Annotated in this window: 203 protein-coding genes and 18 tRNA genes (2 of these 221 running past the window's edge); 91 read left to right on the forward strand and 130 right to left on the reverse strand. The window is 62.5% G+C overall.

Features of this window, described 5'->3' with window-relative positions; translation table 11 throughout:
• The 8 genes from RN346_RS10985 to grxD all read right to left on the reverse strand — a co-directional run.
• Window positions 1-145 carry the 5' end (the start) of a YcgN family cysteine cluster protein gene (locus RN346_RS10985; protein ID WP_263586759.1) on the reverse strand. 302 nt of this gene lie to the left of the window's left edge, so 145 of the gene's 447 nt are visible here — the first part of the coding sequence; it begins with the start codon at window positions 143-145; its stop codon lies off the left edge, out of view.
• Between the two features lie 57 nt (window positions 146-202).
• Window positions 203-793: an ACP phosphodiesterase gene (locus RN346_RS10990; protein WP_263586758.1), complete on the reverse strand. Its 591-nt coding sequence runs from the start codon at window positions 791-793 to the stop codon at window positions 203-205.
• The gene (locus tag RN346_RS10995; protein WP_263586757.1) at window positions 790-1,083 is read right to left on the reverse strand and encodes a YcgL domain-containing protein; all 294 of its coding nucleotides are present in this window, start codon (window positions 1,081-1,083) and stop codon (window positions 790-792) included. Before RN346_RS10995 ends, RN346_RS10990 begins: the two co-directional genes overlap by 4 nt.
• A complete protein-coding gene (rnd, locus tag RN346_RS11000) occupies window positions 1,080-2,213 on the reverse strand; it encodes a ribonuclease D (protein ID WP_311961151.1) in 1,134 nt (377 codons plus the stop codon). The genes RN346_RS10995 and rnd overlap by 4 nt, the downstream gene beginning before the upstream one ends.
• Before the next feature lie 100 nt (window positions 2,214-2,313).
• Complete coding sequence (gene recR / locus RN346_RS11005; protein WP_311958249.1) at window positions 2,314-2,919, reverse strand: recombination mediator RecR; 606 nt, start codon at window positions 2,917-2,919, stop codon at window positions 2,314-2,316.
• A 3-nt stretch (window positions 2,920-2,922) separates the two neighbouring features.
• Complete coding sequence (locus RN346_RS11010) at window positions 2,923-3,249, reverse strand: YbaB/EbfC family nucleoid-associated protein (RefSeq protein ID WP_252108931.1); 327 nt, start codon at window positions 3,247-3,249, stop codon at window positions 2,923-2,925.
• A gap of 68 nt (window positions 3,250-3,317) precedes the next feature.
• Complete coding sequence (gene dnaX, locus RN346_RS11015) at window positions 3,318-5,378, reverse strand: DNA polymerase III subunit gamma/tau (protein WP_311961152.1); 2,061 nt, start codon at window positions 5,376-5,378, stop codon at window positions 3,318-3,320.
• Window positions 5,379-5,511: 133 nt separating this feature from the next.
• Window positions 5,512-5,868 (reverse strand): Grx4 family monothiol glutaredoxin, encoded by a 357-nt coding sequence (grxD, locus tag RN346_RS11020; protein ID WP_311958251.1) that lies wholly within the window; start codon window positions 5,866-5,868, stop codon window positions 5,512-5,514.
• Between the two features lie 193 nt (window positions 5,869-6,061).
• On the opposite strand from grxD, the gene argF reads away from it, so the two are divergent.
• Entirely contained in the window at window positions 6,062-6,979 is a 918-nt protein-coding gene (gene argF, locus RN346_RS11025; protein ID WP_263586753.1) for an ornithine carbamoyltransferase, read from the forward strand.
• Between the two features lie 88 nt (window positions 6,980-7,067).
• On the opposite strand, the gene RN346_RS11030 is transcribed toward argF, so the two are convergent.
• Window positions 7,068-7,143, reverse strand: a tRNA-Ala gene (locus tag RN346_RS11030).
• A 215-nt stretch (window positions 7,144-7,358) separates the two neighbouring features.
• Between RN346_RS11030 and uvrY the strand changes: the two genes are divergently transcribed.
• The 6 genes from uvrY (at window position 7,359) to RN346_RS11060 (ending at window position 10,982) form a co-directional block, all read left to right on the forward strand.
• The gene (uvrY, locus tag RN346_RS11035; protein ID WP_263586752.1) at window positions 7,359-8,009 is read left to right on the forward strand and encodes a UvrY/SirA/GacA family response regulator transcription factor; all 651 of its coding nucleotides are present in this window, start codon (window positions 7,359-7,361) and stop codon (window positions 8,007-8,009) included.
• Window positions 8,010-8,049: 40 nt separating this feature from the next.
• Window positions 8,050-9,864 (forward strand): excinuclease ABC subunit UvrC, encoded by a 1,815-nt coding sequence (uvrC, locus tag RN346_RS11040; RefSeq protein WP_263586751.1) that lies wholly within the window; start codon window positions 8,050-8,052, stop codon window positions 9,862-9,864.
• 95 nt (window positions 9,865-9,959) lie between these two features.
• Window positions 9,960-10,508 (forward strand): CDP-diacylglycerol--glycerol-3-phosphate 3-phosphatidyltransferase, encoded by a 549-nt coding sequence (pgsA, locus tag RN346_RS11045; protein WP_263586750.1) that lies wholly within the window; start codon window positions 9,960-9,962, stop codon window positions 10,506-10,508.
• Window positions 10,509-10,602: 94 nt separating this feature from the next.
• Window positions 10,603-10,677 (forward strand) — tRNA-Gly (locus RN346_RS11050).
• A gap of 96 nt (window positions 10,678-10,773) precedes the next feature.
• Window positions 10,774-10,847 (forward strand) — tRNA-Cys (locus tag RN346_RS11055).
• A gap of 48 nt (window positions 10,848-10,895) precedes the next feature.
• Window positions 10,896-10,982: transfer RNA gene (locus RN346_RS11060), tRNA-Leu, on the forward strand.
• 152 nt (window positions 10,983-11,134) lie between these two features.
• On the opposite strand, the gene RN346_RS11065 is transcribed toward RN346_RS11060, so the two are convergent.
• On the reverse strand, window positions 11,135-11,446 hold the full coding sequence (locus RN346_RS11065; RefSeq protein WP_311961153.1) for a hypothetical protein: 312 nt from the start codon (window positions 11,444-11,446) through the stop codon (window positions 11,135-11,137).
• Window positions 11,447-11,492: 46 nt separating this feature from the next.
• Window positions 11,493-11,786, reverse strand: coding sequence for a succinate dehydrogenase assembly factor 2 (locus RN346_RS11070; protein ID WP_263586748.1), 294 nt, complete (start codon window positions 11,784-11,786; stop codon window positions 11,493-11,495).
• A 224-nt stretch (window positions 11,787-12,010) separates the two neighbouring features.
• On the opposite strand from RN346_RS11070, the gene RN346_RS11075 reads away from it, so the two are divergent.
• From RN346_RS11075 to lapB, 3 genes are all read left to right on the forward strand, one after another.
• Window positions 12,011-12,307 (forward strand): integration host factor subunit beta, encoded by a 297-nt coding sequence (locus RN346_RS11075; protein WP_252109016.1) that lies wholly within the window; start codon window positions 12,011-12,013, stop codon window positions 12,305-12,307.
• A 117-nt stretch (window positions 12,308-12,424) separates the two neighbouring features.
• A complete protein-coding gene (locus tag RN346_RS11080; RefSeq protein ID WP_252109017.1) occupies window positions 12,425-12,730 on the forward strand; it encodes a lipopolysaccharide assembly protein LapA domain-containing protein in 306 nt (101 codons plus the stop codon).
• Window positions 12,731-13,930, forward strand: coding sequence for a lipopolysaccharide assembly protein LapB (lapB, locus tag RN346_RS11085; protein ID WP_311961154.1), 1,200 nt, complete (start codon window positions 12,731-12,733; stop codon window positions 13,928-13,930).
• On the opposite strand, the gene pyrF is transcribed toward lapB, so the two are convergent.
• Window positions 13,908-14,627: an orotidine-5'-phosphate decarboxylase gene (gene pyrF / locus RN346_RS11090; RefSeq protein WP_263586745.1), complete on the reverse strand. Its 720-nt coding sequence runs from the start codon at window positions 14,625-14,627 to the stop codon at window positions 13,908-13,910. The genes lapB and pyrF overlap by 23 nt on opposite strands.
• Window positions 14,628-14,849: 222 nt before the next feature.
• On the opposite strand from pyrF, the gene RN346_RS11095 reads away from it, so the two are divergent.
• Complete coding sequence (locus RN346_RS11095) at window positions 14,850-15,128, forward strand: ComEA family DNA-binding protein (protein ID WP_263586744.1); 279 nt, start codon at window positions 14,850-14,852, stop codon at window positions 15,126-15,128.
• Between the two features lie 79 nt (window positions 15,129-15,207).
• Here the strand turns inward: RN346_RS11095 and prpF are convergent, their stop codons facing one another.
• The 5 genes from prpF to RN346_RS11120 form a co-directional block, all read right to left on the reverse strand.
• A complete protein-coding gene (gene prpF, locus RN346_RS11100) occupies window positions 15,208-16,395 on the reverse strand; it encodes a 2-methylaconitate cis-trans isomerase PrpF (protein WP_311961155.1) in 1,188 nt (395 codons plus the stop codon).
• A 64-nt stretch (window positions 16,396-16,459) separates the two neighbouring features.
• Window positions 16,460-19,096 (reverse strand): Fe/S-dependent 2-methylisocitrate dehydratase AcnD, encoded by a 2,637-nt coding sequence (gene acnD / locus RN346_RS11105; protein ID WP_311961156.1) that lies wholly within the window; start codon window positions 19,094-19,096, stop codon window positions 16,460-16,462.
• Between the two features lie 9 nt (window positions 19,097-19,105).
• On the reverse strand, window positions 19,106-20,236 hold the full coding sequence (prpC, locus tag RN346_RS11110) for a 2-methylcitrate synthase (RefSeq protein ID WP_311958259.1): 1,131 nt from the start codon (window positions 20,234-20,236) through the stop codon (window positions 19,106-19,108).
• Between the two features lie 175 nt (window positions 20,237-20,411).
• Complete coding sequence (prpB, locus tag RN346_RS11115; protein ID WP_263586740.1) at window positions 20,412-21,314, reverse strand: methylisocitrate lyase; 903 nt, start codon at window positions 21,312-21,314, stop codon at window positions 20,412-20,414.
• A gap of 62 nt (window positions 21,315-21,376) precedes the next feature.
• A complete protein-coding gene (locus tag RN346_RS11120; RefSeq protein ID WP_263586739.1) occupies window positions 21,377-22,114 on the reverse strand; it encodes a GntR family transcriptional regulator in 738 nt (245 codons plus the stop codon).
• Window positions 22,115-22,366: 252 nt separating this feature from the next.
• On the opposite strand from RN346_RS11120, the gene pabB reads away from it, so the two are divergent.
• Window positions 22,367-23,725: an aminodeoxychorismate synthase component I gene (gene pabB / locus RN346_RS11125; RefSeq protein WP_311961157.1), complete on the forward strand. Its 1,359-nt coding sequence runs from the start codon at window positions 22,367-22,369 to the stop codon at window positions 23,723-23,725.
• A gap of 118 nt (window positions 23,726-23,843) precedes the next feature.
• On the forward strand, window positions 23,844-24,464 hold the full coding sequence (locus RN346_RS11130; RefSeq protein WP_311961158.1) for a phosphoadenosine phosphosulfate reductase family protein: 621 nt from the start codon (window positions 23,844-23,846) through the stop codon (window positions 24,462-24,464).
• A gap of 84 nt (window positions 24,465-24,548) precedes the next feature.
• Here RN346_RS11130 and cysB read toward each other — a convergent pair whose 3' ends face one another.
• On the reverse strand, window positions 24,549-25,523 hold the full coding sequence (cysB, locus tag RN346_RS11135; protein ID WP_263586736.1) for an HTH-type transcriptional regulator CysB: 975 nt from the start codon (window positions 25,521-25,523) through the stop codon (window positions 24,549-24,551).
• A gap of 331 nt (window positions 25,524-25,854) precedes the next feature.
• Between cysB and trxA the strand changes: the two genes are divergently transcribed.
• Window positions 25,855-26,178, forward strand: coding sequence for a thioredoxin (trxA, locus tag RN346_RS11140; RefSeq protein WP_252109029.1), 324 nt, complete (start codon window positions 25,855-25,857; stop codon window positions 26,176-26,178).
• A gap of 103 nt (window positions 26,179-26,281) precedes the next feature.
• On the opposite strand, the gene RN346_RS11145 is transcribed toward trxA, so the two are convergent.
• A complete protein-coding gene (locus RN346_RS11145; RefSeq protein WP_311958264.1) occupies window positions 26,282-27,433 on the reverse strand; it encodes an AI-2E family transporter in 1,152 nt (383 codons plus the stop codon).
• Between the two features lie 205 nt (window positions 27,434-27,638).
• Between RN346_RS11145 and RN346_RS11150 the strand changes: the two genes are divergently transcribed.
• A complete protein-coding gene (locus RN346_RS11150; RefSeq protein ID WP_311961159.1) occupies window positions 27,639-28,526 on the forward strand; it encodes an SIMPL domain-containing protein in 888 nt (295 codons plus the stop codon).
• Here the strand turns inward: RN346_RS11150 and serS are convergent.
• Window positions 28,471-29,748: a serine--tRNA ligase gene (serS, locus tag RN346_RS11155; protein ID WP_311961160.1), complete on the reverse strand. Its 1,278-nt coding sequence runs from the start codon at window positions 29,746-29,748 to the stop codon at window positions 28,471-28,473. The two genes, RN346_RS11150 and serS, sit on opposite strands and share 56 nt — an antisense overlap.
• 179 nt (window positions 29,749-29,927) lie before the next feature.
• On the opposite strand from serS, the gene RN346_RS11160 reads away from it, so the two are divergent.
• On the forward strand, window positions 29,928-30,518 hold the full coding sequence (locus RN346_RS11160) for a DUF4202 domain-containing protein (RefSeq protein ID WP_311961161.1): 591 nt from the start codon (window positions 29,928-29,930) through the stop codon (window positions 30,516-30,518).
• Between the two features lie 81 nt (window positions 30,519-30,599).
• On the forward strand, window positions 30,600-33,761 hold the full coding sequence (locus RN346_RS11165) for an FAD-binding and (Fe-S)-binding domain-containing protein (protein WP_311961162.1): 3,162 nt from the start codon (window positions 30,600-30,602) through the stop codon (window positions 33,759-33,761).
• A gap of 88 nt (window positions 33,762-33,849) precedes the next feature.
• Here the strand turns inward: RN346_RS11165 and trpC are convergent, their stop codons facing one another.
• From trpC to RN346_RS11180, 3 genes are read right to left on the reverse strand one after another with little or no spacing between them, the layout of a single operon-like run.
• Window positions 33,850-34,653, reverse strand: a complete 804-nt coding sequence (gene trpC, locus RN346_RS11170) for an indole-3-glycerol phosphate synthase TrpC (protein WP_311961163.1) — start codon at window positions 34,651-34,653, stop codon at window positions 33,850-33,852.
• A 5-nt stretch (window positions 34,654-34,658) separates the two neighbouring features.
• Window positions 34,659-35,678 carry an anthranilate phosphoribosyltransferase gene (gene trpD, locus RN346_RS11175; protein ID WP_263586729.1) on the reverse strand — a complete coding sequence of 340 codons (1,020 nt, stop codon included), beginning with the start codon at window positions 35,676-35,678 and terminating at the stop codon, window positions 34,659-34,661.
• A gap of 36 nt (window positions 35,679-35,714) precedes the next feature.
• Window positions 35,715-36,287, reverse strand: a complete 573-nt coding sequence (locus tag RN346_RS11180; protein ID WP_263587298.1) for an aminodeoxychorismate/anthranilate synthase component II — start codon at window positions 36,285-36,287, stop codon at window positions 35,715-35,717.
• A gap of 188 nt (window positions 36,288-36,475) precedes the next feature.
• Between RN346_RS11180 and RN346_RS11185 the strand changes: the two genes are divergently transcribed.
• Complete coding sequence (locus RN346_RS11185; RefSeq protein ID WP_311958268.1) at window positions 36,476-37,387, forward strand: metal ABC transporter solute-binding protein, Zn/Mn family; 912 nt, start codon at window positions 36,476-36,478, stop codon at window positions 37,385-37,387.
• A 12-nt stretch (window positions 37,388-37,399) separates the two neighbouring features.
• Here RN346_RS11185 and RN346_RS11190 read toward each other — a convergent pair whose 3' ends face one another.
• The gene (locus RN346_RS11190; protein WP_311961164.1) at window positions 37,400-38,068 is read right to left on the reverse strand and encodes a phosphoglycolate phosphatase; all 669 of its coding nucleotides are present in this window, start codon (window positions 38,066-38,068) and stop codon (window positions 37,400-37,402) included.
• Window positions 38,069-38,233: 165 nt separating this feature from the next.
• Here RN346_RS11190 and RN346_RS11195 point away from each other — a divergent pair, with 165 nt between their 5' ends.
• Window positions 38,234-39,532, forward strand: a complete 1,299-nt coding sequence (locus tag RN346_RS11195) for an NAD(P)/FAD-dependent oxidoreductase (protein ID WP_263586726.1) — start codon at window positions 38,234-38,236, stop codon at window positions 39,530-39,532.
• A 57-nt stretch (window positions 39,533-39,589) separates the two neighbouring features.
• Here the strand turns inward: RN346_RS11195 and rpe are convergent, their stop codons facing one another.
• Window positions 39,590-40,285 (reverse strand): ribulose-phosphate 3-epimerase, encoded by a 696-nt coding sequence (rpe, locus tag RN346_RS11200; RefSeq protein WP_311961165.1) that lies wholly within the window; start codon window positions 40,283-40,285, stop codon window positions 39,590-39,592.
• A gap of 287 nt (window positions 40,286-40,572) precedes the next feature.
• Between rpe and cysP the strand changes: the two genes are divergently transcribed.
• From cysP to RN346_RS11220, 4 genes are all read left to right on the forward strand, one after another.
• Complete coding sequence (gene cysP / locus RN346_RS11205; RefSeq protein WP_311958271.1) at window positions 40,573-41,604, forward strand: thiosulfate ABC transporter substrate-binding protein CysP; 1,032 nt, start codon at window positions 40,573-40,575, stop codon at window positions 41,602-41,604.
• A 72-nt stretch (window positions 41,605-41,676) separates the two neighbouring features.
• Window positions 41,677-42,468, forward strand: coding sequence for a sulfate ABC transporter permease subunit CysT (cysT, locus tag RN346_RS11210; protein ID WP_409335802.1), 792 nt, complete (start codon window positions 41,677-41,679; stop codon window positions 42,466-42,468).
• Window positions 42,468-43,295: a sulfate ABC transporter permease subunit CysW gene (cysW, locus tag RN346_RS11215; protein WP_311958273.1), complete on the forward strand. Its 828-nt coding sequence runs from the start codon at window positions 42,468-42,470 to the stop codon at window positions 43,293-43,295. Before cysT ends, cysW begins: the two co-directional genes overlap by 1 nt.
• The gene (locus RN346_RS11220; protein ID WP_263586721.1) at window positions 43,292-44,377 is read left to right on the forward strand and encodes a sulfate/molybdate ABC transporter ATP-binding protein; all 1,086 of its coding nucleotides are present in this window, start codon (window positions 43,292-43,294) and stop codon (window positions 44,375-44,377) included. The genes cysW and RN346_RS11220 overlap by 4 nt, the downstream gene beginning before the upstream one ends.
• Before the next feature lie 34 nt (window positions 44,378-44,411).
• Here the strand turns inward: RN346_RS11220 and RN346_RS11225 are convergent, their stop codons facing one another.
• A complete protein-coding gene (locus RN346_RS11225) occupies window positions 44,412-45,026 on the reverse strand; it encodes an alpha-ketoglutarate-dependent dioxygenase AlkB (protein ID WP_311961167.1) in 615 nt (204 codons plus the stop codon).
• 93 nt (window positions 45,027-45,119) lie between these two features.
• On the opposite strand from RN346_RS11225, the gene RN346_RS11230 reads away from it, so the two are divergent.
• Window positions 45,120-45,713, forward strand: coding sequence for a YajG family lipoprotein (locus RN346_RS11230; RefSeq protein ID WP_263586719.1), 594 nt, complete (start codon window positions 45,120-45,122; stop codon window positions 45,711-45,713).
• Between the two features lie 25 nt (window positions 45,714-45,738).
• On the opposite strand, the gene tmpT is transcribed toward RN346_RS11230, so the two are convergent.
• The 3 genes from tmpT to RN346_RS11245 form a co-directional block, all read right to left on the reverse strand.
• On the reverse strand, window positions 45,739-46,368 hold the full coding sequence (gene tmpT, locus RN346_RS11235; RefSeq protein ID WP_311961168.1) for a thiopurine S-methyltransferase: 630 nt from the start codon (window positions 46,366-46,368) through the stop codon (window positions 45,739-45,741).
• 21 nt (window positions 46,369-46,389) lie between these two features.
• Window positions 46,390-47,025: a TIGR04211 family SH3 domain-containing protein gene (locus tag RN346_RS11240; RefSeq protein ID WP_263586717.1), complete on the reverse strand. Its 636-nt coding sequence runs from the start codon at window positions 47,023-47,025 to the stop codon at window positions 46,390-46,392.
• Between the two features lie 68 nt (window positions 47,026-47,093).
• A complete protein-coding gene (locus tag RN346_RS11245) occupies window positions 47,094-47,423 on the reverse strand; it encodes a DUF1820 family protein (RefSeq protein ID WP_252109111.1) in 330 nt (109 codons plus the stop codon).
• Window positions 47,424-47,623: 200 nt separating this feature from the next.
• Between RN346_RS11245 and RN346_RS11250 the strand changes: the two genes are divergently transcribed.
• From RN346_RS11250 to RN346_RS11260, 3 genes are read left to right on the forward strand one after another with little or no spacing between them, the layout of a single operon-like run.
• Window positions 47,624-48,847, forward strand: coding sequence for an ATP-grasp domain-containing protein (locus tag RN346_RS11250; protein WP_311961169.1), 1,224 nt, complete (start codon window positions 47,624-47,626; stop codon window positions 48,845-48,847).
• A 30-nt stretch (window positions 48,848-48,877) separates the two neighbouring features.
• Window positions 48,878-50,875, forward strand: a complete 1,998-nt coding sequence (locus RN346_RS11255; protein WP_311961170.1) for a hypothetical protein — start codon at window positions 48,878-48,880, stop codon at window positions 50,873-50,875.
• Between the two features lie 44 nt (window positions 50,876-50,919).
• Window positions 50,920-51,672: a TlyA family RNA methyltransferase gene (locus RN346_RS11260; protein ID WP_311961171.1), complete on the forward strand. Its 753-nt coding sequence runs from the start codon at window positions 50,920-50,922 to the stop codon at window positions 51,670-51,672.
• Between the two features lie 46 nt (window positions 51,673-51,718).
• Here RN346_RS11260 and mscK read toward each other — a convergent pair whose 3' ends face one another.
• Complete coding sequence (gene mscK / locus RN346_RS11265; RefSeq protein WP_409335764.1) at window positions 51,719-55,054, reverse strand: mechanosensitive channel MscK; 3,336 nt, start codon at window positions 55,052-55,054, stop codon at window positions 51,719-51,721.
• A gap of 159 nt (window positions 55,055-55,213) precedes the next feature.
• On the opposite strand from mscK, the gene RN346_RS11270 reads away from it, so the two are divergent.
• The 4 genes from RN346_RS11270 (at window position 55,214) to RN346_RS11285 (ending at window position 57,332) form a co-directional block, all read left to right on the forward strand.
• Window positions 55,214-56,248, forward strand: a complete 1,035-nt coding sequence (locus tag RN346_RS11270) for a phospholipase A (protein WP_311961172.1) — start codon at window positions 55,214-55,216, stop codon at window positions 56,246-56,248.
• Window positions 56,249-56,324: 76 nt separating this feature from the next.
• On the forward strand, window positions 56,325-56,657 hold the full coding sequence (locus RN346_RS11275) for a YqjD family protein (protein ID WP_252109116.1): 333 nt from the start codon (window positions 56,325-56,327) through the stop codon (window positions 56,655-56,657).
• Window positions 56,657-57,061: a phage holin family protein gene (locus RN346_RS11280; protein WP_311961173.1), complete on the forward strand. Its 405-nt coding sequence runs from the start codon at window positions 56,657-56,659 to the stop codon at window positions 57,059-57,061. The genes RN346_RS11275 and RN346_RS11280 overlap by 1 nt, the downstream gene beginning before the upstream one ends.
• Complete coding sequence (locus RN346_RS11285; RefSeq protein WP_263586711.1) at window positions 57,036-57,332, forward strand: YqjK-like family protein; 297 nt, start codon at window positions 57,036-57,038, stop codon at window positions 57,330-57,332. The genes RN346_RS11280 and RN346_RS11285 overlap by 26 nt, the downstream gene beginning before the upstream one ends.
• Before the next feature lie 73 nt (window positions 57,333-57,405).
• On the opposite strand, the gene RN346_RS11290 is transcribed toward RN346_RS11285, so the two are convergent.
• On the reverse strand, window positions 57,406-58,590 hold the full coding sequence (locus RN346_RS11290) for an NAD(P)/FAD-dependent oxidoreductase (RefSeq protein WP_311958279.1): 1,185 nt from the start codon (window positions 58,588-58,590) through the stop codon (window positions 57,406-57,408).
• Window positions 58,591-58,793: 203 nt separating this feature from the next.
• Between RN346_RS11290 and RN346_RS11295 the strand changes: the two genes are divergently transcribed.
• The gene (locus tag RN346_RS11295) at window positions 58,794-59,873 is read left to right on the forward strand and encodes an efflux RND transporter periplasmic adaptor subunit (protein ID WP_311961174.1); all 1,080 of its coding nucleotides are present in this window, start codon (window positions 58,794-58,796) and stop codon (window positions 59,871-59,873) included.
• Window positions 59,870-62,983, forward strand: coding sequence for an efflux RND transporter permease subunit (locus tag RN346_RS11300; RefSeq protein WP_311961175.1), 3,114 nt, complete (start codon window positions 59,870-59,872; stop codon window positions 62,981-62,983). Before RN346_RS11295 ends, RN346_RS11300 begins: the two co-directional genes overlap by 4 nt.
• A 51-nt stretch (window positions 62,984-63,034) precedes the next feature.
• Here the strand turns inward: RN346_RS11300 and RN346_RS11305 are convergent, their stop codons facing one another.
• The gene (locus RN346_RS11305; RefSeq protein WP_263586707.1) at window positions 63,035-63,463 is read right to left on the reverse strand and encodes a DUF3617 domain-containing protein; all 429 of its coding nucleotides are present in this window, start codon (window positions 63,461-63,463) and stop codon (window positions 63,035-63,037) included.
• Window positions 63,464-63,594: 131 nt separating this feature from the next.
• Here RN346_RS11305 and RN346_RS11310 point away from each other — a divergent pair, with 131 nt between their 5' ends.
• Window positions 63,595-63,804, forward strand: a complete 210-nt coding sequence (locus RN346_RS11310) for a CPXCG motif-containing cysteine-rich protein (RefSeq protein ID WP_263586706.1) — start codon at window positions 63,595-63,597, stop codon at window positions 63,802-63,804.
• Between the two features lie 47 nt (window positions 63,805-63,851).
• Here the strand turns inward: RN346_RS11310 and RN346_RS11315 are convergent, their stop codons facing one another.
• The 4 genes from RN346_RS11315 to RN346_RS11330 form a co-directional block, all read right to left on the reverse strand.
• The gene (locus tag RN346_RS11315; RefSeq protein WP_263586705.1) at window positions 63,852-64,697 is read right to left on the reverse strand and encodes an ABC transporter permease subunit; all 846 of its coding nucleotides are present in this window, start codon (window positions 64,695-64,697) and stop codon (window positions 63,852-63,854) included.
• Window positions 64,694-65,605 carry an ABC transporter permease subunit gene (locus RN346_RS11320; protein WP_263586704.1) on the reverse strand — a complete coding sequence of 304 codons (912 nt, stop codon included), beginning with the start codon at window positions 65,603-65,605 and terminating at the stop codon, window positions 64,694-64,696. Before RN346_RS11320 ends, RN346_RS11315 begins: the two co-directional genes overlap by 4 nt.
• 24 nt (window positions 65,606-65,629) lie before the next feature.
• On the reverse strand, window positions 65,630-66,799 hold the full coding sequence (locus RN346_RS11325; protein ID WP_263586703.1) for an ABC transporter ATP-binding protein: 1,170 nt from the start codon (window positions 66,797-66,799) through the stop codon (window positions 65,630-65,632).
• An 83-nt stretch (window positions 66,800-66,882) separates the two neighbouring features.
• The gene (locus RN346_RS11330; RefSeq protein WP_311958283.1) at window positions 66,883-67,983 is read right to left on the reverse strand and encodes a polyamine ABC transporter substrate-binding protein; all 1,101 of its coding nucleotides are present in this window, start codon (window positions 67,981-67,983) and stop codon (window positions 66,883-66,885) included.
• A gap of 420 nt (window positions 67,984-68,403) precedes the next feature.
• On the opposite strand from RN346_RS11330, the gene ahpC reads away from it, so the two are divergent.
• Window positions 68,404-68,967 (forward strand): alkyl hydroperoxide reductase subunit C, encoded by a 564-nt coding sequence (gene ahpC, locus RN346_RS11335; RefSeq protein WP_263586701.1) that lies wholly within the window; start codon window positions 68,404-68,406, stop codon window positions 68,965-68,967.
• A 251-nt stretch (window positions 68,968-69,218) separates the two neighbouring features.
• Window positions 69,219-70,775, forward strand: coding sequence for an alkyl hydroperoxide reductase subunit F (ahpF, locus tag RN346_RS11340; protein ID WP_311961176.1), 1,557 nt, complete (start codon window positions 69,219-69,221; stop codon window positions 70,773-70,775).
• A 131-nt stretch (window positions 70,776-70,906) separates the two neighbouring features.
• Here the strand turns inward: ahpF and RN346_RS11345 are convergent, their stop codons facing one another.
• From RN346_RS11345 to hemA, 6 genes are read right to left on the reverse strand one after another with little or no spacing between them, the layout of a single operon-like run.
• Window positions 70,907-72,721, reverse strand: coding sequence for a hypothetical protein (locus RN346_RS11345; RefSeq protein ID WP_311961177.1), 1,815 nt, complete (start codon window positions 72,719-72,721; stop codon window positions 70,907-70,909).
• Window positions 72,722-72,758: 37 nt separating this feature from the next.
• Window positions 72,759-73,511: a molybdopterin-synthase adenylyltransferase MoeB gene (locus RN346_RS11350; RefSeq protein ID WP_311961178.1), complete on the reverse strand. Its 753-nt coding sequence runs from the start codon at window positions 73,509-73,511 to the stop codon at window positions 72,759-72,761.
• Window positions 73,508-74,014 (reverse strand): Lrp/AsnC ligand binding domain-containing protein, encoded by a 507-nt coding sequence (locus RN346_RS11355; RefSeq protein WP_263586697.1) that lies wholly within the window; start codon window positions 74,012-74,014, stop codon window positions 73,508-73,510. The genes RN346_RS11350 and RN346_RS11355 overlap by 4 nt, the downstream gene beginning before the upstream one ends.
• 13 nt (window positions 74,015-74,027) lie before the next feature.
• Window positions 74,028-74,918 carry a peptide chain release factor N(5)-glutamine methyltransferase gene (prmC, locus tag RN346_RS11360; protein WP_311961179.1) on the reverse strand — a complete coding sequence of 297 codons (891 nt, stop codon included), beginning with the start codon at window positions 74,916-74,918 and terminating at the stop codon, window positions 74,028-74,030.
• Window positions 74,918-76,006, reverse strand: a complete 1,089-nt coding sequence (gene prfA / locus RN346_RS11365; protein WP_311958287.1) for a peptide chain release factor 1 — start codon at window positions 76,004-76,006, stop codon at window positions 74,918-74,920. Before prfA ends, prmC begins: the two co-directional genes overlap by 1 nt.
• On the reverse strand, window positions 76,003-77,313 hold the full coding sequence (gene hemA / locus RN346_RS11370) for a glutamyl-tRNA reductase (RefSeq protein ID WP_263586694.1): 1,311 nt from the start codon (window positions 77,311-77,313) through the stop codon (window positions 76,003-76,005). The genes prfA and hemA overlap by 4 nt, the downstream gene beginning before the upstream one ends.
• 257 nt (window positions 77,314-77,570) lie before the next feature.
• Between hemA and RN346_RS11375 the strand changes: the two genes are divergently transcribed.
• The 9 genes from RN346_RS11375 (at window position 77,571) to RN346_RS11415 (ending at window position 84,839) form a co-directional block, all read left to right on the forward strand.
• Window positions 77,571-79,349 (forward strand): tetratricopeptide repeat protein, encoded by a 1,779-nt coding sequence (locus RN346_RS11375; protein ID WP_311961180.1) that lies wholly within the window; start codon window positions 77,571-77,573, stop codon window positions 79,347-79,349.
• A gap of 65 nt (window positions 79,350-79,414) precedes the next feature.
• On the forward strand, window positions 79,415-80,068 hold the full coding sequence (lolB, locus tag RN346_RS11380) for a lipoprotein insertase outer membrane protein LolB (protein ID WP_311958290.1): 654 nt from the start codon (window positions 79,415-79,417) through the stop codon (window positions 80,066-80,068).
• A gap of 24 nt (window positions 80,069-80,092) precedes the next feature.
• Window positions 80,093-80,935, forward strand: coding sequence for a 4-(cytidine 5'-diphospho)-2-C-methyl-D-erythritol kinase (gene ispE, locus RN346_RS11385; protein ID WP_311962712.1), 843 nt, complete (start codon window positions 80,093-80,095; stop codon window positions 80,933-80,935).
• Between the two features lie 30 nt (window positions 80,936-80,965).
• Window positions 80,966-81,040: transfer RNA gene (locus RN346_RS11390), tRNA-Gln, on the forward strand.
• Window positions 81,041-81,099: 59 nt separating this feature from the next.
• Window positions 81,100-82,041: a ribose-phosphate pyrophosphokinase gene (locus tag RN346_RS11395; RefSeq protein ID WP_252109137.1), complete on the forward strand. Its 942-nt coding sequence runs from the start codon at window positions 81,100-81,102 to the stop codon at window positions 82,039-82,041.
• A gap of 114 nt (window positions 82,042-82,155) precedes the next feature.
• The gene (locus tag RN346_RS11400; RefSeq protein WP_263586691.1) at window positions 82,156-82,788 is read left to right on the forward strand and encodes a 50S ribosomal protein L25/general stress protein Ctc; all 633 of its coding nucleotides are present in this window, start codon (window positions 82,156-82,158) and stop codon (window positions 82,786-82,788) included.
• Window positions 82,789-82,923: 135 nt separating this feature from the next.
• Entirely contained in the window at window positions 82,924-83,505 is a 582-nt protein-coding gene (gene pth / locus RN346_RS11405; RefSeq protein WP_311961181.1) for an aminoacyl-tRNA hydrolase, read from the forward strand.
• A 59-nt stretch (window positions 83,506-83,564) separates the two neighbouring features.
• On the forward strand, window positions 83,565-84,656 hold the full coding sequence (ychF, locus tag RN346_RS11410; protein WP_311961182.1) for a redox-regulated ATPase YchF: 1,092 nt from the start codon (window positions 83,565-83,567) through the stop codon (window positions 84,654-84,656).
• A gap of 106 nt (window positions 84,657-84,762) precedes the next feature.
• Window positions 84,763-84,839, forward strand: a tRNA-Met gene (locus tag RN346_RS11415).
• Window positions 84,840-84,904: 65 nt separating this feature from the next.
• Here the strand turns inward: RN346_RS11415 and RN346_RS11420 are convergent.
• Window positions 84,905-86,227: a M18 family aminopeptidase gene (locus RN346_RS11420; protein ID WP_311961183.1), complete on the reverse strand. Its 1,323-nt coding sequence runs from the start codon at window positions 86,225-86,227 to the stop codon at window positions 84,905-84,907.
• Window positions 86,228-86,365: 138 nt separating this feature from the next.
• Here RN346_RS11420 and RN346_RS11425 point away from each other — a divergent pair, with 138 nt between their 5' ends.
• On the forward strand, window positions 86,366-88,450 hold the full coding sequence (locus tag RN346_RS11425) for a carboxy terminal-processing peptidase (RefSeq protein WP_263586687.1): 2,085 nt from the start codon (window positions 86,366-86,368) through the stop codon (window positions 88,448-88,450).
• 220 nt (window positions 88,451-88,670) lie between these two features.
• Here RN346_RS11425 and RN346_RS11430 read toward each other — a convergent pair.
• The 3 genes from RN346_RS11430 to RN346_RS11440 form a co-directional block, all read right to left on the reverse strand.
• Window positions 88,671-88,746 (reverse strand) — tRNA-Asn (locus RN346_RS11430).
• A 29-nt stretch (window positions 88,747-88,775) separates the two neighbouring features.
• Window positions 88,776-88,851: transfer RNA gene (locus RN346_RS11435), tRNA-Asn, on the reverse strand.
• Window positions 88,852-88,900: 49 nt separating this feature from the next.
• Window positions 88,901-88,976 (reverse strand) — tRNA-Asn (locus tag RN346_RS11440).
• Between the two features lie 186 nt (window positions 88,977-89,162).
• Between RN346_RS11440 and miaB the strand changes: the two genes are divergently transcribed.
• From miaB to RN346_RS11470, 6 genes are all read left to right on the forward strand, one after another.
• Window positions 89,163-90,524, forward strand: coding sequence for a tRNA (N6-isopentenyl adenosine(37)-C2)-methylthiotransferase MiaB (gene miaB / locus RN346_RS11445; protein WP_311961184.1), 1,362 nt, complete (start codon window positions 89,163-89,165; stop codon window positions 90,522-90,524).
• Between the two features lie 85 nt (window positions 90,525-90,609).
• Window positions 90,610-91,695, forward strand: a complete 1,086-nt coding sequence (locus tag RN346_RS11450) for a PhoH family protein (protein ID WP_263586685.1) — start codon at window positions 90,610-90,612, stop codon at window positions 91,693-91,695.
• A complete protein-coding gene (gene ybeY / locus RN346_RS11455) occupies window positions 91,692-92,153 on the forward strand; it encodes an rRNA maturation RNase YbeY (protein WP_263586684.1) in 462 nt (153 codons plus the stop codon). The genes RN346_RS11450 and ybeY overlap by 4 nt, the downstream gene beginning before the upstream one ends.
• 68 nt (window positions 92,154-92,221) lie before the next feature.
• Complete coding sequence (locus RN346_RS11460) at window positions 92,222-93,115, forward strand: HlyC/CorC family transporter (RefSeq protein ID WP_263586683.1); 894 nt, start codon at window positions 92,222-92,224, stop codon at window positions 93,113-93,115.
• A gap of 27 nt (window positions 93,116-93,142) precedes the next feature.
• Window positions 93,143-94,615 (forward strand): apolipoprotein N-acyltransferase, encoded by a 1,473-nt coding sequence (gene lnt / locus RN346_RS11465; protein WP_311961185.1) that lies wholly within the window; start codon window positions 93,143-93,145, stop codon window positions 94,613-94,615.
• A 70-nt stretch (window positions 94,616-94,685) separates the two neighbouring features.
• Window positions 94,686-95,024 carry a hypothetical protein gene (locus RN346_RS11470; RefSeq protein ID WP_311961186.1) on the forward strand — a complete coding sequence of 113 codons (339 nt, stop codon included), beginning with the start codon at window positions 94,686-94,688 and terminating at the stop codon, window positions 95,022-95,024.
• A gap of 112 nt (window positions 95,025-95,136) precedes the next feature.
• Here the strand turns inward: RN346_RS11470 and RN346_RS11475 are convergent, their stop codons facing one another.
• The 7 genes from RN346_RS11475 to prmB all read right to left on the reverse strand — a co-directional run bounded on the left by RN346_RS11475 (window position 95,137) and on the right by prmB (window position 101,768).
• Window positions 95,137-95,715, reverse strand: coding sequence for an SCO family protein (locus RN346_RS11475; RefSeq protein WP_263586680.1), 579 nt, complete (start codon window positions 95,713-95,715; stop codon window positions 95,137-95,139).
• A 56-nt stretch (window positions 95,716-95,771) separates the two neighbouring features.
• On the reverse strand, window positions 95,772-96,227 hold the full coding sequence (locus tag RN346_RS11480) for a copper chaperone PCu(A)C (RefSeq protein WP_263586679.1): 456 nt from the start codon (window positions 96,225-96,227) through the stop codon (window positions 95,772-95,774).
• A 166-nt stretch (window positions 96,228-96,393) separates the two neighbouring features.
• Window positions 96,394-98,313, reverse strand: coding sequence for a class I poly(R)-hydroxyalkanoic acid synthase (phaC, locus tag RN346_RS11485; protein WP_311958295.1), 1,920 nt, complete (start codon window positions 98,311-98,313; stop codon window positions 96,394-96,396).
• Between the two features lie 108 nt (window positions 98,314-98,421).
• Window positions 98,422-98,883 carry a phasin family protein gene (locus RN346_RS11490; protein ID WP_263586677.1) on the reverse strand — a complete coding sequence of 154 codons (462 nt, stop codon included), beginning with the start codon at window positions 98,881-98,883 and terminating at the stop codon, window positions 98,422-98,424.
• 310 nt (window positions 98,884-99,193) lie between these two features.
• Window positions 99,194-99,580: a hypothetical protein gene (locus RN346_RS11495; protein ID WP_311961187.1), complete on the reverse strand. Its 387-nt coding sequence runs from the start codon at window positions 99,578-99,580 to the stop codon at window positions 99,194-99,196.
• Between the two features lie 124 nt (window positions 99,581-99,704).
• The gene (gene aroC, locus RN346_RS11500; RefSeq protein ID WP_311961188.1) at window positions 99,705-100,796 is read right to left on the reverse strand and encodes a chorismate synthase; all 1,092 of its coding nucleotides are present in this window, start codon (window positions 100,794-100,796) and stop codon (window positions 99,705-99,707) included.
• Between the two features lie 12 nt (window positions 100,797-100,808).
• Window positions 100,809-101,768: a 50S ribosomal protein L3 N(5)-glutamine methyltransferase gene (gene prmB / locus RN346_RS11505; RefSeq protein WP_263586674.1), complete on the reverse strand. Its 960-nt coding sequence runs from the start codon at window positions 101,766-101,768 to the stop codon at window positions 100,809-100,811.
• A 200-nt stretch (window positions 101,769-101,968) separates the two neighbouring features.
• Between prmB and RN346_RS11510 the strand changes: the two genes are divergently transcribed.
• On the forward strand, window positions 101,969-102,538 hold the full coding sequence (locus tag RN346_RS11510) for a Smr/MutS family protein (protein ID WP_311961189.1): 570 nt from the start codon (window positions 101,969-101,971) through the stop codon (window positions 102,536-102,538).
• Between the two features lie 3 nt (window positions 102,539-102,541).
• On the opposite strand, the gene RN346_RS11515 is transcribed toward RN346_RS11510, so the two are convergent.
• Both RN346_RS11515 and RN346_RS11520 read right to left on the reverse strand, forming a co-directional pair.
• Window positions 102,542-103,576: a patatin-like phospholipase family protein gene (locus RN346_RS11515; protein ID WP_311961190.1), complete on the reverse strand. Its 1,035-nt coding sequence runs from the start codon at window positions 103,574-103,576 to the stop codon at window positions 102,542-102,544.
• A gap of 23 nt (window positions 103,577-103,599) precedes the next feature.
• Entirely contained in the window at window positions 103,600-104,490 is an 891-nt protein-coding gene (locus tag RN346_RS11520) for an alpha/beta hydrolase (protein ID WP_311961191.1), read from the reverse strand.
• Window positions 104,491-104,857: 367 nt separating this feature from the next.
• Here RN346_RS11520 and RN346_RS11525 point away from each other — a divergent pair, with 367 nt between their 5' ends.
• The 3 genes from RN346_RS11525 to RN346_RS11535 are packed head-to-tail and all read left to right on the forward strand — an operon-like array spanning window position 104,858 to window position 107,765.
• Entirely contained in the window at window positions 104,858-105,301 is a 444-nt protein-coding gene (locus RN346_RS11525) for a LexA family transcriptional regulator (protein ID WP_263586670.1), read from the forward strand.
• Window positions 105,298-106,614 (forward strand): Y-family DNA polymerase, encoded by a 1,317-nt coding sequence (locus RN346_RS11530; RefSeq protein ID WP_311958299.1) that lies wholly within the window; start codon window positions 105,298-105,300, stop codon window positions 106,612-106,614. Before RN346_RS11525 ends, RN346_RS11530 begins: the two co-directional genes overlap by 4 nt.
• Window positions 106,615-106,643: 29 nt before the next feature.
• Window positions 106,644-107,765, forward strand: coding sequence for an LBF_2804 family protein (locus RN346_RS11535; RefSeq protein WP_311961192.1), 1,122 nt, complete (start codon window positions 106,644-106,646; stop codon window positions 107,763-107,765).
• Here RN346_RS11535 and RN346_RS11540 read toward each other — a convergent pair.
• The gene (locus tag RN346_RS11540) at window positions 107,744-109,207 is read right to left on the reverse strand and encodes a sodium-dependent transporter (RefSeq protein ID WP_311961193.1); all 1,464 of its coding nucleotides are present in this window, start codon (window positions 109,205-109,207) and stop codon (window positions 107,744-107,746) included. The genes RN346_RS11535 and RN346_RS11540 overlap by 22 nt on opposite strands.
• Before the next feature lie 71 nt (window positions 109,208-109,278).
• On the reverse strand, window positions 109,279-110,487 hold the full coding sequence (locus tag RN346_RS11545; RefSeq protein ID WP_311961194.1) for a YbfB/YjiJ family MFS transporter: 1,209 nt from the start codon (window positions 110,485-110,487) through the stop codon (window positions 109,279-109,281).
• Window positions 110,488-110,680: 193 nt separating this feature from the next.
• Between RN346_RS11545 and RN346_RS11550 the strand changes: the two genes are divergently transcribed.
• The 5 genes from RN346_RS11550 to luxS all read left to right on the forward strand — a co-directional run bounded on the left by RN346_RS11550 (window position 110,681) and on the right by luxS (window position 116,042).
• On the forward strand, window positions 110,681-111,958 hold the full coding sequence (locus tag RN346_RS11550) for a M20/M25/M40 family metallo-hydrolase (protein WP_263586665.1): 1,278 nt from the start codon (window positions 110,681-110,683) through the stop codon (window positions 111,956-111,958).
• A gap of 302 nt (window positions 111,959-112,260) precedes the next feature.
• Complete coding sequence (locus tag RN346_RS11555) at window positions 112,261-113,715, forward strand: DASS family sodium-coupled anion symporter (protein WP_263586664.1); 1,455 nt, start codon at window positions 112,261-112,263, stop codon at window positions 113,713-113,715.
• A 321-nt stretch (window positions 113,716-114,036) separates the two neighbouring features.
• On the forward strand, window positions 114,037-114,252 hold the full coding sequence (locus RN346_RS11560) for a hypothetical protein (RefSeq protein WP_263586663.1): 216 nt from the start codon (window positions 114,037-114,039) through the stop codon (window positions 114,250-114,252).
• A gap of 760 nt (window positions 114,253-115,012) precedes the next feature.
• The gene (locus tag RN346_RS11565) at window positions 115,013-115,165 is read left to right on the forward strand and encodes a metallothionein (RefSeq protein WP_252109172.1); all 153 of its coding nucleotides are present in this window, start codon (window positions 115,013-115,015) and stop codon (window positions 115,163-115,165) included.
• A 352-nt stretch (window positions 115,166-115,517) separates the two neighbouring features.
• A complete protein-coding gene (luxS, locus tag RN346_RS11570) occupies window positions 115,518-116,042 on the forward strand; it encodes an S-ribosylhomocysteine lyase (protein WP_263586662.1) in 525 nt (174 codons plus the stop codon).
• A gap of 85 nt (window positions 116,043-116,127) precedes the next feature.
• On the opposite strand, the gene RN346_RS11575 is transcribed toward luxS, so the two are convergent.
• The 16 genes from RN346_RS11575 to RN346_RS11650 form a co-directional block, all read right to left on the reverse strand.
• A complete protein-coding gene (locus tag RN346_RS11575) occupies window positions 116,128-116,400 on the reverse strand; it encodes a hypothetical protein (protein ID WP_263586661.1) in 273 nt (90 codons plus the stop codon).
• Window positions 116,401-116,570: 170 nt separating this feature from the next.
• Entirely contained in the window at window positions 116,571-117,029 is a 459-nt protein-coding gene (locus RN346_RS11580; protein WP_263586660.1) for a very short patch repair endonuclease, read from the reverse strand.
• Window positions 117,030-117,108: 79 nt separating this feature from the next.
• Window positions 117,109-118,542, reverse strand: a complete 1,434-nt coding sequence (dcm, locus tag RN346_RS11585; protein ID WP_263586659.1) for a DNA (cytosine-5-)-methyltransferase — start codon at window positions 118,540-118,542, stop codon at window positions 117,109-117,111.
• Window positions 118,543-118,902: 360 nt separating this feature from the next.
• Window positions 118,903-119,226 carry a hypothetical protein gene (locus RN346_RS11590; RefSeq protein ID WP_311961195.1) on the reverse strand — a complete coding sequence of 108 codons (324 nt, stop codon included), beginning with the start codon at window positions 119,224-119,226 and terminating at the stop codon, window positions 118,903-118,905.
• Between the two features lie 186 nt (window positions 119,227-119,412).
• Window positions 119,413-119,500 (reverse strand) — tRNA-Ser (locus RN346_RS11595).
• Between the two features lie 92 nt (window positions 119,501-119,592).
• Window positions 119,593-120,096 (reverse strand): YiiD C-terminal domain-containing protein, encoded by a 504-nt coding sequence (locus RN346_RS11600; RefSeq protein WP_311961196.1) that lies wholly within the window; start codon window positions 120,094-120,096, stop codon window positions 119,593-119,595.
• Window positions 120,097-120,118: 22 nt separating this feature from the next.
• Window positions 120,119-120,679, reverse strand: coding sequence for a nitroreductase family protein (locus RN346_RS11605; RefSeq protein WP_263586656.1), 561 nt, complete (start codon window positions 120,677-120,679; stop codon window positions 120,119-120,121).
• Between the two features lie 56 nt (window positions 120,680-120,735).
• A complete protein-coding gene (queF, locus tag RN346_RS11610; RefSeq protein WP_311961197.1) occupies window positions 120,736-121,569 on the reverse strand; it encodes an NADPH-dependent 7-cyano-7-deazaguanine reductase QueF in 834 nt (277 codons plus the stop codon).
• 10 nt (window positions 121,570-121,579) lie between these two features.
• Window positions 121,580-122,353 (reverse strand): ABC transporter permease, encoded by a 774-nt coding sequence (locus RN346_RS11615; RefSeq protein WP_311958316.1) that lies wholly within the window; start codon window positions 122,351-122,353, stop codon window positions 121,580-121,582.
• Window positions 122,350-123,312 carry an ABC transporter ATP-binding protein gene (locus tag RN346_RS11620; protein WP_263586653.1) on the reverse strand — a complete coding sequence of 321 codons (963 nt, stop codon included), beginning with the start codon at window positions 123,310-123,312 and terminating at the stop codon, window positions 122,350-122,352. Before RN346_RS11620 ends, RN346_RS11615 begins: the two co-directional genes overlap by 4 nt.
• Window positions 123,313-123,477: 165 nt before the next feature.
• Window positions 123,478-123,552, reverse strand: a tRNA-Gly gene (locus RN346_RS11625).
• A 22-nt stretch (window positions 123,553-123,574) separates the two neighbouring features.
• Window positions 123,575-123,650 (reverse strand) — tRNA-Glu (locus RN346_RS11630).
• Between the two features lie 21 nt (window positions 123,651-123,671).
• Window positions 123,672-123,746: transfer RNA gene (locus RN346_RS11635), tRNA-Gly, on the reverse strand.
• A 22-nt stretch (window positions 123,747-123,768) separates the two neighbouring features.
• A tRNA-Glu gene (locus tag RN346_RS11640) sits at window positions 123,769-123,844 on the reverse strand.
• Between the two features lie 96 nt (window positions 123,845-123,940).
• Window positions 123,941-124,015, reverse strand: a tRNA-Gly gene (locus RN346_RS11645).
• A gap of 23 nt (window positions 124,016-124,038) precedes the next feature.
• Window positions 124,039-124,114 (reverse strand) — tRNA-Glu (locus RN346_RS11650).
• A gap of 324 nt (window positions 124,115-124,438) precedes the next feature.
• Here RN346_RS11650 and msrB point away from each other — a divergent pair.
• The 4 genes from msrB to htpX all read left to right on the forward strand — a co-directional run bounded on the left by msrB (window position 124,439) and on the right by htpX (window position 128,255).
• The gene (gene msrB / locus RN346_RS11655) at window positions 124,439-124,837 is read left to right on the forward strand and encodes a peptide-methionine (R)-S-oxide reductase MsrB (RefSeq protein ID WP_263586652.1); all 399 of its coding nucleotides are present in this window, start codon (window positions 124,439-124,441) and stop codon (window positions 124,835-124,837) included.
• 112 nt (window positions 124,838-124,949) lie between these two features.
• Window positions 124,950-125,951: a ribosome biogenesis GTPase YlqF gene (gene ylqF, locus RN346_RS11660; protein ID WP_263586651.1), complete on the forward strand. Its 1,002-nt coding sequence runs from the start codon at window positions 124,950-124,952 to the stop codon at window positions 125,949-125,951.
• Between the two features lie 60 nt (window positions 125,952-126,011).
• Window positions 126,012-127,274 (forward strand): pyridoxal phosphate-dependent aminotransferase, encoded by a 1,263-nt coding sequence (locus tag RN346_RS11665; RefSeq protein ID WP_263586650.1) that lies wholly within the window; start codon window positions 126,012-126,014, stop codon window positions 127,272-127,274.
• Between the two features lie 78 nt (window positions 127,275-127,352).
• Window positions 127,353-128,255 carry a protease HtpX gene (gene htpX / locus RN346_RS11670; protein WP_263586649.1) on the forward strand — a complete coding sequence of 301 codons (903 nt, stop codon included), beginning with the start codon at window positions 127,353-127,355 and terminating at the stop codon, window positions 128,253-128,255.
• A gap of 100 nt (window positions 128,256-128,355) precedes the next feature.
• Here htpX and RN346_RS11675 read toward each other — a convergent pair whose 3' ends face one another.
• The 3 genes from RN346_RS11675 to pdxB form a co-directional block, all read right to left on the reverse strand.
• The gene (locus tag RN346_RS11675) at window positions 128,356-129,303 is read right to left on the reverse strand and encodes a diguanylate cyclase (RefSeq protein ID WP_263586648.1); all 948 of its coding nucleotides are present in this window, start codon (window positions 129,301-129,303) and stop codon (window positions 128,356-128,358) included.
• The gene (locus RN346_RS11680; RefSeq protein ID WP_311961198.1) at window positions 129,296-130,393 is read right to left on the reverse strand and encodes a cobalamin-independent methionine synthase II family protein; all 1,098 of its coding nucleotides are present in this window, start codon (window positions 130,391-130,393) and stop codon (window positions 129,296-129,298) included. Before RN346_RS11680 ends, RN346_RS11675 begins: the two co-directional genes overlap by 8 nt.
• Before the next feature lie 91 nt (window positions 130,394-130,484).
• Window positions 130,485-131,633, reverse strand: a complete 1,149-nt coding sequence (pdxB, locus tag RN346_RS11685) for a 4-phosphoerythronate dehydrogenase PdxB (protein WP_311961199.1) — start codon at window positions 131,631-131,633, stop codon at window positions 130,485-130,487.
• A gap of 92 nt (window positions 131,634-131,725) precedes the next feature.
• On the opposite strand from pdxB, the gene RN346_RS11690 reads away from it, so the two are divergent.
• Window positions 131,726-132,007, forward strand: coding sequence for a hypothetical protein (locus tag RN346_RS11690; RefSeq protein ID WP_263586645.1), 282 nt, complete (start codon window positions 131,726-131,728; stop codon window positions 132,005-132,007).
• A 7-nt stretch (window positions 132,008-132,014) separates the two neighbouring features.
• Here the strand turns inward: RN346_RS11690 and rlmKL are convergent, their stop codons facing one another.
• Window positions 132,015-134,228, reverse strand: a complete 2,214-nt coding sequence (gene rlmKL, locus RN346_RS11695; RefSeq protein ID WP_311962713.1) for a bifunctional 23S rRNA (guanine(2069)-N(7))-methyltransferase RlmK/23S rRNA (guanine(2445)-N(2))-methyltransferase RlmL — start codon at window positions 134,226-134,228, stop codon at window positions 132,015-132,017.
• Between the two features lie 345 nt (window positions 134,229-134,573).
• On the opposite strand from rlmKL, the gene rmf reads away from it, so the two are divergent.
• A complete protein-coding gene (gene rmf / locus RN346_RS11700) occupies window positions 134,574-134,783 on the forward strand; it encodes a ribosome modulation factor (protein WP_227388219.1) in 210 nt (69 codons plus the stop codon).
• Between the two features lie 108 nt (window positions 134,784-134,891).
• Here the strand turns inward: rmf and RN346_RS11705 are convergent, their stop codons facing one another.
• The 5 genes from RN346_RS11705 to RN346_RS11725 form a co-directional block, all read right to left on the reverse strand.
• Window positions 134,892-135,905 (reverse strand): quinone-dependent dihydroorotate dehydrogenase, encoded by a 1,014-nt coding sequence (locus RN346_RS11705; protein ID WP_311961200.1) that lies wholly within the window; start codon window positions 135,903-135,905, stop codon window positions 134,892-134,894.
• Window positions 135,906-136,087: 182 nt separating this feature from the next.
• Window positions 136,088-140,908 (reverse strand): NAD-glutamate dehydrogenase, encoded by a 4,821-nt coding sequence (locus tag RN346_RS11710; RefSeq protein WP_311961201.1) that lies wholly within the window; start codon window positions 140,906-140,908, stop codon window positions 136,088-136,090.
• Window positions 140,909-141,059: 151 nt separating this feature from the next.
• Window positions 141,060-142,163, reverse strand: coding sequence for a tRNA (uridine(54)-C5)-methyltransferase TrmA (trmA, locus tag RN346_RS11715; RefSeq protein WP_311961202.1), 1,104 nt, complete (start codon window positions 142,161-142,163; stop codon window positions 141,060-141,062).
• A gap of 36 nt (window positions 142,164-142,199) precedes the next feature.
• Window positions 142,200-142,985 (reverse strand): glutamate racemase, encoded by a 786-nt coding sequence (gene murI, locus RN346_RS11720; RefSeq protein WP_263586641.1) that lies wholly within the window; start codon window positions 142,983-142,985, stop codon window positions 142,200-142,202.
• 101 nt (window positions 142,986-143,086) lie between these two features.
• Window positions 143,087-143,632, reverse strand: a complete 546-nt coding sequence (locus tag RN346_RS11725) for a hemerythrin domain-containing protein (protein WP_263586640.1) — start codon at window positions 143,630-143,632, stop codon at window positions 143,087-143,089.
• Between the two features lie 274 nt (window positions 143,633-143,906).
• On the opposite strand from RN346_RS11725, the gene RN346_RS11730 reads away from it, so the two are divergent.
• Window positions 143,907-145,250, forward strand: a complete 1,344-nt coding sequence (locus tag RN346_RS11730) for a replication-associated recombination protein A (protein WP_311961203.1) — start codon at window positions 143,907-143,909, stop codon at window positions 145,248-145,250.
• A 74-nt stretch (window positions 145,251-145,324) separates the two neighbouring features.
• Here the strand turns inward: RN346_RS11730 and lolA are convergent, their stop codons facing one another.
• Together lolA and RN346_RS11740 are read right to left on the reverse strand one after the other, a co-directional pair.
• On the reverse strand, window positions 145,325-145,978 hold the full coding sequence (gene lolA, locus RN346_RS11735) for an outer membrane lipoprotein chaperone LolA (RefSeq protein ID WP_263586638.1): 654 nt from the start codon (window positions 145,976-145,978) through the stop codon (window positions 145,325-145,327).
• A gap of 164 nt (window positions 145,979-146,142) precedes the next feature.
• Window positions 146,143-149,673, reverse strand: a complete 3,531-nt coding sequence (locus RN346_RS11740; protein WP_311961204.1) for a DNA translocase FtsK 4TM domain-containing protein — start codon at window positions 149,671-149,673, stop codon at window positions 146,143-146,145.
• A 174-nt stretch (window positions 149,674-149,847) separates the two neighbouring features.
• On the opposite strand from RN346_RS11740, the gene aat reads away from it, so the two are divergent.
• The 3 genes from aat (at window position 149,848) to infA (ending at window position 151,789) form a co-directional block, all read left to right on the forward strand.
• On the forward strand, window positions 149,848-150,579 hold the full coding sequence (gene aat, locus RN346_RS11745) for a leucyl/phenylalanyl-tRNA--protein transferase (protein ID WP_311961205.1): 732 nt from the start codon (window positions 149,848-149,850) through the stop codon (window positions 150,577-150,579).
• Between the two features lie 29 nt (window positions 150,580-150,608).
• A complete protein-coding gene (locus RN346_RS11750) occupies window positions 150,609-151,343 on the forward strand; it encodes an arginyltransferase (protein WP_311961206.1) in 735 nt (244 codons plus the stop codon).
• A gap of 227 nt (window positions 151,344-151,570) precedes the next feature.
• A complete protein-coding gene (infA, locus tag RN346_RS11755) occupies window positions 151,571-151,789 on the forward strand; it encodes a translation initiation factor IF-1 (RefSeq protein ID WP_007111068.1) in 219 nt (72 codons plus the stop codon).
• Window positions 151,790-151,944: 155 nt separating this feature from the next.
• Here the strand turns inward: infA and clpA are convergent, their stop codons facing one another.
• From clpA to RN346_RS11770, 3 genes are all read right to left on the reverse strand, one after another.
• Window positions 151,945-154,221, reverse strand: a complete 2,277-nt coding sequence (clpA, locus tag RN346_RS11760) for an ATP-dependent Clp protease ATP-binding subunit ClpA (protein WP_263586635.1) — start codon at window positions 154,219-154,221, stop codon at window positions 151,945-151,947.
• A 171-nt stretch (window positions 154,222-154,392) separates the two neighbouring features.
• Window positions 154,393-154,716 (reverse strand): ATP-dependent Clp protease adapter ClpS, encoded by a 324-nt coding sequence (gene clpS, locus RN346_RS11765; protein WP_263586634.1) that lies wholly within the window; start codon window positions 154,714-154,716, stop codon window positions 154,393-154,395.
• A gap of 215 nt (window positions 154,717-154,931) precedes the next feature.
• Window positions 154,932-157,166, reverse strand: a complete 2,235-nt coding sequence (locus RN346_RS11770) for an NADP-dependent isocitrate dehydrogenase (protein WP_311961207.1) — start codon at window positions 157,164-157,166, stop codon at window positions 154,932-154,934.
• Window positions 157,167-157,386: 220 nt separating this feature from the next.
• Between RN346_RS11770 and RN346_RS11775 the strand changes: the two genes are divergently transcribed.
• From RN346_RS11775 to RN346_RS11810, 8 genes are all read left to right on the forward strand, one after another.
• On the forward strand, window positions 157,387-158,037 hold the full coding sequence (locus RN346_RS11775) for a pseudouridine synthase (RefSeq protein WP_263586632.1): 651 nt from the start codon (window positions 157,387-157,389) through the stop codon (window positions 158,035-158,037).
• Window positions 158,034-158,471: an NUDIX domain-containing protein gene (locus RN346_RS11780; RefSeq protein ID WP_311961208.1), complete on the forward strand. Its 438-nt coding sequence runs from the start codon at window positions 158,034-158,036 to the stop codon at window positions 158,469-158,471. Before RN346_RS11775 ends, RN346_RS11780 begins: the two co-directional genes overlap by 4 nt.
• A 223-nt stretch (window positions 158,472-158,694) precedes the next feature.
• Window positions 158,695-159,774, forward strand: coding sequence for a tRNA 2-thiouridine(34) synthase MnmA (gene mnmA, locus RN346_RS11785; protein ID WP_311962714.1), 1,080 nt, complete (start codon window positions 158,695-158,697; stop codon window positions 159,772-159,774).
• Window positions 159,771-160,412, forward strand: a complete 642-nt coding sequence (gene hflD, locus RN346_RS11790; RefSeq protein ID WP_311961209.1) for a high frequency lysogenization protein HflD — start codon at window positions 159,771-159,773, stop codon at window positions 160,410-160,412. The genes mnmA and hflD overlap by 4 nt, the downstream gene beginning before the upstream one ends.
• 44 nt (window positions 160,413-160,456) lie before the next feature.
• The gene (gene purB, locus RN346_RS11795; protein WP_311961210.1) at window positions 160,457-161,842 is read left to right on the forward strand and encodes an adenylosuccinate lyase; all 1,386 of its coding nucleotides are present in this window, start codon (window positions 160,457-160,459) and stop codon (window positions 161,840-161,842) included.
• 39 nt (window positions 161,843-161,881) lie between these two features.
• Complete coding sequence (locus tag RN346_RS11800) at window positions 161,882-163,057, forward strand: cupin domain-containing protein (RefSeq protein WP_311958337.1); 1,176 nt, start codon at window positions 161,882-161,884, stop codon at window positions 163,055-163,057.
• A gap of 246 nt (window positions 163,058-163,303) precedes the next feature.
• A complete protein-coding gene (locus tag RN346_RS11805; RefSeq protein ID WP_311961211.1) occupies window positions 163,304-164,899 on the forward strand; it encodes an isocitrate lyase in 1,596 nt (531 codons plus the stop codon).
• Window positions 164,900-165,246: 347 nt separating this feature from the next.
• Complete coding sequence (locus RN346_RS11810) at window positions 165,247-165,714, forward strand: glycine zipper 2TM domain-containing protein (protein WP_263586625.1); 468 nt, start codon at window positions 165,247-165,249, stop codon at window positions 165,712-165,714.
• Between the two features lie 104 nt (window positions 165,715-165,818).
• Here RN346_RS11810 and RN346_RS11815 read toward each other — a convergent pair whose 3' ends face one another.
• On the reverse strand, window positions 165,819-166,100 hold the full coding sequence (locus RN346_RS11815; RefSeq protein WP_263586624.1) for a hypothetical protein: 282 nt from the start codon (window positions 166,098-166,100) through the stop codon (window positions 165,819-165,821).
• Window positions 166,101-166,281: 181 nt separating this feature from the next.
• Between RN346_RS11815 and RN346_RS11820 the strand changes: the two genes are divergently transcribed.
• Complete coding sequence (locus tag RN346_RS11820; protein WP_252106700.1) at window positions 166,282-166,764, forward strand: peptidylprolyl isomerase; 483 nt, start codon at window positions 166,282-166,284, stop codon at window positions 166,762-166,764.
• Between the two features lie 76 nt (window positions 166,765-166,840).
• Here RN346_RS11820 and nikR read toward each other — a convergent pair whose 3' ends face one another.
• The 5 genes from nikR to RN346_RS11845 form a co-directional block, all read right to left on the reverse strand.
• Window positions 166,841-167,242, reverse strand: a complete 402-nt coding sequence (nikR, locus tag RN346_RS11825) for a nickel-responsive transcriptional regulator NikR (protein ID WP_263586623.1) — start codon at window positions 167,240-167,242, stop codon at window positions 166,841-166,843.
• Between the two features lie 10 nt (window positions 167,243-167,252).
• The gene (locus RN346_RS11830) at window positions 167,253-168,443 is read right to left on the reverse strand and encodes an MFS transporter (RefSeq protein WP_311961212.1); all 1,191 of its coding nucleotides are present in this window, start codon (window positions 168,441-168,443) and stop codon (window positions 167,253-167,255) included.
• Between the two features lie 61 nt (window positions 168,444-168,504).
• Window positions 168,505-169,134, reverse strand: coding sequence for an NlpC/P60 family protein (locus RN346_RS11835; RefSeq protein ID WP_311961213.1), 630 nt, complete (start codon window positions 169,132-169,134; stop codon window positions 168,505-168,507).
• Between the two features lie 86 nt (window positions 169,135-169,220).
• Window positions 169,221-171,683: a YbeU/YbeR family protein gene (locus RN346_RS11840; protein WP_311961214.1), complete on the reverse strand. Its 2,463-nt coding sequence runs from the start codon at window positions 171,681-171,683 to the stop codon at window positions 169,221-169,223.
• 214 nt (window positions 171,684-171,897) lie between these two features.
• A complete protein-coding gene (locus tag RN346_RS11845; RefSeq protein WP_263586619.1) occupies window positions 171,898-172,140 on the reverse strand; it encodes a GlsB/YeaQ/YmgE family stress response membrane protein in 243 nt (80 codons plus the stop codon).
• A 196-nt stretch (window positions 172,141-172,336) separates the two neighbouring features.
• Here RN346_RS11845 and RN346_RS11850 point away from each other — a divergent pair, with 196 nt between their 5' ends.
• The 3 genes from RN346_RS11850 to RN346_RS11860 all read left to right on the forward strand — a co-directional run bounded on the left by RN346_RS11850 (window position 172,337) and on the right by RN346_RS11860 (window position 175,706).
• Window positions 172,337-173,209: a D-hexose-6-phosphate mutarotase gene (locus RN346_RS11850; RefSeq protein WP_311958339.1), complete on the forward strand. Its 873-nt coding sequence runs from the start codon at window positions 172,337-172,339 to the stop codon at window positions 173,207-173,209.
• A gap of 86 nt (window positions 173,210-173,295) precedes the next feature.
• Window positions 173,296-174,684, forward strand: a complete 1,389-nt coding sequence (locus RN346_RS11855) for a YcjX family protein (RefSeq protein WP_263586617.1) — start codon at window positions 173,296-173,298, stop codon at window positions 174,682-174,684.
• Complete coding sequence (locus RN346_RS11860) at window positions 174,681-175,706, forward strand: TIGR01620 family protein (protein WP_311961215.1); 1,026 nt, start codon at window positions 174,681-174,683, stop codon at window positions 175,704-175,706. The genes RN346_RS11855 and RN346_RS11860 overlap by 4 nt, the downstream gene beginning before the upstream one ends.
• Before the next feature lie 22 nt (window positions 175,707-175,728).
• Here RN346_RS11860 and RN346_RS11865 read toward each other — a convergent pair whose 3' ends face one another.
• The 7 genes from RN346_RS11865 to RN346_RS11895 form a co-directional block, all read right to left on the reverse strand.
• Complete coding sequence (locus tag RN346_RS11865; protein WP_311961216.1) at window positions 175,729-176,850, reverse strand: ABC transporter ATP-binding protein; 1,122 nt, start codon at window positions 176,848-176,850, stop codon at window positions 175,729-175,731.
• A 36-nt stretch (window positions 176,851-176,886) separates the two neighbouring features.
• Window positions 176,887-177,765 (reverse strand): carbohydrate ABC transporter permease, encoded by an 879-nt coding sequence (locus RN346_RS11870; protein ID WP_311958342.1) that lies wholly within the window; start codon window positions 177,763-177,765, stop codon window positions 176,887-176,889.
• Window positions 177,758-178,672 (reverse strand): sugar ABC transporter permease, encoded by a 915-nt coding sequence (locus RN346_RS11875; RefSeq protein WP_311961217.1) that lies wholly within the window; start codon window positions 178,670-178,672, stop codon window positions 177,758-177,760. The genes RN346_RS11870 and RN346_RS11875 overlap by 8 nt, the downstream gene beginning before the upstream one ends.
• Window positions 178,673-178,734: 62 nt before the next feature.
• Entirely contained in the window at window positions 178,735-179,949 is a 1,215-nt protein-coding gene (locus RN346_RS11880) for an ABC transporter substrate-binding protein (protein WP_311962716.1), read from the reverse strand.
• A 265-nt stretch (window positions 179,950-180,214) separates the two neighbouring features.
• Window positions 180,215-181,684 (reverse strand): ATP-binding protein, encoded by a 1,470-nt coding sequence (locus RN346_RS11885; protein ID WP_311961218.1) that lies wholly within the window; start codon window positions 181,682-181,684, stop codon window positions 180,215-180,217.
• Window positions 181,684-182,406, reverse strand: a complete 723-nt coding sequence (locus RN346_RS11890) for a response regulator (RefSeq protein WP_311961219.1) — start codon at window positions 182,404-182,406, stop codon at window positions 181,684-181,686. The genes RN346_RS11885 and RN346_RS11890 overlap by 1 nt, the downstream gene beginning before the upstream one ends.
• Before the next feature lie 103 nt (window positions 182,407-182,509).
• Window positions 182,510-183,307, reverse strand: coding sequence for an HAD family hydrolase (locus tag RN346_RS11895; RefSeq protein WP_311961220.1), 798 nt, complete (start codon window positions 183,305-183,307; stop codon window positions 182,510-182,512).
• 205 nt (window positions 183,308-183,512) lie between these two features.
• Between RN346_RS11895 and RN346_RS11900 the strand changes: the two genes are divergently transcribed.
• Window positions 183,513-185,453, forward strand: coding sequence for an exoribonuclease II (locus RN346_RS11900; protein WP_311961221.1), 1,941 nt, complete (start codon window positions 183,513-183,515; stop codon window positions 185,451-185,453).
• 76 nt (window positions 185,454-185,529) lie between these two features.
• Here the strand turns inward: RN346_RS11900 and RN346_RS11905 are convergent, their stop codons facing one another.
• Both RN346_RS11905 and RN346_RS11910 read right to left on the reverse strand, forming a co-directional pair.
• A complete protein-coding gene (locus RN346_RS11905) occupies window positions 185,530-186,723 on the reverse strand; it encodes a PHB depolymerase family esterase (RefSeq protein WP_311961222.1) in 1,194 nt (397 codons plus the stop codon).
• Window positions 186,724-186,756: 33 nt separating this feature from the next.
• A complete protein-coding gene (locus RN346_RS11910) occupies window positions 186,757-187,173 on the reverse strand; it encodes a CopG family transcriptional regulator (protein ID WP_263586606.1) in 417 nt (138 codons plus the stop codon).
• 208 nt (window positions 187,174-187,381) lie between these two features.
• Here RN346_RS11910 and RN346_RS11915 point away from each other — a divergent pair, with 208 nt between their 5' ends.
• Entirely contained in the window at window positions 187,382-188,500 is a 1,119-nt protein-coding gene (locus RN346_RS11915; RefSeq protein WP_311961223.1) for a glycosyltransferase, read from the forward strand.
• On the forward strand, window positions 188,472-189,476 hold the full coding sequence (locus tag RN346_RS11920) for a lysylphosphatidylglycerol synthase transmembrane domain-containing protein (RefSeq protein WP_311961224.1): 1,005 nt from the start codon (window positions 188,472-188,474) through the stop codon (window positions 189,474-189,476). Before RN346_RS11915 ends, RN346_RS11920 begins: the two co-directional genes overlap by 29 nt.
• A gap of 89 nt (window positions 189,477-189,565) precedes the next feature.
• Here the strand turns inward: RN346_RS11920 and sucD are convergent, their stop codons facing one another.
• From sucD to sdhC, 9 genes are all read right to left on the reverse strand, one after another.
• Window positions 189,566-190,438 carry a succinate--CoA ligase subunit alpha gene (gene sucD / locus RN346_RS11925; protein ID WP_263586603.1) on the reverse strand — a complete coding sequence of 291 codons (873 nt, stop codon included), beginning with the start codon at window positions 190,436-190,438 and terminating at the stop codon, window positions 189,566-189,568.
• Complete coding sequence (sucC, locus tag RN346_RS11930) at window positions 190,438-191,604, reverse strand: ADP-forming succinate--CoA ligase subunit beta (RefSeq protein ID WP_263586602.1); 1,167 nt, start codon at window positions 191,602-191,604, stop codon at window positions 190,438-190,440. The genes sucD and sucC overlap by 1 nt, the downstream gene beginning before the upstream one ends.
• Window positions 191,605-191,775: 171 nt before the next feature.
• Window positions 191,776-193,215, reverse strand: coding sequence for a dihydrolipoyl dehydrogenase (gene lpdA, locus RN346_RS11935; protein ID WP_263586601.1), 1,440 nt, complete (start codon window positions 193,213-193,215; stop codon window positions 191,776-191,778).
• 147 nt (window positions 193,216-193,362) lie between these two features.
• Window positions 193,363-194,943, reverse strand: coding sequence for a 2-oxoglutarate dehydrogenase complex dihydrolipoyllysine-residue succinyltransferase (gene odhB, locus RN346_RS11940; protein WP_311961225.1), 1,581 nt, complete (start codon window positions 194,941-194,943; stop codon window positions 193,363-193,365).
• Window positions 194,944-194,982: 39 nt separating this feature from the next.
• Window positions 194,983-197,817 carry a 2-oxoglutarate dehydrogenase E1 component gene (locus RN346_RS11945; protein ID WP_311958352.1) on the reverse strand — a complete coding sequence of 945 codons (2,835 nt, stop codon included), beginning with the start codon at window positions 197,815-197,817 and terminating at the stop codon, window positions 194,983-194,985.
• A gap of 329 nt (window positions 197,818-198,146) precedes the next feature.
• Window positions 198,147-198,857, reverse strand: a complete 711-nt coding sequence (locus RN346_RS11950) for a succinate dehydrogenase iron-sulfur subunit (protein WP_252106674.1) — start codon at window positions 198,855-198,857, stop codon at window positions 198,147-198,149.
• Window positions 198,858-198,898: 41 nt separating this feature from the next.
• Window positions 198,899-200,671: a succinate dehydrogenase flavoprotein subunit gene (gene sdhA / locus RN346_RS11955; protein ID WP_263586598.1), complete on the reverse strand. Its 1,773-nt coding sequence runs from the start codon at window positions 200,669-200,671 to the stop codon at window positions 198,899-198,901.
• 3 nt (window positions 200,672-200,674) lie between these two features.
• Entirely contained in the window at window positions 200,675-201,022 is a 348-nt protein-coding gene (gene sdhD, locus RN346_RS11960) for a succinate dehydrogenase, hydrophobic membrane anchor protein (protein ID WP_252106672.1), read from the reverse strand.
• Complete coding sequence (gene sdhC / locus RN346_RS11965) at window positions 201,016-201,393, reverse strand: succinate dehydrogenase, cytochrome b556 subunit (RefSeq protein ID WP_252106671.1); 378 nt, start codon at window positions 201,391-201,393, stop codon at window positions 201,016-201,018. Before sdhC ends, sdhD begins: the two co-directional genes overlap by 7 nt.
• Window positions 201,394-201,885: 492 nt before the next feature.
• Here sdhC and gltA point away from each other — a divergent pair, with 492 nt between their 5' ends.
• Window positions 201,886-203,172 (forward strand): citrate synthase, encoded by a 1,287-nt coding sequence (gltA, locus tag RN346_RS11970; protein WP_311961226.1) that lies wholly within the window; start codon window positions 201,886-201,888, stop codon window positions 203,170-203,172.
• Window positions 203,173-203,861: 689 nt separating this feature from the next.
• On the opposite strand, the gene RN346_RS11975 is transcribed toward gltA, so the two are convergent.
• The 3 genes from RN346_RS11975 to gltX all read right to left on the reverse strand — a co-directional run bounded on the left by RN346_RS11975 (window position 203,862) and on the right by gltX (window position 205,640).
• A tRNA-Glu gene (locus RN346_RS11975) sits at window positions 203,862-203,937 on the reverse strand.
• A 20-nt stretch (window positions 203,938-203,957) separates the two neighbouring features.
• A tRNA-Ala gene (locus RN346_RS11980) sits at window positions 203,958-204,033 on the reverse strand.
• Window positions 204,034-204,161: 128 nt separating this feature from the next.
• Complete coding sequence (gene gltX, locus RN346_RS11985) at window positions 204,162-205,640, reverse strand: glutamate--tRNA ligase (RefSeq protein ID WP_311961227.1); 1,479 nt, start codon at window positions 205,638-205,640, stop codon at window positions 204,162-204,164.
• A gap of 280 nt (window positions 205,641-205,920) precedes the next feature.
• On the opposite strand from gltX, the gene RN346_RS11990 reads away from it, so the two are divergent.
• A complete protein-coding gene (locus RN346_RS11990) occupies window positions 205,921-206,445 on the forward strand; it encodes a helix-turn-helix domain-containing protein (protein ID WP_311962717.1) in 525 nt (174 codons plus the stop codon).
• A gap of 10 nt (window positions 206,446-206,455) precedes the next feature.
• Here RN346_RS11990 and RN346_RS11995 read toward each other — a convergent pair whose 3' ends face one another.
• The gene (locus tag RN346_RS11995; RefSeq protein WP_311961228.1) at window positions 206,456-207,028 is read right to left on the reverse strand and encodes a hypothetical protein; all 573 of its coding nucleotides are present in this window, start codon (window positions 207,026-207,028) and stop codon (window positions 206,456-206,458) included.
• Window positions 207,029-207,087: 59 nt separating this feature from the next.
• Entirely contained in the window at window positions 207,088-207,516 is a 429-nt protein-coding gene (locus RN346_RS12000; RefSeq protein WP_311961229.1) for a DUF3617 family protein, read from the reverse strand.
• Between the two features lie 165 nt (window positions 207,517-207,681).
• Here RN346_RS12000 and RN346_RS12005 point away from each other — a divergent pair, with 165 nt between their 5' ends.
• Window positions 207,682-207,849, forward strand: a complete 168-nt coding sequence (locus tag RN346_RS12005) for a DUF4113 domain-containing protein (protein ID WP_311962718.1) — start codon at window positions 207,682-207,684, stop codon at window positions 207,847-207,849.
• 7 nt (window positions 207,850-207,856) lie between these two features.
• On the opposite strand, the gene RN346_RS12010 is transcribed toward RN346_RS12005, so the two are convergent.
• The 3 genes from RN346_RS12010 to RN346_RS12020 all read right to left on the reverse strand — a co-directional run bounded on the left by RN346_RS12010 (window position 207,857) and on the right by RN346_RS12020 (window position 209,609).
• A complete protein-coding gene (locus tag RN346_RS12010; RefSeq protein ID WP_311961230.1) occupies window positions 207,857-208,291 on the reverse strand; it encodes a hypothetical protein in 435 nt (144 codons plus the stop codon).
• Entirely contained in the window at window positions 208,254-209,153 is a 900-nt protein-coding gene (locus RN346_RS12015; protein ID WP_311961231.1) for a DUF6731 family protein, read from the reverse strand. The genes RN346_RS12010 and RN346_RS12015 overlap by 38 nt, the downstream gene beginning before the upstream one ends.
• A gap of 120 nt (window positions 209,154-209,273) precedes the next feature.
• Complete coding sequence (locus RN346_RS12020; RefSeq protein ID WP_311961232.1) at window positions 209,274-209,609, reverse strand: hypothetical protein; 336 nt, start codon at window positions 209,607-209,609, stop codon at window positions 209,274-209,276.
• Window positions 209,610-210,207: 598 nt separating this feature from the next.
• On the opposite strand from RN346_RS12020, the gene dusA reads away from it, so the two are divergent.
• Window positions 210,208-211,221, forward strand: coding sequence for a tRNA dihydrouridine(20/20a) synthase DusA (gene dusA / locus RN346_RS12025; RefSeq protein WP_311961233.1), 1,014 nt, complete (start codon window positions 210,208-210,210; stop codon window positions 211,219-211,221).
• A gap of 61 nt (window positions 211,222-211,282) precedes the next feature.
• Here the strand turns inward: dusA and RN346_RS12030 are convergent, their stop codons facing one another.
• Both RN346_RS12030 and RN346_RS12035 read right to left on the reverse strand, forming a co-directional pair.
• Complete coding sequence (locus RN346_RS12030) at window positions 211,283-212,755, reverse strand: catalase (protein WP_311958362.1); 1,473 nt, start codon at window positions 212,753-212,755, stop codon at window positions 211,283-211,285.
• 310 nt (window positions 212,756-213,065) lie between these two features.
• The gene (locus RN346_RS12035; protein WP_252106655.1) at window positions 213,066-214,097 is read right to left on the reverse strand and encodes a succinylglutamate desuccinylase/aspartoacylase family protein; all 1,032 of its coding nucleotides are present in this window, start codon (window positions 214,095-214,097) and stop codon (window positions 213,066-213,068) included.
• Between the two features lie 193 nt (window positions 214,098-214,290).
• Here RN346_RS12035 and RN346_RS12040 point away from each other — a divergent pair, with 193 nt between their 5' ends.
• Complete coding sequence (locus tag RN346_RS12040) at window positions 214,291-214,902, forward strand: TetR family transcriptional regulator (RefSeq protein WP_263586588.1); 612 nt, start codon at window positions 214,291-214,293, stop codon at window positions 214,900-214,902.
• A 76-nt stretch (window positions 214,903-214,978) separates the two neighbouring features.
• On the opposite strand, the gene RN346_RS12045 is transcribed toward RN346_RS12040, so the two are convergent.
• From RN346_RS12045 to RN346_RS12085, 9 genes are all read right to left on the reverse strand, one after another.
• Window positions 214,979-215,653, reverse strand: a complete 675-nt coding sequence (locus RN346_RS12045; protein WP_311961234.1) for a hypothetical protein — start codon at window positions 215,651-215,653, stop codon at window positions 214,979-214,981.
• Window positions 215,654-215,835: 182 nt separating this feature from the next.
• Window positions 215,836-219,060 carry an efflux RND transporter permease subunit gene (locus tag RN346_RS12050; RefSeq protein ID WP_311961235.1) on the reverse strand — a complete coding sequence of 1,075 codons (3,225 nt, stop codon included), beginning with the start codon at window positions 219,058-219,060 and terminating at the stop codon, window positions 215,836-215,838.
• Window positions 219,060-220,334, reverse strand: a complete 1,275-nt coding sequence (locus tag RN346_RS12055) for an efflux RND transporter periplasmic adaptor subunit (RefSeq protein ID WP_311961236.1) — start codon at window positions 220,332-220,334, stop codon at window positions 219,060-219,062. Before RN346_RS12055 ends, RN346_RS12050 begins: the two co-directional genes overlap by 1 nt.
• 161 nt (window positions 220,335-220,495) lie before the next feature.
• Entirely contained in the window at window positions 220,496-222,169 is a 1,674-nt protein-coding gene (locus tag RN346_RS12060) for a TolC family outer membrane protein (RefSeq protein WP_409335803.1), read from the reverse strand.
• 255 nt (window positions 222,170-222,424) lie between these two features.
• Window positions 222,425-223,270, reverse strand: coding sequence for a fructosamine kinase family protein (locus RN346_RS12065; protein WP_263586583.1), 846 nt, complete (start codon window positions 223,268-223,270; stop codon window positions 222,425-222,427).
• A gap of 93 nt (window positions 223,271-223,363) precedes the next feature.
• The gene (gene xylB, locus RN346_RS12070; protein WP_311961237.1) at window positions 223,364-224,851 is read right to left on the reverse strand and encodes a xylulokinase; all 1,488 of its coding nucleotides are present in this window, start codon (window positions 224,849-224,851) and stop codon (window positions 223,364-223,366) included.
• Window positions 224,851-226,338 (reverse strand): mannitol dehydrogenase family protein, encoded by a 1,488-nt coding sequence (locus RN346_RS12075; RefSeq protein WP_311961238.1) that lies wholly within the window; start codon window positions 226,336-226,338, stop codon window positions 224,851-224,853. Before RN346_RS12075 ends, xylB begins: the two co-directional genes overlap by 1 nt.
• A gap of 47 nt (window positions 226,339-226,385) precedes the next feature.
• On the reverse strand, window positions 226,386-227,075 hold the full coding sequence (locus RN346_RS12080) for an HAD family phosphatase (RefSeq protein WP_311961239.1): 690 nt from the start codon (window positions 227,073-227,075) through the stop codon (window positions 226,386-226,388).
• On the reverse strand, window positions 227,072-227,582 hold the 3' end of the coding sequence (locus tag RN346_RS12085) for a sn-glycerol-3-phosphate ABC transporter ATP-binding protein UgpC (protein ID WP_311958370.1). Its footprint extends 647 nt past the window's final position; the window shows 511 of its 1,158 coding nt (coding positions 648-1,158); the start codon falls outside the window, past its right edge; it ends in the stop codon at window positions 227,072-227,074. The genes RN346_RS12080 and RN346_RS12085 overlap by 4 nt, the downstream gene beginning before the upstream one ends.

Raw genomic sequence — 227,582 nt, forward strand, 5'->3', positions numbered from 1 at the left:
ACGCCACGTTCAAAACGGCGAGCTCGTTGGTGTCGTCGTCGTGAAACTTCAGCAGGCAGCACTGCCCGCAGCCGTCACAAAGCGCCTCCCACTCGTCATCGGCCAGCTCCTCGAGAGCGTATTTTTCCCAGAAGCGTTCGCGCATCTCATCCTCGTTCGTCAAGTGTGGCAGGCGTTGCTGTCTACCGTCATCAGCTCATCGTCAGCCGTTCGTCGCCGGCCGTTCATTGCCGGTAGCGTCGAGCCGCTCGAGACAGTCGGCCCACAGCGGCTCGAATTGCGCTTCGAGCCAGCCGTATTGGTGGTCAAGCCAGGGCGTCAATTCGGCCAGCCGGTTGGGTCCGGAGAGCCGCTGGCCGAGGCCCGCAATGGCGCGGCAGGTGAAGTCGAAATCGGCGTAGCGATGAAGCCAGTCCTGCTCGATCAGCGCCGGCATCATCGCGGCCAGCCGGTTGGGGGCGCCTTCACGCTCGAGCAGCGTATAAAGGCGCGCCACCAGCGCTTCGAACTCGGCGGTGCCGATCAGCTCACGCGCTAGAAAGTGATCCCAAAGAACGTCCAGCGCAATACCGGCCACGCGGCGCTGACCCGCCGGCGCCGACGCCTTGACCCCCTTGACCCGCGCGTGGCTATCGACAAAGGCGTCGACCCGCCGATGGTGGCGAATGCCCGCCGCCACTGATGACGGCCAAGGGGCAAGGTCGCTTCCCTTGACGCCGTCGGCGATCACGTTGCCCAGCAAAAAGCCGTCGCTGCCGCGGCGGGCAAGCAAGGCGTGGGCCAGAAAGTTCATGAATGGCGGTCGACGTGGGCGCGGTGGACGTCCAAAAGATACTCCTCTTTTGCCGGCGGCATCTGCAGGTAAAAGCCCTGGGTCTCGATCCCCTCGAGCACGTCGCCGACATCGACCCGGGCGAGCTTTTTATCCGCAGTCAAAATCATGGTCAGCACCGCCACGGGCTTGCCAAAAGTCTCCATCAGCGCCTCGGGCACCGGTGCAAGCCCCTGGCGCTTGTCCACGTAAAGATACATCTCTTCCTTGCGCGAGCTTTTGAAGATCTCGCAGACCAGCTTGTCGCTCATGCTCCGCTCTCCTGTAGCGCCTGAGATAGCGCGTCGTTCAAACACTCGCCCCGCCAGCCGCCGGGAAGCGTCGGCGCTTCACCGGCCATGTCCTGCATCACCAGCGCCTCGATGTCGCGCCGTCTGAGCAGCACTTCCGGGGCGATACCCAGCGCCGCCGCCTTTGCACTAATGACTTTCTTGAGCGCCTTGAAGCGACGCTTGAAACTCGGCGACGCCGGGTCCGGCCAAGGCGCGGGCAGCGCCTCTTCCGGGCAGTGACGCGCCTCTCTGACGAACTCGAGCAGCGTATCGCCCTCCTTCTTGACGAAGGCCGGTTTCACGCCTTCGACGCCGGCTAGCTCGAAGCGGTTTTTCGGCATTGCCTCGGCCACGGCAAACAGCAGCTTGTCGCTAGCGAGCCAGTTGCGCGGCAAGTCGCGTCGGCGGGTTTCGCCTTCCCGCCAGGCGGTCATCCGCTGATAGGCATCGATCGCCCGGGGGGGCAGCCGCCACAGCTGGCGCTGGCGGGTGTACCAGAGCGCGTCGCTTTCGCTGCTGCGCTCGGCCTGGGCAAGTTGAGCGGCGCACTCCTCGAAAAGCCACTCCCGGCGCCCCAGCATGTCGAGCTGACCCGCCTGTAGTGCCCAGACCCGCAGCAGATAGATAACGTCGAGGGCGGCGTAGTCGCACTGGCTCGGCGTCAGCGGCCGGAGCAGCCAGTTCGAGCGCGTCTCCTCTTTGGGCAGGGTCTCACCGACCCAGTGCTCGACCAGCTTTTGATACCCCATGGCGGGCACCTCGCCGAGCAGCGCCTGAGCGATCTGGGTATCCACCAGCGGCGTCGGCAGCACACCGGCCCAGAGCTGGAAAATTTCCAGATCCTCGCTGCCCGCGTGCAGCAGCTTGATGGCCTGGTTTTGCAACAGCGCCCTGAACGCCTCGGTGCACGGGGTGGCGACCGGGTCGATCAGATAGGCAAGATCACCGGCGCAAAACTGGATCAGCGCCGGAATCGGAAAAAAGGTGTTTTCGCGGAAAAACTCCGTATCGAGCGCGATCACGCTGGCGGCCTCGACCTCCCGACAGGCGGCGTCGAGCTGGTCGGCGGTCTCGATCCATCGGTAGGACGGTTGGGTTAAAACGGACACGGTAGACTTCCCTGTGGTGGTACCAAAAGCGGCCCAGGTGACGGTAATCGACGCCTCGCGGCAGGCTCGCCGCGGGCGCAGGCAGAAGAGTGTGGCGTGGCTATTCGAGGCCGAAAGGCAGGCGGCCGTTGAACGCGCGGCTGAGCGTGCCGCCATCGACGTACTCGAGCTCGCCGCCCATGGGTACGCCGTAGGCGAGCCGGGAAAAGGCGACGCCGTACTGGGCGAGCTGCGAGGCGATGTAGTGTGCGGTCGCTTCACCTTCGACGGTGGGATTGGTCGCCAGCACGATCTCGCGGATATTGCCTAAGCTTACACGCTCCTCGAGCAGGTCGAGCCCGATCGCTTCCGGGCCGATCCCGTCGAGCGGCGACAGATGGCCGTGAAGTACGAAGTAGCGCCCGCCAAAGCCGCCCGCCTCTTCGATGGCGAGCTGATCCGCCGGCGACTCCACCACGCAGAGCACGCTGTCGTCGCGCCGCGGGCTGTCGCACAGCGCGCAGACCTCGGCCTCGGTAAGCGTGCGGCAGCGCTGGCAGTAACCCACCTCACGGATGGCGCGCTCGATCACCTCGGACAGACGCTGGCCGCCCTCGCGCTCACGCTCGAGCAGATGCATGGCCATGCGCTGGGCGGTCTTCGGCCCAACGCCTGGCAGCACCCGAAACGCTTCGATGAGCTGCTCGATGAGCGGGGAGAAACGCATCGCTTAAAACGGCATCTTGAAGCCGGGCGGCAGATTCAGCCCCTGGGTGGCCTCTTCCATCCGCGCCTTGGAGTTGGCTTCGACCTTACGCACGGCGTCGTTGACCGCCGCGGCCAGCAGGTCTTCGAGCAGCTCCTTGTCCTCTTCCAGCACGCTTGGGTCGATGGTGACGTCGCTCACATCGTGACGACCGTTCATGGTGACCTTCACCATGCCCGCGCCGGCCTCGCCGAAGACCTCGGCTTTCGCCGCCTCTTCCTGGACCTGCTGCATCTTTTCCTGCATTTCCTGGGCCTGCTTCATCAGGTTGCCCATTCCGCCTTTAAACATGGTGTCTACTCCCTGGTGGTCAATCGGTGCGGTTTGAAAGCTTAGCGTAAGCCGCAAACGCCGGGCTGTCATGGCGACGTCGAGGTTTTTGGCTTGACGCTCTCTTCGTTGAGCGTTGCGCCAAAGGCTTGACGTAGCTTCTGTATATTGGGGTCGCGCTGCAATAGATCAACGGCGCTGGCGTGACGCTCGCGCTGAAAGCGCAGCGACTGGTCGCGCGGGGTTTCGAGCCTGGTGTCGAGCTCGCCGACCTCAAAGCTCACCGAGCGCGAAAAGCCCTGATCGGCGAGCGCCTTCTCCAGGCGCTGCTGGTGTACATCGGCCTGCATCGCCGACTGGCTCGGGTCCAGGGTCAACACCAGCGTGCGTCCATCATCGCTTGCCAGCTGGCAGTGCGCCGCCAGGTTGCGGGTCAAACCGCCAAGGCCAAGCTGGTCGAACAGCGCAAGCCACCCGGCGTGGTCGAGCCGCCCGCCGGGCACCGGCGCGGTTTTAGCCGCCGCCGCGTCGCTCGACGCCTGCTCGTCGGCTGGCTCTTGAACTTGCCGACCCTGTGCCTGAGCGCTCTCGGCAGGCGCATCCGGCGCAGGTGCGCTTTCTATAAAGGCGCTCTCGGACGACAGGTCCTGTACGGGCACGTCCTCGACAGGCACGTCCTCGACAGGCACGTCCTCGACAGGCACGTCCTGTACAGGCACGTCCTGCTCATCGAAGTCGGGCACATCGGCGTCAACCACGATGGGGGTATCCGGTACGAACGCCGGCGCGGCGGGCTCGGGCTCGGGCCCGGGCGCTTCAGTATGCGCGGCGGTGTCGTCCATCGCCCAGGGGGGCGACGGTTGATCGATCGGACTTGCGACTTCCTGCACCGGGGCGCTGACAGGCGCTGATTCGAACGCCGCCGGGGCAGGATCAGGCTTTTTTGGCGCGTCGGCCGCCGGCTCGTGGTCGGCGGGTGTGGCCGCGTTGGCTTGCGCCATGGGTTCTGAGCGTAGCGGTAGCGGCGTTTTCGGCGGCCGGGGCACGCCCTGGGGGCGAAACGCCAGCATGCGCAAAAGCGTCATTTCCAGCGCGCTGCGCAGATCCGGGGCGTGCTCCATGTCGCCGCGCCCCTGAATACCAATCTGGTAATAAAGCTGGATATCCTCGGCGGTGAAGTGGCCCGCAAGCTCGAGAATGGTATCGCGGTCACCGTGGCTGTTATCCACCGCCCCTGGCACCATTTGCGCGACCGCCAGCCGGTGCAGAATGCCGGTCAGGTCATCGAGCACCGCGGCGAAGTCCGGCCCCTGCTCGGAGAGCGTGGCGACTTCGGCGAGAATCGCCTGTACGTCGACCTCGGCCAGCGCCTTCGCCAGCGCCAGGATATGGCGATGATCGAGCGTGCCCAGCATCGCGGCGACATCGGCATGGCGCACCGCGCCCTGACCAAAGGCGATCGCCTGGTCGGTCAGGCTCATGGCGTCGCGCATCGAGCCTTCGGCGGCCTTGCCCAAAAGCCACAGCGCGCTTTCATCGAAGGCCACGCCCTCCTGGCCCAGCACGAACGTCAGATGCTCGACCACCCGCTCCGGCGGCATGTGCTTGAGAGTGAACTGCAAACAGCGCGACAGAACCGTGGGCGGAAGCTTTTGCGGGTCGGTGGTGGCCAGCAGGAATTTAACGTGCGGCGGCGGCTCTTCCAGGGTTTTCAACAGCGCGTTGAAACTGCTGGTCGAGAGCATGTGCACCTCATCGATGAGGTACACCTTGTAGCGCCCCTGGGTCGGCGCGTACTGCACGTTGTCCAGAAGCTCGCGCGTGTCTTCGACCTTGGTGCGCGAGGCGGCGTCCACCTCGATCAAATCGACGAAGCGGCCTTCATCGATGGCGCGGCAGCTATCGCACTGCCCGCAGGGCGTGGACGTGACGCCATCGTCGCCTTCGCCGTTGGCGGTGCAGTTCAGGCACTTGGCCAGAATACGCGCAAGTGTCGTCTTGCCGACCCCGCGGGTGCCGGTGAACAGGTAGGCGTGGTGAAGGCGCCCCTGGTCGAGGGCGTTGACCAGCGCGCGCTGAACATGGGTCTGCCCCACCAGCTCGTGAAACGTACGCGGGCGCCATTTGCGGGCCAGAACCTGATAGCTCATTGAGCACTATTTCCTTTGGCGGGCTGGCGCTCCCCGGTAGCGCCGGGGAGGCCACTTCAAACGATCTGTCGAATGGCGGGCGGCCATTCTAGCGGCTGGGAGAGAGCCCGCCAACCGCGGGCCAAAAGGCGCCTTACTCGCTCGGCGCGTCGCTGCCTTCGGCTGCGCTGGCGCGCTGGCCGGCCTCCTTGATCAGCTTTTCGAGTTCGCCGCTTTGATGCATTTCCATCACGATATCGCAACCGCCAACCAGCTCGCCTTCGACCCACAGCTGCGGGAACGTCGGCCAGTTGGCGACCTTGGGCAGTTCGCTGCGGATATCCGGGTTGTCCAGCACGTTAACGAACGCAAAACGCTCGCCGCAGCTCATCAGCGCCTGAACGGTTTGGGCGGAAAAGCCACACTGGGGCAGCTGGGGCGTGCCCTTCATGTAGATCAGAATCGGGTTTTCGCTGATTTGGCGCTGGATGTTCTCAACCGTTGTGCTCATGGAGTGCTCCTTCGATCGGTGGCGCGTTCATCTAGTGTACGCAACTCGTCACGTCTTTAAAGAGTACCGCCATCAAGCGGTACCTGAGTAAACTGCTCGGCTTTATCAAGCGCCCTATTCTACGCATGCCGGTGGCGTTGCGCATCCCCCGCGCCGTCGCTAGGATGGGGTATTTACCCGGAGAGACGTTATCATGGCGACCCGCCATTTTCTGACCCTGCTGGATCTAAGCCCGGACGAGCTCGACTACTTGATCGACCGTGCCATCACCATCAAAAGCGAGCTCAAGACCGAAGGCCCCGTTTATACGCCGTTCAAGAACCGGACGCTGGCGATGATTTTCGAAAAATCCTCGACCCGTACCCGCGTCTCGTTCGAGACCGGTATGACCCAGTTCGGCGGCCACGCGCTGTTTCTCTCCCCTCGCGATAGCCAGCTTGGCCGCGGCGAGCCGATCGAGGACACCGCGCGGGTGCTCTCGGAAATGGTCGACGCAGTGATGATTCGCACCTTCTCTCACGAAGGCATCGAAACCTTCGCCAGCGCAAGCTCGGTACCGGTGATCAATGCGCTGAGCGACGACTACCACCCCTGTCAACTGCTTGCCGACGTGATGACCTGGAAAGAGCACCGGGGTAGCGTCGAAGGCCGCACGGCAGTGTGGGTGGGCGATGGCAACAACATGTGCCACTCCTGGATCAACGCCGCGCGCCAGTTCGGCTTCAACCTGCACGTTTGCTGCCCGAAAGGCTACGAGCCGCGCGCCGACATTCTCGAGGCCGCAGGCGATCGCGTGACGCTGTTCCACGATCCGGTCGAGGCGACCCGGGGCGTCGATTTGATCACCACCGACGTATGGGCCTCCATGGGCCAGGAAGAGGAGCAGGCCAAACGCGAGGCCGACTTCGCCGGCTTCCAGGTCACCGAGGCGATGCTGGATGCCGCCGCCGACGACGTGCTGTTTTTGCACTGTCTGCCCGCCCACCGCGGCGAAGAGATCAGCGAGACGCTGCTCGACGACCCGCGCGCGGTGGTCTGGCAGGAAGCCGGCAACCGGCTGCACGCGCAAAAGGCGCTGATGGAATTTTTGCTGCTGGGCCGCATTGGCTAAAGCTCGCTACGCTCGGCACTGGCCGGGCGTTTGGCGCCCGCATGATGCGCACGAAAAAGCCCCGCTCGATGAGCGGGGCTTTTGAATTTGGTGGAGCCTAGCGGGATCGAACCGCTGACCTCAACACTGCCAGTGTTGCGCTCTCCCAGCTGAGCTAAGGCCCCAGAGCAACCGGCGTTTTGTGGCCGAGTGCGCGGCGAATACTAAGCAAGAAAATGCCTCGGGTCAAGCCCGGCGTGGGTTTTATATTTACTAATTCTCCTTTGGCAAAAGCTATGGCACCCTAGGTTCGACCCCTAAGCTCGAACCCCAGGCAACCGACGGCAGAACAAACGTCGAACAACACAACGTGTGAGTGCATGAATGCAGGAGCGACCACGTGATTAACGTTCTCATCGCCGACGACCACCATTTGGTAAGAAGCAGTATCGCGCACCTGCTGAACGAGGAGCGCGATATCACGATTGCAGGCGAAGCCGTCGATGGCGAAAACGCGGTCACGCTTTGTCGTCAGGTCAAACCGGATCTGGTGCTGATGGATATTCGAATGCCCGGCATTGGCGGGCTGGAAGCGACCCGGCGTATCTGTCGCAGCATGAAAAACGTGCGCGTTCTGATTCTAACGGCCTACATGGAAGACAGCATTTTAAGGCGTATGCTCGAAGCCGGCGCCTCTGGCTTTTTGAGCAAGAGCGCCAACATCGAGGAGATGACCAAAGCGATCCGCCAGGTTTACAGCGGCGGGCGCTACGTCAGCCAGGAGATCGCCCAGCGACTGGCACTTGCTCACTTCACCGAAGAGCGCAGCCCGTTTCGCCAACTCTCGCCGCGCGAGCTTCAAATCGCGCTGATGATCGTCAACTGCCAGCGGGTTCAGGACATCTCCGAACGGCTGCATTTGAGCCCTAAAACCGTGAACACCTACCGCTATCGTCTATTCGACAAGCTGGCCGTGACCAGCGACGTGGAGCTGACCCATCTGGCGCTTCGCCACGGGCTGGTCGAGGGCTTTGACGCGCGCGAGGGTTAGGCCTAACATCCAGTGCTCGCTCACGCAGATCCCAGGTTCCATGACTTTCGATGCCAAGCAATTCTTGAGCTCGGTAAGCACCTCCCCCGGCGTTTACCGGATGCTCGACGATCAGCAAAACACGCTCTACGTTGGCAAGGCGAAGCGGCTCAAGGCGCGCCTGGCGAGCTATTTTCGTGGCCAGCTCAACGCCAAGACCCAGGCGATGGTGGCGCGTATCGCCGACGTTCAGGTTACCGTCACGCGCACCGAAACCGAGGCGCTGCTGCTCGAGCAAACGCTGATCAAGGAGCTGCGCCCGCCCTACAACATTCTGCTGCGCGACGATAAATCCTATCCGTTCGTGTTCGTCACCGATCGCCATGCCTATCCGGCGCTCGAGTACAAGCGCGCTCGCCAGCGGCGCGGCGACGGCCGCTATCTGGGCCCCTACCCAAGCAGCGGCGCGGTGAAAGAGAGCCTGACGCTGATGCAAAAGATCTTTCGCATCCGCAACTGTGAGGACAGCGTCTTCGCCCACCGCAGCCGCCCCTGCCTTCAGTACCAGATCGACCGCTGCAGCGCGCCCTGTGTGGGCTATATCTCTAAAGAAGAGTATCAGCGCGACGTCGAGCACGCGGTGATGTGCCTGGAGGGTAAAAGCGACAGCGTCACCGAGGCGCTCGGCCGCGACATGGAGACGGCAAGCCAGGCGCTCGATTTCGAGGAGGCCGGGCGGCTTCGCGACCAGATTTCGAAACTCCGACAGCTTCAACAGCGCCAGTTCGTCGACAACGAAAGCGGCGACGCGGACATCTTCGCCCTCGCCCACCGCCCCGGCGCTCAGGGGGTGTCCATCATGAGTATTCGCGATGGAAGGCTGCTCGGCGCGCGCCACCATACGCCGAAAAACGATCTCGAGCTCTCTGACGAGATGCTCTTGACCGAGGTGGTTAGCCAGTACTACTTCGGCCAGCCCCACAACGTCCCCGCCGAAGTGATCACCAGCCACGCCCTGGACGATAGCCAGCTGATCGCCGATGCGCTCAGCGAGCAGGCCGGCAAGAAGGTACGCGTGGCGCATCAGGTACGCGGCCACCGCGCCCAGTGGCAAAAACTCGCCATGACCAATGCCGAGCAGCAGCTCGCCTCTCAGCTGGCGAACAAAACCCAGCTCATGGCCCGCTTCGAGTCGCTGCAAAAGGCGATGGGGCTCGAGAATACGCCAGCGCGGCTGGAATGCTTCGATATCAGTCACAGCCAGGGCGAGGCAACCGTGGCGTCGTGTGTGGTATTCGATCAACAGGGACCGCGTAAAAGCGACTATCGTCATTTTCGCATCGAAGGGGTCGCTGCCGGCGACGACTACGCCGCCATGCAGCAGGCGCTGACGAGGCGCTTGAAGCGCGTCAAAAGCGGTGAAGCGATCGCGCCGGATGTGCTGATCGTCGACGGCGGCAAGGGCCAGCTCAATATGGCCCGCGGGGTGATCGAGGAGCTCGGCGTCGTAGGCATCACGCTTTTGGGCGTGGCCAAGGGCACCACGCGCAAGGCGGGGCTCGAGACGTTGTTTCTGGAAAGCAGCGACAACCCGCTGCCGATGGACCCGGCCTCACCGGGGCTGCATCTGATTCAGCACATCCGCGACGAGTCGCACCGCTTCGCCATTGCCGGCCACCGCGCCCAGCGCGACAAGGCGCGTCGCACCTCGACCCTGCAGGACATTCCAGGCGTTGGGCCCAAGCGGCGGCGCGAACTGTTACGCTTTTTCGGCGGGCTTCAGGGGGTACAGAAGGCGAGTCAGGATGAGCTCGCTCGCGTACCGGGCATTAGCGCGACCATGGCCGCGTCGATCTACCAGGCGCTCAATGGATAAAGGTCTTTGCGGCATGGATGCCGCGCCCCAAGGCGGATAGAATAGCCCTACATACGTTTGATTTTCTGATTCTCCGGCAAGGATCGCGCCCTGCGATGAACATACCCAACATATTGACTCTGGCAAGAATCGTTTTCATTCCCCTTCTGGTCGTGCTCTTCTACCTGCCTTACAGCTGGAGCATGCCGCTGGCAGCGGGCCTGTTTGCGCTCGCCTCGATCACCGACTGGCTGGACGGCTATCTGGCGCGGCTCTGGAATCAGTCGACGCCCTTCGGCGCCTTTCTGGATCCGGTGGCGGACAAGCTGATGGTCGCGGTGGCGCTGGCGCTTTTGATCGAGCGCTTCGACACTGCGCTGTTGACGCTGCCCGCGCTGGTCATCATCGGACGTGAGATCGTGATTTCGGCGCTGCGCGAGTGGATGGCGGAAATGGGCAAGCGCGGCATGGTCGCGGTCTCCTGGATTGGCAAGCTCAAGACCACGCTGCAGATGGTGGCGCTTCTGGTTCTGCTTGCCGTCCCCTCCGGCCATGCGCTGGCCATGGTTGGCGTTGCCATTTTGTACGTGGCGGCGGTGCTGACGCTGTGGTCGATGTTTCAGTATCTGCGCGCCGCCTGGCCGCACCTGAGCCGCTCGATGTAGGCATTTGCTGAACGCGCGTTATCTTATTGGTCGCATTGACCATTTCAGCGATTGACAAGCCCGCGTTAGTGCGTATAATTCGCCCTCGAGTCGAGCGGGAATAGCTCAGTGGTAGAGCATCGCCTTGCCAAGGCGAGGGTCGAGAGTTCGAATCTCTTTTCCCGCTCCAAATTGACTCAAAGCGTCGGCAGCAGGATCAGAAGCAAGTCGAGAGCTGGAACGCCAGCCCGGTCGACTCTCTTTTCCCGCTCCAAACGACTTGTAAGGCTGGATGGCAGAGTGGTTATGCAGCGGACTGCAACTCCGTGTACGCCGGTTCGATTCCGACTCCAGCCTCCATATTTTCGATAGCAGCGACCAGATGCCCTCCATCGCCTGCTGCTATACGCCCGGATGGCGAAATCGGTAGACGCAAGAGACTTAAAATCTCTCGGGGGTAACCCCGTGCCGGTTCAAGTCCGGCTCCGGGCACCATCGATTACTCCCCTTTTCCTGATTGATCCCAAGCCCTGCTTTACGTACATCTGTTTCACGGCTTGTTTGCGCAAACTCTCTGCGCAACATCTCCCTGTTTTTCAAAACGTCGACTGACGCCCTTACTGGCGCCCGCGTGAACGCGAGCCGAGCTAGCGACCGGGGCGGTGCAGTAGCCGGCGAAGCGCGCGGTGGTCTTGAGCCGACACGCTATCCGGCCAGAGCCAGAGACGCGCGCCGCCCACGTCCAGCTCCAAAAGCCAAGGGCCGAGATAGTGACAGCGAAGCAAAACGGCGTCATATGGCTCGCCGCACGCTTTTATCCAGCGCGCATAAAGCACCTCATCGAGCGTTTGAATCGATAGCGTGCCCTTGGGCTGGGCGCGGGCGTGTAACGCGACCGCTGCCAACAGTAAAAGCCAAACGGCAAGCACCAGAGGCGGCGGGGCAAACGTCAGACCCACGCCTGCAAGCCCCGATGCCAGCAGCGCGTGGATTATCGGTGGGAATCTAGAGCGTGCGATAGGCACTGTTATCGGTGGTTTCGGCATGCTCGACGATCATCTGAACGAGCCGGCGCAGGTCCGGGTCGGTGGGCCACTCGCGGTGCATCAGCCAGACGAAGAGATCCTGATCCTCCTCCTCGATCAGGCGCTGGTAAACCAGTCGATCCTCCTCACAGAGCGAATCGAAGCGCTTTTCGAGAAAGGGAATCAACAGCAGATCCAGCTCCCACATGCCGCGACGCGAATGCCAGTAAAGCCGTTTACGGAGGATGGCCTCCGGGGAAGTGTCATCGCTCAACGTGGACCTCTATCAAGTCTTGAATGGAAAGCCAGTATACCTGAGCCACAGGGTCGCGCCAGGGGCCGGCTTCGCCTATGCTGTTATTCGACCTAGAACCTTGTTTTAACTAAAGTACCTAGTTTTGATCGAATTGTTTTATCACCCGATGCGCAGTATGCTGAAGTAGATGTTATTGCGGCCGTAAGCGCATACGACCTTTAACGTTTGCAGGGAGCCAACCGATGACCAAATCTGAATTAATCGAACAAATCGCGATGCGTCAACCGGAGCTGTCCGCCAGGGAAGTCGAAACGGCGGTGCGTATCATACTCGACGACATGACCGACGCCCTCTCCAGCGGTGGCCGCGTCGAAATCCGCGGCTTTGGCAGCTTTTCGCTGCACTACCGCGAGCCGCGGGTTGGTCGTAACCCCAAGACCGGCGACCCGGTAGATCTCGAGGGCAAGTACGTCCCCCACTTCAAGCCGGGCAAGGAGCTGCGCGAGCAGGTCGACGCTAGCCGCGCGCTGGGGTATTGAAACAGGGGCGTTCGAGGCGGGCCAATCGCGTTGTCGGGGATGACGCCGCGTCCTGACTCATACACAATAGAGCCCTTCTGCACGTAAAAACTTGCACGTTAACACCAGGAACTTCTCATGCGTTGGATCAAAGGGCTTTTACTAGCCATCGTATTACTCGTGGTGCTGCTGGTCGGTATCCTGTTTGCCGTGAACAACCAGCAGGCGATCGCCCTGAATCTGATCTGGACCGAACTTCCCCCGATTTCGCTATCGGTATGGCTTCTGGCCACGCTGACGCTGGGCGTCGTGCTGGGGATGCTGGCGATGCTGGGGGTTTACGTTCGGCTGAAAGCCCGCCTGGCTCGTAGCGAGCGACACAGCAAGCACCAGCAAAAAGAACTCGACCGCCTTCGCACCCAGGAGTTCAAGGAACTGGCTTAAATGCAGGATGTCGCGCTGCTCGGCGTGCTTTTCGCCGCCCTGGCCATTGGCTTTGGGCTTGGCGTACGCCATCGCGCCGGCAAGCGTCTCATCCGACCGACGCCCAAAGCGCCGGCGCTGTCGAAAGAGTATTTTGTCGGGCTCAACTATTTGCTCAACGAACAGCCCGATGAGGCAATCAACACCTTCATCAACGCGCTGGACGTCAATAGCGATACCGTCGAAACGCACATTGCCCTGGGCAAGCTCTTTCGCGCTCGCGGCGAGGCGGACAAGGCCGTCAGCATTCACCAGAACCTGCTCGCTCGCCCCGCCCTTTCGGTCACGACCAACGATCACATCCAGCTCGAGCTCGCCCAGGATTTCATCGCTTTGGGCGTACACGATCGCGCCCAGCGGCTTTTAAAAACGCTGTTGAGTCACGCTACCGACGACACCTACCGGCTACACGCCAAGCGCCTGCTGCTCGATTTGCTCGACCGCGAGCGCGAATGGCAGGAAGCGCTGGAGACCGTCGCTCCCATCCTCAAGCAGCAGCCCGTTCTGCGCCGCCCCGCCGCCCACTGGCTGTGCGAGCTTGCCGTCGAGGAAATCAGCGAATCGAGCCGCGCGCTTGCGCGAAAGCATCTAAAAAAAGCGCTGCAGATGGACGAGAACTGCGTGCGTGCAACGCTGCTCTACGCCGAACTCGAAATGGAAAACGGCCACTATCAGCGGGCGATCGACTGGCTCGAGCGCATTCCCCATCAGGATATCGCGCATACCCCCACAATGCTGAGCGCGCTCAAGCGCGCCTACGAGCGCTTGGAGAACTCGGCGGGCTTCGAGGCGCATCTACATAGACTGCTGGAACAGGCGCCGTACACCAGCGTGATCGTGGCGCTGGGCGAACTCGTTCACCGCCGCGACGGCGTCGATAGCGCGATCGAGCGCACCGGCGAGTGGCTGCGCGAAGCGCCGAGTCTGGGCGGGCTCGACTATCTGATCGATCTGTATCTGGAAAGCGAGCGGCTAAACGGCAAGACATCGCCGGATACCCGCCTGCTGCTGTTGAAACACCACACCGGGGCTCTGCTCGAGGGCCGGCCGCGCCAGCGCTGCCGCCACTGCGGTTTTACCAGCGACCATCTGGTGTGGCAGTGCCCCAGCTGCCGGCGCTGGGGCACGATCAAACCGATTACCGGGATCGAGGGCGAGTAGCGCCGGCGATGTCGGCTTCGATCGCCTTGAGCGCCGCCATCGGCTCCTCGGCCTGGGTGACCGGGCGCCCGATCACCATGTGAGTACTGCCTGCGGCCAGCGCCGCGCTCGGGGTCATGACGCGCGACTGGTCATCGAGTGCGGCAGAGCGTGGGCGAATACCTGGCGTCACTTTCAAAAACGCCTTACCGCAGGCGCTTTCGACCGCTGCCGCTTCCTGGGCGGAGCAGACCACCCCGGCCAAACCGCTTTCATGGGTAAGCCTTGCCAGCCGCATCACCTGCTCATCAAGCGCTCCGCTCACGCCGATATCACCAAGCGCCTCACCACTCATGCTGGTCAGCACGGTCACGGCGATCAGGTGGGTTTTCAGGCCGTTTCGAGAGAGCCGCTCGGCCGCGGTTTCCATCATCGCCTTGCCGCCACTGGCATGCACGTTCACCATCCAAACGCCCTGCTCCGCCGCCGCCTGCACGGCGCTGGCCACGGTGTTGGGAATATCGTGAAACTTGAGATCCAGAAAGATCTCGAAGCCGCGCCCATGAAGCGCCTCGAGCACCGCTGGGCCGCTGCGGGTGAAAAGCTCTTTACCCACTTTCACTCGACAGCGGGCAGGGTCGAGCTGGTCCGCCATGCACAGGGCCTGGTCCAGCGACGGGTAATCGAGGGCGATGATGAGGGGAGAATCGGTTGACACGGGCGCGCTCCTTGTTTGAACCGCGCCATTATACCAGCCTTGCCCCGCGCTTTCGTGTAAGCGATCTCAGGACCGAACTTGGGCATGCGCTTACAAAGGCCGTCGTTTTCAGATGACGGCGGCGTGACACAAGCCTTGCCAGGGTGATCAATAGTCCCGGCGGCGGGGATCAAACCGGGCGAACGACAGCAAGAATCCATCGTTATCTCAAGGGGGCTTACCATGAAGCGAATGATCAAGGGATTACTGGCAGCGACGTTATTGGGCATCGGGGTCAGCGGCGCAGCGCTGGCGCAGTCCATGGCGCCGATCAACGTCAACACCGCCGATGAGGAGCTGCTGGCCGAACTGCCCGGTGTCGGCCCCAGCCGCGCGGCGGCCATTATCGAAGAGCGTAGCGCCAACGGCGACTTCGAAAACGCCGATGATCTCACGCGCGTCAGCGGCATCGGGCCCGCCACGGTCGAAGGTATGCAGGATCAGATCACTTTCGACGAGTAGATTTCAGGCGCCCACGCCCCATTTTCAGGGCCGGGGTGTGGGCATAAAAGGCCGCAGAACCGAGGGTTTGGCCGCTCGTTCAAGCGCTTTCCAGACCATCGCCGGGTACGAACACCCGGCCTTCCATCAGTACACGGGCGCTACGGCTCATCAGCGCCCGGTCGATCTGCCAAACGCCCTGCACAAGGCTCGCCTTGGCACCCACGTGCAGCGTGCCGGATGGGTGACCGAAAGTGACCGCCTCGCGCTCGCCGCCGCCAGCGGCCAGGTTCACCAGCGTTCCCTTTATCGCCGCCGCCGAGGCAATCGCTACCGCCGCGGTGCCCATCATGGCGTGGTGGAGCTTGCCCATCGAGAGCGCGCGCACGACCAGATCAATATCTCCCGCCACCACGGACCGGCCGCTCGACGCCGTATAGTCCGAAGGCCGCGCCACGAACGCTACCTTTGGCGTGTGCTGGCGCCCCCCCGCCGCCTCGAGGTTTTCAGCCAGCCCCATTTTAACCGAGGCGTGGGTGCGAATCGCCTCGAACCGGGCAAGCGCCTGGGCGTCACCGTTGATCGCTTCCTGGAGCTCCGTACCGGTGTAACCGATGTTCTGGGCGTTGACGAATACGGTGGGAATACCGGCATTGATCATTGTCGCCTCGAGCGTACCGATGCCTGGCACCTCGAGGGCGTCCACCACGTTTCCCGTGGGGAAGATCGCCCCTTCGCCGTCGGCGGGGTCGACGAAGGCCACCGGGATTTCGGCGGCGGGAAAAGTCACGCCGTCGAGCTCGAAGTCGCCGGTTTCCTGCACCCGGCCGCCGGTGATCGGTACCCAAGCGATGATCGTTTTTTCGATATTCGCCTGCCAGATACGGACCTCGACCACGCCATCATCGGGAATTCGCCCCGGGTCGATGAGCCCGGCGCGAATCGCGAATGGGCCGACGGCGGCGGACAGGTTGCCACAGTTGCCGCTCCAATCGACGAAGGGTCGGTCGATGGACACCTGGCCGAACAAATAGTCGACGTCGTGATCCGTTGAGGTGCTTTTCGAGAGAATCACCGCCTTGCTGGTGCTCGATGTCGCCCCGCCCATGCCGTCGATTTGCTTTTCGTAGGGGTCGGGGCTGCCCATCAAGCGCAGTAGCAAGCGGTCGCGGACGGGGCCCGGCGCTCTGGCCGCTTTGGGCAGATCGTCGAGCGCGAAGAAGACGCCCTTGCTGGTGCCGCCGCGCATGTAGGTGGCGGGAATCTCGAGCTGGGGACTGATGGTCATGGCGTGCTCCTGAAACGCCCGGCGCGGGGCCGGGCGTGTGTGAAGGGTGACAAACGAGGCCGAATCAGGCTGGCGTCGCCTCCAGAAAATCCTGAGCGAAGCGCTGAAGCACCCCGCCGGCGGCGTAGATAGTGACCTCCTCGGCGGTATCGAGCCGGCAGATCACCGGCACGCGCTCGACGCCGCCGGCGCGGTGGATCAAAAGCGTCAGCGTCGCACCCGGCGCGGTATCCCCTTCCACATCGAACACCTCGGTGCCGTCCAGCGCCAGGGTCTTGCGCGTGGTGCCGGGCTCGAACTGCAGCGGCATCACGCCCATGCCTACCAGATTGGTGCGATGGATGCGCTCGAAGCCTTCGGCGACGATCGCCTCGACTCCGGCCAGCGCCACGCCCTTGGCCGCCCAATCCCGCGAGGAGCCCTGACCGTAGTCGTTGCCGGCGATAATGATCAAGGGCTGTTTGCGCGCCATGTAGGCTTCGATCGCCTCCCACATGCGCACCACCTTGCCTTCGGGTTCCAGACGCGCAAGCGACCCTTGGCGCACGTGGCCGTCATCGTCGAGGGCCATCTCGTTGTAGAGCTTGGGGTTGGCGAAGGTCGCCCGCTGGGCGGTGAGGTGATCGCCCCGGTGGGTGGCGTAGGAGTTGAAGTCCTCCTCCGGCAGGCCCATTTTCAGCAGGTACTCGCCGGCCGCGCTGTCCGGCAAAATGGCGTTGGACGGCGACAGGTGGTCGGTGGTGATGTTGTCCGGCAAAATCGCCAGCGGCCGCATGCCCTTGAGCGCCCGGGCCGCCGCCATGTTCCCCTCCCAATAAGGCGGGCGACGAATATAGGTACTCTGCGGGCGCCAGTCGTAGAGCGGCTCGACCTGAGTACGCTGGCTCTTGTCGAGATCGAACATCGGGATGTAGGTCTGGCGAAACTGCTCAGGTCTAACCGAGGCCTTGACGATGGCGTCGATCTCGCTGTCATCGGGCCAGATATCCTTGAGCGTGATCGGATGGCCTCGGTCATCCACGCCCAGCACGTCCTTTTCGATATCGAAGCGGATGGTGCCGGCGATGGCGTAGGCCACCACCAGCGGCGGCGAAGCCAGAAACGCCTGCTTGGCGTAGGGATGAATGCGCCCATCGAAATTACGATTTCCCGAGAGCACCGCCGTGGCGTAAAGGTCGCGCTCCTTGATCTCCTGCTGAATTTTCGGGTCGAGGGAGCCGGACATGCCGTTGCAGGTCGTGCAGGCGTAGCCCACCACGCCAAAACCAAGCGCCTCGAGCTCATCCATCAGCCCGGCATCCTCGAGATACATCGTCACGGTTTTCGACCCCGGCGCCAGCGACGACTTCACCCAGGGCTTGCGAAGAAGCCCCAGCCGGTTGGCGTTGCGGGCGATCAGTCCCGCCGCCACCATGTTGCGCGGGTTGGAGGTGTTGGTGCAGCTGGTGATCGCGGCGATGATCACCGCGCCGTCGGGCAGCCGGCCGTCGAGCTCGTCCTGCTGCGCGGCCTCGTAATTGATCGCGATGCCGCGGCTGGCGAGCTCCGACGTCGGCAAATGGGCGTGCGGGTTCGACGGCCCGGCCAGCGTGCGTGCCACGTTCGAGAGATCGAAGCGCAGCACCCGTTCGTACTCCGCGGTTTCGAGATCACTGGCCCAAAGCCCCGTGTGCCTGGCGTAGGTTTCCACCAGCGCCACCTGCTCATCGTCGCGCCCGGTGAGCTTGAGATAGTCGATGGTCTGGTCGTCGATATAGAACATCGCCGCACTGGCACCGTACTCCGGCGTCATGTTGGAGATCGTCGCCCGGTCGCCGATGCTGAGCGCGTCCGCGCCTTCGCCAAAGAACTCGAGATAGGCGCCGACCACGCGCTCACGGCGCAAGAATTCGGTGATCGCCAGCACCATGTCGGTACCGGTGACACCCGGGGCTAGTTTGCCCGTCAGCTCCACGCCCACGATATCCGGCAGCCGCATCATCGAGGCGCGCCCAAGCATCACGCTCTCTGCCTCGAGCCCGCCCACGCCCACCGAGATCACGCCGAGCGCGTCGACCATCGGCGTGTGGCTGTCGGTGCCCACGCAGGTATCCGGAAAGGCAACCTTCGCACCGGAATCGATTTGGCGACACTGCACCACCGGCGACATCTTCTCCAGATTGATCTGGTGCATGATGCCGTTGCCCGGCGGAATCACGTCGACGTTCTCGAATGCGAGCTTGGTCCAGTTGATGAAGTGAAAGCGGTCGTCGTTGCGCCGCTCTTCGACGGCGCGGTTCTTCTCGAACGCCTGGTCGTCGTCGCCGTTGTGCTCCACCGCCAGCGAGTGATCGACGATCAGCTGGGTCGGCACCACCGGGTTGACCTGAGCGGGGTCGCCGCCGCGCTCGGCGATGGCGTCCCGTAGCCCGGCGAGATCGACCAGGGCGGTCTGGCCGAGAATGTCGTGGCATACCACCCGCGCCGGGTACCAGGGAAAGTCGAGATCGCGCCGGCGCCCGATGAGCTGGGAAAGCGCATCAACCAGAAGCGCCGGCTCGCAGCGGCGTACCAGCTGCTCGGCGAGTACCCGCGAGGTGTAGGGCAGCGTTTCATAAGCGCCCGGGGCGATCTCTTCGACGGCCTGACGGGCATCGAAGAAGTCGACCGGCTCACCGCCCATTAGCGCGCCGGGCAGCGTCTTGCGGTAGTCGCTATTCATGATGGCCTCCTAGTCGCGCTCTTCGATCGGCACCCACTCGCTCTTTTCGGGGCCAGTGTAGTCGGCGCTCGGGCGAATGATGCGATTGTTGGCGCGCTGTTCGAACACGTGCGCCGCCCAGCCGGTCAGCCGGGACATGACGAAGATCGGCGTGAACAGCTTGGTCGGAATCTCCATGAAGTGGTAGGCGCTGGCGTGGAAGAAGTCCGCGTTGCAAAAGAGCTTCTTCTCGCGCCACATCACCTTTTCACAGCGCTCGGAGACCGCATAGAGCGTGGTGTCGCCCACGTCTTCGGAAAGCTTTTTGGACCACTGTTTGATGATCTCGTTGCGTGGGTCGACCTCGCGGTAGATCGCGTGGCCAAAGCCCATGATCTTCTCCTTGCGCTCGAGCTTGCCGAGCATTTCGCGCTCTGCCTCGTCCGGGGATGTCCAGTCCTGGATCATCGCCATCGCCGCCTCGTTGGCGCCGCCGTGCAGCGGGCCTCTGAGCGAGCCGATCGCCCCGGTCACGCAGGAGTGCATGTCGGAAAGCGTCGAGGCACAGACCCGCGCGGTAAAGGTCGAGGCGTTGAACTCGTGCTCGGCGTAGAGAATGAGGGATACGTTCATCACCCGGGCGTGCAGCTCGGAGGCCGGTTCGCCGCGCAGCATGTTGAGAAAGTGCCCGCCCACGGAGATATCGTCGGTTTCGGTATTGATGCGCACGCCGTCGTGGCTGAAGCGGTACCAATAGCAGATGATCGAGGGCAGCACGGCGAGCAGCCGGTCGGCGACGTCCTGCTGCTCGTCGAAGCTCTCCTCGGTCTCCAGGTTACCAAGCATCGAGGTGCCGGTGCGCATCACGTCCATCGGGTGGGCGTCGGCGGGGATCTCTTCGAGCACTGCTTTGAGCGGGCCGGGCAGGCCGCGCAGCCCCTTGAGCTTATCGATGTAGTGGTCGAGCTCGGCCTGATTGGGCAACTTGCCCTTCAACAGCAAATACGCGACCTCCTCGAATTTGGCTTTCTCGGCCAGCTCCTTGATGTCGAAGCCGCGGTAGGTGAGCCCGGAACCGGTCTTGCCTACGGTGCAAAGCGCGGTACTGCCCGCGCTCTGCCCACGAAGCCCGGCGCCTGCCAGCGGTTGTTTGTCAGCCATGGTGCGTCTCCTCAATGCTTTTTATAAGTACTTTTTTTAGGTACTTTTTTAGGTGCTTTTTGTAAATACTGTCTATCAGTACCGTTTATAAGTGCTGCTTATGGGCGTTTTATAACTGCTTTCTGTCACTGCTTTTACAGGGGCCTTTTTATCGCCGCCTTGTAGAGCATTTTGCTCAGCGCTCGTTTTGCTCGCTGAACAGCGCGTCGAGCTTCTGCTCGAAATCGTGGTAGTTGAGAAAATCGTAAAGCTCGTCGCGGGTCTGCATGGTATCGACCACCTCACGCTGATGGCCGTTGTCGAGAATGCTCTGGTAGACCTTGAGCGCCGCGGCGTTCATGGCGCGAAACGCCGACAGCGGGTAGAGCACCATGGCGCAGCCAGCCTCGCCAAGCTCGGCCTGAGTGAAGAGCGGCGTGGCACCAAACTCGGTGATATTGGCCAGAATCGGCGCGTCCACGCGGGTACAGAACGCGCGGTAGTCGTCGAGGGTGTGCACGGCTTCGGCAAAAATAGCGTCGGCGCCGGCCTCGATACAGGCGTTGGCGCGCTCGATCGCGGCATCCAACCCCTCTTTCTGGAAGGCGTCGGTGCGCGCGATCAGGTAAAAGTCCGGGTCACGCCTGGCATCTGCCGCCGCCTTGATGCGATCGACCATCTCACTCTGCGAGACGATCGCCTTGTTCGGCCGGTGACCGCAGCGCTTTTGGGCCACCTGGTCCTCGATATGCACCGCCGCCACCCCGGCGCGCTCCATTTCCTTCACGGTGCGGGCGATGTTGAACGCGCCACCCCAGCCGGTATCGATATCCACCAGCAGCGGCAGGTCGGTGGCCCCGCAGATGCGGTGGGCATCCTCGACTACATCGTTCATGGTGGTCATGCCCAGATCCGGCAGCCCGAAGGAAGCGTTGGCCACCCCGCCGCCGGAAAGATAGATCGCTTGGTGCCCCACCCGCTCGGCCATGAGCGCGGTGTAGGCGTTGATGGTGCCAAGAATGGGCAGCGGACGCTGATCCTGCAGCGCCTGGCGAAACCGGGCGCCCGGGGTGAGCGAAGAAGGTGCGTGCGTGGACATGATCTCTCCTGTCGATGTTGTTATAAGATGGTTGTTATAAAAAGGGTGTTATAAAAAAGCCGCTATGAATCGGTCTGGCCGTCGGCCAGCATCGCCGCGTAGCGGTCGGCGACGTTTTCGCGGGAGGCGCTGACGTGGCGACGCATCAACAGCTCGGCAAGCTCGGCGTCGCCGGCTTCGATGGCATCGACGATGCGATGATGCTCCACGAAGGCGCGCTGGGGCCGGGCGCCGCTGGCGCTGAACTGGGTGCGGTAGAGGCGCACGAGATAGTAAAGATCGTCGCAGAGCAGGTTCATCAGCATTCTGTTGTGGCTGCCCTGCACGATCAGGTAGTGAAAATCGAGATCGCCTTCGCGCTGATAGTAGGCCTCGCCGCGCTGCAGATCCGACTGACTCTCGTGCACCGCCAACACGTCGCGCAGCCCCTGAATCTCTTTTGGCCCCATATGCTCGGCGGCCAAGCGGGCGGCCATGCTCTCGAGCGCCTCGCGCACGTCGAATAGCTCGATCAGCTCCTTCATCGAGAGCTTGACGACCCGGGCGCCCACGTGTGGCACGCGCTCAATCAGCCGGTGCGCTTCGAGTCGGCGCATCGCTTCTCTCAGCGGCCCGCGAGAGATACCGTAACTCTTGGAGAGCCCGGGCTCGGTGATCTTGCTCCCCGGCGGCAGCTCGCCGCGCACGATGGCACTTTGCAGCTGGTGAAACACCCGCTCGGCCAAGGTGCGCACTTCCGGCGTATCGGGATCGAATGCGCTGTCAACGCGCGGCTTGGGCACTTTGCTAATGGCGGTCATGGCTAATTGTCGACAATAAAGAGAGTTACCGGCACTTTAGCCCGCGACCCACCGAGCGTCAACCGCACTCAAGGCGCGTTTTATGGCACTTTGGTGGGAGAAAACAAAAGTTCTGCCCCGAAATGTCTACAATTCAGGCGAAGAGAAAAACTAAAATGATGAGCACCACGCGTGGAAAATAAGCCGATGCGCGACTGGCCCTCGACGAGCACGCTCACTAGAATAACCGGCCCAACCGCAAGGCACCGAGTCATGAGCGCGTCGTTCACCATTACCGCCCTTCCCTACGCCCAGGACCCACTGGCGCTGTTTGCCCGGCTCAAGCACCGCCCAGGCGCCATCCTGCTCGACAGTGGCCGCCCGGCGGCCAAAAGCGGGCGCTTCGATATTCTGGTCAGTGACCCTATCGCTACGCTCGAGATCGACGCGCGCGGCGCCGTGGCGCTCGACACCGACACGCTTGTACCGCCCAGGGCGCTTCTGGACGACCCTTTCGCGCTCAAGGCCTGGCTACTCGCGCAGCTTCCCCCACCCGTCGAGAAAAGCGAGCTTCCCTTTATGGGCGGGCTGATGGGCTACTGGAGCTATGAGTTCGGCCTCGCCCAGCAGGGCATCGAAAGCCGCCACGAGAGCGCCACGTCGCTTCCCGCGGCGCGGCTGGGGCTTTACGACTGGTGCATCACGCTCGACCATCACGCCGACCAGGCCTGGCTGGTCGCCTCCCCTGCGCGGCGAGACACGGTTCTTGCGTGGCTCGACGCGCCCGCGCCCGAACCAGATGACTTCCGACTGACCGGGGCGTTCGAGGCCGAGCTCGATCAGCGCGCCTACGTCGAGCGCTTCGAGGCGGTACAGCGCTACATTCGCGCCGGCGACTGCTACCAGATCAACCTGGCGCAGCGCCTGTCCGCCCCTTTCGAAGGCGATGCGTGGCAGGCCTACCAGCGGCTTCGCCGCGCCACGCCCACGCCGTTTTCCGCCTTCATGGCCTGGAAGGATCAGGCGGTGCTGTCGCTGTCGCCGGAGCGCTTCATTCAGGTGGCGAGTGGTGAGGTCGAAACCCGCCCGATCAAGGGCACCCGCGCTCGGGGCAAGACACCGGCAGAGGATCAGGCGCTGGCCGAAGCGCTTTTGGCCAGCGTCAAGGATCGCGCCGAGAACGTGATGATCGTGGATCTTTTGCGCAACGACCTGGGACGGGTATGCCGGCCGGGCAGTATTCACGTGCCCAAACTCTGCGCGCTCGAAAGCTACCCCAACGTGCACCATCTGGTCAGCGTGGTACAGGGCACGCTGGCCGAGGATCAGTCGGCGCTATCGCTTCTAGCGGCGGCGTTTCCCGGCGGCTCGATCACCGGCGCGCCCAAGTTTCGCGCCATGCAGATCATCGACGAACTCGAGCCCTGCCAGCGCAGCGTCTACTGCGGAAGCCTTGGCTACGTCGACGTGCGGGGGCATATGGACACCTCGATCGCGATTCGCACCATGGTGGCGGATCAGGGCGCGCTGCACGTCTGGGGCGGCGGTGGGCTGGTAGCAGACTCACAAGCGCAGGAGGAGTACACCGAGACGCTGGATAAAATCTGCCACCTGATCGGTGCGCTGGAATAAGTGACAGGCTTTTTGATTCTGAAAGTAATATAAAAGCCAAACCAAACGGTATTGGGGCGCGCGCTATCTCCTTTGGTAGCCTAGCGTTCGACGTTTCGCTCAAAGCGCAGGAGGCCGCATGTCGTCAACACTGGAAGCCATGAATCGCGATCACGCCAATGACCCCCACGTCCTGATCGAATGGGCATTGAAACAGGGCGAGCGCCCGATCTGCACGACCAACTTTCGCCCCTTCGAGGCGGTCATTCTGCACATGGCGACTCAGGTGCGCCCGGACATCCCGATCGTCTGGATGGACAGCGGTTACAATACCGAGGCGACCTACCGCGTTGCCAACGAGATCATCGAGCGGCTGAACCTGAATATCGTCAGCTTTTTGCCCAAGCGCACCCGCGCCCACCGTGAAGCGCTTGAGGGCCCCGTGCCGGGTATCGACGACCCGCGCCACGACGCCTTCACTCAGGAAGTCAAAATCGAGCCGTTCGAGCGCGCGCTCAAGGAGATGCGCCCGGACGTCTGGCTGACCGCGCTGCGCGCCGAGGACACGCCGGAGCGCGCCAAAATGCAGCCGCTGAGCCAAAACGCCGACGGCCTTTTGAAAGTGGCGCCGCTTCTGCACTGGAGCGCAAAGGATATGTACGAGTACCTGCAGGCGCATGATCTCCCCAACAACTTCGACTATTTCGACCCCACCAAGGTGGAAGAGAAGCGCGAGTGTGGCCTGCACCTGCAGCACTAGGCGCTGGATAGCCCGCTTCTACCAAAAAAGGCGCCGCTAAGCGGCGCCTTTTCGTTGGCGAGTACGGGGTGAGCGTGAATAAACTCAGTACTCGGGCAGCTCGACGCCCTCGAACAGCCCCTGCTCCTGACGCGGGCCGATGTTGAGCGCTTCATCGACGCGCTCGCGCGTCAGGTGCGGGGCGAAACGGGCGAGAAAATCGTACATGTAGCCGCGCATGAAGGTGCCGCGGCGAATGCCGATTTTGGTGGTGGAGCTTGCAAACAGGTGGCCGGCCTCCAGCGCGACCAGGTCGCTATCCAGCGCCTCATCGACCGCCATATGGGCGACGATCCCTACGCCCATGCCAAGGCGCACGTAGGTCTTGATCACGTCGGCATCGGCGGCGGTGAGTACCACGTTAGGCGTAAGCCCCCGGGCCTTGAACGCGTCGTCGAGCTGCGAGCGGCCGGTAAAGCCGAACACGTAGGTGACCAGCGGGTGCTCGGCGAGCGCCTCCAGGGTCAACGGCCCATCGAGCTCAGCGAGCGGGTGGCCCTTGGGCACCAGCACGCAGCGGTTCCAGCGGTAGCAGGGCAGCAAAATCAGATCGGTAAAAAGCTCCAGCGACTCGGTGGCGATAGCGAAATCCGCCTGGCCTTCGCTGACCATCTGGGCGATCTGCTTGGGCGTGCCCTGCTGCATGTGCAGCGCCACTTCCGGATATTTTTGGGTGAAGGCGCTTATCACGGGCGGCAGCGCATAGCGCGCCTGGGTGTGCGTGGTGGCGATCGCTAAACTCCCACGGCGTTCGTCGCTGTGCTCCTGGGCCACCTGCTTGATGTTGTCGGTAAGCTTAAGCACCTGGCCTGCCAGCTCGATGATCGACTCCCCCGCCGGCGTTACACGGGTGAGGTGCTTGCCGCTTCGAGCAAAAATTTCCACGCCCAGCTCGTCTTCCAGAAGGCGGATCTGTTTGGAGATGCCGGGCTGAGACGTAAAAAGGCTTTGAGCCGTGGCCGAGACGTTGAGATTGTGCCGGTTCACTTCCCAGATATAGCGAAGTTGCTGTAGCTTCATGTGATCTACCTTGCGTCCCGAAGAAGCCGCTCAAAGCGCCTCTTCTGCCATACGTTCGCGCGCGGCGACCCAAAGCGGGCCAAACCGCTAAACGCATAAATTTGAATAAAAAATATTCCCTTAATTCCCTTATAGTATAAGAAATATGAAAGCCTGGCACCCTATAATTTAATCGCCCCAAGCGGTCAGAGCCGGGTGAAAGTTGCCAGTTTAGGCGGCGGGCGCTACCATCGTGGCACCTGGCGCGATAAACATGCGCTATTCTATCGCGTAATAGCCGTTGCTCAGTGAAGGCAACGAATCGTAAGAGCAACGTAATCAGGAGATGTAAATGGCTACCAATGTAGATGTCACCAACGCCAATTTCGAACAGGAAGTCCTCAACGCCGAGCAGCCGGTGCTGCTGAAGTTTTGGGCCCCCTGGTGCGGCCCGTGCAAGGTCATGGCACCGGTGGTCGACGAAGTAGCTTCCGAGCGCGGCGACGGCCTGAAAGTGGTCAGCGTCAACGTTGACGACGCCCCGGAGATCGCCGCTGAACAGGGCGTTCGCGGCGTCCCCACCGTCATGCTGTTCAAGTCCGGCACCAAGGTCGCTTCACTGGTCGGCGCGCAGTCCAAATCCCAGCTGACGCAGTTCATCGACCAGAACGCATAAGGCTCAATGCCCAGCGTCTGGCGCTGACAAGGCGCCTAAACGACACGGGGCTACCGCTTTCGCGGTAGCCCCGTGTCGCGTTTGGGCCCTGCTGTTCATCCGGTTATTCGCTGGTTTCCGGTTTCTTGATTAAAGGCTCCGGGTCCGGCTTTTTGCGCCGCCAGGGCGCCTTACTGGGATCGCCACCGTGATTGACGCTTCGCCGCAGCTGGCGCGTACCCGGCCCCAGAAGATGGGCAATCCAGCGCGTCTGCGGGTGGCTGTCGAGCGCGATCTTGAGCGTCATGGTCAACACCACCGACAACAGCATCCCCGCCGCACCGAAGATCCAGCCCCATACCACCAGCGACAAAAACGCCACGAAGGTGGAAAGTCCCAGCGCCTGTCCCATGACTCGCGGTTCGATCAAATTCCCCATGACGAAGTTGATCACCAGATACGCCGAGGCCAGCATCAACGCCTGCAGCACGCCCCCATCCTGAGCGACGAGCAGCAGCAATACCGGCGGCACCGCCGCCAACGCCGAGCCGATGTTGGGAATGAAGTTGAGCGCAAAGGCAAGTACGCCCCAGAGTAGCGGAAACTCGACCCCGATCATCAAGCACGAAAGCCACACCAGCACGCCGGTTGCCAGGCTGATCACGGTCTTGATCGCCAGATAACGCTTCAACGTGGCGCTGAATTCGGCGAAACGCTTGAGGCTCGGCGCCGGATTCTCCAGCGCCCGAGCCACCTTGGAGCGAAAGTTGAGCGTCTCGAACAGCATGAACATGACCAGCAGCGACACGACACTGCCCTGCATCATGATCGCCCCGACTTCGCTGACCAGCACTGCCACCCAGGAGCCATCGTCCTCCATCGCCAAGGCACTGCTCAGCTGATCCGGGTCGATGGCCACGCCGCGAGCGGAGAGCGTATTGAGCATACTCCAGTAGTGCTCGTAGAGACGCGCCTCGATATCCGGCAGCGCGTCGATGAAGGTGCTGAAGCTATTGACCACCAGCACGCCGAGCAGCAAAAAGAAGGCGGCCAGCACCACCAGCGTGATCAACGCCGCCATGCGCATACCGACACCGTGGCGGTGCAGCCAATGCACCGGCGAGGTACACACCACGGCGATGAAAATGGCCAGCAGCAGCGGTACCAGTAGATCCGAGCCAAGCTTCATCCCCGTGACGATGACCACCAGCGCCGCGATCGCCAGCGTCGCGTTCAAAGGGATGCTGCGATAATCCTTATCCGACAACTTCTGCATGGCCCATTCCTTGAGATTGATCCTTACATAATGGCTGCTCGCCGCTCAATTAACAAACGGTGCATATAATAAGCAACTGTTTTACGACTACGCTTGATAAGTGAACTTATTGCCGGCGTGATCTTCCAAGTCGTGTTCGCTTAGAGCCCTTCCCGGATCACTTCGACGGACGCTTTCGTCCAGCGCTTTTACAAGGAATCGTTTTATGACTTTAAACCCGTACGCTCGCTCGATGATGAAACTTCGCACTCACGTAGCCGGCACGGCCCTGGCCGCCCTGCTCTGCGCCGGTGCCGCCCAGGCCTCGACGATGCCGACGCAGCCCCCCGGGCTTAGCGTTCAGGCCCAGTCCTTCGTCGAAGTCGAACCGGACAAGGCGAGCCTCTCGGCCAGGCTTTGGGAAAACACCCCCGCCGTGTCATCGCTCGACGATAGCGAACAGGGCGCACTTGGCGAGGCCCGCCAGCGCCTGGAAGAGCGCTCGCGCCAGCTGATCGAGGCGATGGAAGAGGCCGGGCTGAGTGAGCGCGCCATTAGCGCAGGCTCGCTTAACGTCTATCAGGAGCAAATGAACCAGCCCCAGGGCCAGGGTGGCGAACAGGAGATGATGGTGCGCACGCGGGTCGAGCGCCCCTTCGATATCGAGCTCTCAGACATCGACCGGCTCAAAGACGTGCTGGACGCGCTGGTCGATGCCGGCGTCAACGCGCTGGACGGTGTCCAGTTCGATCTCAAGGACCGCGAAGCGGCGACCGACGAGGCGCTGGTGATGGCGCTCGAGAAAGCGCAGCGCAAGGCGGAGCTCATGGCCCAAACCCTGGGCGCCGAGCTCGGCGACGTGCAGCATATCGCCGAAACCCAGGCCCCGGTGTTCCAGCCGCGCATGATGGCGATGCGCGCTGAAAGCGCCCCGAGCGGCGCCAGCGATGAATCCAACGCCGAGTACCGCCCCGGCATCATTCGCATCGATGCCGGTGTCAACGTCGAGTGGGCGCTCGCCGGCCAGAACGACGGCGAGCGCGGTGACGAGCGTGGTGCTAGAGAGCGAGACGCTCGAGACCACCAAGATACGGACGCAGCGGCTCAGGAATAACGACCGAGCCATCCGCCTGCTGGTGATTCTCCAGAACCGCCAGCAGGCAGCGCCCCACTGCCAGCCCCGAGCCGTTCAGGGTGTGAAGCAGCTGGGGCTTTTTCGTGTCCGGCTTGCGGTAGCGCGCCTGCATGCGACGCGCCTGAAAATCCTCGCAGTTGGACACCGACGAGATCTCGCGGAAGGTTTCCTGGCTTGGTAGCCACACTTCCAGGTCATAGGTTTTCGCCGCGCCAAAGCCCATGTCGCCGGTGCACAGCGTTACCACGCGATACGGTAGCTCCAGCGCCTGCAGGATCGCCTCGGCGTGGCCGCGCATCTCCTCCAGTGCCTCGTAGCTCTTCTCCGGCTCGACGATCTGCACCATCTCGACCTTGTCGAACTGGTGCTGGCGAATCATGCCGCGGGTATCGCGCCCGTAGGCACCTGCCTCGCTACGAAAACACGGCGTGTGCGCGGTCAGCTTCATGGGAAGCTGGGCCTGTTCGACGATCTCGTCACGCACGAAGTTGGTAAGCGGCACTTCCGAGGTGGGAATCAGGTGGTACTCGCGCTCGTCGTCGAGCTTGAACAGGTCCTCGCCGAATTTCGGCAGCTGCCCGGTGCCCATCAGCGAGTCCCGGTTGACCATGTAGGGTACGTAGCACTCTTCGTAGCCGTGGGACAGCGTCTGGGTGTCCAGCATGAACTGGGCCAGCGCCCGGTGCAGGCGCGCAATCGGCCCACGCATGACGGCAAAGCGCGCGCCGGTGAGTTTTGATGCGAGTTCGAAATCGAGATAGCCGGATTTCTTGCCCAGATCGACGTGGTCGAGCACCTCGAAATCGAAGGTTCGCGGCGTACCCCAGCGGTGCAGCTCGACGTTGTCGTCTTCGCTTTTGCCTTCGGGCACGCTTTCGTGGGGCACGTTGGGAATGCCGCTGACCGCATCGTCCCACTCGGCATGCACCGTGGCGAGTTCCTCCTTCGCGGCGTCGAGACGACCACCCAGATCGTCGACTTCGCTCAGAAGCGGCTGGATATCCTCACCCTGAGCCTTGGCCTTGCCGATCGCCTTCGATCGGGTGTTACGCTCGTTTTGCAGCTGCTCGGTCCGGGTCTGCAGCTCGCGGCGGCGCGACTCGAGCGCCTCGAGACCCGACGTGTCCAGTGCATAGCCGCGCTTGGCAAGCTGTGATGCCAGCGCATCCAGGTCGGTACGCAGCAGTTTCGGATCGAGCATGAAGACTCCTTGGCCTAAATCGGTTGAACACGGCGCACGCCGCCGGTGATAAAGCGCCCTATTGTAGGCAAAAGCGCGGCAAGGGGCTACGCCAAGCCCGCCTTGCGAAGGCCAGCATTGAGATCCAACCCATTTATCGGCAATCTGAGGCATCGATTTCCTTTAAAGGCACCGCGCTCATGTCGACCGCTTTTGATCAGACCCTGCAGGCCATCGATGCGCTTCACGGCGAAGACCCTCGCCACGTTGAGGCGCCCGGCGGTGAATCGACGCCGCAGGAGCTCGCCTACGCCGAGCGCATGACCCATTGGCTGTTCGCGCTCGAAAGTGCGCCGGCTGAGCTATTGCAGCTGGCGGTGCGCGCTCAGCATCTGCAGCGTTGGAAAGTGCCGCGCAGCGACTATCCCGAGGGGCGGGTCGGCTATTTGACCTGGCGGCGCGATCAGGGCCTGCGCGCCGGCGAAACCGTCGCCGAGATCATGACCAGGGCCGGCTTCGATGATGAAGACGCCAAACGGGTCGCGGATATGATCGCCAAGAAGGGGCTGGGGCGCGACCCCAACGTGCAGACGCTGGAGGACTGCGCCTGCCTGGTGTTTCTGGAGAACCACTTCGCGGCGTTTGCCACCAAAATCGAGCACGACCACATGGTGCGCATCGTGCAGAAAACCTGGCGCAAGATGTCCGAGCGGGCCCATACGCTTGCGCTATCGCTGCCCATGACGCCGGGCAGCGCCGCGATCGTCGAACAAGCTCTGGCAGCGCCGTAACGCGTCGAAGATGCACGCGCGGCCGGGCTCCGGTAAAGTAGAGCGCCTCTTCTATTCGCTGCAATGACGGCTCGACCGACCATGATAGCTTCGCTTGATTCGCGCAAGATCCCGTTTTCCGGCCTGGGCGAGCGCTACATGCGCTTTTTGCAGGCACTCAAGGCGCGTGGCTTCGAGGGCGAGATCGCCCCGGACCACGCCAGCCGCACGGTGCTTGCCACCGATAACTCCATCTACCAGCGCCAGCCCCAGGCGGCGGTGTTCCCGCGTCACGCCGAGGATCTGGAGCGCCTTGCCCGGCTCGCCGTCGAGCTGCCCTACCGCGATATCGTGCTCACCCCGCGCGGCGGCGGCACCGGCACCAACGGGCAGTCGCTGACCGACGGCCTGGTAGTGGACGTCTCGCGCCACATGAACCGAATTCTCGAGATCGACGCGGACAATCGCCGCGTGCGCGTTCAGGCCGGCGTGGTGAAGGATCAGTTGAACGCCGCGCTCAAGCCTTACGGGCTTTTCTTCGCCCCGGAGCTTTCGACCTCGAACCGCGCCACCATCGGCGGCATGATCGCCACCGATGCCAGCGGCCAGGGCAGCTGCGTCTACGGCAAGACCCGCGATCACGTACTCGAGCTCGATACCGTACTGCTCGGCGGCGCCCATCTGCACAGCCGAGCGCTCGACGCCGAGGAAGAAGCAAAGGCGCTCGAGGAGCCCGGGGCGCTCGGGCGCGTTCACCGCGTCGCGGCCAGCATCATCGATGAGCAGCGCGCGCTGATCGAGGCGACCTTTCCGCCGCTCAACCGCTGCCTGACCGGTTATGATCTGGCGCACCTGCGCGATGATCAGGGGCGGCTGAACCTCAACAGCCTACTGTGTGGCGGCGAAGGCTCGCTTGGTCTGGTCAGTGAAGCGGTGCTCAACGTGCTGCCGATCCCCAAACACTCGACGCTGATCAACGTGCGCTACCCGGGCTTCATGGAGGCGCTGCGCGATGCCAAGGCGCTGATGGCCAGCGCCCAGCCGACCTCGATCGAAACCATCGACGATACGGTGCTCAAGCTCGCCATGGAGGATTTCGTCTGGGACGGCGTGGCCGCGTTCTTCCCGGAAAGCGACCCGCCTACCGGCGGTATCAACCTGGTCGAGTTCAGCGGCGACGACGAGGCCGCACTCGCCGAGCGGGTGGCGGCGTTCACCGAGCACCTCGGTCGTGACGCCACCGTTACGCGGCTGGGCTATACCGAGGCGCGCGGCCGCGAGCAGATCAGTACGGTTTACGGCATGCGCAAGCGCTCGGTGGGCCTTCTGGGCAACGTGCAGGGCGAGAAGCGCCCGTTGCCGTTCGTGGAGGACACGGCGGTGCCGCCGGAGCACCTGGCAGATTACATCAGTGAGTTTCGCGCGCTGCTCGATGCCCGCGGGCTCGACTACGGCATGTTCGGCCACGTCGATGCCGGCGTGCTCCACGTGCGCCCGGCGCTGGACATGAAGGACCCGGCCCAACAGGCGCTGATTCGCGAGATTTCCGATGAGCTCGCCGCGCTCACGCAGAAGTACGGCGGGCTTTTCTGGGGCGAACACGGCAAGGGTATCCGCTCGGAGTACTCACCCAAGTTCTTTGGCAAACTCTACCCGAGCCTGCGGCGCGTCAAGGCGGCGTTCGACCCCCACAACCAGCTGAACCCGGGCAAGATCGCTACACCTGCCAGCGACGACCAGGCGCCTTCGACGCTGATCGCCGTCGACCGCGACCCGATCGAGCGCGACCCGGTCGTCCGCGACCCGGTCGTCCGCGACCCGGGGCTATTGACCATCGACGGCGTGACCCTTCGCGGCGAGCTCGACCGTACCATCGACGAGCGCGCCTGGCAGGCGTATGACGCCGCGGTCTACTGCAACGGCAACGGCGCCTGCTACAACTATGACGTCGACGACCCGATGTGCCCCTCCTGGAAAGCGACGCGCGATCGTATCCACTCCCCCAAGGGCCGCGCGAGCCTGGTGCGCGAATGGCTGCGCCTGCAGTCCAACGCCGGTATCGATGTGGTCGAGGAGTCGCGCAGGAAAAAGGCCGAAACGGGCTTTGGCTTTGTCAAAAGCCTGCCCAAACGGATCAGCAACACGCTCAGCCGCGAGCAGCATCACGATTTTTCCCATCAGGTGTACGACGCCATGGCCGGGTGCCTGTCGTGCAAGTCCTGCGCCGGCCAGTGCCCGGTGAAGGTGAACGTGCCGCAGTTTCGTTCGCAGTTTCTGGAGGTTTATCACGGGCGCTACCTGCGCCCGGTGCGCGACTACGTGATCGGCGCCACCGAGTGGACGCTGCCCGGGCTTGCCAAAATGGCGCCGCTCTACAACGCCGCGATCCAGAAGCCCTGGATGGAGCGTTTGATGCGCCGGTCGATCGGCATGAGCGACTCGCCGACGCTATCGCGCGCCAGCGTGAAAAAGCAGCTGCGTGCCTGGGGCGTGGCCGAGGCCACCCCGACCTCGCTTGCGCTTCTGACCGAGCGCCAGCGGGCGAAAAGCGTGATTCTGGTGCAGGACGCCTTCACCACCCACATGGAAGCGGACCTGGTGCTGGACGTGGTAGAGCTTCTGCACCGCCTGGACGTGCGCGTGTTCGTGCTGCCGTTTGCAGCCAACGGCAAGCCGCTGCAGGTGCAGGGCTTTCTCGGCGCCTTTGAGCGCACCGCCGAGAAACAGGCCAAACGCCTGCGCGCGCTGGCCGAATTCTCGATCCCCTTCGTCGGCATCGACCCGGCCATGACGCTGACCTACCGCCAGGAGTACGTGAAGGCGCTCGGCCGTGAGGCCGTGCCCGACGTGCTGATGCTGCAGGAGTGGCTGGTGACCCAAACCCAGGCGCTGGCCTCGTTCAAGGGGCGGCTGGCGGACCCGGGCTACCGGCTCTTGTCCCACTGCACTGAAAAAACCAACGCGCCGGGCAGCCCGAAAGCCTGGCAGCAGGTGTTCGCCGCCTTTGGCCTCGAGCTCGAGCTTCTGGCCACCGGCTGTTGCGGCATGTCCGGCACCTACGGCCACGAAACCCGCAACGTCGCCACCTCGAAGGTCATCTACGCTCAGTCCTGGCAGCCCCAGGTCGAGGCCACGGAGAACGCCGACCGGCTGTTGGCCACCGGCTATTCGTGTCGCAGCCAGGTCAAGCGCTACTCGGAACGTACGCTCGCGCACCCGCTGCAGGCGCTGCTGCGCTGCCTGAAAGCCGCCGCGCCGGCGTAGCGCCTTGCAAAGCGAAAAAGCCCCGAGCGCGATCGCCCGGGGCTTTTTTTATTTCTGCGCTGACCAGTGCCAGGCAAACAAAACGGCGCTAGAAGAAGAGCGCGCCGAGCGCCTGGCCCGGGTCATCCTTGCGCATGAACGCCTCGCCCACCAGAAAGCCGTTTACGTGGTGATCACGCATCTTCGCCACGTCCTCGCGGGTCAGAATGCCGGACTCGGTGATCACCGTGACGTCCTCGGGAATACGCGGCAATAATTCGATGGTCGTGTCGAGGTCGGTCTCGAAGGTGTGCAGGTCGCGGTTGTTGATGCCGACCAGCTTCAACTCCAGCGCCAGCGCCCGCTCGAGCTCCTGGCCATCGTGCACCTCGACCAGCACGTCCATACCCAGATCCGTCGCCTGACGGTGCAGGGTTGCCAGGGTTTTGTCATCCAGGGCGGCGGCGATCAGCAGAATACAGTCAGCGCCGATCGCCCGGGCCTCGGTGACCTGATAGCCGTGAGTGATGAAGTCCTTGCGGATGACCGGAAGCGTACAGGCGTTTCTCGCGGCGATCAGGTCGTCCTCGTGGCCCTGAAAGAAGTCCGCATCGGTGAGCACCGACAGACACGCCGCGCCTCCGGCCTCGTAGCTTTCGGCGATGGCCGCCGGGTCGAACGCTTCGCGGATCACCCCGCGCGAGGGCGAGGCCTTTTTCACCTCGGCGATGATCGCCGGATCCCCCGCGGCGATGCGTCGGTTGAGGGCGTCGATGAAGCCGCGCGTCGCGCTCTGCTTCCGGGCAAGCGCGAGCAGGTCGTCTTCAGAAACCGCCTGACGGCGGGTGGCGACTTCTTCATCCTTGCGCGCGAGAATGCGCGTCAGAATGGTGGGCGTTGAGGAGCTGGACATGAGAATTACTCTTTGAACACGCTGGTAAAGTGCGAAAGCTCCTTGAGCTTTTCAAGCGGCAGTTTGGAGGCCTGGGCATCCTGGGCGACGGCCACACCCTCTTTCAGGGAGTCCGCAATACCCGCGCAGTAGAGCGCCGCGCCGGCGTTGAGCGTGACGATATCCGCCTCCGGGCCGTCGCCGACCAGCGCGGCCTTGACCAGGCGTAGGCTCTCCTCGGCGGTCGCCGCCTTGAGCGTGGCAAGGCTTTGACGCTCGATACCAAGCGCCTCCGGCGTAATGGTGTACTCGATGATCTCGCCATCCTTGAGCTCCGCCACCTGGGTGGGCGCGGCCAGCGATATCTCGTCGAGGCCATCCTCGGAGTGCACGACCATGGCATGACGGCTGCCGAGTTTCTTGAGCGCCTCGGCCATCAGCGGCACCAGGTGCGGGGCGTAAACGCCGAGTACCTGATTGGGGGCGCTGGCCGGGTTGGTCAGCGGCCCCAGAATGTTGAACAGCGTGCGCACGCCCATTTCGCGACGCGGGCCGATGGCGTAGCGCATCGCCGGGTGATGGTTGGGGGCGAACATGAAGCCGACGCCGACCTGCTCGATACAGCGCGCGACCTGCTCCGGGGAAAGATCCAGATAAATACCGGCGATATCGAAAAGATCTGCGCTTCCCGACGAGGACGACACGCTGCGGTTGCCGTGCTTGGCCACGTGGGCCCCGGCGGCGGCGGCGACGAAGCTCGACGCGGTGGAGACGTTGAACAGGTTCGCGCCGTCGCCGCCGGTGCCGACGATATCCACCACGTTGTCGGTGAAGAGCCGCACCGGGCGCATCAAATCGCGCATTACCTGGGCGGCGGCGCTGACCTCGACGGCGCTCTCCCCTTTCATGGAGAGCCCGACCAGCAAACCGCCGATCTGGGCGTCGGAGGCTTCGCCGGTCATGATCTGATGCATCAGCGTGCGCATGACGTCGAAAGATAGATCTTCACGGCGCATCACCGCGTTGATGGCGTCTCGCATTTGCATGAAAGGACAGGCCTCTTTACGTAAAAAAGTGAGCAGTCAGCTGCGCGTTAGAAAATTGGCCAGCAGCGCGTGACCCTGACGGGTCAGTATCGACTCAGGATGAAACTGCACCCCTTCGATATCAAGCGTTCGGTGGCGCATCCCCATGATCAGCCCCGGCGTTTCGTCACCAGCCGTCGTCCAGGCGGTGACCTCGAAACACGCGGGCAAGCTTTCGCGCTCGACGACCAGCGAATGGTAGCGGGTCACCTCGAGCGGCGTTTCCAGAGCGCGAAACACGCCAATGCCCGTGTGCTCGATGGATGACGTTTTACCGTGCATCACCTTAGGCGCCCGCACGACCCGCGCCCCGAAGGCCTGGCCGATCGCCTGATGACCCAGGCACACGCCCAAAATGGGCAGCGTGCCGGCAAAGCGCTCGATGGCCGAAAGCGACACGCCCGCCTCGTTGGGCGTACAGGGCCCGGGGGAAATCACCAGGTGCGACGGCGCCAATGCCTGGATCTCATCAAGCGTTATGGCGTCGTGACGATAGGTCAATACCTCGGCGCCCAACTCGCTCAGGTACTGAACGATATTGAACGTGAAGCTATCGTAGTTATCGATCATCACCACACGCGGTGTCTTGTCCGCTATCGCCACGCTTACCCCATCACACTGATCAATCGGCTAAAAACGATGATACCCTAACCGGGCAGCGCGTTGCAGTGGTCAGGCGATATCAACGCCCCGCGGGCACTGGCAAGACGCTCGTGCAATTATTATGATCTGGCGTTTTTTAACGAGGAACATTTGGAATGAAGCACCGCGCCATCCTTGGGAGTCTATTGGTCGCCGGTTTGTTGGCCCTGGCCCTCCCCGTGCAGGCCGCGCCCTCGTATAAAGTGATGGCCTCGTTTTCGGTGATCGGTGATTTGGTACAACGCATCGCCGGCGACGACATCAGCGTCGAGACCATCGTGCCCCGCGGCCAGGATGTGCACCGCTGGGAGCTGACCCCGCCCAACGTGCTGGCGATCGAAGAGGCGGATATCGTCTTCTATAACGGCTACGGGCTCGAGCCCTGGCTTAGGCACGTCGAGGCCATGGCGGATCAGCGCCTGCGCCTCAAACCCGTGGCCGAGCGGGCGCAGTTTGAAACGCTGCCGGTGACGGTGGGCCGGCTCCATGGCAGCGTCGACCCGCACCTGTGGATGGACCCGGCCGGCGCCAGCGCCTACGTCGACGTCATTGCGCGCACCCTGGGCGAGCAGTATCCGGAAAAGCGCGACGCGTTCGAGGAGCGCGCCGCGCGCACCCGCGAGTCGCTGGCGCTTTTGAGCGCGCGTCTCACTGAGCGCCTGGAAGGTATTCCCCAAACCAACCGTGTGCTTTATACCAGCGAAGCCGGGATGGCGTATTTTGCCCGCGCCTTCGATTTCGACTACGCCGCCATCTGGGGCAGCAGCAGTGAGCGCCTGGGCAGCGCCTTCGATATGGCGGTGATGAGCGAGCGGCTGACCCACACCCGCCCACCGGCGCTTTTTTACGAGAGCACCACGCCCTGGATTCACATGGATGCGCTATCGCGGGAGAGCAATATTGCGCTCGCCGGCCCCTTGTTCGTCGATAGTCTCGGCGACACCGACAGCCCCGCCTATAACTACCCGGGCATGCTCAACTACAACGCCGAGCTTCTGCACAGGGCGCTCGGCGGCGCTCGGCCCTGAGCCGGGGCATTGTCAATCGAGTAGCGCGGTGAGGCTCGCCACGCAAAGATCCGGCCGGCTCGCCTCGATCGGCTCCCCGTGGTTGTAGCCATAAGGCAGGGCGACGGTGGCGAACCCCGCCGCCCTGCCCGCCTCGATATCGTGTTTAGAATCCCCCACCATCACGCACGCCTTTGGCGCTGCGCCCAGCGTATTTGCAGCGTGCAGCAGCGGAAGCGCACTCGGCTTTTTCTCGACCAGGGTGTCGCCGCCGATACAGAGCGCGAACCAATTCAACAGGCCGAAATGTTCGAGAATCGGCGCGATGAAGCGTTCGGGCTTGTTGGTGATTAGCGCAAGCGCGAAGCCGGCCTCATCGAGCGCGGCCAGCGTCTTTTCAACGCCATCGTACACACGGGTATGGGCAAACGGCGCGGCGCCGTAGTGGCGCATGAACGCCTCGTACGCCTGGGTCAAAAGCGTGCTGTCTGGCGCCTCACCCAGCGCCCAGGTCAGGGCGCGCTCGACCAGCGACCGGGCGCCGTTGCCCACCCAGTCGCGCACGTTGGCCTCGTCCGGGGCGCGAACGCCGACCTCATCGAGCGCTTTTTGCACGCCCACGGCCAAATCCGGCACGGAGTCGATCAGGGTGCCGTCCAAGTCGAAAGCGATGAGCCGCTTGTCCGTTAAAATCGCGTGCATGAAACCTTCCTGTGGTGTTGTCAAGGAGCTGTCGAAAAGCGGTAAGCTCAGAGTGCCAAAAAGCACGCCCTGCGTCAGGCGAAAAGACGATAAAACCGCGCGCCGCCATTCGTCAGAATCAGTAGAAAGCACTATGCTGAAGCCAAATTTGCCAAGGAGAAGCCAGTGACTCACCCAAGGATCGTCATCGTCGGCGGCGGCGCGGGAGGCCTTGCGCTCGCCACGCGTTTAGGGCGCACGCTCGGCAAGAAGCAGCGCGCCGAAATCGTCCTTCTGGACCGCAGCGCCACCCACGTCTGGAAGCCGCTGCTGCATGAGCTGGCCACCGGCGTGTTGAACTCTGCCATGGACGAGGTCGACTTTCGCGGCCACTCCAGCGCCCACGGTTACCGCTACCAGCGCGGCTCGCTGTGCGGGCTCGACCGGGAAAACAAAACGTTGAGCCTGGCCCCCATTCTCGACGAGGATGGTATCGAGGTGCTGCCCGAGCGCACCCTCACCTATGACTACCTGGTGCTCTCGCTTGGCAGCGTCTCGAACGACTTCGGCACCAAGGGCGTGGCCGAGCACTGCCACTTCATCGACTCGCCCCAGCAAGCGAAGCTCTTTCAGCGCGACATGATCAACACCTTCCTGCGCTACACCGACCCGACGCTTCGAACCCACACCACACTAAGCGTCGGGATCGTCGGCGGCGGTGCGACCGGGGTGGAGCTCGCCGCGGAGCTTCTGGACGTCACCCGTCTGCTCAATGCCTACGGGGTCACCAACGTCGACGACAACCAGATCAGCGTTCACCTGATCGAGGCGGCGCCGCGCATTCTGCCCGCCCTTTCCGAACGCGTCAGCCAAACCGTTCACAAGGAGCTCGAAAGCCTGGGCGTCAACATCCATCTGGAAACCGCGATCAAGGAGGCGCGGGAGTACGAGCTGGTCACCGGTGACGGCGAAACGATCGAAACCGATCTGAACGTCTGGGCTGCGGGCATCAAGGCGCCGGACTTTCTCGCCGAACTGGGGCTTACGGTGAACAAGAGAAACCAGGTATGCGTCCAGCAGACCATGCAGAGCGTCGACGACCCGAGCATTTTCGCCATGGGCGACTGCGCCAGCTGCCCCCAGGGTGACGACTCCACGGTGCCACCCCGGGCCCAGGCCGTGCGCCAGCAGGCGGGGGTGTTGGCGGAAAATATCACGCGGGCGCTCGAGAGCAAGGAACTCAAGCCCTTCAAATACAAGGATAACGGCTCGCTGGTGTCGCTTGCCCGCTACGACGCGGTTGGCAACCTGATGCGCGGTGGCGCCTCACGCGGACTGTTTCTGGAAGGCTGGATGGCGCGCAACGCCTACGCCTCGCTCTACCGCATGCACCAGGTCTCGATTCACGGCGTACCGAAAACCGGACTGACCTGGGTGGTGGACAAGCTAAACCGTTATCTGAAGCCGCGCATGAAGCTGCACTGAGCGCGACCTGATGATCTTCCAGAACGAGTGGCCTGCTGAATTTAGCGGCCTATCGGATTAGTGGCCTGCCAAAGCCTGGCGCAGTGAGCCGATCACGCTGTCGTAGCCGTTCGGATCGCTTTTGCTGTGTGCATTGAAGATCGCGGAGCCGGCGACGAACGTATCCGCGCCGGCCTCCCTGATGGCCTGGATGTTATCCACCTTGACGCCGCCGTCGACCTCCAGGCGAATCGGGTGCGGGGCGGCGTCGATACGCGCGCGCGCTTGCCTGAGCTTGTCCAGCGTCGCCGGAATGAACGACTGCCCGCCAAAGCCCGGGTTGACGCTCATCAGCAGCACCATATCGATCTTGTCCATCACGTAGTCGAGATAGGAAAGCGGCGTGGCCGGGTTGAACACCAGTCCCGCCTTGCAGCCGGCGTCGCGAATCAGCTGGAGCGAGCGGTCGATATGCTCGGAGGCTTCCGGGTGAAACGTGATGTAGCTGGCACCGGCCTCGATGAAATCACCGATCATGCGATCCACCGGCTTGACCATCAGATGCACGTCGATGGGTGCGGTCACGCCGTGGTCTCTAAGCGCCTTGCACACCATCGGCCCAATGGTCAAATTCGGCACGTAGTGGTTGTCCATGACGTCGAAGTGGACGATGTCGGCGCCAGAGGCGAGCACGTTGTCGACCTCTTCCCCCAAGCGGGCGAAGTTGGCAGAGAGAATCGAAGGGGCGATGAGAAAATCTTTCGCGGCGGTCATAAACGCTCCAGGGTAAAGCGGGCGCGCCTCAAAGGCGCTGACAAAGCGCGCATGATACCAGAGTCCGACGTTTCAGCGCCTGTCCGCTTAGCGGCGAGGGAACGGTCATTATTCCCCAATCGAATATAAAGGCAGATTGTAATTCCTGAAACACAGGACTAACCTTGTCTTATCGCGAAAACGTCTATGGCCAGACCGACTCTACCGATCTCCATGGACGCCGTGCTTGCATGATCGCTCGGCACCTCGCTCACTCCTACTTGCCTGCCAACAAAAGGAAAGATTCGATGCGCTTACCGCTTGCCCTCTCTGCTCCCTTCACCCGCACCGCGCTGGCCCTTGCGCTCGGCGCCACCGCTGCGGGTGCGACCGGCACGGCCATGGCCCAGGAGCGCGAGCTTCTGAACTCGTCCTACGATATCGCTCGCGAGCTGTTCGCCGCGATCAATCCGGACTTCATCGAGTGGTGGGAGCAGGAGCACGACGAAGAGGTCAGCGTGAGCCAGTCCCACGGCGGCTCCTCTGCCCAGGCGCGTGCCATCATGCAGGGCCTTCGCGCCGATGTCGTCACCTTCAACCAGGTGACCGATGTCGACGTACTGGCGGACGCCGGGCTGGTCGACGAGGATTGGCAGGACGCGTTCGACAACAACGCCTCGCCCTACTATTCCACCACGGCCTTTCTGGTGCGCAAGGACAACCCCAAGGGTATCGAGAGCTGGGACGATCTGGTTCAGGAAGACGTCGAGCTGGTATTCCCCAACCCGAAAACCTCCGGCAACGCACGCTACACCTACCTCGCCGCCTGGGGCTTCGCCGATCGTGAATTCGAGGGTGACGAAGAGCAGATTCATGAGTTCATGCGTACCCTTCTCGCCAACGTGGCGGTATTCGACACCGGCGGTCGCGGCGCCACCACCAGCTTCATCGAACGCGGCATTGGCGACGTGCTGATCAGCTTCGAGTCCGAGGTGAACAACATTCGCCGCGAGTACGGCAGCGACGATTACGAAGTCATCGTGCCGCCAATGAGCGTGCTGGCGGAGTTCCCGGTCGCGGTGGTCTCGGAAAACGCCGAGCGTAACGGCAACGAGGACCTCGCTCAGGGCTATCTCGACTACCTCTACACCGAAGAGGCTCAGCGTACGCTGGCCGGCTTCAATTACCGCGTTCATAACGACGCCGTGGTAGAAGAGTTCGCCGACGAGTTTCCGGAAACCGAGCTCTTCAACGTCGACGACGTCTTCGGCAGCTGGGACGAGATCATGGAAACGCATTTTGAGAGCGGCGGCATGCTCGACCAGCTTCAGCGTCGCTAACGGCTCGGCATGAGATCCGTGAGCTTTCGCCAATCCGGCAGCGCGCGCGTGCTGCCGGGTTTTGGTTTGTCCATGGGTATCAGCGTGCTGTTCATTTCGCTGGTGCTGCTTTTACCCATCACCGGGCTGTTCGGCCAGCTGGCGGGGTTGAGCCTCGCCGAGTACTGGTCGATCGTTACGGAAGGCCGGGTGGTGGCAAGCTATATGGTGACGCTGGGCGCGGCGGCGGTGGCTGCATTGGTCAATGCGGCGTTCGGGCTGCTGTTGGCCTGGGTGCTGGTACGCTACGAGTTTCCCGGCAAGCGGCTTCTGGACGCGCTGATGGACCTGCCCTTTGCGCTCCCCACCGCCGTGGCCGGCATTACGCTTGCCACGCTCTACGCCAGTAACGGCTGGATGGGTCGACTGCTCGAGCCGCTGGGGTTTCAGGTGGCCTACACCTGGGTGGGCATTGCGCTTGCCATGGCGTTCACCAGTATTCCCTTCGTGGTGCGCACGGTGCAGCCGGTGCTGGAGGATCTACCGGCGGAGATCGACGAGGCGGCAATGTCGCTCGGCGCCACCGACGGCGTCGCGTTTCGCCGCGTGATCATGCCGCACCTGTGGCCAGCGCTGGTCACCGGCACCGGGCTCGCCTTCGTGCGCTCGCTCGGTGAGTTCGGGGCGATCATCTTCATCGCCGGCAACATGCCCTATGAAACCGAAATCACCGCGTTGATGATATTCGTGCGCCTGCAGGAGTACGACTACGCCGGCGCCTCGGCGATCGCCTCAGTCGTGCTGTTCACCTCACTGGCGCTGCTGCTCGCGATCAACGTGTGGCAGGGGCGCTTCGTTCGTCGTCTGCACGGAGGATCTACCTGATGCGCCGCGTGGGTGATGCACCGCTGGTACGAAATATCCTGATAGCCGCCGCCGTTTTCTTATCGGCGCTGTTTCTGCTGCTGCCGCTGGTCGCCATTTTCGCCCAGGCGCTGTCCAGCGGCGTGATGGTGTTCTGGGAAAACGTCAGCAACGTCTATACCCTGCACGCCATTGGCCTGACGCTTTTGATCGCGCTGATGACCATTCCGGTGTGCCTGGTATTTGGCGTGGCGCTGGCCTGGCTGGTCACCCGGTTTCGCTTTCCCGGTCGGCGAATTCTGCAAACGCTGATCGACATTCCCTTCGCGGTATCGCCGGTGGTGGCAGGGCTCGTTTATCTGCTGCTCTACGGGCGTAACGGCTGGATCGGAAGCTTTCTGGACGGCTACGATATCCAGCTGATGTTCGCCTGGCCCGGAATTTTGATGGTCACCATCTTCGTCACCTGCCCGTTCGTCGCCCGTGAGCTGATTCCGCTGATGCAGGCCCAGGGCACCCGCGAAGAGGAAGCAGCGGTGACCCTGGGCGCCTCCGGCTGGACCGTCTTTCGCCGCGTCACGCTGCCCAACATCAAGTGGGCGCTTTTGTACGGCGTCATTTTGACCAACGCCCGAGCAGTGGGTGAGTTCGGCGCCGTGTCGGTAGTGTCCGGGGCGATTCGCGGCCAGACCAACACTCTGCCGCTGCACCTCGAGCAGCTTTACCAGGATTACAATGCGGTCGGGGCGTTTTCGAGCGCGGCGCTGCTGGCGCTGATTGCGCTTTTGACGCTGGCGACCAAGGCGGCCCTTCAGCGGCGCGCCACCCGCCGGGAGGCCATTTTATGAGCATCGAGCTACACCATATCGCCAAGCACTTCGGCGCCACTCAGGCGCTCGAGCCGATCGATCTCAACATTCATGACGGCGAGCTGGTGGGCCTTCTGGGGCCGTCAGGCTCCGGCAAGACCACGCTTTTGCGCATCATCGCGGGGCTCGAAAACGCCGACCGCTCGCCCACCCCGGGTAAAATTCTGTTCGGCGAGCGCGACGTGACCCACGTGCACGTACGCGACCGACGCATCGGCTTCGTCTTTCAACACTACGCGCTTTTTCGCCACATGAGCGTGTTCGATAACGTCGCCTTCGGTCTGACCGTGATGCCGCGCAAGGACCGCCCATCGAAAGGCGAGATTCGCGCGCGGGTCTTTCGGCTTCTGGAAATGGTCAAGCTCGAGCACTTCGCCAACCGCCTGCCGGCCCAGCTCTCCGGCGGTCAGCAGCAGCGGGTGTCGCTGGCACGAGCACTTGCGGTCCAGCCGGACGTACTGCTGCTCGACGAGCCTTTCGGCGCGCTGGACGCCAAGGTGCGCCAGGACCTTCGCCGGTGGCTGCGCCGCCTGCACGAAGAGCTGGGCTTCACCAGTGTGTTCGTCACCCACGACCAGGAGGAGGCGCTGGAGCTCTCCGACCGCGTGGTGGTCATGAGTAACGGCCGCATCGAGCAGATCGATACGCCCGAGGCGCTCTACCGGGCACCGAAAAACCGCTTCGTGTTCGAGTTTCTGGGCGACGTCAACCATCTGGAAGGCCACGTCAAAAACGGCGTGCTCACCTGCGGCGATGCGAAGCTCAAGGTCGACCTACCGGATGGTGACGAGGAGCTCTTGCTGCGCCCCCACGAGGTGCGCCTGGCGGAAACGTTCGAGCCCGGCGTTCACCTGCCGATGACGATCACCGCGTTTTCGCTGGTCGGCGCCGAGGTGCGCGTGGAGCTCGAAGCCGACTGGCTCGGCGCGCCCTGGCTTGCCACGGTACGCCACTCGGATTTCGAGCGCCTGAAGATCCATCGCGGCCAGCGCCTTTACGCCCACCCAAGGCGCTGGCACCGCTTCAAGGACGACGCGGCGAAGACACGCCAGCCCCACTAAATGAAGGCGCCGCTGACCAGCGGCGCCTTCGCGTTCATCCGGCGCGCAGCTGGCGAAAGGTCAGATTCACCCGCGCATCCGTACACTTTTTGGTTTTGGGCAGGCTGTGCCACCAGTGGGTCTGGGTCGCCCCCTGCATGATCAGAAGGCTGCCATGTTCCAGCAAAAGCGAGACGCGCTCGCCGCTCGCCTTGTGCTTGAACGAGAAACGCCGCTCGCCGCCGAGCGTCAGCGAGGCGATGATGCCTTGCTCGGCAAGCTCGCGCTCGTCGTCGCTGTGCCAGCCCATGCCCTCCTCGCCCGAGTGGTAGAGATTGCACAGGCACGAATCAAAGCGCGCCCCACTTGCCCGCTCTACCCGCTCTTTCAGCGCCTGCAAAAGCGCCGGCCAAACCCGCGCCCGTTTGGTCTGACCCGAGTAGGTGTAGGTGGCCGGCGCATCGGCGTACCAGGCGACCTTACGCCGGGTGATGATGTCACGGCCGAACATCACCACACGCTCGTGGGCCCAGTCGAGCTCTAAAACACAGCGCGTGAAGTAGGCGCTTGCCTCGCGCTCGGTGAGCACCGGGCCGAGGTAAAACGCCTCGCCGTCGTGGGGCAGCAAATTGGCCGGCGGCGGCGTGTCGAAAAGCGCCTCTTGCTCCATGAAAACTCTCCAGAAACGTGCCTTTGGGTTTGCATGTACCCGACGCGCGAGCGCAGGCTATACTGGCCTTTTTAACCATCGCGGAGAAACACCATGCTTCGGCGTCATTTTTTAACGCTCACCACGGCGCTTGTCGCAGGCGCCTGGCTTACCGGCTGCGCCAGCCCCCAGTACCTTCAGCTAAGCCCGGAGCGCACCGCCGAGGTGCCCAAGGCGGGCTCGGGGCAGCAGGTCAGCGTCGCAGCGGTCGACGCCCGTGAAAGCGAAGTGATCGGCACCCGCGCCGGCGGTAGCATGTCCACGGCCCAGATTACGGTCAACAGCCACGAACTGGTGCCGAGGCTTCAAGCCGAGGCGGAGCGCGCGGTGCGCGAAATGGGTTTCAACCCCACCAGTAGCCCAGTGCAAAACGCCCCGAGCCTGACGCTGGAGCTTGCTAGCCTGCACTACGGCCAAGCCGACAGCGGCCAACCCCTGGTCGACGAAGCGCGCATCGAAGCGGTCTTTCGCGCCATTGCGCAAAACCGCGGCACCACCTACACCGGTACTTATACCTCGCGGCGCACCCAGGGCTACGCCATCAAGCCCGGTGAGGCGACCAACACGCGCATGATCAACGATTTGCTCAGCGACGGCATGAACCGCGCGTTCAGCGACCCCGAGCTTGCAAGGCTTCTGGCCCGCTAACCGCGCCGCTACCTGAAGGCGCGGGTCACGCCGGCCCGCGCCGCTTGAGCGCCCACACCTGCTCGCTGACGCCGCGCGCGTCCGCCTCACGTTGTTCCAGCAGCGTCAGCGCAAAGTTTGGCGACAAAAGCCGTCGAATCTCCTCTTCCGCTACGCTGTAGGGCGGGCCTTCCTCGCCATTTTCGTGGGTCACGCTGATCAAAAGCCCTGCCGCCCCGGGCGGCAAAAGCTGCGCCAGATGAAACGCGTAGCGCGCCCGGGTGGCCGGGGGCAGCGCAATCAGCGCGGCGCGGTCGAAAAACGCGTCGAGCTGCGAGGCCTGGCGGCGGGTAAGATGGAAAAAGTCGCCGCACCAAAGCTCGACATTGGCCTGGCGGGCAATATCGAACCCGGTATGGCGGTAGCGCGACACTCCAAGCGGGCGCTGCGCTAAAAACTGCGCCACCGCTTCCGGGGCGAGCTCGATGCCGAGTACCGCATGGCCGCGCTCGGCAAGCCAGCGCATGTCCAGGCTTTTACCGCACAGCGGTACCAGCACCCTGGCGTTTTGGGCGACGTTCAAATCCGGCCAGTGTCGAACCAGCGCCGGGTGGGTCACCGATTGGTGAAAGCCGATACGCCCTTCTTGCCAGCGCTTGCGCCACGCGTTCTCCATCGATACCTCTTGGCTGGGCGCTTAGAACCAGCGGTCGCGTTTTTTACGCCGGCGCGGCAGGTGCGGCACGATCAGCCCCACCAGAAGCCCGGCCCCGGCCACGCCGCCTCCGTACATGAAATAGCGCATCAGAAGATCCTCTTCCTGGGTGTCCAGGCGAGCCTCGAGCGCGCGCACCTGTTGGCGAGACTGATCGGTTACGCTTTCGAGCTCGCGGTTGCGCGCTTCGAGCTCGGTAATACGCTGCTCGCGTACCTCGAGCGTCTCGCGCATCGAGGAGACGCGCTCCTCCCAGGTATCGTTGATACCGTCGAGCTCCTGGGTGAGTTCACCGACCTGGTCTTCGAGTTCGGGAAGCTGCTCGCGGGCGCTCGGGGTTTGCTGCAGTTCGTCGCTGAGCACCCATACGGCGTCACCGCCGCTGCCGCGTACGCGGGTGTAATCGCCGCTCTCTTCGAGCACCTCGACCTCTTCGCCGGCGTTGAGCGTTCCCACGATACGGTAGCCGTCGGTGGGGCCGCTACGCACGAAGGTGCTGAGCTCTTCGCTGACCCAGGCCTGACTATCGTTTTGGGCGAGCGCCGTAGAGCTTGCCCCACCCATCAATAAACCGGCACTCGCCAGACAACCCATGAAACGAGACTTTTTTACTTGCATGACTAACATCCTGATCAAAAAACACGTACGTCGAGCATCGTTGCCTAAAGGAAGGCGCGCCCGTACGCTTACCTTTCACCGCGAGGTGGCAGCGGGAAGGGACGAGTAAATTCCGCGACGCGGCTATCGCTTTTGACGACTTTCAGCGGGCCTTCACGCTCGACTTCGTCGATCCGCACGATGGCGTTGAGCGGCAGGTAGCTTCGCTTGACGCCCTCGAAGGTGCGCTGCAGTTTTTCAGCGCCCGGGTCGACCACCACCCGCGAAACATCGTCAAAGACAAACTCCTCGACTTCAATAAAGCCCCAGAGTTCGCTTTGAAAGATCTCTCTGACGTATAAATCCCACACTTCACCCTGCTGGTGAACCACTACCCGATAGATTGGCTTGGGCGCCATTCTGGCGTCGTCCTCTTGGCGTTTAAAGGTCAAAAACTCGATCCTAGACTATCATAACTCTGGGCTTGCCCTTTACTGCCGCGTGCACGTTTTACGCGTTACTCCCCTTTTTCAGGGCGGCGGCTCGGGTATTGTTTGGGTGACCGAGTGTGTATGGTGGCGTCAATGCAGACGGTTTTTTCCCCACAGGAGTTACCAGCATGGAAAAGGATTCGAGCAAGGGGTATATCGCCCTACTGGGTTGGAGCCTGAACGCCATCGAAGCGGCGGAAAAGTTCGACCGCCGCTACATCGTGGTCGCCCCGGACTGGGCCGAAGAGTATTGCCAACAGCACAACATTCCCCACGTGGCCTGGAACTTCGAGCGTCTCAACGACCGCTCGCTCGAAATCGCCGAAACCCTGAAAGAGAAAGGCGTTGACGTCGCCATCCCGCTGTTCGAAGAGACTGTGGAGTGGGCCGGCGCGATCAACTCGCTGCTGCTCGACAACCCGCGCCTTTACGGTCAGTCGCTATTGCTACGCGACAAGGCCCTAATGAAGCGCCGGGCACAGCTGGGAGGCATTCGCGTGGGCATTTTCGAAGAAGCCCACGACAAGGAAGACGTCATCCGCTTTTTGAAGCGCGTCAACCAAACGCTTTTGAAGCTCGACGGCGACCCCAACGACCCTATTCACCTCAAGGCCTTCGATAAGGCCGGATGTCTTGGCCACCGCGTGATTCGCACCCCGGATGAAATCGATTCGATTCCGGAAGAGGAATTCCCGGTATTGATGGAGTCGCACCTGGACGGCTGGGAGTTCGCCGTCGAGGCGTGGATTCATAACGGCAAGATCGTCTTTTTGAACATTTCCGAGTACGTGACCCTGGGTTATTCGGTGTTCGTGCCCGCCTCGCCGGAGCTCGAAAAGTATCGCGAACAGATCACCCAACAGATCGAGAAGCTCATCAAGACCTTCGACATCGAGTTCGGCCTGATTCACCCGGAGTACTTCGTCACCAGCGACGGCGAGATGTACTTTGGGGAAGTCGCCTACCGCCCACCGGGCTTCAAGGTGTTCGAACTGCTCGAGCGCGTTTACGGCTTCAACGCCTACCAGGCCTCGATGCTGGTATTCGACCCCAAAACCACGCCGGAAGAGGTCGCCGCCTTCTTTCCCAAGGAAGTGGTCGATGCCGACGGCTTCGCCGGCTGCTTCGGCGTCTACCCCCGCCGACGCGTGGTCAGCCGGCTGGAAATTCCGGAGGAGACCGAGGATCACCCCTACTTCGAGTCACACGAGCTTACCTCGCCGGTCGAAGAAACGGTCACCAAGCGCACCGCCTTCGGCACCCACTGGGGGCTTATCTATTTTCGCGGCGACGACGCCCACACGCTTCGCGATCTGCTAAAACATCAGGAAGACCTCGACTTCTATGTATAATCCCCGCGACTGCAGGGAAAAGGAGTCGCTGTGACGACCGCCGATGATCAAACTTCGTCCCCTCTGCTGAGGGGACTTTTGGAAAAGCTGGACGATGCGCTTAAAAGGCTCGAGGACGCTCCCGCCTTCGCCCGGCCCGACAAGCTCCCCCGCGTTCTGGATACCGCCCGCCGCGTGCTGCTGCAACCAGGCGGCTGCCAGGCCTGCGAGGCGCGCGCCGCGACGTTTGAATCCGCCGCCGTGTTCCAGGGCTCCGACTGGGAAACCCCGCAGTATCTCCAGCCCGCCCTTGCTGCCTTTTCGCTCAAAAGCGCCCACGCCCACGCCCTGGTGATCGAGGCGCTCAGCGAGCTGCGCCTTCTGGCCGTGGCCAAAGGCGAGATCGATCATCCGCTGATCACCCAGGCGCAGGCGCACCAACACCTCACCCAGGTCATGGCGCTCAACCTGACGCTACTGTTCGGCGCGCCAACCGAGGCCGAGCGCGAAACCCAGGGCAGACTGGCGGCGATTCCGCGGGCGCTTTTTCAGCATCTGGCCGGGCGAATCGGCTACGAGCACATCATCGACCGGCTGATCGACGAAATCTGGCGCATTCTTCAGCAGCGCCCGGTGCAGGTCGACGGCATCAAGCAGATGATTACCCACATCGCGCTGTGCCAGGCCGACCCATCGATCGATCTCGGCGCGAGCGGCCAGGGTGCTGACCGGCTGGTCAGCTCCCTGTTTGGCCCCACCCAGGCGTGCCGCGAGGATCCGGGCGTCGAGGTGTTTCAGACGCGGCTGGCCGGCATGGACAGCGCCGCGCTGCAGGCCGAAGCCACCGGCTTTGCCCGCGCCATGCACGACACCGGGCTGGTGTCGCCCTACCACGCCGTGCTAATGCGCTTTTGTCTCGATGAAAGCGATTACCTGATCAGCGAAGCGCTCGGGCTCTCCTCCACCGGGCGGGACTGTCTGCTGTGCTACCGCGAGCTGGTGCACGCGTTGATTCGCGAAAGCGTCTACCCCGCAACTGCTCAGGCGGTGTACGGCCTGGCGCTGATGCTCGAGCGTGGGATTCTCTATCAGCCGCCGGTGGCCCCGGCAATGTGGCGTCAGCTCAATCTGGCGCTATCACCGCCAGCCAAAGCGCGGTTGAGCGCGACCTACGGCGACGAGGTGAGCCCCCACGCGCGGCTCATGGAGGGCGTGCTGTGCCTTTTAGGGCTACCGCTGGGCGTGGGCCAGGGCAACAACCCGACCTGCCAGTCGGCGCGGGCGCTTTCGATGTGGGCCTACAACGATCCGGACTACCTGCTGCAAATGGTGGCCTGGGCGACGCGAGACGATGAAATCATCATGCACTTCGAAGGCCAGCCGATCTCGTCCAGAGAGAGCGGCGCGGGTGTGGCCACCTCCCTTCCCATGGACCTGGACCCGGTCTCGCTGATCGTGGTGCCGCACCTGGATCGCATCTACGCCGAGATGGGGCGGCGCTGTATCGGGCGTGAAGGCGACCCGCACCGCTGGGTCAACCCGGAGTTTCACGGCTGGTGGTCCGGGCGCGGGTTTCGTATCAACGTCGATGTACAAAGCGGCCGGCTCGTCGAGGTCGAACGCTTCATTCGCCACTTCTACGCCAGCTACCATCCGTTCTACAACGGCAACCAGCCGCTGATTCACCCCCAGCCCGCGGGCATCGCCGTGACCGACAGCGCCGGACGCTTCGTGGGCTGGCACGCCATCACCATTCTTCGTGCCTCGCTCGACCCGACCGACACCATGCGTGTCTACTTCTTCAACCCCAACAACGACAGCGGCCAGGATTGGGGCGACGGCGTGCGCGTGAGCACCGCCGGGTTTGGCGAGCGCTTCGGCGAGGCCTCGCTGCCGTTCGAGCAGTTCGTCTCGCGCCTTTACATCTATCACCACGACCCGCTGGAGCGCGGCGAGCCGGCCACGGTCTCTCAGGACGTACTCGAGCGGGTCACGGGCTACCTGCACCGAAGCTGGGGCGAGCCGCGCCTGCCAGAACTCGAATGCTAAAAAGCCACTCATCCAACCGCTAACGAACCATTTACTCCCCCGATATGATGCGACTCGACCAGCTGCTGGCGACTTTGGGCCTCGCCAGCTCCCGCACCCGCGCCCAGCGCCTGATCAAAAACGGCCGGGTCCGCCTTGAAGACGGCACTGCGCTGACCCGCGCCTCCCAACCCTGGCCACCCGAGACGCGCTTTGTCATCGACGACGACCCGGAAGAGCGCTACGTCTCTCGGGCCGGGCTCAAGCTCGAAGGCGTGCTCCAGACGCTTGGGCTTCGCCTCGATGACATTGGGGTGCTCGATGTGGGTCAGTCTACCGGTGGTTTCACCGACTGCGCCCTGCGCTTTGGTGCGCGCCACGTCATCGGCGTGGAGGTCGGCCACGGCCAGCTCGACCCGGCGCTTCGCGCGGATACGCGGGTGCGCTGTCTGGAAGGCTTGAACGCCCGCTCGATGAGCAGCTCGCAAGCGCTTCTTGAGGCGCTGTCAGAGCGGTCGATCGGCGTCGCGGTCATGGACGTCTCGTTCATCTCGCAAACGCTGATCATCCCCGAGATCGCGACGCTGCTGCCCCCAGGTGGCCGGCTATTATCGCTGGTGAAGCCGCAGTTCGAGCTCGACCCCGGGGCGCTCGATAAGCGCGGCCTGGTGCAGGACGCAAGGCGCTTTATGGAGGTCGAGCGGCGTATTCGCCGGTGCTGCGAGGCAAGCGGTTTTGAGATAAGCCACTGGCAGGAGAGCCCGATCACCGGCGGCGACGGCAATCGGGAGTTTTTGCTGTTGGCGAGCAAGGCCTGAGCAAGCAGGACAAGAACATTCAGGGCCCCAACGAAAAGGCCGCCCGCTAGCCCGTCGAGGGCGGCGGCACGTTGGCCGACTGCACCTTGACCGGCTCGCTTTCGTCGCGGTGCAGCCAGACGTCCATCTGCTCGAAAGCCACCCGAATGCCCGCCTCGCGAAACAGCGCGTCTACCCGGCAGTTCACTTCGTCGGCAGCAAAGAGCCGGTCGAGCAGGTCGTTGACGAAGATGCGCAGCTCGAAATTCAGGCTGTGCGGCCCGTAGCTTACGCAGAACACCTGAGGCTCCGGGTCGGTCAGAATGCGCGCGTTTTCATCGGCGGCCTGGCGCAAAAGCGTATGAACCCGCGCCAGATCAGAGCCGTGCGAAACACCATAGGTCAACACGACCCGCGTGACGTTGTCGGAAAGCGACCAGTTGATGAGCTGGTCGGTCACGAAGGTCTTGTTGGGAATGATGATCTCCTTGCGATCGAAATCCGTGACCGTGGTAGCGCGAATGCGGATCCGGCTAACGGTACCGTGCAAATTCCCAAGCGTGATGGTGTCGCCGATACGGATCGGGCGCTCGAACAGGATGATCAGCCCCGAAATGAAGTTGGCAAATATCTCCTGCAGCCCGAAGCCGAGCCCCACGCTGAGCGCGGCCACCAGCCACTGCAGCTTGTCCCAGGAAACGCCCAGGGTTGCCAGCGCCATGACCACGCCGGTGCCTACGATGGTGTAGGAGAGAAGCGAGGTGATGGCATAGGAACTGCCCTGCTTGAGCGAGAGCCTGGAGAGCACCATCACCTCCAGTAGTCCGGGCAGGTTGCTCGCCATGATGAAGGTCACCGCCACCACGAAGAGCGCGGTGAACAGATCGGCGATCGACAGCGTATTGCCGACGATATCGCCCTCTTCGGCGTCCCACAGCGACACCTGATCCAGATAGCCCAGCACCGAGAGAAGATCCGACCACACCAGGTACAAAAGCGTCATGAAGCCGATCAGCAGAATCAGCTTGGACAAACGCAGCGACTGGCTGTTGATCTGGTGCATGTCCAGCGGCGGCTCTTCGACCACCTCGAGCCCGCCTTCGGCCCCCTCCTGCACCTGGGCCCGGCGGCGCGCCAGCGCCCGGCGATAGGCAAGACGACGCGCCGCCACGGCCAGACTGCGCACCACGGTGGCTTCGATGATGATCCAGAGCCCGAGAATGTAGATCGTCATGGCAAAGCGCCCCACCAGGCGCAGCGCGGTGTACTCGAACCCCCAGGCCACCAGGCTGAACAGCACCAGCGGCACCGCGGCGATGGAAAGCCCCAGCAGCAGCCGGAAGAGGCGCACGCCGAAAAACGGCACGTGGGCGAGAATCAGCTGGGCCAGCCACCAGCTCATCGCCGCTAACGCCACGAACAACAGCAGGAGCGCGATGGGCCGCTGGATCAGCGGCGTCTGCATCGGCTCGGAGATCGTCGCGATCACCAGCACCAGCGATAGCATCAGCCCAAGCCCGCCCAAAAGCTTGCGAAGCCGAGCGCTGTAGCCCGCCGACCAGGTAAAGTGGCGCTCGGCCACACCATCCGGCACCAGAAGCCGACGCCCCCAGGCGATCGCCCCCCAGCTCAGCGCCAGCTGCAAAAACGCCATCGACAGGCTTTGAAGCGCCGTGCCCTCGGTGGTTTTGAGCCCCAGACCAACGCCGGCGAGCACCAGCGGGCCGGGAAGGGCGAGCAGCGCGTTGAGTAGCACCGCCTTGGGCGTATGGCCCTGGGTGTCGCTTTTGAGCCGGCCGATCTGCGAATGAAGAAGCGCCAGCCGCGCCTTGATACGCGCTCTGAGAAAGATCAACAGTAGGCTGATCAGCATCAGTGGCGCGCCGCTGAGCACCTGCCATGAAAGCCCCTGCCAGCGGGTGGGTAGAAGGTTTCGCCACTCGCCTTCACGCCACTCGATGCGCAGGTTTTGCGGCAGCTGGCGTAGCCAGGTGAGATCCAGCGGGCGGCTGCTCGCCACCCAGAACAGCTGCTCGTCAATGGTCGAGCGCAACGTGCGCGAGATTTCCAACAACTGCTGCTGGTTGAGCTGCAGCTCGATGGCCGCGCTCAAAAGCTCACTGTAAGCCTGTTCGAGCTGCTCGACGAGCTCGCGCCGGGACTGGTAGAGCCTTGAAAGAGAGTCGACGAGCCCGGCGGTGACTTCGACCCCGGCCTCCTCCAGACGCTGGTTGGCCAGCCGCTCCCCCTGTCTGAGCTGGTCGCGTTGGCGCACCAGATCGAACTGCTTCAAGCGCAGGTCGGCGATTTCGTCCTGTAGATCGCGCCGGGGCGCGATGCTGGGCAGCGACTGGCGCTGCTCGACCAGAATGCGCGACAGAAGCTGGCTACCGCGAATGGCATCGAGCTGCTCGTTGAGGCTTCGCTGGAGCTGGCGCACGTGATCGAGCTGACGCTGCGCCTCGATGTTTTCACGCACGATGCCGTTGGCACGGTCGGTGGCTCTTAAAAGCTCGAGACTCAACGCCTGGTTGATCTGCTGGGCGCTCAGCACCACCGGGTGCCCTTCGGCCACCAGCGGGTCCTCGCGGGCGGCATCGGCGATCGCCTGTTCCGAGGCGAGCCGGCGCTGGCGGTCGATCACGCCCTGAAGCAGGTTGAGCTGCTGCTCCTTTTCATCGATCTGCATCGACAGAAGATCACGACGCCGCTGGGCCAACTCGCGCAGGCGGCTGTTGGCGCTGAGCTCACGCTGGTTGAGACTGATTTCGCGCTCGGCCAGCGCCCGGCCCAGACGCAGCTGAATCAGTTCGGCATCGTTTTGCGCCGAGAGCTGGCGGTCGTCGAGCAGTGCCTCGCGCTCGTCCAGCTCGCGGCGCAGGCGTTCGCTTCGCTGGAGCGCATCGGAAATGGCCTGCTGCGCGCGTTCGGGCAGAGTCTGAGCGGCCAACAGCTGGGAGTTGGCGTCGGCAAGCTGCCCCTGGAGCTGCTGCAGGGCGGCCACCGCGTCGGCCTGGCGGCTTTCCAACCGCGATAGCGCCATGTCGCTCAGGTCTTCGGCACTAAGCGCCTGACGCGCCTGTTCGGCTTCGTCGAGCTCGCGCTCCAGACGCGCCAGCGTCGAGGGCGCGTCATCGGTGCGCTGCTCGAGGGTGGCGAGACGCTCCTCCATCGCCTCGAGGCGCTCATAGGCGTCCAGCGAGGCTTGCAGCGACTGAAGATCGCTTGCCTGCTGAGTGCTTAACTCCCCTTCCGTCGCCTCTAGCTGGTCAAGACGTTCGCTGAGCTCTTCCTGCGATGGAACGCCCTCGACCTCGACCGCCCAAGCGCTGGCGCCCGTGACGACGAGTAACAGCGCCATCAGCGCCAAACCACCCACCCATCTCCCAACCGCACGTTTCATCTCGACGCGTCGCCCCGCTGACAGATCGCCCGCCATGGCGGGAAAGGGCGCCATTGTCCTGGGTAATGCGTACTTTCGCAATCATCGCTAGTTGACTTAAACGCCAAGGCTGTATAGAAAGCCCTGTTAACTCACTCCTTCACCTCGCGAGCCTCGTTCATGGTCAATAAACCCCGGTTGTTTGCAGCACTGTTCGTGCTCATTGGCGCCTCTCCGCTCGCGTCGAGTGCCTGGGCGCAGCAGTCGCCTGACGAGATCGAGGCGCGCATTCGCGCGCTCAACGTCGAGCTCTATCAACTGCGCCAGCAGCTTCAACAGGTGGAAGCTCCCGAGGAGCGCGCCGCCGGCATCGAACCCGAACCGCAGCCGGAAGAGGCCGCACTGGAAGACTTGAGTGAGCGGCGCATGCTCGAGCAGGAGTCGACGCGCAACCCCTTCGCGATCACCACGCACCGGACCAACTATCTTTTCCCGGTGAGCTACAACACCAACCGGGATGCGGAAAGCTTTCGCGAAATCACTGACGAAAACGGTCCGGACAACGTCGAAGTGAAGTTTCAGTTCAGCGCCAAGTTCAACCTGGTGCAGGACCTGTTTGGTGACGTGGGGGATGTCTATTTCGGCTATACCCAGAGAAGCTGGTGGCAGGCATACAACACCGAGGCCTCCTCGCCTTTCCGGGAGACCAACTACGAGCCGGAACTCTTCATCGACTTCGATAACGCCTGGACGGCGCTTGGCTGGGTCAACACCCGCAACCGGATCGCGTTCAACCACCAGTCCAACGGCCGCTCGGACCCGCTCTCGCGTAGCTGGAACCGATTCTACCTGGAGAGCACCTTCCAGCGCGGCGACTGGGCGCTCACACTTGCCCCCCACTGGCGCGTACCGGAGTCGGAAAGTAGCGACGACAACCCGGACATCGAGCGCTTCATGGGCTACGGCGACATCCGTTTGGCCAAGCGTTTGAACCATAATCACGAAATCGCCGGGCAACTGCGCGGTAATCCCTCGGCGGGCAACTACGGCACGCAAATCGACTACAGCTGGCCGGCGTTCACCAATCTTCGCGCACACCTGCAGTACTATTACGGGTACGGCGAGAGCATGATCGACTACGACAACCGGGTCCACCGGCTGAGCATCGGGTTTAGCCTGAACCCCATGTTTAGCGCCTCCGGGCTCGACCGCTAGGCAAGGTTGTCTATTCGGTAAGGGCTGCTATGCTGATAGCGGTTATCGTTTCATTCATACGTCAAAGGAAGACATCATGGCCAAACGTAATTCCGACAGTTCAGCACGTGCCGACCAGCTCAAAAACGACCTTCGCTACCTGAGCGAAACCGTCGAAGAGCTGGTCAGCGCCACCTCCAAGGATGCCAGCGGTGAAATGCGCGGCCTTCGCGAGCGCGCCGAGCGTCGTTTGAAAGAGACCCGTTCACGTTTGGAAAGCGCTGGCGAGCATCTCTACGAAGATACCCGCGAGTCGCTGTCCAACCAGGTTGATTGCTGCGACCGCTACGTTCGCGAAAACCCCTGGACCAGCATGGGTATTGGTGCCGCCGCGGGTCTGGTAGCCGGACTGCTGCTCGGTCGTCGCTAATGGCCTTGGGTCCTACCCAACGCGTATTCTCTGCCGTCAAACGCCTGCTGGGCTCACTGGTCGCCAATAGTGAAACCCGCCTGCGTTTGGCGGTATTAGAGCTCGAAGAGGAACGCGCACGTTTACTGGTGCTTTTTCTGCTGGCAGGCGCGAGCCTGCTTTTGCTTTTACTGGGCGTGGCCACGTTGACGGCGCTGGTCATCATCCTTTTCTGGGATACTTACCGCATCACGGCGATCGTTTTTAGCGCCGGCGCTCTGATTTTCGCAAGCCTGCTTTTCGCCCTGATTGCCCTTCGTCAGGCAAAGAGCCACACGCTGTTGAAAGAGACGCTCAAGCAGCTGGCAGCCGACCGGGCGCTTTTGGAGGCCAACCAGTATGACCACCCCGACCAACACCGCTAGACCCAGCCGTGCCGAGCGCAAGGCAGCGCTGTTGCTGGAACTCGAGCAGCAGCGGGTCGATATTCTGGTCGATAGCGACTACCTGCTCAACGCCGCTCAGCCGCTCGAGAACAGCCTGAAAAGTTTCAAGCTGCCGCTTTTCGCCATTGGCGGTATTGCCGCGTGGCGTCTGGTGCGCCATCCGGGTGGCGCCATGGCCGCCGGGCGTAAGGCGCTGGCGGGGTACATGCTGTTTCGCAAGTTCAAACTGCTGGCCAAGATCGCGACCTGAAAAGTGTCGGTTGACGCTTTCCAAAACGCGCGCCTCGGCGCGCGTTTTCGTATCTGACGTGTGCCGGTAGCGATTAAAGCGCCTGGGCGCAGGCCACTCCGCTCGCCCAGGCCCACTGAAAGTTGTAGCCGCCGAGACGCCCGGTGACGTCCAGCACCTCGCCAATGAAGCGAAGCTGGGGCAACTCCTTCACCTCGAAGGTTTTCGAAGAAATCGCATCGGTATCGACGCCGCCCATGGTCACCTCCGCGGTACGCCACCCTTCCGTGCCGGAAGGTTTCAACGTCCAGCCGTTCAGCCGCTCGGCCCAGGCGTCGATCATCTCATTGGAGGCCTGCGCCAGCGGTAGGTGCGTCTGCCCGTCGGGGTACCACTCGATCAGCGCCTGGGCCAGGCGCTTGGGGAAGTGCTCGCCAAGCCAGGTCGATAGCAGCCGCCTGGGCGTTTCCTGACGCGCTTTCAGGAGTAACTCCCGGGCCTCACAGTGAGGCAGCAAATCAATAGAGAGCGCCTCGCCGGGCTCCCACACGCTCGAGATTTGCAGCATCGACGGCCCGGACAGGCCCCGGTGGGTAAACAGCAGCGGCTCTTCGAAACGGTAGCCTTCGTGGTGGACGGCCACCGGTACGCTCACCCCGGAAAGGGCGCTGGCACGCGCCTTCCAGGTATCGCTCAGGGTGAGCGGTACGAGCCCCGGCCGGGTGGGCAGTACCTCGAGCCCGAACTGGCGGGCAAGCTCATAGCCAAAGCCGCTCGCCCCCAGGGTGGGGATCGAGAGCCCGCCGGTCGCCACTACCAGCACGCCCGTGTCGATTCGACCGCGGGAGGTATGAAGGCGCATGGCATCGCCCGCGCGCTCGACGCGCTCGATGCGGGTATTGAGCGACACCTCGGCGCCGGCCCACTCGCACTCGGTCAACAAAAGCCGCACCATCTCTTTCGCGGAGTCGGCGCAAAAGAGCTGGCCCGGGGCTTTCTCGACGTACTCCAAACCGTGGCGCTCGACCAGCTCGACGAAGTGCTCCGGGCGGTAGCGCTTGAGTGCCGAGATGCAAAAGTGCGGATTTTGAGAGTAAAAGTGGTGAGGCGCGGTGTCCATGTTGGTAAAGTTACAGCGACCGCCCCCGGACATAAGGATCTTCTTGCCCGCCTTGTTGGCATGGTCCAGCACCAGCACCCGCTTGCCGGCGTAGCCGGCCTGGGCGGCGCACATGAGACCCGCCGCCCCCGCGCCGATGATCACGACATCAAACACCATACCCGACATCCTCGAACCAGCAGAAAGTCGGCCATTCTATCAGGTATGAAGCGCTTTATTGTGCCGGCCCCCTATTTCGGCGAGCGCTGCACCGGGGGCGCTGTTTCGGGCAGCGCGGCGAAAGCGTTGCATTAAACGCCGCGCTGAACGACCCTGCGCATGCACTGCGCCCCGAGCTAACACGGCCCTTGACCGAGACCCGTATGCCTGCCCACAACCGCCTTATCGATCTGTTCTTTAGCGTGATCCTCATGCTTGCCCTTGCCCCACCGGCCTTCGCCCAGCCGCTGCCGACCGTCATCGGCCGCTACGCCGAGGCGGGCAACTGGTCGGACCCGCTCGAGGCGCTGGGCACGCTCAGCGCCGATGAAAGCGTGACGCTCGCCGCCACGGTGACCGAGCGCATCGCCGAGATCAATTTCGACGACGGCGAACAGGTCGAGCGCGGACGGCTTTTGATTCGCCTCGACGACGCCGAGGAGCAGGCGCTGTTGCGCGCCGCCCAGGCGCTTGGCGCCGAGCGTGGCAACGCCTTGAATCGCGCCACGCAGCTGCAAAACCGAAACCTCGCCGCTCGCGCCGACGTCGAGGATAGCCAGGCCCGGCAGGATCAGGCCCAGGCCCAGGTGCAGGCCATCGAGGCGCAGCTCAAGGACTACCGGCTGCATGCTCCTTTCAGCGGCCGGGTTGGGCTTAAAGAGTTGAGCGTCGGCGCGCTGGTCACGCCGGGCATGGCGCTGGCCACGCTCGACAAGCTCGACGTCATGAAGCTCGACTTCAGCGTACCGGAAGTGTTTCTCGGCCGTCTCTCGCCGGGGCTCGCGCTCAGCGCCACGACCGCCGCCTACCCGGACGAAGTGTTTGGCGGTGACATCGCCAGTATCGGCACGCGCATCGATCCAGTCACCCGCAGCGTCGACGTACGCGCCCTGCTCGACAACCCCGGGCTGCGCCTTCGCCCCGGGATGCTGATGGAAGTCACCGTACGCCAGCGCCCGCGCGAGGCCATCATCGTTCCCGAAGCGGCGCTGGAGCCCAGCGGCGACCGCCACTACGTCATGCTGATCCACGCAGACGGCGACACTTACCACCTGGAGCGGCGTCAGATCACGATCGGCGAGCGCCGCGTGGGTGAGGTGGAAGTGCTGGAAGGCCTCGACGCTGACGATCTGGTCGTGATCCACGGGCTACAGCTTGCCCGCGATGAGCTGGAAGTGCGCCTGCTCGGCGTCGTCGATGACGACACCGGCGTGCGCGAGCTTCTGGAGGCGGACCGCGGATGAAGCTTTCGGACATCTCGGTTCAGCGCCCGGTCCTGGCGTTGGTCATCGCCGCGCTGATCATTGCGTTTGGCGTGCTGGCGCTGGACCGGCTGCCGCTGCAGGAGTACCCCACCGTCGATCCACCGATCGTCAGTATCGATACCCGCTACCCCGGCGCCTCGGCCAGCGTGGTCGAAACGCGCATTACCCAGGTACTCGAGGATCGCATCGCCGGGGTCGAAGGGATCGAGCTGATTACCTCACAAAGCGAGGATGGCCGCTCGCGTATCGAGATCGAATTCGCGATCACCATGAACATCGACGCCGCGGCCAACGATATTCGCGACCGTATCTCCGGGGCGCTGAGAAATCTTCCCGACGATGCCGACGCGCCGGAAGTGACCAAGGCGGACAGCAGCGAAGAGATCGTGGTGTGGCTGAGTCTATCCGGCGCCGAGTACTCGATCACCGAGCTCACCGACTACGCCAACCGCCAACTGGTCGATAGCCTGTCGGTACAGCCCGGCGTTGCCCGCATTCGCGTGGGCGGCGGGCGCGACTACGCCATGCGCGTCTGGCTCGATCGCAACGCGCTGGCGGCCCGAGGCCTGACCGTGGGCGACATCGAGGATGCCCTGCGCGCCGAAAACGTCGAGCTGCCCGCCGGCTCGCTCGAATCCGCCGACCGCCAGTTCATCGTGCGCCTGCCGCGCGCCTTTGCCACCGCCGAAGACTTCCAGCGCCTGGCGCTGGACCAGGGCGAGAGCGGCTATCTGGTGCGCCTTTCGGATGTCGCCCGCGTCGAGGTGGGCTCGGTGGAGGATCGCTCGGTGTTTCGCGCCAACGGCGTGCCGATGGTGGGCCTTGGGGTGATCATGCAGTCCACTGCCAACGTGCTGGCGCTGTCCGAGGCGGTGCAGGGAGAGCTTGAACGGCTGCAGCAAACCCTGCCGGACGGCATGACGCTCGAACTCAACTACGACGCCTCGCTGTTCGTCGCCGGCGCCATCGACCAGGTCGTTTCGACGCTGTTCATCGCCATGGCGCTGGTGGTCGTGGTCATCTTTCTTTTTTTGGGCAACCTTCGCACCACGCTCGTGCCCGCCGTCACCGTACCCATCGCGGTCATCGGCGCCTTTACGGCGCTGGCGGTCATGGGCTTTTCGATCAACCTGCTCACGCTCCTGGCGCTGGTGCTCGCCATCGGCCTGATCGTCGATGATGCCATCGTGGTGCTCGAGAACATCAACCGGCGCATGTTCGAGTACGGCGAGACCCCGCTGGTCGCCGCCTACCGCGGTACCCGTCAGATCGGCTTTGCGGTGATTGCCACGACTTTGGTGCTGGTCGCGGTGTTCGTGCCCTTGAGCATGCTTCAGGGCGATATCGGCCGGCTGTTCTCCGAGTTCGCCCTGACCATGGCCGCGGCGGTGGTGTTCTCGACGCTTTTGGCTCTGACGCTCACGCCGATGATGGCCTCGAAAATTCTCAAGCCCGGCATGCACGAAAGCACCATCGGCCGCGGCGTGCAGCGGCTTTTGAGCGCCACCCAGCGCCTTTACCGGCGCGTGCTGCTGCTGACGCTCAAACTGCGCTGGCTGGTGGTGGCGCTGTTTTTACTGTTGATCGCCGCCACCGCCTGGCTTGCCTCGATTCTTCCGAGCGAATACACCCCCCAGGAGGATCGCGGCAACTTCATCGTGCTGGTCAACGGCCCGGAAGGCGCCACCTTCGAGTACATGATGGACTACATGGACGAGATCGAAGCGCGACTCGACCCCTTTCTGGAAAGCGGCGAGTTCGAGCGCGTGGTAGTGCGCGCGCCGCGCGGCTTTGGCAACATCGAAAACTTCAACAGCGGCTTTCTGATCATCGACATGGCGCCGTGGGGCACGCGGCGAAGCGCCTGGGCGATCATGAACGAGGTGCGCGAGACGCTCGCCACGCTCCCCGGTGTGCGCGCCTTCCCGGTGATGCGCCAGGGGTTTGGCCAGCGCACTCAAAAGCCGCTGCAGTTCGTGCTCGGCGGCGGCTCTTATGAAGAGATCGCCGGCTGGCGCGATACGCTGCTGGAGCACGTGCGCCGCGACAATCCGCGCCTGACCGCGCTTGAAAGCGACTATGACGAAACTCAGCCGCAGCTTCGCGTGGAAATCGACTACGCCCGCGCCGCAAGCCTCGGCGTGACGGTCAGCGAGATCGGCCGCACCCTCGAGGTGCTGCTCGGCGGGCGCAACGTCACCCGCTACGTCGATGACGGTGAGGAGTACGACGTCATCGTCGAAGGCGACCGGGCGCGGCAAAACAGCCCCCGCGCGCTGGACAACGTCCAGGTGCGTTCGCGCCGGAGCAACGAGCTGATTCCGCTCTCGAGTCTGGTGACGCTCTCCGACTTCGCCGGCGCCAGCACGCTCAACCGCTTCGACCGCGTGCGCTCGATCACTATCGAGGCGAACCTGGCCGATGGTTACACCCTCGGCGAGGCGATCACCTACCTGCAGCAAGCGGACGATGAGCTGCTGCCCGAGGCGGCCCAAACCAGCCTGGCCGGGCCCTCGCGGGACTATCAGGCGGCCAGTGGCGCCACGACCTTTTTGCTGGTGCTTGGCGCGGTGGTGGTGTTTCTGGTGCTGGCGGCGCAGTTCGAGAGCCTTATCCACCCGCTGGTGATCATGCTGACCGTCCCGCTGGCCATGAGCGGCGCGCTGCTCGCCCTGCTGCTCACCGGTCAGTCACTGAATATCTACAGCCAGGTGGGGCTGGTGCTGCTGATAGGGCTGGCGGCGAAAAACGGTATTCTGATCGTCGAGTTCGCCAACCAGCTGCGCGACGAAGGCGCCGCGTTTCGCGAGGCGCTCGTGGAGGCCTCGGTCACCCGCCTTCGCCCCATTCTGATGACCGCGATCACCACCATGGCAGGTGCCGTGCCGCTGATTCTCTCGACGGGGCCGGGGGCGGAGTCGCGCCTGGTGATCGGCACGGTGATCATGGCCGGCGTCGGGGCGGCCACGCTGTTTACGCTTTTGGTCGTGCCGGTGGCGTATGATCTGCTCGCCCGCCACACCGGCTCGCCCAACGCGGTCAAGCGCCGTTTGGAGGCGGAGATCGCCGCCGCCGACCGGCGTGTTTGAGGCCAACGAAAAAGGCGCCGAAAGGCGCCTTTTTCAATCACTCGTCAACGCTTAACCACAGTCGCCGACGCGCTCGCCTTCGATGGTGGTGTCCATCGTGAGTGCGCCCATCGGGGACTCGGTCACAATCGTGACGGTGCCATCTATCTGCTCGCCCATAAAGCTCATTTCGCCGTCGATGGTCGCCTGGCCACCGTCGGCGCTGCAGGCCATGTTGTAGGAGAGACCGTCAGCGTTCATCTCCTGGCTCAAGAGCTCGCAGCCCTGCTCTTCCTCGATCAGGCCGAATTCGGCGCTGTCGAGCTCTTCCTGAGTGATGCACTGACGCTCGGTTTCGGTTTGATCCGGAATATCCATATCGCCGCTTACGCTGGTCACGCTGACGAACTCCCACTCGCCCGGCGTTACGTTCGGCGTCTCTGCCAGAGCCGTCATCGGGAGGGCCAGCGCGGCCGCCACTACCATGTAACGTTTCATCATCGTTGTCTCACCTGTTGATCGAAAAACCGCCGACCCATCCTACCTGATTCTGGCGACCGGCGCCCACCCGGGCTCTGCTACACTGAATCCACCCGTGTTGTGCACGCCCTCACCCTTTGCGAGAGATCCTCATGGACGACGAAGCCCTCATCGAACACGATTTCGACTGCCCCTACTGCGCCACGGCGCTGACCTTCATAATCGACACGTCCCAGGGCAGCCACACCACCTGGGAGGATTGCCACCGCTGCTGCGCACCGATTCAGGTGCAGGTGGTCATGTCGCCGATGACCGGTGAGATCGACGCGATCACCACCGGGCGCGACGACGACGTACTTTGACGATGAAGTGCCTTGACGATGAAGTGCCTTGACGTCGCTGCTTGCCTTTACTCGGCGCTTTGGGCTTCCCGAATCAGCATGAGCCGGCGCTTCTCGCTTCGCCGCATGACGTACCAGGCGAGCAGCGTAGCGATCGCCACGATCAAGATGATCAGCGTCGCCAGCGCGTTGATCTTCGGCGACACGCCAAGGCGCACCGAGGAAAACACCACCATCGGCAGCGTATTCGCCCCGGGCCCGGACACGAAACTTGCGATCACCAGATCATCCAGCGACAGCGTAAAGGCCAGAAGCCACCCGGCGACCAGCGCCGGTGAGATCACCGGCAGCGTAATGCAAAAAAAGGTCTTTAGCGGCGGTGAACCCAGATCCATCGCCGCCTCCTCGATCGAGCGGTCCATTTCGCGAAGCCGCGCGGCCACCACCACCGCCACGTAGGCGCTACAAAACGTGGTATGGGCGATCCAGATCGTCGCCATGCCGCGATCCGCCGGCCAGCCGGTCAGTTGGGCCATCTGAACGAACAGCAGCAACAGCGAAAGCCCCGTGATCACCTCCGGCATCACCAGCGGCGCGGTCACCATGCTCGAAAGCGCGGTCTTGCCGCGAAAGCGCCCGAACCGAGTCATCACGAAGGCCGCAACGGTGCCCAGACACACCGCCATGCTGGCGGCGAAAAAGGCGATCTTGAGGCTCGTCCATACCGCTTCGAGGATCTGGCGATCCTCGAACAGCGCCCCGTACCACTGGGTGGAGAACCCGGCCCACACCGTGACCAGTCTGGAGGAGTTGAACGAATAGACCACCAGCACGGCCATCGGCAAATAGAGAAACAGAAGCCCGATGACCAACATGACCGTCGTGAACGAAGGAACGCGCGGCTTGACACTCATTTTTCGAGCTCCCGGGACTGATAGCGGTGAAACCAGACGATGGGCACGAGCAGCAGTAGCAGCATCACCATCGCCAGCGCCGAGGCAACCGGCCAGTCGCGGTTAAGGAAAAACTCCTCCCACAACACCTTACCGATCATCAACGTATCCGGCCCGCCGAGAAGCTCGGGGATCACGAACTCCCCCACCGCCGGAATGAACACCAGCATCGACCCCGCGATGATCCCGCCCATGGAGAGCGGCAGCGTCACCTTGATGAAGGTATTGAGCCTGCGCGAGCCCAGGTCCGCCGCCGCCTCCAGCAGCGCGTTATCGAGGCGCGTGAGGTGTGCGTAAAGCGGTAGCACCATGAAGGGCAGGTAGGCGTAAACGATACCGACCACCACGGCAAAGCGGGTGTTCATCATTCGAAGCGGCGACTCGATCACGCCAAGGCCAAGCAACAGGTTATTGATCAGTCCGCTGTTGCTCAAAATGCCCATCCAGGCATAAACGCGGATGAGAAACGACGTCCAGGAGGGCAGCATCACCAACAGTACCAGCACCAGCTGCCAACGAAGCGGCGCCCGCGCCATGGCGTAGGCCATCGGGTAGCCCAACAGCAGACACGCAACGGTCGAGATGAACGCCGTCTTGATCGACCCCCAGTACGCCGCGGCGTAGAGCGAATCGGAGAGCAGGAACAGGTAATTGCCCAGGTTGAGAAACACGTGCAGCACCTGGTCGCTGTACTCGATCAGCGGGCCAAACGGCGGGATGGCCACCATCGACTCCGCCAGGCTGATTTTCAGCACCAGTACAAAGGGCAATAAAAAGAACAGCGTCAGCCATAAAAGCGGCAGCGCGATGACCGCGCGGCGGCCTAGCTGCAGGCGCTTCAAACGCGTCGCGATGTCAAACGACTTCATCAGGGGCGCTCCTAAAACCACGCATTAGCGGTTAAGCACGATGGCGCTGTGATCTTCCCAGTAGACGTACACGCTGTCTTCCCAGGTGGGCCGATCCCCGCGACGCTCGACGTTGGCCATGCTCGCTTTGATGATCTGATTTGATGCGGTACGCACGTAATAAAGCGAGTAGCCGCCCAGGTAGGCGATATCGTCGACCTTACCCGCCTCCCAGTTGTAAGCCCCTTCAGGCTTTTCACGCGACAGCCAGATTTTTTCCGGACGCAGCGCCGCCCACACGCGCCGGTCAACGGCCTGGGTGGTGATACCGTGGTCGATGTAAATCGGTCGCGACAACATTGGCGTCTCGATGGTGCAGTGATCGGCAGCATCCGCCACGATCTCGCCCTCGAATAGATTCACCGTGCCGACGAACTCCGCCACCATGCGACTCGCCGGGCTTTCGTAGATATCCACCGGCGAGCCCACCTGTTCGATCCAGCCGTCGGCCATGATCGCCACGCGGTCCGCCATGGTCATCGCCTCTTCCTGATCATGGGTGACCATGATGCAGGTCACGCCGACCTGTTCGATGATCTCGACCACCTCGAGCTGCATTTCGGTGCGAAGCTTTTTATCCAGTGCCCCCATCGGTTCGTCGAGCAGCAGAAGCCTTGGCCGCTTGGCCAGCGAGCGCGCCAGCGCCACCCGCTGACGCTGGCCGCCGGAGAGCTGGTGCGGTTTGCGCTTGGCAAAACGCTCCATGTGCACGAGCTTGAGCATTTGCGTGACCCGCTCGTCGATATCTGCCTTCGAGAGCTTGTCCTGCTTGAGCCCAAAGGCGATGTTCTGCGCCACGTTCATGTGGGGAAAGAGCGCGTAGGATTGAAACATCATGTTGATCGAGCGCTTGTGCGGTGGCGTTCGCGTGATGTCCTCACCGCCGAGCAGAATGCTGCCCTCGGACGGCGTCTCGAACCCCGCCAGCATGCGTAAAAGCGTCGACTTGCCAGAGCCGGAGCCGCCCAACAGCGCAAAGATCTCGCCGCGCTTGACCTCGAGATTGACGGTATCCACCGCCAACGCATCATCGAAGCGCTTGCTCAGACGCTTGACCTGCAGCACGACGTCCTCGGCAAAGCGCGGGGTCTTACCGGCGGTACGCGTAGCGCTTGACTCCGGCGTGGTGTCCTTCGACGGGGTCGTCGTGTCCATGCCCACTCCTAAAAAGGGCCTGAGAGCAGGCCCTGACGATAAAGCGCGGGCAGCTCACCTGCCCGCCGTTTGAACGGCGCGCCTTAGCGGCCGGATTTGACCCGGTTCCAGATACGCGTGCGCTGACGCTGGAAATTTTGCGGCATGTCGCGGGCGACATACAGGTTCTGCATCACCTCGGTTTCCGGGTAGATCGCCGGGTCGTTCAGGATCTCCTCATCGACGTAGGCATCAGCGGCGGCATTGGGGTTGGCGTAGCTGACATAGTCGGTGATCTCGGCGGCAATTTCCGGGTCGAGAATGAAGTTGATGAAGGCGTGGGCGTTTTCCGGATTCGGCGCGTCGGCCGGCACGGCCATGACGTCGAACCAGAGTGCAGCGCCCTCTTTCGGAATGGTGTAGCCGATCTCGAAATCGCGTCCGGCTTCCTCGGCGCGCTCGGCGGCCTGGAAAATATCGCCGGAGTAGCCCGCCGCCACGCAAATATCGCCATTGGCGAGATCGGAAATGTAGCGCGACGAGTGGAAATAGGTGATGTCGTCCCGGACGCTTGCGATCACTTCGCCGGCGGCGTCGAGATCGTCGGTGCTGTCGCTGATCGGATTGAGGCCCAGATACGCCATCGCCGCGGGCAGCATCTCTTCGCCGGTATCGAGCATGGAAATGCCGCAGCCGGCCTCACTGAGCGCGCCGGTGATTTCCGGGTCGAACAGCAGCGCCCAGCTGTCGAGCGGCGCATCGTCGCCCAGAATCTCGGTGACGCGCTCGACGTTATAGCCGATGCCGTTGGTGCCCCACATGTAGGGAATCATGTACTCGCTTTGCGAGTCGATGGCTTCCAGATTCTCCATCAGCTCCGGATTGAGGTTCTCCAGATTCGGCAGCGCACTCTTGTCCAGCGGCTGGTATACGCCGGCCTGGCGCTGGCGCGAGAAGAAGTGCGAGGAAGGAACGACCACATCGTAGCCGGAGCGGCCAGCCAGCAGCGCAGCATCGAGGGTTTCGTTGCTGTCGTAAACGTCGTAGGTGACGTCGATGCCGGTGCGCTCGGTGAACTTCTCGAGGGTTTCCGGCGCAATGTAGTCGGACCAGTTATAGATGCGCACCTCAGCAGCGTGAGCGCTCGCCGCTGCAACGCAGGAAAAGGCCGCAACGGCCGCGGAAAGCTTGTGGATGTTCCCCATCAGGTGGCTCCTTGTAGAAATCATGAAAGACCAGGGCGGCTATCCGCGCGCCTTGCCCGGGCGGCGGAGGTATCGCCTGATGGCCGATAGCTGTGCCAACACTCAAATTAGCACCTGCTCGTCGCCTGGCAATTTTTTGCGCCGGGAATTCTGCGCGGCTGGCTCCCCCACCGCAAGGGCTGGCCAAAAAATTGTTGCATTACTAACGCCTCGACCCCACCTACGTCTGGTGACGGCGTAGCCGGGCGGCTTTGAGAGGCGCTCGAAGTACCTTGAACGAGCACGCTATCGATAAAGGCGCTTGCGATAGCATGAGACTATGGATGATATGTCCATTCTCAATTTTAGCTATCAGCCGTTCGCCGTTAGTATGATACCCGTATTCAGAAGCCACTACCCAATCACTTGGAGACGATCTTAATGTCCTTGATCAACACCGAAGTTAAACCGTTTAAAGCGACTGCTTACCTCAATGGTGAGTTCATCGACGTTACAGAGGCCGATTTGAAAGGCCAGTGGTCCATTTTCTTCTTCTACCCGGCCGATTTCACGTTCGTTTGCCCGACCGAGCTTGGTGACCTGGCCGATAACTACGAAGAGTTCAAAAAGCTGGGTGTGGAAATCTACAGCGTGTCGACCGACACCCACTTCACCCATAAAGCGTGGCACGACAGCTCCGAGACCATCGGCAAACTTCAGTACCCGATGATCGCCGATCCGACGCTGAAAATTTCGCGCAACTTCGAAGTGCTGATCGAAGAAGACGGCTTGGCCGAGCGCGGCACCTTCGTCGTCGACCCGGACGGTAAGGTTCAGATCGTCGAGATCAACGCCGGCAACATCGGCCGTAACGCCGAGGAACTGCTGCGTAAAGTGAAGGCCGCCCAGTACGTTCGCGAAAACCCGAACGAAGTGTGCCCGGCCAAGTGGAAAGAAGGCGAAGAGACGCTGGCTCCGTCGCTGGATCTCGTTGGCAAAATCTAACGCCAACCCGCCGATTCGCCTGAACGCGTTTACCGTTTCGTGATGAATCGGCCTGCACCCGGGCCCTGCCCGGGTGCATCGTTTTAAGCCCTCGAAAATAGTGCCTCCAGGGCTTAAAACGCTCCTTGTATTCGAAACATCTATCCGAAACATCGCTCGATTTTTTAACCGCTTGTATTGCTCCCGTGAAGGCCTTTCAGGCCTGCCATCGGTCGAGCCCAATCAACGCCGATTGCGAGGACCCCACTGTCATGTTGGACGCCAATTTAAAAAGTCAGTTGAAAGCTTATCTGGAAAAGGTGACTCAACCGTTCGAGATCGTTGCGTCCCTCGATGACGGTGCCAAGTCAAAAGAGCTGCTCGGCCTGTTGGAAGACATCAAGAGTCTGACCGACAAGATCACCCTGCATACCGACGGCCAGGACGCACGCACGCCGTCGTTTGCCATCAACCGCCCCGGCGAAGAGACCGGCGTGGTTTTCGCCGGTATCCCCATGGGCCACGAGTTCACCTCGCTGGTGCTGGCACTGCTGCAGGTGGGCGGCCATCCGCCCAAGACCGCACAGGAAACGCTTGATCAGATCAAGGCGCTCGACGGCGAGATGCGCTTCGAGACCTACTATTCGCTTTCGTGCCAGAACTGCCCTGACGTCGTTCAGGCGCTGAACCTGATGGCGATCTTCAACCCGAACGTCCACCACGTGGCCATCGACGGCGCGCTGTTTCAGGACGAGGTCGAAGCGCGTGAAATCATGTCGGTGCCGAGCGTCTATCTCAACGGCAAGCCCTTCGATCAGGGCCGCATGACCATCGAGCAGATTCTTGCCAAGGTGGACACCGGTGCGGCCGAGCGCGACGCGAAGAAACTCAGCGAGAAAGCCGCCTTCGATTCGCTGGTCATCGGCGGCGGCCCCGCCGGCGCCTCGGCGGCGATCTACTCGGCGCGCAAGGGCATCAATACCGGCATCGCCGCCGAGCGCTTCGGCGGCCAGGTGGTCGACACCCTCGGTATCGAGAATTTCATCTCGGTCTCCTACACCGAAGGCCCCAAGCTGGTCGCGGCACTCGAGCAGCACGTCAACGACTACGACGTCGACGTGATGAATCTGCAGCGTGCAAGCCACTTCAAGGCCGCCGAGGTCGAGGGCGGGCTGCACGAAGTGACGTTCGAGTCCGGCGCCACGCTCAAGAGCAAGACGCTGGTGCTGGCCACCGGCGCACGCTGGCGCGAAATGAACGTGCCCGGCGAGCGCGAGTACCGTAACAAGGGCGTAGCCTACTGCCCCCACTGCGACGGCCCGCTGTTCAAGGGCAAGCACGTCGCCGTGATCGGCGGCGGTAACTCCGGCGTCGAAGCGGCGATCGATCTGGCCGGTATCGTCGGTCACGTCACGCTGGTCGAGTTCATGGGCGAAATGCGCGCCGACGCGGTGCTGCAGAAAAAGCTCAAGAGCCTGCCCAACGTCGACATCATCCTCAACGCCCAGTCCACCGAGGTGACCGGCGACGGCAGCCGCGTCAACGGCCTGATCTACAAGGACCGCAACACCGACGAGACCAAACACGTCGCGCTCGAGGGCATCTTCGTCCAGATCGGGCTGGTGCCGAACACCGAGTGGCTAAAAGGCTCACCAATCGAAATGTCGCCCCACGGCGAGATCATCGTCGACGCCCACGGCATGACTTCCGTGCCCGGCGTGTTCGCCGCCGGCGACGCCACCACTGTGCCCTACAAGCAGATCGTCATCGCCATGGGCGAAGGCGCGAAGGCCTCACTGGGTGCCTTTGACTATCTGATTCGGAACTGATCGATTCAGAATTGCGAAGCGCGAAGGGGTATTTCGCCCCTTCCCTTGTTCGACGTAAAAAAGCCCGCTCAAAGCGGGCTTTTTTACGCTTAAATCTCAAGACCGAGCGCTTCCCTGATCCCTGAGCTTGCTCAAACCTGACTCTGGTCGTGGGCACTCTGCTTCAAATAGTGCAGCAAATATGCTACGAACCCGGAAAGATAGTGCTCGACATCGTCGATGCGCACGCGAAAGCTGTGGTGGCGGATGAAGAAGCTGCCTTCGACGCGTTCCGGGCGCTGGAAGAACATCGCAAGCTCAGGCCAGAAGTGGCCGTTGAGCAGGTAGTGGGCGCGCGTCTCCAGCGCCCGGTAGAAGCGCTCGACGTCGATCAGCGCTATAAGATGGCGATGCTCGGGTGTGGCCTGCAGGCGCGCAATCATCTTGTGCGCTGCCATCATCAGCTCCAAAAGCGTGGGGAAGGTGGTAATCCGCCCCTCCACAAAGCCCAGGTACCCGGCGACGTTTTGAAGCCCGAAGCGGTAGTAGCGCTCATCAGGCCGGTAAAGTGTTAACTCATTGACGCAGTAGCTCAGCCAGTGATCGTGCGCTTTCCAGTGCTCCTGGGCGATGAAGTACTCAAAAGCGCGCTCGACGACCTCGAGCCAGCGGGCATCTCGGGTCAAGCCGTACAGGCGCATCAGCCCGAACGCCGCTTCGCCATCGTAGTAGATGATACGAAACGCCTCCTTGACGCTGAGGTCGGATGCGTTCAACACATGATTGAAGCCACCGCTTTCGAGCTGACACTGGCGGATACCGAGCGCCACCTCTTCCATTAGCGGCAGGTACTGCTCGTCACCACTCAGCTCGGTGTATTTCGAAAGCGCCAACAGCGTGACGCCACTGCCGCCAAGCTTGATCTCGCCGTTGTCCTCCAGCAGGTACGTCACCTGCTCGCCGCGATGCGTAAAGCGTTTCAAAAGCCGCGTGGTGAGGTGCGAAAGCGCGGCGTCGATCGCGCGCTTAAGCGACGCGCTTTGGGTCACCTCCCAGGCTTCGAGCATGCTGTAGATACTGCTGGCGTGGCGCAGGGTGTTGTAGCCGTTCACCTGCCGATCAAAACAGGGGTGCAGGCCATAGATAAAGCGCCCGCTCGGCTCGACCTGATCGGCGAGAAATTCGCTTGCGCGCTCGATCAGCGTACGTGTGATCTCGGGCGTGAGTGTTTCGATGACGCGCCGGCCAGTGTCGCGTCCTTCCTCGCCACCGGAGTAGCCGTGTAAACGCCGCACAGGCTGGTCGGCGGTCACCAGAAGCGCATCGGTGGTAAAGGTGAACACGCGCTGGTGGGGGCCGAAATCGATCTCCGTTTTGGTGCCAAAGCGCTCGCGGGCGTAGCGCAGGAAGTTTTTCTGATTGAGCTCGGCGTGGGGCACCTTGACGCCCTGATAGAGCATGGCGTTGGCGTTAAGCTCCTGCTCGAGAAAGGCGCGCTGGCACCCGCCGTCCAGCGCGATGCCGCGGCGAAAGTAATTACGCTTGTGCTTTTTGAGCTCGGCGGCCAGGCTCTCCCAGGTGTACTCGGCAAGCTCGCGCGTCCAGTCAAGGCGCAGCCAGCGTACCGCCGCCTGTTCGCTCAATTTTCCGGCGAGCGTCTCACTCAGCGCTTGCCAATGCTCGCTATCCGCCACGCCGTAGGCGTTGACTACAATGGCGCGGTGGGTGGCATCGGTGACGGACACGAACAGATGAAGCGGCGCATCCAGCGGGCCTTCCAACGCCTCGTCGAGCGCCAGGCGCGCGCGCTCGAGGGCGTCGCTCAGCGCCACTGTCGCAACGCCGCTCTGCCTTGAAGCCGTTTTCAACACCGGCACTTGAAACGCTGGCGCCACCTGCTTTTTCTTCCTTGCACGCTGAGCACGCCTGGCCTGACCAAGACTTTTCGAGCCGGTAGATTTCGCCATGATTCACCCTTTTATCGTTGTACGCTGCGATGCCGAATTATCGCGGCCCGCACACCGGGCAGGCCGGATCGCGGGGGACCTGAAAGTGGCGCCAAGTGCCGCGCAGCCCGTCGAAGGTGGAGAGCCCACGGTGTACCTGGCCCGCGCCGCTTAAAAGCTTGACTGCCTCCAGCGCCTGGAACGCGCCGATGACGCCGACCAGCGGCGCGATGACGCCGCTGTCGGCGCAGCTCGGTGCTTCATCGCCGCCTTCACCCGGCGGGTAGAGGCAGGCGTAGCAAGGGCTTTTAACGTCGCGCGGGTCGAACACGGCGAGCTGGCCGGAGAAGCGGATCGCCGCGCCGGATACCAGCGCCACGCCCGCCGCCTGGCAGGCGACGTTGATCGCGTAGCGGCTGGAGAAGCGGTCGGTGCAGTCGAGCACGACATCAAAGGTGGCGGCGAGCGTGGCGAGCTCGGCCTCGCTCAGGTGGTGCTCGATGGCGGTAATCTCGCACTGCGGATTGAGCGCGGCCATGCTGTCGCTTGCCGAAACCGCTTTGTTACGACCGATGTCGGCGTTTTGGTGGGCGATCTGGCGCTGCAGGTTGGAGAGTTCGACGGTGTCAGCGTCGGCAATCGTAAGGTGACCCACGCCCGCAGCGGCCAGATAGAGCGCCACCGGCGAGCCAAGCCCGCCAGCGCCGACGATCAGCGCGCGGGCATCGAGCAGGCGCTGCTGGCCGTCGATATCGACCTCGTCGAGCATGATGTGGCGGCTGTAGCGCAAAAGCGCCTGGTCATCCATCATGGTCCCTTCTCCTCGAACTCGCTGACCTCCGGCACGTGCAGGCTGAAGCTCTCCTTGACCTCCTCCATCACCACGTAGCTTTTGGACTCCTTGACGCCAGGCAGCGTCAGTACGACGTCGCCCAGAAGCTGCCGGTAGGCGGACATTTCCGGAATCCGGCACTTCAAAATGTAGTCGAACTGCCCGGACACCAGATGACACTCCTGGATCTGGGGCAGCGTTTCCACCGCGCGGCGAAACTCGTCGAACACCGCCGGCGACTGGGTCTCCAGACTGATCTCGACGAACACCAACAGGTTCGCCTTGAGCGCCTGCGGGTCGAGCATCGCCTTGTAGCCGCGAATGACGCCGGCGCGCTCCAGACGCTTGACGCGCTCCAAACACGGCGTGGTCGAAAGCCCGACCTCGGCGGCGAGATCCACGTAGGAGATACGCGCGTTGTCCTGCAGCACGCGCAGAATCCGTAAATCGATGCGATCCAGCGCCTTGTTTTTGGTTTTCATGCGCGTTTCATCTTCATGAGTGTTCGCCTTGGTAATTCTTCGCGCCCTCGATCGACGCCGGCATCCGCCCCAGCGTGACCCGCGCGTGCCCGCCCAGATCGACGAGGCTCTCGACGTCCAGGTAGCCCGCGCTTGAAAGCGCCTGACGCACTGCATCGGCCTGACGATAGCCGTGCTCCAGCAGCAGCCATCCGCCCTGCTCGAGATATTCACGGGCGCAGCACACCAAATGAAGCAGATCGGCAAGGCCTTCGCCCGCCGCCACCAGTGCCGAGCGCGGCTCGAAGCGCACGTCGCCCTGGCTCAGGTGCGGGTCGGCTTCGTCGATATAGGGCGGGTTGCTGACGATGATATCAAAGCGCGGCGCGACGTCTTCCTGCGCGAGAGCCTCGAACCAGTCACTCTGGATGAAGTTGGCGTTTTCGAGCGCCAGCCGCGCGGCATTTTGTTCGGCAAGGGCCACGGCATCAATACGCAGGTCGAGTCCGCTCACCTGCCAGTTTGGGCGCTCGCTGGCAAAGGCGAGCGCAATGGCGCCGGTGCCCGTGCCCAGATCCAGAAACTGGCCGCTGGCGGCGCCGGCGCGCGCAAGCGCCGCCTCGACCAGGGTTTCGGTGTCCGCCCGCGGGATCAGCGTATGGCGCGAGGTCAAAAGGGGCAGCCCCCAGAACTCGCGCTCGCCGGTCAGGTACGCCACCGGCTCGCCCTGAGCACGGGCAGCGATGAGCGCCTCGAAGCGCGCCCGCGCCCAAGGCTCGCAGTCGCGGTCGCCCCAGGTGTAGAGCCAGGTCAGCTCGCAGCCGGCGGCGTGCATCATCAAAAGCTCGGCGTCGCGCCGGGGCGAGGGCGAGCCCGCGTCCGCAAGGCGTTTGGCCGCCGCGTTCAACAGCGCATCGAAAGTCATCAGGCGTCCTGAAGGGCGGAAAGCTGCTCGGCCTGATACTCGTGAATCAGCGGCTCGACCACGTCATCGAGCTGCTCACCGCTGACCACATCCAGCAGTTTATAGAGCGTCAGGTTGATGCGGTGATCGGTGATACGCCCCTGAGGGAAGTTGTAGGTGCGGATACGCTCGCTGCGATCGCCGGAGCCGACCAGGGAGCGGCGCGCGTCTGCCTGTTCCTGGCGTTGGGAATCCACGGCGTTTCGCTTGAGCTTGGCGGCGAGCAGCGACATCGCCTTGGCGCGGTTTTTATGCTGGCTGCGCTCCTCCTGACACTCCACGACCACGCCGGTGGGCAGGTGGGTGATGCGAATCGCCGAATCCGTGGTGTTGACGTGCTGGCCGCCGGCGCCGCTGGAGCGGTAGGTATCCACGCGCAGATCCGACGGATTGATGTCGATGTCGCCAACGTCATCCACCTCGGGCATCACCGCCACGGTGCAAGCGGAGGTGTGGATTCGCCCCTGGGATTCGGTGGCGGGCACACGCTGCACACGGTGCGCGCCGGACTCGAACTTGAGCCGGGCATAGACGCCGTCGCCCTTCACCCGGGAGATCACCTCTTTATAGCCGCCCTGCTCCCCGTGGCTGGCGCTGACGATCTCCACCCGCCAACCGCGCTTTTCTGCGTAGCGTGAATACATGCGAAACAGATCGCCGGCAAAAATCGCCGCCTCGTCGCCGCCGGTGCCGGCGCGCACTTCCAGATACACGCCACGGTTATCATCCGGGTCCCTGGGCACCAGCAGGCGCTTGAGTTCGACCTCGAGAGCCTCGCGCTGCTCGCGGCCCTCCATCAGCTCCATCTCCGCCAGCTCACGCATTTCCGGGTCGCTGTCGCCGCTCAAGGCCTCGGCGGTGGCGATGTTCTCTTCGACCTCGCGGTAGCGCTGCCAGGCCGCGACCAGCTCCTCGAGCTCTGCGTACTCGCGGGAGTAGTCGCGAAAGCGCTGCTGGTCGTTGATGACTTCGGGCTCGGAGAGCAGCATCGCAAGCTCTTCGAAGCGGTCGGCAAAACTGTCCAAACGTTGGCGCAACGTCTCTTTCATGCGGGCGTATCATCCTTCTGGCGTTTAGCCGAGGGCGCGGGCTTCTCAAACGCGGGTTTTGGGGAAAGCAAAACGCGCGGCGCCGCGCTCAGCACTGCGTGATCTTCTTCGGAGGCCGCTTTGCGAAGGGCCAACGTCGGCTGGTGCATGAAGCGGTTGGCGAGCTGATGGGCAAGGCGCTCGACCACTTTTGCCGGGTCTTCGCCGCGGGCCAGGCGTTCGAGCGCCTGGTCGCGGCTTTCGTCGCGAAGCGCTTCGCCGTGGCGGCGGTAGTCGCGGATCAGCTCGCCGCCGCCGCGCACTCGGCGCTCCTGCTCCCAGCTTCCCACGCCGTGTTCGATCAGCGATTCGGCCTGGTCGGCGGCCACCTGGCGGTGGCGGCGATTCTCTTCGATCACCTCCTCGAGGTCATCGACGGTATATAAAAAGACGTCGGCAAGCTCACCCACCTCCGGCTCGATATCCCGGGGCACGGCAATATCGACCATGAACACCGGCCGGTGGCGGCGCTTTTTTAGCGCTCGTTCGACCATGCCCTTGCCCAGAATCGGCAGCGGCGAAGCGGTCGAGGAGATGACGATGTCGGCGTGTTCGAGCGCCGCCGGAATCTCCGGCAGCGTGATCGCCTCGCCGCCCAAACTCGAGGCCACGTTCATGGCGCGCTCGCGGGTGCGGTTGGCCACGGTGAGTTTGCGCACGCCAGCCTCGCTCAGATGGCGTGCCACAAGCTCAATGGTTTCGCCGGCGCCGATCAGAAGCGCACTTGCCCGGCCGAAGTCGTCGAAAATGCGGCTCGCCATGCTGACGGCGGCGTAGGCGACCGACACCGGGTTCTTGCCGATGCCGGTTTCAGTGCGCACCTGTTTGGCCACGGCGAACGTGTGCTGGAAAAGACGCTCGAGCTCGCCGCCAAGGCCCCGGGCCTCGCGCGCCTGCTGATACGCATCCTTTAGCTGGCCGAGAATCTGGGGCTCGCCGAGCACCATCGAATCGAGCCCTACGGCCACGCGCATCAGATGGCGGGCGGCGGCGGCGTCGAGATAGTGATAGGCGCAGCGAGTCAGATCCTCGACGTTCAGGCCGTGAAAGCGGCCCAGCCAGTCGAGCACCGCGCGCTCGCCGGCGGCGTCAGTAACGCAGTAGAGTTCGGTGCGATTGCAGGTCGAGAGCACCGCCGCCTCGTGAATGTTCGGCAGACAGCGAAGCTCGCCCAACGCGCTTTCGAGCTGCGTAGGGGTAAAGGCTACCTGCTCACGCACGGCAACGCTTGCGGTGCGGTGATTGATTCCCAGGGCAAGAAGCGTCATGCGTTATGCGTCTTCGCTAGTGGATCGGTCGTGGATAAACGGCGGCTCGACTCTTGAGCGGGCGAGTCCTTTGAGCGTCAAACGCTCGACAGTGGCGAAACCGCCAATGAGACGGCTGCGGTGGTCGAAATTGCGCTGACACGAATCGTTTTCAAGGTGTAGCATTCTACCACAAACCACCCGGTTCTGGCGCCACCACTTTGCCGCAGCCCCGCAAGCCGCTATGCTGACAATTCGGCCACCTGATTGAGATACGCATGCCCTTTCGCGCGACATTAACGGGGTTACCCCGCTGGCCTTTGGCGGTCACGCTGTTGTTAAGCGGCTGTCAGGCGACGCCTTCGAGCTCGGTGGGCGGGCTACCCGCTTTCATCGATGACCCCATGGCCTCGGCGCCGCCGATCACGCGCGGGCTCGACGCCGAGGGGCTGCGCACGCTGTTGACCGCGGAAATGGCCGGCCAGCGCGGCGATTTTAGCCGCGCAAGCCAGGGGTATCTGGCCGCTTCACGCCGCTACCCGGTGGCAGCCCTTGCCGAGCGCGCCACCTTCGCCGCCCGTTTTGGCAACGACACCGCGCTCATGGAAACCTCGGCGCTGCGCTGGCGCGAGCTTGCACCCACCGCCCAGGGGCCCAATCAGTTTCTGGCCACGCTTTCGCTCTCGCGCGGCGATTGGCTCGACAGCCTCGAGCAGCGCCTGGCGATCGTTTCCGCCGGCGGCAACGGCGAGATCGCCGCGTTCGCCGAACTGGCGGTCGCGGAAAACGCCCCGCTTGGACTGTTGATCCGCCCGCTGCGCGATTTTCTCGACGAAAGCGCTGGGATCGCGCCGCTGGGTGACGAGCAGGAGGGCCAGGTTGATGTGCTGTTGGGAACCGCTTTGATCGAAGCCGCGCTTGGCAACACCGCCCAGGCCCAGGCGCGTCTGGACGAGGTCGCAAGCCAGGCCCCGGATCTTGAGTCGCTGTGGCTCGCCCGCGCCCGACTGGCGCTGGAAACCGGCGATCATCAGGGCGCGCGCCGCGCCGCGCGCCGCGGGCTCGAGCTTGCCCCCGACGACGTGCGCTTCGTACTCATGCTCGCCCAGGCCAACATTCGCCTCAATAACCTCACCCAGGCGCAGGAGCAGACCGACGCGCTGCTCGAGCGCCACGGCGGCGGGCCGGATTTGCGCGTGGCGCTGGCCCAGCTCTATCTGGAAGAGGGCCACCCGGACCCCGCCTACCGATTGCTGCAGCCGATGATCGGCGAAGAGAACATTCCGGATCTGGCCTACTTTCTTCTGGGCGCGATCGCTCAATCCGAAGGCGACATCGATAACGCCCTGATCTACTACCGTCAGGTGCGCGAGGGCAGCGAGTTCCTGCCCGCCCGGGCCGCCGCCGCGCAGATGCTGATCGAGGAGGATCGGCTGTTGGATGCGCGCGCCTTTTTACGCATCGAGCGGATGCGCTATGACGCCTACTTCAGCGATCTGGTGCTGCTGGAAGTACAGCTGCTCGACGGCCAAAATCTCGCAAGCGAGGCCGACGCCCTGCTCGACCGCGAGCTCGCCCGCACCCCCGCCGATACCGGCCTTCGCTACCTGCGGGCCATGCGCGCCTTCGAGCGCGGTGACCTTGCGGCCATGGAGCGCGATCTGCGCTACATCATTCGCAGCGAGCCGGACAACGCCAACGCGCTCAACGCGCTGGGTTACACGCTGGCAGACACGGATTCCGGCGAACGGCTTGAGGAGGCCCGAGCGCTCATCGAGCGCGCTTATGAGCTCGAGCCGGACAACCCGGCGGTGCTGGATAGCATGGGCTGGGTGCTGTTCAAACAGGGCGAGCCCGACGAGGCGCTCTCCTGGCTCGAAACCGCGTTTGCCCAGATGCCGGACCAGGAGGTCGCCGCGCACCTGGCCGAGGTCCTCGATGCGCTGGGCCGCGTTGATAAGGCACGCGCCATCGTTCGCCGCTTCCAAACCGGGCGTGGCGATACCCCGGCGCTCGACGAGCTCTTGCGCCGCCGCCCGGCGCTTGGCACGCCTTGAGACACCCTCTTTAACCCTTTTTATTCTGAATGAATCAGAATGCATCACCGATACGGAGCTTCACCATGTTGACCGCTTACTCGAACGCCTCGCCTTTCAGCGCCTGGGCCCGCCCGGCAAAAGCCTTTCTGACCGGCGCCGCACTATTGGCGCTGGCCGGGTGCGCCACCCAGGCCCCGATGGACGACAGCGGCCGACAAGAGGGCCAGTGGGAGCGCCAGCAGGCCGAGGTCGAAGCGTTCGATAGCTGGACGCTGATCGGCAAGGCCGGGCTTAGAACTCCGGACGAGAACACCAGCGCCAACCTGGACTGGAACCAGACGCCGTTTTACTTTCGCATGCTGATCAGCGGCCCCTTCGGCGGCGGGCGCAGCGTGCTGGAAGGCCGCGAGGGCCGCTTCTCGCTGACCACCGGTGAAGGCCGTTTCGAAGCCGAAACGCCGGAGGCGCTGATGGAGGAGCAGCTTGGCTGGTCGCTGCCGGTACGCGCCATGCCCGACTGGGTACGGGGCCTTCCAGGCGATGACTCCGACTATCAGCTCGAAACCGACGAGCTCGGCTTTCCGCGTCATCTGGAGCAGGACGGCTGGGAGATCGACTACCGCGACTGGGAAGAGGTCGAAGAGATGTGGCTGCCGCGGCGTCTGGTCATGAACTATGACGAGGTGCGCATCACTCTGGTGGTGAACCAGTGGCGCCCGCGCGACGACCAGGAGTAAGCGGTGACAGGCACGACGTCTACCATGAAGCTTCCGGCACCGGCGAAGCTCAACCGCATGCTGCACGTAACCGGCCGCCGTGAGGATGGCTACCATACGCTGCAGACGCTTTTTCAGTTCATCGACCTGCAGGACAGGATCACGCTCTCGCCGCGAGACGATGGAGTGATCGCGCTCGAAAACGACGTCGATGGCGTGAGCTTCGATGACAACCTGATGGTGCGCGCCGCGCGCACCCTGCTGCCCTACCGCCGTGACGCGAACCAGGGCGTAAGCCTTGGCATCGATAAGCGCCTGCCCATGGGCGGAGGCTTGGGCGGCGGCAGCTCCAATGCCGCCACGGTACTGGTCGGGCTCAACCGGCTATGGAAGCTCGAGCTCTCGCTGACGGCACTGGCGGGCATCGGGCTCTCGCTGGGCGCCGATGTGCCGGTGTTCGTTCATGGCCATAGCGCCTGGGCCGAGGGCGTGGGTGAGGTGCTTACCCCGGTCACCCTCGACACGCCCTGGTTCGTGGTGATCCACCCGGGGGTGAGCGTGTCGACCCCAGCCATCTTCCAGGACCCGGAATTGACACGCGCAAGCCGCCCCATTACTATGGCGCGCGCACTGCAGGGGGGAGCGGCCACGTGGCGTAACGACTGTGAAGCAACGGTCAAAAAACGCTATCCGCCGATCGCTTGTGCGCTCGAGTGGCTCGAGCAGTTCGCACCCGGCCGCGTAACCGGCACCGGCGCGTGTCTGTTTGCCGCGTTTGAAACCCAACGCGATGCAAACGCCGTCGCTGAACAGGCGGGCCAACGCTATCAGGCTTGGGTGACGCGCGGGCTCAACACCTCTCCTCTACACGATGCGCTGGGACGCTGAAAGCGCCCGGTCATCACATTGGGTTATTGCTGGGGTATCGCCAAGTGGTAAGGCACCGGTTTTTGGTATCGGCATTCCCAGGTTCGAATCCTGGTACCCCAGCCAACCTGCCCATGATCCAACGTTTTCTCCCCTGATCCCCAACGCTGCAAAGGTGGCTGCACGTGTCAAAATTGATGGTTTTCACCGGGAACGCCAATCCCGAACTCGCTCGTAAAGTGGCTGAGAGCCTGGACAGCCGGATGGGCAACGCCACGGTGGGCCAGTTCAGCGACGGCGAGATCGCAGTCGAGATCAATGAGAACGTGCGTGGCAAGGATGTCTTCATTCTCCAGTCCACCTGTGCCCCGACCAACGACAACCTGATGGAGCTGATCCTGATGGTTGACGCCCTGCGTCGCGCCTCGGCGACCCGCATCACCGCGGTGCTGCCCTACTTCGGCTACGCGCGCCAGGATCGTCGCGTGCGCTCCGCCCGCGTGCCCATCTCCGCCAAGGTCGTGGCCGACATGATGGTCAAGGCCGGCGTCGACCGCGTGATGACCATGGATTTGCACGCCGACCAGATTCAGGGCTTTTTCGACGTGCCGGTGGACAACGTCTACGGCTCGCCGATCCTGCTCGACGACATCGAGCGCCAGAACTACGACGATCTGGTCGTGGTCTCGCCGGATGTCGGCGGCGTGGTGCGCGCGCGCGCCATCGCCAAGCAGCTCAACGCCGATCTCGCCATCATCGACAAGCGTCGCCCCCAGGCCAACCAGGCCCAGGTGATGCACATCATCGGCGAGATCGAAGGCCGCACGTGCGTGGTGGTCGACGACATGATCGACACCGCCGGCACGCTCTGCAAGGCCGGCGAAGCACTCAAGGACCACGGCGCCGCGCGCGTGGTGGCCTATGCTACACACCCGATCTTGTCTGGCCCCGCCATCGACAACATCACAAGCTCCGTACTGGATGAAGTGGTCGTGGCCGACACTATTCCGCTCGCCGACCATGCGCGTCGCAGCGGTAAAATTCGCCAGTTGAGCGTTGCCGGCCTGATTGCGGAAGCGATCCGCCGGGTCAGCAACGAAGAATCCGTCAGCGCGATGTTCCACTAACCGTTCACGCGAGCGTGGACACCGCCTGACGTTATAGCCCCCTCGGGGCCCTGAAAGCGTCGTCGACTGGTCGCGGTCGGCGGGGTTTTCTTACTTAAACCAAGAGGCACCAACATGTCCGATTTTACTTTGAAAGCCGACGTTCGTAACGACCTGGGGAAAGGTGCGAGCCGCCGCCTGCGTCGTGCGAACCAGCAAGTTCCCGCCGTGATCTACGGTGGCGAAACAGCGCCTGTCTCCATCGCCGTCGAAAAGACCGCGTTCTACAAGGCGATCGAAGACGAGTCCTTCTTCTCCTCGGTCATCACGCTGGACGTCGAAGGCAAGCAGGAGCAGGTCGTCGTTCGTGATCTGCAGCGTCACCCCTACAAGCCGCTGCTGACTCATGCCGACTTCATGCGCGTTGACGCCACCCACGAAATCACCATGAACGTGCCGCTGCACGTCGTGGGCGAAGCGAAGTGTGTCGGCATCAAGGACCAGGGCGGCGAGCTGCACGTGCTGAACAACGAAGTGGCGATCAGCTGCTTGCCGAAAGACCTGCCGGACTACCTGGAAGTCGACATTTCGAGCGTCGAGCTGGGTACCACCCTGCACCTGTCCGACCTGACCCTGCCGGCCGGCGTTTCTTCCGTGGATCTTGCCCACGGCGAAGAGCACGACCACGCCATCCTCAACATCACCGCGATCAAGGATCGTGTTGAAGACGAGGAAGAAGGGGAAGGCGAAGAAGGCAGCGCCGAGTAAGCGCAGTCGTCATTACTCCCGTGCAGATTGGGCCATGCCCGCATGGCCCATGAATGCTAAAATCAAGCGCTTCGGCGCTTGATTTTTTTTGTCGGGCCAGCGGCCGAGACACTTTTGAACGTTGGAGGTGGGAACATGAGCCAGGTAACGGCGATCATTGGGCTGGGTAACCCCGGCCCCGAATACGACGCAACGCGCCACAACGCCGGGTTCTGGCTGGTGGACGCGCTGGCGCGACGCGCCCATACCGAGCTTCGCCCGGAAAAGAAGTTCCTCGGGCGCTATGCCAAGGCGCAGCTCGACGGTCATGAACTTCACCTGTTGAACCCCACCACCTTCATGAATCGAAGCGGCGCCTCAGTGGCCGCGCTTTGCCAGTTTTTCAAGCTCGCCCCGGACAACCTGCTCGTCGTCCACGACGAGCTCGACCTGCCGCCGGGCCAGGCGCGCTTCAAGACCGGCGGCGGCCACGGCGGCCATAACGGCCTGCGCGACATCATCAGCGCTTTGGGCAACCAGAACGCCTTCCACCGGCTGCGTATCGGTATCGGTCATCCGGGCGAGGCACGCCAGGTGGTTCACTACGTATTGAATCGCCCGGGCAAAAGCGAGCAGGAAGCGATCGACCACGCTATTCAGGCGTGCGAGACCACCCTCCCCCTGGCGCTCAAAGGCGACTGGGCGAAAGCCATGAACCAGCTCCATAGCGTAAAATAGCCAAACGTTTCCATTTCAAGGCGGCTTTCTATCAAGCGCGCCCCGGTCAGGACATTCCCATGGGTTTTAACTGCGGTATCGTTGGCCTACCCAACGTAGGCAAATCCACGCTCTTCAACGCGCTCACCAAATCCGGCATCGATGCGGAAAACTTTCCGTTTTGCACCATCGAGCCCAACGTCGGGATCGTGCCGATGCCGGATCCGCGCCTCGACAAGCTCGCCGAGATCGTCAAGCCTCAGAAGGTACTGCCCACGACCATGGAGTTCGTGGATATCGCGGGCCTGGTGGCCGGCGCCTCCAAAGGCGAGGGCCTCGGTAACAAGTTTTTGGCCAACATTCGCGAAACCCAGGCGATTGCCCACGTGGTGCGCTGCTTCGATAACGACAATGTGATTCACGTAGCCAACCAGGTCGACCCACGTGCGGACATCGAGACCATCAACCTGGAGCTGGCGCTCGCCGACCTCGACACCGTCGAAAAGGCCAGTCAGCGGCTGGTACGCTCGGTAAAGGGTGGCGACAAGGATGCGGTGGCGACCAAGACGATTCTGGACAAGATCCAGCCGCACCTGGCCGAGGGCATGCCGCTTCGAAGCTTCGGGCTCTCTGATGACGAAAAGCAGCAGGTGAAGAGCTTCGGCTTTTTGACCCTGAAGCCGACGATGTACATCGCCAACGTCAACGAGGACGGCTTCGAGAACAATCCGTATCTCGATATCGTCCGTCAAATTGCCGAAGAGGAAGGCGCGGTGGTGGTACCGGTGTGCAACCAACTTGAAGCCGAAATCGCCGAGCTCGACGACGAAGAGCGCAGCGTCTTTCTCGAAGAGATGGGCATGGAGGAGCCGGGGCTCGACCGCGTCATTCGCGCCGGCTACGCCCTTTTGGGCCTGCAAACCTACTTCACTGCCGGGGTGAAGGAAGTGCGCGCCTGGACCGTGAAACAGGGCGCCACCGCCCCGGAAGGCGCCGGTGTCATCCACACCGACTTCCAGAAAGGCTTCATCCGCGCCGAAGTCATCGCCTATGACGATTTCGTGAGCCTGGGCGGCGAACAGGGTGCCAAGGATGCGGGCAAGTGGCGCCTGGAAGGCAAGGAGTACATCGTCAAGGATGGCGACGTGATCCATTTCCGCTTCAACGTCTAGCGCTTGATTGAACGCCTGACGCACTCGGCGGCGGATAAACCCGCCGCCGAACAAGGAAGTACTTGACGAGCGGCGGCACGCTTTGTAATATTCGCCCCCGTTGAACGGCTACATAGCTCAGCTGGTTAGAGCACATCACTCATAATGATGGGGTCCCCTGTTCAAATCAGGGTGTAGCCACCAGCTTCAAAAAAAACCCGCTAACTTCGTTTAGCGGGTTTTTTGTGCGCCCGTGAAAAGTGTGCGCCTCAATAAAGCGCTGGGCGATTGAGGAAGGCGACCAGCGCGCGGGTCAGGTGTTCGACATCCCGGGTACCGGCGGTTTCACGAATCGAGTGCATCGCCCACTGTGGCACGCCCACGTCGATGGTCGGCACGCCGATTTCGGTGGCCGTGATGGGGCCGATGGTGCTGCCGCAGCCCATGTCGGCGCGGGTGACAAACGACTGCACCGGCACGCCCGACTCGCGGCACACGTCACGAAACAGCGCCCCGGTGACGCTGTTGGTCGCGTAGCGCTGGCTGGCGTTGACCTTGATCACCGGGCCGCCATTGATGGCCGGGCCGTGGCGCTCGTCGTGCTTGTCGCGAAAGTTGGGGTGCAGCGCGTGGGCGTTATCGCAGGAGATCATCACGGACGACTGAATCAGCTGAATCAGCGCCTCCTCGCCCCCCTTCCCGACCTGGGCATTGATGCGCCGGAGCACGTCGCCCAAAAACGGCCCCTGAGCGCCGCAGGCGCTGGCGCTGCCCACTTCCTCGTGATCGTTGGCGATGAGCAGCGCGCCCTGCTCACCGTCGCACGCCAGAAGCGCCTCCAGCCCCATGAAGCATGACAGCAAGTTATCCAGCCGGGCGCTGGCCACCAGCTCACGCCCCACCCCGACCAGCGACGGCGGCTGCAGATCGTAAAAGCCGAGCTCGAAATCGACGACCTCGATGCCCTTGAGGCCGTGTTCACGCTCAAGCCAGCCCTTCAACAGCGAATCGAGCGTAGCGTCGCCGCTTTGCATCAGTACCGGCGCCATTTGGGTTTGCGGATTGATCGCTCGGCCGGCGTTGACGTCACGATCCAGATGGATCGCCAGGCTCGGGATCATGGCCACGGGATCCGCCACGTTGAGCAGCACGCTTTCGAGTCGGCCGTCGGCGTGGCGAACGTGCACCCGCCCGGCCAAGCCCAGATCACGATCGAACCAGGGCGCGAGCAGCACGCCGCCGTAGACCTGCACGCCAAGCTGTAGCCAGCCCGCCGAGCGCTGGGTCGCCTCGGGCTTCAATCTGAGCCCGGGGCTGTCGGTGTGCGCGCCGATCATGCGAAGGCTTTCGAGGCCGTTTTTATCGCCGGCGGGCAGTTGAAAGGCGATTATCGAGGAGTCGTTGCGGGTCACGACGTAGCGCTTGCCCGCCTCGAGCGTCCAGTCGGCGCGCTCGTCAAGGCGAATGAAGCCGTTTTCCTCGAGCCGACGAGCCATCGAGCGGGTCGCGTGCCAGGGCGTGGGCGAGCCCGCCAGAAAATCGCACAGCCGCGCCAAACGCGGCGCATCAAAAGAAGTGTCGAGCGCGGTCAAATCAATGCCCTCTATCAGAAAATCAGTGAGTATCACAGAGTAAATGACCTGCTACAATGCTCTTGGCCTGCGTAACTCATGGGCTGACTGAATGTCCAGAGGACACGAGTGACTATAAATTCCGGGAGAGCCTGACTGATGAGCTTGTTTGTAACGCTTACGCGCTCGGCCGCCGTTGCCGTGATGCTGGCCGTCGCCAGCCCGGCGCTTGCGCAACTCGCGCCGACCGACGAACAGCGCCAAGCGGCAGTGGAGATTGGGGATGCGCTGCGCTACGGCCACTACGCCAATATCGACTTCGACGCACAGTGGTCTCAGGAGGCCTTCCAGCGCTATCTGGATATTCTGGACAACCAGCGTAGCTATCTGCTCAGTCGCGACATCGAGCCCTACCGCCACCTGGAAGAGGACATGGATCAGGTGCTGTTCGAAGGTGACCTCGATGAGGCCTTCGAGCTCTACAACCGCCTGAGCGAGCGCCACACCGACCGCCTCGAATGGCTCTTGACCCGCCTGGACGACGGCCTCTCCTTCGAGTTCCAAAGCGACGAGCGCCTGGAAGTCGACCGCGAAGAAGCGCCATGGGCAACTCAGGAAAGCGAGCTCGACGAGCTGTGGCGCAAGCGTCTGGAAAACGACGCGCTGACCCTGTCGCTGGCCGACCAGGACGAAGAGGAGATCGAAGATAACCTGCGCCAGCGCTACGAAGGCCAACTCACGCGCCTGGAGCAGACCGAATCCGAAGACGTGTTCGGCATTTTGATGGCGGCGATCTCCAGCACCATCGACCCCCATACCGGCTATCTCTCACCGCGCCAGAGCGAATCCTTCGACATTCAGATGAGCCTGTCACTGGAGGGCATCGGCGCGCTGCTGCAGGCCGACGGCGAGTACGTGAAAGTCGCAAGCCTGGTGCCCGGCGGTCCCGCCGAGCGCGCCGGCGTGCTGGAACCCGCCGACCGTATCGTCGCCGTGGGACAGGACGAGGGCGAAATGGTCAACGTGGTGGGCATGCGCCTGGACAACGTGGTCGATCTGATCCGCGGGCCAAAAGGCTCCACGGTGCGCCTGGACGTGGTGCCCGCCCAGGCGGTCGACATGACCCGCTCGCACATCGTCGAGATCACCCGCGACACGGTCAGCCTCGAAGATCAGGCCGCTCAGAGCGAAGTGATCGAGGTCGAGCGCGACGGTGAGCCGCACAAGATCGGCGTGATCGACGTGCCCACCTTCTACGTCGACTTCGACGCCTGGCAGGCGGGCGAAGAGGAGTATCGCAGCACCACGCGCGACGTTGCCCAGGAGATCGAAGCGCTCAAGGCGGAAAACGTCGAGGGCATCGTGCTGGATCTGCGCAACAACGGCGGCGGCGCGCTGCAGGAAGCCAACTCGCTGATTGGGCTGTTCATCGACCGCGGTCCGACCGTGCAGGTGCGCGACGCCCAGGGGCGCATCCAGCTCTACGGCGACACCGATGCCGGTACGCTCTACGACGGCCCGCTCACTGTGCTCACCAACCGCCTCTCGGCCTCCGCCTCGGAAATCTTTGCCGGCGCGATTCAGGACTACGGCCGCGGCCTGGTGGTCGGCGCCGATACCTTCGGCAAGGGCACCGTTCAAACCCTCAACGAGCTGAGCCACGGCCAGATCAAGCTGACCCGCGCCAAGTTCTACCGCATTTCGGGAGATAGCACGCAAAACCGCGGCGTCGAACCGGATATCACGTTCCCCAGCCTGATCGACCCGGAGCGCATCGGCGAGAGCAGTCTCGATAACGCCCTGGCCTGGGATACGGTGCAAAACGTGCAGTATCGCCGCTACGGCAACCCGGAGGACTTCATTCCCGCGCTGACCATGCGCCATCAAAAGCGCGCCGCCGAGAACCCGAACTTCCGCTATCTGGAGCGCCAGTCGACGCTCGCCCGCCAGCTTCGCGAACAGCACACCACCGTGAGCCTGAACCGCGAGCAGCGCCAGCGCGAATTGGAAGCTCAGGAAGCCGAGCAGCTCTCGCTGGAAAACCAGCGCCGCCGGGCGCTGAACCTACCGGAGCTCGACGAGTGGCTCGACGCCCGCATGGACAACGCCAGCGGCGAGCCGATCGACGAAACCGAGGAAGAGGATGAAGAGATGCCGGTGGACCGCGCCCACGTGCTCGAAGCCGCCGAGATCATGCTCGACTACACCCACATGAAAAACGCCCAGCGCATGGCCCAGCGCTAAGCGCCGGAGCCACTCGAATCAGCCGCGCCCTTTCGAGGGTGCGGCTTTTTTCATGCCCGCACGGGCGTACTGAAGCGTGAAGAAGGATAAGAGCGTTTTAAGGACACGCAAATATCAGGCGCTGGAAAAGGCCTGTAATGACTGCCAGAGAGGCAAAGGAGTCAGTTGAATCGAACGAAGATGAACTGCAGAACCGGCGTGCGGTTAAAAAAGACGAGATTGGCTCCCCGAACAGGACTCGAACCTGTGACCCAATGATTAACAGTCATTTGCTCTACCAACTGAGCTATCGGGGAACGTCTTGAAATCGGTGCTTAGCGGCGGTTGGCTCCTCGAACAGGACTCGAACCTGTGACCCAATGATTAACAGTCATTTGCTCTACCAACTGAGCTATCGAGGAACTGCTTATGCTACCGCTTTTGCTAAGGCGTTTGAGGCGAGCCAGATGTTGGCTCCTCGAACAGGACTCGAACCTGTGACCCAATGATTAACAGTCATTTGCTCTACCAACTGAGCTATCGAGGAACTGCTCAAACACGGTGCGTAGTATACTCATAGAAACGCCTGGGTCAAGTATCGATTGTACAGCGCTAGCCGCTGGTTTGTTGTATCCGTATAATGACTGCCACTCTAAACGCACCGGCACGCGCCTGTGCCCGACCGATATTTCATTCATTTTCGTCCCAGACGATTCATAGACGACAGGTACCGATGGCGAAGAAGCTCTTCATCAAAACGCACGGCTGCCAGATGAACGAATACGACTCCTCTCGTATGGCGGACCTGCTGGGCGAGTCCCATCAAATGGAACTCACCGACAACGAGAAAGAAGCCGATGTAATCCTGCTCAATACCTGCTCCATTCGCGAGAAGGCCCAGGAAAAGGTGTTTCATCAGCTGGGGCGTTGGAAAAAGCTCAAGGACGCCAACCCGGATCTGGTGATCGGGGTCGGCGGCTGCGTGGCGAGCCAGGAAGGCGAGGCGCTGAGAAAGCGCGCGCCCCACGTGGATATGGTGTTCGGCCCGCAAACGCTGCACCGCATTCCAGCGATGATGGATGCGCGCAGCGATGCGGCGGCTTCCGGCGGCAACATGATCGCCGCGGTGGACGTCACCTTCCCGGAAATCGAGAAGTTCGACCACCTGCCAAAGCCCACCTCCGACGGCGCGACGGCGTTCGTGTCGATCATGGAAGGCTGCTCGAAGTACTGCACCTTCTGCGTGGTGCCCTACACCCGCGGCGAAGAGGTCTCGCGGCCTTTTGAGGCGGTGATGGACGAGGTCATTCACCTGGCCGACCAGGGCGTGCGTGAGATCAACCTGCTGGGTCAGAACGTCAACGCCTACCGTGGCGACAACCAGCTCGGTGAAGAGATCGATCTGGCCGAGCTGATCGCCTGCGTGGCGGCGGTGGAAGGTATCGACCGCGTGCGCTTCACCACCTCGCACCCGGTGGAGTTCACCGATAGCCTGGTCGAGGCTTACGCCGAGATTCCGGAGCTCGTGAGCCACCTGCACCTGCCGGTACAGTCCGGGTCTGACGCGATCCTGTCGGCGATGAAGCGCGGCCACACCCGCGACGAGTATATCGCCAAGATGGAGCGTATCCGCGCCAACCGCCCGGACATCAGTTTCTCGTCGGACTTCATCATCGGCTTTCCCGGTGAAACCGAGCAGGATTTCGAGGACACGATGGATCTGATCCACCGTATCGGCTTCGACCACTCCTTTAGTTTCGTCTACTCGGCGCGCCCGGGTACCCCGGCGTCCGGCCTCGAGGATGACACGCCGGAGAGCGTCAAGAAGCAGCGCCTGAAGATTTTGCAGGACCGCATTCTGCAGCAGGCCGGGCAGATCAGCCGACGCATGGTGGGCTCGACCCAGCGCATTCTGGTCACCGGCTTCTCGCCGAAGGACCCGGGCCAGCTCTCCGGGCGCACCGAGAACAACCGCGTGGTGAACTTTCGCGCCGCCAACCCGGCAGAGCTGATCGGCTACTTCGTCGATGTCGAGATTACCGAAGCGCTGCCCAACTCACTGCGCGGCGAGCTCGCCTCTCCCGAGCGATATTGAGGCTGATTTAGCCCAGGTAATTGCCCAGGTCCCGCCTGGGCATTAAGCTCTGAGTTACACACATCAACGAACGGGTCGACAACTTTTGAGCCAGCCATCCTCTCAGGCCAACCGCATCATCACTTTAAGCCTTGAACCCAACGATCCGCAGCGGCTAGCAAGCCTTTGCGGTCAGCGCGACGAGCACCTGAAACTGATCGAAGACCGGCTGGACGTCACGCTGAGAAACCGCGGCAACATCTTTCAGCTGGCGGGCCCGGCCAACCGTATCAAGGCGGCCTCGAACGTGCTGGAGCACCTGTACCGCGAAACCGCGGCCAGCGAACTCTCCCCGGACACCGTGCACCTATTCCTGCAGGAGTCGGGCCTCGAGGCGCTGGAAGACGAGGAAGAGAGCGAGGACGGCAGCGGTGACGTGATCATGCGCACGCCACGCACCATGATCAAACCGCGCGGCTTGAACCAGCAGCGCTACGTCACCAGTATCCGCGAGCACGACATCAACTTCGGCATCGGCCCGGCGGGTACCGGCAAGACCTACCTGGCGGTGGCCGCGGCGGTCGAAGCGCTCAACAGCCAGGAAGTGCGCCGTATTCTGCTCGTACGCCCGGCGGTCGAAGCCGGTGAGAAGCTCGGCTTTCTGCCAGGCGATTTGGCTCAGAAGATCGACCCGTACCTGCGCCCGCTCTACGACGCGCTTTACGAGATGATCGGCTTCGAGCAGGTCGCCAAGCTGATCGAGCGTCAGGTGATCGAAATTGCGCCGCTGGCCTACATGCGCGGGCGTACGCTCAACAACGCCTACATCATTCTCGATGAGAGCCAGAACACCACGCCGGAGCAGATGAAAATGTTCCTGACCCGGATCGGCTTTGGCTCGACGGCGGTGATCACGGGGGATGTGACCCAAGTCGACCTGCCCAAGGGCCAGCGCTCGGGGCTCATTCAGGTGCTCGACGTTTTGAAGGACACACCGGGGATCGGCGTGACCCACTTCGCCGCGAAGGACGTGGTGCGCCACCCCCTGGTTCAGCGCATCATCGAAGCGTACGACGCCTTCGAGTCCCAGCAGGAAGCCGAAGAGCGCGCCCAGCGCGAAGCGCGCCAGCAGGAGCGCGAAGCCCGAATGGCCGCGCGTGACAGCGCCCCGCGCTGGGACGGCGGGCGATGACCGATATCGTGATCGACCGCCAGGTGGCGGTCAGCGCCGACGATCTCCCGACGCTTTCACAGCTCACCCACTGGGTGGGCTGTGTGTTTTCCGAGCACCCGGAGGATTCACGCCACGAGCTGACCATCCGCTTCGTCGAACCCGACGAAAGCCAGGCGCTGAACCGCGACTACCGCGGCAAGGACAAGCCGACCAACGTGCTCTCCTTCCCCTTCGAAAGCCCGCCGGGCGTGGATCTTCCACTATTGGGCGATCTGGTGATCTGCCATGATGTTGTCGCCCGCGAGGCCGGCGAGCAGCAGAAATCGCCGAGTGATCACTACGCCCACATGGTGATTCACGGCACGCTGCACCTGCTGGGGTACGATCATATCGACGACGACGAGGCCGAGGTCATGGAGGCGCTGGAGCGAAAGCTTCTGGCCCGCCTTGATATCGCCGACCCCTACTGCGTATAACGTTCACTTTCGACGTTTGACGCCACATTTGTCCGACACACTCGTTCGTAACCAAGAGACCTGACGCAATGAGCGAAGATCCATCGAGCACGTCCAATCAAAAATCCTGGCTCGAGAAACTCTTTAGCGCCCTCACCGGTGACTCCGATGAGCCCAGCTCCCGCGACGAGCTCCTCACCTTCCTGCGCCACACCGCCGGCAAGCTGAAGCTCGACCAGGACGCCATCATGATCATCGAAGGCGCGCTCGAAATCAGCGACCAGCAGGTGCGCGAAATTCTCATTCCCCGCTCCCAGGTCTCGGCGATCGCCATCGATCAAGCCAGCGACGGCTACCTGCCACTGATTCAGGAAACCGGCCATTCGCGCTACCCGGTGATTGGTGAGAACCTCGATGACATCAAGGGCATCCTGCTGGTCAAGGATCTGCTGCCACTGCTCTCCCAGTCCCAGGAGCGCCGCGACGCCTTCATGTTGGAGGACGTGCTGCGCCCGGCGATGTTCATTCCCGAGTCCAAGCGGCTCAATAGCCTGCTCAAGGAGTTTCGCGATACTCATAACCACATGGCGATCGTGGTCGACGAGTACGGCGGCACCGCGGGCATCATCACCATCGAGGACATTCTCGAGCAGATCGTTGGCGATATCGAAGACGAGCACGATACCGACGAAGAGGACGCCATCCGCCGACTCGACAACGGCCATTTCGCCATCCGCGCGCTCACCCCGATCGAGGACTTCAACGAGCGCTTCGATACCGACTTTTCCGACGACGAGTTCGACACCGTCGGCGGGCTGGTCATGCAGCAGTTCGGCCATTTGCCCGGGCGCGGCGAGTACACCTGCTTCGGCGGCTGGCGCTTTACCGTGCTCAACGCCGATAATCGCCGGATTCGCCTGCTCGAAGCGCATCCTGACACCAGTGACGCGTCCGGCTCGGCCGATACCGACGACGCCGATTGACGCCACCGCTAACAGGATGACACGACCGTGTTGACGTCCCCTTTTGCGCTTCAAGTGCTGGCCGCGCTGGTGGCCGGCGGCTTTACTACGCTGACCGCCTCTCCCTTCGAGCTGTGGTGGCTCGGCCCTGTCGCCGTGGCGCTGCTGTTTTTCGGCCTCGAGCGCCTCACCCCGGCGCAGGCCGCGCTCAAGGGCTGGGCGTACGGGGTGGCGCTGTTTGCCAGCGGTACCTCCTGGGTCTACGTCTCGATTCACGACTACGGGTATACCGGCGTGCCGCTGGCGGTATTTCTGACCGCGCTGTTCGTGACGGTGCTGGCGCTTTTCTACGCGCTGACGTTCTGGGTGTTTCGGCGCTTTTTCGCGACCCGCCTGACGTTCTTGAGCTTCGCCGGGCTCTGGGTACTGGGCGAGGTGCTGCGCACCTATCTCTTCACCGGCTTTCCCTGGCTGCTGCTGGGCTCGGGCTACGTCGACTCGCCCTTGGCCGGCTGGGCGCCGCTGGGCGGCGTCTATCTCTTGTCGCTGCTGGTCGCGCTCAGCGCCACGCTGCTGGTCGGCGTGCTGCGCCGGCGCTTTTGGATGGCGCTACCGCTGGCGGCGATCTGGCTGATACCGCTGGCGCTTCCGAGCCAGTGGACCACGCCGGCCGCCACGCCGACGCGTGTGGCGCTGTTACAAGGCAATCTTTCCCAGCTGATCAAGTGGACGCCGGAAGGCCAGCGCGCCGCCGCCAACATCTACAGTGAGCTGACCCGCTCGGTCGCTGACGACGCCGAGCTGATCCTCTGGCCGGAAACCGCGGTACCGATGTTCGAGTACCAGGCGCGGCCGGTGCTCGAGCGCATCCAGGCCACGCTTTCGCCGGACACGTCGCTTCTGACCGGCATCGTTCAGCTGGACGAAGAGAATCGCTACTTCAACAGCGTGATCGGCGTAGGCAACGTCACCGGCAGCTACCAGAAATCGCATCTGGTGCCCTTTGGTGAGTACCTGCCGCTGGAGAGCCTTCTGCGCGGGGCGATCGACTTTTTCGACCTGCCCATGTCGAGCTTCACCAAAGGCGATGCAGTGCAGGTGCCGATGCAGGTCGGCGATCTGCGCATCGGTAACGCGATCTGCTATGAAATAATTTATCCACAGCTGGTGGCCAGCCGGGCGCTGGAGAGCGATGTGATCGTCACGATTTCCAACGACACCTGGTTCGGCGCCTCGATCGGCCCGCACCAGCACCTGCAGATGGCGCGCCTGCGGGCGCTGGAAAACGGCCGCTATGTGCTGCGCGCCACCAGCAACGGCATTACCGCGATCATCGACGCCCATGGCCAGGTGGTGAGCCGCGCGCCGCAGTTCGAAGCCACGGCGCTGACCGGCGAGTTCTACGCCATGACGGGGCAAACGCCCTTCACCCGCCTGGGCAGCTGGCCGGCCTGGCTTCTGGCCGCTCTAATGGGCGCGTCAGGCGTGGTGACCCGGCGCACGCGCACGACGCTGCTTTAAGCACCAGGGTGCGGCATTATGGAGCAGCCGGGGCGCTTGACCGGCTTTGGGGCGCTGGCATAATGACGCCATGACTACTTCTCGCCCGTTTCTACTGCTGATCGTCGCCCCGCTCGCCTTTACGGCGGTCATCGGGGCGGTGATTTTTGGCAATCAGGCGCTCTCCTCCAACAAGGTGGACGACGAGATTCGCCAGGCGATCGCCGCCGAGCTTGCGACCTCGGCAAGCGTCGAGCTTACCCAGCTGCAGGAAGTGCAGTACGGCTACGGCGTGTGCGGGCTCTACCAGACCGCCGAGTCCGACAAGGGCCTCGCCTCGTTTTTCTACGACACCACCAACCATCGCCTGATTCTGGACGTGAACTCCCGCGCCTACACCGCCAACTGCGGGCTCTCGTCGGTCTGCTGACGCAAAACGGTCACTGCTCGATCACGGTTGTTCAATGATTGCCGTTAGCTGATGGTCGTATCCAAAAAAAGCGCCTTTTCAAGGCGCTTTTTTGCGTTGAGCGCATAAGCGCTTAGCCTTCGTCGATCACGCGGCGAAGGTCGGCCAGCACGTCCTGATTCGAATGCGGGTCGCGCACCAGAAAGCGCGGCTGGCCTTCATCGTTGAAGGCGAACACGGCGCTGGAGTGGTTGACGATGTAGTCCCCGCGCTCGTTGGGCTCCTCGAAGCTGTAGGCGATACGGTAGCGGTTGGTCAGCGCGTCGATCTCTTCCTTGTCGCCGGTCAGCCCGGTGAATTCCGGCCCGAAGGCGTCGGTATAGCGCTTGAGCACCTCCGGCGTGTCCCGGTTCGGGTCCACGGAGATCAACAGCATCTGCACGTCGTCGCGCTCGTCGTCATCGAGCTCATTGAATATCGAGGCGAAGCGTGCCAGCGTCAGCGGGCAGACGTCCGGGCACTGGGTGTAACCGAAATACACCAGCGTCGTCTTGCCCCGATACTCCTCGGCGCGAGCGGGCTCGCCATCGTCGTTGGTCAGCGAGAATTGAAGCGGCGGCATGATCTCTTCGATATCCGTGGTGCGAAACTCTTCGTCGCTACACCCGGCCAGCAAGGCGACCGCCAGCAGCGGCCACGCGACTTTTTGCATACTCGGTACTCTCCTTGCGATGGTCACGTTCTCGGCGATCCTCCAGGCGGCGCGTATCAAAGCGAGGTGGGCGAGACGACCTCGAAGGTCACCGGCAGCGTTTCGCCATCGAACTCGAGGGTCACCTCGACGCTGTCGCCCACGGCGAGCGGCACCACGCGCTCCATGAACATCAGGTGATGCCCACGCGGGGCAAAACTGAAGGTTTCTCCCGCCTCGACTTCGACATTCTCGACGCTTTGCATGTGCGCCATGCCCTCGTGCTCGCTGCTTTCGTGCATCTCGACCGCCTCGAACGCCTCGGTATCAGCGCCGGTGAGCGTGACCGCCTCGTCGCCGGCGTTCTCGAGATCGAAATAGCCGGCCCCTGGGGTATTACCGGGCAGCAGGCTCAGGCGCGCGTTGGACACGCTGATATCGCTTGCCTGAGCGCTCGCCGCGCCCAGCAACACGGCGGCGCCGAGCAGCGCTGACACGAGCGGGCGTGGGGTGTTGGATAAAACGTTCGCCATGACGAGGCTCCTGAGTGTTGAATCGAAACGACAGCGCCCAAAGCGCTTTGTTGATGGCTACTACCTTAGCGCTCTTTGGCGCCGCTGCCACCGCAATGCGACAATTTGTCCGTTAACGGCGCGCGTAAAAAAGCCCGGCGGTGCCGGGCCTTGAATGCGCTGGCGGCTATGCGCTGGTCGGCTCGCTGCCTGTGTCGTTTGGGCCATTGTTGGAGGTGGTTTCAGGCGCCTCTGCAGGTGCTTCTTCAGACGGCACTTCTCCCAGCACCTCGGGAATGGTTTGGCGCACGTAGCGCCCGGGCGCGGCTTCGATCACGCTGAGCTTGCCACTGCCGGGTACGCGGGCAGCCACGGTTTTCTGCGTATCGGCGTAGCCATTCTGGGTCATCCACGCCTGCCAGTGCGGCCACCAGGAGCCTTCGTGCGCCTGGGCGCCTTCGAGCCACTGCTCAGGCTCGGCGGGAAGTGCATCGTTGGTCCAGTAGCCGTACTTCTGCTTGTGCGGCGGATTGACGATACCGGCAATGTGGCCGGAGCCGCCCAGCACGAAGGTCACCGGCCCCTTGGGCAAAAGCGCGCCAAAGTAGGTGCTGTTCCACTTGGCGATGTGGTCCTCTTTCGTAGAGACGAAGTAGCTCGGCGTGGAAACCTTCGAAAGGTCGATCTTCACGCCGTCGAGCTCGATGCCGCCGGGCTCGACCAGCCGGTTCTCCAGATACATGTGGCGCAGGTACCAGCCGTGGGTCGACGCGGGCAGGTTGGTGCCGTCGGTGTTCCAGTAGAGCAGATCGAAGGCGGCGGGCACGTCGCCTTTCAAGTAGTTGTTGATGAAAAACGACCAGAACAGATCGTTTTCGCGCAGCAGGTTGAACGTGTAAGCCATTGAGCGCCCGTCAAGGTAACCCTTGAGGTTCATCGAGTGCTCGATGCCCTGCACCACGCCTTCGTTCAGGAACACGCCGATGTCGCCCGGGTCGCGGAAATCCTGCAGCGTGGCCATGTAGGTCACCGACTTCACCTTACGCCCGCGCCTAGTACTGTTGAGATACGCCACCGTCGAGGCAGTGAGCGTGCCGCCGACGCAGTAGCTCATCAGGTTCACGGATTTCTCGCCGCAGGCGCGCTCGATCGCCTCCATGGCGCTGATGGGCCCCAGCTGCATGTAATCCGCCCAGGTGATGTCGTGCTGCTCGGGCCCCGGGTTGCGCCAGGAGATCAGAAATACCGTGTGGCCCTGGTCGACGAGCCACTTCACCAGCGAGTTGTCCTCGCGCAGATCGAGAATGTAGTACTTGTTGATCCAGGGCGGCACGATCAAAAGCGGCGTCTTGAACACTTTCTCCGTGCTCGGCGTGTACTGAATCAGCTGCATCAGCTCGTTTTCATACACCACGGAGCCCGGAGTGACGGCGATGTTGTCGCCGATGCCGAAGGCCTGGCGGTCGGTCATGCGAACGTTGATCCCCTCGGCGGAGTTGGCCAGGTCCTCGCGAAGTCGCGAAAGCCCCTCGACGAGATTCTGCCCTTTGGTTTCCAGCGTCCGCCGTACCACTTCCGGGTTGGTGGAAATGAAGTTCGACGGCGACATGGCGCTGACGAGCTGGCGGGCGTAAAAGGTGAGGTTTCGCTTGCTCGCCCCTTCAAGACCGTCGAGGTTGCCGATCAAATCGTCGACGGACTGCGAAAACAGCAGGTACTGCTGCATTAGCGCCAGATAGAACGGCTCCTGGGTCCAGGCGTCGTCCTTGAACCGGCGATCGCCCCTGGCGGGCTGGATCAGCGGGGTCACCGACTCCCCGGAGAGCGTGCGCAGCCCCTGCTGCCACAAAAGCCACTGATCCTGCATCAGCCGCGCCTGGGTTTCCCACAAAAGCGTGGGGTTACCCATCAACGACCGGGCGGCGGCCTCGAAGCTTTGGCGCATGTCGCTGTACACGGAATCGGCGGCGTCGCTCGGCGCCATTTTGGCCAGAAGCTCTTCCATCAGGCCCTGATACTGCTCGCCGACTTTCTCAAGCGCCTCTCTCCAGACCACCAGCTCTTCCTGGCTGAGCCCTTCCGGCGCCGCACTCCACGCTGACTGCATAAGCCCCTCCCCTCATGCTCTCTCTTTTCGCACCCACTTCGCACTCGGTGCGCGCTTTATCCCTGGATCCAAAAAAGACGGCGCCCGAAGGCGCCGTATTGAAAGCGTTTACTTTTTACGCGTGGACTGGCTGCTGGGGTCGCTTTTGGCACCCCCCGCCTGCTCGCGCATTTGCTCGCCGGCGGCGCTGGCCTGTTCACGCATCTGCTGGCCGGCGTTGCTTGCCTGCTCGCTCATTTGGCGGCCAGCGTCGCTGAAGAGCTTCTCCATTTCGGATTTGAACTGCAGGCTCATCTCGCTCATCGCGCGGGCATCTTCCTGCATCTGCTCGGAGAGCTCTTTCATCATCTCGGCTTGCTTGGTCCCGAAGTTCTTCAGGCTTTCCGCGTCGCTGACATCGGTGGCCTTGCGCAGCCGGTCGGTGCCCATCTGGCTGTAACGCTGCATCGCGTCCAGCTGGTAGTGGGTGAGTTTTTCCATGTTGTCGAGCATCAGCGAGTTCATCTTGCGCATCGGCTCGAACATCTGGCGGGTCTGGCTACTGAAGGCGTCGAACATTTTATCCTGCATGGTCCTGTCTCCTTTCAAGGCAATGAGGCGGCATTCACGTTGGCAGATGGGTGTTGTAGTGCTTTTTCGTACGCGCCGCTTGAAGGCGATACCGCGTACTCCTATCCACGAAAGCAAAGCAGAAGGCACGCCTGCCTGCGGCCAAAGCGCTTTGCCACGCGTTGTCTTGCCCGTTCAGCGCCATCCAGAACCCGCTTTTGCGGCGTTTTTCAAACCAGAAGGGCGCGCCCTCTTTTTAACCCGAAACGCTTGCCCGGCGCTATCGAAACAGCGTAACGATTGCCCTGGCGTTTAGCAACGCAGCCCCGAGCTATTCTTTGGCCCGCGAGCGTGACGAGGCGCTGGCCCGCGCTTTGGACGCTGGCTTCTCCGGCTCGGCCTCGGGCGCCTCGCTTCCCGCGTTGGCGCTGGCGTTACCCGCCTGTTTCAGCATGTCCAGCATCATCTGCTGGTAGGTACCGAAGTGGGCAAGGCCCTGGGACAGCCCCTGGGAGAGTCCTTGAGAAAGCCCCTGCTGCATCATCGGCTGCTGCAAAAACGGGCGCATCAGGCTCATCGGGTCGTAGCCTTCGACACCCGACTCCATCTGGCGCTGGATGCTGGTCAACAGGTGCTGCTGAAAGGCTTCGACGTCGGGCAGGCCCAGCGACTGGCGAAACTCTTCCGGCGTGAGATCGAACTCGACGTTGATTTTCATGGCCGACTCCCCTTGCGTGATGTGGCTGAATTGCGCGTGACCCGTTGAGCGTTCTGGCGACTCGCCGCCAGAAGGGGCGGCGGTCTGCTCTTGTGTGAAGTGTAGCAGCGCCCTGCGTTCGGGTTTAACGCTGATTCAGGCGCGGCGTATCGACACGAACGTCGCCGTTCTGACCGCGATGGCGCAGCAGATGATCGAGCAGCGTGATCGCCATCATCGCCTCGGCAATGGGCGTGGCGCGAATGCCCACACAAGGGTCGTGGCGCCCCCTGGTGATCACTTCGACCGGCTCGCCGTGCACGTCGATCGAGCGCCCGGGCGTGGTGATGCTGGAGGTCGGCTTCAGCGCCAGGCGCGCGACGATCGGCTGCCCGCTCGAGATACCGCCGAGAATACCGCCGGCCTGGTTGGAGAGAAAGCCCTCCGGAGTCAGCTCGTCGCGGTGCTCGGTGCCGCGCTGGGTCACGCTTTGAAAGCCGGCGCCGATCTCGATGCCCTTCACCGCGTTGATGCTCATCAGGCCGTGGGCAAGCTCCGCGTCGAGGCGGTCGAACACCGGCTCGCCAAGGCCCACCGGCACGCCGTCGGCGATCACGGTGATCTCGGCGCCGATCGAGTCCTGGTCGCGGCGCAGCTGGTCCATGTAGCTTTCGAGCTCGGCCACGCGGTCCGGGTCCGGGCAGAAGAAGGCGTTCTGCTCGACGCTCTCCCAGCCCTTGAAGTCGATCTTGATGGGGCCGAGCTGACTCATGTAGCCGCGCACCTGAATGCCCTGGGCGGCGAGCACTTTCTTGGCGATGGCGCCGGCGGCAACGCGCATGGCGGTTTCACGGGCGCTGGAGCGCCCGCCGCCGCGGTAGTCGCGGTGGCCATACTTGTGGTGGTAGGTGTAGTCGGCGTGGGCCGGGCGGAACTGCTCCTTGATTTTGGAGTAGTCCTTCGAGCGCTGGTCGGTGTTCTCGATCAAAAGGCCGATCGAGGTGCCGGTGGTCTTGCCCTCGAACACGCCGGAGAGAATGCGAACCTCGTCGGCTTCCTTGCGCTGGGTGGTGTGGCGCGAGCTTCCCGGGCGGCGGCGGTCGAGCTCGACCTGCAGCTCCTGCTCGCTGATCTCGATTCCCGGCGGGCAGCCGTCGACGATGGCGCCAAGGGCCACGCCGTGGCTCTCGCCGAAAGTGGTCACGCTGAAAAGCTTGCCGAACGTATTGCCAGACATGTCGCTAGTTCCTTACGCAAAAGACGCCGCGTGGGCGTCGAGTTCCGCGGCGCTGATGGCAAAGACGCCCTGGCCGCCGTGCTCGAATTCAAGCCACATGAAGCCGACCTCGGGAAAGGCCGCCTCGACGTGGCGATCGGAGTTGCCGACCTCAACGATCAGCCAGCCGTCGTCGGTCAAGTGATTGCGCGCCTGGCGCAAAATGCGCCGCACGATGTCGAGCCCATCAGAGCCTGCGCCAAGCGCCAGCGCCGGCTCGTGGCGAAACTCCGCGGGCATGGTGGCCAAATCGCGCGCATCGACGTAGGGCGGGTTGGAGACGATCAGATCGAAGCGCTGGCCCGAGAGCCCGTCGAAGACGTCGGATTCGACCGCGCGCACCCGGTCGCCGACGTCGTGGCGGGTGATGTTCTGCTTCGCCACCGCCAGCGCATCGGGGCTCAAGTCCGCCAGCGTCACGTGGCTGGTGGGCAGCACCAGGGCCGTGGCGATACCGATGCAGCCCGAGCCCGTGCACAGATCGAGCACGTGCGCCGGCGGTTCCTCGTCGAACCAGGCGCCGAAGCCGTCGAGAATCAGCTCGGCGATCGGCGAGCGCGGAATCAGCACGCGCTCATCGACATCGAAAGGAAAACCGGCGAAGAACGCCTCGCCCAGCAGGTACGGCAGCGGCGCCCGAGTAGTGATCCGCCGGCGCACCAGCTCGATGATGCGCTGGCGCTCGACGGGCAGAAGGCGCGCATCCTGAACGCCGGGGTCGACGTTCCAGGGCAGGTGCAGCGCGCCCAGGCACAGCGCCACCGCCTCGTCCCAGGGGGAGTCGGTGCCGTGGCCGTAGTGCAAACCAGCGACGTAGAACTCGCTGGTCGCCCAGCGCAGATAGTCGCGCAGCGTGATCAGATCGCTGGCCAGCGCCGACTCCGGCAGGGAAAGCGTTGAGGGAGAAGTCTCGGCATTGAGGTGCGTGGTCACAAGGGCTCCTGGCTAGGCGAGCCGAAAGCGTCGGGCTTCCGGCCCATCAAGGGGTGAAACGTGAAAAACGTCGTTGGCTTAACATCGGGAAATGATTGTACCTTCGTCGTCGCCCGGTTCACAGCGCCGCCAGGGCCGCTATACTGTGCCGTTCACGCCATCGTCCACACCGCCGTTTTTTCATTTTTTGTGAGCCTTTCATGTCGCGACGCCGCCACTCGCCCAACGATGAAGAGATCAGCGCCTTTCGCCAGGCGCTCCAGGAGGCCGGGGTGCGCCAGATCAAAAGCGACCTGGCCGACCCCGGCCGGCCCAAACGCGAGCGCGACGCCCAGGCAGCGCGCCGCCAGGCGGCGGTCAAGCAGGACGCTCAGGTCACGACCGGGCGCACCTCCGATGGCCGGGTCGAGGCGGTGCGCCCATCGGAGTATCTCGAGTTCAGCGTGACCGATCTGCCCTACCGCACCTTCAGCCAGCTCAAACGCGGACAAACCTCCTGGCAAGCGGGACTGGATCTTCACGGCTACACCCTGGAAGAGGCGCGCTTGGAGCTTGAAAGTTTTCTGACCGACGCCGCCGCCCAGCATCTTCACTGCGTGCTGGTGGTCCACGGCAAGGCCTGGGGCGCGACGGCGGATTTTCCGGTGCTGAAAAGCCACACCAACGCCTGGCTTAGAGAGTGGCCCGGGGTGCTGGCGTTTTGTTCAGCGGTGGACGCCGACGGCGGCACCGGCGCGGTTTATGTGCTGCTGCGAAAGCGCGGCCGCTAGCGGCTACTCGGCAGCGTCCGAGGCAATGCCCGGCATGCGCCGCTCAAGCGCTTCGTCGGCCAGATGGCGGCCGAGGCGAATCAGGTCGCGGGCGCGGTGAAATTCATAAGTGCTGCACACCGTTTTCGGTACCTCGATCAGCACGTCCGGCGGGTAGCCCGCCACCTTGTACTTGGCCAGTGCCGCCTGGGTGATATCAAAAGACTCCAGAATCATGTCGAGCTTGCCCCACTCGCGCTGCCCACGCGCCTCGATGCTCTCCTCTTCGACCCACTCGTCGTCCTGGGCACCAAAGCCGTCCCATAGCCGTTTCGTCGCCGCGCGCACGCCATCCATCCAGCCGCCCAGGTTGGCGTCGTGGTCGCGCTCAAGGCGCGTGCGCTCGTCCTGCTCATCGACGAGCAGAAGCTCCTCGAGGCTTACGGGCTGAGGGCTCTGGGCAGTGACGTTCACCGCCACGACCAGATCCGCCTCGTGGGCGGAGAGAATCGGCATCATCGGCAGCGGATTCAAAAGCCCGCCATCGACCAGCACCTGATCGCCCAGATGCACCGGGGTGATCACCCCCGGCACGGCGATCGAGGCGCGAATGGCGCGCAAAAGCGGGCCGCGCTGAAACCAGACTTCGCGCTGACGGACGAGATCCGTTGCCACCGTGGTCACTGGAATGGGCAAATCCTCGATCAGCGTATCGCCGATCAGCGCCTCGAGCTTGTTCATCACCTTGTTGGCGCGCATTGCGCCCATCGGGCTCCAGGTCACGTCGACCAGTTTCAACACGTCCAGGTAGTCCAGGTTGCAGACCCACTCGCGGTACTCGGCCAATTTGTTCGATGCGTAGATGCCGGCGATCAGCGCGCCCATGGAGCAGCCGGCGATCGAAATGATCTCGAAGCCGCGTGCCTCGAGCGCTTCGATCACGCCGATATGGGCATAGCCGCGGGCACCGCCGCTGCCCAGCACCAGGGCGACCTTCTTGCCGTGACCGTCTTGTTGAGGAGAAATATGGCTTAACGCTTGCTCTGTTGACTTGCTCATTCGACGTTCCGATCTGTTCCGTTTTACCCATTCATCTGGCGTTTGCAGTAATCCACGATGGTGCCGACGACGGCCTCGACGGCCTCAGCCTCCAGGTGCAGATGATGGCCACCCAAAAGCACCTGCCGCGTCAAATCAGGCACCTGCTGGCGGGCCTTGTGCGCCCAGCGGCGCTCGCCCAGAATGCCGCGATCGCCCTCGATAAGCAGTACTGGCGCCTGAATACTCGCCAGCATCGCCAGCACCTGCTCCGGCGTAAAGCGCACCAGCGACGGCTTGAGCAGGCGCGCGTCGGTGCGCATCTCGAGATCGCCCTGGGAGCTTGCCCGGGTATTACGCTCGACCACCGGGGTGATGGTCGACGCACTCACCGGCGTCACGCCGCCGGCCACCCGCGCGCCGACCGCGCGATCAATATCCGCGTAGCGCGGCGTGCGCGACGCCTGACGTCGGTGGGCCAAAAGCCCCTTTCTCAGCTGCTCGGTGCTCTGCTCGGCCTCGGTATTGAGCGCCCCCAGTCCGTCGATGAGCAGCAGCTTCTCTACGCGTTCGGGCAGCGCGGCGGCCAGTAGGCAGCTCACCGCCGCCCCCATCGAGTGAGCCAGAAGCGTGGCGCGTTCGATTTCCAGCTCGTCCAGCGCGTCGAGCACATCGAAAACGTAGTCCCACAGCGCGTAGTCGGTTTGGTCGGGCCCGTGGGCGGAGTGGCCGTGGCCGCGAAAATCGAGCGCGACGATGCGAACGCCGAGCGCGCGCGCCAAATGCGGGGCCAGGCGCGTGAAGCTTGCGGCGTTGTCCAGCCAGCCGTGCAGCGCCACCCAGACCGGCGCCTCGACGCTTCCCCATGCAAGGCCCGCCAGGCGGCCACTGGCCAGCGACAGGGGCCTGGGCGCGGTGCTTGCCACCTCCACCATAAGCGTTCTCTCCGTGTGCGCGTTTTTCGTTTGATGACGCCTTATGGCGTAAACGTTACCATGCCGGGCCCGGTGCCTGGAGCGCCGCGTTTTCAAAATTCTGCGCGCCACGCTCGACACGCGCTGATACGCCAACCGTCATCCACCCCTTCGCCAGATGAGTACCGTTATGAAACCTCGCCGTGATACCCGCGCCCGCAATGCCGTCTTTTTCATCGCCGTTACCAGCGCCATCGTCGTGGGGCTTTGGCTCGCACGTTGAAAACGGGGCACGTTGAAAACCGGACACGGCCTCAACCTTGCATTTCAAGACTCGAATAATAATACTGTATATACATACACCACTTGATTGTTCGAGGACGTCACGATGCCGTCTCAACCCGCCCACGTTGCGACAGCCTGGCCGTTAACCTTTCAACCGCTGGCGTTTCCCACCCTGTACGCGCGTGCCGGCTTTAGCGGATTTCCCTCGCCGGCCCAGGATTACGAGCAGCGCACGCTGGATCTGAACACGCGGTTGATCAAGAACCCGACGCAAACGTTCTACCTGACGGCGATCGGCGACAGCATGGAAGGCTGGGGCATTTTCCACGACGACCTGCTGGTCGTGGACCGCAGCATCAAGCCGCGCCTTGGGCACATTCTGGTGGCGCTGCTCGAGGGCGAGGTGTTGATCAAGCGCTACGCGCTCTACCAGGGCACGCCGCACCTATGCTCCGCCCACCCGCTCTACCCACCGCTGCCGCTATCGGGCACCGAGTGCCAGCTGTGGGGCGTGGTGCGCGCGGTGATTCACGAGTACGTGTCGTGATCGGCCTGGTCGACGCCAACAACTTCTACGTCAGCTGCGAGCGCGTTTTCCAGCCCGAGCTCGACGGCCAGCCGGTGGGCGTCATGAGCAACAACGACGGCTGCATCATCGCCCGCTCGGAAGAGCTCAAGGCCATGGAGATCCCCATGGGCGTGCCGGCGTTCAAGCTCGAGGGGCTGCGCCGCGCGGGACGCATTCATCTCAAGTCATCGAACTACGAACTCTACGGCGACATGTCAGGAAGGCTCTGCCAGCTTCTGCGCGATGCCTGCCCGGCGGTGGCGCCCTACTCGATCGACGAAATGTTCGTTTATCTGGACGGGCTCTCACCCGAGCAGTGCCAGGCGGTAGGAGAGGCACTTCGCCGCCGAATCCGCCGCCACCTGGGGCTTCCCGTCTGCGTCGGGCTTGCCCCGACCCATACGCTGGCCAAGCTGGCCAACCACGCCGCCAAAAAGCGCGCGCGCTACCAGGGCGTTTGCCTGCTGGACGCCGCGTCCAGAGAGACCGCGGCGCTATTAAAAGAGCTTCCGGTAGGCGAGGTGTGGGGCATCGGGCGGCGGCTGGCCGAGCGGCTGGCGGTGCAGCGCATTCACACCGCCTGGGATCTGCGCGAGTGCGACCACCACGACCTTCGCCGGCGCTTCTCCGTGGTGCTGGCGCGCACGGCGCTCGAGCTTCGCGGCACGCCGTGCCTTTCCATGAACGCGGTGGACGAGCCGCGCCAGCGCATCATGACCTCGCGCTCCTTCGGCAGGCCCACCGGCGACAAGGCCGACGTGTACAGCGCGCTGAGCCGCCACGCCCAGCGCAGCGCCGAGAAGCTACGCGAGCAGCGAAGCCTGACCCGGGCGGTGATGATCTTTCTCGCCACCAACCGCCACCGCCAGGACCAGCCGCAGTATTTTCCCCACGCCATGATTCCGCTCGCCGCCCCCAGCGACGACACCCGCGTGGTGCTGGCCGCGGTGCGCGAGGGGCTCGAGCAGATCTACCGGCCGGATCACCGCTTCATGAAGGCCGGCGTGATGCTGCTGGATCTGGTCGACGCCGAGCAGTATCAGCTCTCGCTTTTGCACCAGCCGCCGCGCCACCGTCATCACCCGGCGCTGATGGCTACACTCGACGACATCAACCGGCGCATGGGCCAGAACAAGGTGCGCTTTGGCGTCGAGCCGGAAGAGGCGTCCTGGCACCTGCGCTGCGGCCACCGCTCGAACCGCTTCACCACCCGCTGGGGCGAGCTGATGAAAGCCGGCACCCATCCAGGGGCCATCGAGGCGTGTGCCGAGCGGAAGAAGCCGCTACCCTAAAGGGCCTACTCGAAGTTACGTTATATCTCATGCCGCTTACCCGCCCCGACAGGGAGTTCGCCCCCGCCCCGGACCGCATCCAGCGTTTCGCAAGCCGCTACATCGGCCGCCGCCTGACCCGCCATAAAGCGCTGGGCGCCCCGGACATGGACGCTGTGAAAAGAAGCCGCCGCTGGGTGATCGTTTGGGCGGCGCTGGCGGGAATCGTCTCGGGCACGCTGATCGGCGGCGCCGAGTGGTGGATGCGCGAGATACTCGTCGACGACTGGGAGGCGCTATCGCTTCGCGAACAGCTGCCCTACTGGAGCGGCTACCTGGCGTTCGCCGGCGTGGTCACGCTGCTCGAAATCGGCTTTCTTTACTGGAACTCGCTGCGCGGCGTAGCGCGCATGATGCACTTTTGCGGACTCGACTACCGCCACCGCTCGCCCCAGACCCCCACGGTGGAGCTGACCCTGCAGGGCGCAGCCCGGGTGGCGCTGGAGTACCCAAGCCCCGGTAGCCCCGTTTATGGCGTCGACCCACACGCGTATCTTCGCGGCTGGAAGCTGACGCTGCGCGCCCTGCTCTACCGGCTCAAGGTCAGCCTGAGCAGTTTCCTGCTTCGCATGGTCATGCGCCGCCTGCTCGGGCGGCTGACCCTGCGCGGCTTCGTTCCCTTTCTTGTCGCGCCGCTCTACGCGTTATGGAATGCCTGGATCGCCGCCCGCGTGACCGAGGATGCCTGCCTGCTCGCCCTGGGCCCCCAGCGCATCGACCGACTGATGCCGCGCATCGAGCGCGCTCCGGAACACATCCGCCGCCTGCTCGCCCAGGGCGTGGGCGAAATGATCATGCGCAACCAGCACCCGCATCCGAACCTGGTGCTGCTGCTTTCGCGCGTATTGGCCACGCTTCCAGGCGCCCCCAGCGACCTGACCGTGGCGTGGCCAAGCGCTCTGGACGAGTTTGCGCGACTTGACGAGGGCGAGCGCGCACCGCTTCTGGAAAACCTGACCCAAGCGGTGCTGTTGAGCGGCGGCTACCGCGGCGCGCGCAAGCGATTTTTACGCCAGGTCTTCGCCCGCTGCCAGACACCGCTGACCCATGAGTTCATCGCCGGGCAGCGCTGCGAGATGGCATCGAACGATCAGCGCGGCGCGAGCGCCTGACGCAGACGCGGGCTTAAACGCTCCCCAACCAGAATCATCAGCAGCAGAACGCCCAGCAGGTACGGCCAGTGCTGAGCGAACACGACGCTATAAAGCCCCAGCACGTCGGCAAAGATCACCAGAATGCCCAAGGGGCTTACGTAGCGCGCCATCAATAGCCACAGCGCATAGAAGCGCGGGCCGAGCCCGAGCTCATCGCGCATCACGTTCTTGTTGAGCAAAAACCCGGCGACGAAAATGGTGCCCAACCCGCCCAGCGGCATCAGCCAGCGCGAGGTCAGATAGTCGAGCCAGTCAAAGAAGGTCTTGCCCGCCAGCGTCCAGTCCGCGCCCACGTTGAACGAGAGCATCGCAGCGGTGCTGATCAGCCACAGCACGATGCCGGTGCTCCAGGCCGCCGAGCGGCGCGTAAAGCCCTTGTTGTCGCAAAGCCAGGAGACCGTGGCCTCGACCATGGAGATCGACGAGGTGAGCGCGGCCATCGAGAGCATGATGAAAAACAGCGCGCCGAACAGCGACCCCAGCGGCATCGCCTGAAAGGCAACGGGCAGGCTCATGAAGATGAGCCCCGGCCCACCCGCCGGGTCCATGCCGTTGGCGAAAATGACCGGGAAGATGGCAAGACCGGCCATGAGCGCGACGAGCGTATCCGCCAGCGCGACGCCGAGCGTGGTGCGCCCGATGGAGGCGGTCTTGGGCAGGTAGCTGCCGTAGGTCAAAATCGCCCCGGCGGCCAGCGATAGCGTGAAAAACGCGTGTCCCAGCGCGGCCAGCATCCCGGCGCTCGAAAGGCTTCCCGTGTTGAACGAAAACAAAAACGCAAAAGCCTCACCGAAGCCGCCGGAGAGCGCGCCGAAGCCGATCAGCACCACCAGCATCAGCACCAGCCCGGGCATCATCCAGCGCACGCTCTTCTCGATGCCCTCCTGAACCCCCTTGCCCACGATCACCATGGTGACAAGCGTCACCAGCGTGCTCCAGAACCCCAGATTCCAGGGATTGGCGTTATTGGCCTCGAACACCGCCGCGAGCTCGTCGACACTGCCACCGCTGAGCCCGCCGCTGAGCGTCTTCCACAGGTAAGAGAACGACCAGCCCGCCACGACCACATAAAACGACAGGATCATGAAGCCGGCGAGCATCGACATCCAGCCCAGCACCGACCACGTCGGTGAGCGCCCGGAGCCGGTTGCCATGCGGCGAAAGGCGTCGACCGGGCTTCCCTGGCCACGCCGGCCAAAGGCGATCTCGGCCATCATCACCGGCACGCCCACGGCCAGAATGCAGATCAGATACACCAGCACGAAGGCGCCGCCGCCGTACTCGCCGGTCATATAGGGAAACTTCCAGACGTTGCCAAGCCCCACTGCGGAGCCGGTCGCCGCCAGCAGAAATCCCCAGCGGCCCAGCCACTGCGCGCGCGGTTGTTCAGAAGACGCCATGCCTTTTCCCCTGCCTTGAAAAAAAGGCGACATCCTGGCGGATTTGGACGTAAAAGCCCAGGGGTTTTGCGCTAGAGCGCGCGCGCCTCGGCGTCCAGGCCCTGGGCGGTGTGATCCACGCGCTTGAGTATGAGCAGAATCACCGCGCCCAGCGCCACCAACGCGCCGGCCAGCCACAGCCCCAGCCGGTAGTCGCCCACGGCTTCGGCAAGCGTTCCGGTCACCGCCGGCGCGATGATTTGCGCCGCGCCGTAGGCCAGTGTCAGCTGGCCCATCAGCCTTGCCGGGTTATCCGGATAAAGCCGCCCGGCCATGGTCAGCACCAAACACACGCAGCCCAGAAAGGTGCCGCCATAAAGCACTGCGCTCAGCAGCAGCGCGGCCAGGCTCGTGCTCCAGAGCGGAAGCCAGATCCCCACCACCTGAATGGCCATGGCAAGCCCCAGCGCCCCCAGGTAGCCCAGCCGCCGGGCGACGAAGTCCCATATCACGACCGTCAGTGCTGCGGACAGGCCCACCAGCGCAAACGCCCAGTTGCCGGTACCGGCAAGCAGCGGTTCGCGCTCGACGATGGTGACGAGGAAAGTAGCGTTGACCACGTAGCCGTACCCGGCGCAGAAGTAGGCCGGTACCATCAGGCGCAGAAAGATCATGCTGACGGGGCGAGTCGTGGCGGGTCTGGGCGCGGCGCTGGCAGCAGGCTTTTTGGGAGAGGGTAGCCACCGCCAGGCGGGCACCACCAGCAAGGCGCCCAGCGCGGTCAGCCAAAGCCACTGGCCGCGCCAGTCGATGGAAAGCGAAAGCAACCCCTCCACCGCCAGCGCCGCCAGCACGATGCCAAGCCCCAGGCCCGCGAAGTGAATGCCAAGCTCGCGTCGGCGCTTGTGTTCGATCAGCCAGTGCAGAATCAGCCCCGAAGCCAACAGCATCGAGGCGCTGCTGGAAAGCCCGGCCAGAAAGCGCAGCAGGGCCCAGAGCCAGACGCTTTCGGTCAGCGCCATGCCAAGAGTCGTCACCACCGCCAGCAAGAGCCCGGCGCGGTAGAGCTTATCCTTGAGCGCGAGACTCCCGGTCGAGGCGGCGAGCACCGCACCCAGCATGTAACCTGCGTAGTTGAACGCGGCCAGCCATCCGCCTTCGGCGTCGTTCAAGAGCCCGTCGCCCTGCATCACCGGCAACAGCGGCGTATAGGCAAAGCGCGCAACGCCCACACACAAAAGCTGGCTGAAAATACCGGCGAGCAGCACCTTGTAGCGCTGCAGGGAGATCGAGGCGGTCAAGGGCGGCTCCGTTACCTTACATGCATTATTGTTGAACCATCAACGCATGATAAGGCGTCCGGCGCCAGCCGTCATGACCACCTAAGTCGAGTCAGCGATTCGTCGAGCGATCAGGGCACAGCAGAGAGCACGTTCTCGCTGGATTTGTGCCAAACTGGATAGCCTACTCACAAGCCAACATGGAGAGTTTTACATGAGCGAAAGCGCCAAACCCTGGACGCAGCCAATGCCCGAGGCGCAGTTCGATTTGATGCGCAACATCATTGCCGCCCCCAGCCCGGTCGGGCTCGAAGGCGCGATGACCTACGGCGTCTTGAAGCCCTATTTCGAGAGTTTCGCCCCAGAGGAGTGGAAGCTTCATCAGTATCGTGGCAACGCCGGCGTGGTGCTGGATACTCACCCGGGCCAGGACGATATGTTCAAGATCATGCTGGTGGGCCACGCCGACAAGATCCGCATGCAGGTGCGCTCGATCGGCGAGGACGGCAAGATCTGGATCAACACCGACTCGTTTTTGCCGACGGTGCTGATCGGCCACGAAGTCATCCTGTTCAGCGAGGACCCGGAGGCGCCGGGCAGCTATCGCCGGCTGGAAGGCGGCACCGTCGAGGCGCTGGGCGCCATCCACTTTTCCGACCCCGGTGTCAGAAGCGGCGAGAAAGGCATCAAGAAAGAGCAGATCTATCTGGATCTGCAGATTCACGGCGAGAACAAGAAGCAGCAGGTGCTGAACCTGGGCGTGCGCCCGGGCGATTCGATCATCTTCAACCGCCCGATCAAAAAAGGTTTCAGCCCCAACACCTTCTACGGCGCCTACCTGGATAACGGCCTGGGCTGCTTCGTCACCGCGGAAGTGGCGCGCCTGGTGGCCGAAGCCGGCGGCACGAACAACGTGCGCGTGATGTTCGCCATCGCAAGCTACGAGGAGATTGGCCGCTTCGGTAGCCGCGTGCTGGCCGGTGATCTCAAACCCGACGCGCTGATCGGCATCGACGTCAACCACGACTACGTGGCCGCCCCGGGCATCGGCGACAAGCGCATGCAGGCGCTGGAGATGGGCAAGGGCTTTACGCTGTCCGTCGGCTCGATCGCCAGCGAGCAGCTCAACCGCATCATCGCCGAAACCGCGCGCCAGAAGGATATTCCCATGCAGCGCGATATCGTCGGCGTGGACACCGGCACCGACGGGATGGCCAGCGTCCTTGCCTCCATCGATAGCGCCGCGACCTCGCTGGGCTTTCCAACGCGCAACATGCACACCATCTCCGAAAGCGGCAATACTCAGGACGTGCTGGCCGCGATTCACGTACTGGCCGAGACGATCCAGCTGCTCGACAAGGTCGATAACATCAACGAGCTGTTCTTTGATCACCACCCACGGCTCGACCAGGCAAGCGAGCTTGTCCACAAGGGCAGCGACAAGCCCGACAGCGAAAAAGAGAACGACGAAAAAGAGAACGACGACAAGTAAGGCATCTGCCCCCGGCCACGCCGGGGGCTTCGCTTTGGGCCAATCCTCTACCGCCCTTCTCCTGCACCCTTCTCCTGCACCCTTCTCCTGCTCCCTTTTCCAGTGCCTTTTTTCAGCCCCCTTCCCTCCCTTGACTCAGCACGGGTCAAGCCCGCTTCCCCCTTCATGTGGCTCCCCAAAGGCGCAAGCCATACACGACCAAAGTCGTATGCATTCGACCAACGTTTTATAGACGTAAGTGGTAGCATCCCGCTCGCCAACGATTTGTTACGTATTCGCTTATCTTTTTCAGGGAGTTAGCCATGAGTTCATTGACCGACCAGTGGCGCCGCTGGGTGCCGCTACTGGCGGGGCCGCTACTATTCGCGCTTGTTCAGTTCGCGATGCCGACCACGCTGATCGATCCGATGCCGCGTATCGTGTTGGGTTTGACGGTCTGGATGGCCGTCTGGTGGGTGACCGAGCCGGTGCCCATTCCGGTCACCTCCTTTCTGCCCATGATTTTGCTGCCGCTGACCGGCGTCATGCCCATGGACGAGGCGGTGGTGGGTTATGCCAACCCGGTCATCTACATGTACATGGGCGGCTTCATCCTGGCGATCGCCATCGAGCGTTGGAACCTGCATCGGCGCATTGCGCTTTCGATCGTCAACCGCATCGGCAACAGTCTTCGAAGCATCGTATTGGGGGTGATGATCGCCTCGGCGTTTCTCTCGATGTGGATCTCCAACGCCGCCACGGCGCTGATGATGCTCCCCATTGCCGTGGCGCTTTTAGGCGAACTCGACGAGCGCGACCAGTTCGAGAAGAACCAGCGCGACGCCTTTGCGCGCACGCTGCTGTTGACCGTGGCCTACTCGGCGTCGATCGGTGGGCTTGCCACCATCATAGGCTCAGTGCCCAATGCCATCGTGGTGGCGATGATTCCGCAGTTCTTCGATGTCGAGATCAGCTTTTTGCAGTGGATGATCTTTGCGCTGCCGCTCACGCTCTTGCTGCTGATCTTCCTGTACCTTTATCTCACACGCGTCTACTCGAAAGTGCCCAACAGCCGCCTGGAGGTGAACTTCGTCGCCCAAGAGCTTGAAGCGCTGGGGCCGATCACGCGCAACGAAAAGCGTGTGCTTGGCGTATTCGTCATCACCGCGCTTGCCTGGGCGCTGCGTGGCTGGCTGGCGCCGTATTTCGATCTGCCCATCAACGACACGCTGATCGCGGTGATCGCGGCGGTGTCGCTGTTCATCATTCCTGCGCACCACGAAAATCGTAGCCTTCTGATCTGGGATGACATGAAAAACCTTCCCTGGGGGCTTTTCATCCTGTGGGGTGGCGGCATGGCGCTGGCGGCGGCGTTCAGCGCCAGTGACCTGACCGGCTGGATCAGCGACCAGCTCGAACTGCTGGATGGGGTGAGCTACTTCTGGCTGCTGCTGTTCATGGTGGCCTTGATGCTATTTCTCACCGAGATCATCTCCAATACCGCGACGGCCAACATGGCGATTCCGATTACCGCTGGGCTTGCCTCGGCGATCACCACCGGCAACCCGCTGGGGCTAATGGTGGCGGTGGCGTTGGCCACCACCTGCGCGTTCATGATGCCGATCTCGACGCCGCCCAACGCCGCGGTGTTCTCGAGCGGGCGCATCACCATCAAGCAGATGGCCAAGGCCGGCTTTATCATGAACATCGTAAGCGCCCTGGTGATTACGCTGTTCGTCTACTTCATCGTACCGCTACTGCTGCCCTCGCCCCTGTAAGGCGCTGGCTTACCCACAAAAAAAGACCCGGCCATCCGGCCGGGTCCAGTACGAGCATGTCCTCCCTGAAGACTTTCGCAACCTCCTGTCGCGCCTCCCTGGTTTAGCCAGCATCCTGCTTGCTCCCTCCTGCGCCCTCCCGGCGTCTTGCCTACCATGCGCTCGCAATGTGTCAGCCGCATGACAAAATTAAAACGCGCTTGTTAACCCAAATCAGTGGCACAGCGCGAGAACCCGCTTATGCTGAAAGAGTAGCAAGGGCAAAGGGAATTGAGCTCTTTTACGCGAGACCCCACAACTCAATAACAGCAGGAGGTTAGCGTGCGGGATATCATGATCAGTCATACCGTGGGCGGTTTGGATATCATCTGTCGCCATTGCGGAAACGCGGAAACCGTCAAAACGGTCTATTTCAAGCATTTTCGTCTGGAAGGTACCGGCAAGCAAAGCGCGACTCTGCGCTGTCTGGCGTGCCAAACCGGTATGGACGTACCGCTTGATCAGCTCGGCCCGCAGTATCTGGACAAGGCCTGTTGAGCACCAAAACGCCAGCGCACTAAAAAAGCCCCGGCCGATAGCGGCCGGGGCTTCCCCGAATCTTCCTTAACCCTGCTCCATAAACGTCCCGCTCATGCATCCTTGTGAGTGCAAACCTCCTGTTCGCCTCTTCCTTCTCGCTTCTCCCTAAGCAGTGCGCACACAGTGGACCCTATAGAGGGCAAACGATTTATCCTGGGTTAACCAATGCCGAAATTCACCGGTTTTTTTAGCCTGCAAAGCGATAACGCCGCAAAATATGAGCAAAATTTGGACAGAGGCCCGGTTTTCTACACCGGAATCATTTACGTACTAGGCAGGTACAATAAAAATATAATTTTATCTTGTACACGCCTTGGCGTTGTTCTATAGTCTGTAGTGTTCGCGGTAAGGAAACCGCTTCGCGAAGGATCGCCCGTTCAGGAAGAACGAAGTCTTCAAGGAGTGAACGTACTCAGGATGAGTACCCAGCGTTCAAGGATGAAAATAGCTCAGGATCGAGCGTTTACGTCTCAAGGAAATGAGAAGCTCAGGACGAGCAAGCAAAATACAGGGAAGGCCAGCAGAGGCAACGAAAAAGCACCCTTTTTTAAGGGTGCTTTTTCGTATCTGCTCCAAAACCGGCCGTAAAGCTCTTTCCCGTTCACGATAGCCCAAACACCGCGCCCTGATCGGCTGGATCGAAATTTTCCTGGAAATAGCAATTACATAACACCGCATCAGACCACTACGCTCAAGAGTGTCCACCAAGGAGGTCGTTATGTCTGAACAACAGTGTGCATGCCCCAAATGCGAGTGCGCCGTTAACGCGGAGTCCATTGAAAAAGATGGTCAACGTTTTTGTTGCCAGTCCTGCGCCATTGGCCACACAGACGGCAGCGCCGACTGCGGCCATAACTGTCAGTGCGGCTAACGCCGCTTAAAGCGTAGCGTTAGCCGAGCGCCCGGTCGTCATCGACGATCGGGCGCTTTTTGTATAGCGAAGCACCGCGAGGGAATGCGCCGTGCGTAACCAGGCACCTTGCACTAAGCTTTGAGGGTTTAACCAACGGATCAGGGAAAGAAAATGCCATCAACCACCGCCATCGTTGTTATCATCGTCATCATTGCCGTGCTGGGCATCGGCTTTAGCGGCGCGCTGCCTTTTTAAGACCGCTAAATCGAACGAGACGAAGGGGCGCTCGAAGCGCCCCGCTCTCGTTGTATCCCTGTTTGAGGCAGGCGCCACTTCAAACGGCCCCCATCGATGACACCAAGGAGCTCCCATGCCACTACTCGATAGCTTTACCGTCGATCACACGATCATGAACGCCCCGGCGGTTCGCGTTGCCAAGACCATGACGTCTCCCTCTGGCGACACCATCACCGTGTTCGATCTGCGCTTCAACAAGCCCAACGAAGACATGATGGGTGAAAAAGGCATCCACACCCTGGAGCACCTGTTTGCCGGTTTCATGCGCAACCACTTGAACGGCGACGGCGTCGAGATCATCGACATTTCGCCCATGGGCTGTCGTACCGGGTTTTACATGAGCCTTCTGGGAAGCCCCTCGGAAGAGCGCGTCAGCGAGGCCTGGCTTGCCTCCATGCGCGATGTGCTGGCACTCAACCGCATGGACGAAATTCCCGAGCTCAACGAATACCAGTGCGGCACCTACGTGATGCACTCGCTGGACGACGCCAAGCAGATCGCCCAGAACATCATCGACCAGGGCATCGGCGTGAACAAGAACGCGGATATCGCGCTAAGCGAAGAGCGTTTGTCGGCGCTGGGCAACGACGTCAAATAACGCGTACGTCCGGACACTAAAAAGCCCCGCCATGGCGGGGCTTTTTCATTTCCGGCAGCGCTTGAGCTGCCTGTCTTTACATCGTTTAGAGGCGCTCGTCGAGCCACTTCTTGACCGCAAACTGGTCCTGCGAGCCGGCGGGCAGCTCATCGCGAATCAGTTCCTCTCCCTTGTGCAGCGCGGAGATCGGCGCCGAGGCGGAAAGCACCATGTTCAGCATATAGAGCACTTCGCTTCCGTGTTTGGGGTCGAAGGTCGTGCTCTCTTCCGGCTCGCCGCTCACGCGCGGGTCGTTGCTCGGGATGTCGTCCCAGCTGTAGTGGTCCAGGCTCAGATTGATACGCTGAAAGTCCGCCATGAAATACCTCGATCATCCAATGAGTGTCGTTGCTCCATTACCGCCGCCGACCATGGCCGACAGCCCTATCAGGGTAGCAAAGATGGGGGATTTAGCGCGGGCACAGCGCCAGATCGAGACAAATGAAGGCGGTTGTTTAATCCATGTAATGAAGTTGGCGCTGACACGGGTCACTCGCGTACTCGCGGCGGCTTCTCGGGCCACTCGGTCAGGGTAAGCTCGCCTTCGATCGCCTCCACCACCTCCTCGAACTGATCCGGGCAGTGCTTGACCCCGCACTCCCACACGACGATCACCCGCCAACCCAGCGCTTCGAGCTCGGCGCGCTTGCGCACGTCGCGCTCGACGTTTTCGCCCAGTTTCTCCTGCCAGAACGTTTTCTGGCTGGCCGGCGTGGTGGCGTAGAAGCAGCCCTGGTGGCGGTGCCAGAAGCAGCCGTTGACGAAAAGTGCGACCTGATAAAGCGGAAGGATCACGTCCGGCTTGCCGGGAAGCTCGACCGAGTGCGCCTCGAAGGACATATGGCGCCGTTCGAGCTCGGCCTGCACGAAGCGCTCCGGCGCGGTGTTCTTGCCCTTGATGGAAGCCATCATTTTCGAACGCGTGGAACGATCAACGATGTCGGTCATGCGAGTATCCGCCGGGAAGGTCTTCAAAGCGTAGCACGCTCGGCCTACCTTTACCGCCGCGCCAGACCTCTAGCAAAAGCTAGCGCGCCAGCGGTGTTTCGAGTTGGGACTCTTTCTGTATTGGACGGTTTGCTTCTATGTTAACGGCGGCGAGAAGGCGCGGTTTCATCAGCCGGGCAACGGCTTCGAACACCGGCACGACCACCGAGTTGCCGAACTGGCGATACGCTTGGGTATCGGAGACCGGAATGACGAAGCGGCTTTCGCCGGGCGCATCGAACCCCATCAGCCGCGCGCACTCCTGAGGCGTGAGCCGCCTGGGCCGGTTACGCTGGTTGGCATCAGTGTAAAAATCCTCGGCGTCGTCGAATCCGCGGTCGACCAGAATCTCCGAGCCATCCTTGTGATAGCGCGCCGAGAGCGTGCGGGCCACATCATTCTCACGCGTCAGCCCAAAGCCGAAACCGTTGCCCTTTTCGCGATGCTTTTGGGCGTACTTGTAGAGGTACTCCCAGAGTTTGGGCGTGAGCACGTACTTGTCGTTGACCTCGGCATCGAGCAGCTCGCCAAAGCTCGACGGTTGATCCGGGTAGAGGTTGGCGATCTCTTTCAGGCTGAAGCCTTCGTGAACGTTCAGGTCGCGGCGAAAGCCGACCAGCACGATGCGCTCGCGGTGCTGCGGAACGAAGTGCCTGGCATCGATCACTTTTGGATCGCGCCCTTTCGGCGCATCGACATCGGCCACCTCGTAACCCAGCTCGTCGAGTGCTTCGCAGATTACGCGAAAGGTCTTGCCCTGGTCGTGGCTCTTGAGGTTCTTGACGTTCTCCAGCACGAAGGCCGCCGGCCGCTTGGCCGCGAGAATGCGCGCCACGTCGAAAAAGAGCGTGCCCTGAGCGTCGCACTCGAACCCGTGCTTGCGCCCCAGCGAGTTCTTCTTCGATACGCCCGCCAGCGAAAACGGCTGGCAGGGAAAGCCCGCCAGCAGCACATCGTGGTCCGGTACGTGGCGGTCGATATGGCGGTAAGCCGCCTCTTCGTCCACGGAGAGATCCGCACTCAGAGTCAGCTCGCGAATGTCCTCGTTGAAGCGATGTTTGAGCGGATCGCAAAAGTGGTTGGCCTTGTAGGTGCGCACCGCGTACTTGTTCCACTCCGAGGTCAGTACGCACTCCCCGCCAATCGCCTCGAACCCTTTGCGAATCCCGCCGATACCGGCGAACAGATCCACAAAGCGAAACGCCGGTTTAATATCGTTTGGCTTGGGCGCGGGCAGCATGGCGATCATGCGTTGACGCGCGGCCGGCGTCACACTTGGGCTCGCCTTCCCCTTCGCCCAGCGGTTGACGGTTTCCCGACACCAGCGCCCCGGCTCCACTTCCGAAAGCGCTTCAGCGATCGCCCGCTGGTCATAAATTTCCAGCAGCTTTTCCAGCAGCGCGTGCTCGCCAAATTCGGCGTAGGGCGATTCATCCGCGCCGGCAGCGTTATCGGTATCGAAAGAAAGGGCCATGAAACTCTCTGGGTCAAAGGTGTGACGAGATGAGGGATTGTATGCGGATTGGGAGGGGATCGCGAGGGGTACCAAGGAATGTGGCACTGCTGTCGAAGTGCTCTACCGAAGTCCAACCGAAGGCAGAACCAAAAGCTTTCCATTGTGCATCGCCAGCGTCACCGATGACGATGCCTACAGCGGTGTGAAAGCCTATTGGAATGAAACTTTTGGCACTGCGCAAAACCGTTCTCGCCGGTACGGACGACAACACCAGGCAACTGCGCCCGTCCTGCATGGCGGGCGCTCATCGATTGCAGATCGTCTGGCGGCAAGCCGCGCTTGCTCGCGCCACCTTTCGCGAGGCAGTCCTTTCGCTAGTTAGTCGAAGCTGAAGGATTTCGGGTGACTGGAGGGCTCGGCGTCATCGCTGGTTTCATCTTCTACACAAAACAGCAGCACCTCATAGCTATCGCCAGCGCCGTCGGTGCAATAGCGCATCGTGCGCGGGTCGATCGATTCGGCCTTATCGCGCAGTTGGTCATAGGACTTTTGCTCCTGCTCAATACAAAAATCATACATCTCGTGGCTATTGCCAGAAATTTCCTTGCAAATGGCCTCAACTTTAAAGCGCGGTATATCGGCAGCCATGGCCAGGTTTGATAGGACCAACGTGGATAACGCGAGTACGGTTTTAATGACCATTCGCTCTCCCTGTATCGATCTACACAATTATTGCATCAGCATGAGGCGAGGCACTGGTAGCCAGGAAAAGAGCATAAAAAGATTAACCAAAGCACCCTGCTCTTTAGCCATGCCGGGAAAATGCTTAAAAACCAGAAACGAAAAAGGGGAACCAAGCTGATGCTTGATTCCCCTTTTCATATTCGGTGGCGGAGGGGGAGGGATTCGAACCCTCGAAGCCTTTCGACTTACACACTTTCCAGGCGTGCTCCTTCGACCACTCGGACACCCCTCCGCATTTTGTCTATCGGTCCGGGCGTTGCCTTTCCCAACAGAACGGCGCGTATTTTAGGGGTTAAGGTATTAAATAGCAAGTCTTTTCCGCATTCAGCTCAAAACGGCGTAGGTACCGCGAGCTTCCAGACAGAGAACGTCGTGGCAGTAGAGCGTCTGCACCAGCGTAATACGGCCCTTTCCGCGAGTTTCGAGGCGGCTTGCAAGATCATCCGGGCCCTGGGGGGCTTCGGGTTTGCATATCAGCCGATAGTCGTGGGTGACCGGGGCCAGAAAGCGCTGGGAGGCATCCGCAACCACCACGTCGCGCGCCAGGCCCTGCTGGCGAAGCCAGAGTGTGGTCCAGCACCAGCCCAGCAGCGTGGTTTGGGCGGTCAGCGCGCCGCCAAAACCGGTGCCCTTGTCATTGAGCGAGGGCGCCAGCGCAAGCTCCCATACCAGATGGTCGTTATTTCGGCTCATCCTCTTGAGACCGAGGGCGTCCACCATGGGGATCGCTTGGGTCAGCCAGCGCTGAAAGGCGTCCAGGTCCTCCTCCCCCTTTTCGGGAAGTGACAAGCGTGGGAATGGCGTACCGGGCTCGCGAGACGTGGCCATGCGACCTCCTCGACGTATCGGGTTAGTTCCAGCGCTCGACGAAGTCGCTGACATCGTGGCGGGCCAGCGGCTTGTGGCGCCCGCCCAAACTGCCCAGGTAGATGAACGCGACGACCTCATCGTCCTCTTCGAGACTCAGCCCCTTGCGCACGACCGGGTCGAACGCGTACTTGCCGCTTCGCCACATGGCGCCCAGCCCCAGCGCGTGGGCGGCCAGCAGAATGCCGTGGGCGGCGCAGCCAGCGGAGATGACCTGCTCCATCTTGGGTACCTTGGGAAGCTCCGGCGTCACGCGGGCGATGACCGCGATGATCATCGGCGCGCGAAGCGGCTTCTGGCGCGCGGCGTTGAGCGTATCATCAGACGCGCTGGGGTCTTCCTGGAACTCCGCTTCGGCGAACAGCTCGCCGAGGCGCTCGCGTCCTTCCCCACTGAACTCGATGAAACGCCAGGGGCGCAGCTCCTTGTGATCCGGCGCGCGCAGCGCCGCCTGGTAAAGCGCTTCGAGCTGCTCGGCGCTGGGCGCGGGCTCGGTGAGCTTGCCCATGGAGCTCCGTTCGTGAAGAAGCGTCAGTGCATCCATTCTGCGTCCTTTGATTAAGCCGGCCTGTGGTGAGCGCTCTACTTTAGCGCAACGCCTTACTGTCTTGCCAGACGCAGCGACCCCGGCGGCGCCATTCCCTTCGTGGCCCGCCAGGGGCTGATATCGAGCCCGCCCCGGCGTACGTAGCGCGCCAGCACCAGAAGCTCCTCGGGATCGGCGCGCTGCATCACATCGGTAAAGATGTGCTCGACGCAGTGCTCGTGAAAATCCTGGTGCTGGCGAAAGCCGATCAAATAGCGCAGCAGCCCTTCACGGTCGATCTTTTTGCCCTTGTAGCGAATCATCACGCTACCCCAATCCGGCTGGCCGGTGACCGGGCAGTTGGATTTCAGCAGGTGCGAGTAGAGGGTTTCCTCGATGACTTCGCCATCGGCACTTAGATGATCCGCGCTCGGGGTGTAGTCGTCGACGGCGATATCAAGCGCGTCCAGGCATTCGCCGGGCAGGCGCACCGGGTCGAGGGCGGCATCGTCCACGTCGAAAAGCTCGACGCCTACCGCGGCACCGGCCACACGGGAAAGGTCCTCTTTCAAAACGCCTCGCACCGCGTCGATGTTTTCAAAGCGCGTCTGATTGAAGCTATTGAGGTAGAGCTTCCAGGATTTGGATTCGATCAGGTTCGGCGAGCTTGCCGGCAGCGTGAAGCGCGCCACCGCCACGACGGGCTTGCCACGACCATTGAGCCAGGACACTTCGAAGGCGTGCCACTCGTCCTCGCCGATGAAGGGCAGCGCGCCCTCCTCGATGCCCAGCGGCGCCCGGTTGGCGGCGCGGGCAATGGGGAAGAGCAGCGCCGCGTCATACTGCTCCGGGTAGGCGGAATCGCGCCCCAGGGGCGCGTGTTCCAGAGTATCGGGGCGGTGTGCCATGACAGACTCCTTAACTGCGAATGCCGCGACCGCGCTCGAGCATGAACAGCGCGACGGTGAACAGCACGACGATGAACGCGAACACGGCGGCCAGCGCCCAGCCCACGGGAATGTCCGACACGCCCAGAAAGCCGTAGCGGAACACGTTCACCATGTAGAGGATCGGGTTGAGCATCGATACGCCCTGCCAGAAGTCCGGCAGCATCGAGATCGAGTAGAACACCCCGCCCAGATAGGTCAGCGGCGTCAATACGAAGGTCGGCACGATCGAGATGTCGTCGAACTTGTTGGCCAAGAGCGCATTGATGAAGCCGCCGATGGAGAATAGCGCCGAGGTCAGCACGACCACCAGCAGGGTCAACAGCGGATGCTCGAGGCTAAGCCTGGTAAAGAACAGCGACACGACCGTGACGATCAGCCCCACGCCCAGCCCGCGCGCCATACCGCCCAGAATGAAGCCGGAGAGGATCACCCAGTTGGGCATCGGCGAGACCATCATCTCCTCGACCGAGCGCTGAAACTTGTTGGAGAAGAAGCTCGAGGCGACGTTGGAGTAGCTGTTGGTGATCACCGACATCATGATCAAGCCGGGCACGATGAAGTCCATGTAGCTGAAGCCATCCATCGCGCCGATGCGTGAACCGATCAGGTTGCCGAAGATGATGAAGTACATCGCCATGGTGATCGACGGCGGCAAGAGCGTCTGCGGCCAGATCCGAGTGAAGCGCTTGATCTCCTTGATCACCAGCGTCCAGAGCGCCACCAGGGTTTGCGTTGCGTTCATGCGGAGGTCTCCTTGGAGCTCGGCTCATCGATGGATTTCTGGCCCTGCTCGACCATGGACACGAACATTTCCTCGAGCCGGTTGGCGCGGTTGCGCATCGACACCACCTTGATGCCCTGGGCGCTGAGCGCCTCGAACACGGTGTTGAGCTCCTGGCCCCGCTCGATCGCCAGCGAAAGCTGCGACGGCTCGATCTGCTGGATCGCGAAGCCTTCGATTTCGGGTACGGTGGTGATCGGCTCGGCCAGGTCGAGCAGAAAGGTTTCGATGTCGAGCTCGGCGAGCAGCTCACGCACGCTGGTGTTACGCACGATGTCGCCATTATTGATGATGGCGATGTTACGACACAGGCTTTCGGCCTCTTCCAGGTAGTGCGTGGTCAAAATGATAGTGGTGCCCTCGTCGCGATTGAGGCGACGCATGTACTCCCACATGCTGCGTCTAAGCTCGATATCTACGCCGGCGGTGGGCTCGTCGAGAATCAGGAGCTTCGGGCGGTGCATCAGGGCGCGGGCAATCATCAGGCGCCGCTTCATGCCACCGGAGAGCATGCGCGCGCTGCCGTTTCGCTTGTCCCAAAGGCCGAGGTCGGTGAGAAGCTGTTTGGCCCGCGGAAGCGCCTCGCTGCGCTTCATGCCGTAGTAGCCCGCCTGGGCCATGACGATATCCAGCACTTTCTCGAACTGGCTGAAATTGAACTCCTGGGGCACCACGCCAAGCTGATATTTGGCTTTAGCGAAGTCCTTGTCGATGTCGATGCCGAAGATGGAAACCTTGCCTTCGGTTTTTTGCACCAGCGAGCACACCACCCCCAGGGTGGTCGACTTCCCCGCGCCGTTGGGTCCCAACAGCGCAAAAAAATCGCCCTGCTGGACGTCGAGATCGATACCCTTCAGGGCGTGAAAGCCGTTGCCGTACACTTTGGTAAGGCCACGGATAGACAATGCCGGTTCGGCCATGAACATGTCCTGTCAGCAAAAGAGGATAAACAGTATAGAACGCCCATAGATGGGGGCAGTCGGGATCGTTTTCAAGCTAACGGCTGGGCGCGCCTGAAAATCGGAAACGGCAAAACCGTCGCTACCGTGTAATAGCGAACCGATCGAAAAGTAGGGGATAAAAATTGGAGCGGGAAAAGAGATTCGAACTCTCGACCCTCGCCTTGGCAAGGCGATGCTCTACCACTGAGCTATTCCCGCTTAATACTGGAAGGCGCGAAATTGGCGTCCCATAGGGGGTTCGAACCCCTGTTACCGCCGTGAAAGGGCGGTGTCCTGGACCACTAGACGAATGGGACACATCAACGTCATATGACGCTTGGAGCGGGAAAAGAGATTCGAACTCTCGACCCTCGCCTTGGCAAGGCGATGCTCTACCACTGAGCTATTCCCGCTTATCAATTTTCGCGTTCGGAGTGGCGTCCCATAGGGGGTTCGAACCCCTGTTACCGCCGTGAAAGGGCGGTGTCCTGGACCACTAGACGAATGGGACACGTTATGGAGCGGGAAAAGAGATTCGACCGGGCTGGCGTTCCATCGGACTGGCGCCCCAGCTCTCGACCTGCACATCTAAACCACACAACCAAATTGGAGCGGGAAAAGAGATTCGAACTCTCGACCCTCGCCTTGGCAAGGCGATGCTCTACCACTGAGCTATTCCCGCACTCCGATACCTTGACGATGAAGTGGCGTCCCATAGGGGGTTCGAACCCCTGTTACCGCCGTGAAAGGGCGGTGTCCTGGACCACTAGACGAATGGGACGTTTCATTGCCTCGTCGAGGTGGCGCGTATATTACTCAGAGGGCCTTTTGATGTCAAGCCACTGATTTTCAGTTTGTGATTTTACTTACGCTCGACCCGAGTATCGAGCTGGCGTACAGCGCCGCCGCCCTTCTTTGTTTCTTCCCTTCTTCCCATCGCAGGCGCGGCGCTTGTTACAAGCCACTGGCCGCTCACCGTGCGCCGGTTGGGTAAAGCCGCGCTTATCGCCTAAACTGAACCCTATGCCGTCATGAGTAGTCCAAGCGATACCTATCGCTTTGAAGAACCAACGCTTTACCGACACACGCCATCAAGGAGGCGCCCATGGCCAAGATCGAAAAAACGCCGGAGCAGTGGCGCAGCGAGCTCAGCGCCGAGCAGTACCGCGTGGCGCGGGAAAAAGGCACCGAGCGTCCGTTCACCGGCGACTATCAGGTCAGCGACGAACAGGGCATTTATCACTGCGTCTGCTGTCATGCACCGCTGTTTGAAAACGAGCACAAGTTCGAGGCTGGCTGCGGCTGGCCAAGCTTCGACCGGCCGCTGGGGAGCCACAGCGTCGAAGAGCACAGCGATACGAGCCACGGCATGACCCGTACCGAGGTCGTCTGCTCACACTGCGATGCCCACCTGGGCCACGTCTTCCCGGATGGGCCGCCGGACACTACCGGGCTTCGCTACTGTATCAATTCGGTGTCGCTGGAGTTTCACCCCAACGAGTAATGGCGCCCCCGGTTTCCGGCGCATCCACATGAGTCGCACACTCGCGGGCTGGCATTCTGATAGAATGGCAGCCCGTTTTTTTGCCCTTTGATTGCGCTTTCAGGAGAGTTCCATGCTCGGCTGGTTTCCCGGACACATGAACAAGGCCCGCCGCCAGATCAAGGAGGCGCTGCCGGAAATCGACGTGGTCATCGAGGTGCTCGATGGGCGTCTGCCCTACTCCAGCGCCAACCCGATGCTGGCCGAGTTGACCCGCCACAAGCCGGTTTTGAAGATTCTGACCCGGGCGGATCTGGCCGACCCGACGCGCACCAGCGAATGGGTCGCGCATTTCGATGCCCAACCCGACACCCGAGCGCTGGCGGTGACCACCACCCAGAGCCGCGAACTCAAGAAGATCCCCAAGCTCTGCCACGAGCTTGCCGGCGCGGTGCGCGCGGACCGCGACGTGCGCGTGATGGTGATGGGCATTCCCAACGTGGGTAAATCCACGCTGATCAACGGCCTGGCCGGGCGAAAGATCGCCAAGACCGGTAACGAGCCGGCGGTCACCAAGCGCCAGCAGAAGGTGCGCATCGACGGGCGCGTGGCGCTGATCGACACGCCCGGGGTACTGTGGCCCAAGATCGAGGATCAGGCGAGCGCCTACCGGCTGGCCGCCAGCGGCGCCATTCGCGACACCGCCATCGAGTACGTGGACGTGGCGATCGTCGCCTGCGCCGAGCTCGCCAAACGCTATCCCGAGGCGCTCAAGAGCCGCTACAAGCTCAAGGCGCTGCCGGTTTACGAGGCGCTCCCAACGCCTCAGAGCGTCGACGCCGACGGCCCCACGCGCCCGGACTTTCTCGCCCTGGCGGGCTTCGACGGCCATGCGATCCTCAAGGAGATCGCCGCAAAGCGCGGCGGCCTGCGCCCCGGCGGCGAGGTGGACTGGCACCGCGGAAGCGAGGTACTGCTGCACGAGCTTCGCGACGGCAAACTCGGGCGCATTACGCTGGAAACCCCGGACGACATCCCCGCCCCGGCGGACGAGATCGATGCAGGTGAGACGCCCGCCGATAACGCCGAATTGGGCGCAGACAGCGCAGGCCCCCACGCGCATAATGACCAGTGACTTCGCCAATCGACCCCGTTGACCAATAACCCGACCAACCAAGGTACTCTGGGACACTTCATGGACACGACGCACCCCGTAGACTCATCGCTCACAGAGCCGCAGCCGCTCAAGAAATCGAACAAGCTGCACAACGTCTGCTATGACATTCGCGGCCCCGTTCTCGAGCACGCCAAACGGCTGGAGGACGAAGGTCAACGCATTCTGAAGCTCAACATCGGTAACCCCGCCCCCTTCGGGTTCGAAGCGCCCGAAGAGATTCTTCAGGACGTGATGCGCAACCTGCCCACCGCTCAGGGCTATTGTGACTCCAAGGGGCTCTACTCGGCGCGCAAGGCGATCATGCAGGAGTGCCAGCGCAAGGAGATTCCCGGTGTGGGCATCGAGGACATCTATATCGGCAACGGCGTTTCCGAGCTGATCGTGATGTGCATGCAGGCACTTTTGAACGACGGCGACGAGGTGCTGATTCCCGCACCGGACTACCCGCTCTGGACCGCCGCTGCGCACCTGTCCGGCGGCCATGGCGTTCACTACCGCTGCGATGAGCAGGCCGACTGGGCACCGGACATCGACGACATTCGCGCCAAAGTCACCAGCCGCACGCGGGCGATCGTGCTGATCAACCCCAACAACCCGACCGGCGCCGTCTACCCGCCGGAGGTGGTTCGCCAGGTGTTAAAGGTCGCCCAGGAGCACCAGCTGGTCGTATTTTCCGATGAAATCTACGACAAGATCCTTTACGACGGCGTCGAGCACACCGCCACCGGCGCGCTTGCCGATGACGACCAGCTCGTGATCACCATGAACGGGCTGTCCAAGAGCTACCGCTGCGCCGGCTTTCGCTCCGGCTGGATGACCATTTCCGGCACGCTGGCCAAAAAGCGGGCGCGGGACTACATACAGGGCCTGACCATGCTCGCCTCGATGCGTCTGTGCGCCAACGTGCCGGCTCAGCACGCCATTCAAACGGCGCTCGGCGGCTATCAGTCGATCAACGATCTGGTGCTGCCCGGCGGGCGACTTCTGGCCCAGCGCGATATCACCGTGGAAAAGCTCAACGCCATTCCCGGGGTATCCTGCGTCACACCCAAGGGCGCGCTCTACGCCTTTCCGCGGCTGGACCCGGCGATCTTCAATATCAAGGATGACCAGCAGCTGGTGCTGGATCTGCTGCTGCAGGAGAAAATACTCCTGGTACAGGGCAGCGCGTTCAACGCCCCGGATACCGACCACGTGCGGATCGTCACCCTGCCCTGGGCGGATCAGCTCGGCGACGCGCTGGATCGGTTCGCCAACTTTTTATCCCGCTATCGTCAGTAGACGCTGGAAACTGGCGCGCGATAACCGACTCTAACCGCTGAACGTCAACCGTTTAAAATCCTGAAGGAGATCACTACGATGATGCGTATTCTGCTGTTTCTGGCCACCAACCTTGCGGTGGTGCTGGTAGCAAGCTTTACGCTGCGCCTGTTTGGCGTGGAAGGCTATTTACGAAGTCAGGGCATCAACTTCACCGGCCTTTTGCTGTTCTGCTTCATCATTGGCATGGCGGGCTCGATGATCTCGCTGTTCATGTCGAAGTGGCTGGCCAAGCGCTCCACCGGCACCGTGCTGATCGAGGCGCCCTCCAATTCCACCGAACAGTGGCTGGTGGACACCGTGGCCGAGCTTTCCCGCGAGGCGGGCATCAAGACGCCAGAAGTCGGTATCTTTCCGGCGCAGCAGTCCAACGCCTTCGCCACCGGCTGGAACAAAAACGATGCGCTGGTCGCGGTATCGGCGGGGCTACTCAACCGCATGCGCCCGGACGAGGTACGCGCGGTACTGGCCCACGAAATCGGTCACGTGGCCAACGGCGACATGGTGACGCTGGCGCTGATTCAGGGCGTGGTCAACACCTTCGTCATGTTCTTCGCCCGGGCCGTGGCGCACCTGCTCGACGGCTTCTTGAAAAGCCGCGGCAGCGAAGGCGGGCTTGGGTTCATGGGCTACTTTGCGGTGGTCATGGTCGCGGAGATCGTCTTTGGCATCATCGCCTCGGCCATCGTCGCCTGGTTTTCGCGCTTTCGCGAGTATCGTGCCGATGAAGCCGGCGCCAGGCTTGCCGGCACCAACGCCATGGTCAACGCGTTGGCGCGTTTGAAAGCCGAAACCGAGATGCCGGATCAAATGCCCGACACCATGCGCGCCATGGCGATCACCAAGGGCCAGACCCGCTCGCTTCTGGAGAAACTCTTTGCCAGCCACCCGCCGCTGGATGAGCGCATTCGCGCGTTGAAGGAAGCGGCCTATCGCCAATAAGCGCTTATAGCCAGCCCTTTTAAAAACACTTGCTACGCGATCGCGAGGCGCCCTGGACCAGCCGGTTCAGGGCGCCTCGCTTTTTCATGCCCTTGAATGCTCACGTGACCAGCGTATACAGCGCCGAACGCACGCATCCTCGCCCGGCCGCCTTGGCCTCGTAAAGCAGCTGATCGGCCGCCTTGATCAGTACCGACGGGTCGTCGCCGGTCACACAGCGCGTGCTGGCAACGCCCAGGCTGATCGTCACTACCGGCGCGACATCCGAGGTGCTGTGGGGCAGCGCCAGCGCGCGAACGGCGGCTTCGAGCTCGAGCGCCTTGCGCGTTGCGTCGAATAGATCCGTGCCCGGCAGCAGGCAGATGAACTCCTCGCCGCCGTAGCGCGCGACCAGATCCCGGGGGCGGTGAATATGTTGTTTGAGCAGGTCGGCGATGGCCTTCAGGCACTCGTCGCCGCTTACATGGCCGTAGTGATCGTTGTAGCGCTTGAAAAAGTCGATATCGAGAAAAAACATCGACAGCGATAGCTGGTCCTGACGACAGCGCCGCCACTCCTGGTCCAGCCGCTCATTGAAGTAGCGACGGTTTGCAACGCTAGTGAGCCCGTCCTTGAGGGCCAGTTCGTGAAGACGCTGATGCTCCTGCTCGCGGCGGCGCAATACCGCCGTGGAAATTTGCAGCGCCGCCGAGCGCAGCCGATCGGCGCTCTCTTCGAGCATGCCAGAGTGAAGTGGCGGCGCGGGCTCGTGGGTACGGGCCAAGCGAATGACGTGACCATTGACGCCAGGTAACTGGGTGACCGTTAGCGAGCGCCGGCCATTGATGTACTCGAATTCCGGTGGCAGTGCCTGCGCGTCGAGCCAGGAAAGATCCAGCGCCCGTTCAGGCAACAGGCAAGCCTCAAGAATCGCCGTGGCGCTCACGCCCGGGTTGAGAAGCGTCGCGGCATCGGCGAACTCCTCGGCAAACCCGGCGTTCCAGTCGACCAGACGCTGCTGGGCATCGAAGACAGCCATGCTCTGAAGGGGCGCTGGATCTCTATTCATGCAGGGCGCCGGCGTGCAGCCGTTCGAGCGCCAGCTTCGTTCCTTCTATGCGCGCGCGAATCTTGGCCAGCGCGGTTTCCCGCGAGGTGGAAACATCGTCGCAAAACGGTGAAAAACCGCAGTCGTCGGTGGTACCCAACTGCTCGAGCGGGATGAAGCGAGCCGCCTGCAGCACGCGCTCACACACCTCTTCGGGGGTTTCGATACGCGGGTCGTTGACATCGATCACGCCGATAAAGGCGCGCTGCCAAGGCTTTAAATAGCGCGCAACGATTTTGAGTCCGCGCTCCGGGTCCGCCTCGCCGGCCATGGCGATGTAGAAACTGCCGGCCTTGAGCTCGAACAAACTCGGCAACAGCTCCGCGTAGTCGACATCGGCGCTATGAGTGGCGTCGTGGTCAGCGCCTGGGCAGGTGTGAACACCGATACGCTGGCGCTCCTCCTCGGTGAGCCGTGCCAGTACCCGGTTGTTGAGTTCGATGAAGCTATCGAGCACGCTGCCGCTGGGGTCGAGCTTGAGCGCCAGCCTGCCCTCGGTAAAGTCGATCTGCACCTTGTCGGCCCCCGCGGCGAAGCAGCCGCGGATCTCTTTCTCCTGCTCGTCGATCAAATCCTCGAGAAACTGAGCGCGGCTGTAGCCCTCGATTGGCTCGGAGGGGTAAAAAAGGCTCACCGCCGAAGCTGAGATGATCGCCTGCTTCATGGGCAGTTTCGTGTAGTGCCTCGCTTTTACGAGCGTGTCGGCGGCAGAGAGTGCGTAGCGAAACGGGCCGGATACCAGCCGCGGCAGGCGGCGCACGTGGCCATCGCTGAAGGGAATTTCGAGACCGTCCGGGGCGAAGTTGTGACCGCCCTCGACCAGATAGGTGGCAAAGCCATGGGTCTTGCGCTGCTCGCCGTCGGTGATGATCGGCGAGCCGGTGGCTTCCAGCTCGCTCATGGCTTGCTTTACCGCTTCATCAAAAAGAGCCTGCATGGCTATCCAATCCAGCTGGCCCGCATTGTACTCGCGCTGGGCCTGCATCAGCGCTTGTGTACGGGGAAGGCTTCCGATGGCCTCGGTCGGCAGGATCGTGATTCGTTTATCCATGACGTGCGGTCCTCGTCGGGTAGTTTGTTCGATATAAAACAACCTGCCGGGCCCGTGCAAGCGTTATCTATCGCGCTCGCCGCTATGGCGCCTACTCGATGCATCGGGCGTTGAAGCCCGCCCCAGACAGCACAGCTTCGAGTGAGCGCGCATCGCCCGACAACTGAACCTCCAGGGTGGCGAACTCACGGCGCAGCGGATAGTTCGTTCGGCAGTCATCGAAACCGGCCGCCGCCCCGCGCTGGCGGCACTCTCGTTTGAGCGCCTGCCTATCGCGGCGCACGTCGTAGACCGCTCTCATACATAAACGTAGCGCATCCTCGACGGGCAGCGCACCTTGTAAATGCACCGCTCTCAATGCAGGCGCTGGGCAAAGGCTGGAAAATGACGGCCCTTCGGGCAGGTTTAGCGTTTGCGTCAGCGCCTGTTGAATCATGAAGGTGCCGCGCAGCTTGCCATCCAGGCTGTGGCCGGCAATGTGGGGTGTGCCAAGCGCGACCCGCTCGAACAAGCCGGCATCGATGGCAGGCTCACTCTCCCACACGTCCAGCACGGCCTCGAGATCACCGCGCGCCGTTAGGCGCTCATCCAGCGCCTGGCCATCCACACAGTCGCCGCGCCCGGCATTGATCAGCACCGTGTTGGGCGCAAGCGCCGCGAGCCGCTCGGCGTTGAGCAGATGGCGGGTTGCATGCTCGCCTTCGCGTACCAGCGGCGTGTGCAGGCAGAGCACGTCACAGCGCTCGATGAGCTCATCGAGCGCGACGAAGCCTTCGGCCCCCTCGCGCTCGGCCCGCGGTGGGTCGCACACCAGTACCGCCAGCCCAAGCGCCTTGAGGCGCGCCCTGAGCCGCCCGCCGACGTTGCCCGCGCCCACGATTCCAACGGTGCGCTCGAACAGCGACCAGCCGCCCTGCTCGGCCAACGTCAAAAGGCTTGCCAGCACGTAGTCCACCACCGCCTCGGCGTTACAGCCCGGGGCACTGGCAAAGCCGATGCCGAGCTCGTCCAGAAAGTCGAGGTCGACGTGATCCACGCCGATGGTGCAGCTTCCCACGAAGCGCACCGGGCTCTTTTGGAGCAGCGCCGCATCGACCTGGGTGACCGAGCGCACGATCAGCGCGTCGGCATCGCTTACGTCCTGGGCGCTGATCTCGCGACCGGGGCGACGCAGGATATCGCCCAGGTGACCAAAGCAGGTGTCGGCGGCGGGAATGTTCGCATCGATGACGAGTTTCATAGGCGTTTCAATATCCGGGCTTTACAATACGTTGGAGGCGCGCGAGGCGTGACAGGACGTATTCAAGGAGAACAGGTTTTGAGGAGACCATAGTGATCGTACGCTGGGAAACCGACCATGACTATGTGCTGGTGCATATTCACCAGGACATGTTCGGCGACTGGATCTTCAGCCGCGCCTGGGGGCAGATCGGCACTCAGTTCGGCGGGCTGAAACATCAGTTGGCCGATACCCGCGAACAGGCGCAAATGTGGCTCGACGACGAGGCCACCATCCAGGCCTCGCGCGGGTTCGATAAAGTGCTGGAAGCCGACGACCACACCCCGGAAGCTCAGGACGCGATGCGCCAGCTATCGCTTCTGGACGCGCTATAACGCCGTTTTAGACCCGGTGGCGCAGCGTGAAGACGTGGTGCAGATTCGTTCGCCGCTGAAAATCCGGGTCGAAGGTGTTAGCGGTGATCTCTTCCACCAGATAGCGCTCGGTGAGCGCTTCGTCGAGCTTGAAGCGGCGCTGGTTGTTGGAAAACACCAGCGTGCCGCCGGGGGCCAGCCGCGCCATCGCGAGTTCGATCAAGCGCGGGTGGTCGCGCTGCACGTCCAGGGTGTCGCGCATCTTCTTCGAGTTGGAGAAGGTCGGCGGGTCCATGAAGATCAGATCGAACTGGGTATCGGCGCGCTCGAGCCAGCGAAAGCAGTCCTCGCGCACTACCCGGTGGCGGCGCTGGTCGAGATCGTTGAGCGCGAAATTGTCCTTGGCCCACTCCAGATAGGTGTTGGACATGTCCACGCTGACGCTGTCGCTCGCCCCGCCGAGCGCGGCCTGTACCGTGGCGGTCGCGGTGTAGCAGAACAGGTTCAAAAAGCGCTTATCCTGAGCCAGCTCGCCGAGCATACGCCGCACCGGGCGGTGATCCAGAAAAAGCCCGGTGTCCAGGTAGTCACGCAGGTTGACCCACAGCCGGGCATCGCCCTCGCGCACCTCGAAACGCTCACCGCTGGCACCGCGCTTTTGGTACTGGGCGTTGCCAACCTGGCGCTCGCGGCGCTTGATGTAGATGGCGCTTGAATGCACGCCGAGCGCCTCGGGCAGCACTTCGAGCGCATCGAACAGGCGCTTTTGCGCTTGGCCGGCGTTGATCGACTTCGGCGCGGCGTACTCCTGCACGTGCACCTTGTCGCCATAGCGGTCGACGGCCAGCGCGAACTCGGGCATGTCCGCATCGTATATCCGGTAGCAGGTCTCTCCGCTCTGCTTGAGCCACTTCTTCAAGCGCTTCTGGTTCTTGGCCAGCCGGTTGGCGAACATTTGGGCGTTCTCCGAGACCTGGCGCTCGCCGCTTACCGCCTGCGCGGCGGGTTGGCTCTCCCCTTGCTCGATACGCTCATCGCTTTCGCTCGCCTGAGGCGTCGCGTCGATCTCCATCAGCAGCAGCTGGGCGTCGAGCGCGGCGTTTTTCAGCGCGTACTGCTTGTGGGCGCGAAGCCCGAGGCGATGGCCCAGATCCGGGTTGCCGGTAAACACCGCCAGCGTCCAGCCAGGAAAGAGCGCGCGCGCCTTGTCGCCAAGCGTGGCGTACAGGCCGACAAGCTCCGGAAGTTCGCCCAAGCGCTCACCATACGGCGGGTTGGTGATGATCAGGCCGCGCGACTGATCGAGCGCCTCGGGCCGGGTGAGCTGTGACAGACTCTGCCCGGCCAGCTCGATCAGCGCGGGCACGCCGGCGCGCATGGCATTGGCCCGGGCCGAGGAGATTGCCGCCGGGCTCTGATCGAAGCCGTAGAGCGTGGTCTTGCAGCGTTTTCGCCCGATCGAGGCGCGCGCCTGGGCTTCACGCTTGAGCTCCTGCCAGATAGCGACGTCGTGGCCCGCCCAGCCTTCGAAGCCAAAACGCGGGCGATGCAGGTTGGGAGCCTGATCGGCGGCCATCAGGGCCGCCTCGATCAACAGTGTGCCCGAGCCGCAAAGCGGGTCGACCAGCGCCTCCCCTTGCTTGGCGCGCTCAAGCCAACCCGCCCGCACTAAAAGCGCAGCGGCCAGGTTTTCCTTGAGCGGCGCGTGACCGACCTCCTTGCGATAGCCGCGCCGGTGCAGGCTGTCGCCGGAAAGATCGACCCCCAGGGTCAAATTCGCCCGATGAAGATGGGCGTAAAGGCGCAGATCCGGCGTTTTGGTGTCGATGTCCGGGCGCGGCAACCCCGCCAGCGCCAGCGAATCCACTACCGCGTCCTTGACCGTTTGCGCGCCAAAGCGGGTGTGGCGAATCTGGTCGCTGCGCCCGTGAAAATCGACCGCCAGGGTGTTACCGGCGCTAACGTGCGACGGCCAGCTCACGCCGAGCGCAGCACTGTAAAGCTCGGCGGCGCTCTGTACCATCGTCGCGCGCTTGATCACGAGTACGACTCGGTTGGCCAGCCGCGACCAGAGACAGGCGCGGTAAGCGGTTTCGAGATCGGCGCTGAAGTAGACCCCGGCCACCGTGGCCTTGTCCGGACGGGCGCCCAGCGCCAAAAGCTCATCGAGCAGAAGGCTTTCGATGCCTCTGGGGCAGGTGGCTAAAAACTCTAGCGAGGCGTTCTGGCTGGGCTCGGTCATAAGCATCGGCGCGCGTAACCGCGCGAAATTCCTGTATATGGCAAATGTGTTTACGTTCGATGACAATTTGGGGGTCGACAAGGGACCATATCATGGGCTAACAATAAGAGAGTAGCTACTTAAACGCATGCGTACATTGTCAGGGTTTGACGCCGAACGACCAACCTTTGCGTCGACGCAAACCCTTGGCTTGTCGAGTTGTTCCGGGTCGTTATGCACGTGAGTGCCGAACCCGTGGCCCGGAACCTACTCGCTCTTGAAGTAAGCTCCGAGGCTGCTTCCGGTTTTTTTCATCGCGCCGGTTAGCCGCTTCATACCCAAGGCTTTCATAAGAGAGGTCAGCCAATGAAACGACAAAAGCGTGATCGCTTCCAGCGGGCATACGTTCACGGTTACAAAGCGGGTGTCACGGGTCGCTCTCGTGACGATTGCCCAAGCCAGGACATCAATTTACGCGAGTACTGGATGAGCGGTTGGCGTGAAGGTCGCGGTGATCAGTGGGACGGCATGACGGGCGTCTCCGGTATCCATAAAAACCCGATGGTCATGACCTGACCCGGACGTTTTTCAAACGAACCTTCAAAACCAGATTTAACCGACCAAGCCCGCCTGTTTTCAAGCGGGCTTTTTCGTGCCTGACCGCGAGACTTTACTCCTTACCCCTTACCCCTTCGCAAGCGCCTTGGCGCAGCCACTCACAAGTTTGGGGCCTTCATAAATGAGCCCGGAGTAGAGCTGCACGAGATCCGCGCCGGCAGCGAGCTTTTCCTGCGCCTTTTTAGGGCTATCGATGCCGCCGACCCCGATGATGGGCAAGCCCGGCAAGTGCGCGCGCAGCGCGCGAATGATCCGGTTCGAGGGTTCGAACACCGGCCGCCCCGAAAGCCCGCCCGCCTCTTCGGCGTGAACATGACCTTTCACCGCGCTGCGCTCGACGGTGGTATTGGTCGCAATAACGCCGTCAAAAGCGTTACGTGTAATGCTTTGAGCGACCAGCGCGATCTCCTCATCGCTCATGTCCGGAGCGATCTTGATCAAAAGCGGCACCCGGCGCCCGGTTTGCGCATCCAGTTCATTGGCGCGCTCGCGAAGAGGCCCAAGCAGCGCATCGAGCTGGTCGCCGAACTGCAGCGTTCGAAGCCCCGGCGTATTGGGCGAAGAGACGTTCACCGTCACATAGTCCGCCACGCCATGCACTGCCTCCAGGCACGTCAGGTAATCGCCCAGCGCCCCGTCCACCGACGTCGTGAGGTTCTTGCCGATATTGATGCCGACCAGCCCCGCATAGCGGCGCTTTTTGACCTGCTCGACCAGGTGCAGCACGCCCTTGTTGTTGAACCCGAAGCGATTGATGATGGCGCCATGCTTGGCGAGGCGAAACAGGCGCGGCTTGTCGTTGCCCGGCTGGGGTTTGGGCGTCACCGTACCCACCTCGACAAAACCAAAGCCGAGCGCGCCCAGTGCATCCAGGTGATCGGCGTTTTTATCGAGCCCCGCGGCCAGCCCCACGCGGTTGGCGAACCTGAGCCCCATCAGCTCTACCGGATCGCTCACTGCGGGCCCATATAGCCGCTCGACGCCGCCCGCTTGATAGAGCTTGTCCAACGCGGTGAGGGTAAGGCCATGCGCGGTTTCAGGGTCGAGGCGAAACAGCAGCGAGCGGGTGAGCTGATACATCGAGGGCTCCGGGCATTCATCGAAGGGTGGCGATAGCGTAGGCAACAGAATCGGGCGGGAGTATACCTTAAAGCGGTGGGTGTCGCAGAAATGCGCCGAGGCCATGCATCACAACGCGGCATCTGCCCACAAAAAAGCGCGCCCCGCAAAGCGGGGCGCGCCGGGTCAAGCGAGTGGACCGCCTAGCCTTCGCTACCGCTTTCGGCCAGATCGACGAGTTCGCGTACGGCCACGGCAAAGAGCGCAAAGCCGCCCTCGGTGCCGCCGCTCACCTCTTCGATCAAACGGCGCCAGCGGCGGTGAAGGTCCGCGTGCTGCTTGAGCCACTCATCCACCAGCTCCTGGGTATCGCGGCTGCCGGCGTCCATGTTGAGTACGCTGATGGTCAGCGCCAGCTGCTGGCGGTCGATGTCGTCACGGAAGGTTTCCCGCGCCTGGGCCTGCCAGGCATCGCGCACCTCGAGCTGGGTCACCTGACGCGTCATCCAGGGCAGCTCCAGGCGGCTGCCGATTTCGTGGAATACCTCGGCCACGCGCTGGGGCTTTTCGTTGGTGCTGCGCGCGGCGAAGATGATCCCAAGCCCGCCGTAAAGATTGGGCGCGCCGGCCACGGTCGAGGCCAGTGTTTCCGGTACACCCTGCTCGACGAGCTCGTCGCGGCGCTTGAGCCACTGCGTTTGCTCCTCGCCGCTTAGAAGCTCGCCGATGCTCTCCTGAAGCTGCGAAAGCCGCGGCCGGAAGTATTCGATCGCATCCTGGGTGGAGAGCCCCATGTGCAGGCGCACGAACCAGCGCGTCGCGCGGCGGATCAGGCGCATCAAATCAAGCATCATCGAGTACTGAACGCGGTTGGGCACCTGGTTGTCCAGCGCCTCGATCTGGCCCCACAACTCATTGAAGTTGAAGGCGTCGCGGGCAATCACGTAGGCGCGGGTAATGTCCGCGCGGCCCGCGCCGGTAGAGTCGATCAGCCGGCGAATGAACACCACGCCCATGTGATCCACCAGATCGTTGGCGACCTGGGTGGCGACGATTTCACGCTTCAGACGGTGCTCGTACATTTCCTTCTGGTAGCGCTCGACCAAAACGGAGGGAAACAGCCGCTCGAGGTGGCGGTCGATGTAAGGATCGTCCGGCACGTTGGACTCAATCAGATCCCCCTTGAGCGTGCTTTTCGCATAAGACGTCAGCACCGATAGCTCGGGCAGGCGCATGCCTTCGTTATTGCTGGCGCGCTCCTTGAGCACTTCGTCCGAGGGCAAAAACTCGAGTTCACGGTCGATCTGACCGGCGCTTTCGAGCTCGCTGATAAAGCGCCGGTACGGCCCGGAGCCCTGGCGGGAGAGCATTTCAGACAGGTCGATCGACTGGGTCTGACGGTAGTTGTCCAGAACCACGAGCTCGCCGACCTCATCGGTCATCTCGGCGAGCAGCTCGTTGCGCTGCTTCTCGGTCATGTCGCCGCGCTTGACCACCTCGTCGATCAGGATCTTGATGTTGACCTCGTGATCCGAGCAGTTCACGCCGCCGGCGTTGTCGATGAAATCGGTGTAGACGCGCACGCCTTTTGCCGCGGCTTCCATGCGCCCGCGCTGGGTCAAACCGAGGTTGCCGCCCTCGCCCACCACGCGGCAGTTGAGCTCATTACCGTTGATGCGAAGCCCATCGTTGGCCTTGTCGCCCACGTCGGCGTCGGTCTCCTCGGAGCCCTTGACGTAGGTGCCGATACCGCCGTTCCAGATCAGATCGACCTTCGCCTTGAGCATGGCGTTGATGAGCTCGTTAGGCGAGAGCTTGTCGGCCTCGATATCGAAGACCTCAGCCATTTCCGGGGTGATCGTGATCGACTTCGCGCTGCGGCTGAACACGCCGCCGCCCTGGGATATCAGCTCCTGGCTGTAGTCTTCCCAGCTCGAACGGCCCATGTCGAACATTCGCTTGCGCTCGGCAAAAGAGGCGTCGGTATCCGGATTGGGGTCGACGAAGACGTGCAGATGATTGAACGCCCCGACCAGCTGGATCTTGTCGGACAGCAGCATGCCGTTGCCAAACACGTCGCCGGCCATGTCGCCGATGCCGACCACGGTGAAAGGATCACGCTGGGTGTCGAGATCCAGGTTCTTGAAGTGACGCTTGACCGACTCCCAGGCACCGCGCGCGGTGATCGCCATCTTCTTGTGGTCGTAGCCGTTGGCGCCGCCCGAGGCGAAGGCGTCGCCGAGCCAGTGGCCATACTCCAGTGAGATCGCGTTGGCGTAGTCGGAAAACGACGCCGTGCCCTTGTCCGCTGCTACCACCAGATACGTATCGTCCTCGTCGTGGCGCACCACGTTCTGCGGCGGCACCACTTCGCTTCCTTCGAGATTATCGGTCACGTCCAGCAGCGCGCGGATGAAAATCTGATAGCAGGCGATGCCCTCGTTCTGCACGGTTTCGCGGTCGGCGTTTTCCGGCATGCGCTTGCAGACGAAACCGCCCTTGGCGCCGACCGGCACGATCACCGAGTTCTTGACCTGCTGCGCCTTCATCAGCCCCAGCACCTCGGTGCGGTAATCCTCGAGGCGCTCGGACCAGCGCAGCCCGCCGCGCGCGACCTTGCCGCCGCGCAGATGAACACCCTCGACCCGCGGCGAACACATGAAAATTTCGAACATCGGTCGCGGCTTGGGAATGCCGGTCACTTTCGTGGGTTCGAGCTTGTAGGCGATGTAATCCTTGAATTCGCCCTGCTCGGTTCGCTGATAGTAGTTGGTGCGAAGCGTCGCCTTGATCAGCTCCATCAAGCGGCGCAACAGCTGGTCGTCGCTGAGACTCGCCACGCCGTCGAGATGCTCGTTCAGGCGCTCTTCGCAGGCTTGGGTGTCGTGAGACTCGACCTCGGGGTCGAAGCGCTGTTGGAACAACTCGACCAGGCTCTGGGTGATCAACGGGTAGTTGGCAAGCGTGGTGGCGATGTAGTCCTGGGACATGCCAAAGCGAATCTGCTTGAGATAGCGCGCGTAGCCGCGAAGCATCGCGACTTCGCGCCAGTCGAGCCCGGCGCCGAGCACCAGCCGGTTGAAGCTGTCGTTGTCTGCCTGGCCTGCCCAGATGCGCTGGAACGCTTCGCTGAAAATATCGCGCATCTGGCTCATGTCGACCCCGGTGCGCGAATGCTCGAGTTCGAAGTCATGAATCCAGTAGCGCGCGTGGGGGCTTGCGATATCGTAAGGGCGTTCACCCTGCACGCGCAGGCCAAGATTTTCCATCATCGGCAGCACGTCAGAGAGCGGAATCTGACTGTCGCGATGATAGAGCTTCAGGTTCATGCCGCCGACCTGCTCTTCCATCGGCCGGTAGAGCGACAGCGACAGCTTTTTGTCGCCGCGCAGCGTTAACAGGTGCTGGATGTCGAACACCGCGGTGCGGGCGTTGAAGTCCTCGCGGTAGCTTGCCGAAAACGCCTGCTGGAACCGCTCCATCAGCTCGTTAGTGCGCTCTTCGCCAAAGCCCTCGCTCATGGCGTCAAAAAGCTCGTCGCGCCAGCTGCGCGAAAGTCTCGACACCTTGTTCTCGAGCCGTTTCAAATCGTAGGGGGTGGGCGAGTCGCCCTTGAAGCGCAAAATGAGCTGGATGCGCGCCAGCACCGACTCGGAGAGGTAGGTGTTGAAATCGCCAAAGCGGGCGTCGAGCTCGTCGCACAGCATGGTTTGAATGCGCTGACGTAGGTCGGTGGAGAACACGTCCCGCGGCACGAACACCAGGCACGAATAGAACTTGCCGCTCACGTCGGTGCGGATGAACAGGCGCACCTGACGGCGCTCGCGGATATTGAGAATCCCCAGTGCCGTCTCGGCAAGCTGCTCGGTGTCGATCTGGAAAAGATCGTCACGCGGGAAGACTTCCAGAATCTGCAGCAGCTGCTTGCCGTTATGACCGCGCGGGTTGAAGCCCGCAATATCCATCACCGCCTTGAGTTTGCGACGCAATAGCGGGATGTTGCGCGGCGATTCGTTGTACACCGTGGCGGTGAACAGGCCGAAAAAACGCCGCTCGCCGATCACGTTGCCGTCGTCGTCGTAGCGGTCGACGGTGATGTAGTCCGGGTAGGTAGGGCGATGTACGCGACTATGATGCGCACTCTTGGCGAACGACAGAAGTTGCGGTACCAGCACGAAGCCACTTTCGTCGACGCCCTCTTCGGTACGGATGCGCTCGCGGTAGCGCGTCTGATTCAGGCGGAAAACGCCCAGCACGCTATTGGGATCGCGCTCGAGTTCGCCGTCCTTCAGGTAGTACTCGTCGTAGCCCAAAAAGGTAAAGTTGTCTTTCAAGAGCCACTCGAGAAATGCGATGGCCTCTTCGTGGTCGTCCGGGTCGAGCTGCGGCGGGCAGTTTTTCTCGAGCTCCTGAATGGCCGAGGTGATCTGATTGCACATCGGGTCGAAGTCTTCCACCGCGGTGCGCACGTCGCGCAGCACGTTGTGAAGCTTCTCCTCCATATTCGACAGCGCCTGTGGGTCGGTCTGACGATCCACTTCGATGACGATCAGCGACTCTCGCGCCTCCGGGGCGTTCTCGTCGCGCGGCGTGGTCAAGGTCTCGAGGCGATGACGGTCGTCGCGGTCCACGGCGAACACGGCGTTTTGAATCGCGTGAACGGTCAAGCCCCGGCGGTTGAGCTCGATGCGCACCGAATCGACCAGAAACGGCATGTCTTCGTGCAGCACCGCCACGAAGGTGTGGTGCGACTGCCAGCCGTCCTCTTCGAAATCCGGGTTGAAAATGCGCACCTTCGGGCTTTGCGGGTCGTGGTGCAGCAAAAACTGCCAGATCGATAGCGTGGCGCCGTAGAGATCGTCGAGACGGCGGTCGACAAGATCCTCCACCGGGACGGTGGCGTAAAAGTGGCGGGCGAACGCTTCGATACACGCCGCCCGGTCCGGCTCCAGCCGCGCTTCCAGGCGCTCCTGCAGCTGTTTCAAAAGATCTTGTCGACTCTCATCACTCGCAACGTTGTGCATCCATCACCTCGATTGCCTGGGCCGGTGGGGCCAAAACGAACAATAATCGGCCTTGGGGCCACGATTTCCGTTAGCTTACTGTAGCAGCTCGCTCCTCTCTAACCATCTGCCAACTTGCTTATGGAGTATGCCGTACTGGCATCAAGGTCATTTATCGCTTTACCAGCACCACGCCACACTCACAGTGGTGGGTAAACGGGAACTGGTCAAACAGCGCAAAGCGCTCGATGTCGTGGGTTTGCGTCAAAAGCGCGAGATTGTCGGCAAGCGTTTGCGGATTGCAGGAAATATAGACGATCCGCTCGTACTCGCTGATCTGCCGACAGCTCTGCTCATCGAGCCCCGCCCGCGGCGGGTCCACCAGCACGGTCGAAAAATCGAAGCTATCGAGTTCCATCTCGGCGACCCGGCGCCCGGTTTTCTCGCCTTTTAACGCCAGCGAAAACTCCTCGGCGGACATCCGCGCCACCACCGCGTTCTCAATATGGTTAGCCTCGATATTAACGTTAGCACTGGCCACCGACGTACGAGAAATTTCCGTGGCCAGCACGCGGCGAAAATTACTTGCAAGCGCGATGGTGAAGTTGCCGTTACCGCAGTAAAGCTCCACCAGATCGCGCCCGGTTTGATCACGGGTCGCTTGCCTTGCCCACTCGAGCATGGTCTGGCAGATGTGGGCGTTGGGCTGGGTGAAGCTGTTCTCCACCTGCTGGTAGTCGAGGCTGCGCCCCTCCACCGTCAGCCGCTCCCAGACGTGGTCACGCGTCAGCACCAGGCGCTGCTTGCGCGAGCGGCCGATGATCATGATGCCCAACGTCTTCTCCAGCGCCTGCGCCTCAGTTTCCCAGGCCTCGTCGAGCGGTCGGTGGTAGATCAGCGTGACCAGCGCCTCGCCGGAAAGCGTGGTCAAAAACTCGACCTGAAAGAGTCGCCGCCTGAGCGTATCGCTTTGCAAAAACGCCTCTCTAAGCTTCGGCATCAGCGCGTTGATACGCTCGCTGGCCACCGGGTACTGATCCAGACGCACGACCTTTTTATCCTTGGGATCACTCGGGTTGACCTCGAACATGGCGTAAAACAGGTCGTCGCCTTCGTGCCAGATCCGAAACTCGCAGCGCTGACGGTAATGGCTCGGCGGCGACGCGTAGACCTCGAGCGCTGGCGGTGAAAACGGCGCGAACAGCGCCTCGACGAACGTGCGCTTTTCATCGAGCTGCTCATCGTAACGTTGGGGGTCGACAGCGGGAATGGCCAAGGGGGCTCCTTAAAAAGTGATCAGCGCTGCCCTCGCTCAGGGCAGCGACAAGCGGTGCGGGGCCTTGAAACCGAAGGTCTCGAAGCCGCGAACGAGGTGGTCGGCGTCGGCGGTGGTGAAAGAGCGCCCATCCTGAGGGCCGCGGGCGTGGGGCATGACGTCGACGACCCGGCGGGCAATGGCATCGCCGGAGTCGATCCATTGAAGCGGCCCAGGCGCCAGGGTTTCGAGCACCGGCTTCAACAGCGGAAAGTGGGTACAGCCGAGCACCACGGTATCGAGCGGACATGGCGCGGTCACCGCCTGCCAGAGCGGCTCCAGCGCATGCTGCACGCGTGCGTGATCGACGTGTTGGCCGGCAAGCCAGGCCTCGGCCTCGGTGACCAGGGCGTCGGCCGCCACTTTGGTGACTTCGCAGTCGCTGGCGAAGCGCTCGATCAGATCCTGGGTGTAGGGGCGGTGCACCGTGGCGCGGGTAGCCAGAAGGCCGATATGCCGTGTTCGGCTTGCAAGCGCGGCGGGCTTGATGGCGGGCACGGTGCCGATCACCGGAATGTCCAGCGCCTCGCGAAGCCCACTCAGTGCCAGGGTGCTGGCGGTGTTACAGGCCACGACCAGCGCGCTGGCCCGACAGGCGGTGACCGCCGCTTGGCATACGGACAGAATACGTCTGGAGAGCGTAACGTCGTCGCGCAGCCCATAGGGCAACCAGGCGTTATCGCAGGCGTAGCACAGGGGGATATCTGGATGGCGCAAGGTGAGCGAGCGGGCCACCGAAAGCCCACCGACACCAGAATCGAAGATCAGGACGGGCCCGCTCATGGCGCCCCGCCCGGGCCAATGGATGAGTAAGCCACAAGCGCTCTCTGGGTGTTTAAAAGGCGCCAGTTTAACACGCCCGAAAGGCTCGGGCGCGCGTGGTCTTAGAGGTCGGGCACTTCGGCGTTATTGAGCTCGGCGTAAAGCTCGGGATAGGCATTTTGCAGGCGCTCGAGCTCCTGCTGCGCCTTGTCCGGCAGCGCCTGGCGAAGTGCTTCCAGATCCTCGTCAGTGAAGTACTTGTCGATCAACGGGAACAGATGCTCGCGCTCGTGGCGAAGGTAGGTGCGATGGGCGTCGAGGTAGGTGCTCAAGTCCTCGGCGAAACGATCCATCGGCAGCACGTTGTCCATCAGGATCATATCGATATCATCAGAGAGCTGGGCCAGGCTCGGCTTGAGCTGGCGGTAGTCCTCGGCCATCTTCTCCATGAAAGGCAGCTCTTCCGAGGCCTTCTCCTCCAGGCGCTCCACGCAGATCTTTTCCAGAGGTGTGGCGAACTCGTCCATGTAAGCGAGGATGTAGTCCACGACTTCACGCATCAGCTTGAAGTTGGGCCGCTCGCCTTGCACCAGCGTTTTTTGCTTAAGCTGAAGCACATGAAGCATGCGCGCCATATTGGCATGGTCCAGACGCAGTTGATTTAACATGAGCCAAACTCCTTAAATGGTGGTCGAGCCTTACCTTCAAAGTCCCTGTCAAGGCATTGGACACGCGCTGGATAAGCAATGTCTACTACACTGTGACAACTAATTTTTAGCAACTGACCTTTGATAACCTATCTTTAGCAAAAAATCCGTGGCAACGACGGCGCTTCGAGACACCGCGTTACAAAGCGTATGTCCTAAGGTAGCCTGCCGCAACGCGCTTTGCCATAGCAGGACCCGGCGACTCTCGACGCCCTGACGCACGAAGGATAAAGACATGGACCTTTTTGACAGCGCCGAGGCCCCGCCCGCCGACGGCGCCCCCCTCGCCTTTCGCATGCGCCCGCGCCACCTGGACGACTACGTGGGCCAGCAGGCGCTGGTCGGCCCTCATAAACCGCTGCGCCAAATGGTCGAGTCGAAAAGCGTACGCTCGATGATCCTCTGGGGCCCGCCTGGGGTGGGCAAGACCACGCTTGCCGAGCTGTTGGCCCGCGCCTCGGACTCGGCGCTGGAGCAGCTAAGTGCCGTGATGGCCGGGGTGAAGGAGATTCGCGCGGTGGTCGAGCGCGCGCGTCAGACCCGCGCGCAGACGCTGCTCTTTCTGGACGAAATCCATCGCCTCAACAAGAGCCAGCAGGATGCGCTTTTGCCCCACGTCGAATCCGGGCTATTGACGCTGATCGGCGCGACCACCGAAAACCCCTCCTTCGAGGTCAACTCGGCGCTTTTATCCCGCACCCGGGTCTACGTGTTGAAGCCTTTAAGCGAGCAGGAGTTGATCGACGTGATGCGCCAGGCGCTCGAGGACCGCGAGCGCGGATTGGGCCGGCGGTCGATCGAGCTCGAAGAAGGCGTGCTCCAGGCGTTGGCCCGCGCCAGCGCCGGCGACGCGCGCCGGGCGCTGGGGCTTCTCGAGACCGCCTGCGACTTCACCGAGCAGCGCGGCGAGCGGGAAGTGCTGGCAAAGGCGGCGCTTTTGGATGTGATCGGCCACCAGTCCAGCGCCTTCGATAAGCAGGGTGACGCCTACTATGATCTGCTCTCGGCGATCCACAAATCGATTCGCTCCTCGCGCCCGGACGCCGCGCTTCTCTACATGGCGCGCTTCATTCAGGGCGGCGGCGACCCGCTGGACGTGGTGCGAAGGCTCAGCGCCATCGCCTCGGAAGACGTGGGTAACGCCGACCCGCGGGCGCTGCCGCTGGTGATCGCCGCCTGGGATGCTTACCTGCGCCTGGGCGACTACGAGGGCCAGCGGGCGATCGCCCACGCCGCCATTCACCTGGCGGTCGCGCCCAAGAGCAACCGCATCGACCGCGCCTGGAAAGCGGCGCAGTCGTTCGTCAATAGCCAGCCCCAGGTGGACGTGCCGAGCTACCTGAGAAACGCGCCGACGAAGCTAATGGAGGAGCTCGGCCACGGCGAAGGCTACCGCTACGCCCATAATGAGCCCGACGGCTATCCGGCCGGCGACGCCCACGACTGCTGGCCCGAGGCGCTGCCCAAAACGCGCTTTTTCGAACCCAGCACCCAGGGCCAGGAGAAGCGCTTTGCCGAGATCATGGCCTGGCGCGAGGCCAGAGACGAAGAAGCCAACCAGACGCCGGGAAGCGCCTGATTGGCTTTTAGAGACTGACTTTAAAGCCGCCGGCTTTGAGCCCCGGTCAGCACCGGGGCCAAGGCCGCCTTCTCCTAGTAGGTTTCGCGAATAACGTCGGTGCCTTCGGGAATCTCGAAATCGAAAAGGCTGCGGTCGACACGTCCGTTTTGCACGATATCGTCGAAGGTGATCAGCGTGCGCTGGCCGGTGCTGTCGGTCATCATCAGCTCGCTCAGGGTCTCGCCTTCGAACACCATGGAGAGCTCTTCGAACAGCGTCTCGTTGGAGGTCGGCACGAGCGTGAACACGTCTTCGCTGCCTTCCTGGGCGTAGAAGACGTCGAAGTTCTCAGTCAGATCATAGGCGCTCCCCGAGAGCAGCAGCGCCGGGGTGTGGGAGACACGGTTGTCCATTGCCTGCACCGTGACCTGCTCCAGATCCGGGTCATAGAGATAGACTTCGCTTCCGTCGGACACCACTACCTGAGCGTACGGGGCTTCGACTTCCCAGCGCAGCATGCCTGGGCGGGATAGCCACATTTCACCGCGCGCATCCTGCAGGCGCTCACCGCCGCTGCCGCTGATCATCTGCTCAAACGATGCCTGATAGCTCTCCAGCGGCTCGAGACGTTCAGAGAGACGCTCGGCGGCCTCGTTGGCAAACGCCATCGGTGCTGCGAAGGTCAAACCCAGTGCGCTGGCCGTCAGCGCCAGCGAAGAACCGCGCCGTGTGTCTTGATCGCTCATTACCTTACTCCCCAGGCAGTGTTGCCAAATGGCGGCACGCGCGTGCCGCAACGGTTTTGATATTTGGACAGGAACATCCCTGTGTCCACACTCAGACGCTCATCGCGCCCCGGGGTTTCACCGGTGGCGCGACTTTCACGCTTGTTGCACGATTGATGCCTCACTTATTGGCCCACCGGCGGCGGGGCCAGCACTTCGCGGGCACCGTTGGAGCCCATCGTCGACACCACGCCGGCGCCTTCCATCGCCTCGACCAGCCGCGCAGCGCGGTTGTAGCCGATCTTGAAGCGGCGCTGCACCGCGGAGATCGACGCCTTGCGGGTCTCGGTGACGAACTGCACGGCCTCGTCGTAAAGCGCGTCCTGCTCGGCGTCGTCCCCATCGCCGCCTTCGGCTTCGAGCCCGGCCAGCGCATCCGCGGAAACGCCGCCGGAGAGGATTTCATCGATGTACTCCGGCTCGCCGCGGCGCTTCCAATCCTCGACCACACGGTGCACCTCGTCATCGTCGACGAAGGCCCCGTGAACGCGGTTGGGTGGCCCGGAACCGGCGGGCAGGTAAAGCATGTCGCCGTGGCCCAGCAGGCTCTCGGCGCCGCCCTGATCGAGAATCGTGCGCGAGTCGATACGCGAGGAGACCTGAAACGCCATGCGCGAGGGAATGTTCGCCTTGATCAGGCCGGTCACCACGTCCACCGACGGGCGCTGGGTAGCGAGAATCAGGTGAATACCCGCGGCGCGGGCCTTCTGCGCCAGACGCGCGATCAGCTCCTCGACCTTCTTGCCAACGATCATGAACATGTCGGCGAACTCGTCGATCACCACCACGATATAAGGCAGCTTTTCGAGCACCGGCGGCGTCTGGTGCATCTCCCAGGGCTGCGGCTCCCAAAGCGGGTCCGCGACCTGAGCGCCGGCGCGCTCGGCTTCATCCAGGCGCGCGTTGAAGCCGGCGATGTTGCGCACGCCCATCGCGGCCATCAACTTGTAGCGCCGCTCCATTTCGGCCACGCACCAGCGCAAGCTGTTGGCGGCCTCTTTCATGTCGGTGACCACCGGCGCCAACAGGTGCGGGATGCCGTCATACACCGAAAGCTCGAGCATCTTGGGGTCGACCATGATCAGCTTGAGCTCGTCCGGCGTGGCTTTTAACAGCATCGAGATCAGCATGGCGTTCACACCTACCGATTTACCCGAGCCGGTGGTACCAGCGACCAGCAGGTGGGGCATCTTGCCAAGATTCGCCACGACGGGACCGCCGCCAATATCCTGGCCCAGCGCCATGGTGAGCGGCGAGCTCTCCTGCTGGTAGCGGTCGGAGTCGATCACCTCGCGCAGGCGAATCATCGCCCGGTGTGGGTTGGGGATTTCGATACCCACCGTGGGTCGACCGGGGATCACCTCGACCACGCGCACGCTCTTGACCATCAACGAGCGCGCCAGATCCTTGGCCAGATTGCTGATCTTGGAGACCTTCACGCCAGGTGCGGGTTTGATCTCGAAGCGCGTGATGACCGGGCCGGGCCAGGTGTCGACCACGTCCGCCTTCACGCCGTAATCGCGCAGGCGCACCTCGAGCAGCTCGGCCATGTCACTAAGCTGCTCTTCGGTGTAGTTGGGCTGATGCGGCTCCGGCGGCGTAAGTAGCTGGTAGCTTGGCACCTCGCCTTCGGGCTCGTCTTCGGTTTCGAACGCCGGGCGCTGATTCTGTAGATGCTCGACGGTCCAGAGCGTGGGCCCGGTATCCGGCTCCGGCGCGGCGCGCTCCTGGGTGAACGTCGGCTCCTGACGCGCTTCCCGCGGCGCGACCGAGGCTGGGGCCGGTGCAGGCGTTGTAGTGGTAGCCGGCGCCGGGGTCGGCGCATACGCGGGCTCGATCTCTTCGTCGTCTTCCCACACCGGCTCGGGCACGACTTCCGGCACCCTGCGGGGCGGCTCGGGCGCGCTGGCGCTCAGCGGCTCGCGCGGCTGGGCGCTCCACGGCTGAGGCGACACGTCGTCATCGATAAGCGCGTCGTCGGACGCGTCATCCTCCTGGGGCTCGTCGATGAAAAAACGATTGGGCGGCACGGGCTCTTCATCGCGCCTTGACGCGCGAAGCGACAGCGGAACTTCATCGCTGTCGGACGGCGTGCTCCAGGGCGCCGGCTCAACGGGCGCTTCCTGCTCGGCAGGGGCCGGGCCAAAGGCCGCAGGCGCCGGCCGCGGCTCGGGCTCGGGCTCGGGCTCGGGCTCGGGCTCGGGCTCGGGCTCGGGCTCGGGCTCGGGCTCGGGCTCGGGCTCGGGCTCGGAAGTAGGCTCCTCAACTCGAGAGGGTGCCGCAAACACGTTGGACACCGGCGCTGTTTCTTCCGGTACTTGCACCGGCGTGGCCGACGTCGGCGCTTCGGTGTTCTCGGCCTCGAGCGGTGTTTGGGCGCGTGCGGACATCGGCTCGCTGGGCGCAGCGTCTACCGGGCGCGACGCCATCGGTGCGTCATCGAGCGGCGCGTGTTCGAGGCGGGTATCTTCGCGCGGCGTCTGCTCGGCGGGCGCTTCTTCAACGGGAGGCACTTGCGTTGCCGGCGTCTCGTCGGTTGAAGCGCTTGCCGTCTGCGTCGCGTCGTCTTCTGCCAACGCCTCGGCATTAGAGGCTGAGAGCGTGGGCTCGGCGCGGGCGGGTTTTACCGCCGCCGGCTTGCTCGGGGCGGGCTCGGCGGCAGGCGGCTGCTCGCTGGGAGCCGGCGGCGCGTAGTGATGGGCCGCAGCCTCCCAGGGAATCGAGGTATCGGTGGTTTCGCTTTGATCGAAGGCGGCCATGCGCGGCTCGCGGCGGCTGCCTTCGCGGGCCCGGGGAGCGGCGTCCGCACTGGCCGCCGCGCTCGTCTCAAAGCGCGCCGCCTCGGCCTCCTGCTGCTCACGCGCTTCTCTCTCCTGGCGGTTGCGCTCCTTGAACTTGCGTGCTGCCTCTTTGGAGGCGGCCTTGATCGAGGCGCGCTCTTCACGCTTTTGCTTGCTTTTGGCGCGGCGATCGCGCCAGCCGGCGCCCAGACGACAAAAGCGTTTGCCGAGCTCGTCGGCCACGTTCAGCCAGGAGAGGCCGGTAAACAGCGGAAAGCCGATCAAAATGAGCGCGGCGGCGATCAGGCCCACCCCGCCACTTCCCACCAGCGGGCGCAGCGTGCCGACCAGGCCCTCGCCCAGAATACCGCCGGAGGCGTAGGGCAAAATGCTGTCGGGGTGATAAAAGTGCAGCGCGCCGAGCATGGTGGTGCCGAACATCAACAGCACAAGCCCCCCGGCATGCACCGCAATGGCGACCGGGTCGATCTCGAAGCGCACCTGGCGTGAGCGCATCAGCCACCAGGCGGCGAAGCCGAACATGCCGGGCCACCACAAGGCGCTTGCCCCCAAAAGTGAATAGAGCACGTCGGCAAGCCAGGCACCCACCGGGCCCATCCAGTTGTGCACGTCGGTTTCCGGCCCCTGGTAGGACCAGCCCGGGTCTTCCGGCTGGTAGCTGAACAGGGCCAGCAATAAAAAGACGCACAGCGCCAGCAGCACCACGACGACGCCTTCGCGCATCGAGCCCTGAAGGCGCAGGCCGAAACGCCGCGCCTTATCCCTGGCGGCCTTGACCCGAGTGGACTGGGCCGACGTCGATGGTCGACGCGAACCGCCCTGCGTTCGCTTGTCTACCGTCTTGTTTACTTTCAAGCGATTCTCCCTTTACACCTGGTGGCGTCGTTAATCGACTTGCGAGTTTGCATCATACCGAGCATCCTTTCGCCATCACAGCGCTTGTCGCTTCGAGTTGGCGTTCAAACGCACTCGCGGCGTTTTTTCGAGACGATCACCAAGGCTGTTTCCAAAGGCGACAAGGAGTCCTTCATGCTGCCCTGGCTTTCATCGCCACTACCCGCCTTTCCGGAGACCGCCAGCGCGCTCGACACGCCCAACGGCCTGCTCGCCGCCGGCGGCGCGCTGACCCCTCGCTGGCTCATCGAGGCTTACCGCCGCGGGGTCTTCCCCTGGTACAGCGACGGCGACCCGATCCTTTGGTGGAGCCCCGACCCGCGAATGGTACTGGCGCCTTCGCAGTTCAAACTGCGGCGAAGCCTTTCCAAGCGCCTGCGCAATGGTGGCTTTCGCGTGACGCTGAATCAACACTTCGATGCCGTGATCGACGCCTGCGCCGCGCCCCGCCAGGGCGAGCCAGACACCTGGATCAACCCGGACATGCGCGCGGCCTATTGCCATCTTCACAGCCTGGGCATTGCGTACAGCGTCGAGGTCCACCAGGACGACGAACTCGTCGGCGGGCTTTACGGACTGGCCATGGGGCCGGTATTTTTCGGCGAGTCGATGTTTTCGAAAGCGCCGGATGCTTCCAAGGTGGCATTGGCGCACCTGGCGCGCGCCATGGCGGACAACGGCGGCGCGCTGATCGACTGTCAGATGCATACGCCACACCTGGAGCGTTTGGGTGCCGCCCCCATCGCCCGCGCGACGTTCGTGAGCTATCTTGAACAGTGGCTGCCGGAAAACGCGTTCGACCTGACCGGTCACCACCCGGTCGTTCCGGCTTCGCCCTGGCTCAACGCCGTACCCGCCGCCTATTGACGCGAGGGTCAACACTCAAGGAGATAGCCGTGAGCAGCAGCGCCTCCCGCGGCCCGGTCCGCGATCTACGCTTTTTTCTGACCGTGCCCCACGCCTGCAGTTACCTGCCGGATCAAAAAGCGACGACGCTGTTTCTGGACCCCAAGGAAGCTCCCTCCCACGGCGTGTACGATGCGCTTTCGCTGCTGGGCTTTCGCCGCAGCGGCCGGCACCTGTATCGGCCTCACTGTGAAGGCTGCCAGGCGTGCCAGTCGGTGCGCATTCCCGTCGCGCAGTTCGAACCCAATCGGACCCAGCGCAAAATCGCCAAACGTAATGCCGATGTCACGACGCGCGTCGTGGCCGCCCATTACCATAACGCCCACTATGCGCTCTACGCCCACTACATACGCGCGCGTCACAGCGACGGCGACATGTACCCGCCAAGCCAGGAGCAGTATCGCACCTTTTTGACCCTCGACCAGCCCTACGCCAACCTGATGGAGCTTTACCTGGAAGAACGGCTGATCGGTGTCGCCGCGTTCGATCGCCTCGAGCACGGTCTCTCGGCGATCTACACGTTCTTCGCCGTGGATGAGGAACTCGACCGGCGCTCACTGGGAACGCTTGCGATCCTGAAGCTGATCGAGCTTTGCCAGCAGCAGGACTTGTGCCACCTGTATCTGGGCTACTGGATCGAGGAGTGCCGGAAAATGCGCTACAAGCAGGCGTTTTCTCCGCTCGAGGTGTTGGAAGGGCGCCGCTGGCGCGCGCTCATTCGCTAAAACGGCGCGCTTTTTTGCCTTGACGCCAGCCTTGCGGCACAATATAGCGCTGCTTACCAAGCCCTTGTAAACGATTTTGCCAGTTGACTCGTATTGGCCGACGGCTGTATCGGGCAACCCTGGTTTTGGTAAACCTGGTTTTGACAAGCAAAGTTCTTGGCCACCACAGTGCCAGCGAATCTGTTAAACTGGCAACGACGATATTAAATAAGTGAGGATTTGCCTATATGGCACGCGAAGACCATATTGAAATGGAAGGCGTCATTGTCGATACCCTTCCCAACACCATGTTTCGTGTCGAGCTCGAAAACGGCCACGTGGTGACCGCCCACATTTCGGGCAAGATGCGCAAGAATTACATCCGCATTCTGACCGGTGACAAGGTCAAGGTAGAGCTGACCCCTTACGACCTTTCCAAGGGCCGCATCGTTTACCGTTCGCGCTAAACACCCAACGCTTTCGTGCTTATTTGAACTGGCGTAACCGCCCCCTTCGTTACGCGCACGAGCACGAGCGTTTCTCCTCTTTTACGGCGCCTCAAAATGACAACGCCCCGTCAATGACAGGGCGCTGTACGCGGTTGAATCTTACGCGTTGACCGTTACGGGGCGTCGGCCATTTCAGCTTCGGTCGAAAGCGAAAGCTCCCCTTCTTCCAGACTGACGTGCACCGTACCGCCATGCTCGGCCAGCTCGCCGAAGAGAATCATCTCGGCCAGCGGCTTTTTCAGTTTCTCCTGAATCAGGCGAGCCATCGGGCGTGCGCCCATATCCGGGTCGTAGCCCTTGTCCGCCAGCCAGTCGCGGGCCGAGTCGTCCACGTCGAGCTGTACGCGCTTCTCGTCGAGCTGCGCCTGAAGCTCGATCAGGAACTTGTCGACCACATTGCGCACCACGGTCATCGGCAGCGCGCTGAACTGAATGATACCGTCCAAACGGTTGCGGAACTCCGGTGAGAACGTGCGGCGGATGACTTCCATCGCGTCCGTGGTGTGATCCTGAGTCTGGAAACCGATCGAGCGGCGCGATGCCTGTTCGGCACCGGCGTTGGAGGTCATGATCAGAATGACGTGGCGGAAGTCCGCCTCGCGGCCGTTGTTATCGGTCAGGCGGCCATGATCCATCACCTGCAGCAGCAGGTTGAAGACTTCCGGGTGTGCCTTTTCGATTTCGTCGAGCAGCAACACGCAGTGCGGCTGTTTATTGACCGCCTCGGTCAACAGGCCGCCCTGATCGTAGCCGACGTACCCGGGCGGCGCGCCGATCAGGCGTGACACCGTGTGGCGCTCCATGTACTCGGACATGTCAAAGCGCACCAGATCGATCCCCATGATGTGCGAGAGCTGCTTGGCGACTTCGGTCTTGCCCACACCGGTGGGGCCGGCGAACAGGAAGCTGCCCACCGGCTTGTCCGGCGCCTTGAGCCCGGCGCGGGAGAGCTTGATGGCCGCCGCCAACGAGTCGATCGCCTCGTCCTGCCCGAACACCAGCATCTTGAGGTCGCGGTCGAGCTTTTCGAGCAGCTTGCGATCGGAGCTGGAGACGCTCTTCGGCGGGATCCGCGCGATGGACGCCACCACGGCCTCGACCTGCTCGACATCGATGGTGTCGACCCGCATCTCAGAGGGCAGCATGCGCTGATGCGCCCCCGCCTCATCGATCACGTCGATCGCCTTGTCCGGCAGATGGCGATCATTGATGTAGCGATCCGCCAGACGCGCGGCGCTCTCGAGCGCCCCGTCGGTGTACTTGAGCTCGTGATGCTCTTCAAAGCGCGAACGCAGCCCCTTGAGGATCTTGATGGTGTCGTCCACCGAGGGCGCCGGCACGTCGACCTTTTGGAAACGCCGGGCAAGCGCGCGGTCCTTCTCGAAGATACCGCGAAACTCCTGGAACGTGGTCGAACCGATGCAGCGAAGCTCACCGGAGGAGAGGAGCGGCTTCAACAGGTTCGAGGCGTCCATCACGCCGCCAGAGGCGGCACCTGCACCAATCACGGTATGAATCTCATCGATGAAGAGAATCGAATTGGGCTGCTTTTTGAGCTCACTCAAAAGGCTTTTCAAGCGCTTTTCGAAATCGCCGCGGTACTTGGTACCAGCGAGCAGCGCGCCCATATCGAGGGAGTAGACCACGGCGTCGGCGATGACGTCCGGCACGTCCTCTTCGACGATGCGCTTGGCCAGGCCTTCGGCGATCGCGGTCTTGCCCACGCCGGCTTCACCGACCAGAAGCGGGTTGTTCTTGCGTCGGCGCGCCAGAATCTGAACCACGCGCTCGAGCTCATGATCGCGCCCGATCAGTGGGTCGATCTTGCCCAGACGCGCCTGCTCGTTGAGGTTGGTGGCGTAGCCGGTCAGAGGGTGTGCGCCGCCTTCGGCACTGGCTTCTTCCACATCGTCACCCTCCTGCTGAGAAGATGTATTCGACGAATTGTGACCGGATACCTTGGAAATACCGTGGGCGATGTAGTTGACGGCGTCGACCCGCGCCACGTTTTGCTGTTTCAGGAAGTAGACGGCCTGGCTCTCCTGCTCGGAAAAGATGGCCACGAGCACGTTGGCGCCGCTGACTTCGCTTTTACCCGATGACTGTACGTGAAAAACCGCGCGCTGAAGCACGCGTTGAAAGCCAAGCGTGGGCTGGGTTTCGCGCTCGCTCTGACCTTCGGGAATCAGTGGCGTGGTCGAATTGATGAAATCCTGCAGATCGGACCGCAGCTTGTCGAGATTGGCCCCGCACGCTTTGAGCACATCGACGGCGGACGCGTTATCCAGAAGCGCTAAAAGCAGGTGCTCGACGGTCATAAACTCGTGGCGCTTTGAGCGAGCCACGGTAAAGGCCGTGTTCAGGGTCAGTTCAAGTTCTTTGCTCAGCATGGCAGTCCCCTTTTCGCTACTCCCCGGGGCGTATTCACCCGGGACTTGCGTCGGATCAGTTTAATCGACCGGCACTTTCAACATCGGGTACAAATGCCCCGCTTGCAAGCCCCACTGCCACTTTTTTTCAACGTTTACCGGCGCGCTTTCGCGCGTTCTCCGGCGCTTGTCTCAGTCGGCAGCTTCGATGTCGCTCATGAGCGGATGCTCGCATTCGCGGGCGTATTCGTTGACCTGATGGCTTTTCGTCTCCGCGATGTCGCGAGTGAAAATACCGCAGGTACCTTTGCCCTGGGTGTGCACGGCCAGCATGATCTCCACGGCCTTTTCGTTATCCATGTTGAAAAAGCCCTGGAGTATTTCGATGACGAACTCCATCGGCGTGTAGTCGTCGTTGTGCAGCACTACTTTATACAGCGGCGGCTGGGCGAGTTCGGGCTCTGACGTCTGTACGTCCAGGTCGTCGTCGTGCTCGGTCGATGCCGAGCATGTCATGCCTGACACCAAAGCATTCAGGCAAGGATTCTCAAGATTGGGCATAAAGCGTTGCGTATCGTCTCTGTGCTGACAGGCGAAGATGTGGCAAGCAGGCTTGCTATAAGACGCCCATGCTCAGCAAGGGTTCATGGAAAAGACAAAATTATCACACTGGGTCATACAAAAAACCCCCGCCCGCCGAGCGGACGAGGGTATGTACCTCCAGGCGGGCGTTAGCCCTTGGCGACCAGCGCCAGCGCCTCGTTGAAGGTCTGGCTCGGACGCATGGCCTTGCTTGCAAGCTCACGGTCTGGGTGGAAGTAGCCCTTGAGCTCGACCGGCTTGCCTTGGGCGCCGTTGAGTTCGTCCATGATGGTGGACTCGTTGTCGCGCAGGGTTTTGGCAAGCTCGGTGAAAAGCTTCTTCAGCTCGGCGTCCTGGTCCTGGGCGGCGAGCGCCTCGGCCCAGTACAGCGCCAGATAGAAGTGGCTGCCGCGGTTGTCGATTTCGCCGGTCTTGCGCGACGGCGACTTGTTGCTGTCCAAAAACTTGCCGTTGGCTTCATCCAGCGCGCTTGCCAGCACCGTGGCGCGCTGGTTGTCGAAGGTAGAGCCCAGGTGCTCGAGCGAGGCGGCCAGCGCCAGAAACTCGCCGAGCGAGTCCCAGCGCAGATGATTCTCTTCGACCAGCTGCTCGACGTGCTTCGGCGCCGAGCCGCCAGCGCCGGTTTCGAACAGGCCGCCGCCGTTCATCAGCGGTACGATCGAGAGCATCTTGGCGCTGGTGCCAAGCTCCATGATCGGGAACAGATCGGTCAGGTAGTCGCGCAGCACGTTGCCGGTGACCGAGATGGTGTCCTCGCCGCGGCGAATGCGCTCGAGCGACAGCGCCATCGCCTCGACCGGTGCCAGAATGCGAATATCCAGACCGTTAGTGTCGTGCTCCTTGAGGTAGGTCTCGACCTTTTCGATCAGCTTGGCGTCATGGGCGCGGTTGGCGTCGAGCCAGAAAATCGCCGGCGAGCCGCTTTCGCGCGCGCGGTTGACTGCAAGCTTGACCCAGTCCTTGATCGGCGCGTCCTTGGTCTGGCACATGCGCCAGATATCGCCGGCTTCCACGTCGTGGCTGAACAGCGTCTGGCCACTTTCGTCAGTCACCACCACGGTGCCATCCGCCGGGATGTGGAAGGTCTTGTCGTGGGAGCCGTACTCTTCGGCTTTCTGCGCCATCAGGCCAACGTTGGGTACGCTGCCCATGGTGGTCGGATCGAAGGCGCCGTTTTTCTTGCAGTCCTCGATCACGCTCTGGTAGATCGTGGCGTAGCAGCGATCCGGAATCACCGCCTTGGCGTCCTGCAGCTCGTCATTGGCGTTCCACATCTTGCCGGAATCGCGAATCATGGCGGGCATGGAGGCGTCGATGATCACATCCGACGGTACGTGCAGGTTGGTGATACCCTTGTGCGAGTTGACCATCGCCATCGGCGGGCGCTCCTTGTAGAGCGCGTCGATGTCGGATTTGATCGCCTCACTCTGCTCGGAAGGCAGCTTCTCGATCGAGCTGTAAAGATCGCCCAGACCAGAAGCCGGGTTGAAGCCGGCGAGCTTGAGTGCATCGGCGTGCTTGTCGAGCACGTCCTTGTAGAACTCCTCGACCACGATGCCGAACATGATCGGGTCGGATACCTTCATCATGGTGGCTTTCAGGTGCAGCGAGAAAAGGATACCGCGCTTTTTGGCATCCTTGATTTCGCTGTCGATGAAGTTACGCAGCTTACGGCTGCTCATGAAGGCGGCATCGACCACTTCGCCCTCCTTCACCGAAAGCCCGTCTTTCAACACGGTGCGGGTGCCGTCTTTCTGCTTGAGCTCGATCTTGAGCGTGCCGGCGGATTCGATGATCGCGGACTGCTCGCTGCCGTAGAAGTCGCCTTCCGACATGTGCGCCACGTGGGAGTCGGACTCCTTGCTCCACTCGCCCATGCGGTGCGGGTACTTGCGCGCGTAGTTCTTGACCGACTTGGGCGCGCGACGATCCGAGTTGCCCTCGCGCAGCACCGGGTTTACCGCGCTGCCCTTGGCCTTGTCATAGGCCGCCTTGATGGCCTTCTCTTCGTCGTTTTGCGGCTCGTCCGGGTAGTTCGGAAGATCGAAGCCCTGGCCCTGCAGCTCCTTGATGGTCGCTTTCAGCTGCGGACCGGAGGCGCTGATGTTTGGCAGCTTGATGATGTTGGCTTGTGGAGTGGTGGCAAGCGTACCGAGCTCGGCCAGGTCGTCACTGACGCGCTGCTCGTCGCTCAAACGATCGGGAAACTGCGCCAGCACGCGGGCCGCCAGAGAGATATCGCGGGTTTCGACGACGATACCCGCCGAGTCGGTAAACGCATCGACAATCGGTAACAGCGAATACGTTGCAAGCGCGGGGGCTTCATCGGTGAGCGTGTAGATGATCTTCGGCGTTTCGGACATTGTGCGTTAACCTCGTTTCTCACGGTGACTAAAAATTTCCGGGCGGCTCGATGGTGCGGGCCAGGATCAAGCCTGGCGCTTGGCCACGAATCAAAGCGTTTCATGCAAGCGACGCCATGACGATAGTGTCATCATAACGTTTAGTATTTGTGTAATTCAGCGCTGCACTTTACTCCTTTATGCGATTGTCGACAAATTCACCCCGCTTCAAGAGAGCCCGATGAGCACGCTCTATCTTCTGCACAAGCCCTATAAAATGCTGTCCCAGTTCACCGATAGTGAGGGGCGCGCGACACTCTCCGACGTGATCGACGTCCCCAACGTCTACGCCGCGGGGCGGCTGGACTACGACTCCGAAGGGCTGCTGCTGCTGTGCGACGACGGCGCGCTCATCCACCAGATCACCCATCCGCGCCACAAGCAACCCAAGACCTACTGGGTTCAGCTCGAAGGCGAGATCGACGACGAGGCACTCGCCGCGCTCAAGGCCGGCGTGACGCTAAAGGATGGCCCGACCCGCCCAGCCAAGGCCCGGCGCATCACCACCCCAGCGGTGGGATCGCGCGTCCCGCCCATCGAGCCCAAACGCCATCCAAACACCAGCTGGATCGAGCTGACCATCACCGAGGGGCGAAACCGCCAGGTGAGGCGCATGACCGCCCACGTCGGCTTTCCCACGCTGCGCCTGATTCGCGCGGCCATCGGCCACTGGCGCCTCGACGACCTGGCCCCTGGGCAGTGGCGTACCGAAACCCTGCACGCGCCGCAAAAACCCGCTGCCAGAGGCGGTAAACAGAGCCCGAACAAGAAGCCACGCCAGGGCCAAACGCCTCGCGCGGGTCAGAAACCAGGTCGAGGGCCACGCTCATGAAACGCATCCACACCACCGCGGCCTGTGTGATCGAGCGCGACGGGCGCTATCTGATGGTCGAGGAGGAGCGCGGCGGCCCGCACACGCTTTTCAATCAGCCGGCCGGTCACATCGAGCCCGACGAAGGCCCGATGGCGGCGATTTTGCGCGAGGTCGAGGAAGAGACGGCCTGGCGAGTGCGCCTGAGCCACTATCTTGGCCTCGAGGTGTTCCACACCCCGGAGAAGACCTTTCATAGCCACGGCTTCATCGCCACGCCTGAGGTATGGCTTGCCACGCCGCTGGACCCTGACATCCTCGCCACTCACTGGCTAACCTTCGATGAAGTCAGACAGCTTGCGACCAACGAGCGGGTGCGAAGCCCGCTGGTGATCAAGCGTCTCGAGGCCGCCCGCGCCGGGCGCGTTTACCCCCTGGCCATCATCAGCGAGTGATGCCGCGACTGCCCGTATGACGCGGTGGGAAGCCGGCGTTTTACTCGGCGCCCTTTGACTCGAAGGCCAGCCCCCGCATCGTGTATAATCGCGGCCAACTGCATATCACTTGACGAGGATGGCAATGACATCCACACAGAACGCTTCCACTCCGGGCGCCGGAGTGCCGGCCACCGGAGCGCCGGCCGCCGGGTCGCCGGCCGCCGGCAAGGTGATCGTCGGCATGTCCGGCGGCGTCGACTCGTCGGTCTCGGCGCTTTTGCTGTTGCAGCAGGGCTATGAGGTCGAAGGCCTGTTCATGAAGAACTGGGACGAGGACGATGGCACCGAGTACTGCACCGCGAAGGAGGACCTGGCCGACGCTCAGGCCGTGTGCGACAAACTCGGTATCAAGCTGCATACCGCCAACTTCGCCGCGGAGTACTGGGACAACGTGTTCGAGCACTTTCTCGAGGAGTACAAGGCCGGACGCACGCCGAATCCGGACATCCTGTGCAACCGGGAAATCAAGTTCAAGGTGTTCCTCGACTACGCCGAAATGCTCGGCGCCGAGCTGATCGCCACCGGCCACTACGTGCGCCGCGGCGAGCGCGGCGGCCGTGCGCGGCTTCTGAAGGGGCTCGATACCAACAAGGATCAGAGCTACTTTCTGCACGCCGTACCCGAAGCCGCCATCGCCAGAACGCTCTTCCCCGTAGGCGAGCTCGAAAAGCCTGCGGTGCGCGCACTTGCCGAAGAGTTCGATCTCATCACGGCGAAGAAGAAGGACTCCACCGGTATCTGCTTTATCGGTGAGCGCCGCTTCAAGGACTTCCTGCAGCAGTACCTGCCCGCCCAGCCAGGCAAAATCGAAACCCTCAGTGGTGATGTCATCGGCGATCACATGGGCTTGATGTACTACACCCTGGGCCAGCGTCAGGGCTTGGGGATCGGGGGGTTGGCCAACTACTCCGAGGACCCTTGGTACGTGGCAGGCAAGGATCTCGAGCGCAACGTGCTCCAGGTCGTCCAGGGCAAAACCGACGAGCACCTTTATACCAACGCGCTCTGTACCGAGGCGATGGACTGGGTCGCCGGTCAAGCGCCGGTCGCCGAGGGCCGCTTCACCGCGAAAACGCGCTACCGCCAAAGCGACTGCCCCTGCGCCGTTCGCAGCCGCCCCGATGGCAGCGTCGAGGTCGTTTTCGACGACCCGCAGTGGGCAGTCACCCCGGGCCAGTCGCTGGTGCTCTACGACGGGGACGTTTGCCTGGGGGGCGGTGTGATCAGCGCGACCTGGAACGTTGCCGAGGTCGCCGCATGAGCTCGACCACACCGATTCATCGCGCGCCGGACTCTCCCTCGGCGCGCCAGACGCTGGCGCTGGCCGGCGTTTTTCAGGCGGCGAGTCTGGTCGACGAGCTGGCCCGCACCGGGCAGGTCGACACCCGCGCCTGGGAGACGTTGATCAACGCCACGCTCGACACCAATCCGGCCAGCTTCGAGGCAATCTACGGCGGTCACCCCAACAATCTGCGCCGCGGCCTCGAGACACTCGAGGCGCTTTCCGGGCGCAAGCAGGCCAACCCGGTGGTGCTGCGCTACGGCTTCTCCATGCTGATGCTGATGAACAAGCTGCGCAGCGACACCGCGATGATGGACGCCCTGGGCGAAAAGCTCGCCCACGCCCAGCATCAGGCGGAGCACTTCGGCCCGACCCACGAAAACGTGATCGCAAGCCTGGGCGAAGCCTACCAGCAGACGCTTTCGACGTTCAAAACGCGCATCGTCGTTCAGGGCGACCCGTCGCTTTTACAGACCCGCATGATGCCCGAGCGCGTACGAGCATGCCTGATGAGCGGCATTCGCTTTGCGCTCTTGTGGCACCAGCAGGGTGGGCGGCGCTGGAAGCTGGTGTTTCAGCGCAAGGCGCTGCGTCGCGCCCTCGATAGTTTCAATTAGGCCTTTGGCCCTCACGATCCCCCGTTATTTTTGGAAATCTTGCCATGCAACTCACCGCTTTGACCGCCCTCTCCCCCGTCGATGGCCGCTACGCCGACAAGGCTGCCGCGCTCAGGGAACACTTCAGCGAATTCGGCCTGATCCGCGCCCGCGTGATCGTCGAGGTGCGCTGGCTGCAGCGCCTGGCCGAACACGAGGGCATCGCCGAGGTCAGCCCGCTCTCGAGTGAAGCCACCGCGTTTCTTGAAACGCTGATCCGCGAGTTCTCGGTGGCGGACGCCGAGCGGATCAAGGAGATCGAGCGCACCACCAACCACGACGTCAAGGCGGTCGAGTACTTCCTCAAGGAGAAGATCGAGGGCAACGCGGAGCTTCACGCGGTGACCGAGTTCATTCACTTCGCCTGCACCAGTGAAGACATCAACAACCTCTCCTACGGCGTCATGCTCCTCGACGGCCTGAACGCCATGCTGCCGACGCTGCATCAGGTGGCCGACGAGATCGCCAAGCTCGCCATCGCCCACGCCGGCGAGCCGATGCTCTCGCGCACCCACGGCCAGACCGCAAGCCCGACGACCCTGGGCAAGGAGATGGCCAACGTCGCCTATCGCTTGAAGCGTCAGCTCAAGCAGATCGAGGCCGTCGAGGTGCTGGGCAAGATCAACGGCGCGGTGGGTAACTACAACGCGCATCTGACGACCTACCCGGAAATCGACTGGGAAGCCAACGCGCGCACGTTCGTCGAAGGGCTGGGGCTTCGCTTCAACCCCTACACCACCCAGATCGAGCCGCACGACTACATCGCCGAGCTGTTCGACGCGATCGCCCGCTTCAACACCATTCTGATCGACTTCGACCGCGACGTCTGGGGCTACATTTCGCTTGGCTACTTCAAGCAGCGCACCGTGGAAGGCGAAATCGGCTCCTCCACCATGCCGCACAAGGTCAACCCGATCGACTTCGAGAACTCCGAGGGCAACCTGGGCTTGGCCAACGCGGTGCTCAACCACCTGGCCCAGAAGCTTCCGATCTCGCGCTGGCAGCGTGATTTGACCGACTCCACGGTGCTTCGAAACCTCGGCGTGGGTCTGGCCTACGCGCTGATTGGCTACCACGCGAGCCTCAAGGGCATCGGCAAGCTCGAGGCCAACCCGACGCGCCTGGCCGAGGATCTGGACAACAGCTGGGAAGTGCTCGCCGAGCCGATCCAGACCGTCATGCGCCGTTACGGGATCGAAAAGCCCTACGAAAAGCTCAAGGAGCTGACCCGCGGCAAGCGTATCGACCAGGCAGGCTTTGCCGCGTTCATCGACACGCTGGAACTACCCGCCGAGGTCAAACAGGAGCTGAAGGCGCTGTCGCCGGCAAGCTACATCGGCAACGCCCGTGCCCAGGCGCAAGCGCTGCCCGAGCGCCTGGATGCGCTGTAAGGCGCGCCGCTCAACCACCCGTTCACCAAGGATATCGCCATGAGCCACCGCAACGAGCCGCTGACCCTGCTGGGCGATCTGACGCCCGACGAGTTTTTGAAAAACTACTGGCAGCAGAAGCCGCTGCTGATTCGTGGTGCGATCCCGGATTTCGTCAGCCCCCTGGATCCGGACGAGCTGGCAGGCCTTGCCTGCGAGCCGGGCGTCGAGGCGCGGCTGGTCGAGGAGAACGGCCCCGACGGGCCCTGGCAGGTGAGCGCCGGGCCCTTCGATGACGCCACCTTCGAGCGCCTGCCGGCAAGCCACTGGAGCCTGCTGGTTCAGGCGGTGGATCACTACGTACCCGGCGTTGCCGCGCTGATGAAGGAGTTCGACTTTCTGCCCGGCTGGCGTCTGGACGACATCATGGTGAGCTACGCCCCGCCCGGCGGAAGCGTCGGTCCCCACGTCGACCAGTACGACGTGTTCCTGCTCCAGGGGCGCGGCCAGCGCCGCTGGCAGCTGGGTGGGCCGCAGCCGGACGACGCGCCGATCATCCAGGGCATCGATCTCAAGATTCTCGAGACCTTCGACATCGAGCCGGACTCCGACTGGACGCTGAACCCGGGCGACATGCTCTACCTGCCGCCGGGCTGGGCGCACCACGGCGTAAGCCAGACCGACAACTGCATGACGTATTCGGTCGGCTTTCGCGCGCTCTCTGCGGACGAGGCGATCACCTCTTTCGCCGACTATCTGGGCGAGCAGCTGCCCGGCTCGAAACGCTACAGCGACGCCGGCATGGCGCCTGTGGAGCATACCGGCGAACTCGACGACGCCGCCATCGAGCGGATGCGCCATTTCATCCTCTCGACGCTGGACCAGCCCAAAGAGCTCGCCCAGTGGTTCGGCCGGGCGATGACTCAACCAAAGTATATGGACCAGGTCATGCCGCTGGAGGAGCCGCTTGACGAAGAGGACCTTGTCGCGCAACTACACGCCGGCGAGCCACTTTTCCACATGCCCGGCTCGCGCATCGCCTGGCGCACCGAGGCCGGGGTGACCACGCTATTCGCCGACGGCGACGGCCTGCCCTGTACCGAGCCCTTGGCGCGGCGCATCGCGGACCCGGCCCCGCTGTACGCCGATGTTCTCGAGCTCGACGGCGCCGCGGCGGTGCTCACCTACCTGGTCAACGCGGGTAGCCTTGCCTTCATGGATGACGACGACGAGTAGCGTCGATTTCAAAACCGTCACGCTCAAAGCGCCGCCTCCCAGCGGCGCTTTTTTTATGGTTGGTGAAAAAAAACGACCCAGTCGCGCCGTTCGCGTAATGCCGTGTCGTTTAACTACGACGACGTCTGCCCCGAAGTGTCAATTGCTGCGCTGCACCACCTTGTCGATAGTAAAGACACACCCGCCCCGACTGGCGCGGGAAACGCGGCCCAGGGGCCGACTGCGAACATGACCGGAGAGTGCGACATGACAGGACTTCTCGACGACATCAAGGCAATGGCTCAACTCAAGGAAGCCCAGGGCGGCAAGTGGAACGCCATCAAGCCCGAGTACGCCGCGCGAATGCGTGCCCAGAACCGCTTTCATACAGGGCTCGACATCGCCCGCTACACCGCGTCCATCATGCGCGCCGACATGGCGGCGTTCGATCAGGACCACGCCCAGTACACCCAATCGCTGGGCTGCTGGCACGGCTTCATCGGCCAGCAGAAGATGATCGCGATCAAGAAGCACTTCGGCTCCACCAAACGCCGCTATCTGTACCTGTCCGGCTGGATGGTCGCTGCACTGCGCTCCGAGTTTGGGCCGCTGCCGGATCAGTCGATGCACGAAAAGACCTCCGTGGCCGCGCTGATCGAGGAGCTCTACACCTTTTTGAAGCAGGCCGACGCCTGGGAGCTCAACCACCTGTTTCGCCGGCTCGACGACGCCAAAGCGGCCGATGATCGCGGTCAAATCGAAACGCTGACCCGCCAGATCGACGAGCACGAAACCCACATCGTGCCGATCATCGCCGATATCGATGCCGGCTTTGGCAACGCCGAGGCCACCTACCTGCTGGCGAAGAAGTTCATCCTCGCTGGCGCCTGCTGTATCCAGCTGGAAAACCAGGTCTCCGACGAGAAGCAGTGTGGCCATCAGGATGGCAAGGTCACCGTGCCCCACGAGGATTTCCTCGCCAAGATCAACGCCGTTCGCTACGCGTTTTTGGAACTTGGGGTGGACGATGGCTTGATCGTTGCCCGCACCGACTCGCTCGGCGCAGGCCTGACGCAAAAGATCGCCGTGACCCACGCACCCAATGATCTGGGCGATCGGTACAACGCCTTTCTCGACGGCGAGGAGATCGCGAGCGCCGAGGAGATCCAGAACGGCGACGTGGTCATCAAACAAAACGGCAAGCTGGTCAAACCCAAGCGCCTGGCCTCAGGGCTTTACCAGTTCAAGCCCGGCAGCGGCGAGGATCGCGTGGTGCTCGACTGCATCACCAGCCTGCAAAACGGCGCCGATCTTCTGTGGATCGAAACCGAGAAGCCCCACGTTGGCCAGATCGCAGCCATGGTCGACCGTATCCGCGAGGTGGTGCCGGACGCCAAGCTCGTCTACAACAACTCGCCGTCGTTCAACTGGACGCTCAACTTCCGCCAGCAGGTGTTCGACGCCTGGCAGAAAGAGGGCAAGGACGTATCGGCCTATGAGCGCGACAAGCTGATGAGCGCCGAGTATGACGCCACCGAGCTTGGCAGGCTTGCCGACGACTGGACCCGCGACTTCCAGCGCAGTGCCGCGAAGGACGCCCACGTGTTCCACCACCTGATCACCCTGCCCACCTACCACACGGCGGCGCTCTCCACCGACAATCTGGCGAAGGGCTACTTCGGCGAGGAAGGCATGCTCGCCTACGTGGCCGGCGTCCAGCGCCAGGAGATTCGCCAGGGGATCGCCACGGTCAAGCATCAGGACATGGCCGGCTCGAACATCGGCGACGACCACAAGGAGTTCTTCCACGGCGACGCGGCGCTCAAGGCCGGAGGCAAGGACAACACCATGAATCAGTTCTAAGGCGCTTACCCAGCGGCGCGCTCGCCCCCACCCACGGCGCGCCGCTTTCGTTCAAGCCCCTTGTACAGCTCTTGCACAAAACGCCGGCGTTAACTAAAGTCTCAACGCGTCGCCGCGCTCGAAGCGTCGTGTCGAACGTATGAGGTTCGCCGCCCGCGTGCACGGCCTCTGCACACTGTTTGCTCGATTTGGCCACTCAAGCGCCAAATGTGACCTTTTTAAAGTTCAGTGACCTTTTTGACCCTTGGGTAGTCAAAGCGTTTAACTTTGGTTATTTTTAACGAACAGCGTTTGATAACCGTGACACTCAAAGCAGCCGCTCGCGCTGAGAGAACTGGAGGTTTTACATGAAACGACTTTTACCCGTTGCCGCCCTGAGTCTTTTGACCCTGGCCGGCTGTGCGAACACCGCCCCCTACTCCGGCGACGTCTACCGCGGTAACCAGGCCCAGACCGGCCAGAGCGTGAGCTACGGCACCATTGTCGCCATTCGCCCGGTTCAGATTCAGGCCGACAGCCGTGCGGGAGGCCTTCTGGGCACCGGTGGCGGCGCCATCATCGGTGGCCTTCTGGGTAGCCAGGTCGGTGGCGGTAGCGGCCGTCAATTGGCGACCGTCGCGGGTGCGCTGGGGGGCTCCGTGGCCGGCAGCTCCATCGAGGATCGCGCCAACCGCGTCAGGGCGCTGGAAATGGAAATTCGCCGCGATGATGGCAGCGATGTCGTGGTAGTTCAGCGCGCCGACCGCCAATTCCAGGCCGGCCAGCGAGTGCGCCTGATCGGTAGCGGTGGCAATCTGAGCGTGGCGCCCTATTAAGCGCTTCTCCAGCGTATGTACTGAACAGCAAAAGCCCGGCCAATGGCCGGGCTTTTAGCATGGACGCTTGAATCCTGCGCCGGAATCGATGTGACGTGCCGAGATTAGTGCGACAGACCGCTCGCCCAGTTGGCGAGCTTCACCACGGCCAAACCGATCAGCGCGAGCAAGATGGCGACCAGCAGGATCTCGACCGGGTTGATCAGCGCGGTCGCACCCAGCACGGCCAGCGCGATGATCCAGACGTAGCGGCTCTCGCCACGGCTTTTCAAGGCGGCAGGCAGTACCTTATCCAGCCCTTCACTGACGCCGTTGTCCCACCCCTTGTAGGCGAAATAGGCAATCAGAACAAAGGCAATAACCCATAAAATCATGACGGTGGTCATAAAAGCTCCCGGAAAAACGGTTTGAAGAAGCGCGAAAAAGTGAGGCTTAGAGTATCGCCGGGCTGTTTGACACGCAATACCGATCATTGTTCGAGAGGTCGAAAAACCGCTTCGCGCCCCCTGACAAGCGGGCTCACACACGTTACCATTATGGTACATGCACTCACCGAAAGGTTATTCAATGCAAATTGCGCAGAACTCGGTTGTCGCGTTCCACTACACCCTGACCAACGATGCAGGTGAAGTGCTAGACAGTTCTGAAGGCCGCGAGCCGCTGACCTATCTGCACGGCGCTGGCAACATCATTCCGGGCCTCGAAAAAGAGCTCGAAGGTCGTAATGAAGGCGAGAAGCTGAACGTCAAGGTAACTCCGGAAGAAGGTTATGGCGAAGTTCAAGAGCAGCTGATGCAGGAAGTGCCGCGTGATGCCTTCCAGGGCGTCGAAAGCGTCGAGCCGGGCATGCAGTTCCAGGCCCAGACCGAAGGCGGCCCGCTGATGGTCACCGTCAAGCAGGTCGAGGGTGACACGGTCGTTGTCGACGGCAACCACCCGCTGGCCGGCCAGCACCTGAACTTCGACGTTGAAATCGCCAACGTCCGCGAAGCAAGCCAGGAAGAAGTCGAGCACGGTCATGTACACGGCGAAGGCGGCGTCGAGCACTAAGCTCTTCCCACCTGACTCGACAGTGTAAAGGGCGGCCCTCGGGCCGCCCTTTTTGCGTCTACTCAAAGCTACTTGCTCAGACTTCCGGAATCAGCACCAGCTGGCCGTGGCGCACGCTGCGCGACGAGGTCACTTCGTCGGAAAACTGCTGCAGCGCCTGGCCGCTGCCTTTCAAGAGCGCCACTTCCAGGCAGCTGTCGGCATTGATATGCACGTGAAGCGTCGAGAGCGTCAGATCATGATGGTCGTGGGAGTGGCGCGTCAGGCGCTTGGAAAGCTCGCGAGCGCCGTGATCATAGACATAGACGAGCGCGCCCATATAGGTCGCCTCCGGCGTCGCCTCGGCCTTGAGCCGGTTGAGCCCGCTTCGCGCTAGATCGCGAATCGCCTCGGAGCGGTTCTGGTAGCCCCGTGCATGCATGAGCGCATCCACGTCCCTGACCAGGTCGTCGTCCAGAGTGAGCGTTACTCGCTGCATACAGGTCTCTCTATCGCTGGTTTTCGCGCCGCTCGAACCGGTAAAGGCCAAGCGCAATGAAAAAGGTAACGCCCAGCAGCAGCCAGGAGCCAACCGCCACGCCCGACCACTGCGCCCAGCGCCAAAACGGCTCGAGCCAGAACCCGCCGACGCTCGCCCCCAGGTAGTAAAACACCAGATAGAGCGCCGAGGCGCTGCCGCGCGCGCCCTGAGCGTAGCGCCCTACCCAGCCCGAGGCCAGCGAGTGGCAAAGAAAAAAGCCAAAGGCGTTGATCAATAGCCCCAGCATCACTAGCCACAGCGGCGATAAGAGCGTCACTCCGGTGCCCAGCATCAAAATGAGAATACCCGCGCCCATGCAACGTGCCGGCGAAAAGCGCTGCGCCAGCCGCCCCGATACCGTCGAGCCGAAGGTGCCGCCGAGATAGGTCAGAAAGATCAGCCCCAGGGCGCCGGCGGCGAGCTGATAAGGTGGCGCCGCCAAGCGAAAGGTGATGTAGCTGTACTGGTTGATGAATATAAGAAAGTTGAGCCCTCCCAGCACGTAGGCGGCCAGCAGCACCGGCGTGCGAAGATGGCCGGCCAAATCCCGCAGCGCCTGGCGAAGCTCGAAGGGCTTGGGCACGAATGCCTTGCTATTGGGTAACAGCCGCCAAAAAAGCAGACAGCCCAGTAGCGTCATCGTCCCGACCGTCAAAAACGCCGCGGCCTCGCCGCCAAGCGTCGCGGCGAAGCCGCCGACCACGCGCCCGCTGATGCCGCCCAGGGAGTTGGCGCCAATATAGAGCCCCACGGCGCTCAAAAGCGCCGGCTTGTCGAACTCGTCACCCATCCAGGCGATGGCCACCGCCGGCAGCCCGCCGAGCACGAAGCCTTGAACGAGCCTTAATAGCAGTAGCGTCTCGAAATTGGGCGCCACGGCCAGCAGCAGCGACAGCGCGCCGGCGGCTACCAGCGTCACGCGCATGATCGTCTCGCGGCCGATCGCGTCCGACAGCGGCCCAAAAATCAAGAGCGCAAACGCCAACGACAGAGTCGCGGCGGACATCAGAAGGCTTACGCCGAGGGTGGAGACCTCAAACGTCGTCTTGAGCGCCGGCAGCAGCGGCTGGGGCACGTAAAGATTGATGAAGACGAGAAAGGAGCCCAGGCAGAGCGCCGCCGTGGCGCGCCACCAGGCACGGGTTTTAGCCTCGATCATCGCACGTCCATCGACGAAAACGCCCGGCCGCTGGCCACCGCTTCATCCATCCCCGTAAGAATTAGAAACCGCCCAGGCTTGCCAGGTGCGTGGGCTCCAGCGCGCGACGCGACTGCCAGTAGTAGCGCTGCCAGTAGCTGTTTTGCATGCTCGAAATGATCACGCCCTGGGAGGAGGAGGCGTGCATGAAGTAGCCGTCGCCCATGTAGATGCCGACATGGTTGTAGGGGCCGGGGGGTCGGAAGAAGACCAGATCGCCCGCCTGAAGCTCCTGGCGGTCGATCAAGCGTCCCTCGTGGACCTGATCGGTGGTGGATCTTGGCAGATCCCGGTTGAACGCATCGCGGTAAATGTTTCGAACGAAGCCGGAGCAGTCCACCCCGCGCTGGGTGGTGCCGCCGATCCGGTAAGGGGTGCCGGACCATCGCTCGTGCTGGGCGAGCAGCGCGTTCTTGATCATCATTGGTGGCGGGGTCTGGACACTGCTTAGCGAGTTCAGGGGGTTGTCGACGGGCGACATTTGCGCGTTCTGGCCATTTTTAAGCCCGGGAAGCGACATGGCAAAGTAGTCGTCCGGGGGCTCTACACCGTGGCGGGATTGGGAACCGGCACACCCTGCTAACAAGGAAAAAATTACACAAGCGCCCACTACACGGGCAGCTGTCACAGACCAGTGTGGCAACGAAACCATGCAAACAACCCCTTGAATTAATGACCCGAAACCAAGCTTTTTTCTAGCCAAGGACTATAAGCCAATTACAGGCCCTTTGGCGAGCCTCAATGTAATATCCGCTGGTCCCCCGGGAGCGTATCGATATGCAGCGGCGCAAAGTGGCGCGGGCGGGTGCCGGGAAAATCCAGGCTGGTCCAGGGGCCGGCAAGAATCGGCGCGCCGCTGAGCCAGGCGACCATGGCTTGGCGAAAGCCCGCCAGAAACTCCTCGCGCTCCGGGGTTTCGCCCATGAAAAAGGAGAAGCCAGCGTACATGCCCGCCGCGTACTCCTGCCAGCCCGCGTAGTGGGTATCGGCGAGCTGATAGGCGCGGTCCAGCGTGCGGTTGAAGGCGTTTTGGTCGAGCCACCCAAGCTGGCGCCCGGCGATCGCCAGATCCATGAGCTGGGCGATGTCCCAGGCGGCCATGTCGACATCGTTGCAGCCGTCCTCGTTGTCACGCACCCGGCGAAGGCGCAGAAGGTGGTGGCGCTCCTCCTCCACGCACTCGCCGGACTCCAGAATGGCGATCTCGCTTTCGAGCCGCTCCGGGTTCAGGGTATAGGGCGCGTAGTTGATCTGGTACTCCTGACGATCACCGGACTCGAGCATGAAGCCGAGAAAATCCTGCATGTCGGCAGCGCTCGACAGGTGGTAGTGGGTATCGACCCACTCGCGAATCGAGGCCTTTTCGCGCTCACTCTCGATCTGAGGCTCGCTCCAGACGGCGCTATTGAGCGGGCCGACCAGCGCCATGGCGGTGAAGTGGGTAAGGCTTGGCCGCTCGCCGGGCTCGCGCCAGCTACCCGGGTGCCAGTCCAGCCAGTAGAAAAGACTGCCCGGGTCGTCCAGATGCCAGGCGATCTCGCCGATCAGCGAGTCGTGCTCGGGCTCCGGCAAACACCCTTCCCAGGCGAACCAGGCTTCCAGCAGGTGTTTGGGCGAGGGATAAAAGCGGCACAGGCAGCTCTTGAGAGCGTCGGCGTACTCGGTCAGCGCCTTGCTTTCGAACAGGTGGCTATCAAAGGCCATGTAAAGATAGAAAGCGAACTTCTCGGCCATGTGAATGGTCGCGGCATGGCGGCTGACGCCCTTGAGGCTTTGAAGCTGGCGGGCGTCGTCGACGCTCGGGCGGCCAAAGAGGGTTTGCGCCGGCGGCATGACGCCGTGCACGGCGTCGGCGGCGAGCTGGTTCAGGTGGTGCGCCTGGGCGGGCAGCCAGTAGCGCTCAAGCGCCCCGGCGCCCTCGTCGGCGTGCAGCGACAGCGCGTCCTGCAAATAGAGTGCGGCATCAGCGCGACGCTTCTCGCCCATGAAGGCACCCGGGTCGACCTGGCGCAGCAGCGCGTCGGGTTCGCGCACGCTCGCCAGCGCCAGCAGCCAGTGGTGGCCGCTGGCGCGAAAGCCCTTAATGCGCGTGCGCGAGGCGCTTTGGGTGGCACTATCCAGCAGCGCGTTGGGGGCGATGTCCCAGGGGCTGCAGGCCGCCTTCAGCAGCAGCGTAGCATGGGCCCCCGGGGTCATGTCGCGCCGATCGATGCCCTCGAACAGGCTCTGACCACGCCGATAAGCGGCCAGTAGCGCCGGCCAATCGCCATAGCGCTGGCCAATCAAATCGGCGCTGTGGGCGGCGATGTCGTCCGCCTCGGCCTGGCTCAACAGCCCGCTACAGGCCCCGGCCCAGGCGAGTTCGACGATGCGCAGCCAGTCCCAGCCAGCCCAGTCGAAGGGCTCGTTCTGGCTGACAAACTGCACCAGCACCGGCGCATAGGCGGAGTCGTCGTCGGCGCCGCGCTGCCACTCCAGGCGCTGTGCCTGGTCCATTTCGAGTAGCTCCCGGGCTTCGATATCCCAGCGCTGGCGATCGCCCTGGGCGCTGAGCCAGAGCACCACACCCAACAGTTGGTCGCGATCGTCGACCTGCCATACCCGCGAGAGCCACTGGCGCGCCTCGGGCCAGTCGCCGGGGGTGGCCGGGTAGCACATCACCGGATGAAACAGCGCGCCGAGCCGCCAGGGCCGAGTGCCCGGCGCCTGAGGCCAGAGTGCATTCGGGGCCGGCGCCTTTACAAGCGCCTGCTCGAACGCTTCCCAGCTGACCGTGTCCGCCTCTTTTTCGCGTTGGGTCAGCGTTTGGCAGGCGTCCAGAAAACGCTCGTGGGCGCGCCTGGAGGCACGCTCGCCAAACGCCAGGCGCAAATCGCGAAGCCAGCTGCGCAGGTCGTGATACTCGCCGCCGATCCGGCGCATGACGTGGTGCGCCCAGGTACAGGCCTGCGCTTGGGTCAGCCAGCCGGCGGCGCCAGCCAGCGCGCTGTACTCGAGTGCGCCCAGCAGATGGTATGCCGGGGCGCTCGTTGCCCCCAGCCCGTGCAAAAACGTCTCCACCAGCTCGCCGCGGTGGGAAATACCCAGTGCCTTGAGCCGTTTTTCGGCTTGTACGCTATCCAGCGCTAGAGGATGCGCGGTAGGCACCCCGTCGCACAGCAAAAGCTGTTGGGCCCACCAGGCGGTTAATGCATCGGACAAAAGACACCTCGAAAACGACACTCGGCAACGCGCCGGCACAAAGCGCCCTAGTGTAACGGAAACTGCAGTCCAGGCCGATAGCGCGCTTGAGGGTTTACACAAAAACACCGCCCCGGAGCAGGCTCCGGGGCGGTGTTTTTAAACGCTTGGAAACGTCTCGCCGGTTGGAACGGGCGCCGCTTTAGCGGCCCCCTTTATCCGGCCTTGCTCAGGCTTACGCCTTGCGTACCTTGCTGATGACCCACAAGAGCACGACAGCGCCTACGGTCGCGGTGACCAGCGAGCCGATGAAGCCACCGGCGGAAAGTCCCAGCAGGCTGAACAAAAAGCCGCCGATCACCGCCCCTATGATCCCCACGCCAATGTTCGCGATGATGCCAAAGCCGCCACCGCGCATGATGTTGCCGGCGATCCAGCCAGCCAGACCACCAATGATAAGCCACGCTAAAAAGCCCATAATACCTCCCTGGTTTTTCGATATAGGCGCCGGTTTTACCTACCGGGCGCGCTTGTCCTAACATAGCACACAGTCACCGCGATGCGCCTGGTTTATGTGCAAGGCGGCTTAGGCCGTGTGAAGGCTTGAGACCGCCTGGCGTATCGGCCCACTACCCGCTCTGCACCACCACTATTCATTCTCCAGAGGAACGCCCATGATCCCCGATTCGCTGCAAACGCTCGTCGACGACGTCGACGGTCAGTCCAACGCCCGGTGGCAAGACCGCGAGGTCGTCGTCTTCAACATGGCGTGGGGGGAGATGGTCGTGAGCCTGCAAGGCGCCCAAGTGCTGCACTTCAAACCCAAAGGCGATAGCGCCGCCTGGCTTTGGGTCACACCGACGCCTGCAGCGCTTCCCGACACCATTCGCGGCGGCATTCCGCTGTGCTGGCCCTGGTTCGCCGATGAACGCTACGCCGACGAGTCACCCGAGCGCGACGGTCCTTTCCACGGTCTGGCCCGCCAAGCGCCGTGGCGCCTCGACGCGGTGGACGAGCACGCCGAAGGCATCGAGGTGCATCTCTCCCCTAATGATCGCCTGCACAGCCTGCTCACCGCGCGGGTCGTCATTCAGGCCAACGCCCAGCGTCTAAACGTCGAGCTGATCAGCGAGAACATCGGCGAGACGCCGGTGAAGATGAGCGGCGCGCTGCATACATATCTCGGCGTGGCGCACACCCACCAGTGCCGCTTGGAAGGCCTGGCCGGGGCGCGCTACCTGGACAAGCTCAAGGACTTCGCCGAGGCCGAGCAGCAGGGCGTGCTCGCCGTACACGGCCCGGTCGATCGCATTTATCACACCAACGAAGCGGTTGCGCTGAGTGACGGTGAGCGCACCCTGCGCGTAGCGAAGCAGTCGAGCGACTCCACCGTCGTGTGGCACCCGGGCGATGCCCTGCCCGCGGACACGCCGCAGGAGGCCGGCTTTCGCTTTGTCTGCGTGGAAGCTGCCAACACCCGCCTCGACCCGGTGTGGCTGGTGCCCGGCGCGCAGCACCTGTTAGGCACGACACTGAGTCTGGACTAACCCTCGCCGTTAATCGCCGGTTAATCAGCGCTTTGCTAAGCTTGAAAGCATCACCTGTCGATCGTTCACCGCAAGGAACCACTCGCATGCCCCAGCCGTTAAGTCGGGAGCTCAACAACCTGTTGGAGCGCGGCCGTGACCGCCAGCTAAGACTTGCCGTCACGGGGCTCTCTCAGGCCGGCAAAACGGCGTTTTTGACCTCGCTGGTCAACCAGCTTCGTCACGCGGGTCTCGAGGCGAAACTCGATCTGCTGCCCGCCGCCCGCGAAGGGCGACTTTTAGGCGCCAAGCGGCTCAACCAGCCAGACCTGGGCGTGCCGCGCTTTCCTTATGACCCTGGCATGGCCGCGCTCGACGACACGCCGCCGCGCTGGCCGGCGCCGACCCGAGGTATCAGCGAACTGCGCCTGGAGCTTCGCTTCAAGCCGGCGCAAAACGGCTGGTTCACGCCGGAGACCGCTAAGCTGACGCTGGATCTGTTCGACTATCCCGGTGAGTGGCTTCTGGATCTGCCGCTTCTGCAGCACGATTTCTACAGCTGGTGTCAGGCCCAGGCGCAGCACCAGGGCCCGCACCGCCGGGCGCTATTCAATGAGTGGTACGCCTCGATAGAGGCGCTCGACCCGGCCAAACCGGTCGACGAAACCACGCTTGCCAGCATCTCCAAGCAGTACGCCGACGGGCTCAAGCGCGCCAAGCAGGCAGGCTTTTCGGATCTCCAGCCGGGCCGCTTTCTGCTGCCCGGCGAGCTCGAGGACGCACCGGTATTACAGTTTTTCCCGCTGCCGGATTTGACTCAGCCCCAGGAGACCCTGGACACGCTGCCCGATGAAAGCCTCTACGCCACGCTCAAGGCGCGCTTTCGCTACTACCAGCAGCAGGTGGTACGCCCCTTCTACCGCGACCATTTTCGCCGTTTTGACCGCCAGATCGTGCTGGTCGACGTGCTGGGCGCGCTCAACGCCGGGCCCGAGCGCTTCGAGGATTTATCGAACGCCCTTGGCCAGCTGATGCAGAGCTTCAACTACGGCAAGCGCAGCCTGCTCACGCGGATGTTCGCCCCGAAAATCGACCGGCTCGCGATCGCCGCGACCAAGGCGGACCACGTCACGCCCGATCAGCACGCAAACGTAGTCACGCTTCTCGAGAGCCTTCTGGCCGAGCCGCTGAAGGATCTGCGCTACGCCAACGTGCCGGTCAAGGCGTTTTCACTGGCCGCCATTCGCGCGACCCAATCCCGTGAAGTGCAGGAGAACGGCAAGCGCACCCCGGCGCTTAGAGGCACGACCCTCGAGGGTGAGGACGTGCTGCTCTACCCGGGTGACGTGCCGAGCCGGCTGCCCACCGCCGAGTTCTGGCAGCGCCAGGGCTTCGACTACCCGAGCTTTCGCCCGATGAGCCGCAACACCGATGCGCTCGATCACATCCGCATGGACGCCGCCCTCGACTGGCTGATTGGAGACAAGCTGCAATGACCACCCCCAACCCGCGCCGCCAGTTCAGCCTCGACGACACGCCGCTGGATGATGAGCCGCTGCGCACCCACGAGCGCTTCGACCCGCTGCGCGAGGACCACCCGTTGACCGAGCCCGAGGCCCGCGCCCTGCCCGAGGCTAACCTCGGCGCGCCACGCAAGCGCCGCTGGGGGCTGATGTTCGCGCTGATCGGTGCAGGCGGGCTGGGGGCCGCCGAGTTCGCCACCGGCATTCCCGACGCCATCGAGGGCTCGGCCTGGCTAAGCGTGGCCTGGCAAGCGTTTGGTTTGGGGCTGATCACGCTGGGCGGCGCGTCGCTGGTCAAGGAGCTTGGCCGGCTCAAGCGCCTCAAGCGTCACGATCGGCTGCGCGAGGAGCTGGCCACGCTCCCCCACTGCTCTTTCGAGCAGTCGAAGGCGCTTGCCGAGAAGCTGAAAGTCCAGCTCAAGCTCAGTGACGACGACCCGCACTGGCAGGCATTCACGCGCGCCTGCCAGCCGCACCACAGCGGCGCGGAGGTACAAACACTGCTTTGCTATCACCTGCTCGCCCCCCGGGATCGCCGCGCGCAGCAGCTGATCACGCGCATGTCCGGTGAGACGGCGCTGATGGTGGCGATCAGCCCGCTGACGCTGGTGGACATGGCGCTAGTCGCCTGGCGAAGCCTCGCCATGGTCGACCGGCTCTGCCGGCTTTACGGGCTGGAGCTTGGCTACGCCAGTCGCCTGCGCCTGTTTCGCAACGTCCTGCACAACATGGCCTTCGCCGGCGCCACCGAGCTTGCTTCTGATGTCAGCATGGACATGCTCTCGCTCGACTTGACTGCCAGGCTTTCGACTCGCGCGGGCCAGGGCTTGGCCACCGGGCTCTTGAGCGCACGCTTGGGCCTTCGCGCCCAGCGCCTGTGCCGGCCGCTGGCATTCACGCCCGAAGAGCAGCCCAAACTCTCCGATCTGCGCCAGTCGCTTTGGCGCCAGCTCAAACGGGCCGACAAGGAGCCCGCCCCGCGCGCTGACCGCTGACCGCTTGGCAAGGACGACCGCGTCAGGCGATACGCTGTTCGCTATCGGCATCGAACATGACCGCCCGGCTCATGTCGACTCGAAGCGCCAGCCGATCCCCCGGGGCAACCTTACACTTGGGGCCGACTCGGGCGGTGACTTCCTCTTCGCCCAGCGGCAGGCGCAGCAGAATGTCCGCCCCGGTCGGCTCGACCACGCTGACCGTCGCCGCCATTGGCGTGCCCTCTGCCTGGGCGCCGAGGCGCGCGTCCTCCTCGCTGAAATGCTCCGGGCGCAGGCCAAGAATCACCGTTTTACCGATCCGCTCGGCAAGCGCTTCGGTTGTCCGCGCCGCGGGCCAGGGGAGCGTCAGGCGCTCCTCGCTCGGGGTCTCGATACGCAGTTGAATTCCGCCGTTTTGTTGCTCGAGCGTGGCGCGAATGAAGTTCATCGAGGGCGAGCCCATAAAGCCCGCCACGAACATGTCCACCGGGTCGTTATAGACCTCGTCGGGCGAGCCCAGCTGCAGAATGTGCCCGTCACGCATCACCGCGATCTTGTCCGCCAGCGTCATCGCCTCGACCTGGTCGTGGGTGACGTAAACGATGGTGGTGCCCAGGCGCTGGTGGAGCTTCTTGATCTCGGTGCGCATATCCACGCGCAGCTTGGCGTCCAGGTTCGACAGCGGCTCATCGAACAGATACACCTTGGGCTCGCGCGCCAGCGCCCGGCCCATCGCCACCCGCTGGCGCTGCCCGCCGGAGAGTTGGGCGGGCTTGCGCTCGAGTAAATGCGAGATCTGCAAAAGCTCCGCTACCCGCTCCACCGCCTCGAAGCGCTCGGCCTTCGGCACCTTGCGCATCTCGAGACCGAAGCTGATGTTCTGGCGCACCGTCATGCTCGGGTAGAGCGCGTAGGACTGGAACACCATGGCGATATCCCGCTCGGCGGGGGTGCGCCCGGTCACGTCCTCGCCGTCGATGCGGATGTGCCCGCTGGTCACCGGCTCGAGCCCGGCAATGGCGTTCATGAGCGTCGACTTGCCACAGCCGGACGGCCCCACCAGTATCAGAAACTGTCCCGACTCGATGGAAAGGCTCACGTCCTTGAGCACCCGCTCGCGGCCGAACTCCTTGCGTACCTGGTCGATTTCAAGCGCTGCCATAAATACGTTCCCGTGATTATTGTTGAAGATTGGCCGTTAGCCCTTGACCGAACCGGCGGTCAATCCGCGCACGAAGTACTTGCCCGCCAACACGTAAACCACCAGCGTCGGCAGTGCAGCAATCATCGCCGCCGCCATATTGACGTTGTACTCGGTAACCCCGGTCGAGGTGTTCACCAGGTTGTTGAGCGCGACCGTCACCGGCTGGGTGTCGTGGCCCGAAAACGCCACGCCGAACAGAAAGTCGTTCCAGATCTGGGTGAACTGCCAGATGATCGACACCACGATGATCGGCGCCGACACCGGCAGCAGAATGCGCCAGAAGATGCGAAAGAACCCGGCGCCATCGAGCTTCGCCGCCGACACCAGCTCATCGGGAATGCCGACGTAGAAGTTGCGGAAAAAAAGCGTCGTGAAGGCGATGCCGAACACCACGTGCACCAGCACCAGCCCCGCCCGGGAGCTTGAAAGCCCCAGCCAGCCAAGCGTCTGCGCCATGGGAAGCAGCACCACCTGAAACGGAATGAAGCAGCCAAAGAGCATCAGGGCGAACACGACCTCCGCGCCCTTGAAGCGCCACTTGGTCAAGGCGTAGCCGTTGAGCGCGCCGAGTGTGGTCGAGATCAGCACCGCCGGAATCACGATGGCAAATGAGTTCCAGAAGTAGCCCCCCACCCCCTCGCAGCGCATGCCGGTACACGCCTCACCCCAGGCTTTGGTCCAGGGGGCGAGCGTTGGGTTTTGCGGAAGCGCCAAAAGCGAGCCGGCGGTGATTTCGTCCAGCGGCTTGATTGAAGTGATCAGCATGATCAGAAGCGGCAGCGCGTAGAAAAGTGCGGCCAGAATCAAAACGGCGTAAAGCGCGCTGCGCGAAAGGCGCGCGCCAACGGTTTGGCGACGAATGGCATCACCCATGGCGGCGGCTCCTCAGTTCCGAATAGAGATAGGGAATCAGAATCGCCAGCACCCCGCCCAGCATCAGCATGGCGCTGGCGGAGCCCAGCCCGATCTGAGCGCGGTTGAAGGCGTGGGTGTACATGAAGGTTGCGGGCAGGTCGGTCGCGTAGCCCGGCCCACCGCCGGTCAACGCCACCACCAGATCGAAGCTCTTGATCGCGATATGGGCCAGAATCATCACCGCGCTGAACACCACCGGGCGCAGACACGGCATCACCACCCGCCAGTAAATGCGCGGAAGGCTCGCCCCGTCGAGCTGGGCGGCCTTGACGATGCTGTCGTCGATGCCTCGAAGCCCGGCCAGAAACAGCGCCATCACGAAGCCCGAGGCCTGCCATACCGCGGCGATCACCAGCGTATAGATCGCCATGTTCGGATCGACGATCCAATCAAAGCGAAACGACTCGAAGCCCCAGCCCTGCACCATTGCCTCGATGCCGAGCTGCGGGTTCAAAAGCCACTTCCACACCACCCCGGTGACGATGAACGATAGCGCCATCGGGTAGAGATAGACGGTGCGCAGCGCTCCCTCCTGACGGATTTTCTGGTCGAGCAAAATGGCCAGCAAGGCACCAATCACCAGGCACACCACCACGAACAGCGCGCCGAAAATCATCAGGTTGGTGGAGGCGACCCACCAGCGGTCGTTGGCCATCAGCCGCGCGTACTGCCCGAAGCCGACGAAGTCGTAGCTTGGCAGCATGCGCGAGCTGGTCAGCGACAGCACGAACGTCCAGAGCATGAAGCCGTAGACGAAGAACAGAATCACGGCCGCCGAAGGCGCCAGCACCAGCCGCGGCAGCCACGCCTGCAGTCGGCCGGACGCCGTCGGCCGCCGGGCCTTCGGTGATATCGAGTGTGTCATGGGGAAATCTCGCCGGTCAGCAAGGCGCGCCGCCGGGCGGCGGCGCGAAGATCAAAGAACGTTTAGAACGAGGCCATCTGAGCGGCGCTCACCAGGCGCTCGGCAGCCTGATCGGCGGGCATGTTGGCGTCATTGAAGTAGTTGGTCACCACATCGAAGATCGCGCCCTGCACATCGGCACGCACGGCCATGCCGTGGGACATGCTGGGCACCAGGCCACCGGTTTCGGCGGTGCGCTGGAAATCCGCCAGCGATTGCTCGGCGCAGCTGTCGAACTCGCTCATGTCGAGATCCGGGCGGGCGGGAATCGAGCCCTTGGCCAGGTTGAAGGCTTCCTGGAAGGTGGGTTCGAGTACCAGCCGCGCCAGCGCCTGCTGGGCCTCGCGTTCGCCGTCGTCGCTGACGCGGAACATGGCGAGGCTATCGATGTTGAACGAGAAAGCGTCTTCACTGCCAGGCGCTGCGGCGCACAGGTAGTCTTCGCCAGCAGTAAGCCCGGCGGCGGTGAACTCGCCCTTGGCCCAGTCGCCCATCAGCTGAAAGCCGGCCTCGCCCTCGATCACCATATTGGTCGCAATGTTCCAGTCACGCCCGGGCATACCCTCGTCCATCAGCTCGCGCAGGCGTTTGAAGGTCTCCAGCGCCTCGATCATTTGCTCGCTTCCCAGCGCCTCGGGGTCGAGCTCGACCAGCGACTGGCGGTAGAAATCCACCCCCTGGCTTCCCAGCACCACGCTCTCAAAAATCGTGGCGTCCTGCCAGGCCTGGCCGCCGTGGGCAAGCGGGATAAAGCCCGCTTCGCGAATCGCCTCGCCAGCGGAGAACAGCTCGTCGAGCGTCGTGGGCATTTCGACCCCGGCGGCGTCCAGCACGTCCGGGTTGGCCCACAGCCAGTTGACCCGGTGAACGTTGGCCGGCACTGCCACGTAATGACCGTCGAAGCGCATGATATTGGCGACCACCTCGGGCAGCAGCGCGTCCCAGTTCTCCTCGGCGGCGACGTCGTCGAGATCGCCCAGAAGTCCGAGCTCGCCCCATTCCTGAATTTCCGGCCCCTTGATCTGGGCCGCCGACGGCGGGTTGCCAGACATGGCGCGGGATTTCAGTACGGTCATTGCGGTTTCACCGCCACCACCGGCCACGGCGAAATCTTCCCAGCCGTAGCCTTCGGCCTCGAGAAGCTCCTTGAGCACGTTGGCCGCGCGGGCCTCGCCGCCGGAGGTCCACCAGTGGAGGACTTCGACATCGCTTGCCTGGGCCGAGGTGGTGGCGGCCATCGAAAGCGCAAGGCCGAGGGCGGATTGGCGCCAAGTCGGTAGAGGCAAAGCAGGTAGACGCAAAGTACGTAGAGGCAGAGTAGGTAGACGCAGCGTGGACATGGTGGCTCCTGGCGTTGTTATTGTCGGCGCCTGAGGCGGCGCGGATCGACTGTTATAAGACGTTCGACATCGAGGGCCAAATTCGAGCGTGCCCTTTACGTGAGGGTACGCCGCCAGACAGGCAAACGGGAGTCTCGCTTTCCTACAAAGTGTTGGCGCTTTATTACAAGCCGGTAACATTGGCCTGACGGGCAAGCGTGAGCGTGGCGACGAGCCCGCCGGCGGGATGATTGGCAAGCGTGATATCACCGCCATGGGCGCGCGCGATGTGCCGGGCGATGCCGAGCCCCAGGCCGCTGCCGCCGGTGTGGCGGCTACGTGAGGCTTCCAGGCGCACGAACGGCGAAAAGACCCGGTCGAGCTGTGAATCCTCGATGCCGGGGCCGGCATCGCGAATGCGCAGCGTCACGCGCTCCGGGGCGTCGATGATCTCTACCCGGGCGTGCCGGCCGTAGAACACCGCGTTTTCCAGAAGATTCGAGAGACAACGCTTGATCGCCAGCGGCTTGACCACCAAAGGCGCGGCCTGACCGGTGATCTCGACATCGCCGCCCTGCAGGCGAAGCTCCAAGGCGTGATGAAGCGCCAGCGCTTTGATATCCGTGGCCGCGGGCTCCTCGTGCAGGTCGAGCCCCTTGACGGAGGCCAGCGCCCCCTTGACCAGTTCGGAAAGCTCGTCGAGCGAGGCACAAAAGCGCTCGCGCTGGCGGGGGTCGTCGAGCATTTCGGCGCGAAGGCGCATCCGGGTAATCGGGGTTTTCAAATCGTGGGAGATCGCCGAAAAGAGCCGCTCGCGCTCCTCGACCTGCTCGCGTATGCGCCGCTGCATACGGTTGAACGCCGCCGCCGTCGCGGCGACTTCTCTCGGGCCGCTCTCCTTGAGCGGCGGGCTATCCAGGTCGTCGCCGAGCTGCCGCGCGGCGCGCGCGAGTCGCGCCAGGGGCCGGGTGGCGCTTTTGATGCTTAAAAGTGAGAGCCCCAGTACGCTGATCAACACCAGCACCCCCACCAGCAGGCGCTCCTCGGAAAGCCAGGCACGGGCGCTGAAAATATCCGGCACGCCGAGCAGCGTGGCGACATAGAGCCACATGTTGGGCGCAAGCTCGAGCTGCACCACCAGAATCGGCGGCGACAGCGGCTCCATCAAGAGGCTGTGCTGGCCCCAGCGCGGCGGCAGATCATGCAGCAGCACCTCGTTATTGAAAAGGCGCAGCGTATCCGGGCGCGAGAACTCGACGACGACATCCTCGATGGCGAGCTCGCGGGTCAAAATGGTGTGGACGTTGTCCACCACCAGCGCCTTTTCCGGGCCGTCGCCGATATCGACCACCGGGATGCGCCGCTCGTTGACGCTGACGAAAAAGCGCGTGCCGCCCATGTTGCGCAGCTGGTCGAGCACGATATGGCGATAGTCCACCGGCAGCGAGCGAAAGTACTTCATGGTCGCGGCGATGCTTTGCGCCATATTGTTCGATAGCTCATCGAGCTGTTCGAGCTGGCTGGCGCGTACCTGAGCGCTCCAAAGCGCGTAGCTGCCCGCTTGGGCCGCTAGTACCCCAATGATCATGATGATCACGAAGCGCCCGCGAAGCGTGGCCGGAAGCAGGCGTTGAAGAAGTCGTTTCAGCGTCATCACCCGACGGCATCGACCCGGGCGGTGAGCACGTAGCCCGCCCCGCGCACGGTACGAATCAGCTGGGAGTGCTGGGCATCCTCGCCCAGGCGCTGGCGCAGCCGGCAGACGTGAACGTCGATGGAGCGATCCAGCGGCGGCGCATCGCGCCCTCGGGTGAGCGTGTAAAGATCGTCGCGGGTGATCACCGTCGCCGGGCGCTCGAGAAACACCTGTAGAAGCTGAAAGTCGGCGCCGGAGAGCGCAACCTGGGCGCCGCGCTCGTCGGTCAGCTCGCGGGTGGTGCGATCAAGCTGCCAGGCGCCAAAGCGCACCACCCGGGCGTCTTTGACGCTGGCCGGCGCCGGGGCGTGGGCGCGACGCAGCACCGCCTTGATGCGCGCCAAAAGCTCGCGCGGGTTGAACGGCTTGGCGACGTAGTCGTCGGCGCCGAGCTCGAGCCCCAGAATGCGGTCGGTATCGTCGCTACTGGCGGTGAGCATGATGATCGGCAGATCCCCCTGGCGGCGCAGGCGGCGGCAAATGGCGAAGCCGTCGTCGCCGGGCATCATCACGTCCAGGATCAAAAGGTTCGGCGTGCTCGTCGCAAGCGTTTTGAGCAGCGAATCGGCCCCGTCGGCGGTCTCTACCCGGAAACCGTGGCGGCCCAGATAATCCGCCAGCAGCTCGCGGATCTCCGGGTCATCGTCGACGACCATGATGCAGTCACTCGAGGTGGTCATGATAAGCGGGTTCCGGCTCATTATCGTTGGGCCACGATAATGGTGGAGAGCCCGGCCCGCTACAAGCGCCTATCGACCAAGGTGGTAGACGCCCTGCCCTGCCTTAAAGCCCGAAACGCTCGCGCAGAAGCTCGGCCACCCCCGCCTCGTGGTGGTGGCCGATCTGGCGCCCGCGCCCCAGCCGCCCGGCCATCTCCGGGTGGGCGTTGGCCATGTAATGCGCCTCGCCGGCGAACGCGAGCATCTCCACGTCGTTCAGATTGTCACCAAAGGCGAGGCACTCATCGGCGCGCAGGTTCAGGCGCTCGAGCAGTGCGGCAAGCGCCACGCCCTTGTTCACCCCACCGGCCATGATCTCGAGCGAATTCGGCGTCGAGTAGGTGACGTGCAAGTCATCCCCGCCGATCTGGCGAACGCTTGCCTCGATGCGAGCGAGCTCCAATGGGTCGCCGCCGTACAGCACCTTGCCGATGCCGTTGACCGGCATCTCGCTTGCCGGAACCACCTGATAGACGAAGCCGGTCGCGGCGTGCATCGCCAAATGCCCCGGCGACTCGGAATCGATATACCAGGCGTCGTCCAGATAAAGGCTCAAGCGCACGTTGGCCGGGCGCTCGAGTTCGATCAGCGCCCGCGCCTTTTCCGGGTCGACGTGGTGGGCCGCGAGCAGGGTGTCGTCCGGGGCGTGGGTGTAGGCGCCGTTGCTGCTGATCAGATGCATCGGTACGCCCAGCTCGTCGCGAAACACCTTCATGTCGCGGTAGTGGCGCCCGGAGGCGAGCGTGAGCTGGTGGCCCTGCTCGGTGAGCGCGCGCAGCACCTCGATGGTGCTTTCGTGCAGCACGTGATCACTTCCCAAAAGCGTTCCATCCAGGTCGGAAACAATCAGCCGGGGGGTCATGGTGGCTCCTTGGTCGAGGGCGTTAACGAGGGGCTTGGTCAGGTTTTTCACGCGCTTCAAACGGCTGGCAAGCTTAACCGATTATCAGAGCCGCAGGTAAGTCATTGACCTTGCGAGCCGGAGGCGATATCGACTCGCCGAGCAATTGGCGCGGTGGGCGGGAATCCGTATAGTGGCAGCCTACTCTCGCCAACTGATTGAACTCATGCTGCAAAATAATTCCGTGCTGGCTCAGCTCAAGCAACAGATTCGTGACACCACGCCGCGCGCCGAAGGCGTGATCAAGGGCACCGAGAAAGGCTTCGGCTTTCTCGAAACCGATGCCGGCGACTCCTATTTCGTGCCGCCCCCCGCCATGAAAAAGGTGATTCACGGCGACCGGGTCGAGGCAGTGATTCACGAAAACGGCGACAAGAAGTCCGTCGATCCGGAGAAGCTGATCGAAGCCGGCCTCGACCGTTTCGTCGCTCGCGTGCAAAAGCGCGAGGACCGCCTGGCCGTGGTGCCGGATCACCCGTCGATTCGCAACGTCATCAAGTCGCGCATCAAGCGCAGCCTGGACGAATCGAGCATCGGTGACGGCGACTGGGTCGTGGCGCGCCTCGTTCGCCATCCGTTAAAGGCGGACGATCGCGGCTTCTTTGCCCAGATCGACGAGCTGGTGGCCAAGGCGGACAACCCGGCGGTGCCCTGGCGGGTGACCCTGGCTCGCCACGCGCTCGAGCAGGCAAGCCCGGAGGCCGGCAGCGACTGGCCGCTGCGCGAGGAAGGCCTTGAGCGTGAAGACCTGACCGCGGAGCCCTTCTTCACCATCGACGGTGAAAAGACCAAAGACATGGACGATGCGCTGCGCATCACCACCCGCGACGACGGCGGCTGGGATCTCTCGGTCGCCATCGCCGACCCGACCGCTTATGTGGACGAAGAGCACGCCGCAGATCTGGAAGCGCGGGTGCGCGCCTTCACCGTCTACCTGCCGGGCCAGAACGTGACCATGCTGCCCGAGCAGTTGGCCGACGACCTCTGCTCGCTGTGGGAGGGCAAGACCCGCCCGGCGCTGGCCTGCACGCTGACCGTCAACGCCGACGGAAGCCTGGGCGACTACCGCTTCTTCGCCGCCAACGTGCAGTCCCACGCCAAGCTTGCTTATGACCGCGTTTCCGATTGGATCGACGGTGAAGGCGACTGGGCCCCGGCGGATGACATCGGCGAGCAGCTCAAGGCGCTCCAGGCGCTGACCGAGGCGCGCACCGCCTGGCGCAACGAGCACGCGCTGGTGTTCAAGGATCGCCCGGACTACGTGTTCGAGCTCGATGAAGCGGGCAACGTGTTGGCGATCAACACCGAAGAGCGCCGCATTGCCAACCGCATGATCGAAGAGTCGATGATCGCCGCCAACGCCTGCTGCGCGGATTATCTGGCCGCTAACATCGGCCACGGCATCTTCAACGTGCACCGCGCGTTCGAACCGGAAAAAGCCGAAGCCGCCCAGGAGTTTCTCGCCGGTCAGGAGATCGAAGTGGCCCTCGAGGCGCTCACCGAGCTCGACCACTACAAGGAGCTCAAGCGCGCGCTCGAATCCCGCGACGACGCTTGGCTCGACGCCCGCCTGCGCCGTTTCCAGGGTTTCACCAGCATGTCCGCCCAGCCGGGCCCGCACTTCGGTTTGGGGCTGGCCGCCTACGCTACCTGGACCTCGCCGATTCGTAAGTACGGCGACATGGTCAACCACCGCTTGATCAAGCGCGTGTTGAAAGGCGAGCAGGCCCCGGCCGAAGCGAGCCAGGCACTGACCGAGCAGCTCACCGAGCGCCGCCGGCTGAATCGCATGGCCGAGCGTGACGTGAAAGACTGGCTCTACGTGCGCTTTTTGACGTCGGCGGCCCAGAACCAGGACGTTTTTGAGGCCGAGATCATGGCGATCAACCGCGGCGGCATGCGCGTGCGCCTGCTGGCCAACGGCGCTACCGCCTTCGTGCCCGCGCCCTTGATGCACGCTGACCGCGACAAGGTCGTGATCGACGACAAGGAAGGCCGCATCCAGATCGAAAGCGAGGAGCGCTACAAGCTCGGCGACGCCCTGCGCGTACAGCTCGTCGAGGCGCGTGAAGAAACCCGCTCGCTGGTGGCCAAGCCTGCCGCCTAAACGGTGTTGAAACGCGAAAACGGCGGCGCCTTGAGGCGCCGCCGTTTTTTTATGTCCTGAAACTCGCCGCGGCGGGTCAGGTCGTCGCGTGGCGAGACGGCTTCGACGCCGCTCGATCGTTTTGAGCGTAATGAGGCTGGGCAAAGAAAAAGCGCAGCATTTCGCGGCTCGCCTCTACTCCCCTGGGGTCGGTATAGCTTCCCGACGCGCTGCCCCCGGCCCAGGCGTGGCCGGCGCCGTGCAGCGTCCACTGCTCCAGCCTGGCAACCCCTTGACCGTCGCGATGTACCCGGCGCGTATAGCGCTGGCCGGCGCCGGACGCCCCCTGCTCGGTGGTGGCGCCGAGTCGGCTAGCGGCGTACTGCGCCGCCACGCGCTCGGCGTTTTTTGGATGCACGGTGGTGTCGCGGTCGCCGTGGAAAACGATGGCCGGCACGCGGCACTCCTGCCCCTTCGTGACGGCGGTGGCGCCCTGCCCGCCCTGCATTGCGGCCAGCGCGTCCGGAAGGCTTTTGGCAACGCCGTGGGGCAGCCCCGAGTGCACGCCAACGGCAGCGTAAAGCTCCGGATACGTCATGGCCAGGGTAGTCGCCATGGCCGCGCCTGCGGACAGCCCGGCCACGAACACCCGCGAGGCATCGAGATGATAGGCGTCCAAAACCTGGCGCGTCATGCCCGCCAGAAGCTCGGGCTCGCCGCCGTCGCGCGCCTGGTCCTGGGCCTTGAACCAGTTCCAGCACTTCGAGGTATTGGCGCTTGCCGGCTGGGCCGGGTAGAGCACGCAAAACGTCTGCTCTTCGGCCAGCCGGTTCATGGCGGTGCCGGCGGCGAAATCGTCCGGGTTTTGGGTGCAGCCGTGCAGCATGACCACCAGCGCCAGCGGCTGTCCCCGATAGCCGCTCGGCGTGTAGAGCTTGTAGTCGCGTGCGCCGATACGGTTGGCAAAGCGCCCGGCGGTGAAGGCGCCGGGAGTGGCCGGCGCCAGGCGCTCGGGCGCAGCGTCAGCACTCGTCGCGCCGCCTTTCATACCGGCCCACTGCTGGCGCCAATCAAACGCGTGGGGCTGGCGCGGTGCTTCGAACGGCTCGAAGATGCGCGCCTTCACCTCGCAGGTGCTATCAAACACGTTACCGGTTTCGGTCGACGCGGGCTCGGGGTCATCTGCGCCAGGCGCGCCCCCTTGCAGCACCCGCATCGCCTCAGTGAGCTTTCCGGCGCGGGTAAGCCGCGTCGCTTCTTGCATTCGCTGGGTACGGGTTACGTCGATCATGATCGATACCTCATGGACACATCAATGAATACGTCAGTGGATGCGGCCTGACAGCGCCGCCTTGACCGCTTTGCTGGCATGCAGGGCGCCGAGCACCACGACGGAGTCGATCGTCGCGGCGGCGAGCTCCGGGGTGACATCGTCGGCGATCGTCGCCATGCCGAGTACCTGGATCTGCAGGGTTTCACCCGCCGCCTGCAGCGCTTCCAGATCCGCCCGGCTGTAGTGCGTAAGCCCCAGCACGAAGGCCTTACGCGACACGGTTTGCTTGACCACCTCGGCGTGGCTCGCCAGCTGGTTACGGATCGCCGTGCGGATCAGGTCGGTGCGGTTGGCGTAGAAGCCTTCCTGAACCAGCAGATCGATCTGCCCCAAATCGACCACGCCCAGGTTGATGGTGATTTTTTCGCTGGTGTCGCCGGTCTTGCGGCGCAGCTCGTGAACGCTCATGAAAACTCCTTTCTACATTAAAGATGGCCTATGGAATCTACATACCATCCATATGGATGTTATATTAGACTCGCTTGAGCAATAAGCAAGATCTTTCGATGTAAAGGCGGTAATGAAACGTGCTCGATGCGGCAAGCGATGCCGCTGTCGCATAACTGACTTGTTTTCTCGCTAGGCTAAGCGATCACTACGGCCGGCGGAGACGACCTTGCATATTGCCGACATCACCATGTTTCACGCCCCGGCTAGCGGCGGCGTGCGTACCTACCTGCAGGCCAAGCACCGCGTGCTGCAAGCGAACGGCGTTCGCACCAGCCTGCTGGTGCCCGGCGCCGAGCGCGACAGCCTGAACGATCGCCATACGCTGCCCGCGCTCAACCTGCCGTTGGGCCAGGGCTACCGCTTTCCGCTGCGCCGCGGGCCCTGGCGCGAAGCGCTCGTGAACCTTGCACCGAACGTCATCGAAGCCGGCGACCCCTACGTGACCGCCTGGGCCGCGCTCGAGGCCGGCCAGCGCCTTGGCGTTCCGGTGGTGGGCTTCTACCACTCTGATCTGCCCCGGCTGATGGGCGACCGCTTCGGCCACCGCGTACAGCGCCGCCTGATTCGCTACGTGGCCGATCTCTATAACCGTTTCGACAGCGTGCTCGCGCCCTGTCAGGCCATGGCGGATCGTCTTCTGGACTGGGGCGTCAATGACGTGCGCGTTCAGTCGCTGGGCGTGGACCTCGAGCGCTTTCATCCGCGCCATGCCGACCCTGCCTTGCGAACGCGCTACGGGATTGCCGAGCACAAGCGGCTGCTGATTTTCGTCGGGCGCTTTTCACGGGAGAAAAACATCGACGTGCTGCTCTCGACCATGAAGCACCTGGGCGAGGAGTATCATCTTCTGCTGATGGGCCCGGGGATGCCGACGCGCGTGCCCGCCAACGTGACCAGCGTGAGCCGCTGCTGCGGCGCTTTCGAGGTCGCGGCGGCGCTGGCCGCCAGCGACGCGCTGCTGCACGCCGGCACCCGCGAGACGTTTGGGCTGATCGCCCAGGAAGCGATGGCCAGCGGCCTGCCGGTGGTGGGCGCGCGCGCCGGGGCGCTGATCGAGAACGTGCCGTTGGGCGCCGGCGTGTTATGCCCGCCGCTCGACCCCGCCGCCATGGCCGATGCCTGCCGGGCACTGTTCGATAACGACATCGCCGCCAGCGGCCGCTATGCCCGCCACTTCGTCGAGCGCCGGTTTGGCTGGGAAAGCGTTATCGTTGACCTGCTTGGCCACTACAAAACGCTGGCCGGCGAGCAAAGCCATGTCCATCCCCGCGCTCTCAGCCGCTAAGCCTACCCGGCGCCTGCACGCGCTGCCGGTGGTTTTGCTGCTGGCGGCCGTTGTCGCGCCCCTGGTGCTGGTTTTGCTGGCCGGCGGGCGCGAAGCGCTTTTATACGCCCGGGCGTTTCCAACGAGCCTGCTGGGGCTGATGGTCGTCATTGCCGCGGTGTGCTGGAACATCAACGCCCTTCGGCTACGCCTGATGCTGGGAATCGGCACGCTGAATCAGCGCAGCGCGCTGGGTATCGAGCTTGCGGCCAAGTTCGCGCTGTGCGCCACGCCCGGCGGCAGCGGCGGCCCGGTCACACTGCTGGCGCTGCTTTCCAGGCGTGGCGTGCCGCCGGCCAAAGGCACCGCGGTGTTTCTCATCGACCAGGGCTGCGACTCGCTCTTTTTTCTGAGCATGCTGGGCTTGGCGGTCGCGGCCTCGCTGATCGGCGAGACGCGCTGGCCTCATCAGGGGCTGATCGAGGCCGCCCTGCTGGGCCTTGGCGTTTTGATCACGCTCTTCGTGCTCGTGATCCTGTATTTACCCAGGCTTTTGCGACTGCGCCCTAAAGCGCGCCCGCAGGCTGTACGGCGGCGCTGGCTGGCGCGGCGGCTGCTGCGCGGCCGGCGGGCGCTGGCGATGACATTGCGCCTGCCCAAACCGACGCTTGCCGCCATTTTGCTGCTCACCGCGCTTCACTGGATGCTGCGCTATAGCCTCTTGTTCATCGCGGTGATCGGCGTGGGTGGCCAGGCGGACTGGCTCTGGACGTTTCTCATTCAGATGCTGGCGATGGCGGCCAGTCAGCTAAGCTTTTTGCCCGGTGGTGCGGGCGCGGCGGAGCTGGGGGTCGGCACCCTGCTGCTGCCCTTGATGGCGCAAGAGCAGGCGGCGGCGGCGGTGCTGGTGTGGCGGCTGGTGAGCTATCACCTGTATCTCGGCGTGGGAGCGCCGGTATTTTTGCTGCTGGGCGCGCGCTGGCTCAAGCGGGTGTAAACGAGGCGCAATAAACAACCAACGGCCAGAGACTAAAAAGGGCACCCGAAGGTGCCCTTTTGACGTACGCGTGAACCGAGCGGCAACACTTACCAGCCGGTCGCTTCCTTCAGCGCATCGCCGATGTCGGCCAGCGAGCGAACGGTTTTGACACCCGCCGCTTCGAGCGCGCCGAACTTATCGTCCGCCGTGCCTTTACCGCCGGAGATGATCGCACCGGCGTGGCCCATGCGCTTACCGGGAGGCGCAGTCACGCCCGCGATGTAGGCAACGACCGGCTTGGAGACGTTGTCCTTGATGTAGGCCGCCGCTTCTTCTTCCGCGGTGCCGCCGATCTCGCCGATCATGACGATCGCTTCGGTTTTCGGGTCCTTCTCGAACATCTCGAGGATGTCGATGAAGTTGGAGCCCGGAATCGGGTCGCCGCCGATGCCCACACAGGTGGACTGGCCGAAGCCGTGATCAGTGGTCTGCTTGACCGCTTCATAGGTCAGCGTGCCCGAGCGAGAGACGATGCCCACACGGCCCGGCTGGTGGATATGACCGGGCATGATGCCGATCTTGGTCTCACCGGGGGTGATGACGCCGGGGCAGTTCGGGCCGATCAGGCGAACGCCGAGCTCGTCGCATTTTACTTTCGCTTCGAGCATGTCAAGCGTTGCAATACCTTCGGTGATGCACACGATCAGCTTGATACCGGCATTGGCGGCTTCAAGGATGGAGTCCTTGCAGAACGCCGCGGGTACGTAGATCACGCTGGCTTCGGCGCCGGTTTCCTTGACCGCTTCTTTCACGGTGTTGAAGACCGGCAGGCCCAGATGCGTTTGGCCGCCCTTGCCCGGCGTGACACCGCCGACCATCTGCGTGCCATAGGCAATCGCCTGCTCGGAGTGGAACGTGCCCTGGCCACCGGTGAACCCCTGGCAGATGACCTTGGTGTTCTTGTCGATCAGGATACTCATTACTTGCCCTCCGCTGCTTTGACGACCTGCTGAGCGGCGTCGCTCAGGCTGGTGGCAGCGATGATGTTCAAACCGCTGGAGGCCAGCTTCTCGGCACCCAGCTCGGCGTTGTTACCTTCCAGACGCACGACGACCGGTACGTTGACACCAACCTGCTCGACGGCACCGATGATGCCTTCCGCGATCATGTCGCAGCGCACGATACCGCCGAAGATGTTGACCAGTACGGCCTTGACGTTGTCGTCAGACAGGATGATCTTGAACGCCTCGGCTACGCGCTCTTTGGTCGCGCCGCCGCCTACGTCCAGGAAGTTGGCCGGCTTGCCGCCAGACAGGTTGACGATGTCCATGGTGCCCATCGCCAGGCCCGCGCCGTTGACCATGCAGCCGATGTTGCCGTCGAGCGCTACGTAGTTAAGCTCCCACTTGGCCGCATCCGCTTCACGCTGGTCTTCCTGGCTCGGGTCACGCATTTCCTGCAGGTCCGGATGACGGTACAGCGCATTGCTGTCGAGGCCGAGTTTGGCGTCGAGGCAGTGCAGGTTACCTTCATCGGTAATGACCAGCGGGTTGATTTCCAGAAGCGCCAGATCCTTGTCGTGGAACAGCTTGGAAAGCCCCAGGAAGATCTTGGTGAACTGCTTGATCTGGTCGCCTTTCAGGCCCAGTTGGAAAGCGAGCTCACGCGCCTGGTAGGGCTGTGCGCCGACCAGCGGATCGATCTCGGCTTTCAGAATCTTTTCTGGTGTCTCTTCGGCGACGGTTTCAATGTCGACACCGCCTTCGGTGGACGCCATGAAGACAACGCGACGGCTGGTACGATCGACGACCGCGCCCAGATACAGCTCATCGGCGATGTCGGTGCAGTTTTCGACCAGAATCTTGGCAACCGGCTGACCTTTTTCGTCGGTCTGGTAGGTGACGAGATTCTTGCCCAGCCACTGCTCGGCGAAGGCTTTCGCTTCTGCCGGGTCCTTGATCAGCTTGACGCCGCCCGCTTTACCGCGGCCGCCTGCGTGAACCTGAGCCTTGACGACCCACATTTCACCGCCGATTTTTTTGCACGCTTCTACCGCTTCTTCCGGCGTGTCCACGGCAAAGCCCTTGGATACCGGCAAGCCATAATCGGCAAACAGCTGTTTGCCCTGATACTCGTGAAGGTTCATCGATTCATGCCATTGGTTGCATGTGACTCGAACGATGGCCGATGCCGGGCACCGGCCATCCCCGTGCCTCGATCCGAAAACCGGCCGAGGCGTTGCGCCACCTCAGGGTGACGCCTGGTTATTACACAATCTATTGACTACGCAGCGTTGTTAGCCAGCGCCGTCACGGACTTACTTGCGCTTTTTGCGGTTCGCCATGTGAATGGCGTGCCCGTCCACGGCCAGCGCGGCTTCGTGTACCGCTTCCGACATGGTGGGGTGGGCATAGCAGGTCAGCGCCAGATCTTCGGCGCTGGAGCCAAACTCCATCGCGATCACGGCCTGTGCGATCAGCTCGCCGGCGTGCTGACCGACGATGTGTACGCCCAGGATGCGATCGGTTTCGGCGTCGGCGATCACCTTGGCGCTACCTTCGGTGGCGTTGTTCGCCATGGCGCGGCCGCTGGCAGCAAACGGGAAGGTACCGGTCTTGACTTCGATACCCTTGGACTTGGCGTCCTGCTCGGTCAAACCGACCCAGGCAACTTCCGGGGCGGTGTAGATGACACAGGGAATGGCGTCGTAGTTCATCTCGGCTTTATGGCCGGCGATGATGTCCGCCACCATGATGCCCTCTTCTGAGGCCTTGTGCGCCAGCATCTGACCGCGAACGCAGTCGCCGATGGCGTAAACGCCCGGCACGTTGGTGCGGCACTGGTCGTCGACGAAGATGAAGCCGCGCTCGTCGAGCTCGATGCTGACATCATCACTGATCACGCCCTTGGTGTAGGGGCGACGGCCAACGCAGACGATCAGCTTGTCGAAGGTGATTTCCTGCTCGCCGTCACCGTCGGTGTACTTGACGACGACTTCGTTGTCCTTCACTTCGGAACCGGTGACGCGGGCGCCGAGTTTGATGTCCAGGCCCTGCTTTTTCAGCAGTTTCTGGGTTTCCTTGGCAACGGTCGTGTCGACCATCGGCAGGAAAGTGTCCATCGCCTCGAGCACGGTGACGTCAGAACCCAGACGGTTCCAGACGCTACCGAGTTCCAGGCCGATGACGCCGGCACCGATCACGCCCAGACGCTTAGGCGCGTCCTTGAATTCGAGCGCGCCGGTAGAGTCGACGATCAGATCGTCGGTCAGCGGCGTCGGCGGGATTTCGACCGGCACGGAGCCGGCGGCGATGACGATGTTGTCGGCTTCGTATGTGGTGGCGTTGCCGTCCAGGTCGGTGACTTCGACCTGGTTGTTGGCAACGACTTTACCGGTACCGTCGATCGCGGTGACGCCGTTGGCCTTGAACAGCCCAGAGATGCCGCCGGTCAAGTTCTTAACGATCTTGTCCTTGCGGGCCATCATTTTGGTGACGTCCATGGAAACGTCGCCGGCCTGAATGCCCAGGTCGTCGAAGTCGTGCTTGGCTTCGACGTACTTGTGCGAGGCTTCCAGCAGCGCCTTGGACGGAATGCAGCCCACGTTCAGGCAGGTACCGCCGTGAACCACGTTGCCTTCCTTGCCCTGCCACTTCTCGACACAGGCAACTTTCTGACCCAGCTGCGCGGCGCGAATGGCGGCCACGTAGCCACCGGGGCCGGCACCGATAACGATTACATCAAACTTGTCAGCCATGTTGGCTCCTTTCGCTTGGTGACCCTGAATGCGTGCGGCTCGATTGTGCCAATCGAAACACGACGTCGGGGCCTTGTGCGATAACTTGAAACACCTGAACGGAATGTCGAGATTCGCCGCCGGGCCTTGACCCGGCGGCGAAAGACGTTACACGTCGAGCAGCAGACGCGCCGGGTCTTCGAGCAGTTCCTTGATGGTGACGAGGAACTGGACTGCGTCCTTACCGTCGATCATGCGGTGATCGTAAGAGAGCGCCAGGTACATCATCGGGCGCACTTCGACCTTGCCGTTGACCGCCATCGGGCGTTCCTGGATCTTGTGCATGCCCAGGATGGCCGTTTGCGGCGGGTTGATGATCGGCGTCGAGAGCAGCGAGCCGAAGATACCGCCGTTGGTGATGGTGAAGGTACCGCCCTGCATTTCGTCGATGCCGAGCTTGCCGTCACGGGCACGCTTGCCGAAGTCGACGATGCCTTTTTCGACATCGGCGATCTTCATGGCGTCGGTGTCGCGCAGTACCGGCACGACCAGACCGCGGTCGGTGGATACGGCCACACCGATGTCCTGGTAGCCATGGTAGACGATCTCGTCACCGTCGATGGAGGCGTTGACGTCCGGGAAGCGCTTGAGCGCTTCAGACGCCGCCTTGACGAAGAAGCCCATGAAGCCGAGCTTGACGTCGTGCGCCTTCTGGAAGGTGTCCTTGTACTGCGCGCGCAGGTTCATCACCGCGCCCATGTCCACCTCGTTGTAGGTGGTGAGCATGGCAGCGGTCTGCTGGGCTTCGACCAGCCGCTTGGCGATGGTCTTGCGCAGACGCGTCATCGGCACGCGCTTCTCGGCGCGTTCGCCTTCCGCAGCGGCCGGTGCGGCGGCTTTCTTCGCCGGGGCGGAGGATTTCGAAGACTTCTTGGCGCTGCCGTCTTTCACGGCTTTTTGCACGTCTTCCTTCAGGATGCGGCCACCCTTGCCGGTACCTTCGATTTTCGCCACGTCGAGATCGTTTTCGGCGATCATCTTGCGCGCCGCCGGGGCGACGATCTTGTCGCCGACTTTCTCATCGGCGCCTTCGTCGCTTTCGCTTTCAGAAGCCTTGCCGGCGCTGTCGTCTGACTTGCTGTCGCCGCCTTCGCTACCGCCGCCTTCAGAGAAGATGGCCAGTACCGCTTCGGACTCGACCTGGCTGCCCTCTTCGGCCTTGATCTCGGCAAGCGCGCCGTCCGCCGGTGCGACGACTTCAAGCACGACCTTGTCGGTTTCGATGTCCGCCAGCACTTCATCGCGCTTCACGGCTTCGCCGACTTTCTTGTGCCAGGTAGCGACGGTGCCTTCCTGAACCGACTCCGGGAAGCTCGGTGCCTTGACGTCGTGCTGCTTGCCGCCGCCGGATTTTTCCTGCTTGGGGGCCTGCTTCTCGTCGCCGCCGTCTTTTTCCTGCTTCTCGCCGTCGTCTTTTTCGGCTTTTTCGGCTTTCTCTTCACCGCCGCCGCTTGCTTCGCCGATCTTGCCCAGCACCTGCTCGGACTCGACGGTATCACCCTCTTCGGCCATCACGTCGGTCAACGTGCCTGCTTCCGGGGCCACGACTTCGAGTACGACCTTGTCGGTTTCGATCTCGACGATCAGCTCGTCGCGCTCGACGCTGTCACCCGGCTTCTTGTGCCAAGCGGCGACCGTGCCCTCGGCAACGGATTCCGGAAAGGTTGGCGCTTTGATATCAGTTGCCATGTCATTTCCCTTAATAGGTTCTCTAAACCCGGTGGCCGCTTATAGGTTAAAAGCGTCTTCCACCAGCTGGCGCTGCTGTTCAGTATGAACGGACATGTAACCTGCCGCGGGTGCCGCAGAGGCCGGACGTCCAGCAAATTTCAATTCGCGGCCGAGGCCGTTTTTGAGCATGTCGGCGACGGTGCGCATGTGATGCTGGCTCGGGTACCAGGCGCCCTGGTTCATCGGCTCTTCCTGACACCAGACGATATCCTCGAGGTTCGGGTACGTCTCCAGCACTTCGAGAAGCTCTTCCTTCGGGAAGGGATAAAGCTGCTCGAGGCGAATGATCGCCGTGTCGTTACGCTCGTACTCGGCGCGCCAGTTGGCGAGATCGTAGTAGACCTTGCCGGCACACATGATGACCCGCGTCACTTCTTCCGCCGGGCGCTCGGCCTGGTCGGGCAGCACCATGTGGAATTTGCCCTGAGCCAGATCCTCGAGACTCGAGGTCGCATCCTTGTGGCGCAAAAGCGACTTCGGCGTCATCACGATCAGCGGTTTACGCAGCGGGCGGATGACCTGACGGCGCAGCAGATGGAAAATCTGCGCCGGCGTGGTCGGCACGCACACCTGCATGTTGTGCTCGGCGCACATTTGCAGGAAACGCTCCAGGCGTGCCGAGGAGTGCTCGGGGCCCTGACCTTCGTAGCCGTGAGGCAGCAGCATGGTCAAGCCGCAAAGCCGTCCCCACTTGGTCTCGCCGGAGGAGATGAACTGATCCACCACCACCTGGGCACCGTTGAAGAAGTCACCGAACTGCGCTTCCCAGATCACCAGATCGTTGGGCGCGGTGGTCGAGTAGCCGTATTCGAACGCCAGCACCGCCTCTTCCGAGAGGATGGAGTCGTGAATGGTGAAGCGCGGCTGACCATCGGCGATGTTCTGCAGCGGGACGTAGGTGGTGCCGTCCTTCTGGTTGTGGATCACGGCGTGGCGGTGCGAGAAGGTACCGCGGCCCACGTCCTGACCGGTGATGCGGATCGGGTGGTGCTGATCCAAAAGCGTGGCGTAGGCCAGCGTCTCGGCGAAGCCCCAGTTCACGCCCATGCCGCCGGCCTGCATCTTGCGCCGGTCTTCATAGATCTTGGCGACCTGGCGCTGCACGTCAACCCCGTCCGGGATTTCGCACATCTTCGCGGCGAGCTGCTGCAGGCGCTTCATGTCGACGGTGGTATCGGCATCACCGGACCACTCGTGGCCAAGGTACGGCGCCCAGTCGACGAACAGCGACTTGTTGGGCTCCTGAACCAGGGCGTTGGCGACGTGATTACCGGCGACCAGATCGTCGCGGTAGGTTTCGATCATCGCCTTGGCGTCCTCTTCCGAGAGCACGCCTTGCTCGACCAACCGCTTGGCGTAGAGCGTACGCGAAGAGGCGTGGTCCTTGATCTTGGCGTACATCATCGGCTGGGTGCCGGAGGGCTCGTCCGCCTCGTTGTGACCACGACGGCGGTAGCAGACCAGATCGATCACCACGTCCTTCTTGAACTGCTGACGGTAATCCAGCGCCACCTGGGCTGCGTGGATCACCGCGTCCGGGTCGTCGCCGTTGACGTGGAAGATCGGCGCCTGAACCATCTTGGCGATGTCGGTGCAGTACTCCGTCGAGCGGGCGTCCAGCGGGTTCGAGGTGGTGAAACCGACCTGGTTGTTGATGACGATATGCACCGTACCGCCGGTCTTGTAGGCACGGGTCTGGGACATCTGGAATGTCTCCATGACCACGCCCTGGCCGGCAAAGGCCGCGTCGCCGTGTACGTTGATCGGCAGCACCTTGCTGCCGTCGGTGTCCTGACGGCGGTCCTGACGAGCGCGCACCGAGCCTTCGACTACGGGGGCGACGATCTCGAGGTGCGACGGGTTGAAGGACATCGCCAGATGCACTTCACCGCCGGGTGACATGACGTTCGAGCTGAAGCCCTGGTGGTACTTGACGTCGCCGGAGCCGCGCTCGATCACTTTCTTGCCGTCGAACTCGTCGATCAGATCCGCCGGGTTCTTGCCCAGAATGTTGACCAGCAGGTTCAAGCGGCCGCGGTGGGCCATGCCGATCACGACTTCCTTGGTGCCGTAGCCGCCGGCGCGCTGAATCAGCTCGTCCATCATCGGCACGAACGTCTCACCGCCTTCCAGACCGAAGCGCTTGGTGCCCGGGTACTTGGAAGCGAGGTAGTTTTCGAGGCCTTCCGCGGCGGTCAGGCGCTCGAGCACGTGCTTGCGCACGTCTTCGCTAAACGTGGGCGCACTTCTGACCGATTCGAAACGGCGCTGCAGCCAGCGCTTCTCTTCGGTATCGACGATGTGCATGATCTCGCAGCCGATCGAGCGACAGTAGGTCTGCTCGAGCGCGTCGACGATGTCACGCAGCGGGGCCTTGTCGATGCCCAGAAAGAAGGAGCCGGTCTGGAATTCGGTATCGAGATCCGCTTTGGAAAGCTGATGAAAGGACAGATCAAGATCCGGAATGGGGGTAGGATTTCGCAGGCCAAGCGGGTCGATATTCGCCTTTTGATGGCCGCGAAAGCGATACGCGTTGATCAACTGCAGGACCTTGACCTGCTTTTTGTTCTCACCGCTGTCGACCTGGGCTACGCCCTGACCGGGCCGGCTTTCGCGGCCAAGCTGATAGAACTGATCACGAATGGGGCTAAGCGGAACATCCTGGGAGGCACTGTCGTCGGACTCGCGCAGCTCTTTGAAATAGCGGCGCCACTCGTCGGGGACAGAATCGGGATCGTCGAGGTACTGCTCGTAAAGCGCTTCCACGTAGTGAACATTGCCGCCACTCACGTGAGAGGAACGCCACATCAACTCCATTATGCCTTGTTGCATCTCTCGGTCACCCTACACTGATGGGGTGGTATCGGTATCGCTGCACCATGCGGCGACATCGCTTGTGCCCTGCCGGCGGGGCGATTCAAAGACCGGCGGCACCGACCAAAGGCCGGAAACCTTCACGTGGTTCAATATCCAGCAATTCGCTAGCAGTTCATGCTCAAAAGCCGGTACAAGGGCACCGGCTTTTAAACGTGGCTGTTTGATACTGCGACGCAGCGTCGCACCACATGTCGTACTCTATGATAACAAGCGAAGCGCCGGGATTTAAGTAACTTTGTACGACAACCTGCACTTCACTTGTCTTTTTTCAAAAGATTAACGAGTTACGTGGCATCCGCCAGCAGCATTTCGCGAATCTTGCCGATCGCGCGGGTCGGGTTGAGCCCTTTGGGGCATACCGCCACGCAGTTCATGATGCCGCGGCAGCGGAACACGGAGAACGGATCTTCCAGGTCGGTCAGGCGCTCGCGGGTGGCGTTATCGCGCGTATCCGCCAGGAAGCGGTAGGACTGCAAGAGCCCCGCCGGGCCGACGAACTTGTCCGGATTCCACCAGAACGACGGGCACGAGGTCGAGCAGCACGCGCACAGAATGCACTCGTACAGACCGTCGAGCTTGTCGCGGTCTTCCGGCGACTGCAAACGCTCGATGGCCGGCGCCGGGGTATCGTTTTGCAGGTACGGCTGGATGCGCTCGTACTGCTTATAGAAGATACCCATATCCACGACCATGTCGCGGATGACCGGCAGACCCGGCAGCGGACGCAGGGTCAGCTTGCCGTTTTTGACCACGTCGGACAGCGGCGTGATGCACGCCAATCCGTTTTTGCCGTTCATGTTCATGCCGTCGGAACCGCACACGCCTTCGCGGCAGCTGCGGCGAAACGCCAGGCCGCTGTCCTGCTCTTTCATCATGTGCAGAACGTCCAGCACCATCACGTCGCGACCCTTGGTGTCGACCTGAAACTCCTGCATATAGGGTGCGGAGTCGGTTTCCGGGTTGTAACGGTATATCGATACCTGAAGATTGGACATTGTGACTCCCTCTCAGTACACAGACTGACTCAGTACGAAGATTAGTAGGTACGAACCTTCGGCTCGAACGTATCAACGGTTTTCGGCTTGAAGTTGACGTCGCGCTGCTTCAGCTCTTTAGTGAGCGGGAAGTAGAGCGAGTGTTTCAGCCAGTTGACATCATCACGGTCAGGATAATCGTAGCGCGAGTGCGCACCACGGCTCTCTTTACGCTCGAGGGCAGCAATCGCCGTTGCTTCAGCCACTTCCATCAGGTTATCGAGCTCGAGCGCTTCAACACGCGCCGTGTTGAAAGCGTTGGACTTGTCCGGCAGGTGCGCGTTGGCAATACGCTTACGCAGCTCGGACAGCTTCTGTACGCCTTCCTGCATGTTGTCCTCTTTACGGAACACACCGAAAGAGTTCTGCATGATGTCCTGAAGCTCGGCCTTGAGCTCGGGAATGCTTTCGCCACCTTCGGACTCGTTCCAGCGGGTGATGCGCTTCATCGCAGTTTCGATGTCGGACTCGGACGCGTCCAGGTACTCGATACCTTCGTTGAGCGCGCCTTCGATGAACATGCCCGCTGCGCGGCCGAAGACCACGAGATCCAGAAGCGAGTTGCCGCCCAGGCGGTTGGCGCCGTGCACCGATACGCAAGCTGCTTCGCCACAGGCAAACAGACCGTTGATGATCTGATCTTCGCCGGACTCGTTTTGCATGATGGCCTGACCGTGAACGTTGGTCGGGATACCGCCCATCATGTAGTGGCAGGTCGGTACGACCGGGATCGGATCCTTGGCCGGGTCGACGTGGGCGAAGGTCTTGGAGAGCTCGACGATCCCCGGTAGACGCTTGCCCAGTACCTCTTCACCCAGGTGATCGAGCTTCAGGAAGACGTGGTCGCCCTTGTCGCCACAGCCGCGGCCTTCGAGGATCTCCATGACCATGGAGCGAGCAACGACGTCGCGGCCGGCCAGGTCCTTGGCGTTGGGCGCGTAGCGCTCCATGAAGCGCTCGCCATCCTTGTTGATCAGGTAGCCACCCTCGCCGCGGCACCCTTCGGTGACCAGCGTGCCGGCACCGTAGATACCGGTCGGGTGGAACTGCCACATCTCCATGTCCTGCATGGGGAAGCCGGCGCGCAGCGCCATGCCGATACCGTCACCGGTATTGATCAGGGCGTTGGTGGTCGAGGCGTAGATACGACCCGCGCCGCCGGTGGCGAGCACCGTGGCCTTGGATTTGACGTGAACCACTTCACCGGTCTCGATGCACATGGCGATACAGCCCACGACGTCACCGCTGGCATTCTTGACCAGATCCACCGCGTACCACTCGTTCAAGAACGTGGTGTTGTTCTTGAGGTTGTTCTGGTAAAGCGTGTGCAACAGCGCATGGCCGGTACGGTCGGCGGCGGCGCAAGTACGCGCGGCCTGGCCGCCTTCACCGAAGTTCTTCGACTGGCCGCCGAAGGGGCGCTGGTAGATACGGCCGTTATCGAAACGCGAGAACGGAAGCCCCATGTGCTCGAGTTCGAACACCGCTTTCGGGCCTTCGGAACACATGTACTCGGCAGCGTCCTGGTCGGCGATGTAGTCACCGCCCTTGACGGTGTCGTACATGTGCCAGCGCCAGTCATCGTCCGGGTCGGACGAGGCGATCGCGCAGGTGATGCCGCCCTGAGCCGATACGGTGTGCGAACGGGTCGGGAACACTTTAGAGAGAACCGCTGTCTTCTTGCCGGACTTGGCAAGTTCCAGAGCAGCGCGCAGGCCAGAGCCACCGCCACCGATGATGATGGCGTCAAACGTCAGGCTACGAAGGTTAGACATGGATTAAGCTCCCCACAGAATTTGAATGCCCCAGACCAGGTAAACGAAGATGGCCAGAATGATGAGCGCCTGGGCACCGACACGCAGACGAGTGGACTTGAGGTAGTCGGTGGTGACTGTCCAAAGGCCAATCCAGGCGTGCGCGGCGATAGAGATGAAGGCCAAAAGCGAGAAGATCCGCATCCAGATCTGGTTGAAAAGCCCGCTCCAGGTGTAATAGTCAAGGTCGGGGTTGAACAGCAGGTAGCCCACGATGAACAGCGTATAGAGCGCAAGAATCACGGCGGATACGCGCTGCATGAGCCAGTCGGAGAGGCCGCTACGACCGAAACTCGTAATGTTGGTTACCATACCCAAACTCCTGCCAAGATGATGAGGACTGCGCTAACGACGACGGTGATCTGCGCTTTTTGAACGCTACCTTCCAGGGTGACACCGATATCGGCATCCATCAGCAGGTGCTTAATACCCGCCACGAAGTGAAAGGCCAGCGCAGACAGCAGGCCCCAGGCAACGAACTTGGCGAGAATGTTGGTGGCCAGCGCGTCACGCACGGCATCGAAACCGGCCGGTGAAGAGAGGGATTCCCCCAGTGCCCAGAAGGCAAAGATCAGGCCGACGAACAGGATGACACCCGTAATACGGTGTGTGATCGACGTCAGCGCTGGCAGAGGAAAGTGGATTGTCGAAAGGTCCAGGTTTACGGGTCGTTTGCTATTCACGGCGTTATACACACTCTTTTGGCCCACTCTGCGAAGGTTCGGGCTAACCCCGAGCGGGCAGTGGTTGCTGGAAGGGGCTCGGCCGTTGCCAAGTCGCATCCGACTAATTAGAGGTCGGTCGCGCGCGGTGGATTATAAGAACCTTCGCCCCGGCTTACAAACCGAACACAGGTCTAACTCGACTGTAACTGCAAAAAATTGCTGCCAGGTAGAGTCGATTTTGCGTTGCAGCATGACTATAGTATTCGATAGACCGCTAGCTTCATAAGCCTGTTAACCGCTTTATTCTAGTACGTCTGAAGAATAATTTCTTCACCCGCCCCCAGAAATTAGACAAAAGCACGACGAGATAATAGCTTTTGTACAATTACGGCGACTATTAAGGCTAATTGACAAAAAGTCGCACGCTTCTATAGTAGGCGAGCCTTTTCGCCGGCGCGGTAAGCGAAACAACGACTTTACGTCCCAAACCGAATTCGAAAGGAGGCCTTCATGGCTGACAGGAAAGCGACCTTGACGGTAGACGGTCTTGACCCGATCGAGCTACCCATTTATTCCGGCACGCTGGGCCCCGACGTCGTCGACGTCCGCGGTCTGGGTGGCGAAGGCCTGTTTACCTACGACCCTGGCTTCATGTCCACCTCTTCCTGCCAATCCGCGATCACTTATATCGATGGCGGCAAGGGCATGCTGCTGCATCGCGGCTACCCGATCGACCAGCTAGCCAAAGAGTCCAATTTCGTAGAGGTTTGCTACACCCTGCTGTTCGGCGAACTGCCGACTGAAGAGCAGTACGCGGATTTCGAAACCCGCATTCGTAACCACACCATGGTTCACGATCAGATCAACAACTTCTTCAAGGGTTTCCGCCGCGACGCGCACCCAATGTCGATTCTGTGTGGCGTCGTGGGCGGTCTGGCCGCGTTCTACCATGACCATATGGACATCACCCAGCAGGAAGATCGTGAAATCAGCGCCATTCGCCTGATCGCGAAGATGCCCACGCTTGCCGCGATGTCGCACAAGTACAATGTTGGCCAGCCGTTCAACTACCCGCGCAACGACCTGAGCTATGCAGAGAACTTTCTCTACATGATGTTCAGCAACCCGTGCGAGGAGTACAAGATTAACCCGGTCTACGCCAAGGCGATGGACCGCATCTTCATGCTCCACGCCGACCACGAGCAGAACGCCTCCACCTCCACGGTGCGCCTGGCAGGCTCGACCGGTGCCAACCCGTTCGCCTGCATCAGTGCCGGCATCGCAGCGCTTTGGGGTCCGGCCCACGGCGGCGCCAACGAGGCGGTACTGGCGATGCTCGACGAGATCGGTGATGACTCGGAAGAGAACATCCAGCGCTTCGTCGACAAGGCGAAAGACAAGGAAGACCCGTTCAAGCTGATGGGTTTTGGCCACCGCGTCTACCGCAACTTCGACCCGCGCGCCAAGGTGATGAAAGAGAGCTGCGACGAAGTGCTGGCCGAGCTCGGTATGGCCGACGACCCGCAGCTCAAGATCGCCAAGCGCCTCGAGCAGATCGCGCTGGAAGACGAATACTTCATCGAGCGCAAGCTCTACCCGAACGTCGACTTCTATTCCGGCATCATCCTGAAGGCCATGGGCATTCCGACCAACATGTTCACCGTGATCTTTGCCGTATCACGTACCATCGGCTGGATCTCGCACTGGAACGAAATGCTCAGCGAGAGCTACAAGATCGGTCGCCCGCGCCAGCTCTACACCGGCCACGACAAGCGCGACTACCCCAGCAAGAAGTAACGCGCCATAGTGCATGAGCAAATACAGTGCATGAGCAAATCATGCACCATCAAGAGGCCGCCTTAGGGCGGCCTCTTTGCGTCAGGGCGAATACGCACATTGCGCCCCCCGCCTTGCCCGGCACGCCATGAGCGCCGCAGCGCCCTCTCCTGCTTATATATAGCCAATCAATAGCTACCCCGTGAGCAAGCACGCTTTCGCCACAAGAAGCTTTTCAGAGCCCCTTACACCCCGTGCACGGCAAGTACCCACCGCATGTAAAAACCATGCACAGCGCCGCCTCTTCGAACGCTAAAAAGTCGACGATTTCGACCATTTTTGCCTTGACAATTTTCCAACACGGCAAGGAAATCGCGTTTTCCACACTATCTGTGGATAACCCTGTTTACAACCATCATAAAACGTCCCGAAATCGCCATGAACAGTGGCTTTTCTTTAAATTGGTTACTTTTTGATCTAATGTAAGTTGCTGATTTTATTAAACTAATCTTAAATCGCTGATTTTTTGGGCAGTTGGACAGCTCTTGTGCACAACCCGCCCTACGGAACAGATCAAGTGGACAAGTCAAGCCCAAAAAGGCAAAAAATGGTTTGAATCGCGAGGTTCAAACGACAGAAATTCTCGCTAACCCATGTTAAGGGTGCGATATAAAGAGGAGTTAAAAAGAGTGTTTCTGAAGGAAGGATTGTGGCGTCCCATAGGGGGTTCGAACCCCTGTTACCGCCGTGAAAGGGCGGTGTCCTGGACCACTAGACGAATGGGACGTGTAATCACAAACTTGCGGTGGTGGAGCCTAGCGGGATCGAACCGCTGACCTCGACACTGCCAGTGTCGCGCTCTCCCAGCTGAGCTAAGGCCCCACGTGTCGTGAAGACGATGCGTATAGTACTGATTAGCCTCGCCTTCGTCAACCAGAAAAGCGGCGAATTCACGCTCGGCTTAAAGCACGGCCCGCCCGGTTGGCGGGCCGTGGCTAACGAATGGGGGCCTAGAGCGCGCGAAACTCTTTTTCGAAGCGTTTCGCCTGCTTTTTGGAGACCCCACCAAGCACGACGATGGCGTGACGAAGCCGCGCGCGGGTCACGTCAGAGCCCAGAATCGCCATGGCATCCATGACCGAGGTGCTCGCGCTCGAGCCGGTGATGGCAATGAACACCGGCGCCAAAAACGCCTTCATCTTGAGATCGAAGGCGCCGGCCAGCGTCTGAACCTCGGCCAGAAGCGCCTCCTTGTTCCAGGCCGGCACCGTTTCGAAGCGCCACACCAGAAACTGCAGAAGCTTGACCAGCTCCTCGCGTTCGAGCTTCACGCTTTCGAAGTCGGCTTCCGTGATGGCGGGCAGCCCGGAGAAGAAGTGGCCGGCCAGCGGCGCGACCTGAGAGAGCGTTTCCACCCGGGTGCGCACCTGGGGCAGAATCTGGCGCACATACTCTTCGTTGAACGCCCATTCTCTGAGCGCCTTGAGCAGCGCGTCATCGTCCATGTCTTCACGTATATAGACGCCGTTGAGCCAGGTGAGCTTTTCGAGATCGAACACCGGCCCGCCCAGCGATACGCGCTGGATATCGAAAGCGTCCATCATCTCCTGAAGGCTGAACTTCTCGCGCTCGTCGGGCATCGACCAGCCCATGCGGCCCAGGTAATTGGTGACGGCCTGGGGCAGAAAGCCCATGCGGCGGTAGTAGTTGATCGAGGTCGGATTCTTGCGCTTGGAGAGCTTCGACTTGTCCGGGTTGCGCAACAGCGGCATGTGGCAAAGTACCGGCATCTCCCAGCCAAAGTACTCGTACAGAAGCTTGTGCTTGGGCGCGGAGTTGATCCACTCCTCGCCGCGCAGCACGTGGGTGATCCCCATCAGGTGATCATCCACCACGTTGGCCATGTGGTAGGTCGGCATGCCGTCGGACTTGACCAGAATCTGGGCGTCCACCTGAGCCCAGTCCACCTCGATGCGACCACGCAGCATATCCTCGACTACGCACACGCCTTCGACGGGAACGTTCATGCGCACGACGAACGGCCAGTTCTCGGCTTCGCGGCGCGCCTGCTCGGCGTCATCCAGCGCCAGATCCGCCGGTTTGAGCGCCAGCTGCAGGCCGGCTTCCTTGCGCGCCTCGCGAAGCTCATCGAGCTCTTCGCTGGTGCGATAGCATTTGAAGGCGTGGCCGGCGTCGAGCAGCTTCTGAGCGTGCTCGGCGTAAATGTCGCCGCGCTCGCTTTGCCGGTACGGGCCGTGCGGGCCGCCCACGTCCGGGCCTTCGTCCCACTCGATGCCCAGCCAGCGCAGCGAGTCCAGAATCATCTGCTCGGATTCCGCCGTCGAGCGCACCTGGTCGGTGTCCTCGATACGCAAAATGAATTCGCCGCCCTGCTTTCGCGCAAAGCACAGATTGAACAGCGCAATATACGCCGTGCCGACGTGGGGGTCTCCCGTAGGAGAAGGCGCTATACGCGTGCGTACGGTCATTCAGATATCCTTTTAACATCGAGCGTGGGCGCCATTATACGCGCCCAATGATCATCAGACAGCCTATCGATGGAACATCCTGGCCGGTTTGGCGTCCTAACGAAAGTTGCTAAGGATATAGCAGCTGCTTCCGGAGGGTCTTTGCTATTTTGGGCACACTGCCTATGATGCATGACCGTGCTGACGCAACGGCTCGTTGCATCAGCAGGAACAGACTCGCCATTGGTATCAATGGAAGTAAATCAAACGCGTTTGTTTGGCTCATCGATGGGAAAATAAAATGGAATCGCTTGGATCACGTATTAAACAGCTCAGGCAACGAGTGAAGCTGAACAAAGCTGCTCTTGCCCGAAAAGTTGGCGTGTCGGATGTCACGATATCGTATTGGGAGTCGGGGGCGATCAAGCAGATCGGCCACGAGCGCTTGGTGGCGCTGGCCGATGCACTGGAGTGCTCGCTTGCCACGCTGCTCGAGGGTGATAGCGCCCCGCCGCTTCTGACACTGACGCACCAGGGCCCCCTTCCTTGGGAGCAAGTGCAGGCGACGATGCTCACGCCGCCGGCTCATCTGCCGCTTAAAATCGACTGGAAAGCGCCCTGCGTGATGACCACGCCCGCGGCCAAAACGGATTTCGCTCCCGCCTCCCCGGGTGATCTCCTGCTGCTTGGCCCGACGCACGTGTTCCACAAGGCCGGTCACTATCTGGTCAAGCGTGACGATCACTTTCAGCTGGCGCATTTTGCCAAAACGCCCAGCGGTGAAGAGATTCACGCCGTCGTACTCGCTCACTGGTGTCCTGCCTAAAGCACCCTGTTCACTCTTCAATCACGTCCACCTGGTCACGCGTACGTCTTGGCTCGCTCCCCACCAAAAAGCGCCGTGAGTAGGTGGCTACCTGCCCCAGTCCATGGCGAGTTTGGGTAACGAGCTCGCCTGACAGGTTCTCGCCTTCACGACCGATCACGTCCTGCACGGTTTGCGGCTGAACGCTGCCCTCGCTCGACTGCACCTGCACGAGGTACCCGCCGTCCGGCAACCCGCTACCTGAGCCAAACGGCCCAGCCGTGAACTGCCCTTCGCTGATGGTCGTGCGCGACTGCCAGCGCACGCGACTGATTTCACGCTCCACGATCACCTGAACCCGCGTGCCGTCCGGCAGATTCGATGTTCCCTCGACCATCAAGCGTCGATCGGTTCTCAACTCGGCGTGCAGCGAAAATTCGACCTCGATCAGCGCGCGCTCGGGTTCGCTCGTGGTTTGCTCGACCACTGCATCGCTCGGCACTTCCTCGACCACCCGCGGCTCATCCTCCATCTGTTCGTTACAGCCGGAAAGCCAAAGAAGGCTCACCGCCACCGCCGCGATACCACCGCGTGCTTTCAACATACCGTTTCTCCCCACGAACCCGACCTCTACGCTATACCATTAAAGGTGGCGGCGCGTCATTAGCAGTCGCTTGCAAGCCAGCGGTATTCGCTCAGCGTTTGCGCAGTGTAGCCGTGGGAATCGGTTTTCAGCTCGCTGATGAACGCGGTGGGGCTATCGAACGTCAGCGTATCGACAGAACGCATGGCGCTGTCGCCCTCACCACAAGCCACCGATACCTTCGCCCCACCGTCGCGGTAGCCGATTTCGACATCGTTACAGGAGACCTGCCCCCAAAGCGCTTGTACCACGCCCTGCGGGCTTTGCGCCTGCTCCGGCGTCAGGCACAAGGTATCGGTCGCGCTAGAGACCGGCGCATCATCTTCAGCGCGCGGCAGGTTGAACGTCGTCATATCGACACGCCACAACCCGGATTGAAAGTCGTCCTGCGCCCACAGCGTGCAGGGCATTAAAAGGGCTAGTAGGGCCAATGAATTAAGACGTGACATGGGGTTCTCTTGGTTGCATGGTGGATGAGCGAGGATAGAAGATCCGATAAGGGCTTGAATACTTTTTTAACAGCCACGTCGGTCAGCACCGTCAACAGCTCAGTCTGGTGGACACCCCCGCAAACGGAAGAAGACCGCCAGCGCAGCCAACAGCTCATGGCCAACATGGATGCGCTGAACGAGAAAATTGGCAAGGGAACGGTGTGCTTGGGGCTACCGGAGAAGAATGCGCCGTGGCATTTGCGGTGTGCGCATCGTAGACTGCGGTATACGACGAAGTGGGGGGAGTTGATGAAGGCGTATACAGATGAAGGAATAGCAGTCGCGAAATAAAGCAGAATTATTTTATTAATAATAAAATTACTTTTTTAAATTTCGCACCCGCTAACACAAAAGAAAATAAAGAAAAAACCAACATTGAAGAAGCTGAGGATATAATCAGATTTTTATAACACTCATTAGCAACAACATGACCACAAAGAGCTAATATCGCGGAAACCAAAAGCATCCCAGCAGTAGAAAACAGCTGAGACACTAGCACCTTGTAATGACCGGTTAGCCGTAAATTTCTTATAAAATCCCTGTCAGATATAGCAATAAGAATTGACAATGAGGTCATTAGGAAACCAAATAAAGTCGCACTAATTGTGGCAAAAGTAGTGGCTGTCAATCTCACATCTTGGTAACTACCAAGAGAATCATAAGTCAAGCAACCAGCACCGATAGCGACCAAAATACTAACTAAGACGGCGATCCGGCTCTCCAAAAATTTCATCAATATCTCCTTTTCGCTCGCTGTAAGCCCTCTGCAAAGCGGAAAACATAGAGTCTAGCACGGGATACCTTCCTCGCATTTCAACTTCTTCATCTGCTGTCATTCTATCTGCGATTAAATCAATTGGATAATCATATACATCGTCGGTTAGCTTAACTCTAGCAACAGTAGTACTTCGCTCATTCGCCAAAAGAGCAATAGATTCTTTTATACGATTCGATAAAGAATGTTTTTCATGATCTGAAGATCTCCGATCAGCGCTAAGGGCGACTCTAATACGTGAACCATTTGCCATATCTGAAAGCATCGCCATTCTCTTACCCCAGTCATCTTCAGGAAAAAGATCAGGATTTGTAGGCGTAGCATATGAAAGCTCTAAGCTAACAGGTTTTAGATCGTCATCTAGCAGCCTTTCAAAAGAGTCTTTTTGAAGAATTGGGTTAAACACTATCGTTTCACCAGCATAACAAGTTAAATACTCTGAAAGCCTTCCAACTCGCGCAGCGTGGCCGTTTCTTTGAAAAACAATAACACACTTATCTTTTTTAACAACAAAATGATTTTTTTCAATTAACCCTTCAGAACCTTCTAAACCAAGTTCACGCTCAGTTCCGTCAGGGCTACCTGCGTGAGGTAAATCAGAGGTCCTAAACTTAGCCAACACGCCTTTAATTGTATTCCCTGACTTATCCAAGGATCTCAGCTGATAATCAAAAGAGCCAAGTCTATAATGGGGTGTAACATCAAGTTCACCAATCTCTTCTAATATAGAAAAAATGCAAAACTTTGAGTCCTGTGAATGATGCAGCCCAGAAAAAAAATCAAGATTGAAATTTTTTCTATCGTAGTTTGTATCATGCATAAAAACCCCTATTAATATTTATAAAAGTAAAAACATTAGCTAATCACTGACACTCAAACCACCCGCCCAATCCAAATCTCAAACCTCTCCAGAATCTCCAGCCCCCTCATGCACCGCGACTCAAAAAGGCCACTGCACAAGTACCCCCTCCTGTTCCGAATTGATGCATTCGTATAGAGACTGGTAACTCTCCCAACCATCGTGTTGCATGCTGCCCATACACCAGTCGACGACAGACGGATAGATCCTGTCCCATGCCTCGCTCAACAGCTGATGGGCGATCTTTTCTTGCTCCAGGCACGACTCATAAACATCATGTTCGGAGTACTTGTTCGTTTCACGGCAGTCGGTCTTGATATCGAGGTGAGGCACACCATCGGCGCTGACGGGCAATGCCAGTGCCCCCCATAAAGCGACCCACCCGATGCTAGCGGCTCGAACCGCGCTCTTCATCATCACTTCACCCGCTCAATACGAATCTCACACTGCCCCAGAATCTCCAGATCATGCATATCCTGGGGATTGATCATCTCCGGCTGGAACAGCTCATTATCACTCATCAGACGCAGCGCGCGCCCCGGCTAACCGTTGACCCCGCTCGATACTAAGCTCGCCACTCACCACTACCCCTTTCAACTTCGGGTCATGGCTTGCTCGGTTCCCTGCGCCCGCTGTTGCGTACTCCTCAGCTCAAAGCAAACAGGGCAGCACTACCGCTCATCACCTTCAATTCTGTTAAGCAAGCTTAACCCACCATTCCTTGCATCACTATCGCAATTGCGTCCACTTTTGGTCTCAATTGTTTTGCTCGATTCCAATGCCGGTAGCCGGAAACTGCCCTGAGCATTCCTATCGCCTTTCGGGCTTCTTGCGCTGTGAGTACTGCCCTTTCTTCCGTACAATACCGCCAATCCCATTGATCGTGCATGAAACGACCCGCCATAAACTGGCCTTCTGGCGAGCCAAGGCTCGTCGCTACCAGTTATGTGTCGCGGTCGTTTCAGCCACCCTCACATTATAGCTATATATTTATACAGCTAAAGAACCGATTTCCATGACCGATTTAACGAACGAAAACAGCGCCGACCGGGGCCGCCGCTTCTCGGTGGCGCCGATGATGGACTGGACGACCCGTGACTACCGCGCGTTCGCCCGCACGTTGACCAGGCGCACTCTGCTCTACACCGAGATGGTGACCACCGGCGCGATTCTCCACGGCTCGCCGCGGGAGCGCTTTTTGGGCTACACCGAGGTGGAGCACCCGATCGCGCTGCAATTGGGCGGCAGCGATGCCGGCGAGCTTGCCGAGTGTGCGGCGATTGCCGAGGCCTGGGGCTATGACGAGGTGAACCTGAATGTGGGCTGCCCCAGCGACCGGGTGCAGAACAACCTGATCGGCGCGTGCCTGATGGGCTATCCGGAGAAGGTGGCGGCGGCGGTGAAGGCGATGCAGGCGGCGGTGTCGATTCCGGTAACGGTGAAGTGCCGTATCGGCATCGACGACCAGGATGAGGACGCGGATCTGGCGCGCTTTATCGATATGGTGGCCGAAGCCGGCTGCACCACGTTTACCGTGCACGCGCGCAAAGCGTGGCTGCAGGGGCTGTCACCCAAGCAGAACCGCGACGTGCCGCCGCTGAACTACCCGCGCGTACACCGCTTGAAAGCCGCCAACCCCGCGCTTCACATCGGTATCAACGGGGGCATCAAGACGCTCGAGGAGTGCCAGGCGCAGCTTGCGCACGTGGACAGCGTGATGGTGGGCCGTGAGGCGTACCAGAACCCGTGGCTGCTGGCCGGGGTCGATCAGGCCATTTTCGGAGAACCGGGTCCGGCCATGAACCGGCTGGACGCGGCGCAGGCGTTTCGCCCTTATATCCAAACGCGGCTCGATGAAGGCGCGAAGCTCAACCACATCACCCGCCACCTGCTGGGGCTTTTCCAGGGCTGCCCGGGCGGGCGGCGCTTTCGGCGCCACCTGTCCGAGCACGCTCACAAGGAAGGGGCGGGCCTGCGCCTTTATGACGACGCGCTCGGTTTGATCCGCGAGCCCGACACCGCGGCATAAAAAAAACCCGCCACGGCGTACCGTGGCGGGTGGGGCTTACCTGGCGCTTGAAAGACTCGGTTTACTTGCCGGCCTTCTGGCGGTTTTCCATCACGCCCTTTTCGACGCGCTCGCCGATGGTCTGGTCGACGTTCTTCCAGTACTCGAATACTCGCGACAGCACCGGCTCTTCCACGCCGCCGGAAACGTGCCCGACGATGTTGTTTACCAGGCGATCACGCGCGGCGTCGTCCATTACCTTGTTGACCAGGTCGTTGGCCTGGTTGAAGTCGCCGTCGTCCGGACGCAGCGTGTAGGCGGCACGAACGAATTCACCATCCGCTTCCCATACCGCGTCTTCCGGATATGCGCTCGGATCGGCGTGGGCGCCGCCCTTGCTGTTGGGTGCGTAGACCGGATCGGACGTATTGGAAATACGCATCCGCCCGCCCTTGGCGTAGCTGTTGACCTGGCTTTTCGGCGCGTTGACCGGGATCTGCTGGTAGTTGACGCCCAGGCGAGCGCGGTGTGCGTCGGCGTAGGAAATGACGCGCGCCAGCAGCATCTTGTCCGGCGAGAAACCGGTGCCCGGTACTGAGTTGCTGGGCTGGAACGCCGCCTGCTCGATCTCGGAGTGGAAGTCCGTCGGGTTGCGGTCGAGCGTCATCTTGCCCACTTCCTGCAGCGGATAGTCGTCGTGCGGCCACACCTTGGTCAGATCGAACGGATTGATGCGATAGGTTTTGGCGTCCTCGAAGGGCATGATCTGCACATGCAGTGTCCACGTGGGGTTGTCGCCGCGCTTGATGGCGTCGAACAGGTCGCGACGGTGGTAATCCGCATCGGTACCCGCCATTTGATCGGCCTGTTCCTGGGTCATGCACTTGATGCCCTGGTCGGTCTTGAAGTGGTACTTGACCCAGAAACGCTCGCTTTTATCGTTGACCCACATGTAGGTGTGGCTGGAGTAGCCGTTCATGTGGCGCCAGCTGGCGGGTACGCCGCGATCCCCCATCAACCAGGTCACCTGGTGGGCGGACTCCGGCGAGAGCGTCCAGAAATCCCACTGCATGTCGTGATCGCGCAGGCCGTTATCGGCACGGCGCTTTTGCGAGTGGATGAAGTGCTGGAACTTGAGCGGGTCGCGCACGAAGAACACGGGGGTGTTGTTGCCCACCATGTCGAAGTTGCCGTCTTCGGTGTAAAACTTCAGCGAAAAGCCGCGCGGGTCGCGCCAGGTGTCCGGGCTGCCCGACTCACCGGCCACCGTCGAGAAGCGCGCCAGCATTTCGGTTTTCTTGCCCGGCTGCAGAAACTTTGCGCGGGTATACTGGCTGACATCGTGAGTGACCTCGAAATGGCCAAACGCGCCGCCGCCCTTGGCGTGGGGCTGGCGATCCGGAATCATTTCCCGGTTGAACGCCGCCATCTGCTCCATCAGGTAGTGGTCGTGCAGTACGATCGGGCCGTCCGGGCCGACGGAAAGCGAGTGCTCGTCGCTGGCTACCGGAATGCCGGCGTCCGTGGTGGTGGTGTTGGATTTACCGTTTGTCATACCCTTCCTCCATGTCACGATCCGGGGCCTCGAGGGCCACCTTTGTACGGGCCTTCTTGGCCACTAATGCGTTCCAACTGGTGCTTTGATCCACAGTTATAGCCAGGATGTCACCATCATGCCACGTGGCGGCGCCAACCCCTGCCTATAGTGTCCATAGTCAAAGACGATCAGCTTCGCTTTGATTGGGGGTTTCAAACTATGACACCCCGCCGCCGGATTCGTGGCGCAACCGGCGCGCTTTTTTATCGAAGGCCGGCAGCGCACGCATTTCGATACAGCCCCTCACTACAGCACTTCACTACAGAATTTAATACATGGGATCGGTCACCGGCTCGAGACTCGACTGGAAGCTCTCGATAGCGGTTTCCGCCTCCTCGATCTCGTCGAAGCGGGCAATGTGATAGAGCGCCTCGCCTTCGTTGGCCAGCGGCAAACGGCTCATGCCGATCACGATGCCATCGGCCATTGAAACCACATCGCCCTCATCGTTGCCGAAGGGGTCCGCCACCCGGCCCAACACTTCGCCCTTGGCGACCCGCGCGCCCAAACGCACCTTCGGGCGTAGAATGCCGTCGATCGGCGCACGCGCCCAGCTCGAACCATTGGCCAGTTCCGCCGGGGCGGGCAGGCGGCGGCGCTGCTCGCCGGAAAGCATCTTGAGCCTGCGCATCACGCGCAGAATGCCGCGCACGCCCGGGGCGATCGCCCACTCGTCAAAGCGCAGCGCCTCGCCGGCCTCGTAGGTGAGCACGGGAATGCCGCGGGACTGGGCGTAGTGGCGCAGGCTGCCCTCGCGAAGCTCGGCGTTGAGCACTACCGGCGCCCCAAACGCATCCGCCATGCGCGCGGTTTCGCTGTCGGGTTCGAGCTGAGCGCGAATCTGCGGCAGGTTGGTGCGGTGAATGGCACCGGTGTGCAGGTCGATGATGTGCGTGGCGTGGTCGACGATCTCTTCGCGCAAGAGTGCGGCGATGCGTCCCCCCAGTGAGCCCTTGTCGCTCCCGGGAAAGCAGCGGTTCAAATCGCGCCGGTCCGGCAAGTAGCGGGTCTGCTGCAAAAAGCCGAAAACGTTGACGACGGGTACGGCGATCAGCGTACCGCTCAGGCTATTGATCGAGCGCGAGCGCAAAAGCCGGCGCACGATCTCGACGCCGTTGATCTCGTCGCCATGAATGCCGCCGCACACCAGCATGACCGGCCCCTCGCGGCGCCCGTGGACGACCTCGATGGAGATATGCAGCGGCGTATGTGTGTAAAGGCGCGCCACCGGCACGTCGATTTGTAGACGTTGGCCGGGTTGAAGGGTGTGGCCTGCAATCTGAAACGGGGCTTGTGCCATGAGCACTCCTGATGAGGGCGTGGGCGCGCAAGAGCGAGCGCCGGCGCTGGATGATCTATCGCTTATCGGCCGCGTGAGGCGTTGATTGAGCGCGCAAATGACGTCGGTCAGTTAACCATACAGTTTTGAATGTAAAACGGCGGTGTTTAAGATAAAATATCGCTCCTTCGACGTCGTTACCAGGGTTGCTTTTATGGCTAGAAAAACCAAGGCAGAAGCGGCAGCCACGCGCGAAGCGCTGCTGAACGCGGCCGAAGAGGTGTTTTTCGAAAAAGGCGTCGCGCGTACCTCGCTCGAGCAGGTGGCCCGCCACGCCGGCGTCACTCGCGGAGCGGTTTACTGGCATTTCAAGAACAAGGGCGATTTGTTCATGGCGCTGATCGAGCGTGTGCGCATGCCCTTTCAGTCGCTGGTCGAGGAGGTTCAAAACGTCGACCCGGACATTCTGCCGCTGGACGCGGTGCACCGCGCGTGCCTGGCGGGCATGCACCGTCTGGAGCAGCCTCACTACCAGCGCACGCTCTCGATTTTACTGCACCGCTGCGAGTTCTTTAGCGATATCAATCCGCTCGAAATGCAAAACGAGATCAACGAAGAGTGTTTTGACGAAATGCTCTGCCTGTTTGAAATGGCCCACGAACAGCACCAGCTTCGTGAAGGCCTGACCCCGCAGGTATCCACCCAGCTCTTGCAGGCAACGCTTGGCGGGCTCTTTCATGACTGGCTGCGTGCCCCGGACCGCTATTCGCTTAGCGAGCGCGGCGCCGAGGTCATCGACGCTCTCATCCTGCTGATACGTCGCTAGCGGTTTGGCGTTTGTCACCATCGCAAAAGCCCGCCGTGCTGGCGGGCTTTTGCGTGATGGCCAGAGTAACAACGCGCTAGTTTGAGTGCGCCGTTTCCTGATGCTTGTGGCGCAGGCGTAGCTGGTTCAGACGCTGTCGCGTCTCCATGTAAGTCTGTACCTCGACGCTACGGTAGGCCCCCTCCTCTTTTAGATATTTCACCAGTACCCGGCGCTCGCCTTCGGTAAAGAAATCGTCCTGTTTGCAGTGTAGATTTACCTTACAGCCCGGTTTTCCCTCGACCACGGCCTCGGCATGCTCTGCTCCGTCGAGCGCGGTCACCTTCACGGTCACACCTAAAAGGCTGCGCCGCTTGAAGGGCGCAAAGCGGTAGAGCCCGCGCGCCATGCCTTGGCAAATAACGGCGGCCAATGGGGATGCCACGGCCAGTGTGGCCCAAAGAATCACGACACCCAGCGGCACGCGCAACATGCCCAGATCCAACCAGCGCAGCACTAGAAGCTCCAGCGCCAGCGAAAGCGCACCGGCGAGCAGCATCAATACGGTCAGCGCGAGCGTGGCGGGTACGCCGATAAAGCCAAGCGAGACCAATGTGCTTGCCATGTGATCATCACGCAGGCTGTCACGCTCGAAAAGCTCCAGCGGCGCCAGTCGGATCAGCACCAAAAGCCAGTAAAGCGCTAAAAGGCCCAGCACGAAGGTGAAGACGATGGTCGGAAAATTCAGAGCGGCGGAGAGAATCGGTTGCATGGCGTGCCTCCTCCAGGTGATTGCCTGGTCGGTTTGGCCTGCTGTTATGGTATTGGATGCAGACTCAAACGGTTCATTAGCAAGTCTAGATCACACTACTCGTCTCTGCCCAGGCGCGCCTTGACACCGATCAAGCGGGCAAAAAAAAGCGGGCCCGAAGGCCCGCCTGAATCACCAAGCGATCACTGTGGATCGTGGGCGATGCGATCATCACGCTCATCGCGCCCGTCACTCGAACCGCGCTGATCGTTTTGATCGTGCTTATTGCCGCCCAGCTTGCGCCGCATCCAATCGGCGCTGTAGGCGATCATGGCGTAGAACGTGGGAACGAACAGACTGCCCAGAATCGCCACCGACGCCATGCCCACCGCCACCGTGGTGCCGATATGGTGGCTGCTCACGTCACTCGCGCCGGTAGCCAGCGCCAGCGGCAGCGTGCCGAAGATGAAGGCCAGTGACGTCATTACGATCGGCCTAAAGCGCAGCTCCGCGGCGGTAATGGCCGCTTCGCGAATGCTCTTGTTCTCTTCCTTACGCTGAAGCTCGGCAAACTCGACGATCAGGATGGCGTTCTTCGCCGCCAGCCCCACGACCACCAACATGCCGATCTGCACGTAGACACTGGTATCCAGCCCGCGCAGCACGATACCCGCGATACCGCCGAAAAAGGCGAACGGCGTGGCGGTGAGTACCGCCAGCGGCAGTGCCCAGCTTTCGTACTGCGCCGCCAGGATCAAAAACACCATCAAAATACCGAACACAATGGCAATCATGGCAGCATTGCCCAGGTTCGCTTCCTGATAGGCGGTGCCGGTCCAGCCCATACCCCAGTTGGGACCGAGGGTGTCGAGCACGACCTCTTCCATCGCCTGGATCGCCTGCGCGGAGCTGTAGCCGGGTGCCGCGCCGCCCTGGAACTGGGCACCGGTATAGACCCCAAAGCGCGACACCACCGACGCACCCACCTGGCGCTCGAGGGTTACGAACTCGGAGAGCGGAATGCGATCGCCGCTGCCGCCACGCACGTAGACATTGTTCAAGTCGTCCGGCGTTTTACGGAATTCGTCCTCGTTTTGCAGATACACCTGGAAGTTACGGTTCTGATAGCTGAAGTAGTTAACGAAGCCGTTACCGAAGGTGTTGGCGAGCGCCGAGTTGATGTTCTCGAGCGCAACGCCATAGCTCAGCGCCTTCTGCTGATCGATGTGTGCCTTGTAGGACGGCACGTTGACGTTGAACGTCGAGAAGACCTGGGAGAGCATCGGGTGCTGGTTCGCCGCGCCCATGACCTTGAGCGAGGCTTCGTAAAGCTCGCGGGTCGAGGCGCCATCGAAGGACTGCAGGTAGCCGGTGAAACCACCGGTGGTCGAAAGCCCCATGATCGGCGGCACGTTGAAGGCCATGGCGCTACCGCCATCGATACTAGCCCCCAGCTGCATGATGCGCCCCACCAGCGCGTCGGCGCTCAAGGTACGTTCGCCCCAGGGCAGCATGTTGACGAAGATGACCCCGCGCGCGGTGTTGACCGCACTTGCCAGCAGGTCGTAGCCCGCCACGGCCGAGGCGTACTCGACGCCCTCGATCTTTTCGATCTCGTTGCTGAGCTTCGCCATGTAGGTCTGGGTGCGATCGAGCGAGGCGGCGTCCGGCAGCGATATGCTGGCCAGCACGATGCCCTGATCGGTTTCCGGCACCAGCGTGGAGGGCGTGGACACGTACATCCAGTACGAGCCCGCCCCGATGGCCACAGTGATCGCCAGCGCCAAGAGCCAGAAGCGCACCAGCTTTTTCACACACCACATGTAGGCCGCGGTGATACCGGCGAACAGGCGATCGAACAGACGCAGCGGCGTGCGAATGGCGCGGCGAAACTTCGACGGCCGGTCGTGATTGAGGTTGTGCTTGATGAAGATCGCCGACAGCGCCGGGGTGAACGTCAGCGCCATCAGCGCCGACAGCGCCACCGAGATCGATACGGTAATGGCGAACTGCTGATAGATCTGCCCGGTGAACCCACCCAAAAACGCCACCGGCACGAACACCGCCGCCATGATCAGCGAGGTCGCGATGACCGGCCCGCCGACTTCGCGCATGGCCTGAACCGTGGCGTCGCGTACGGTGATGTCATCGTCTTCGCTGATTACGCGTTCGACGTTCTCGACCACCAGAATCGCGTCATCGACCACGATCCCGATCGACAGCACCAGCGCGAACAGCGTCAGCAGGTTAATCGAGTAGCCAAGCACGTAAAATCCGGCGAAGGTGCCGATGACCGCCACCGGCACCACCGACATGGCGATGACGGTAAAGCGCCAGTTCTGCAAGAAGATGAATAGAATCACCGCGACGATCAAGAACGCTTCGATGAAGGTGTGAAGTACGGTCTCCACAGAGGCATCGATAAACAGCGTCGTGTCGTAAGGCGTGACGTACTCGAGCCCCGGCGGGAAGCGGGATTCCAGATCCTGCATCGCCGAGCGCACCGCTTCGGCGGTGGAGAGCGCGTTGGCGCCAGGCTGCTGGTTGATGATGATTGGCGTCATGGTGGCGCCGTTCAAGCGCGCATCCACGCCGTAAAACGACGCGCCGAGTTCGATGCGGGCCACGTCCTGCAGGCGCAGCGACGAGCCGTCCGGATTGGTGCGCAGATAGATATTGCGAAACTCGTCCGGGTCGGTGAGTCGCCCGCCGGCGGTGATGGTGTAGGTGTAGGCGCGCGGCTCGGACTGCGGTTCTGATGCCAGGCTACCCGCGGGAATCTCGGTGTTTTGCGTGCGTATGGCGCTGGCGATTTCGCTCGGCGTCAGGTCGTACTGCGCCAGCTTGTCCGGGTCCATCCAGATACGCATGGCGAACTCGCCGCCGCCGAGTACCGAAGCATTACCCACGCCGGGCACCTGACGCAGCTCGTCGAGGATATTCAGCGTGGCGTAGTTCTGCATGTAGACGCGGTTGTAGTCGCCGTTGGGCGAGGTCAACGCCACCAGCATCAGAATCGAGTCAGAACGCAGCTCGACCGTGACCCCTTGCGACTGCACCTGCTCGGGCAGCTGCGACAGCGCCCCCTGCACGCGGTTGTTGACGTTGATGGTGTTGATGTCGCCGTCGGTGCCGATGTTGAACGCCACGCTCAGGCTCATGGAGCCGTTGTCGGAGCTGTTCGAGGTCATGTAGAGCATGTCCTCGACACCGTTGATCGCCTCGGCCAGCGGTGCGGCCACCGTTTGTGCCACGGTTTCGGCGTCGGCGCCGGGGAACTGCGCCTGCACCGACACCGTTGGCGGCACCACGCTTGGATACTGCTCGATCGGCAGTATGCGCATGGACATCACGCCGATCAGCGTGACGATAATCGCCAGTACCGTGGCGAATATCGGTCGGCCGATGAAGAAGTTAGAGAAATTCATTATTGCGCACCCTCTTCTCCCTCACCCGTCGGCATGCCGCCGCCAGCCATCTCGGAAGCCTCTTCGGCCTGCTGGCGCTCTTCGCGCGCCTCTTCCTCTTCGACCTCCTGGACGATGTCGTCGGCGTCACCATCGAAAGGCTGCGGGTCGATGGCCGTGCCCGGCTCGAGGCCGGAAGGATCGCCGACGATCACGCGATCGCCCTCTTCCAGCCCGTCGACGATGATCTGCCAGGGGCCGGCCACGTCACCGAGCTGCACGGTGCGCTCGCGGGCCTTGTTTTCATCGTCCAGGGTGTAGACCCGCGGGCCCATCAGGCCCTGAGTGACCGCGATCTCCGGCACGGCGATCACGTTATAGCGCTTGAGACCGTCCAAACGTACGCGCACGAACTGACCCGGCAGCACGGCGGCGTCCGGGTTGTCGAAGGTGGCCGACGCCTGCACGGTGCTGGTGCCGTTGTCCACGCGTGAGCCCAGAAAGTCCAGCTCGCCGGCGAGCTCGGCGTCGTCGCTGCCGCTCAAGCCCGGCACGCTCAGCCGCGCAATGATCGTCGAGTTGGTGTCGCTGTCGCGTAGCTGGCGGCGAAGCTCGAAGGCGTCGCGCTGGGGCAGCTGAAAGCGGACTTCGAGCGGGTCGAGCGGGGTGATGGTGGCAAGCTCCGTGCCGCTGGTCACCACGTTGCCCAGGTTGATCTGGCTCAGGCTGATCATGCCGCCGACCGGGGCGGTGACATCGGCGTAGTCCAGATCGAGACTAGCGCTGGAGAGCGCCGCTTCGGCCTGGGCGACGCTTGCCTGGGCAACGCGCTGATCGGCCTGGGCCTGGTCGTACTGCTGACGGCTCACCGAGTTCTGACGCAAAAGCTGCTCGAAGCGCTCGGCGTCGCGCTGGGCGCGGGCGTACTCGGCCCGCGCGCTTTGCAGATCCGCCTGGCGCTGATTCACCGTCGCCTGATAGCGGTCGGGCTCGATGGTATAGAGCGAATCGCCCTGCTCGACCATCTGACCGGGTTCGAACAAGCGCTCCTCGAGCGCGCCGTCGACTCGGGCGATGACCACGACTTCGTTGTCGCTTCGCAAAAGCGAAGGATAGGATTGATCGATCGGCAGATCCTGGCGCTCCACCTCGGCCACCGCCACCTTATGGGGTGGCTTCTCCTCGGAAGATTGCTGCTGCTGTTGAGGCTCTTCATCACCACCGCAGGCGGTCAGCGCCAGCGCCGCGATCAGCGTCACTAGACTCGCTCTCGTTGAGTGAATCGCTCTTCTCATGCGTCGAATTCCCATGTATGGCTCTTTTTTTGGCGATCGATGATCGATGGATCGCTCTTCTGACGACCGGCGTTCTGATGACCGGCACTCTGACGACCGATGTTCTGGTGACTGACGTTTCAAGGGCCTGCTACGCGATGTCGCCTGTCAGGCCTTTGGTATCAGTAGCCGCCGGGCTGACCGACACCCACGCCGCCGTTACCGACCTCTGGCTGACCAAGGCCCTGCGGGGAGCCGCCCTGCTGATAGCCGCCCTGCGGAGAGACGCCCTGCTGATAACCGCCCGGGCCGTAGCCACCGCCGTACCCGCCACCATAGCCACCGCCGTATCCACCGGGCTGGCGACGCGCGGGGGCGTACTCGGCCGCGGAGTAGGTCGTGGAGGAGGAAGAGGAAGAGGATTCACGCCGCGGCGGGGCGCCGATATCCATCGCGCTCTCATAACGGTCGCCGTCGCTGGTTTCCGGCAGCGTGAAATTAACGTCTTCGCCGGTCAGCCAGCCGTTGACCTCTTCGAGCGCCGCCACGTCCAGAAGCCCGGACTGCTGGCGCAGCGAGAGCAGGTTGATGACGTAGTCATAGCGTGACTCGGCGTAGTTGGCGATCGCGTTGTAAAGATTCTGCTCGGCGTTGAGCACGTCGACGATGTTACGCGTGCCCACCTCGTAGCCGGCCTGAGTCGCTTCCAGCGCGCTTCGGGTGGAAACGATCGCCTGCTGGCGCGCGTCGACGGTTTCGACGTTGTTGCTCACCTGCGTGTAGAGCGAGCGCACCTGTTGAATCGTGGCGCGGCGCTGGGATTCGAAATCGTACTGGCTGCTTTCGAGCTGGAAGGTGTTCTGGCGAATGTTGGCGCTGGTGCTACCGCCGGTGTAGAGCGGCACGCTCGCCGACACGCCCACCTGGCCCGAGGCGTCGTGGCCGCTCAGGTAGTCGATATCGGAATCGGCGTACTGGTAGTTGGCGAAGGCCGACAGCGTCGGCAACCGCCCGGCGCGGGCGACCTCGACGCCGGCGCGGGACACCTCGATACCGGCGCGCTGGGCCAGCACCTCGGGGTTTCGCTCGAGCGCCTGGTCGACCCAGTAGTCACGCTCGCTGGGGGCGGGCAGGCCAATGGGCATGTCGCCCAGGGATTCGATATTGGCGTAGCGACGCCCGGTGAGTCGCTCCAGCGCCTCAAAAGCGACCTGCAGGTTGCTCTCGGCGGTGATCCGCTCGGCGCGGGCCTGGTCGAAGCTCGAACGCGCCTCTTCCACTTCGGTAATGGCGATCAGGCCGACCTCGAACTGCTCACTGGACTGCTCGAGCTGACGGCCGATCGCCCGCTCCTGGGCACGCCGGGCTTCGAGCACCTCATAGGCGCGAAGAATATCGAAATAGGCCGTCACGACGTCGATCAGAAGCTGCTGCTCGGTCGCCGCCAGCAGGTAAACCTGCTGGTCGATCTGACGCTCGGCCTGGTCGACCTGACGCGCCGTCGCGGCGTTAAAAAGTGCCTGGGTGGCCTCGAGCGACAGCGACAGCGAGTTGTAGCTATCCTCATCGCCACGTCCGCCGCCGATCGCAGCACCTGCGCCACCGTCGGTGGGCGCGCCGGTCTCAAAACCACCCGCTGATTGGCTTTCGAACTGGCGATTGTGGGTTGCGTTACCCGAGGCGTTCACCTGAGGCAAAAGCTCGCCGCCCACGACATCGCGCGCTGCCTCGACACCGGAAAATTCGGAACGGGCGGAGGCGAGCTCGGCGTTGTTGTTGAGCGCATCGCGGGTAATGGTGATCAAGTCTGCCGCCTGAACGGGCAGCGCGATCGAGCTTGTCAGCACGGCTAACATTAAAGGGCGAAGGGGGGCATTGACTGCCCAGTGTGCCAGTCGCATGGGAGTGCCTCTAGGTGTCAACGTGGGATAGTGCGCCACACAATGGGGGTGTGAAAGGGTGGCATTATAGTTACATTCATGTATGTATGCTAGCCTTGAAGTTCGGCCAAAACTGTGTCCGGCCAGAGGTCAAGTCTAACGCAACTTACTTTAGTCGAACGTGCAAAAAGTGCGCATGTCTCGTGCCCGTTTTTAGCCCGCTCGCTCCACTCAGGCGCGCGAGCGCTCCAGCGCTTTCATACAGCGCTCTACCCCGCCAAGGTACATGTCGCCAAACAGCAGCACGTGATTGAGCAGCGGATAGAGCTGGAAAAGCGCTTCGCGACGGGGCCAGTCCTGCGGGGCGAAGCCGTTCCAGTAGGCATCGAAAAACGCCGCACCGGGCTCGCCAAACAGCGTCAGCATGGCAATATCCACTTCGGGATAGTGGCGATACACCGCGGGGTCGATCAGCGCGGGGCCTTTCGCGGTATAGAGCACGTTACCCGCCCACAGATCGCCGTGCACCAGACACGGCGAGGCGTCCGGCAGCCACTGTTCGAGCGTATGCGCCTGAGTTTCGACACGCGCATAAAGTTCAGGTGTGATGAGGCGCTGATCGAGACAGGCGCGAGCGAGCGCCAACAGGCGGCGCTCGCGCTGAAAGGCCCGGCCGTCGCTCATGGGCGCGTTGGGTTGGGGAGTGCGTCCGCAGGCGTTGTCGTGTAGCCAGCCGTGCTCACTGCCGATCACGCCGTGAAGCTCGCGAAGCCCTTCGCCGAGTTGGATGTCGCCCTGGGTGGAGCGGGGAACGGTGTGCAGCGCCTCGATCACCAGCCACTCGCCGGCCTGGCCCAGGACCTCGGGGATGATCAGCGAGCTGCCCGCCCCTTTCAGCGCGCGAAGCCCTTCGGCTTCGCCGCGCAGGCGCGCCGGGTCGTCCTGCTTGATCACCACCGCGCCCTCGGCGGTGTCGAGCTCGAATACCGCGGCGATATCGCCGCCGCTCAAGGGCGTCAAGGCGCCGCGGGGCGAAAGCTGCAGCACGCTTAGAATCTCGAGTAGCTCGGCGTTCATGGCGCTCTCCCCGTGGTCGATGGCGGCCTCAACCGAGAAATGGATCGAGGGATGGGTCGTGTGGTGCCAAAACCCTACAGGGATAAGCGTATATCAGGCAATGCCGTGGCGCTCGTTCAGCGCCTGGCGATAGCGCTGATAGACGTGGCGGTAGGCGTCGACGCGCTCGGGGTCGGGGTCGGCAAGCGAGGCCGCGTCCAGATGCACCAGCCGCTGACAAAGCGCCTCGAGTGTGGTGCCCTGCGACTGCTGCTCGCACCAAACCGCCTGCAGGGCAGCGCCGAGCGCGGCGGCGTCGGTGATCTCCGGGCACACCACTTCGGTACCGGTGATGTCCGCCACCATCTGGCGCCACACCGGGCTTTTGGCGCCGCCGCCGCTCAGGCGAATCTGACTCGCCCCGGCGGTGAGATCGCCCAACAGATCCAACCCGTAGCGAAGGCCGAAGGTCGCCCCTTCGACCACTGCGCGGCACAGGTTGGCCTGGGTCATGTTCATACTCGTAAGCCCTAAAAAATCGCCTGAGGCGTTGGGCAGCATCGGCACCCGCTCGCCGTTGAAAAATGGAAGGCAGGTCACGCCGTCGGCGCCGATCGAAGCCCTTGCCACCCGCTCGCCAAAGGCGTCGAGATCGAGCCCAAAAAGCTCGCGCACGCGAGTCGTGGCGGAGGTGACGTTCATGGTGCAGATCAGCGGCAGCCAGCCGCCGTGGCTGGCGCAGAAGTTGGCCACCATGGCGTTATCGCTTTCGACCGGCTCGGGCGAGTAGGCGCACACCGTGCCGGAGGTGCCCAGGCTCAGCGTGACGATTCCGCGGGCGATGTTGCCGGTGCCGATGGCGCCGAGCATGTTGTCGCCGCCGCCGCTCGAGACCACCACCCCATCACTCAAACCAAGCTCAGCAGCGATACGCGGGCGCACCACACCTGCAGGCTCACAAGGCGTTAAAAGGCGCGGCAGCACCTGGGCCGGATCGAGTTCCGGGGCGATCTGGCCAAACACCTCGGTTTGCCAAACGCGGGCGCGGGTATCGAAATAGCCGGTGCCCGAGGCGTCGCCGGCCTCGGTGACCCGCTCGCCGGTGAGCCAGAAGTTGAGGTAGTCGTGGGGCAGCAGGATCGTGGCGATGCGCCGGTAGGCGTCCGGATGATGGCGCTTGAGCCAGGCGAGCTTGGAGGCGGTATAGCCGGTTTGCAGCACCAGGCCGAGCTTCTCCAGACACCCCGCCTCGCCGCCCAAACGCTCGACCAGCATGGTGTTCTCGCTGCTTGTCTCGGTATCACACCATAGCTTGGCCGGGTAGACCGGCACCCCATCGGCGTCCAGCGCCACCATGCCGTGCTGCTGGCCGGAGACGCCGATCGCGCGCACCGCGCGGGCGTTGACCCCGGCGCGCTCGATGGCATCAAAAAACGCGCCTCTGAAGGCAGCGAGCCACTCGGCGGGGGCCTGCTCGCGGCGCCCGTTCGGCCCTTCTTCCAGCCGGTGGGCGCGGCTGGCTTCACCGAGAATGCCCCCTTTTTCGACATCCAGCACCACCACCTTGGTGCTTTGGGTGCCGCAATCCACACCGATGTACATCACGAGCTTCCTTTAGAGGCGAGCAGTGCTTGAAGCGTAGCGCGCGCGCCGCGTTCGTGCAGCAGTGAAAGCGCCTTGAGATACGCCGCCATGAAGCGCGGGCTGTCGGCCAGATCGCCAAAGAGCTCGCGGTTGTCGACGAACGCCTCGGGCCGGGTACGGTTGTCGCGGGCGATCGCCATCAGCGGCTCGCGCAGCGCGTCGACCACCTCGATTGGCTCGCCCTGCTCGTCCACGCCCTCGGCGTAGCGCGCCCAGCTGGCCACGACCGCCGCGCTCATTGCCATGTCGCCATCGTGGGCAAGCTGGTGGCGAATCACCGGCACCAGCCACTTGGGGATACGATCCGAGCTTTCGGCACAAAGCCGTGCCAGGGTGTCCCTGATTTCCGGGTTGGCGAAGCGCTCGATCAGCGTGCGCTGGTAGGCGTTTAGATCGATACCCGGCACCGGCGCCAGCGTCGGCGCGCCCTCCTCTTTCATGTAACGGCGCAAAAACTCGACGAACAGCGGGTCCTGGCACACCTGGTGGGCGTAGCGGTAGCCCGCCAGATAGCCAAAATAGGTCAGCGCCTGATGGCTCGCGTTCAAAAGCCGCAGCTTCATCAGCTCGAACGGCTCGACGTCGTCGACCAGCTGCACGCCGGCCGCCTCGAAAGGCGGGCGGCCCGGCGGGAAGTGATCCTCCAGCACCCACTGAGTAAAGGGCTCGCACACCACCGGCCAGCCGTCCTCGACGTCGAAGCGGCGGGCAAGCTCGTCGATATCGTCGGCCACGGTGACCGGCGTAATGCGATCGACCATCGAATTGGGAAAGGCGACGTTATTCTCGAGCCACTCGCCGAGTTCGCGCTCGCGCGCCGCCGCAAACGCCGAAAACATGCGCCGGGCCACGTCGCCGTTGCCCTGAATGTTGTCGCAGGACATCACCGTGAACGGAGAAAGCCCTCGCGCGCGGCGGCGCACCAGCGCCTCGACCACCAGCCCAAAGGTGCTGGCCGGGCGCTCGGGGTCGCTTAGATCGCGCTTTATGAGCGGGTTGTCCAGATTGAAAGCGCCGCTGACCGGGTGAACATTGTAGCCGCCCTCGGTCACGGTGAGCGACACGATCCGGATAGCCGGGTCCGCCATGGCCTCGATCACCGCGTCCACATCGTCCGGGGCGAAAAGGTAATCGACCATGCTACCAATCACGCGGGGCTCAAACGTGCCGTCGGGGTGCTTCACCACTAGCGTATAGAGGTGATCCTGGCGTGAAAGCACCTCCTGCATGCGCTTGTCGCCAGGCATCACGCCCACCCCCATAATCCCCCAGTCGAGCGCTTCGCCCTGGTTCATGAGCGTGTCGAGATACATCGCCTGGTGGGCGCGGTGAAAGCCGCCCACGCCGATATGCACGATGCCGGCGCTCACGGCGCGGCGATCATAAGTCGGCACGGTAACCGCGGCGTCAAGCGCGGTCAGCGCCTGTTGAGTGAGCCTAACCATGGCAGTCTCCTGAAAAAAGGGGGCGGGACGACAAGCGCCGGGAGCGCCTACAAAGAGGAGTTGACGGTCATCGCGCCGGTGCTCCAGGACGCGACGAGCGCGTCGAGCTCATCAAAGCGCGCCATCACCCGCCAAGCGCCGGCGTCGCGTAGCCGCTCGGCCTGGCGCTCGTCCAGGTGGCTGGCCCCGACGAAACCGACCACGGTCAGCCCGGCGGCAACGGCGGCACGCACGCCGGCCACGCTATCCTCCACCGCCAGGCACGCCTGAGGTGGTAGCTCGAGTTTTCTTGCCGCCAGCAGGTAAAGGTCCGGCGCGGGCTTGGGGTTTGCCACCTGCTCGGCGGTCACGATCAGCGCCCCATCGAGCACCCTATCGAGCCCCGTGGCGGCAAGCGAGGCCTCGACCCGGCGGCGGTGACTGTTGGAAACCACGGCGGTGACGTGAAGGCACGCTGTGATCGCCTCACTCGCGCCTTCGATGGCGCGCAGTTCACGGCTTAAACGAGCCTCGATGGCCGCATCCACCTGGTCGACGGCATTATCTGGCAGCGTATGGCGGCTCAGCGTCTGCAGGTGGGCGATGATGTTAGCGGTGGTCATGCCGAGCGCCTGATTCAGCTCGGCGGCGACGTCCACGTCCGGCAGCCACGCTTGAAGATGCGTTTGCAGGGTATGCTCGGCGAGAATTTCGCTGTCCACCAGCACCCCGTCGCAGTCGAAGATAACGGCCCTCATGGCGCCGCCTCCTCGCTTTGGGTACCGGCCTCGGCGCGGTTGTCCTGGCGTGTGAGCGCGGCCAGCGGGTGCGCTTCCAGGCTTTCGAGCGCAACTCCTTTTGGGTCGAACAGGTGCGCTCGGCGCGCGTCGAAGCCGAAACGCACCGTGTCATTCACGCGGTAGGCAACGTCGCCGTCGGCCATGATCGTCAGAAGCTGGCCCTCCATCTCGACGTAAAGCGAGGTTTGCCCGCCCAGGCGCTCCAGCACCTGAATGCGCCCGCCGAGCGTACCGGCCGCCTCAATCGAAAGGTGCTCCGGGCGCACCCCAAGCTCGAGCGTAGCGCCGGGCGCGACGCCTTCGCCGTTGACCGGTACTCGGCAGGCAGCGCCGCCGGGCAGCGTCACCTCGACACCGTCCGCGCCGGCGGACACCACCGTCACCGCGAAGAAGTTCATCTTCGGCGAGCCGATGAACCCCGCCACGAAGCGGTTTCGCGGGTGATGATAAAGCGCCATGGGCGAG

Origin of the sequence: Halomonas sp. PAMB 3232 (assembly GCF_031954225.1) — a bacterium.
Classification (GTDB): domain Bacteria; phylum Pseudomonadota; class Gammaproteobacteria; order Pseudomonadales; family Halomonadaceae; genus Vreelandella.

Bases quoted from the DNA above. Each gene is read 5' to 3' on its own strand.
- RN346_RS10990 (WP_263586758.1), bottom strand. From the start codon at position 793: ATGAACTTTCTGGCCCACGCCTTGCTTGCCCGCCGCGGCAGCGACGGC.
- RN346_RS10995 (WP_263586757.1), bottom strand. From the start codon at position 1,083: ATGAGCGACAAGCTGGTCTGCGAGATCTTCAAAAGCTCGCGCAAGGAA.
- recR (WP_311958249.1), bottom strand. From the start codon at position 2,919: ATGCGTTTCTCCCCGCTCATCGAGCAGCTCATCGAAGCGTTTCGGGTG.
- RN346_RS11010 (WP_252108931.1), bottom strand. From the start codon at position 3,249: ATGTTTAAAGGCGGAATGGGCAACCTGATGAAGCAGGCCCAGGAAATG.
- dnaX (WP_311961152.1), bottom strand. From the start codon at position 5,378: ATGAGCTATCAGGTTCTGGCCCGCAAATGGCGCCCGCGTACGTTTCAC.
- grxD (WP_311958251.1), bottom strand. From the start codon at position 5,868: ATGAGCACAACGGTTGAGAACATCCAGCGCCAAATCAGCGAAAACCCG.
- argF (WP_263586753.1), top strand. From the start codon at position 6,062: ATGGCGACCCGCCATTTTCTGACCCTGCTGGATCTAAGCCCGGACGAG.
- uvrC (WP_263586751.1), top strand. From the start codon at position 8,050: ATGACTTTCGATGCCAAGCAATTCTTGAGCTCGGTAAGCACCTCCCCC.
- pgsA (WP_263586750.1), top strand. From the start codon at position 9,960: ATGAACATACCCAACATATTGACTCTGGCAAGAATCGTTTTCATTCCC.
- RN346_RS11075 (WP_252109016.1), top strand. From the start codon at position 12,011: ATGACCAAATCTGAATTAATCGAACAAATCGCGATGCGTCAACCGGAG.
- RN346_RS11080 (WP_252109017.1), top strand. From the start codon at position 12,425: ATGCGTTGGATCAAAGGGCTTTTACTAGCCATCGTATTACTCGTGGTG.
- lapB (WP_311961154.1), top strand. From the start codon at position 12,731: ATGCAGGATGTCGCGCTGCTCGGCGTGCTTTTCGCCGCCCTGGCCATT.
- RN346_RS11095 (WP_263586744.1), top strand. From the start codon at position 14,850: ATGAAGCGAATGATCAAGGGATTACTGGCAGCGACGTTATTGGGCATC.
- prpF (WP_311961155.1), bottom strand. From the start codon at position 16,395: ATGACCATCAGTCCCCAGCTCGAGATTCCCGCCACCTACATGCGCGGC.
- acnD (WP_311961156.1), bottom strand. From the start codon at position 19,096: ATGAATAGCGACTACCGCAAGACGCTGCCCGGCGCGCTAATGGGCGGT.
- prpC (WP_311958259.1), bottom strand. From the start codon at position 20,236: ATGGCTGACAAACAACCGCTGGCAGGCGCCGGGCTTCGTGGGCAGAGC.
- prpB (WP_263586740.1), bottom strand. From the start codon at position 21,314: ATGTCCACGCACGCACCTTCTTCGCTCACCCCGGGCGCCCGGTTTCGC.
- RN346_RS11120 (WP_263586739.1), bottom strand. From the start codon at position 22,114: ATGACCGCCATTAGCAAAGTGCCCAAGCCGCGCGTTGACAGCGCATTC.
- pabB (WP_311961157.1), top strand. From the start codon at position 22,367: ATGAGCGCGTCGTTCACCATTACCGCCCTTCCCTACGCCCAGGACCCA.
- RN346_RS11130 (WP_311961158.1), top strand. From the start codon at position 23,844: ATGTCGTCAACACTGGAAGCCATGAATCGCGATCACGCCAATGACCCC.
- cysB (WP_263586736.1), bottom strand. From the start codon at position 25,523: ATGAAGCTACAGCAACTTCGCTATATCTGGGAAGTGAACCGGCACAAT.
- trxA (WP_252109029.1), top strand. From the start codon at position 25,855: ATGGCTACCAATGTAGATGTCACCAACGCCAATTTCGAACAGGAAGTC.
- RN346_RS11145 (WP_311958264.1), bottom strand. From the start codon at position 27,433: ATGCAGAAGTTGTCGGATAAGGATTATCGCAGCATCCCTTTGAACGCG.
- RN346_RS11150 (WP_311961159.1), top strand. From the start codon at position 27,639: ATGACTTTAAACCCGTACGCTCGCTCGATGATGAAACTTCGCACTCAC.
- serS (WP_311961160.1), bottom strand. From the start codon at position 29,748: ATGCTCGATCCGAAACTGCTGCGTACCGACCTGGATGCGCTGGCATCA.
- RN346_RS11160 (WP_311961161.1), top strand. From the start codon at position 29,928: ATGTCGACCGCTTTTGATCAGACCCTGCAGGCCATCGATGCGCTTCAC.
- RN346_RS11165 (WP_311961162.1), top strand. From the start codon at position 30,600: ATGATAGCTTCGCTTGATTCGCGCAAGATCCCGTTTTCCGGCCTGGGC.
- trpC (WP_311961163.1), bottom strand. From the start codon at position 34,653: ATGTCCAGCTCCTCAACGCCCACCATTCTGACGCGCATTCTCGCGCGC.
- trpD (WP_263586729.1), bottom strand. From the start codon at position 35,678: ATGCAAATGCGAGACGCCATCAACGCGGTGATGCGCCGTGAAGATCTA.
- RN346_RS11180 (WP_263587298.1), bottom strand. From the start codon at position 36,287: ATGATCGATAACTACGATAGCTTCACGTTCAATATCGTTCAGTACCTG.
- RN346_RS11185 (WP_311958268.1), top strand. From the start codon at position 36,476: ATGAAGCACCGCGCCATCCTTGGGAGTCTATTGGTCGCCGGTTTGTTG.
- RN346_RS11190 (WP_311961164.1), bottom strand. From the start codon at position 38,068: ATGCACGCGATTTTAACGGACAAGCGGCTCATCGCTTTCGACTTGGAC.
- rpe (WP_311961165.1), bottom strand. From the start codon at position 40,285: ATGACCGCCGCGAAAGATTTTCTCATCGCCCCTTCGATTCTCTCTGCC.
- cysP (WP_311958271.1), top strand. From the start codon at position 40,573: ATGCGCTTACCGCTTGCCCTCTCTGCTCCCTTCACCCGCACCGCGCTG.
- cysT (WP_409335802.1), top strand. From the start codon at position 41,677: ATGGGTATCAGCGTGCTGTTCATTTCGCTGGTGCTGCTTTTACCCATC.
- cysW (WP_311958273.1), top strand. From the start codon at position 42,468: ATGCGCCGCGTGGGTGATGCACCGCTGGTACGAAATATCCTGATAGCC.
- RN346_RS11220 (WP_263586721.1), top strand. From the start codon at position 43,292: ATGAGCATCGAGCTACACCATATCGCCAAGCACTTCGGCGCCACTCAG.
- RN346_RS11225 (WP_311961167.1), bottom strand. From the start codon at position 45,026: ATGGAGCAAGAGGCGCTTTTCGACACGCCGCCGCCGGCCAATTTGCTG.
- RN346_RS11230 (WP_263586719.1), top strand. From the start codon at position 45,120: ATGCTTCGGCGTCATTTTTTAACGCTCACCACGGCGCTTGTCGCAGGC.
- tmpT (WP_311961168.1), bottom strand. From the start codon at position 46,368: ATGGAGAACGCGTGGCGCAAGCGCTGGCAAGAAGGGCGTATCGGCTTT.
- RN346_RS11240 (WP_263586717.1), bottom strand. From the start codon at position 47,025: ATGCAAGTAAAAAAGTCTCGTTTCATGGGTTGTCTGGCGAGTGCCGGT.
- RN346_RS11245 (WP_252109111.1), bottom strand. From the start codon at position 47,423: ATGGCGCCCAAGCCAATCTATCGGGTAGTGGTTCACCAGCAGGGTGAA.
- RN346_RS11250 (WP_311961169.1), top strand. From the start codon at position 47,624: ATGGAAAAGGATTCGAGCAAGGGGTATATCGCCCTACTGGGTTGGAGC.
- RN346_RS11260 (WP_311961171.1), top strand. From the start codon at position 50,920: ATGATGCGACTCGACCAGCTGCTGGCGACTTTGGGCCTCGCCAGCTCC.
- mscK (WP_409335764.1), bottom strand. From the start codon at position 55,054: ATGAAACGTGCGGTTGGGAGATGGGTGGGTGGTTTGGCGCTGATGGCG.
- RN346_RS11270 (WP_311961172.1), top strand. From the start codon at position 55,214: ATGGTCAATAAACCCCGGTTGTTTGCAGCACTGTTCGTGCTCATTGGC.
- RN346_RS11275 (WP_252109116.1), top strand. From the start codon at position 56,325: ATGGCCAAACGTAATTCCGACAGTTCAGCACGTGCCGACCAGCTCAAA.
- RN346_RS11280 (WP_311961173.1), top strand. From the start codon at position 56,657: ATGGCCTTGGGTCCTACCCAACGCGTATTCTCTGCCGTCAAACGCCTG.
- RN346_RS11285 (WP_263586711.1), top strand. From the start codon at position 57,036: ATGACCACCCCGACCAACACCGCTAGACCCAGCCGTGCCGAGCGCAAG.
- RN346_RS11290 (WP_311958279.1), bottom strand. From the start codon at position 58,590: ATGGTGTTTGATGTCGTGATCATCGGCGCGGGGGCGGCGGGTCTCATG.
- RN346_RS11295 (WP_311961174.1), top strand. From the start codon at position 58,794: ATGCCTGCCCACAACCGCCTTATCGATCTGTTCTTTAGCGTGATCCTC.
- RN346_RS11300 (WP_311961175.1), top strand. From the start codon at position 59,870: ATGAAGCTTTCGGACATCTCGGTTCAGCGCCCGGTCCTGGCGTTGGTC.
- RN346_RS11305 (WP_263586707.1), bottom strand. From the start codon at position 63,463: ATGATGAAACGTTACATGGTAGTGGCGGCCGCGCTGGCCCTCCCGATG.
- RN346_RS11310 (WP_263586706.1), top strand. From the start codon at position 63,595: ATGGACGACGAAGCCCTCATCGAACACGATTTCGACTGCCCCTACTGC.
- RN346_RS11315 (WP_263586705.1), bottom strand. From the start codon at position 64,697: ATGAGTGTCAAGCCGCGCGTTCCTTCGTTCACGACGGTCATGTTGGTC.
- RN346_RS11320 (WP_263586704.1), bottom strand. From the start codon at position 65,605: ATGAAGTCGTTTGACATCGCGACGCGTTTGAAGCGCCTGCAGCTAGGC.
- RN346_RS11325 (WP_263586703.1), bottom strand. From the start codon at position 66,799: ATGGACACGACGACCCCGTCGAAGGACACCACGCCGGAGTCAAGCGCT.
- RN346_RS11330 (WP_311958283.1), bottom strand. From the start codon at position 67,983: ATGGGGAACATCCACAAGCTTTCCGCGGCCGTTGCGGCCTTTTCCTGC.
- ahpC (WP_263586701.1), top strand. From the start codon at position 68,404: ATGTCCTTGATCAACACCGAAGTTAAACCGTTTAAAGCGACTGCTTAC.
- ahpF (WP_311961176.1), top strand. From the start codon at position 69,219: ATGTTGGACGCCAATTTAAAAAGTCAGTTGAAAGCTTATCTGGAAAAG.
- RN346_RS11345 (WP_311961177.1), bottom strand. From the start codon at position 72,721: ATGGCGAAATCTACCGGCTCGAAAAGTCTTGGTCAGGCCAGGCGTGCT.
- RN346_RS11350 (WP_311961178.1), bottom strand. From the start codon at position 73,511: ATGATGGATGACCAGGCGCTTTTGCGCTACAGCCGCCACATCATGCTC.
- RN346_RS11355 (WP_263586697.1), bottom strand. From the start codon at position 74,014: ATGAAAACCAAAAACAAGGCGCTGGATCGCATCGATTTACGGATTCTG.
- prmC (WP_311961179.1), bottom strand. From the start codon at position 74,918: ATGACTTTCGATGCGCTGTTGAACGCGGCGGCCAAACGCCTTGCGGAC.
- prfA (WP_311958287.1), bottom strand. From the start codon at position 76,006: ATGAAAGAGACGTTGCGCCAACGTTTGGACAGTTTTGCCGACCGCTTC.
- hemA (WP_263586694.1), bottom strand. From the start codon at position 77,313: ATGACGCTTCTTGCCCTGGGAATCAATCACCGCACCGCAAGCGTTGCC.
- RN346_RS11375 (WP_311961180.1), top strand. From the start codon at position 77,571: ATGCCCTTTCGCGCGACATTAACGGGGTTACCCCGCTGGCCTTTGGCG.
- lolB (WP_311958290.1), top strand. From the start codon at position 79,415: ATGTTGACCGCTTACTCGAACGCCTCGCCTTTCAGCGCCTGGGCCCGC.
- ispE (WP_311962712.1), top strand. From the start codon at position 80,093: ATGAAGCTTCCGGCACCGGCGAAGCTCAACCGCATGCTGCACGTAACC.
- RN346_RS11400 (WP_263586691.1), top strand. From the start codon at position 82,156: ATGTCCGATTTTACTTTGAAAGCCGACGTTCGTAACGACCTGGGGAAA.
- pth (WP_311961181.1), top strand. From the start codon at position 82,924: ATGAGCCAGGTAACGGCGATCATTGGGCTGGGTAACCCCGGCCCCGAA.
- ychF (WP_311961182.1), top strand. From the start codon at position 83,565: ATGGGTTTTAACTGCGGTATCGTTGGCCTACCCAACGTAGGCAAATCC.
- RN346_RS11425 (WP_263586687.1), top strand. From the start codon at position 86,366: ATGAGCTTGTTTGTAACGCTTACGCGCTCGGCCGCCGTTGCCGTGATG.
- miaB (WP_311961184.1), top strand. From the start codon at position 89,163: ATGGCGAAGAAGCTCTTCATCAAAACGCACGGCTGCCAGATGAACGAA.
- ybeY (WP_263586684.1), top strand. From the start codon at position 91,692: ATGACCGATATCGTGATCGACCGCCAGGTGGCGGTCAGCGCCGACGAT.
- RN346_RS11460 (WP_263586683.1), top strand. From the start codon at position 92,222: ATGAGCGAAGATCCATCGAGCACGTCCAATCAAAAATCCTGGCTCGAG.
- RN346_RS11470 (WP_311961186.1), top strand. From the start codon at position 94,686: ATGACTACTTCTCGCCCGTTTCTACTGCTGATCGTCGCCCCGCTCGCC.
- RN346_RS11475 (WP_263586680.1), bottom strand. From the start codon at position 95,715: ATGCAAAAAGTCGCGTGGCCGCTGCTGGCGGTCGCCTTGCTGGCCGGG.
- RN346_RS11480 (WP_263586679.1), bottom strand. From the start codon at position 96,227: ATGGCGAACGTTTTATCCAACACCCCACGCCCGCTCGTGTCAGCGCTG.
- phaC (WP_311958295.1), bottom strand. From the start codon at position 98,313: ATGCAGTCAGCGTGGAGTGCGGCGCCGGAAGGGCTCAGCCAGGAAGAG.
- RN346_RS11490 (WP_263586677.1), bottom strand. From the start codon at position 98,883: ATGCAGGATAAAATGTTCGACGCCTTCAGTAGCCAGACCCGCCAGATG.
- RN346_RS11495 (WP_311961187.1), bottom strand. From the start codon at position 99,580: ATGAAAATCAACGTCGAGTTCGATCTCACGCCGGAAGAGTTTCGCCAG.
- aroC (WP_311961188.1), bottom strand. From the start codon at position 100,796: ATGTCTGGCAATACGTTCGGCAAGCTTTTCAGCGTGACCACTTTCGGC.
- RN346_RS11510 (WP_311961189.1), top strand. From the start codon at position 101,969: ATGTCGCGACGCCGCCACTCGCCCAACGATGAAGAGATCAGCGCCTTT.
- RN346_RS11515 (WP_311961190.1), bottom strand. From the start codon at position 103,576: ATGAGCAAGTCAACAGAGCAAGCGTTAAGCCATATTTCTCCTCAACAA.
- RN346_RS11520 (WP_311961191.1), bottom strand. From the start codon at position 104,490: ATGGTGGAGGTGGCAAGCACCGCGCCCAGGCCCCTGTCGCTGGCCAGT.
- RN346_RS11525 (WP_263586670.1), top strand. From the start codon at position 104,858: ATGCCGTCTCAACCCGCCCACGTTGCGACAGCCTGGCCGTTAACCTTT.
- RN346_RS11535 (WP_311961192.1), top strand. From the start codon at position 106,644: ATGCCGCTTACCCGCCCCGACAGGGAGTTCGCCCCCGCCCCGGACCGC.
- RN346_RS11540 (WP_311961193.1), bottom strand. From the start codon at position 109,207: ATGGCGTCTTCTGAACAACCGCGCGCGCAGTGGCTGGGCCGCTGGGGA.
- RN346_RS11550 (WP_263586665.1), top strand. From the start codon at position 110,681: ATGAGCGAAAGCGCCAAACCCTGGACGCAGCCAATGCCCGAGGCGCAG.
- RN346_RS11555 (WP_263586664.1), top strand. From the start codon at position 112,261: ATGAGTTCATTGACCGACCAGTGGCGCCGCTGGGTGCCGCTACTGGCG.
- RN346_RS11565 (WP_252109172.1), top strand. From the start codon at position 115,013: ATGTCTGAACAACAGTGTGCATGCCCCAAATGCGAGTGCGCCGTTAAC.
- luxS (WP_263586662.1), top strand. From the start codon at position 115,518: ATGCCACTACTCGATAGCTTTACCGTCGATCACACGATCATGAACGCC.
- RN346_RS11575 (WP_263586661.1), bottom strand. From the start codon at position 116,400: ATGGCGGACTTTCAGCGTATCAATCTGAGCCTGGACCACTACAGCTGG.
- RN346_RS11580 (WP_263586660.1), bottom strand. From the start codon at position 117,029: ATGACCGACATCGTTGATCGTTCCACGCGTTCGAAAATGATGGCTTCC.
- dcm (WP_263586659.1), bottom strand. From the start codon at position 118,542: ATGGCCCTTTCTTTCGATACCGATAACGCTGCCGGCGCGGATGAATCG.
- RN346_RS11590 (WP_311961195.1), bottom strand. From the start codon at position 119,226: ATGGTCATTAAAACCGTACTCGCGTTATCCACGTTGGTCCTATCAAAC.
- RN346_RS11600 (WP_311961196.1), bottom strand. From the start codon at position 120,096: ATGGCCACGTCTCGCGAGCCCGGTACGCCATTCCCACGCTTGTCACTT.
- RN346_RS11605 (WP_263586656.1), bottom strand. From the start codon at position 120,679: ATGGATGCACTGACGCTTCTTCACGAACGGAGCTCCATGGGCAAGCTC.
- queF (WP_311961197.1), bottom strand. From the start codon at position 121,569: ATGGCACACCGCCCCGATACTCTGGAACACGCGCCCCTGGGGCGCGAT.
- RN346_RS11615 (WP_311958316.1), bottom strand. From the start codon at position 122,353: ATGAACGCAACGCAAACCCTGGTGGCGCTCTGGACGCTGGTGATCAAG.
- RN346_RS11620 (WP_263586653.1), bottom strand. From the start codon at position 123,312: ATGGCCGAACCGGCATTGTCTATCCGTGGCCTTACCAAAGTGTACGGC.
- msrB (WP_263586652.1), top strand. From the start codon at position 124,439: ATGGCCAAGATCGAAAAAACGCCGGAGCAGTGGCGCAGCGAGCTCAGC.
- ylqF (WP_263586651.1), top strand. From the start codon at position 124,950: ATGCTCGGCTGGTTTCCCGGACACATGAACAAGGCCCGCCGCCAGATC.
- RN346_RS11665 (WP_263586650.1), top strand. From the start codon at position 126,012: ATGGACACGACGCACCCCGTAGACTCATCGCTCACAGAGCCGCAGCCG.
- htpX (WP_263586649.1), top strand. From the start codon at position 127,353: ATGATGCGTATTCTGCTGTTTCTGGCCACCAACCTTGCGGTGGTGCTG.
- RN346_RS11675 (WP_263586648.1), bottom strand. From the start codon at position 129,303: ATGAATAGAGATCCAGCGCCCCTTCAGAGCATGGCTGTCTTCGATGCC.
- RN346_RS11680 (WP_311961198.1), bottom strand. From the start codon at position 130,393: ATGGATAAACGAATCACGATCCTGCCGACCGAGGCCATCGGAAGCCTT.
- pdxB (WP_311961199.1), bottom strand. From the start codon at position 131,633: ATGAAACTCGTCATCGATGCGAACATTCCCGCCGCCGACACCTGCTTT.
- rlmKL (WP_311962713.1), bottom strand. From the start codon at position 134,228: ATGACCGAGCCCAGCCAGAACGCCTCGCTAGAGTTTTTAGCCACCTGC.
- rmf (WP_227388219.1), top strand. From the start codon at position 134,574: ATGAAACGACAAAAGCGTGATCGCTTCCAGCGGGCATACGTTCACGGT.
- RN346_RS11705 (WP_311961200.1), bottom strand. From the start codon at position 135,905: ATGTATCAGCTCACCCGCTCGCTGCTGTTTCGCCTCGACCCTGAAACC.
- RN346_RS11710 (WP_311961201.1), bottom strand. From the start codon at position 140,908: ATGCACAACGTTGCGAGTGATGAGAGTCGACAAGATCTTTTGAAACAG.
- murI (WP_263586641.1), bottom strand. From the start codon at position 142,985: ATGAGCGGGCCCGTCCTGATCTTCGATTCTGGTGTCGGTGGGCTTTCG.
- RN346_RS11725 (WP_263586640.1), bottom strand. From the start codon at position 143,632: ATGTTAAATCAACTGCGTCTGGACCATGCCAATATGGCGCGCATGCTT.
- RN346_RS11730 (WP_311961203.1), top strand. From the start codon at position 143,907: ATGGACCTTTTTGACAGCGCCGAGGCCCCGCCCGCCGACGGCGCCCCC.
- lolA (WP_263586638.1), bottom strand. From the start codon at position 145,978: ATGAGCGATCAAGACACACGGCGCGGTTCTTCGCTGGCGCTGACGGCC.
- aat (WP_311961205.1), top strand. From the start codon at position 149,848: ATGCTGCCCTGGCTTTCATCGCCACTACCCGCCTTTCCGGAGACCGCC.
- infA (WP_007111068.1), top strand. From the start codon at position 151,571: ATGGCACGCGAAGACCATATTGAAATGGAAGGCGTCATTGTCGATACC.
- clpA (WP_263586635.1), bottom strand. From the start codon at position 154,221: ATGCTGAGCAAAGAACTTGAACTGACCCTGAACACGGCCTTTACCGTG.
- clpS (WP_263586634.1), bottom strand. From the start codon at position 154,716: ATGACATGCTCGGCATCGACCGAGCACGACGACGACCTGGACGTACAG.
- RN346_RS11770 (WP_311961207.1), bottom strand. From the start codon at position 157,166: ATGTCCGAAACGCCGAAGATCATCTACACGCTCACCGATGAAGCCCCC.
- RN346_RS11775 (WP_263586632.1), top strand. From the start codon at position 157,387: ATGAGCACGCTCTATCTTCTGCACAAGCCCTATAAAATGCTGTCCCAG.
- RN346_RS11780 (WP_311961208.1), top strand. From the start codon at position 158,034: ATGAAACGCATCCACACCACCGCGGCCTGTGTGATCGAGCGCGACGGG.
- mnmA (WP_311962714.1), top strand. From the start codon at position 158,695: ATGTCCGGCGGCGTCGACTCGTCGGTCTCGGCGCTTTTGCTGTTGCAG.
- hflD (WP_311961209.1), top strand. From the start codon at position 159,771: ATGAGCTCGACCACACCGATTCATCGCGCGCCGGACTCTCCCTCGGCG.
- purB (WP_311961210.1), top strand. From the start codon at position 160,457: ATGCAACTCACCGCTTTGACCGCCCTCTCCCCCGTCGATGGCCGCTAC.
- RN346_RS11800 (WP_311958337.1), top strand. From the start codon at position 161,882: ATGAGCCACCGCAACGAGCCGCTGACCCTGCTGGGCGATCTGACGCCC.
- RN346_RS11805 (WP_311961211.1), top strand. From the start codon at position 163,304: ATGACAGGACTTCTCGACGACATCAAGGCAATGGCTCAACTCAAGGAA.
- RN346_RS11810 (WP_263586625.1), top strand. From the start codon at position 165,247: ATGAAACGACTTTTACCCGTTGCCGCCCTGAGTCTTTTGACCCTGGCC.
- RN346_RS11815 (WP_263586624.1), bottom strand. From the start codon at position 166,100: ATGACCACCGTCATGATTTTATGGGTTATTGCCTTTGTTCTGATTGCC.
- RN346_RS11820 (WP_252106700.1), top strand. From the start codon at position 166,282: ATGCAAATTGCGCAGAACTCGGTTGTCGCGTTCCACTACACCCTGACC.
- nikR (WP_263586623.1), bottom strand. From the start codon at position 167,242: ATGCAGCGAGTAACGCTCACTCTGGACGACGACCTGGTCAGGGACGTG.
- RN346_RS11830 (WP_311961212.1), bottom strand. From the start codon at position 168,443: ATGATCGAGGCTAAAACCCGTGCCTGGTGGCGCGCCACGGCGGCGCTC.
- RN346_RS11835 (WP_311961213.1), bottom strand. From the start codon at position 169,134: ATGGTTTCGTTGCCACACTGGTCTGTGACAGCTGCCCGTGTAGTGGGC.
- RN346_RS11845 (WP_263586619.1), bottom strand. From the start codon at position 172,140: ATGGGCTTTTTAGCGTGGCTTATCATTGGTGGTCTGGCTGGCTGGATC.
- RN346_RS11850 (WP_311958339.1), top strand. From the start codon at position 172,337: ATGATCCCCGATTCGCTGCAAACGCTCGTCGACGACGTCGACGGTCAG.
- RN346_RS11855 (WP_263586617.1), top strand. From the start codon at position 173,296: ATGCCCCAGCCGTTAAGTCGGGAGCTCAACAACCTGTTGGAGCGCGGC.
- RN346_RS11860 (WP_311961215.1), top strand. From the start codon at position 174,681: ATGACCACCCCCAACCCGCGCCGCCAGTTCAGCCTCGACGACACGCCG.
- RN346_RS11865 (WP_311961216.1), bottom strand. From the start codon at position 176,850: ATGGCAGCGCTTGAAATCGACCAGGTACGCAAGGAGTTCGGCCGCGAG.
- RN346_RS11870 (WP_311958342.1), bottom strand. From the start codon at position 177,765: ATGGGTGATGCCATTCGTCGCCAAACCGTTGGCGCGCGCCTTTCGCGC.
- RN346_RS11875 (WP_311961217.1), bottom strand. From the start codon at position 178,672: ATGACACACTCGATATCACCGAAGGCCCGGCGGCCGACGGCGTCCGGC.
- RN346_RS11880 (WP_311962716.1), bottom strand. From the start codon at position 179,949: ATGGCCGCCACCACCTCGGCCCAGGCAAGCGATGTCGAAGTCCTCCAC.
- RN346_RS11885 (WP_311961218.1), bottom strand. From the start codon at position 181,684: ATGACGCTGAAACGACTTCTTCAACGCCTGCTTCCGGCCACGCTTCGC.
- RN346_RS11890 (WP_311961219.1), bottom strand. From the start codon at position 182,406: ATGACCACCTCGAGTGACTGCATCATGGTCGTCGACGATGACCCGGAG.
- RN346_RS11895 (WP_311961220.1), bottom strand. From the start codon at position 183,307: ATGACCCCCCGGCTGATTGTTTCCGACCTGGATGGAACGCTTTTGGGA.
- RN346_RS11900 (WP_311961221.1), top strand. From the start codon at position 183,513: ATGCTGCAAAATAATTCCGTGCTGGCTCAGCTCAAGCAACAGATTCGT.
- RN346_RS11905 (WP_311961222.1), bottom strand. From the start codon at position 186,723: ATGATCGACGTAACCCGTACCCAGCGAATGCAAGAAGCGACGCGGCTT.
- RN346_RS11910 (WP_263586606.1), bottom strand. From the start codon at position 187,173: ATGAGCGTTCACGAGCTGCGCCGCAAGACCGGCGACACCAGCGAAAAA.
- RN346_RS11920 (WP_311961224.1), top strand. From the start codon at position 188,472: ATGTCCATCCCCGCGCTCTCAGCCGCTAAGCCTACCCGGCGCCTGCAC.
- sucD (WP_263586603.1), bottom strand. From the start codon at position 190,438: ATGAGTATCCTGATCGACAAGAACACCAAGGTCATCTGCCAGGGGTTC.
- sucC (WP_263586602.1), bottom strand. From the start codon at position 191,604: ATGAACCTTCACGAGTATCAGGGCAAACAGCTGTTTGCCGATTATGGC.
- lpdA (WP_263586601.1), bottom strand. From the start codon at position 193,215: ATGGCTGACAAGTTTGATGTAATCGTTATCGGTGCCGGCCCCGGTGGC.
- odhB (WP_311961225.1), bottom strand. From the start codon at position 194,943: ATGGCAACTGATATCAAAGCGCCAACCTTTCCGGAATCCGTTGCCGAG.
- RN346_RS11945 (WP_311958352.1), bottom strand. From the start codon at position 197,817: ATGCAACAAGGCATAATGGAGTTGATGTGGCGTTCCTCTCACGTGAGT.
- RN346_RS11950 (WP_252106674.1), bottom strand. From the start codon at position 198,857: ATGTCCAATCTTCAGGTATCGATATACCGTTACAACCCGGAAACCGAC.
- sdhA (WP_263586598.1), bottom strand. From the start codon at position 200,671: ATGTCTAACCTTCGTAGCCTGACGTTTGACGCCATCATCATCGGTGGC.
- sdhD (WP_252106672.1), bottom strand. From the start codon at position 201,022: ATGGTAACCAACATTACGAGTTTCGGTCGTAGCGGCCTCTCCGACTGG.
- gltA (WP_311961226.1), top strand. From the start codon at position 201,886: ATGGCTGACAGGAAAGCGACCTTGACGGTAGACGGTCTTGACCCGATC.
- gltX (WP_311961227.1), bottom strand. From the start codon at position 205,640: ATGACCGTACGCACGCGTATAGCGCCTTCTCCTACGGGAGACCCCCAC.
- RN346_RS11990 (WP_311962717.1), top strand. From the start codon at position 205,921: ATGGAATCGCTTGGATCACGTATTAAACAGCTCAGGCAACGAGTGAAG.
- RN346_RS11995 (WP_311961228.1), bottom strand. From the start codon at position 207,028: ATGTTGAAAGCACGCGGTGGTATCGCGGCGGTGGCGGTGAGCCTTCTT.
- RN346_RS12000 (WP_311961229.1), bottom strand. From the start codon at position 207,516: ATGTCACGTCTTAATTCATTGGCCCTACTAGCCCTTTTAATGCCCTGC.
- RN346_RS12005 (WP_311962718.1), top strand. From the start codon at position 207,682: ATGGATGCGCTGAACGAGAAAATTGGCAAGGGAACGGTGTGCTTGGGG.
- RN346_RS12010 (WP_311961230.1), bottom strand. From the start codon at position 208,291: ATGAAATTTTTGGAGAGCCGGATCGCCGTCTTAGTTAGTATTTTGGTC.
- RN346_RS12015 (WP_311961231.1), bottom strand. From the start codon at position 209,153: ATGCATGATACAAACTACGATAGAAAAAATTTCAATCTTGATTTTTTT.
- RN346_RS12020 (WP_311961232.1), bottom strand. From the start codon at position 209,609: ATGATGAAGAGCGCGGTTCGAGCCGCTAGCATCGGGTGGGTCGCTTTA.
- dusA (WP_311961233.1), top strand. From the start codon at position 210,208: ATGACCGATTTAACGAACGAAAACAGCGCCGACCGGGGCCGCCGCTTC.
- RN346_RS12030 (WP_311958362.1), bottom strand. From the start codon at position 212,755: ATGACAAACGGTAAATCCAACACCACCACCACGGACGCCGGCATTCCG.
- RN346_RS12035 (WP_252106655.1), bottom strand. From the start codon at position 214,097: ATGGCACAAGCCCCGTTTCAGATTGCAGGCCACACCCTTCAACCCGGC.
- RN346_RS12040 (WP_263586588.1), top strand. From the start codon at position 214,291: ATGGCTAGAAAAACCAAGGCAGAAGCGGCAGCCACGCGCGAAGCGCTG.
- RN346_RS12045 (WP_311961234.1), bottom strand. From the start codon at position 215,653: ATGCAACCGATTCTCTCCGCCGCTCTGAATTTTCCGACCATCGTCTTC.
- RN346_RS12050 (WP_311961235.1), bottom strand. From the start codon at position 219,060: ATGAATTTCTCTAACTTCTTCATCGGCCGACCGATATTCGCCACGGTA.
- RN346_RS12055 (WP_311961236.1), bottom strand. From the start codon at position 220,334: ATGAGAAGAGCGATTCACTCAACGAGAGCGAGTCTAGTGACGCTGATC.
- RN346_RS12060 (WP_409335803.1), bottom strand. From the start codon at position 222,169: ATGTTAGCCGTGCTGACAAGCTCGATCGCGCTGCCCGTTCAGGCGGCA.
- RN346_RS12065 (WP_263586583.1), bottom strand. From the start codon at position 223,270: ATGAACGCCGAGCTACTCGAGATTCTAAGCGTGCTGCAGCTTTCGCCC.
- xylB (WP_311961237.1), bottom strand. From the start codon at position 224,851: ATGTACATCGGTGTGGATTGCGGCACCCAAAGCACCAAGGTGGTGGTG.
- RN346_RS12075 (WP_311961238.1), bottom strand. From the start codon at position 226,338: ATGGTTAGGCTCACTCAACAGGCGCTGACCGCGCTTGACGCCGCGGTT.
- RN346_RS12080 (WP_311961239.1), bottom strand. From the start codon at position 227,075: ATGAGGGCCGTTATCTTCGACTGCGACGGGGTGCTGGTGGACAGCGAA.